The sequence below is a fragment of the Pseudomonas sp. BW16M2 genome, from assembly GCF_014268865.1.
Lineage (GTDB): Bacteria > Pseudomonadota > Gammaproteobacteria > Pseudomonadales > Pseudomonadaceae > Aquipseudomonas > Aquipseudomonas peradeniyensis.
The window spans coordinates 1-225,268 of sequence record NZ_JABWRI010000002.1 but is presented as its reverse complement, the minus strand read 5'-3'; the positions used below and the strand labels follow the sequence as shown (position 1 = coordinate 225,268).

201 protein-coding genes, 5 pseudogenes and 1 riboswitch (1 of these 207 cut by a window edge) are annotated in these 225,268 nt (G+C 64.6%); of the genes and pseudogenes, 121 read left to right on the top strand and 85 right to left on the bottom strand.

What is annotated here, in order from left to right:
• The 3 genes and pseudogenes from HU735_RS04000 to HU735_RS03990 form a co-directional block, all read right to left on the bottom strand.
• Positions 1–1,101: pseudogene (locus HU735_RS04000) on the bottom strand (MFS transporter); it reaches 91 nt to the left of the window's first position.
• A gap of 78 nt (positions 1,102–1,179) precedes the next feature.
• Positions 1,180–1,713 carry a cytochrome b gene (locus HU735_RS03995; protein ID WP_186712504.1) on the bottom strand — a complete coding sequence of 178 codons (534 nt, stop codon included), beginning with the start codon at positions 1,711–1,713 and terminating at the stop codon, positions 1,180–1,182.
• A complete protein-coding gene (locus tag HU735_RS03990; protein WP_186712503.1) occupies positions 1,710–2,756 on the bottom strand; it encodes a catalase family peroxidase in 1,047 nt (348 codons plus the stop codon). Before HU735_RS03990 ends, HU735_RS03995 begins: the two co-directional genes overlap by 4 nt.
• 133 nt (positions 2,757–2,889) lie before the next feature.
• Here HU735_RS03990 and HU735_RS03985 point away from each other — a divergent pair, with 133 nt between their 5' ends.
• Together HU735_RS03985 and HU735_RS03980 are read left to right on the top strand one after the other, a co-directional pair.
• Positions 2,890–3,408, top strand: a complete 519-nt coding sequence (locus HU735_RS03985) for a sigma-70 family RNA polymerase sigma factor (protein WP_186712502.1) — start codon at positions 2,890–2,892, stop codon at positions 3,406–3,408.
• On the top strand, positions 3,405–4,157 hold the full coding sequence (locus HU735_RS03980) for an anti-sigma factor (protein ID WP_186712501.1): 753 nt from the start codon (positions 3,405–3,407) through the stop codon (positions 4,155–4,157). Before HU735_RS03985 ends, HU735_RS03980 begins: the two co-directional genes overlap by 4 nt.
• Before the next feature lie 5 nt (positions 4,158–4,162).
• Here the strand turns inward: HU735_RS03980 and HU735_RS03975 are convergent, their stop codons facing one another.
• From HU735_RS03975 to HU735_RS03965, 3 genes are all read right to left on the bottom strand, one after another.
• A complete protein-coding gene (locus HU735_RS03975) occupies positions 4,163–5,293 on the bottom strand; it encodes an HlyD family secretion protein (RefSeq protein ID WP_186712500.1) in 1,131 nt (376 codons plus the stop codon).
• Complete coding sequence (locus HU735_RS03970) at positions 5,290–6,918, bottom strand: MFS transporter (protein WP_186712499.1); 1,629 nt, start codon at positions 6,916–6,918, stop codon at positions 5,290–5,292. The genes HU735_RS03975 and HU735_RS03970 overlap by 4 nt, the downstream gene beginning before the upstream one ends.
• Before the next feature lie 64 nt (positions 6,919–6,982).
• Positions 6,983–7,492 (bottom strand): GNAT family N-acetyltransferase, encoded by a 510-nt coding sequence (locus tag HU735_RS03965; RefSeq protein WP_186712498.1) that lies wholly within the window; start codon positions 7,490–7,492, stop codon positions 6,983–6,985.
• Positions 7,493–7,638: 146 nt separating this feature from the next.
• Here HU735_RS03965 and HU735_RS03960 point away from each other — a divergent pair, with 146 nt between their 5' ends.
• From HU735_RS03960 to dksA, 3 genes are all read left to right on the top strand, one after another.
• Complete coding sequence (locus HU735_RS03960) at positions 7,639–8,199, top strand: carbonate dehydratase (RefSeq protein WP_062362175.1); 561 nt, start codon at positions 7,639–7,641, stop codon at positions 8,197–8,199.
• A gap of 2 nt (positions 8,200–8,201) precedes the next feature.
• A complete protein-coding gene (locus HU735_RS03955) occupies positions 8,202–9,539 on the top strand; it encodes a dihydroorotase (protein ID WP_186712497.1) in 1,338 nt (445 codons plus the stop codon).
• A gap of 77 nt (positions 9,540–9,616) precedes the next feature.
• On the top strand, positions 9,617–10,024 hold the full coding sequence (gene dksA / locus HU735_RS03950; protein WP_186712496.1) for an RNA polymerase-binding protein DksA: 408 nt from the start codon (positions 9,617–9,619) through the stop codon (positions 10,022–10,024).
• Here the strand turns inward: dksA and HU735_RS03945 are convergent.
• Both HU735_RS03945 and HU735_RS03940 read right to left on the bottom strand, forming a co-directional pair.
• On the bottom strand, positions 10,021–10,734 hold the full coding sequence (locus HU735_RS03945) for an MgtC/SapB family protein (RefSeq protein WP_186712495.1): 714 nt from the start codon (positions 10,732–10,734) through the stop codon (positions 10,021–10,023). The genes dksA and HU735_RS03945 overlap by 4 nt on opposite strands.
• A gap of 338 nt (positions 10,735–11,072) precedes the next feature.
• Positions 11,073–11,843, bottom strand: coding sequence for a class I SAM-dependent methyltransferase (locus tag HU735_RS03940; protein ID WP_186712494.1), 771 nt, complete (start codon positions 11,841–11,843; stop codon positions 11,073–11,075).
• A 73-nt stretch (positions 11,844–11,916) separates the two neighbouring features.
• Here HU735_RS03940 and HU735_RS03935 point away from each other — a divergent pair, with 73 nt between their 5' ends.
• Positions 11,917–12,378 (top strand): sterol desaturase family protein, encoded by a 462-nt coding sequence (locus tag HU735_RS03935; RefSeq protein WP_186712493.1) that lies wholly within the window; start codon positions 11,917–11,919, stop codon positions 12,376–12,378.
• A gap of 36 nt (positions 12,379–12,414) precedes the next feature.
• Here HU735_RS03935 and HU735_RS03930 read toward each other — a convergent pair whose 3' ends face one another.
• Positions 12,415–13,731 (bottom strand): hypothetical protein, encoded by a 1,317-nt coding sequence (locus HU735_RS03930; RefSeq protein ID WP_186712492.1) that lies wholly within the window; start codon positions 13,729–13,731, stop codon positions 12,415–12,417.
• A 208-nt stretch (positions 13,732–13,939) separates the two neighbouring features.
• Here HU735_RS03930 and HU735_RS03925 point away from each other — a divergent pair, with 208 nt between their 5' ends.
• The 10 genes and pseudogenes from HU735_RS03925 to HU735_RS27000 form a co-directional block, all read left to right on the top strand.
• Positions 13,940–15,154 carry a sugar transporter gene (locus tag HU735_RS03925; protein WP_186712491.1) on the top strand — a complete coding sequence of 405 codons (1,215 nt, stop codon included), beginning with the start codon at positions 13,940–13,942 and terminating at the stop codon, positions 15,152–15,154.
• Positions 15,151–15,933: a helix-turn-helix domain-containing protein gene (locus tag HU735_RS03920; RefSeq protein WP_186712490.1), complete on the top strand. Its 783-nt coding sequence runs from the start codon at positions 15,151–15,153 to the stop codon at positions 15,931–15,933. Before HU735_RS03925 ends, HU735_RS03920 begins: the two co-directional genes overlap by 4 nt.
• A 73-nt stretch (positions 15,934–16,006) precedes the next feature.
• A complete protein-coding gene (locus HU735_RS03915) occupies positions 16,007–16,903 on the top strand; it encodes an alpha/beta fold hydrolase (RefSeq protein ID WP_186712489.1) in 897 nt (298 codons plus the stop codon).
• Positions 16,904–17,084: 181 nt separating this feature from the next.
• On the top strand, positions 17,085–17,570 hold the full coding sequence (locus HU735_RS03910; protein WP_186712488.1) for a DUF2165 family protein: 486 nt from the start codon (positions 17,085–17,087) through the stop codon (positions 17,568–17,570).
• A gap of 14 nt (positions 17,571–17,584) precedes the next feature.
• Positions 17,585–18,679 carry an efflux RND transporter periplasmic adaptor subunit gene (locus HU735_RS03905; protein WP_186712487.1) on the top strand — a complete coding sequence of 365 codons (1,095 nt, stop codon included), beginning with the start codon at positions 17,585–17,587 and terminating at the stop codon, positions 18,677–18,679.
• A gap of 18 nt (positions 18,680–18,697) precedes the next feature.
• The gene (locus tag HU735_RS03900; protein ID WP_186712486.1) at positions 18,698–21,781 is read left to right on the top strand and encodes a MexW/MexI family multidrug efflux RND transporter permease subunit; all 3,084 of its coding nucleotides are present in this window, start codon (positions 18,698–18,700) and stop codon (positions 21,779–21,781) included.
• Positions 21,778–23,172 carry an efflux transporter outer membrane subunit gene (locus tag HU735_RS03895; RefSeq protein WP_186712485.1) on the top strand — a complete coding sequence of 465 codons (1,395 nt, stop codon included), beginning with the start codon at positions 21,778–21,780 and terminating at the stop codon, positions 23,170–23,172. Before HU735_RS03900 ends, HU735_RS03895 begins: the two co-directional genes overlap by 4 nt.
• Positions 23,173–23,400: 228 nt before the next feature.
• A complete protein-coding gene (locus tag HU735_RS03890) occupies positions 23,401–23,622 on the top strand; it encodes an MbtH family protein (protein ID WP_003256222.1) in 222 nt (73 codons plus the stop codon).
• A gap of 4 nt (positions 23,623–23,626) precedes the next feature.
• Complete coding sequence (locus HU735_RS03885; protein WP_186712484.1) at positions 23,627–24,346, top strand: alpha/beta fold hydrolase; 720 nt, start codon at positions 23,627–23,629, stop codon at positions 24,344–24,346.
• Between the two features lie 272 nt (positions 24,347–24,618).
• A pseudogene (locus HU735_RS27000) lies at positions 24,619–24,861 on the top strand (RHS repeat-associated core domain-containing protein); the annotation flags it as partial.
• Positions 24,862–25,396: 535 nt separating this feature from the next.
• On the opposite strand, the gene mrdA reads toward HU735_RS27000, so the two are convergent.
• A complete protein-coding gene (gene mrdA / locus HU735_RS03875; RefSeq protein WP_186712482.1) occupies positions 25,397–27,283 on the bottom strand; it encodes a penicillin-binding protein 2 in 1,887 nt (628 codons plus the stop codon).
• A gap of 244 nt (positions 27,284–27,527) precedes the next feature.
• Here mrdA and HU735_RS03870 point away from each other — a divergent pair, with 244 nt between their 5' ends.
• The 10 genes from HU735_RS03870 (at position 27,528) to HU735_RS03825 (ending at position 37,867) form a co-directional block, all read left to right on the top strand.
• A complete protein-coding gene (locus HU735_RS03870; RefSeq protein ID WP_186712481.1) occupies positions 27,528–28,253 on the top strand; it encodes a response regulator transcription factor in 726 nt (241 codons plus the stop codon).
• A complete protein-coding gene (locus HU735_RS03865; protein ID WP_186712480.1) occupies positions 28,250–29,587 on the top strand; it encodes a sensor histidine kinase in 1,338 nt (445 codons plus the stop codon). Before HU735_RS03870 ends, HU735_RS03865 begins: the two co-directional genes overlap by 4 nt.
• Before the next feature lie 137 nt (positions 29,588–29,724).
• Positions 29,725–31,944 carry a TonB-dependent siderophore receptor gene (locus tag HU735_RS03860; RefSeq protein WP_186712479.1) on the top strand — a complete coding sequence of 740 codons (2,220 nt, stop codon included), beginning with the start codon at positions 29,725–29,727 and terminating at the stop codon, positions 31,942–31,944.
• Between the two features lie 144 nt (positions 31,945–32,088).
• A complete protein-coding gene (locus HU735_RS03855; protein WP_186712552.1) occupies positions 32,089–32,349 on the top strand; it encodes a DUF3649 domain-containing protein in 261 nt (86 codons plus the stop codon).
• Positions 32,346–33,875 (top strand): PepSY-associated TM helix domain-containing protein, encoded by a 1,530-nt coding sequence (locus HU735_RS03850; protein ID WP_186712478.1) that lies wholly within the window; start codon positions 32,346–32,348, stop codon positions 33,873–33,875. The genes HU735_RS03855 and HU735_RS03850 overlap by 4 nt, the downstream gene beginning before the upstream one ends.
• A gap of 1 nt (position 33,876) precedes the next feature.
• Complete coding sequence (locus HU735_RS03845) at positions 33,877–34,212, top strand: DUF3325 domain-containing protein (RefSeq protein ID WP_186712477.1); 336 nt, start codon at positions 33,877–33,879, stop codon at positions 34,210–34,212.
• Between the two features lie 157 nt (positions 34,213–34,369).
• Positions 34,370–35,293, top strand: coding sequence for a metal ABC transporter substrate-binding protein (locus HU735_RS03840; RefSeq protein ID WP_186712476.1), 924 nt, complete (start codon positions 34,370–34,372; stop codon positions 35,291–35,293).
• Positions 35,290–36,171: a manganese/iron ABC transporter ATP-binding protein gene (locus HU735_RS03835; protein WP_186712475.1), complete on the top strand. Its 882-nt coding sequence runs from the start codon at positions 35,290–35,292 to the stop codon at positions 36,169–36,171. The genes HU735_RS03840 and HU735_RS03835 overlap by 4 nt, the downstream gene beginning before the upstream one ends.
• Positions 36,168–37,028: a metal ABC transporter permease gene (locus HU735_RS03830; protein ID WP_186712474.1), complete on the top strand. Its 861-nt coding sequence runs from the start codon at positions 36,168–36,170 to the stop codon at positions 37,026–37,028. The genes HU735_RS03835 and HU735_RS03830 overlap by 4 nt, the downstream gene beginning before the upstream one ends.
• On the top strand, positions 37,025–37,867 hold the full coding sequence (locus HU735_RS03825; RefSeq protein ID WP_186712473.1) for a metal ABC transporter permease: 843 nt from the start codon (positions 37,025–37,027) through the stop codon (positions 37,865–37,867). Before HU735_RS03830 ends, HU735_RS03825 begins: the two co-directional genes overlap by 4 nt.
• Positions 37,868–37,874: 7 nt before the next feature.
• Here HU735_RS03825 and HU735_RS03820 read toward each other — a convergent pair whose 3' ends face one another.
• Positions 37,875–39,965, bottom strand: coding sequence for a TonB-dependent siderophore receptor (locus HU735_RS03820; RefSeq protein ID WP_186712472.1), 2,091 nt, complete (start codon positions 39,963–39,965; stop codon positions 37,875–37,877).
• A 137-nt stretch (positions 39,966–40,102) separates the two neighbouring features.
• On the opposite strand from HU735_RS03820, the gene ykgO reads away from it, so the two are divergent.
• Positions 40,103–40,249 (top strand): type B 50S ribosomal protein L36, encoded by a 147-nt coding sequence (gene ykgO, locus HU735_RS03815; RefSeq protein ID WP_023632134.1) that lies wholly within the window; start codon positions 40,103–40,105, stop codon positions 40,247–40,249.
• Between the two features lie 164 nt (positions 40,250–40,413).
• Here the strand turns inward: ykgO and HU735_RS03810 are convergent, their stop codons facing one another.
• From HU735_RS03810 to HU735_RS03800, 3 genes are all read right to left on the bottom strand, one after another.
• Entirely contained in the window at positions 40,414–41,868 is a 1,455-nt protein-coding gene (locus tag HU735_RS03810) for a PepSY domain-containing protein (protein WP_238349749.1), read from the bottom strand.
• A 5-nt stretch (positions 41,869–41,873) separates the two neighbouring features.
• Complete coding sequence (locus HU735_RS03805; protein ID WP_186712470.1) at positions 41,874–44,027, bottom strand: TonB-dependent receptor; 2,154 nt, start codon at positions 44,025–44,027, stop codon at positions 41,874–41,876.
• A gap of 71 nt (positions 44,028–44,098) precedes the next feature.
• Positions 44,099–44,488: a DUF2946 family protein gene (locus HU735_RS03800; protein ID WP_186712469.1), complete on the bottom strand. Its 390-nt coding sequence runs from the start codon at positions 44,486–44,488 to the stop codon at positions 44,099–44,101.
• 142 nt (positions 44,489–44,630) lie between these two features.
• A riboswitch (cobalamin riboswitch) is annotated at positions 44,631–44,835 on the top strand.
• An 89-nt stretch (positions 44,836–44,924) separates the two neighbouring features.
• On the opposite strand from HU735_RS03800, the gene HU735_RS03795 reads away from it, so the two are divergent.
• Genes HU735_RS03795 through HU735_RS03785 form a run of 3 tightly spaced genes read left to right on the top strand, consistent with a single transcriptional unit; the run spans position 44,925 to position 48,551 of the window.
• Positions 44,925–46,895, top strand: a complete 1,971-nt coding sequence (locus tag HU735_RS03795; protein ID WP_186712468.1) for a TonB-dependent receptor — start codon at positions 44,925–44,927, stop codon at positions 46,893–46,895.
• Positions 46,896–46,900: 5 nt separating this feature from the next.
• Positions 46,901–47,635, top strand: a complete 735-nt coding sequence (locus HU735_RS03790) for a (2Fe-2S) ferredoxin domain-containing protein (RefSeq protein ID WP_186712467.1) — start codon at positions 46,901–46,903, stop codon at positions 47,633–47,635.
• The gene (locus tag HU735_RS03785; protein WP_186712466.1) at positions 47,628–48,551 is read left to right on the top strand and encodes an ABC transporter substrate-binding protein; all 924 of its coding nucleotides are present in this window, start codon (positions 47,628–47,630) and stop codon (positions 48,549–48,551) included. Before HU735_RS03790 ends, HU735_RS03785 begins: the two co-directional genes overlap by 8 nt.
• A 5-nt stretch (positions 48,552–48,556) precedes the next feature.
• Here HU735_RS03785 and HU735_RS03780 read toward each other — a convergent pair whose 3' ends face one another.
• Entirely contained in the window at positions 48,557–49,915 is a 1,359-nt protein-coding gene (locus HU735_RS03780; RefSeq protein WP_050706082.1) for an 8-oxoguanine deaminase, read from the bottom strand.
• 547 nt (positions 49,916–50,462) lie between these two features.
• Here HU735_RS03780 and HU735_RS03775 point away from each other — a divergent pair.
• On the top strand, positions 50,463–53,300 hold the full coding sequence (locus HU735_RS03775; protein WP_186712465.1) for an HD domain-containing phosphohydrolase: 2,838 nt from the start codon (positions 50,463–50,465) through the stop codon (positions 53,298–53,300).
• Between the two features lie 12 nt (positions 53,301–53,312).
• Here HU735_RS03775 and HU735_RS03770 read toward each other — a convergent pair whose 3' ends face one another.
• The 3 genes from HU735_RS03770 to HU735_RS03760 form a co-directional block, all read right to left on the bottom strand.
• Entirely contained in the window at positions 53,313–54,671 is a 1,359-nt protein-coding gene (locus HU735_RS03770; protein ID WP_186712551.1) for a glutamine synthetase family protein, read from the bottom strand.
• 72 nt (positions 54,672–54,743) lie between these two features.
• Positions 54,744–55,928, bottom strand: a complete 1,185-nt coding sequence (locus HU735_RS03765) for an outer membrane beta-barrel protein (protein ID WP_186712464.1) — start codon at positions 55,926–55,928, stop codon at positions 54,744–54,746.
• A gap of 183 nt (positions 55,929–56,111) precedes the next feature.
• A complete protein-coding gene (locus HU735_RS03760; RefSeq protein WP_186712463.1) occupies positions 56,112–57,338 on the bottom strand; it encodes an MFS transporter in 1,227 nt (408 codons plus the stop codon).
• A gap of 197 nt (positions 57,339–57,535) precedes the next feature.
• On the opposite strand from HU735_RS03760, the gene HU735_RS03755 reads away from it, so the two are divergent.
• Both HU735_RS03755 and HU735_RS03750 read left to right on the top strand, forming a co-directional pair.
• Positions 57,536–57,937 (top strand): GFA family protein, encoded by a 402-nt coding sequence (locus HU735_RS03755; RefSeq protein WP_186712462.1) that lies wholly within the window; start codon positions 57,536–57,538, stop codon positions 57,935–57,937.
• 78 nt (positions 57,938–58,015) lie between these two features.
• Complete coding sequence (locus HU735_RS03750) at positions 58,016–58,906, top strand: serine hydrolase domain-containing protein (protein ID WP_186712461.1); 891 nt, start codon at positions 58,016–58,018, stop codon at positions 58,904–58,906.
• 31 nt (positions 58,907–58,937) lie between these two features.
• Here the strand turns inward: HU735_RS03750 and HU735_RS03745 are convergent, their stop codons facing one another.
• The 6 genes from HU735_RS03745 to HU735_RS03720 all read right to left on the bottom strand — a co-directional run bounded on the left by HU735_RS03745 (position 58,938) and on the right by HU735_RS03720 (position 64,621).
• Complete coding sequence (locus HU735_RS03745) at positions 58,938–59,975, bottom strand: sensor domain-containing diguanylate cyclase (RefSeq protein ID WP_186712550.1); 1,038 nt, start codon at positions 59,973–59,975, stop codon at positions 58,938–58,940.
• Positions 59,976–60,088: 113 nt separating this feature from the next.
• Positions 60,089–61,555 carry an FAD-binding oxidoreductase gene (locus tag HU735_RS03740; RefSeq protein WP_238349744.1) on the bottom strand — a complete coding sequence of 489 codons (1,467 nt, stop codon included), beginning with the start codon at positions 61,553–61,555 and terminating at the stop codon, positions 60,089–60,091.
• A gap of 560 nt (positions 61,556–62,115) precedes the next feature.
• A complete protein-coding gene (locus HU735_RS03735; protein WP_186712460.1) occupies positions 62,116–62,733 on the bottom strand; it encodes a LysE family translocator in 618 nt (205 codons plus the stop codon).
• A 119-nt stretch (positions 62,734–62,852) separates the two neighbouring features.
• On the bottom strand, positions 62,853–63,260 hold the full coding sequence (locus HU735_RS03730; RefSeq protein ID WP_186712459.1) for a DUF2000 domain-containing protein: 408 nt from the start codon (positions 63,258–63,260) through the stop codon (positions 62,853–62,855).
• Positions 63,261–63,309: 49 nt separating this feature from the next.
• On the bottom strand, positions 63,310–64,161 hold the full coding sequence (locus tag HU735_RS03725) for an AraC family transcriptional regulator (protein WP_186712458.1): 852 nt from the start codon (positions 64,159–64,161) through the stop codon (positions 63,310–63,312).
• Positions 64,162–64,237: 76 nt separating this feature from the next.
• Positions 64,238–64,621: a tautomerase family protein gene (locus tag HU735_RS03720; protein ID WP_186712457.1), complete on the bottom strand. Its 384-nt coding sequence runs from the start codon at positions 64,619–64,621 to the stop codon at positions 64,238–64,240.
• A 167-nt stretch (positions 64,622–64,788) separates the two neighbouring features.
• Between HU735_RS03720 and HU735_RS03715 the strand changes: the two genes are divergently transcribed.
• Positions 64,789–65,229 (top strand): MaoC family dehydratase, encoded by a 441-nt coding sequence (locus HU735_RS03715; RefSeq protein ID WP_186712456.1) that lies wholly within the window; start codon positions 64,789–64,791, stop codon positions 65,227–65,229.
• Positions 65,230–65,238: 9 nt separating this feature from the next.
• On the top strand, positions 65,239–65,841 hold the full coding sequence (locus HU735_RS03710; RefSeq protein WP_186712455.1) for a TetR/AcrR family transcriptional regulator: 603 nt from the start codon (positions 65,239–65,241) through the stop codon (positions 65,839–65,841).
• Between the two features lie 244 nt (positions 65,842–66,085).
• Here HU735_RS03710 and HU735_RS03705 read toward each other — a convergent pair whose 3' ends face one another.
• On the bottom strand, positions 66,086–66,622 hold the full coding sequence (locus HU735_RS03705) for a hypothetical protein (RefSeq protein WP_186712454.1): 537 nt from the start codon (positions 66,620–66,622) through the stop codon (positions 66,086–66,088).
• A gap of 439 nt (positions 66,623–67,061) precedes the next feature.
• Between HU735_RS03705 and HU735_RS03700 the strand changes: the two are divergent.
• Positions 67,062–67,634, top strand: a pseudogene (locus HU735_RS03700) (NAD(P)H-dependent oxidoreductase).
• Between the two features lie 72 nt (positions 67,635–67,706).
• Positions 67,707–68,081 carry a MerR family transcriptional regulator gene (locus HU735_RS03695; RefSeq protein ID WP_186712548.1) on the top strand — a complete coding sequence of 125 codons (375 nt, stop codon included), beginning with the start codon at positions 67,707–67,709 and terminating at the stop codon, positions 68,079–68,081.
• A gap of 110 nt (positions 68,082–68,191) precedes the next feature.
• Here HU735_RS03695 and HU735_RS03690 read toward each other — a convergent pair.
• Positions 68,192–68,284, bottom strand: a pseudogene (locus HU735_RS03690) (integrase); the annotation flags it as partial.
• A gap of 144 nt (positions 68,285–68,428) precedes the next feature.
• On the bottom strand, positions 68,429–69,151 hold the full coding sequence (locus tag HU735_RS03685; protein ID WP_186712547.1) for a CPBP family intramembrane glutamic endopeptidase: 723 nt from the start codon (positions 69,149–69,151) through the stop codon (positions 68,429–68,431).
• A gap of 136 nt (positions 69,152–69,287) precedes the next feature.
• On the opposite strand from HU735_RS03685, the gene HU735_RS03680 reads away from it, so the two are divergent.
• From HU735_RS03680 to HU735_RS03670, 3 genes are all read left to right on the top strand, one after another.
• Positions 69,288–69,830 (top strand): AAA family ATPase, encoded by a 543-nt coding sequence (locus tag HU735_RS03680; RefSeq protein ID WP_186712453.1) that lies wholly within the window; start codon positions 69,288–69,290, stop codon positions 69,828–69,830.
• A gap of 79 nt (positions 69,831–69,909) precedes the next feature.
• Positions 69,910–70,419 (top strand): GrpB family protein, encoded by a 510-nt coding sequence (locus HU735_RS03675; protein ID WP_186712452.1) that lies wholly within the window; start codon positions 69,910–69,912, stop codon positions 70,417–70,419.
• A 134-nt stretch (positions 70,420–70,553) separates the two neighbouring features.
• Complete coding sequence (locus tag HU735_RS03670) at positions 70,554–71,156, top strand: histidine phosphatase family protein (RefSeq protein ID WP_186712451.1); 603 nt, start codon at positions 70,554–70,556, stop codon at positions 71,154–71,156.
• Between the two features lie 52 nt (positions 71,157–71,208).
• Here the strand turns inward: HU735_RS03670 and HU735_RS03665 are convergent, their stop codons facing one another.
• The gene (locus tag HU735_RS03665) at positions 71,209–71,643 is read right to left on the bottom strand and encodes an NUDIX domain-containing protein (RefSeq protein WP_186712450.1); all 435 of its coding nucleotides are present in this window, start codon (positions 71,641–71,643) and stop codon (positions 71,209–71,211) included.
• An 825-nt stretch (positions 71,644–72,468) separates the two neighbouring features.
• Here HU735_RS03665 and HU735_RS03660 point away from each other — a divergent pair.
• The gene (locus HU735_RS03660) at positions 72,469–73,029 is read left to right on the top strand and encodes a nucleotidyltransferase family protein (protein WP_186712449.1); all 561 of its coding nucleotides are present in this window, start codon (positions 72,469–72,471) and stop codon (positions 73,027–73,029) included.
• 131 nt (positions 73,030–73,160) lie between these two features.
• On the opposite strand, the gene HU735_RS03655 is transcribed toward HU735_RS03660, so the two are convergent.
• Positions 73,161–73,463: a hypothetical protein gene (locus tag HU735_RS03655; RefSeq protein ID WP_186712448.1), complete on the bottom strand. Its 303-nt coding sequence runs from the start codon at positions 73,461–73,463 to the stop codon at positions 73,161–73,163.
• A 278-nt stretch (positions 73,464–73,741) separates the two neighbouring features.
• On the opposite strand from HU735_RS03655, the gene HU735_RS03650 reads away from it, so the two are divergent.
• Both HU735_RS03650 and HU735_RS03645 read left to right on the top strand, forming a co-directional pair.
• Positions 73,742–73,981, top strand: a complete 240-nt coding sequence (locus HU735_RS03650; protein ID WP_186712447.1) for a hypothetical protein — start codon at positions 73,742–73,744, stop codon at positions 73,979–73,981.
• 67 nt (positions 73,982–74,048) lie between these two features.
• Complete coding sequence (locus HU735_RS03645; RefSeq protein ID WP_186712446.1) at positions 74,049–74,312, top strand: contact-dependent growth inhibition system immunity protein; 264 nt, start codon at positions 74,049–74,051, stop codon at positions 74,310–74,312.
• Positions 74,313–74,468: 156 nt separating this feature from the next.
• Here the strand turns inward: HU735_RS03645 and HU735_RS03640 are convergent.
• A pseudogene (locus HU735_RS03640) lies at positions 74,469–75,386 on the bottom strand (LysR family transcriptional regulator).
• Between the two features lie 125 nt (positions 75,387–75,511).
• Here HU735_RS03640 and HU735_RS03635 point away from each other — a divergent pair.
• From HU735_RS03635 to HU735_RS03615, 5 genes are all read left to right on the top strand, one after another.
• Positions 75,512–76,270 (top strand): 5-oxoprolinase subunit PxpA, encoded by a 759-nt coding sequence (locus HU735_RS03635; RefSeq protein WP_186712445.1) that lies wholly within the window; start codon positions 75,512–75,514, stop codon positions 76,268–76,270.
• 94 nt (positions 76,271–76,364) lie between these two features.
• Entirely contained in the window at positions 76,365–76,610 is a 246-nt protein-coding gene (locus HU735_RS03630; protein WP_186712444.1) for an acetyl-CoA carboxylase, read from the top strand.
• Positions 76,611–76,620: 10 nt separating this feature from the next.
• Entirely contained in the window at positions 76,621–77,994 is a 1,374-nt protein-coding gene (locus HU735_RS03625) for an acetyl-CoA carboxylase biotin carboxylase subunit (protein ID WP_186712443.1), read from the top strand.
• Positions 77,991–78,863 (top strand): allophanate hydrolase subunit 1, encoded by an 873-nt coding sequence (locus HU735_RS03620; RefSeq protein ID WP_186712442.1) that lies wholly within the window; start codon positions 77,991–77,993, stop codon positions 78,861–78,863. Before HU735_RS03625 ends, HU735_RS03620 begins: the two co-directional genes overlap by 4 nt.
• Positions 78,860–79,834, top strand: coding sequence for a biotin-dependent carboxyltransferase family protein (locus HU735_RS03615; protein WP_186712441.1), 975 nt, complete (start codon positions 78,860–78,862; stop codon positions 79,832–79,834). The genes HU735_RS03620 and HU735_RS03615 overlap by 4 nt, the downstream gene beginning before the upstream one ends.
• 97 nt (positions 79,835–79,931) lie before the next feature.
• On the opposite strand, the gene HU735_RS03610 is transcribed toward HU735_RS03615, so the two are convergent.
• The 3 genes from HU735_RS03610 to HU735_RS03600 all read right to left on the bottom strand — a co-directional run bounded on the left by HU735_RS03610 (position 79,932) and on the right by HU735_RS03600 (position 82,881).
• Positions 79,932–81,035: an FAD-binding oxidoreductase gene (locus tag HU735_RS03610; RefSeq protein WP_346655350.1), complete on the bottom strand. Its 1,104-nt coding sequence runs from the start codon at positions 81,033–81,035 to the stop codon at positions 79,932–79,934.
• A gap of 163 nt (positions 81,036–81,198) precedes the next feature.
• Positions 81,199–82,224, bottom strand: coding sequence for an LLM class oxidoreductase (locus HU735_RS03605; protein WP_186712439.1), 1,026 nt, complete (start codon positions 82,222–82,224; stop codon positions 81,199–81,201).
• Positions 82,225–82,245: 21 nt separating this feature from the next.
• Positions 82,246–82,881: a glutathione S-transferase family protein gene (locus tag HU735_RS03600; RefSeq protein ID WP_186712438.1), complete on the bottom strand. Its 636-nt coding sequence runs from the start codon at positions 82,879–82,881 to the stop codon at positions 82,246–82,248.
• A 123-nt stretch (positions 82,882–83,004) separates the two neighbouring features.
• Between HU735_RS03600 and HU735_RS03595 the strand changes: the two genes are divergently transcribed.
• The 5 genes from HU735_RS03595 to HU735_RS03575 all read left to right on the top strand — a co-directional run bounded on the left by HU735_RS03595 (position 83,005) and on the right by HU735_RS03575 (position 88,918).
• Positions 83,005–83,940: a LysR substrate-binding domain-containing protein gene (locus tag HU735_RS03595; RefSeq protein WP_186712437.1), complete on the top strand. Its 936-nt coding sequence runs from the start codon at positions 83,005–83,007 to the stop codon at positions 83,938–83,940.
• Positions 83,941–84,371: 431 nt separating this feature from the next.
• Positions 84,372–85,277 carry a hypothetical protein gene (locus HU735_RS03590; protein WP_186712436.1) on the top strand — a complete coding sequence of 302 codons (906 nt, stop codon included), beginning with the start codon at positions 84,372–84,374 and terminating at the stop codon, positions 85,275–85,277.
• A gap of 422 nt (positions 85,278–85,699) precedes the next feature.
• The gene (locus HU735_RS03585) at positions 85,700–87,205 is read left to right on the top strand and encodes a hypothetical protein (protein ID WP_186712435.1); all 1,506 of its coding nucleotides are present in this window, start codon (positions 85,700–85,702) and stop codon (positions 87,203–87,205) included.
• A gap of 208 nt (positions 87,206–87,413) precedes the next feature.
• Positions 87,414–87,680 carry a hypothetical protein gene (locus HU735_RS03580; protein ID WP_186712434.1) on the top strand — a complete coding sequence of 89 codons (267 nt, stop codon included), beginning with the start codon at positions 87,414–87,416 and terminating at the stop codon, positions 87,678–87,680.
• Positions 87,681–87,883: 203 nt separating this feature from the next.
• The gene (locus HU735_RS03575) at positions 87,884–88,918 is read left to right on the top strand and encodes a hypothetical protein (protein WP_186712433.1); all 1,035 of its coding nucleotides are present in this window, start codon (positions 87,884–87,886) and stop codon (positions 88,916–88,918) included.
• A 171-nt stretch (positions 88,919–89,089) separates the two neighbouring features.
• On the opposite strand, the gene HU735_RS03570 is transcribed toward HU735_RS03575, so the two are convergent.
• A complete protein-coding gene (locus HU735_RS03570; protein ID WP_186712432.1) occupies positions 89,090–90,004 on the bottom strand; it encodes a LysR family transcriptional regulator in 915 nt (304 codons plus the stop codon).
• A 140-nt stretch (positions 90,005–90,144) separates the two neighbouring features.
• On the opposite strand from HU735_RS03570, the gene HU735_RS03565 reads away from it, so the two are divergent.
• The 6 genes from HU735_RS03565 (at position 90,145) to HU735_RS03540 (ending at position 94,004) form a co-directional block, all read left to right on the top strand.
• Positions 90,145–90,540: a RidA family protein gene (locus tag HU735_RS03565; RefSeq protein WP_110737717.1), complete on the top strand. Its 396-nt coding sequence runs from the start codon at positions 90,145–90,147 to the stop codon at positions 90,538–90,540.
• A gap of 166 nt (positions 90,541–90,706) precedes the next feature.
• Positions 90,707–91,420: a tellurite resistance TerB family protein gene (locus HU735_RS03560; protein WP_186712431.1), complete on the top strand. Its 714-nt coding sequence runs from the start codon at positions 90,707–90,709 to the stop codon at positions 91,418–91,420.
• 905 nt (positions 91,421–92,325) lie between these two features.
• Positions 92,326–92,826, top strand: a complete 501-nt coding sequence (locus HU735_RS03555; RefSeq protein ID WP_062574277.1) for a hypothetical protein — start codon at positions 92,326–92,328, stop codon at positions 92,824–92,826.
• Between the two features lie 12 nt (positions 92,827–92,838).
• Positions 92,839–93,081: a hypothetical protein gene (locus HU735_RS03550; protein ID WP_186712430.1), complete on the top strand. Its 243-nt coding sequence runs from the start codon at positions 92,839–92,841 to the stop codon at positions 93,079–93,081.
• A 473-nt stretch (positions 93,082–93,554) separates the two neighbouring features.
• A complete protein-coding gene (locus HU735_RS03545; protein ID WP_346655347.1) occupies positions 93,555–93,725 on the top strand; it encodes a hypothetical protein in 171 nt (56 codons plus the stop codon).
• Positions 93,726–93,800: 75 nt separating this feature from the next.
• Positions 93,801–94,004 carry a hypothetical protein gene (locus HU735_RS03540; RefSeq protein ID WP_238349743.1) on the top strand — a complete coding sequence of 68 codons (204 nt, stop codon included), beginning with the start codon at positions 93,801–93,803 and terminating at the stop codon, positions 94,002–94,004.
• A gap of 118 nt (positions 94,005–94,122) precedes the next feature.
• Here the strand turns inward: HU735_RS03540 and HU735_RS03535 are convergent, their stop codons facing one another.
• Both HU735_RS03535 and HU735_RS26995 read right to left on the bottom strand, forming a co-directional pair.
• Positions 94,123–94,452 carry a hypothetical protein gene (locus HU735_RS03535; RefSeq protein ID WP_186712428.1) on the bottom strand — a complete coding sequence of 110 codons (330 nt, stop codon included), beginning with the start codon at positions 94,450–94,452 and terminating at the stop codon, positions 94,123–94,125.
• Between the two features lie 127 nt (positions 94,453–94,579).
• On the bottom strand, positions 94,580–95,047 hold the full coding sequence (locus HU735_RS26995) for a hypothetical protein (RefSeq protein ID WP_238349742.1): 468 nt from the start codon (positions 95,045–95,047) through the stop codon (positions 94,580–94,582).
• A 454-nt stretch (positions 95,048–95,501) separates the two neighbouring features.
• Between HU735_RS26995 and HU735_RS03525 the strand changes: the two genes are divergently transcribed.
• Both HU735_RS03525 and HU735_RS03520 read left to right on the top strand, forming a co-directional pair.
• Entirely contained in the window at positions 95,502–95,759 is a 258-nt protein-coding gene (locus HU735_RS03525) for a hypothetical protein (RefSeq protein ID WP_186712545.1), read from the top strand.
• A gap of 146 nt (positions 95,760–95,905) precedes the next feature.
• Positions 95,906–96,193, top strand: coding sequence for a DUF3077 domain-containing protein (locus tag HU735_RS03520; RefSeq protein WP_186712427.1), 288 nt, complete (start codon positions 95,906–95,908; stop codon positions 96,191–96,193).
• A 45-nt stretch (positions 96,194–96,238) separates the two neighbouring features.
• Here the strand turns inward: HU735_RS03520 and HU735_RS03515 are convergent, their stop codons facing one another.
• From HU735_RS03515 to HU735_RS03505, 3 genes are all read right to left on the bottom strand, one after another.
• Positions 96,239–98,722: a TonB-dependent receptor gene (locus HU735_RS03515; RefSeq protein WP_186712426.1), complete on the bottom strand. Its 2,484-nt coding sequence runs from the start codon at positions 98,720–98,722 to the stop codon at positions 96,239–96,241.
• A gap of 110 nt (positions 98,723–98,832) precedes the next feature.
• Positions 98,833–99,768, bottom strand: a complete 936-nt coding sequence (locus tag HU735_RS03510; protein ID WP_186712425.1) for a FecR domain-containing protein — start codon at positions 99,766–99,768, stop codon at positions 98,833–98,835.
• A 10-nt stretch (positions 99,769–99,778) separates the two neighbouring features.
• A complete protein-coding gene (locus HU735_RS03505; protein WP_110737734.1) occupies positions 99,779–100,279 on the bottom strand; it encodes a sigma-70 family RNA polymerase sigma factor in 501 nt (166 codons plus the stop codon).
• Between the two features lie 185 nt (positions 100,280–100,464).
• Here HU735_RS03505 and HU735_RS03500 point away from each other — a divergent pair, with 185 nt between their 5' ends.
• Genes HU735_RS03500 through HU735_RS03485 form a run of 4 tightly spaced genes read left to right on the top strand, consistent with a single transcriptional unit; the run spans position 100,465 to position 106,058 of the window.
• Complete coding sequence (locus HU735_RS03500; RefSeq protein ID WP_186712424.1) at positions 100,465–102,378, top strand: sigma-54-dependent Fis family transcriptional regulator; 1,914 nt, start codon at positions 100,465–100,467, stop codon at positions 102,376–102,378.
• 3 nt (positions 102,379–102,381) lie between these two features.
• On the top strand, positions 102,382–104,109 hold the full coding sequence (locus tag HU735_RS03495) for an ABC transporter ATP-binding protein (protein WP_186712423.1): 1,728 nt from the start codon (positions 102,382–102,384) through the stop codon (positions 104,107–104,109).
• Positions 104,099–104,776 carry a S8 family serine peptidase gene (locus HU735_RS03490; RefSeq protein ID WP_186712422.1) on the top strand — a complete coding sequence of 226 codons (678 nt, stop codon included), beginning with the start codon at positions 104,099–104,101 and terminating at the stop codon, positions 104,774–104,776. The genes HU735_RS03495 and HU735_RS03490 overlap by 11 nt, the downstream gene beginning before the upstream one ends.
• Positions 104,769–106,058: an FAD-dependent monooxygenase gene (locus tag HU735_RS03485; RefSeq protein ID WP_186712421.1), complete on the top strand. Its 1,290-nt coding sequence runs from the start codon at positions 104,769–104,771 to the stop codon at positions 106,056–106,058. Before HU735_RS03490 ends, HU735_RS03485 begins: the two co-directional genes overlap by 8 nt.
• A gap of 89 nt (positions 106,059–106,147) precedes the next feature.
• Here the strand turns inward: HU735_RS03485 and HU735_RS03480 are convergent, their stop codons facing one another.
• Positions 106,148–107,461, bottom strand: coding sequence for a hypothetical protein (locus HU735_RS03480; RefSeq protein ID WP_186712420.1), 1,314 nt, complete (start codon positions 107,459–107,461; stop codon positions 106,148–106,150).
• Positions 107,462–107,561: 100 nt separating this feature from the next.
• A complete protein-coding gene (locus HU735_RS03475) occupies positions 107,562–109,055 on the bottom strand; it encodes an aldehyde dehydrogenase family protein (RefSeq protein ID WP_186712419.1) in 1,494 nt (497 codons plus the stop codon).
• 529 nt (positions 109,056–109,584) lie between these two features.
• On the opposite strand from HU735_RS03475, the gene peaA reads away from it, so the two are divergent.
• The 5 genes from peaA (at position 109,585) to HU735_RS03450 (ending at position 115,873) form a co-directional block, all read left to right on the top strand.
• The gene (gene peaA / locus HU735_RS03470) at positions 109,585–111,150 is read left to right on the top strand and encodes a quinohemoprotein amine dehydrogenase subunit alpha (RefSeq protein WP_186712418.1); all 1,566 of its coding nucleotides are present in this window, start codon (positions 109,585–109,587) and stop codon (positions 111,148–111,150) included.
• A 35-nt stretch (positions 111,151–111,185) separates the two neighbouring features.
• Positions 111,186–112,616: a quinohemoprotein amine dehydrogenase maturation protein gene (gene peaB / locus HU735_RS03465; protein WP_186712417.1), complete on the top strand. Its 1,431-nt coding sequence runs from the start codon at positions 111,186–111,188 to the stop codon at positions 112,614–112,616.
• A gap of 1 nt (position 112,617) precedes the next feature.
• A complete protein-coding gene (gene qhpC / locus HU735_RS03460; RefSeq protein ID WP_050705338.1) occupies positions 112,618–112,941 on the top strand; it encodes a quinohemoprotein amine dehydrogenase subunit gamma in 324 nt (107 codons plus the stop codon).
• 19 nt (positions 112,942–112,960) lie between these two features.
• Positions 112,961–114,082, top strand: a complete 1,122-nt coding sequence (peaD, locus tag HU735_RS03455) for a quinohemoprotein amine dehydrogenase subunit beta (RefSeq protein WP_186712416.1) — start codon at positions 112,961–112,963, stop codon at positions 114,080–114,082.
• Positions 114,083–114,190: 108 nt separating this feature from the next.
• A complete protein-coding gene (locus tag HU735_RS03450) occupies positions 114,191–115,873 on the top strand; it encodes an AMP-binding protein (RefSeq protein WP_186712415.1) in 1,683 nt (560 codons plus the stop codon).
• A gap of 3 nt (positions 115,874–115,876) precedes the next feature.
• Here the strand turns inward: HU735_RS03450 and HU735_RS03445 are convergent, their stop codons facing one another.
• The 3 genes from HU735_RS03445 to HU735_RS03435 form a co-directional block, all read right to left on the bottom strand.
• Positions 115,877–116,434, bottom strand: coding sequence for a transcriptional regulator (locus tag HU735_RS03445; protein ID WP_186712414.1), 558 nt, complete (start codon positions 116,432–116,434; stop codon positions 115,877–115,879).
• 215 nt (positions 116,435–116,649) lie between these two features.
• Positions 116,650–117,801 carry an acyl-CoA dehydrogenase family protein gene (locus tag HU735_RS03440; protein WP_186712413.1) on the bottom strand — a complete coding sequence of 384 codons (1,152 nt, stop codon included), beginning with the start codon at positions 117,799–117,801 and terminating at the stop codon, positions 116,650–116,652.
• 16 nt (positions 117,802–117,817) lie between these two features.
• Entirely contained in the window at positions 117,818–118,888 is a 1,071-nt protein-coding gene (locus HU735_RS03435; protein WP_186712412.1) for an enoyl-CoA hydratase/isomerase family protein, read from the bottom strand.
• Between the two features lie 281 nt (positions 118,889–119,169).
• Between HU735_RS03435 and HU735_RS03430 the strand changes: the two genes are divergently transcribed.
• The 4 genes from HU735_RS03430 (at position 119,170) to HU735_RS03415 (ending at position 124,003) form a co-directional block, all read left to right on the top strand.
• Positions 119,170–120,075, top strand: a complete 906-nt coding sequence (locus HU735_RS03430; RefSeq protein WP_186712411.1) for an RHS repeat-associated core domain-containing protein — start codon at positions 119,170–119,172, stop codon at positions 120,073–120,075.
• Positions 120,076–120,190: 115 nt separating this feature from the next.
• The gene (locus HU735_RS03425; RefSeq protein WP_186712410.1) at positions 120,191–121,039 is read left to right on the top strand and encodes a helix-turn-helix transcriptional regulator; all 849 of its coding nucleotides are present in this window, start codon (positions 120,191–120,193) and stop codon (positions 121,037–121,039) included.
• A 68-nt stretch (positions 121,040–121,107) separates the two neighbouring features.
• Positions 121,108–122,598: an aldehyde dehydrogenase family protein gene (locus HU735_RS03420; RefSeq protein WP_186712409.1), complete on the top strand. Its 1,491-nt coding sequence runs from the start codon at positions 121,108–121,110 to the stop codon at positions 122,596–122,598.
• 22 nt (positions 122,599–122,620) lie between these two features.
• A complete protein-coding gene (locus HU735_RS03415) occupies positions 122,621–124,003 on the top strand; it encodes an aspartate aminotransferase family protein (protein ID WP_186712408.1) in 1,383 nt (460 codons plus the stop codon).
• 131 nt (positions 124,004–124,134) lie between these two features.
• Here the strand turns inward: HU735_RS03415 and HU735_RS03410 are convergent, their stop codons facing one another.
• Positions 124,135–124,536 (bottom strand): ACT domain-containing protein, encoded by a 402-nt coding sequence (locus HU735_RS03410; RefSeq protein ID WP_186712407.1) that lies wholly within the window; start codon positions 124,534–124,536, stop codon positions 124,135–124,137.
• 240 nt (positions 124,537–124,776) lie between these two features.
• Between HU735_RS03410 and HU735_RS03405 the strand changes: the two genes are divergently transcribed.
• Complete coding sequence (locus tag HU735_RS03405) at positions 124,777–125,313, top strand: GNAT family N-acetyltransferase (RefSeq protein WP_186712544.1); 537 nt, start codon at positions 124,777–124,779, stop codon at positions 125,311–125,313.
• Positions 125,314–125,415: 102 nt separating this feature from the next.
• Here HU735_RS03405 and HU735_RS03400 read toward each other — a convergent pair whose 3' ends face one another.
• The 8 genes from HU735_RS03400 to HU735_RS03365 form a co-directional block, all read right to left on the bottom strand.
• A complete protein-coding gene (locus HU735_RS03400; RefSeq protein ID WP_186712406.1) occupies positions 125,416–125,841 on the bottom strand; it encodes a GNAT family N-acetyltransferase in 426 nt (141 codons plus the stop codon).
• A gap of 120 nt (positions 125,842–125,961) precedes the next feature.
• On the bottom strand, positions 125,962–126,450 hold the full coding sequence (locus HU735_RS03395) for a DUF2878 domain-containing protein (RefSeq protein WP_186712405.1): 489 nt from the start codon (positions 126,448–126,450) through the stop codon (positions 125,962–125,964).
• A 3-nt stretch (positions 126,451–126,453) separates the two neighbouring features.
• On the bottom strand, positions 126,454–127,713 hold the full coding sequence (locus tag HU735_RS03390; RefSeq protein ID WP_186712404.1) for a cyclopropane-fatty-acyl-phospholipid synthase family protein: 1,260 nt from the start codon (positions 127,711–127,713) through the stop codon (positions 126,454–126,456).
• Positions 127,688–128,497 carry a DUF1365 family protein gene (locus tag HU735_RS03385; protein WP_186712403.1) on the bottom strand — a complete coding sequence of 270 codons (810 nt, stop codon included), beginning with the start codon at positions 128,495–128,497 and terminating at the stop codon, positions 127,688–127,690. The genes HU735_RS03390 and HU735_RS03385 overlap by 26 nt, the downstream gene beginning before the upstream one ends.
• Positions 128,494–129,741, bottom strand: coding sequence for an FAD-dependent oxidoreductase (locus tag HU735_RS03380; protein ID WP_186712402.1), 1,248 nt, complete (start codon positions 129,739–129,741; stop codon positions 128,494–128,496). The genes HU735_RS03385 and HU735_RS03380 overlap by 4 nt, the downstream gene beginning before the upstream one ends.
• 6 nt (positions 129,742–129,747) lie before the next feature.
• Positions 129,748–130,500: an SDR family NAD(P)-dependent oxidoreductase gene (locus tag HU735_RS03375; protein ID WP_186712401.1), complete on the bottom strand. Its 753-nt coding sequence runs from the start codon at positions 130,498–130,500 to the stop codon at positions 129,748–129,750.
• Entirely contained in the window at positions 130,497–130,919 is a 423-nt protein-coding gene (locus tag HU735_RS03370; RefSeq protein WP_186712400.1) for a nuclear transport factor 2 family protein, read from the bottom strand. Before HU735_RS03370 ends, HU735_RS03375 begins: the two co-directional genes overlap by 4 nt.
• A 105-nt stretch (positions 130,920–131,024) precedes the next feature.
• Positions 131,025–131,471 (bottom strand): PAS domain-containing protein, encoded by a 447-nt coding sequence (locus HU735_RS03365; RefSeq protein ID WP_186712399.1) that lies wholly within the window; start codon positions 131,469–131,471, stop codon positions 131,025–131,027.
• Between the two features lie 153 nt (positions 131,472–131,624).
• On the opposite strand from HU735_RS03365, the gene HU735_RS03360 reads away from it, so the two are divergent.
• A complete protein-coding gene (locus HU735_RS03360; protein WP_186712398.1) occupies positions 131,625–132,512 on the top strand; it encodes a MerR family transcriptional regulator in 888 nt (295 codons plus the stop codon).
• 7 nt (positions 132,513–132,519) lie between these two features.
• Here the strand turns inward: HU735_RS03360 and HU735_RS03355 are convergent, their stop codons facing one another.
• The 4 genes from HU735_RS03355 to HU735_RS03340 all read right to left on the bottom strand — a co-directional run bounded on the left by HU735_RS03355 (position 132,520) and on the right by HU735_RS03340 (position 135,464).
• The gene (locus HU735_RS03355) at positions 132,520–133,449 is read right to left on the bottom strand and encodes a malate dehydrogenase (RefSeq protein ID WP_186712397.1); all 930 of its coding nucleotides are present in this window, start codon (positions 133,447–133,449) and stop codon (positions 132,520–132,522) included.
• A gap of 158 nt (positions 133,450–133,607) precedes the next feature.
• Complete coding sequence (locus HU735_RS03350; RefSeq protein ID WP_186712396.1) at positions 133,608–134,303, bottom strand: anti-sigma factor; 696 nt, start codon at positions 134,301–134,303, stop codon at positions 133,608–133,610.
• On the bottom strand, positions 134,300–134,839 hold the full coding sequence (locus HU735_RS03345) for a sigma-70 family RNA polymerase sigma factor (RefSeq protein WP_186712395.1): 540 nt from the start codon (positions 134,837–134,839) through the stop codon (positions 134,300–134,302). The genes HU735_RS03350 and HU735_RS03345 overlap by 4 nt, the downstream gene beginning before the upstream one ends.
• Positions 134,840–134,930: 91 nt before the next feature.
• A complete protein-coding gene (locus HU735_RS03340) occupies positions 134,931–135,464 on the bottom strand; it encodes a DUF3455 domain-containing protein (protein WP_186712394.1) in 534 nt (177 codons plus the stop codon).
• A gap of 293 nt (positions 135,465–135,757) precedes the next feature.
• On the opposite strand from HU735_RS03340, the gene HU735_RS03335 reads away from it, so the two are divergent.
• The gene (locus tag HU735_RS03335) at positions 135,758–137,659 is read left to right on the top strand and encodes a KUP/HAK/KT family potassium transporter (protein WP_186712393.1); all 1,902 of its coding nucleotides are present in this window, start codon (positions 135,758–135,760) and stop codon (positions 137,657–137,659) included.
• Between the two features lie 77 nt (positions 137,660–137,736).
• Here the strand turns inward: HU735_RS03335 and HU735_RS03330 are convergent, their stop codons facing one another.
• Positions 137,737–138,666 (bottom strand): LysR family transcriptional regulator, encoded by a 930-nt coding sequence (locus HU735_RS03330; RefSeq protein ID WP_186712392.1) that lies wholly within the window; start codon positions 138,664–138,666, stop codon positions 137,737–137,739.
• A 148-nt stretch (positions 138,667–138,814) separates the two neighbouring features.
• Between HU735_RS03330 and HU735_RS03325 the strand changes: the two genes are divergently transcribed.
• Together HU735_RS03325 and HU735_RS03320 are read left to right on the top strand one after the other, a co-directional pair.
• Complete coding sequence (locus tag HU735_RS03325) at positions 138,815–139,798, top strand: DUF1852 domain-containing protein (RefSeq protein WP_186712391.1); 984 nt, start codon at positions 138,815–138,817, stop codon at positions 139,796–139,798.
• Between the two features lie 27 nt (positions 139,799–139,825).
• Positions 139,826–140,854, top strand: coding sequence for a methionine synthase (locus HU735_RS03320; protein ID WP_186712390.1), 1,029 nt, complete (start codon positions 139,826–139,828; stop codon positions 140,852–140,854).
• Between the two features lie 42 nt (positions 140,855–140,896).
• Here the strand turns inward: HU735_RS03320 and HU735_RS03315 are convergent, their stop codons facing one another.
• Complete coding sequence (locus HU735_RS03315; RefSeq protein WP_186712389.1) at positions 140,897–141,619, bottom strand: DUF4198 domain-containing protein; 723 nt, start codon at positions 141,617–141,619, stop codon at positions 140,897–140,899.
• 155 nt (positions 141,620–141,774) lie between these two features.
• Between HU735_RS03315 and HU735_RS03310 the strand changes: the two genes are divergently transcribed.
• The 14 genes from HU735_RS03310 (at position 141,775) to HU735_RS03245 (ending at position 161,504) form a co-directional block, all read left to right on the top strand.
• The gene (locus HU735_RS03310; RefSeq protein WP_186712388.1) at positions 141,775–142,944 is read left to right on the top strand and encodes an N-acetylmuramoyl-L-alanine amidase; all 1,170 of its coding nucleotides are present in this window, start codon (positions 141,775–141,777) and stop codon (positions 142,942–142,944) included.
• A 169-nt stretch (positions 142,945–143,113) separates the two neighbouring features.
• Entirely contained in the window at positions 143,114–143,626 is a 513-nt protein-coding gene (locus HU735_RS03305; RefSeq protein WP_186712387.1) for a sigma-70 family RNA polymerase sigma factor, read from the top strand.
• Positions 143,623–144,573 (top strand): FecR family protein, encoded by a 951-nt coding sequence (locus HU735_RS03300; protein WP_186712386.1) that lies wholly within the window; start codon positions 143,623–143,625, stop codon positions 144,571–144,573. Before HU735_RS03305 ends, HU735_RS03300 begins: the two co-directional genes overlap by 4 nt.
• A 100-nt stretch (positions 144,574–144,673) precedes the next feature.
• On the top strand, positions 144,674–147,304 hold the full coding sequence (locus HU735_RS03295) for a TonB-dependent receptor (RefSeq protein ID WP_186712385.1): 2,631 nt from the start codon (positions 144,674–144,676) through the stop codon (positions 147,302–147,304).
• Positions 147,305–147,882: 578 nt separating this feature from the next.
• Positions 147,883–150,480, top strand: coding sequence for a TonB-dependent receptor (locus HU735_RS03290; RefSeq protein WP_346655349.1), 2,598 nt, complete (start codon positions 147,883–147,885; stop codon positions 150,478–150,480).
• Between the two features lie 10 nt (positions 150,481–150,490).
• Positions 150,491–152,344 (top strand): extracellular solute-binding protein, encoded by a 1,854-nt coding sequence (locus HU735_RS03285; RefSeq protein WP_186712383.1) that lies wholly within the window; start codon positions 150,491–150,493, stop codon positions 152,342–152,344.
• Between the two features lies 1 nt (position 152,345).
• Positions 152,346–153,410 (top strand): microcin C ABC transporter permease YejB, encoded by a 1,065-nt coding sequence (gene yejB / locus HU735_RS03280; protein ID WP_186712382.1) that lies wholly within the window; start codon positions 152,346–152,348, stop codon positions 153,408–153,410.
• A complete protein-coding gene (locus tag HU735_RS03275) occupies positions 153,410–154,432 on the top strand; it encodes an ABC transporter permease (protein WP_186712381.1) in 1,023 nt (340 codons plus the stop codon). The genes yejB and HU735_RS03275 overlap by 1 nt, the downstream gene beginning before the upstream one ends.
• A 1-nt stretch (position 154,433) precedes the next feature.
• The gene (locus HU735_RS03270) at positions 154,434–156,080 is read left to right on the top strand and encodes an ABC transporter ATP-binding protein (RefSeq protein ID WP_186712380.1); all 1,647 of its coding nucleotides are present in this window, start codon (positions 154,434–154,436) and stop codon (positions 156,078–156,080) included.
• Between the two features lie 118 nt (positions 156,081–156,198).
• Complete coding sequence (locus tag HU735_RS03265) at positions 156,199–157,116, top strand: AraC family transcriptional regulator (protein WP_186712379.1); 918 nt, start codon at positions 156,199–156,201, stop codon at positions 157,114–157,116.
• A gap of 262 nt (positions 157,117–157,378) precedes the next feature.
• Complete coding sequence (locus HU735_RS03260; protein ID WP_186712378.1) at positions 157,379–158,278, top strand: alpha/beta hydrolase; 900 nt, start codon at positions 157,379–157,381, stop codon at positions 158,276–158,278.
• A 43-nt stretch (positions 158,279–158,321) separates the two neighbouring features.
• Entirely contained in the window at positions 158,322–159,260 is a 939-nt protein-coding gene (locus tag HU735_RS03255) for an alpha/beta hydrolase (RefSeq protein ID WP_186712377.1), read from the top strand.
• A 67-nt stretch (positions 159,261–159,327) separates the two neighbouring features.
• On the top strand, positions 159,328–160,242 hold the full coding sequence (locus HU735_RS03250; RefSeq protein WP_186712376.1) for an AraC family transcriptional regulator: 915 nt from the start codon (positions 159,328–159,330) through the stop codon (positions 160,240–160,242).
• A gap of 173 nt (positions 160,243–160,415) precedes the next feature.
• Positions 160,416–161,504, top strand: coding sequence for an MBL fold metallo-hydrolase (locus tag HU735_RS03245; RefSeq protein ID WP_238349746.1), 1,089 nt, complete (start codon positions 160,416–160,418; stop codon positions 161,502–161,504).
• A 92-nt stretch (positions 161,505–161,596) separates the two neighbouring features.
• Here the strand turns inward: HU735_RS03245 and HU735_RS03240 are convergent, their stop codons facing one another.
• Positions 161,597–163,027, bottom strand: coding sequence for a PLP-dependent aminotransferase family protein (locus HU735_RS03240; protein ID WP_186712374.1), 1,431 nt, complete (start codon positions 163,025–163,027; stop codon positions 161,597–161,599).
• Positions 163,028–163,303: 276 nt separating this feature from the next.
• Between HU735_RS03240 and HU735_RS03235 the strand changes: the two genes are divergently transcribed.
• The gene (locus tag HU735_RS03235; RefSeq protein ID WP_186712373.1) at positions 163,304–163,543 is read left to right on the top strand and encodes a hypothetical protein; all 240 of its coding nucleotides are present in this window, start codon (positions 163,304–163,306) and stop codon (positions 163,541–163,543) included.
• Positions 163,544–163,559: 16 nt separating this feature from the next.
• Here the strand turns inward: HU735_RS03235 and HU735_RS03230 are convergent, their stop codons facing one another.
• Entirely contained in the window at positions 163,560–163,709 is a 150-nt protein-coding gene (locus tag HU735_RS03230) for a hypothetical protein (protein ID WP_186712372.1), read from the bottom strand.
• A gap of 131 nt (positions 163,710–163,840) precedes the next feature.
• On the opposite strand from HU735_RS03230, the gene HU735_RS03225 reads away from it, so the two are divergent.
• Together HU735_RS03225 and HU735_RS03220 are read left to right on the top strand one after the other, a co-directional pair.
• Entirely contained in the window at positions 163,841–164,470 is a 630-nt protein-coding gene (locus tag HU735_RS03225) for a LysE family translocator (RefSeq protein WP_186712371.1), read from the top strand.
• 87 nt (positions 164,471–164,557) lie between these two features.
• Complete coding sequence (locus HU735_RS03220; protein ID WP_186712370.1) at positions 164,558–165,163, top strand: LysE family translocator; 606 nt, start codon at positions 164,558–164,560, stop codon at positions 165,161–165,163.
• An 814-nt stretch (positions 165,164–165,977) separates the two neighbouring features.
• Here HU735_RS03220 and HU735_RS03215 read toward each other — a convergent pair.
• Both HU735_RS03215 and HU735_RS03210 read right to left on the bottom strand, forming a co-directional pair.
• Positions 165,978–167,363, bottom strand: coding sequence for a hypothetical protein (locus HU735_RS03215; RefSeq protein WP_186712369.1), 1,386 nt, complete (start codon positions 167,361–167,363; stop codon positions 165,978–165,980).
• On the bottom strand, positions 167,360–169,723 hold the full coding sequence (locus HU735_RS03210) for a hypothetical protein (protein WP_186712368.1): 2,364 nt from the start codon (positions 169,721–169,723) through the stop codon (positions 167,360–167,362). Before HU735_RS03210 ends, HU735_RS03215 begins: the two co-directional genes overlap by 4 nt.
• A gap of 322 nt (positions 169,724–170,045) precedes the next feature.
• Here HU735_RS03210 and HU735_RS26990 point away from each other — a divergent pair, with 322 nt between their 5' ends.
• Both HU735_RS26990 and HU735_RS03200 read left to right on the top strand, forming a co-directional pair.
• Complete coding sequence (locus tag HU735_RS26990) at positions 170,046–170,396, top strand: RAQPRD family integrative conjugative element protein (RefSeq protein ID WP_346655346.1); 351 nt, start codon at positions 170,046–170,048, stop codon at positions 170,394–170,396.
• A complete protein-coding gene (locus HU735_RS03200) occupies positions 170,393–170,623 on the top strand; it encodes a TIGR03758 family integrating conjugative element protein (protein ID WP_186712366.1) in 231 nt (76 codons plus the stop codon). Before HU735_RS26990 ends, HU735_RS03200 begins: the two co-directional genes overlap by 4 nt.
• Before the next feature lie 658 nt (positions 170,624–171,281).
• Here HU735_RS03200 and HU735_RS03195 read toward each other — a convergent pair.
• Complete coding sequence (locus HU735_RS03195) at positions 171,282–172,562, bottom strand: integrase arm-type DNA-binding domain-containing protein (protein WP_186712543.1); 1,281 nt, start codon at positions 172,560–172,562, stop codon at positions 171,282–171,284.
• 140 nt (positions 172,563–172,702) lie between these two features.
• Positions 172,703–173,617 carry a LysR family transcriptional regulator gene (locus HU735_RS03190; protein WP_050705386.1) on the bottom strand — a complete coding sequence of 305 codons (915 nt, stop codon included), beginning with the start codon at positions 173,615–173,617 and terminating at the stop codon, positions 172,703–172,705.
• Positions 173,618–173,824: 207 nt separating this feature from the next.
• On the opposite strand from HU735_RS03190, the gene HU735_RS03185 reads away from it, so the two are divergent.
• From HU735_RS03185 to HU735_RS03160, 6 genes are all read left to right on the top strand, one after another.
• Positions 173,825–174,847 carry a zinc-dependent alcohol dehydrogenase family protein gene (locus HU735_RS03185; RefSeq protein ID WP_186712365.1) on the top strand — a complete coding sequence of 341 codons (1,023 nt, stop codon included), beginning with the start codon at positions 173,825–173,827 and terminating at the stop codon, positions 174,845–174,847.
• Between the two features lie 304 nt (positions 174,848–175,151).
• Positions 175,152–176,552, top strand: coding sequence for a hypothetical protein (locus HU735_RS03180; RefSeq protein WP_186712364.1), 1,401 nt, complete (start codon positions 175,152–175,154; stop codon positions 176,550–176,552).
• Positions 176,553–176,669: 117 nt separating this feature from the next.
• A complete protein-coding gene (locus HU735_RS03175; RefSeq protein ID WP_186712363.1) occupies positions 176,670–178,322 on the top strand; it encodes a VRR-NUC domain-containing protein in 1,653 nt (550 codons plus the stop codon).
• Complete coding sequence (locus tag HU735_RS03170; RefSeq protein ID WP_186712362.1) at positions 178,319–180,574, top strand: ATP-dependent DNA helicase; 2,256 nt, start codon at positions 178,319–178,321, stop codon at positions 180,572–180,574. The genes HU735_RS03175 and HU735_RS03170 overlap by 4 nt, the downstream gene beginning before the upstream one ends.
• Positions 180,575–180,653: 79 nt before the next feature.
• On the top strand, positions 180,654–182,291 hold the full coding sequence (pgm, locus tag HU735_RS03165) for a phosphoglucomutase (alpha-D-glucose-1,6-bisphosphate-dependent) (protein ID WP_186712361.1): 1,638 nt from the start codon (positions 180,654–180,656) through the stop codon (positions 182,289–182,291).
• A gap of 189 nt (positions 182,292–182,480) precedes the next feature.
• Positions 182,481–183,368 (top strand): pirin family protein, encoded by an 888-nt coding sequence (locus tag HU735_RS03160; protein WP_186712360.1) that lies wholly within the window; start codon positions 182,481–182,483, stop codon positions 183,366–183,368.
• A gap of 91 nt (positions 183,369–183,459) precedes the next feature.
• Here HU735_RS03160 and HU735_RS03155 read toward each other — a convergent pair whose 3' ends face one another.
• Both HU735_RS03155 and HU735_RS03150 read right to left on the bottom strand, forming a co-directional pair.
• The gene (locus tag HU735_RS03155; RefSeq protein WP_186712359.1) at positions 183,460–183,876 is read right to left on the bottom strand and encodes a RidA family protein; all 417 of its coding nucleotides are present in this window, start codon (positions 183,874–183,876) and stop codon (positions 183,460–183,462) included.
• Complete coding sequence (locus tag HU735_RS03150; RefSeq protein WP_186712358.1) at positions 183,876–185,192, bottom strand: NAD(P)/FAD-dependent oxidoreductase; 1,317 nt, start codon at positions 185,190–185,192, stop codon at positions 183,876–183,878. Before HU735_RS03150 ends, HU735_RS03155 begins: the two co-directional genes overlap by 1 nt.
• Positions 185,193–185,602: 410 nt before the next feature.
• On the opposite strand from HU735_RS03150, the gene HU735_RS03145 reads away from it, so the two are divergent.
• Together HU735_RS03145 and argE are read left to right on the top strand one after the other, a co-directional pair.
• Positions 185,603–186,280 carry a DUF1028 domain-containing protein gene (locus HU735_RS03145; RefSeq protein WP_186712357.1) on the top strand — a complete coding sequence of 226 codons (678 nt, stop codon included), beginning with the start codon at positions 185,603–185,605 and terminating at the stop codon, positions 186,278–186,280.
• Positions 186,273–187,433, top strand: coding sequence for an acetylornithine deacetylase (gene argE, locus HU735_RS03140; RefSeq protein WP_186712356.1), 1,161 nt, complete (start codon positions 186,273–186,275; stop codon positions 187,431–187,433). Before HU735_RS03145 ends, argE begins: the two co-directional genes overlap by 8 nt.
• Positions 187,434–187,504: 71 nt before the next feature.
• On the opposite strand, the gene HU735_RS03135 is transcribed toward argE, so the two are convergent.
• From HU735_RS03135 to HU735_RS03120, 4 genes are all read right to left on the bottom strand, one after another.
• Positions 187,505–188,896, bottom strand: coding sequence for an APC family permease (locus tag HU735_RS03135; protein WP_186712355.1), 1,392 nt, complete (start codon positions 188,894–188,896; stop codon positions 187,505–187,507).
• Positions 188,897–189,040: 144 nt separating this feature from the next.
• Positions 189,041–190,300, bottom strand: a complete 1,260-nt coding sequence (locus tag HU735_RS03130; RefSeq protein ID WP_186712354.1) for a carbohydrate porin — start codon at positions 190,298–190,300, stop codon at positions 189,041–189,043.
• 125 nt (positions 190,301–190,425) lie between these two features.
• Positions 190,426–192,831: a glucose/quinate/shikimate family membrane-bound PQQ-dependent dehydrogenase gene (locus HU735_RS03125; RefSeq protein WP_186712353.1), complete on the bottom strand. Its 2,406-nt coding sequence runs from the start codon at positions 192,829–192,831 to the stop codon at positions 190,426–190,428.
• 233 nt (positions 192,832–193,064) lie between these two features.
• Positions 193,065–193,658 (bottom strand): TetR/AcrR family transcriptional regulator, encoded by a 594-nt coding sequence (locus HU735_RS03120; protein ID WP_186712352.1) that lies wholly within the window; start codon positions 193,656–193,658, stop codon positions 193,065–193,067.
• 104 nt (positions 193,659–193,762) lie between these two features.
• Between HU735_RS03120 and HU735_RS03115 the strand changes: the two genes are divergently transcribed.
• Positions 193,763–195,130, top strand: coding sequence for an MATE family efflux transporter (locus HU735_RS03115; protein ID WP_186712351.1), 1,368 nt, complete (start codon positions 193,763–193,765; stop codon positions 195,128–195,130).
• On the opposite strand, the gene HU735_RS03110 is transcribed toward HU735_RS03115, so the two are convergent.
• A complete protein-coding gene (locus tag HU735_RS03110; protein WP_186712350.1) occupies positions 195,121–195,450 on the bottom strand; it encodes a cupin domain-containing protein in 330 nt (109 codons plus the stop codon). The two genes, HU735_RS03115 and HU735_RS03110, sit on opposite strands and share 10 nt — an antisense overlap.
• 73 nt (positions 195,451–195,523) lie before the next feature.
• On the opposite strand from HU735_RS03110, the gene HU735_RS03105 reads away from it, so the two are divergent.
• On the top strand, positions 195,524–196,423 hold the full coding sequence (locus HU735_RS03105; RefSeq protein ID WP_186712349.1) for a LysR family transcriptional regulator: 900 nt from the start codon (positions 195,524–195,526) through the stop codon (positions 196,421–196,423).
• 107 nt (positions 196,424–196,530) lie between these two features.
• Positions 196,531–197,727, top strand: a complete 1,197-nt coding sequence (locus tag HU735_RS03100) for an MFS transporter (RefSeq protein WP_186712348.1) — start codon at positions 196,531–196,533, stop codon at positions 197,725–197,727.
• An 11-nt stretch (positions 197,728–197,738) separates the two neighbouring features.
• On the opposite strand, the gene HU735_RS03095 is transcribed toward HU735_RS03100, so the two are convergent.
• Complete coding sequence (locus HU735_RS03095; protein ID WP_186712347.1) at positions 197,739–198,350, bottom strand: LysE family transporter; 612 nt, start codon at positions 198,348–198,350, stop codon at positions 197,739–197,741.
• 101 nt (positions 198,351–198,451) lie between these two features.
• On the opposite strand from HU735_RS03095, the gene HU735_RS03090 reads away from it, so the two are divergent.
• A complete protein-coding gene (locus HU735_RS03090) occupies positions 198,452–199,453 on the top strand; it encodes a helix-turn-helix domain-containing protein (protein WP_186712346.1) in 1,002 nt (333 codons plus the stop codon).
• 38 nt (positions 199,454–199,491) lie between these two features.
• Here the strand turns inward: HU735_RS03090 and HU735_RS03085 are convergent, their stop codons facing one another.
• On the bottom strand, positions 199,492–200,349 hold the full coding sequence (locus HU735_RS03085; protein ID WP_186712345.1) for a CAP domain-containing protein: 858 nt from the start codon (positions 200,347–200,349) through the stop codon (positions 199,492–199,494).
• Between the two features lie 262 nt (positions 200,350–200,611).
• Between HU735_RS03085 and HU735_RS03080 the strand changes: the two genes are divergently transcribed.
• Entirely contained in the window at positions 200,612–202,780 is a 2,169-nt protein-coding gene (locus HU735_RS03080) for a TonB-dependent siderophore receptor (RefSeq protein WP_186712344.1), read from the top strand.
• A gap of 21 nt (positions 202,781–202,801) precedes the next feature.
• Here the strand turns inward: HU735_RS03080 and HU735_RS03075 are convergent, their stop codons facing one another.
• The 4 genes from HU735_RS03075 to metH form a co-directional block, all read right to left on the bottom strand.
• Positions 202,802–203,956 (bottom strand): aminotransferase class V-fold PLP-dependent enzyme, encoded by a 1,155-nt coding sequence (locus HU735_RS03075; protein WP_186712343.1) that lies wholly within the window; start codon positions 203,954–203,956, stop codon positions 202,802–202,804.
• Between the two features lie 164 nt (positions 203,957–204,120).
• Entirely contained in the window at positions 204,121–204,600 is a 480-nt protein-coding gene (locus HU735_RS03070; protein ID WP_186712342.1) for a DUF2269 domain-containing protein, read from the bottom strand.
• A gap of 1 nt (position 204,601) precedes the next feature.
• Positions 204,602–205,714 carry a saccharopine dehydrogenase NADP-binding domain-containing protein gene (locus HU735_RS03065; protein ID WP_186712341.1) on the bottom strand — a complete coding sequence of 371 codons (1,113 nt, stop codon included), beginning with the start codon at positions 205,712–205,714 and terminating at the stop codon, positions 204,602–204,604.
• Positions 205,715–205,908: 194 nt separating this feature from the next.
• Positions 205,909–209,616 (bottom strand): methionine synthase, encoded by a 3,708-nt coding sequence (gene metH / locus HU735_RS03060; protein WP_186712340.1) that lies wholly within the window; start codon positions 209,614–209,616, stop codon positions 205,909–205,911.
• A 172-nt stretch (positions 209,617–209,788) separates the two neighbouring features.
• Between metH and HU735_RS03055 the strand changes: the two genes are divergently transcribed.
• The 5 genes from HU735_RS03055 to HU735_RS03035 all read left to right on the top strand — a co-directional run bounded on the left by HU735_RS03055 (position 209,789) and on the right by HU735_RS03035 (position 215,343).
• Complete coding sequence (locus HU735_RS03055; protein ID WP_186712339.1) at positions 209,789–212,089, top strand: fatty acid cis/trans isomerase; 2,301 nt, start codon at positions 209,789–209,791, stop codon at positions 212,087–212,089.
• A gap of 190 nt (positions 212,090–212,279) precedes the next feature.
• Positions 212,280–213,314: an acyltransferase gene (locus tag HU735_RS03050; protein ID WP_186712338.1), complete on the top strand. Its 1,035-nt coding sequence runs from the start codon at positions 212,280–212,282 to the stop codon at positions 213,312–213,314.
• Positions 213,315–213,371: 57 nt separating this feature from the next.
• Positions 213,372–213,956, top strand: coding sequence for a Fe-S biogenesis protein NfuA (gene nfuA, locus HU735_RS03045; protein ID WP_023630602.1), 585 nt, complete (start codon positions 213,372–213,374; stop codon positions 213,954–213,956).
• A gap of 295 nt (positions 213,957–214,251) precedes the next feature.
• Positions 214,252–214,860 carry an SCO family protein gene (locus HU735_RS03040; protein WP_186712337.1) on the top strand — a complete coding sequence of 203 codons (609 nt, stop codon included), beginning with the start codon at positions 214,252–214,254 and terminating at the stop codon, positions 214,858–214,860.
• Positions 214,861–215,343 carry a copper chaperone PCu(A)C gene (locus tag HU735_RS03035; protein ID WP_186712336.1) on the top strand — a complete coding sequence of 161 codons (483 nt, stop codon included), beginning with the start codon at positions 214,861–214,863 and terminating at the stop codon, positions 215,341–215,343.
• Between the two features lie 77 nt (positions 215,344–215,420).
• On the opposite strand, the gene HU735_RS03030 is transcribed toward HU735_RS03035, so the two are convergent.
• Entirely contained in the window at positions 215,421–215,648 is a 228-nt protein-coding gene (locus HU735_RS03030; protein WP_186712335.1) for a hypothetical protein, read from the bottom strand.
• A 15-nt stretch (positions 215,649–215,663) separates the two neighbouring features.
• Positions 215,664–216,815 carry an MFS transporter gene (locus HU735_RS03025; protein ID WP_186712334.1) on the bottom strand — a complete coding sequence of 384 codons (1,152 nt, stop codon included), beginning with the start codon at positions 216,813–216,815 and terminating at the stop codon, positions 215,664–215,666.
• Between the two features lie 108 nt (positions 216,816–216,923).
• Here HU735_RS03025 and HU735_RS03020 point away from each other — a divergent pair, with 108 nt between their 5' ends.
• Positions 216,924–217,733 carry a helix-turn-helix transcriptional regulator gene (locus HU735_RS03020; protein WP_186712333.1) on the top strand — a complete coding sequence of 270 codons (810 nt, stop codon included), beginning with the start codon at positions 216,924–216,926 and terminating at the stop codon, positions 217,731–217,733.
• Here HU735_RS03020 and HU735_RS03015 read toward each other — a convergent pair.
• From HU735_RS03015 to HU735_RS02995, 5 genes are all read right to left on the bottom strand, one after another.
• On the bottom strand, positions 217,693–218,526 hold the full coding sequence (locus HU735_RS03015; protein WP_186712332.1) for an AraC family transcriptional regulator: 834 nt from the start codon (positions 218,524–218,526) through the stop codon (positions 217,693–217,695). The genes HU735_RS03020 and HU735_RS03015 overlap by 41 nt on opposite strands.
• Positions 218,523–218,837: an AzlD domain-containing protein gene (locus tag HU735_RS03010; RefSeq protein ID WP_062574311.1), complete on the bottom strand. Its 315-nt coding sequence runs from the start codon at positions 218,835–218,837 to the stop codon at positions 218,523–218,525. Before HU735_RS03010 ends, HU735_RS03015 begins: the two co-directional genes overlap by 4 nt.
• The gene (locus HU735_RS03005) at positions 218,834–219,532 is read right to left on the bottom strand and encodes an AzlC family ABC transporter permease (RefSeq protein ID WP_186712331.1); all 699 of its coding nucleotides are present in this window, start codon (positions 219,530–219,532) and stop codon (positions 218,834–218,836) included. The genes HU735_RS03010 and HU735_RS03005 overlap by 4 nt, the downstream gene beginning before the upstream one ends.
• 104 nt (positions 219,533–219,636) lie before the next feature.
• On the bottom strand, positions 219,637–220,458 hold the full coding sequence (locus HU735_RS03000) for an aldo/keto reductase (RefSeq protein ID WP_186712330.1): 822 nt from the start codon (positions 220,456–220,458) through the stop codon (positions 219,637–219,639).
• Positions 220,446–221,351, bottom strand: a complete 906-nt coding sequence (locus HU735_RS02995; RefSeq protein ID WP_050705129.1) for a LysR family transcriptional regulator — start codon at positions 221,349–221,351, stop codon at positions 220,446–220,448. The genes HU735_RS03000 and HU735_RS02995 overlap by 13 nt, the downstream gene beginning before the upstream one ends.
• 118 nt (positions 221,352–221,469) lie before the next feature.
• On the opposite strand from HU735_RS02995, the gene HU735_RS02990 reads away from it, so the two are divergent.
• From HU735_RS02990 to HU735_RS02975, 4 genes are all read left to right on the top strand, one after another.
• Positions 221,470–222,168: a CoA transferase subunit A gene (locus tag HU735_RS02990; protein ID WP_110739717.1), complete on the top strand. Its 699-nt coding sequence runs from the start codon at positions 221,470–221,472 to the stop codon at positions 222,166–222,168.
• A gap of 35 nt (positions 222,169–222,203) precedes the next feature.
• Positions 222,204–222,860 carry a CoA transferase subunit B gene (locus HU735_RS02985; protein WP_186599809.1) on the top strand — a complete coding sequence of 219 codons (657 nt, stop codon included), beginning with the start codon at positions 222,204–222,206 and terminating at the stop codon, positions 222,858–222,860.
• A 188-nt stretch (positions 222,861–223,048) separates the two neighbouring features.
• On the top strand, positions 223,049–224,467 hold the full coding sequence (locus HU735_RS02980; protein ID WP_186712329.1) for a TIGR00366 family protein: 1,419 nt from the start codon (positions 223,049–223,051) through the stop codon (positions 224,465–224,467).
• A 265-nt stretch (positions 224,468–224,732) separates the two neighbouring features.
• On the top strand, positions 224,733–225,268 hold a 536-nt coding region (locus tag HU735_RS02975; RefSeq protein ID WP_346655345.1), incomplete at its 3' end, for a POTRA domain-containing protein.

Here is a 225,268-nt window from a genome sequence, read left to right as displayed (position 1 = left end):
TAGACAAGGGTGCCGGCCAGTGGCCCGATCACCGCGCCCATGCCTTGGGCGGCGCCGATCGAGCCGGCCGTGGCGCCCTGTTCGCTGGCGTGCATGGCGTTGGCCGCCAGGGCGGAGAATGCCGGGAAGACGAAGCCCATGCCGAACGCGGCGACAAAGAATGCGCCCCACAGCCAGGGTGCGTGGGTTGCCAGTGCAGAAGCTGCAAAACCCAGGCCGGAGATGCTGGCGCCGACACGGATCATTTTCGCCGGTGGCCACTCGAGCCTGCGCAGGAACACCTGTGCCAGCATCAGGGCCACGCCCACGCAGGTCAGGGCGATACCCGCAGCCTGGGCGGCGTCACCGGCCTCCAGATGCAGGCGGTCGAGGGCGAAGAAACCGACGGCGATCTGCGACACGGTGATGCTCAGCATGGCGCTGAAGGCCACCAGAAGCGGGCGACGCAGGCGTGGGTCGGACAGGCGCACCGGATTGGGCGCATGGATTTGCGCCAGTGGCTGGGGCTTGAGCTTGAACAGCAGCACCACGAACGCCGTGGCCGGCAGCAGCGACATGGCATAGAACGGCAGGCTCAGGCTGTAGCGCGACAGCAGCGCGGCCAGTGCCGGGCCGACCACCAGGCCGACGGCATTGGCCGCGCCCAGCGAAGCCATGGCCCGGGCCCGGCGCTGGGGCTCGACGTGGTCGGCGATCAGCGCGTTGCCGCCCACCGGCAGTGCGGCATAGAAGGCGCCGATCAGGCCACGGGCCAGCATCAGCCCGAAGAACGCCACGCTCGCGCCCGGCAGCCAGCGCAATGCACCGTCGATGAACAGGCACAGCACCCAGTAGGCCAAGGTAAAACCGCCACTGCCCAGCAGCAGCACGCGGCGCCGGCCATAACGGCCAGGGCCGCGCCAGCAGCACCCAGACCACACCGGCCACGGTCACCGCCGCGCCGGCCTGCCAGGTGGCCATGCCCAGCAGGCGGGCGATGGGGCCGATCAGGGCGACGAAGGCCATCATCGCCATGGTGCAGGCCATGTTCACCAGCATCAGTGGACGCAGGTCCAGGGTGCTGGCGGGGGTCAATGCGGCAGGGTCCTTTGCGACGTTCATGGGGCAGTCCGGGGCAGTTCGACGAAATGAGCGCCAATGTTAGTAATAATTATTTACATGTGTCGACCCCGGCAATGCTCATTCACTGCGGTGCAGCGGGCCTGGCCACATGCTACGCAAGACGCCGTCGCGGCGCACCAGGGCATGCACCAACGCCGCCCCCAGGTGCAGCAGCACGGTGGCGAACAGCAGGTAACCCGCCCAGCCGTGGGCCTGGCGCAGCACGGCGTACAGCTGCAGGTCGTGGGGCGCGATGGCGGGCAGTTGCAGGGGGCGTGGATAGCCACCGGCCGAGAGCATGGCCCAGCCGAGCAGCGGCATGGCCAGCATCAGGCCGTACAGCAGCAGGTGCGAGGCGCCGGCGGCCAGCCGTTGCAGGCGGGGCAGGTCGCCGGGCAGCGCCGGGTGCGGCAGGGCCAGGCGCAGGGTGATACGCAGGATCACCAGCACCAGCAGGGCCAGGCCGGTGGCCTTGTGCAGCTCGACCAGCAGCGGATGCCGTGGCGACAGGTCGCCGACCATGTTCACGCCGATGAACAGCATGGCCAGGATCAGCGCGGCCATCAGCCAGTGCAGCAGGCGGGCCAGGGGGTGGAAGGCGGTGGCGGTCATGGGCGGGCTCCTTCGCTCAGCGCTTCGTGGCTGCGGCGGTTGAACGACACTGAATAGGCGGCCGAGCGGGCGGCGAGGATCGGGTCGGCGGACGGTTCGATGCCGTGCGGCAGGATCAGCGGGTCGAAGTTCAGGTCGCGGCAGGCACCTTGCTCGGGGCCATCGACCCGTTCCAGCACCAGGGTGCCGGCGTCGATGCTGCGGCGTTCGGCGGGCCAAGGGCGGGCAGGGTCGTCCACCGGGTCGCCGGGCTCGGCCAGGGTCAGGCGCAGGGTCCAGCGCAGCGGGCCCCGGGCCAGGCGTTGCTGCAGGTCGTGCTGGAGGAACTGCTTGTCATCGACCTGGGCGGGCAGGGCGGCGAACGTTGTCTGCGGCTCCAGGGCCCAGCGCACCGGGTGGGCGTTGCCTTGGGCATCGATCAGGCGAAAAGCGTTGATGCTGTTGTAGGCGGTGCTGGCGAAGCTGTCGCTGGGCTTGTAGCTGGCCGCCCACTGGCGAAACGCCGCGCTTTCCGGGTGGTTGGCGAAGAACGCCTGCAGTTTTGCCGGGTCCGGCTTGCCGGTGGCCGGGTCGGGCGCCCCGGCCAGCACCTGCTGGTAGAACCCCTCGGGCGTGCTCACCGCCAGCACCGGCGGGTTGTTCATGCCGGTGCGCCAGACCTGGCCGTCGTCGCTGCTCAACTGGATGGCCAGGCTGCGCACCGGTATGGCGGTATCCGGGGCGAACGGGTTGGCGCCGCCGATGGCGAAGCGACCGATCACCGGTACCTGGGCCTGGCTGAACACCCGGGCGCTGGAGAGTGCCGCAGCCTGCCCGCTGGCCTGGAAGTAACCGCTGACGCACAGGCCTTTGGCATGGTTTTTCCGATAGCCGGGATAATGGCCGGCCTGGGCCTCGAAGGTGTCGATGATGCGCTGCGGGGTCAGCCCTGGCGCGCCGATCCAGCCGGCGGCATAGGCGAAGCCCGCACCGAGGGCGGCGAGGGTGGCGCCGATGGCGGCCAGGCGCAGGGCCTTGGCGGGGCCATGCAGGGGAGTGGTCATGGGGACGCTCCGGTCAGGTGGGATGAGCCGGTACGACGCAAGGGCGAACGATTTATTCCCGCCGGGGGAATAGATTTCGTGCCGGGCCGTCTGCCCATTACACTGACTGCCCATTGGGGCCCGGAACCCGACCATGCACGATCTGGACGACCAACAATGGCGCGAGCTGCTGCAACGCCTGCGCCGCTTCGCCCTGTGGCTGACCCGCGAGCCCGGCGGCGCCGACGACCTGGTCCAGGCCACGGTCGAACGCGCCCTGAGCCGCCGTGGCCAGCAGCGCGACGCCGAGAGCCTGCGGCCCTGGCTGTTCACCATCCTTTACCGGCTGTTCCTCGACGGCAAGCGCCGCGAGCGCCTGCATGCCCGCTGGCTGGCCTGGTTCGGTCGGGGCCAGGCCGAGGAGCCGACCGGCGGCGAGATCGAGAGCATCGTCCTGGCCCAGGCCGACCTGCGCGCCTTCGCCCGGCTGTCGGCCGAGCAGCGCGCCCTGTTGTTGCTGGTCAGCGTCGAAGGCCTGAGCTACAAGGAGGCGGCCGACGCCCTTGGCATTCCCATCGGCACGGTGATGTCGCGTCTGTCGCGTGCCCGTGCCGCCCTGCGTGAACTGACCGAGGGCAACCCCACGCCCCCGGCCCTGCGGAGACTCAAATGACGCGCCTGATCCCCACCGAGCACGAGTTGCATGCCTATGTCGACGAGCGCCTGGAACCGGCCCGCCGGGCCGAGGTCGAGGCGTGGCTGGCGGCCAATCCCGAGGAGGCGGCGCGGATCGAGGCCTGGCGCGGCGATGCCCGGCGCCTGCGGGCGGCCCTGGCGGGCTTCGGCGAGCAGCCCAGCGATCCAGCGCTGGACCTGGCGCCCTTGCGCCGCCGCCTGCGCCAGCGTCGGCAATGGCGCCTGGCACAGGCGGCGGTATTGCTGCTGGCCGTGGGCCTGGGTGGCCTGGGCGGCTGGCAGGCACGTGAGGCGACGCTGTTCGCCGGCATGTTACCCATGGCCGATGCCGTGGAGGCCCACCGATTGTTCGCCGATGCAAGCACGCTGGATATCCAGGCCAGTGATCCGGCGCGGCTGCAGGCCTGGCTGGGGCGTCACTTCAACCGTGTCGGCCAATTGCCGGACCTGTCTGGCTATGGCCTGCAGCCGGTGGGCGCACGCCTGCTGAGCAACGAGGCGGGGCCGGCGGCGTTGTTGGTGTTCCAGGACCGCCAGGGGCTGCGCATCAGCCTGTTCCTGCGCTCGCCCGGCGAGCACTTCGAGCGCATGCCCAGCGGCCAGCGCACCGACGGCCAGTTGCAGGCCCGCTACTGGTCCCACGGCGACTACAACTTCGCCCTGGTCAGCGCGGTGGATGATGCCCGTGGCGAGCAGGTGCGCCGGGCACTCGGCGTCAGCCTGTAGGCCGGTCACCTGTCCCGGGTATCGATGCTCACCACCACCGACATCCCCGGCCGCAGTTGCCTGGCCTCGGGCTGGTCGCCATCGACGGTGATCCGCACCGGGATGCGCTGGGCGATCTTGACGAAGTTGCCGGTGGCGTTGTCGGCCTGCAGCAGGGCGAACTCGGAACCGGTGGCCGGGGAGATCTGCTGCACATGGCCGCGCAGCTTCAGGTGGTTGAGCGCATCGACGGTGAAGGTGGCGGGTTGGCCGATGCGCACGTTGGCCATCTGCGTTTCCTTCAGGTTGGCGATCACCCAGAGGGTGTCCGGCACCAGCGCCATCAACTGCGCGCCGGGATTGACGTAGGCGCCCAGGCGGGTGCCGATCTGCCCTAGCTGGCCGTCGCGCGGCGCCTTGACCCGGGTGTTGTCCAGGTCGATGCGGGCCAGCTCCACGGCGGCCCTGGCATTCTCCACCGAGGCCTGCAGCGCGGCACGGTTGACGATCACCGTCTCGCGGTCCTGGCGGGCGATTTCCAGCGCGGCGCGGGCCTGGGCCAGGCTGGCGACGGCGGCGGCATGGCTGGCGCGGCTCAAGTCCAGTTCGCGGCGCGACACCGAGCCGTCGCTGACCAGCGCCTGGTTGCGTTGCAGGTCGGCCTTGGCCTTGTCGGCCTGGGCGGCGGCGTCGCTGATCGCGGCCTGGCGCTGGGCGATGCCGGCCTCGGCGCTGTTGCGCTGCTGCAGGTTGTTGGCCAGCGCCGCCTCCTGCTGTTTGAGCTGGGCGATGGACTGGGCCAGGCGCTGGGTGTAGATGCGGTCGTCCAGGCGCACCAGCAGGTCGCCCTGCTTGACGAACTGGAAATCGTGCACCGGCACCTCGACGATGTAGCCGCCCAGCTGTGGCCCGATGATCGTCACCTGGCCGCGCACCAGGGCGTTCTCGGTGCTCTCGATGGCGCTGCTGAACGGCGGCAGGCGCCAGGCATACAGCACCAGCAGGATGCCGGCCAGGGCCACGGCGGCGAAACTCAGCGACGACAGCAGGCGCACCCGCCGACTGCGCGCCGGGCTGGTTGGTTCGCTGGGTGGTTGCGCGCCTTCCGGGGTTTCGGCGATGGCGGTGGTGGTGGTCGTTGGCGTTTCTTGGGTCATCGGCTCGAAGCACCGCTGGTGGAGTGGTTGTAGCGCAGGTACAGGCTGCGGATGAAGATCCAGATCATGGTCAGGATAGCGATGGCGCCGATCAGCATGAACACATCGTTGTAGGCCAGCACGTTGGCCTCGCGGGTCGCGGCGTTGGCCAGCAGGCGCATGCCGGCCTCGTTGCGCAGCGCCGGGTCGGCGAACACGCCGGCGTAACCGGCGCCACCGCCCTGCACGCGGGCGCTGACCAAGGGTTCCAGGGCGCTCAGGCGGTCCATCAGCTGGCTGGAATGGAATTTTTCGCGCACGGTCTGGAAGGTGCCCAGCAACGCCGAGCCGATCAGCCCGCCGAGGTTGTTACAGATACCGAACAGCACCGAGAAGCTCACCAGGTTGCGCGGGTTGGCGCGTACATGGCCGATGCCCAGCGCCATCGACGGGCCGACGAAGAAGGTGCTGCCGAAGGCCAGCAGGAACTGGCTGAGGTACATCTGCGCCGGCCGGGTCAGGTTGTTCGAGGTACTGTCCATGAAGGCGCCGGTGGCCATGGCGGCCAGGGAGATGAACAGCGGCAGCACCAGGTGCTGGGGGTTGATGGTCAGGGCGCTGGTGGTCAGCCCCGTGACCGCGCCCAGCAGCATCACCGCGTACAGCGCGCGCATCTGCTCGTTACCCATGTTCAGCGCCTGGAGAAAACCCACGGCGCCGGTGGACTGCTCGGAGATCACCATGCGGATCAGGATCACGCACAGGGCCAGGCGGATGATCGCGCCGCTGCCCAGCCAGCGAGTCATCAGCAACGGGTTGCTGCGGTTGTGCTCGATGGCCAGGCCCGAGAGGATCAGGGCGATGGAGGCGGCCAGGGCAACGCCGATCCACGGCGCATCCAGCCACCAGTCGATGCGCCCCAGCGACAGCGCCGCGCAGAGCAGGGCGGTGCCGCTGGCCATCAGGGTGAAGGTGAGGAAATCCAGGGGCTCGAAGGTCTTGAAGCGATCGCCCGGAGGCAGCTTGAGCAGCAACACACAGCCCAGCGCGGCCAGGGCCAGGCCCAGCTCGAACAGGTACAGCCCGCGCCACTCGGCAATCTGCAGCAGGTCTTCGGAGAACACCCGGGCCAGTGGCACCGCCAGCTGCGAGGCGCCCAGGCCGAGGACCATCGCCTTGAGCCGCCACTGCGCGGGGAACGCCTGGATCATGTAGTACAGGCCCAGCGAACTCAGCGCGGCGCCGACCATGCCATGGGCGGCGCGCACGGCGATGGCCGAGTTGAGGTCGTTGACGAACAGGTGGGCGAGGGTGACCAGGGCATAGAGCACCAGGAACACCTCGGTGAAGGCACGCAGGCCGAACTCCTGGCGGAACTTCACCAGCAGCAGGTTCATCGACACGTTGGTCATCACGAAGGCCGCCGGCAGCCAGGCCATTTCGGCGCTGGTGGCACCCAGCGCGCCCTGCAGGAACGGCAGGTTGGCGACCACCAGGGCGTTGCCCAGGCCACCGGTAATGGCCACCAGCAGGCCAACCAGGCCGTAGGCCAGGCGCTTGGCCGGGGCGTGCAGCGGCGTCGAGGGCGAGCCGGGCAGGCTGGGTTTCTCATGGGGGAGCCACTGGCGGGGGGCGTACTTGTCCATCGGGTTGTCCGTTACCACGGGTGATCCGACTCTACGTCAATGGTCGGTTGGATGAAAACATCGCTCAAACGGCGAGCGACAGGCGCATGGCGCAGCGGTTGCCCAGGCCATGGGCCAGTTCGCCGGCGAGGATGCCTTGCAGCCGTGCATCGAGCTGCGGCAGCGGGATGCGCTCGAAGCCATAGCGGGCGTAGAACGGGGCATTCCAGGGGACATCGTCGAAGGTGGTCAGGGTCAGCCAGGGCAAGCCATTCAGGCGTGCGGCCATACGGGCCTGGTCCAGCAGGCCGCGACCCAGGCCCTGGCCCTGGGCTTCCTGGCGGACCGACACTTCATGAATATGCAGGGCGTCACCGGTAGTGCTGGCGCAGAGAAAGCCCAGCGGCTGATCCTGGTCATCCACGGCAATCCAGCTGCCACCTTCGTTGACGAACGCCAGGTGCTCGGCTTCGCCCATCACCTCGCTGTCGGCCAGCCAGGCCAGGTGCGGCAACTGCCGGAAAGCCTGGGCAGCGGAGCGTTCCAAGGCGGGGAGCAGAGGGATGTCGCTGACGAGGGTGGGGCGGATACGCATGGTGGATCAGGGCCTGTAGGTGCGATGGTGCGCCCACGCGTTGTCGCGCAGGAAGGTGGAGTTTGCCAGATCGGCGTGTGGAGGTGTTGCATTGTAATTGTTATAACGTAACATTTGCGTTTCTCCTTCCATGCAGGGCCCTTACCGTGATCCGCAGAAACCCCTCCGGCCATCTCCCACAAATCGCCGAATCGGCCTATATCGACCACACCGCCATCATCTGCGGCAAGGTGATCATCCATGACAACGTGTTCGTCGGCCCCTACGCGGTGATCCGCGCCGACGAGGTGGATGGCAGCGGCGACATGCAACCGATCGTCATCGGCGCCAACTCCAATATCCAGGACGGTGTGGTGATCCACTCCAAGTCCGGCGCGGCGGTGCGCATCGGCCAGTACAGCTCGATCGCACACCGCTCCATCGTCCATGGCCCCTGCGAGGTCGGTGACCGGGTGTTCATCGGCTTCAACAGCGTGCTGTTCAATTGCAAGGTCGGCGACGGCAGCGTGGTGCGGCACAACTCGGTGGTCGACGGCCGCGACCTGCCGCCACGCTTCTATGTGCCGCCCACCGAGCACATTGGCCCGCACACCGACCTGGAGCGCTACCCGCCGGTCAGCGTGTCGGCCTCGGAGTTCTCCGAGGACGTGGCGCGCACCAACATCGACCTGGTCCAGGGCTACAAGGCCCTGCAGAACGAGTTCTGAACATGGACACATTGCTGGTGCGCAACGCACGGCTGGTCAATGAAGGGCGCGAGTTTGAAGGCGACCTGCTGGTGCGCCACGGGCGCATCGAACGGATCGCCGGCAGCCTCGACAATGCCCGGGCGGCGCTGGAGATCGATGCCCGGGGCGCCTGGCTGCTGCCGGGGATGATCGACGACCAGGTGCATTTCCGCGAGCCGGGGGCGCCGCACAAGGGCAGCATCGCCAGCGAGTCGCGGGCGGCGGTGGCTGGGGGCATCACCAGCTACATGGACATGCCCAACACCAACCCGCCGACCCTGACCCTGGAGGCGCTGGCCGACAAGAAGCGGCGGGCGGCGGCGAGTTCGCGGGCGAACTATGGCTTCCACTTCGGCGTGAGCCGCGACAACCTCGACACCATCGCCGCCCTCGACCCGCGCGAAGTGGCCGGGATCAAGGTGTTCATGGGAGCCTCCACGGGCGACATGCTGGTGGACGACCCGCAGGTGCTGGAAAAGCTCTTCGTCTATGCGCCGACCATCGTCCTGGCCCACTGCGAGCACACCCCGAGCATCCTCGAGAACGAGGGCTGGTGGCGGGCCCGCCACGGTGAGTTCATTCCCCCGGCGGCGCACCCGCTGATCCGCGACGCCGATGCCTGCTACCGCTCCTCGAGCCTGGCCGTGGAACTGGCCCGGCGTTTCGGCACGCGCCTGCACGTGCTGCACCTGACCACGGTGCGGGAGCTGGCGCTGTTCACGCCGGGCCCGGTGAGCGGCAAGCACATCACCGCCGAGGTGTGCCTGCACCATCTGCTGTTCGACGACAGCGACTACGCCAGCCTCGGCCACCTGATCAAGTGCAACCCGGCGATCAAGACCGGCACCGACCGTGACGCTTTGCGCAAGGCCTTGGCCCGCGACCGCATCGATGTGATCGGCACCGACCATGCGCCGCACACCCTGGAGGAGAAGCGTCGGGTGTATACCCGCGCGCCGTCCGGCCTGCCGCTGGTGCAGCATGCCTTGCCGGCGGCGCTGGAACTGGTCAGCGAAGGGGTGTTGAGCATGGCCCAGGTGGTGAACAAGACCAGCCACGCGGTGGCCGAACTGTTCGCCATCCGCGAACGCGGTTTTCTGCGCGAGGGGTATTGGGCGGACTTCGCCATCGTCGAGCGCCTGGCCAGCCCACGGGCGGTGGCGGACGACCCGGTCCTGGCGCACTGCGGCTGGACGCCGTTCCAGCAGCGCGCCTTCCACCACGTGGTGCGCAGCACGGTGGTGTCCGGACAACTGGCCTGGCACCAGGGGCGGGTACGCGACCAATGCCAGGGCTTGCCCTTGATGTTCGACCGCTGAATCCCCCTGTTCCTGTAGTAGCGGCCTCGCGCCGCGAAAGGGGCGCAAGGCGCCCCCAGCATTCCGGAGTTACCCCCATGACTGAAGAGCAACTGCTGCAACAACCCACCAGCGCCTACATGAACGAGCCGCAGCGCCAGTTCTTCCGCAACCTGCTGCTGACCCAGCGCGGCGAGCTGCAGACGCGCATCGAGCAGGAGTTCCGCGCCCTGCGCGAACAGGAAGTGCACAGCGACCCCGCCGACATTGGCAGCGCCGAGGAGGAACGCCACTGGCAACTGCGCTCACTGGAGCGGGAGAAAAAGCTGCTGGACAAGATCGACCAGGCGCTGGAGCGCCTGGCCCGGGGCGATTACGGCTGGTGCGAGGAAACCGGCGAACCGATCGGCCTGCGCCGCCTGCTGCTGCGGCCCACCGCCACCCTGTGTGTCGAGGCCAAGGAGCGCCAGGAGTTGCGCGAGCGGCACGTACGTGACGATGTCTAGTCAGTGGCCAGGCCTTGGGCCTGCAACTGCCAGCGCACGGCGCTCACGCCTTTCTCCAGGCTCACCCGGCCGACCAGGCGCTCCAGCTGGGTCGGTGCCTGCGGCGTGCCGAGCAGCTCGGCGCGTACTTCCAGGCGTGCGGGGTCGGCCAGGTCCTCGCTGTGCAGCGATTGCAGGCGCAGGCCCGGATCGCTGAGGCTGTGCAGCATCAGGCTGCGCACCTGGATCTCGTCCTCGGCGCGGCAGACGATGCGCACCTCGTAGCGCTGCTCGACCTCGCTGGCCGGCACCACGTCCTGGCGGTCCAGACGCTGGGCGAGGTCGCGCAGCAGGATGTTGGCGCACAGCACCACCAGGCTGCCCAGGGAGGCTTCCAGCAGCAAGCCGAGGCTGCACAGCACGCCGACCGCAGCGGTGCACCATAGGGTGGCGGCGGTGTTCAGGCCGCGCACGTTGAAGCCGTCGCGCATGATCACGCCACCGCCGAGAAAGCCGATGCCCGACACCACATAGGCGGCGATGCGCGAGGCATCGGTGGGCGCCATGCCCGGCACGGCCTGGGTCATCAGCACGAACAGGCAGGCGCCGGTGCTGACCAGGGCGTTGGTGCGCAGGCCCGTCAGGCGCTGGCGCAGTTGACGCTCGGCACCGATCAGGGCGCCGAGCAGCAGGGCCACGCTGACGCGCAGCAGAAAGATTTTCCAATCCATAGCGAACTCCGTTCCGCGGGCGATGGCCCGCACGAGCACCGACCGCAGGCGGCGCGAATGAAAGCGAGGAATGCGCAGGACCACGCGCCATGCCAGGTGGCAGGGCAGGAAGGAAAGGAGGAATGTTCAACCCCGCAGGGCCGAAGGGAACCACCGTCTACCGAGTGCGGCGAGACAGTGGCAGGAACGCTGCCGGACTAGCTCGCCGTGTGGGCCTGTCGCAATCGACTGGGGCTACTGTCCAATGCAGGGGACTCCTGTGTGTGGGATGCTTGAATGCGCGGCGGACCATACGCCTTGACCCGCGCAGGGTCAAGGCGTGAATCATGACAATTGCGTTACGCCAGGCGCTGGCAGACGTAGGCCTGGGTCCGGTAGGGGAAGGCGATGTGCTCGCGGCCCTTGAGGTCCGGGTGGTTGTCGATCAGATCCTGCAACCTGGCCATGACCCTGTCCTGTTCGGCCTGGGGCAGGGCGGCGATGAAGCTGACCGAGCGCAGGCGTTCGAGGATCACCGTTTGCGGGCTGCCTTCATGGACGTGGGGCAGGGTGGTCAGTTGCGGCGCGCCGAAGCGGCTGCCCTCGAAGGCGTCGCGCCAGCGACCGGTGTGGAAGCGCGGGGTGTCGCCTTCGTAGGGAGTGATGATCTCGGTGATCCGTGCCACCCAGTCCACCGTTTCATCGCGCACGTTCCAGATCAGCCCAAGGCGGCCGCCCGGCGCCAGCACCCGGTGCATCTCGCGCAGGGCGGCGGCATCGGCGAACCAGTGGAAGGCCTGGGCGCAGACCAGCACCTGCTGGCTGGCGTCGGCCAGCGGGATGTGCTGGGCAGTGCCTTCGAGCACGGCGACCTCCGGCAGTCGCTCGCTGAACCGCTCGCGCATGGCGGCCACCGGCTCCACCGCCGTCAGACGCGGCGCCAGCGCGGCGAGCAGGCGGGTGAACTTGCCGGTGCCGGCGCCCAGGTCGAGCACCGGGGTACCGGCGCCGATGCCCAGGGTGTCGCGCAGCCAGCCCTGCAAGGCGCTGGGATAGTCGGGCCGGCCTTGCTCATAGTTGCTCGACTGGCGGGTGTAGCCGGTGCTGGCTGAGACGTGCACATCCTTCATGGAAAATCCCTCCGAATGACCTGGCGGCAATGGTACCCTTGCGCCTTTCGTTGCCAAACCCCCGGACCGATCCATGTTGTTCAATCTCGCCGTGCTGTTCGGCACCCTGGTGGCCATGGAGGGCGTCGGCACGCTGGCCCACAAGTACGTCATGCACGGCTGGGGCTGGTGGCTGCACCGCTCGCACCACGAGCCGCAGCTGGGCATGCTGGAGACCAACGACCTCTACCTGCTGGCCCTGGGCCTGATCGCCACGGCACTGGTGGCCCTGGGCAAGGCCGGGCATGCGCCGTTGCAGTGGGTTGGCGCTGGGGTGGCGGGGTATGGCGTGGCCTATGTGCTGGCCCACGATGGCTTCTTCCACCGGCACTGGCCGCGAGCACCAAAGCCGGTCAACCGCTACCTCAGGCGCCTGTATCGGGCGCACCGCCTGCACCATGCGGTGAAGGGGCGCCAGGGCAGCGTGTCGTTCGGCTTCTTCTATGCGCCGCCCTTGCGGGTGTTGAAGCAACAGCTGAAACGGCGGCGGGGCTGAGCGTCACGCGTCTGCCGACCTTCAGGCGCCGCCGGCCTACCAGGCCAGCGGCTGCTCGAATCCCTTCCAGCACACCCAGCGCCTCACCTCGCCATGCGCCCCGGTGCCGATCTGCCATTGCGGCCTGCCGCTGTCCAGGGCGATCAGTGAAATGAAACCGGCATGGCTGGCCACCGCCAGGGTGCGGCCATCGGCGCTGATGTCCATGGCGCTGATGGTCGAGCCGAGGTAGTGCTGCCAGTGCTCGCTGCCGTCCTCGCCGAAGGCGCGCAGGTAGCCATGGGCGTCGCCGACGATGTACTCGCTTTCACGGGCCACTCCGGCGTAGATCCGTGCGCCGTCCTGCAACAGCGGCGTGCGCGGGTCCTCGCTGTAGAAACCGGTGTCCAGCCCCGGCAGGTTGGCCACCCGCACGCCGACGGTGCCGCCCCGGTAAAAGTGGCAGGCGTTGAGGATCAGCTGGTCGCCACGCCGGTTGAACAGGGCGAAGTGCGGGTATTCGCTGGCCGGGCCGACTTCGGCGATAGGCTTGAACTGCTCGTCGAGCACCAGGTGTCGGCCGCATTGTTCGCCCAGGGCGATCAGCCGGCCATCCGGTGACAGCGCGGCATGCTCCATGGACAGGCCCAGGACGATATCGTCCGGGTCGGTGCCCCGGCGCAGGTCGTCGAGAATCTCGTCCTCTCGTGGCAGCAGGCGCGTGGCGCCGTCGGCGGCGAGCACGAAGATGCCGTCGCTGCTGACCAGCAGGACCCGCTGGCCATCGGGGAAGGGCAGCAGCGCGGTGGGTATCGGCGGCAGGTCGAGGGGGTCGAACGGGTAGCCGGCGGGCAACCCTTCCAGGCCATGGGGCCAGGCCAGCCTGGCCACCTGCGGGCCGCCCCAGCCATCGGTCACGCGCACCCCTTCGGCATTGGCCAGGGCGTAGTAGCGCCGTTGCGGGCAGCGGCCGAAATGCTCGACGCCGATCACCGGGGTGACGCCCTGGTCGTCGATGCGCAGCACCTGCCCCCGGTCGAACGGCATGCCGATGCGCGCCAGCAGGCTGCCGTCGTCGAGCAGCAGCAGGTTGCCGATGCCCTGGGCCTGTTCCTCGAACAAAGGCACCAGTGGCAGGTGCGCCGGCGGCCAGGCCTCGCGGAACAGCTGGCGCTGCGCCGGCTCGACGCCGGGCCGGTTGATGGCCCGCAGCGCCGCCAGCCACTCGTCGAGCAGGTGTTCGGTGGCCGCTGCCTGCGGCTCCTCCAGATCGTCCCAGCCTTGCGCACGGCCCTGCGCGACATAGTGGTTGATGGCCTCGGCGTAGGCGATGACTGCCTCGCGCCATTGCTGCTGGGGGTGCTGCTTGTCCATGGGCGGATCGAACTCCTTGTTCCGCAGGGTGGGTGGCGATGCAACAAAAGGGTGCATGGTACTCCGTCCGCGTCCATGGTTGTGAGGTCCGGGCTTGATGCGTACCATGCTGGGCATCCTTCCAATAATCAAACGTGCGTCACCGGCCTGGCACCTGGGCAGGCGATGTGCGTCCTGTTGCCTTGCCCGCGGAGAAAAACCTCTTCACATGAATGGACCCGTACCCACCTCATTGCCCCCTACAGCCGGCAACGGCAGTTGGCTGAGCGTCATCGCCCTGGCCCTGGCGGCGTTCATCTTCAACACCACCGAGTTCGTCCCGGTGGCGCTGCTCAGCGATATCGGCCGCAGCTTCGAGATGAGCACCGCGCAGGTCGGCCTGATGCTGACCATCTATGCCTGGGTGGTGGCGCTGGCATCGCTGCCGATGATGCTGATGACCCGCAACATCGAGCGCCGACGCCTGCTGCTGCTGGTGTTCCTGGTGTTCATCGCCAGCCACCTGTTGTCGTGGTTGTCGCAGAGCTTCGCCATGCTGCTGGTCAGCCGCATCGGCATCGCCCTGGCCCACGCCGTGTTCTGGGCCATCACCGCGTCGCTGGCGGTGCGCGTGGCGCCGCCCGGCCAGCAGGCCAAGGCGCTGGGCTTGCTGGCAACCGGTACCACCCTGGCGATGGTCATGGGCATCCCGCTGGGGCGGGTGGTGGGTGAGGCCCTGGGCTGGCGCATCACCTTCCTGTGCATTGCCGGGGTGGCGCTGGCGACCATGCTGTGCCTGATGAAGTCGCTGCCGCTGCTGCCGAGCCAGAACTCCGGCTCGTTGCGCAGCCTGCCGATCCTGTTCCGCCGCCCGGCGCTGGTGATCACCTACGTGCTGGTGACGTTGGTGATCACCGCGCAGTTCACCGCCTACAGCTACATCGAGCCGTTCGCCCTGCACGTGGCGCAGATCGGCGGCGAGCGCACCACGCTGCTGCTGTTGCTGTTCGGGGGCGCCGGGGTGTTCGGTTCGGTGCTGTTCAGCCGCTACAGCGAGCGTTTCCCCCATGGCTTCCTGGTGGGGGCCATCGGCGCCCTGGCCGCCTGCCTGCTGCTGCTATTGCCGCTGTCGGGCGATTTCCCGGTATTCGCCGGGCTGAGCATGGTCTGGGGCGTGGCGATCCTCAGTTTCAGCCTGGCCCTGCAGTCCAAGACCCTCAAGCTCGCCTCGGACGCCACCGACGTGGCCATGGCGCTGTTCTCGGGGATCTACAACATCGGCATCGGCGGCGGCGCGCTTTTGGGCAGCATCGTCAGCAGCCAGCTGGGCGTGGCGCATATCGGCCTGGTCGGTGGCGGCGTGGCGGTGCTTGGCCTGGTGCTGGCACTGGCCAGCACCCAGCGCTTTCGTGAAGCCCTGACACGCGTGCCGGGCCAGGCGTGAAGCAGCACCTGCCGGTGTTCGAGCACCCGGGGCAGTGGTGCCGCCCGGTGTGCCGCGAGTATGCCGATGGCCAGCGCCTGAGCCCGCACTGGCACGAGGCGGGGCAACTGGTGTTCGCAACCCGCGGGATCATGGAGCTGCGCTGCGCCCAGGGGTTCTGGGTGCTGTCGCCGCAACAGGGCCTGTGGGTACCGGCGGGGCTCGAGCACAGCCTGCGCGCCCGTGGCCAGGTGAGTCTGCGCACGCTTTACCTGCACCCGCAGACTTGCGAGCTTGCCGATCAGCCCTACAGCCTGTTGATGACGCCGCTGCTGCGCGAGCTGCTGCTGAGTGCCCGCGCCATCGACCAGAACACGTTGCCCGACAGTCGCGAGGCGCACCTGATGGCCTTGCTGCTGGACGAGCTGCGCTGGGCACGCGATGTGCCGTTGCGCCTGACGATGCCCGCCGAGCCTCGCCTGCAAAAGCTCTGCGCGGCCTTGCTGGAGGACCCGGCGAACGGGCGCGCCCTGGAGGACTGGGGGCGTGAAGTGGGCGCGTCGGTGCGTACCCTGGCGCGGCTGTTTCAGGCCGAGCTGGGCTGCACCTTCCAACATTGGCGCCAGCAAGTCCGGGTGTTCGCCGCCATCGCCCGGTTGCACAAGGGCGAACCGGTGGGGCGCATCGCCCAGGAACTGGGCTACGAGTCGCCGGCGGCGTTCGCCAAGGTGTTCCGCCGGCTGATGGGCTGTGCGCCCAGCGTCTTCAGCGCAAGTTGGCCGATACGCACGCATGCCTGACCGCCGCGCGCCAGCGCCGCGCCCGGGCCGACCCTAAGCTGACGCGTATCCGATCCGCCACAGGAGCCGCGTCATGCCCGTCACATTCAACCGCGAGAACCTCGCCATCGCCGTCAATGGCATCACCCTCGATGCCTGGCTCTATCTGCCCGAGGCCCCGGGGCCGCTGCCATTGGTGTTGATGAGCCCGGGCTTTGCCGCGCTCAAGGGCCAGGCCCTGGACCGTTTCGCCGAATATTTTGCCGCCACGGGCCTGGCGGTGGTGCTGTTCGATCAGCGCAACTTCGGCCACAGCGGGGGCGAGCCGCGAGGCGAGATCGACCCTCGCCAGCAACTCGATGACCTGCGCGAGGTGCTGACCTGGGCTTGCACGCAGCCGCGCTTCGATGCCCGGCGCATCGGCGTCTGGGGCTCGAGCTACAGCGGTGGCCACGCCCTGCAACTGGCGGCCTGGGACCGCCGGGTGCGCTGTGTGGTGGCCCAGGTGCCGACCATCAGTGGTCACCAGAACTTCCTGCGCCGGGCGGGCGAGCATGTGCACGCGGTGCGCGAGGCTTTCGCCCGCGACCGCGCGGCCCGCCATGCCGGTGGTGCGCCGGGGTATCGACGGGTGATCGCCGAGGCGGGGGAGGCCGGCATCTATGCCGGGGCAGACGCCGAAGCGTTCTACGGCACGGCACGGGCACTGCAGGCGGGTTGGGACAACCGTGTGACCCTGCGTTCCAGTGAACTGGCCAGCGAGTACGAACCGGGCCTGACCATCGAGCGCATCAGCCCGACGCCACTGCTGATGCTGGTGGCCGAACGTGACACCGTCACCCCCGCCGACCTGGCCCTGGCCGCGTTCAACCGCGCCGGGGAGCCCAAGCGTCTGGTGCTGCTGCCCGATGGGCACTTCGATCCGTACCAGCGGCACTTCCAGGCTGCGGCGCAGGCGGCGGGGCAGTGGTTCCTGCGTCACCTGGGCTGAGCGGTGGCCGGGGCAGGTTCAACCCCGCAATGCCGCACGACTGATCCGCATCAATCCTCCTGGCAACACGCGCCCCTGTAATAGGGGCGCTTGTGCATCGGCAAGGCTGCCACTAATATCCAAGCGTTTTCTTGTGTAATTGCCTGTTCCCCCTGGCCAGGCCATCAATACGGACGTTGATATGGATTTGCACACCTCCCTGTGGCTGTTCCAGGCCATCCAGGCCGTGGGCCTGGCGTTATGGCTGAGCATCGCGGTGTTGAACAACCTGCAGGCTTTCGCCAGCTCCGTCGGCGCCATTGGCGCCACCCTGGCCATGGCGCCGCTGCGCCAGCCGCCGGCCATCGACTTCCCGTTGCTGCGCCGGGCCTGCCAGTCGACCGGCCTGGCTCGCGCCGCGCTGCTGGTGATCCTGCTGCTGCAGGTCGTCGCCAGCGTGGCGGCCTGGATCGGCTGCTACGGGCTGATCATCGCCCAGGACCCGCTCATGGCCCGCGCCTGGCTGAACCTGGCGCTTGCTGCGTTCCTCGCCTTCACCTTCGCCATGCTGCTCGGTGGCCTGTGGTTCGGCTACTGGATCCGCCAGGAAGGCCTGCAGCTCACCCACCTGGTGCTGGTGCTGTGGGCGATCCTGGCGTTCTTCCTGTTCAACCTGAATTGGGCCTGAGGCGAGGACGCGTGATGAAAAGCAAGGCGATACTTGGCAGCACACTGGTGCTGGCGTTGGTCACTGCCGCCGGCCTGGCCTGGCGCCACACCGGTCAGGCCCAGGCCACCGCGACGGCGCCGCGGTACCTGGTCAAGGTGGCCCTGGCCACGGTGCAGAAAGAACCGCAAAAACGCGCCTTTGCCGGCGTCGGCGAGCTGGAGGCGGTGCACCAGGTGCTGGTGTCGGCCGAGATCGGCGGGCGGGTGACGGCGATCAACTTCACATCCGGCCAGCAGGTGCGCAAGGGCGATGTGCTGGTCACCCTCAACGATGCCCCCGAGCAGGCCGAGCGCCTGCGCCTGAAGGCCCAGCTGGACAATGCGCGGACCAACCACCGGCGGGTCAAGGACCTGCTGCGCGAGAACGCCGCCACCCAGGAACAGCTGGACAACGCCCTGGCGGCCCGTGACATGGCCCAGGGCGAACTGGCCCGCACCGAGGCGGTGATCGCCCAGAAGGCGGTGCGCGCGCCGTTCGACGGGCGCCTGGGCATCCGCCGGGTGAACCAGGGCCAGTACCTCAATGTCGGTGATCCGGTGGTCAGCCTGATCGACACCCGCAGCCTGTACGTCAACTTCTCCCTCGAAGAGCAGCTGAGTGCCCAGCTGCGCCCCGGCCAGCCTGTCGAGGTGCGTCTGGATGCCTTCCCCGATACGCCGTTCACCGCTCATATCACGGCCATCGACCCACTGATCGGCCGCTCGCGCACGGTGCAGGTCCAGGCCACCCTGGCCAAGCCCGATGCGCGCCTGGCGGCCGGCATGTACGCCAGCGTGCAGGTGGCCAGTCCCGATGACGGCCAGGTGCTGACCGTGCCGGAAACCGCGGTGGCCTATACCGCCTATGGCGACACGGTGTTCGTCGCCCGCCACGATGACGCCGCCGGTGCGTTGGTGGTGCAGCGGGTGGCGGTGCGCACCGGCGAGCGCCAGGCCGGCCGTGTGGTGATCGAGCAGGGCCTGAACGAAGACGACCAGGTGGTGGTGTCGGGGCAGTTGCGCCTGAGCGACGGTACCGCCGTGCAAGCCACCGAAGACACCCTGCAGGCCCCGGCCAGCGGCGCCTGACCCCAGCGAGAACACGCCATGACATTCACCGACCTGTTCGTGCGCCGGCCTGTGCTGGCGCTGGTGGTCAGCACCCTGATCCTGCTGCTGGGGCTGCTGTCGCTGCTGCAGTTGCCGATCCGCCAGTACCCGTTGCTGGAAAGCTCGACCATCACCGTGACCACCGAATACCCCGGCGCCCCGGCCGAACTGATGCAGGGCTTCGTCACCCAGCCGATCGCCCAGGCGGTGTCGTCGGTGGAAGGTATCGACTACCTGTCGTCCTCCTCGGTACAGGGCCGCAGCCTGGTGACCGTGCGCATGGAGCTCAACCGCGATTCGACCCAGGCGCTGACCGAGGTGATGGCCAAGGTCAACCAGGTGCGTTACCGCCTGCCGGAGCGCGCCTACGATCCGGTGATCGAGCGCTCGGCCGGCGAGTCGACGGCGGTGGCCTATATCGGCTTCGCCAGCCCGAGCCTGCCGATCCCGGCCATGACCGACTATCTCACACGGGTGGTCGAGCCGTTGCTCAGCACCATCGAGGGCGTGGCCAAGGTCCAGGTGTTCGGCGGCCAGACCTTGTCGATGCGTCTGTGGATCGACCCGGCGCGCCTGGCCGCTCGAGGCCTGACCGCCGCCGACGTGGCCGAGGCGGTGCGGCGCAACAACTACCAGGCGGCACCTGGCAAGGTGAAGGGCCAGTACGTGATTGCCAATATCCGCGTCGATACCGACCTGACCTCGGTAGGCGATTTTCGCGAGCTGGTGATCCGCAACGACGGCAATGGCCTGGTGCGCATCCGTGACATCGGTACCGTCGAGCTCGGCGCCGCCTCGGCCGAAACCAGCGCCAGCATGGACGGCGTGCCGGCGGTGCACCTGGGCCTGTTCGCCACCCCGGGCGGCAACCCGCTGGTGATCGTCGAGGGTATCCGCCAGCTGCTGCCGCAGATCCGCCAGACCCTGCCGCCGGACGTCAAGGCCGAGCTTGCCTTCGAGACGGCGCGCTTTATCCAGGCCTCCATCGACGAGGTGACCAAGACCCTGCTCGAGGCCCTGGCGATCGTGGTGGTGGTGATCTACCTGTGCCTGGGTTCGCTGCGCACGGTGCTGATCCCGGTGGTGACCATCCCGCTGTCGATGCTCGGCGCGGCGGCGCTGATGCTGGCGTTCGGCTTCAGCATCAACCTGCTCACCCTGCTGGCGATGGTGCTGGCGGTGGGGCTGGTGGTGGACGATGCCATCGTCGTGGTGGAGAACGTCCACCGCCACATCGAGGAGGGACGCACGCCGGTGGCGGCGGCGTTGATCGGCGCCCGCGAGGTGGCCGGGCCGGTCATCGCCATGACCATCACCCTGGCCGCGGTGTACGCGCCGATCGGCATGATGGGCGGGCTGACCGGCGCGCTGTTCCGCGAGTTCGCCTTGACCCTGGCCGGCGCGGTGGTGGTCTCTGGCGTGGTGGCGCTGACCCTGTCGCCGGTGATGAGCTCGTTCCTGCTCGATGCGCGCCAGTCCGAAGGGCGCATGGCCCATGCCGCCAACCGTTTCTTCGACTGGCTGGCCGAGCGCTATGCCCAGGTACTGGGCTTCTCGCTGAAGCACCGCTGGATCAGCGTCGGCTTCGCCTTGCTGGTGCTGGTCAGCCTGCCGCTGCTGTACAGCCTGCCGCAGCGCGAGCTGGCGCCAACCGAGGACCAGGCCGGGCTGCTCACCGCGATCAAGGCGCCGCAGCATGCCAACCTGGCCTATGTCGAACGCTTCGCCGACAAGCTCGACGCGGTCTATCGCACCCTGCCGGAGACCGTCAGCACCTGGATCATCAACGGCAGCGACGGCATCGCCTCGGGTATCGGCGGCATCAACCTGCAACCGTGGGACGAGCGCGCGCGCAACGCCTCGCAGATCCAGCTCGACCTGCAGGCGGCGGTGAACGATGTCGAGGGCACCAGCATCTTCGCCTTCCAGCTGCCGGCGCTGCCGGGCTCGACCGGCGGTTTGCCGGTGCAGATGGTGCTGCGCAGCTCCCAGGACTACCGGGTGCTGTTCGACACCATGGAGCAGGTCAAGGCCAAGGCCCGGCAGAGCGGACTGTTCGCCGTGGTCGACAGCGACCTGGACTACAACAACCCGGTGGTGCAGGTGCGGGTCGAGCGGGCCAAGGCCAACAGCATGGGCATCCGCATGCAGGACATCGGCGAGTCGCTGGCGGTGCTGGTGGGGGAGAACTACCTCAACCGCTTTGGCCTCGACGGTCGTTCCTACGACGTCATCGCCCAGAGCCCACGCGACCAGCGCCTGACCCCGCAGGCCCTGACCCGACAGTACGTGCGCAGCGAGGAGGGCCGGCTGGTGCCGCTGTCCACCGTGGTGCAGGTCAGCGAGCAGGTCGAGCCCAACCGCCTGACCCAGTTCAACCAGCAGAACGCGGCGACCTTCCAGGGCATCCCGGCGGCCGGTGTCACCCTGGGCGACACCGTGGCCTTCCTCGAACAGGTCGCGGCTGAGTTGCCCGTTGGCTTCAGCATCGACTGGCAGTCCGACGCCCGTCAGTACCAGCAGGAGGGCAACGCCCTGATGCTGGCGTTCCTCGCCGCCGTGGTGGTGATCTACCTGGTGCTGGCGGCGCAGTACGAAAGCCTGGTCGATCCGCTGATCATCCTGATCACCGTGCCGCTGTCGATCAGCGGCGCGCTGCTGCCCCTGGCGCTGGGGGTGGCCACGGTGAACATCTATACGCAAATCGGCCTGGTGACGCTGATCGGGCTGATCAGCAAGCACGGCATCCTCATGGTGGAGTTTGCCAACACCCTGCAGGCCGAGCAGCACCTGGACCGGCGCACGGCGATCGGCAAGGCGGCGCAGATCCGCCTGCGGCCAATCCTCATGACTACGGCGGCCATGGTGGTAGGGCTGATCCCGCTGCTGTTCGCCTCGGGCGCCGGCGCCGCCAGCCGGTTCGGGCTGGGCGTGGTGATCGTCACCGGGATGCTGGTGGGGACCTTGTTCACCCTGTTCGTGCTGCCGACCATCTACAGCCTGCTGGCCCGTGACCATGCCAGCACCGCGCGTTCGGCGCGGGCGCGGTCGTTGGCCGAAACCCTGGAGGGCCAGTCATGAAGCCTGTATTCGTCGTTTCCCTGATGGCCCTGGCCTTGACTGCGTGCAGCGTCGGCCCCGACTACCAGAAGGCCGAGGTACCGGCCAGTGGCGTGCACAGCCCGCAGCGCGCCGTCTTCGCCGCCCGTGGCGAGTTGCCGGCGCAGTGGTGGCGGTTCTTCGACGATCCGCAGCTGGTGCGCCTGGTCGACCAGGCCCTGGCCAACAACCTTGACATCCGCCAGGCCCACGCCAACCTGCTGGCGGCGCGGGCGCTGTTCGACGACCGCAGCCTCGACCGCTATCCCTGGATCACCGCCCGCGCCGGCTACAACCAGAGCCTGGAGCAGCAGCAACCGGCCGATGGCAGCGACCCGCGGCGCATGCGCACCGAGCAGTACCGCGCCGGCTTCGACGTGCAGTGGGAGATCGACCTGTTCGGTCGCCTGCAACGCCTGACCGACGCCGCCGAGGCTCGCGCCGACGCGGCGGCGGCAGACCTGCGTCAGGCGCGCCTGAGCATCGCCGCGGAGGTGGCCCGCAACTACTACCTCCAGCTTGGGCTCAAGCGCAGCCTGGGCGTGGCCGAGGACCAGGTCGAGGCCTGGCGCGAGACCCTGCAGCTGACCAGCGCCCAGGTGCGCGCCGGCAGCGGCCAATACGAGGACCAGCAGAACGCCCACGCCAACCTGTTGCTCAGCGAGGCGGCGGTGCCGCCGTTGCAGGCGGCGATCCAGCAGGCCAGCTACCGCCTCGACGTGCTGACCGGACAGGTGCCGGGCAGCCAGGAGCAGGGCGCCGCGCCGTTCCTGCCGCCGCTGGCGCGCCAGTTGCCGTTGGGCGATGTCGACGCGCTGATCGGCCAGCGGCCCGATGTGGTCAGCGCCGAGCGTGAGCTGGCGGCCAGCACCGAGGATGTCGGCGCGGCCACCGCCGAGCTGTACCCGCGCATGGACCTGGGCGGCTTCATCGGCTTCTTCGCCCTGCGCAGCGGCGACCTGGGCAGTGCCGCCCGCGCCTACGAGCTGGCGCCGGTGGTGACCTGGCCGGCGCTGCGCCTGGGCAACGCCCGTGCCCGCCTGCGGGTGCGCGAGGCGCTGGCCGAGGGCAGCCAGGCACGTTACCAGCAGGCCGTGCTGCTGGCCCGCGAAGAGGTGGAAAACGCGGTGACGCAACTGGTGCGCAACCAGGCCCGGCTGCAGAGCCTGATGGCCTCCGCCGGCCATGGCAGCGAGGCCATCGACATTGCCAACAAGCGCTACCGGCGCGGCGCGGGGACCTATCTGGCGGTGCTGGAGAACCAGCGGGCGCTGTTCTCGATCAAGCGCGAGGTGGCGGAGGCGGAGACAGCCTCGTACCTGGATGCGATTGCGCTGTACAAGGCGTTGGGGTGGGGGAGTGCGGCGCAGTAGTGCGCGCCGGTCCTTCATGCTGTACAACCATTGCCTGTCAGGCATGGCCACGTTGCAATGGATGTAGGAGCGGATTTATCCGCGATGCGCCGCGCCGGCGGCGCTCGATCTCGAGCGCCCCGCAATGCTATCGTCGAGCGCCCCTAATTTTCCCCAAGCGTCCTTCGTTTTCATGGAAGCCGCCCTGCGCCCGGCGCGTTCGGCACTCATCATTCAAGGAGACAGGCAATGACTTCCGTTTTCGACCGCGACGATATCCAGTTCCAGGTAGTGGTCAACCACGAAGAGCAGTATTCCATCTGGCCCGACTACAAGGCGATCCCCAACGGCTGGCGCGCGGTGGGCAAGAGCGGCCTGAAGAAGGACTGCCTGGCCTACATCGATGAGGTCTGGACCGACATGCGCCCACTGAGCCTGCGCCAGAAGATGGCCGAAGCAGCGGCGCAGTAAGCCGGTGTCGAGCCTGAACCTGCTGTGCCTGCCGTACTCCGGCGCCAGCGCCATGGTCTACAGCCGCTGGCGGCGCAAGCTGCCGGCCTGGTTGCAGGTGCGCCCGGTGGAGCTGCCCGGTCGCGGCGCGCGCATGGGCGATGACCTGCACACCGACCTGCGCGGCCTGGCCCGGCAGCTGGCCCATGAGCAGCGCGCTGCCACCCAGGCACCCTACGCCCTGCTCGGGCACAGCCTGGGGGCGCTGGTCGCCTTCGAGCTGGCCCACGAGCTGCGTGCGCTGGGCTGTCCACCGCCGCTGGCGTTGTTCGCCAGTGGTACCGCGGCGCCGACCCGCCGCGAGGACTACGCCGGCGGCAAGTGGACCGAACCCCGTGGCGACGCCGAGCTGATCGCCGAACTGCGCAAGCTGGGCGGCACCCCCGAAGAAGTACTGGCCAACCAGGAGCTGATGAGCCTGACCCTGCCGATCGTGCAGGCCGACTTCCTGCTCTGTGGCCGCTACGCCTACCAACAGCGCCAGCCGTTGCAATGCCCGCTGCACGTGCTAGCCGGCGAGGATGATCGCGCCAGTGACGAACAGTTGCAGGCCTGGGGACGGGAGACCGTGGGGGAGCATTCGCTGGCGAAATTCCCCGGTGGGCATTTCTTCATCCATGAGCAGGAAGACCGGGTGCTCGACGTACTCTGTCGGACCCTGGAGCCGCTGCGGCTCTGTGCCTGAGCGGTGGTTGCCGTCGCGTTGTAGCGCCGTTTCAAACGTGGCTTAGCTGTTTTCCCTGCGTTGGGTTGGTCGCTGGTTCTCCGGCGACCAGGCCTGATATTTTTGCCAGTTGCAGGCCTGTTGTGTTGCACGCAGAGTCATACGGATAGACAACTCGTTCAGGAGTTTTCATGTCGGACTCAACCATCACCTCGAATACTGCATTGCTGGCAAGCGACCAGCATGGCTCGGTACTGCGTCAGCACGCAGTACAGGCCAGCCCCCCAACTCCCTACACAGCATTCGGGTTCCGGCCCGTCGCCAATGAACTGCCCTCGGTGTTGGGGTTCAATGGTCAATTGCAAGATCTGAAGACCGGAGGTTATCTGCTTGGTAATGGCTACCGGGCATACAGCCCGGTGTTGATGCGCTTCTTGTCACCTGACAGCCTGAGTCCTTTTGGCGAGGGAGGCCCAAACGCTTACGTTTACTGCAGCGATGATCCAGTGAACGCTGTCGATCCATCAGGACATAAAGGTACATACAGGATCAAAGTCGAGATCTACCACCGCAGAGGTCCAGTTCCTGGTGGAGATCCTGCCCCGACCCAACAACAGATCTGGAGTCGGCCTGGAAATACCAAGAATTTCGAGCTTGAGGCCAAACCTAAAGTATCTACCTCGCACGTGGAAAACCTTTATGTGTTCGAGTCCGGTGACGGCAAACCCATCTATGTCCTCGGGTTCCACGTAAAGGAAATGCAGGAATTAGCTGACCACAGGGAAACGATAGCTAGGGAGGGGACTGATAGCGAAGGCGCTCTGGATGCCTTGACCAACCGGGCCAAGGAAATAGTAAAGATGGGCGCAAACCTATATAAACAAGCGGCTGATCGCGAAAATAGAAACGTGAATTTTGTGCAGGATAACAACCCGCTGGTCAGGGAAAGCTGAGGTCTATATCTAATATCAGCGAAGGGAGTCATTCACGGTGCGCAGCGCGGGCAACGCTTCGTCTCACCGCTTTCTATCACTTTCCGCCAAGTATCCAAGCCTTGATTCAGGCACGGCCCTATGTATGCGGAACAGCCTTGACCATCCCCGCATACTGCGCCTTCAAATGCCCTTGCTCATCCAGCAGATACGCATCCATCACCTCCCGCACCACCGGCCCGGCCACCCGACCACCGGCCTCGCCGTTCTCGATCATCACCGCCACCACCATCGCCGGGTGCTCGGCCGGGGCGAAGCCGACGAACAGGGCGTTGTCGCGATGGCGCTCGAGGGTCTTGTCGCGGTTGTAGCGTTCGCCCTGCTTGATCGCCACCACCTGCGCCGTGCCGCTCTTGCCGGCGATGCGGTACTGCGCGCCGGCGGCGGCGGCGCGGGCGATACCGCGCGGGTCGTGCATGACCATCTGCATGCCCTGGCTGACCTGGTCCCAGGCGTGCCGGTCGTGCAGCACGATATCCGGCATCGGGTTGGGGTCGACCGTTGCCTGGCCGCCGATGGTCAGCGCCAGGTGCGGGCGGTGCCAGGCGCCCTTGCTGGCCAAGAGGCTGGTGGCCTGGGCCAGTTGCAGCGGGGTGACCTGCATGTAGCCCTGGCCGATGCCGAGGATCAGCGTCTCGCCGGGGAACCAGGCCTGGCGCCGGGTGGCGCGCTTCCAGGCCTGTGACGGCATCAGCCCGGGGGCTTCCTCGAACATGTCCAGCGAGACCTTCTGGCCCAGGCCGAACTCGGCCATGTAGTCGTGCAGGCGGTCGATGCCCAGCTTGTGTGCGAGGTCGTAGAAGTAGGTGTCGTTGGAGCGCATGATCGCCGTGTACATGTCCACCCAGCCATCGCCCGTGCGGTTCCAGTTGCGGTACTTGTGGTCGTAGTTGGGCAGCTCGTAGTAGCCGGGGTCGAAGACCCGGCTGGCGGGGTTGATCACGCCGCTGTCGAGGCCGGCGATGGCCACCTCGGGCTTGACCGTCGAGCCGGGAGCGTACAGCCCGCGCAGCACGCGGTTGAACAGCGGCCGGTCGATGGAGTCGCGCAGGGCGGCGTACTGCCTGTAGCTGATGCCCTTGACGAACAGGTTGGGGTCGAAGGCCGGGTTGCTGACCATCGCCAGCACGTCGCCGTTGGCCGGGTCGAGCACCACCACCGCGCCACGCCGATCGCCCAGGGCCTTCTCGGCGGCCTGCTGCAGGTGGGCGTCGAGGCTCAGCACGATGTCCTTGCCCGGCACCGGGTCGTGGTGGTTGAGCACACGCATCACCCGGCCCTGGGCGTTGGTCTCGACTTCTTCGTAGCCCACCTGGCCGTGTAGCTCGTTTTCGTAGAAGCGCTCGATGCCGGTCTTGCCAATCGATTGGGTGCCGCGGTAGGCAGTGCTGTCGAGGGTCTTGGCTTCCTTTTCATTGATGCGCCCGACATAGCCCACCGAATGGGCGAAGTGCTCGGCCAGCGGGTATTCGCGGATGAACTGCGGCTCGACCTCCAGCCCCGGCAGGCGGAACTGGTTGACCGCGATCAGGGCGATCTGCTCTTCGCTCAGGCCCACCAGCAGGGTCACCGGCTCGAACGGCTTGCGTCCACGGCGCAGGTCCTTGTCGAACTGGTGGCGGTCGTCCTCGGACAGACCGAGGATCTGCGCCAGGCTGTCGAGCACCTGCGCCGGGTCGCCGGCCCGTTCGCGGGTCATGGTCAGGTTGAAGCTGGGCTTGTTGTCGGCCAGCACCACGCCGTTGCGGTCATAGATCAGGCCGCGCTCGGGCGGGATCGGCAGCACGTGCACGCGGTTGTTCTCCGACACCGCGCTCTGTTGGTCATGCTGCAACACTTGCAGGACGTAGAGCCGGCCCACCAGCACCGCCACCAGGCTCATCACCAGCAGGGCGCAGGCCAGCAACCGGCGGTTGACCAGGTGCTTTTCCTTTTCGTGGTCCTTGAGGGGAATGGGCTGGGGCATGGGCTTCGTGGTGTCACGCAATGGGGCCGCGATGCTACGCGGGCGGGCAGGGGGGCTCAAGGCGAGCCCCGTCGCGCGGTCCCCATGCAACGCCGGTCGGCCCCGCGTCCAGGGGCCTGGCGGCAAATATGAAGTTTCCTTCATGGAACGCTGGCACGGCGCTGGGAACGATCGGATTTGTGGCGAAGGGATGGGATTTGTCAGAATACGCGATAAGCAATCATTATCATTCGCAAGGTAATCCATGCAGTCGGCTCTCGCTTCCCATGCCCCGGTGCGCATCCTCGCCATCGAGGACGATCCCGTCCTGTCCGCCCATATCGGCAGCCACCTGGGCGAGCGCGGCTTCGCGGTCACCGTGCGCCACGGCGCCGGCGATGTGCCACAGCTGCTGCGCGAGGGCGGCTTCGACCTGATCCTGCTGGATATCCTGCTGCCGGACAGCAATGGCCTGGACATGCTGATCGAGCTGCGCCGCCGCCAGCGCGTGCCGGTGATCCTGATGTCGGCGCTGGGCGCCGAGCAGGACCGTATCGTCGGTTACAGCCAGGGCGCCGACGACTACCTGGCCAAGCCCTTCAGCATGGCGGAGATGGATGTGCGCATCGATGCCCTGCTGCGCCGGATCGCCTACGAGCGCCAAGGCCCGGTCAGCCATCAGGACCTGGGCAGTGCCCTGGGCCTGACCTTCGACCCGCTGCGCGGCGATGTCTGCCACGACCAGTGCTGGGCCGGGCTGACCGGCTGCGAGTACCGCATCCTCGAGACCCTGCTGCATGCCCAGGACGAAGCGCTGAGCAAGACCTTCCTCTACCAGCAGGCGCTGAACCGCGCCTATTCGATCCATGACCGCAGCCTGGACATGCATGTCAGTCACCTGCGCCGCAAATTGCAGTCGATCGGCTACGCCGCGGCCAGGGTGGAGACCGTGCGCGGCGTTGGCTACATGCTCAAGCGCGTGCTCCCATGAGGCTGCCGGATCGCCACTCGCTGTTCTGGACGCTGCTCGGCGGCATCGCCTTGCTCAGCCTGCTGATCATCAGCCTGCATGTGGATGTCAGCCAACGCCTGGACATGGCCACCTCGACCCTCGGTAGCACGGCGCGCAACACGCTGTCCGATTACGCGCGACAGGCCGAGCAGGCCTGGGAGGAGGGCGGCGAGCCGGGCGTGGATGCCTTTCTCGACACGTTGACGGCGCAGGAGGGCGTGTGGGCGGCGGTGGTCGGGCCGCATGGCGTGTCGTTGTCGTCGCGGCCGTTGCGCGGGCGAGAGCGTAAAAAACTCAGCTTCATGCGCTCGCTGGACTGGTCGGTGGGGCGGCCCGGCGGCACGCCGACGTTCTACGTGCCGTTCAGCCGCGGCGAGGCCCAGTTGGTGATGGACCTGCCGGCGCGGCTCAATCCGCGCAAGTACAACCACCTGTGGCAGGCCTTGCTGGAGCGGGTGCTGCCAGCCGCCCTGGCACTGGGTCTGGGCGTGCTGCTGTACCGCCGGGTCATCGCGCCGCTGGGCGTGCTGCGGCGCCAGGCCATCGCCCTGAGCGCCGGCGACCTGTCCGCGCGGGTCGGCGGGCAACTCACCCGGCGTCGCGACGAACTGGGTGAACTGGCGGGGGCCTTCGATCACATGGCCGGTCGCCTGGAAAATACCGTGGCATTCCAGCGCCGCTTGCTGCGCGACCTGTCCCACGAGCTGCGCACCCCCTTGAGCCGCCTGCGTGTCAGCGGCGAGCGCGAGCAGGACAACCAGGCCTTGCGTCAGCGCCTGGAGCGCGAAGTGCAGGGCATGGAGCGGCTGATCAACGACACCCTGGAGCTGGTCTGGCTGGACACCGAGCGGCCGCTCCTGCCGCTGGCGCCGGTGGATGTGGCCCGGCTATGGGAAGTGCTGTGCGATGACGTCTGCTACGAGACCGGCTGGCCGGCCGAACAGCTGCGCAATGCGCTGCCTGCCGGCTGCACGGTGCTCGGCCACCTCAACAGCCTGGCCCAGACCCTGGAAAACCTGCTACGCAATGCCGTGCGCCACTCGCCGTCAGGCGGCGTCGTGACCTTGGGCGGCCGTTGCGAGGGTGATACCTGGTTGCTGTGGATCGAAGACCAGGGCCCCGGCGTCGAGCCGCAGCACCTGGAAAGCATCTTCCAGCCCTTTACCCGGCTCAATGCCGCGCGTCCGGGGGGCGATGGCTTTGGCCTCGGGCTGTCGATTGCCCGCAGCGTCACGCAGTTGCAGGGCGGAGAGGTCTGGGCGCAGAACCGCTCACCGGGCCTGCGGGTGAGCCTGCGGCTGAGAAATGTATAGATTGTAAAATAGATTTACTCTCAAATGAGAATATATAGCATTCGTTCTCGTCCCGTGCCGGCCCTGGGGCGAGTCGGATCGTCGTGCTCCCGCTCGCTCCTTGCCCGGACCGTTCCCAACGCGCAAGGAGTGTCCCGATGCAGCCCCGATTCAAGCTCAACCATCTCTGCCTGGCCCTGCTGGCGGCGTCGCCCGCGACCCTGTGGGCCGCCACCGGCAGCCAGGGCAACGAGGTGCTTGAACTGAGCGACACCCACGTGGTGGCCACCGCCGAGCAGGAGCTGAAACAGGCATCGGGCGTCTCGATCATCAGCGCCGAGGACATCAAGAAGCGTCCGCCGGTCAACGACCTGTCCGAGATCATTCGCAAGATGCCCGGGGTCAACCTGACCGGCAACGGCGCCAGTGGCTCGCGGGGCAACAACCGGCAGATCGACCTGCGCGGCATGGGCCCGGAAAACACTCTGATCCTGATCGACGGCAAACCGGTGACCTCGCGTAACGCGGTGCGCTACACCCGTGCCGGCGAGCGCGACACCCGCGGCGACAGCAACTGGGTGCCGGCCGACCAGGTCGAGAGCATCGAGGTGCTCCGAGGCCCGGCGGCGGCCCGCTATGGCTCGGGTTCCATGGGCGGGGTGGTGAACATCATCACCAAGCGCCCGACCCAGGAAATGACCGGCAGCATCACCGCCTTCACCAACCTGCCCGAGGACGATGCCGAGGGCATGACCAAACGCACCACCTTCAGCCTCGCCGGCCCGCTGACCGAGTCGCTGACCTTCCGCTTGTACGGCAACCTGAACAAGACCGACGCCGACGACGCCGACATCAACCAGGGCCATACCGATACCGCCAGCGGCTCGTCCCTGGCCGCCGGCCGCGAGGGCGTGCGCAACAAGGACATCAACGCCCTGGTGAGCTGGGCGCTGGACAACCAGCAGACGATCGATTTCGAGACCGGCTTCAGTCGCCAGGGCAATATCTACGCTGGCGACGTCGGCACCGGCGGCACCGACTCGCTGGTGCCGGGCAGCACCATCAACGGCTGGCTCGGTCGCGAGACCAATACCATGTACCGCCAGGACTTCTCGATTACCCATCGCGGTGACTGGGATTTCGGCACCTCCCGGGTACTGGCGCAGTACGAGAAGACCCGCAACAACCGCCTGCTCGAAGGCATGACCGGCAGCGTCGACGGCGATATCAGTGGCAACGAGAAAGCCACCAGCACCTACGACAGCTACCTGGTCCAGGGCCAGCTGGACCTGCCGCTGGATCTGCTGCGTCCACAAACCCTTACTCTCGGCGCCGAGTGGAACTACCAGGAACTCGACGACCCCAGCACCTTGAACCGCGCCGTGGGCACCACGCTGCCGACCTCCGCTGCCGGGGCGCGGCCCACCGACATGGACGCCACCATCATGGCCGTCTACGCCGAGGACAATATCGAGCTGACGCCGAACTGGTTCCTCACCCCAGGCCTGCGCCTGGACCACCATGACCAGTTCGGCGCCAACTGGAGCCCGAGCCTGAACACCTCGTACAAGCTCACCGAGGACGTCACCCTCAAGGCCGGTATCGCCCGGGCGTTCAAGGCACCGAACCTGTACCAGTCCAACCCCAACTACCTGTACCGCAGCAACGGCAACGGCTGTGCGCCGAGCCTCAGCTCGAATGGTTGCTACGTGCTGGGCAACGCCGACCTCGACCCGGAGATCAGCGTCAACAAGGAACTGGGGGTGAGCTTCGCCCGCGATGGCTGGAGCGCCAGCCTGACCTACTTCCGCAACGACTACGACAACAAGATCGTCTCGGCCAACGACGTGACCGGGCGCACCGCCACCAACGAGGCGATCCTGCGCTGGGACAACGCCCAGGACGCCGTGGTCAAGGGCTGGGAAGGCAGCATCGGCGTGCCGCTGCTGGGCGAGGCCGGCGAGGTGCTGAGCTGGAACACCAACTTCACCTACATGGACGCCAACGAAGACAGCGACGGCAACCCGCTGTCGGTGGTGCCGGAGTACACCGTCAACACCATGCTCGACTGGCAGGTGACCGAAGCCCTGTCGCTGAGCCTGACCGGCACCTACTACGGCAAGCAGGAGCCGCGCCAGTTCAACCCGACCCGCGAGGTCAGCGTCACGGCGCAGAACGAGCTGAAGACCCTTGATCCGTACCACGTCTGGGGCATCGGTGGCACATACGCGCTGAACAAGAACCTGTCGTTCGGCGCCGGCATCAGCAACCTGTTCGACAAGCGCGTGTACCGCGAAGGAGCGGGGACCAGCGCCGGCGCCGCCACCTACAACGAGCCGGGACGCGCGTTCTATGCGTCGGTGACCACCTCGTTCTGATGAAAGCGGGGCTGCTGCGCAGCCCTTTCGCGGCACAAGGTGCGTTCCTGCAGGAGATCACGTCCCTCTGTAGGAGCGGCCTTGCGCCGCGAAAGGGGCGCAACGCGCCCCCAAGGACTGCAAACCGTGAATCTCTCCTGGCCCATGTTCTCGCGCATCGTCGCCGCCGTGCTCGGCGGCTATGCCTTCACCTACGCCTTCACCGCCGCGCTGGCGCGGCTGCTGCCGCTGCAACCGGCGGATGCCCTGATCGTCGCCACCGTGCTGTCGTTCGCCGTCTACACCGGCGCGATCCTCTGGGCCTTCGCCTGCCGCAGCGCCACCCGCGCCTGGGCTGGCCTGGCGCTTGGAGTGCCGCTGGCGCTGATCGGCTTCTGGCCGCAACTGCTGGAGCGCCTGGGATGAAGCAGAAAACCATCACCCAATCCCTGTCATGGCTGCACACCTGGAGCGGGCTGCTATTCGGCTGGGTGCTGTTCGCCATCTTCCTCACCGGCACCCTGGCGGTGTTCGACAAGGAGATCGACAACTGGCTGCGTCCGGAAATCCCGGCGCACAGCCTGGGTAGCCGCGAGGCGGCGCAGACCGCGCTGGACTACCTGCAGGCCCGTCACCCGCACGCCCGCACCTGGAACATCGGCCTGCCCAACGAACGCGCACCCACCCTCAGCGTGTCCACCGGTGAGCAGCGTCGCGGCGGCGGACAGGCGCTGGACCCGGAAACCGGCGAGCCGCTGCAGGTGCGTGAAACGGCCGGTGGCGGCTTCTTCTTCCGCTTCCATTTCACCCTCAACCTGCCGCGCCTGCTCGGCATCTGGGTGGTGGGCCTGGCGGCGATGGCGATGCTGGCGGCACTGCTTAGCGGCATCGTCATCCACAAGAAATTCTTCAAGGAGTTCTTCACCTTCCGCCCGGCCAAAGGCCAGCGCTCGTGGCTGGACGCGCACAATGCCACGGGGGTGCTGGTGCTGCCGTTCCACCTGATGATCACCTACACGGGCCTGGTGATCTTCTACCTGATCTACATGCCAGCGGCCTCCGATGCGCTGTTCGGCGGGGATCGCGAGGCAATCAATCGCGCCCTGCGCGGCATGCCCGAACAGTATGCCGGCCAGGGGCGCCAGCCACCTCAGGAGGTTGCTGGGCCGGCGCCGTTGGCGGCGTTGCCGCCGCTGCTGGCCGAGGCCGAGCGCGTGCTGGGGCCGTTGGCCAGCCTGTCGATCCACAACCCGGGGCGCGGCGATGCGCGGATCGAGGTGCGCCCGCTGCTGGGCAATCGCATCGAGCTGACCAAGGGCCAGAGCATGGTCTTCGATGGTGTGACCGGCAAGGTATTGCGGGCGCCCGCCGAGAGCCGCCCGAGCCTGCTCACGCAACGGGTGCTGGCGGGCATGCATTTCGCCCAGTTCGGCGGCTACCCGATGCGCTGGCTGTACTTCGTCTGCGGCCTGGCCAGCTGCGCGATGATCGCCACGGGGCTGGTGCTGTTCACCGTAAAGCGTCGACGCCGGCATGACGGCGAAGGGGCGTTGGGCGCCGCGCTGTATATCGGCGCCGAGCGCATCAACGTCAGTGTGGTGGCCGGCCTGGCGCTGGCCTGCGTCGGCCTGTTGTGGGCCAACCGCCTGTTGCCGCTCGAGCTGGCGCAGCGCGGCGGCTGGGAAGTGCGGGTGTTCTTCCTGATCTGGCTGGCGACCTTGCTGCACGCCTGCCTGCGCCCCTGGTTACGGGCCTGGCAGGAGCAGCTCGGGCTGGCGGCGGCGCTGTGCCTGGGGTTGCCGTTGCTGAACGTGGTCACGGTCAATCGCGGCGACTACATCCCCCTGGAGGTCACCACCCTGGTGATCGGCGGCCTGCTGGCCGCGTGTGCCTGGAAAATCGGGCAGCCAGCGCCGGAGCGTGCGCTGCGTGTCCGTACGGAGGTCAACTGAAATGGGTCTGGCGATAGCCACGGGACTGTGGTTTGCGTACAGCGGCATGATCGCCCTGTGCCTGGGGCTGGAGCGGCACTACAAACAGGTCTGGGGACTGCCGCCATCGTTGTCGCTGCGTCGGGCGCTACGGGGATCGGGCTGGTTGGCGCTGGCGGCCAGCTTCGCCGCCAGCGTCGCGGCCTGGGGCTGGGCCATGGGGCCGATCGGCGGGCTTGGCCTGGTCTCGCTGGCGGGGTTGGCGCTGGTGCTGGTGCTGCCTTACCAGCCGCGGCTGGCGATCGGGACGGCTGTGGCGGGGTGGCCAGTACTGGCGCTGGCGACGCTGGCAGGGTGACGCCTGTCGGCGCATTTGCCATCCGTGTGGCGGCTCTCCATACTCGACAAGGCAGAGCCGACCGCATGACCCACGCCGCACGACCTGGGGCTGCGCACAAGATCGGCCGCCGTTCCGTGCCTTAGCCGTTTCCTCCGACTCGAAGTGGAAGTGACGGATGTTCGATAGAAGCAGGTCCCAATCCCGCCCCTGGCGCCTGGCAGGCGCACTGTTCGCCACCTTGCTGCTGGCGCTGCCCGTGGGCGCGGCGGAAAAGTTCAAGGTGGTCACCACCTTCACCATCATTGCCGACATGGCTCGCAACGTGGCGGGTGATGCTGCGGTGGTCGAGTCGATCACCAAGCCCGGCGCCGAGATCCACAATTATTCGCCGACCCCCGGCGACCTGCGTCGCGCCCAGGGGGCGCAGCTGATCCTGTGGAACGGCCTGAACCTGGAGCTGTGGTTCGAGAAGTTCTTCCAGCGCCTGCAACAGGTGCCGGGCGTGGTGGTGTCCGACGGCATCGAGCCGATGGGCATCGTCGCCGGTCCCTACAGCGGCAAGCCCAATCCGCACGCGTGGATGTCGCCGCGCAACGCCCTGGTCTACGTCGACAACATCCGCGACGCCCTGGTGCGCCACGACCCGGTCAACGCCCAGGCCTACCAGCGCAATGCCGAGGCCTACAAGGCGCGTATCGAGGCGACCATCGCGCCGTTGCGCGACCGTCTCGAACAGATTCCCGCCGACCGGCGCTGGCTGGTCAGCAGCGAAGGCGCGTTCTCCTACCTGGCCCGCGACTTCGGCCTGAAGGAGCTTTACCTGTGGCCGATCAACGCCGACCAGCAGGGCACGCCGAACCAGGTGCGCACGGTCATCGACGCGGTCAGGGCGCACCACATCCCGGCGGTATTCAGTGAAAGCACGGTGTCCGACAAGCCGGCCCGCCAGGTGGCCCGGGAAACCGGCGCGCACTATGGCGGCGTGCTCTACGTCGACTCCCTGAGCGCCCAGGACGGGCCGGTGCCGACCTACCTCGACCTGCTGCGGGTGACCACCGACACCATCATCCAGGGCCTCGGCCAGGCAGGCAGCCAATGAACCAGCACAACCAGGCCCTGGAGAGCGGCATCGTCGTCCAGGGCGCCACCGTGACCTACCGCAACGGTCATACCGCGCTGCACGACGCCAGCTTCGAACTGCCGATGGGCTCGATCACCGCGCTGGTGGGCATCAACGGTTCGGGCAAGTCGACCCTGTTCAAGGCCATCATGGGCCTGGTGCGCCTGGCCGCCGGGCGTATCAGCGTGCTGGGCCTGCCGGCAGAGCGCGCCCTGCGGCGCAAGTGCACGGCCTACGTGCCCCAGGCCGAGGAAGTGGACTGGGACTTTCCGGTGCTGGTCGAGGACGTGGTGATGATGGGGCGCTACGGGCACATGGGCCCGCTGCGCATCCCCCGGCGCGCCGATCACGAGGCGGTGGACGCGGCGCTGTGCCGGGTCGACATGCAGGCCTTGCGCAAACGGCAGATTGGCGAACTGTCCGGCGGCCAGCGCAAGCGCGTGTTCCTCGCCCGCGCCCTGGCCCAGGACAGCCGGGTGATCCTGCTCGACGAGCCATTCACCGGGGTCGATGTGAAGACCGAGGACCAGATCATCCAGCTGCTGCGCGAGCTGCGCGGCGAAGGGCGGATCATGCTGGTGTCGACCCACAACCTCGGCTCGGTGCCGGAGTTCTGCGACCGGGTGGTGTTGATCAAGCGCACCGTGCTGGCCCACGGGCCGACCGACGAGGTCTACACCCGCGACAACCTCGAACGCGCCTTCGGCGGGGTGCTGCGCCACTTCGCGCTGCTGCCGGGCGATCCGTCGCAGCAACCACCGGTCAGCGTGTTCAGCGACGACGAGCGGCCGCTGATCCTGCGCAACGGCCTGCCGGCGCGTCGCGAGCCGGGCAGCGACAGCGAGGCCGACACATGATCGAACTGCTGCTCGAGCCATTTGCCTACGGCTACATGCGCAATGCCCTGTGGGTCTCGACCCTGGTCGGCGGGGTCTGCGCGTTCCTGTCCTGCTACCTGATGCTCAAGGGCTGGTCGCTGATCGGCGATGCGCTGTCCCACGCCATCGTGCCGGGGGTGGCTGGCGCCTACATGATCGGTCTACCATTTTCCCTCGGCGCGTTCTTCGCCGGCGGGCTGGCCTCGGCGGCGCTGCTGTTCCTGCAGCGGCGCACGCGGCTCAAGGAAGATGTGGTGATCGGCATGATCTTCACCTCGTTCTTCGGCCTGGGCCTGTTCATGGTCTCGCTGTCGCCGACCTCGGTGAACATCCAGACCATCGTCCTCGGCAACATCCTGGCGATCACCCCGGGCGACACCCTGCAGCTGGCGATCATCGGCCTGGTCACCCTGGCGGTGCTGCTGGCCAAGTGGCGCGACCTGATGCTGACCTTCTTCGACGAGCAGCAGGCCCGCGCAGTCGGCATTCGCCCGAACGCGCTCAAGCTGCTGTTCTTTGCCTTGCTGTCGGCCTCGACCGTGGCCGCGCTGCAGACGGTGGGGGCATTCCTGGTGATCTGCATGGTCATCACCCCCGGCGCCACGGCCTACCTGCTCAGCGACCGCTTTCCCCGGTTGCTGGCCATCGCGGTTGCCATCGGCGCCCTGACCAGCCTGACCGGCACCTATCTGAGCTACTACCTCGACGGCGCCACCGGCGGCGTGATCGTCGTGCTGCAGACGCTGATCTTCCTGCTGGTGTTCGTCTTCGCCCGCAAGCACGGGCTGCTGGCCGCGCGCCGTCGTCGGCGCCAGGCACTGGAGGTGCAGCCATGACCGTGACCGACCTGCTGCTGGAACCCTTGCGCTTCGATTTCATGGTCAACGCCATGGCCATCGCCGTGCTGATCGCCATCCCCATGGCGCTGCTGTCGTGCTTCCTGGTGCTCAAGGGCTGGGCGTTGCTGGGTGACGCTATCGCCCACGCGGTGTTCCCCGGCGTGGTGATCGCTTACATCGTGCAGATTCCCTACGCCATCGGGGCATTCCTGGCCGGCATGTTCTGCGCGGTGGCCACGGGGTACCTCAAGGAGAACAGCCGCATCAAGCAGGACACGGTGATGGGCATCGTCTATTCGGGCATGTTCGGCCTGGGGCTGGTGCTGTACCTGAAGATCCAGTCCGATGTGCACCTGGACCATATCCTGTTCGGCGACATCCTCGGCGCCGGCCCCCAGGACCTGTGGCTGTGCGCGGGCATCGCCGTGCTCACGGCGCTGGTCATCGCCACCAAGTGGAAAGACCTGATGCTGCACACTTTCGATGCGGTGCAGGCGCATGCGGTCGGCCTGCGCAGCGGCTGGCTGCACTATGGCCTGCTGTGCCTGATCTCGTTGGCGGTGGTCGGGGCGCTGAAGGCCTCGGGGGTGATCCTGGCGATCGCCTTGCTGATTGCCCCAGGGGCCATCGCCGCACTGCTGACGCGCCAGTTCCGGCACATGTTGTGGCTGTCGTTACTGGTCGCCATCGGCTGTTCGTTCGTGGGCGTGTACAGCTCGTTCTACCTCGACAGCGCCCCGGCGCCGACCATCGTCATGGCCTTTGCCGGGGTGTTTGTGCTGGTGCTGGCCTGCCAGGCGTTTGGACGCAGGTCCGGATCACCCATGGCTACATGACCGGCGCTCAGAGACTGAGCGTCAGGCTCAAACTGAAGTTGCGCGGCTCCCCCGGCAGCACCCACGAACTGTTGTACGAGCGTTCGTAGTACTTGCGATCGAACAGGTTGTTGAGGTTCAGCCCCACGGTGACCTGTTCGCTGGCCTTGTAGTGCGCCAGCAGGTCGACCGTGCTGTAGGCGTCCAGGGTGAAGTGGCTGCCGGCCTGGCCGGAGCGCTCGCCGACATAGTTGAACGCAGCGCCGACGTCCGAGCCGCGCAGGGCGCCGTCCTGGAACTCGTAAACGCCCATCACGCTGCCGCTGTTGCGGGCGATGCCGAGCAGGTCGCTGCCCTTGGGCAGGGCCGCGTCGCCCTTGGTGACCTCGGCATCGATGTAGGCATAGGCACCGATCACCCGTACCGCGTCGGTCAGTTGGCCGCTGAACTGCAGGTCCAGGCCCTGGCTGCGCGCCTTGCCGGCGGCCACGCTCTCGCCGAGCGCGTCGGTGGTGATGACGTTCTCCTTGTCGATATGGAACAGCGCGATGGTCGCGCCCAAACGGTTGTCGAGCAGGTCGAGCTTCAGTCCGGTCTCATAACCCAGGCCTTTTTCAGGCTTGTAGACCTGGCCCTGGGTGCCAATGGTATTGGGCTTGAACGACGTCGAGGCGTTGGCGAACACGCCGACCTGCGGTGTCAGCTGGTACAGCAGCCCTACGCGCGGCGTGGCGACATCCTTCGCCTGGCTGTTGCTGACCCCGGTGGAGCGGTTCTGCGCAGTCTGTTCGATACGTTCCAGGCGCACACCGAGCAGGCCGCGCAGGCGCTCGGTGAAGGCGATCTGGTCCTGCAGGTTGAGGGCATGGCTTTCGGTGCGTTCGAAGAAGTCGTTGGCCCGTGTAAGCGCCGGCTTGGGCTTGCCGTACACCGGGTTGTAGATGTCCAGGCCATAGCCCGCCGAGGTCGCGCTTTGCGGGTATTTCTGGCTGTTGCGGTAGTTTTCGTATTCAAGCCCGATCAGGCTCTGGTGCTGCCAGCCGAGCAGCTGGAACTGGCCGTGCAGCTCGGCCTGGGTGATGTTGTCGTTCCACTCGAAGTCGCGCTCGCGGTAGAAGCGGGTGAGGGTGTTGCCGACCAGGGCCTGGGGCTCTGAGCTGTTGCCCTTGAGCGTGCCCTGGGTGTAGTGGTTGGCCAGGCGCAGCTTCCAGTCGTCGTTGAGGAAGTGCTCCAGCGCCAGGTCGAGGGTCTGGTTGTCGTTGCGGATCCTGCCGTCGTTGGGTTCGCCCATGAAGGCCGAGCGCGGTACCGAACCCATCTGGCCGTTGACCGCCGGAATGCCCCGGTCGAACACCGATTCGGTACGCGAGAATTCGGCATCGAGCATCACGCGGGTGTCCGGCGACAGCTGCCAGCTCAGCGACGGGCTGACGATGCGTCGTTCACTGTCTACGTGATCGCGGAAACTGCCATTGTCCTCGACAGCCAGGTTGATCCGGCCCAGCAGGTTGCCTTCGCTGTCCAGGGGCGAGTTGGCATCCAGGGCGGTGCGGTAGCGGTCCCAGCTGCCCGCGCTCAGGCTGAGGGTGCTGAAGGCCTCGGCCTGGGGACGCTTGCTGACGATATTGACCAGACCGCCAGGGTCGCCACGGCCGTAGAGGCTGGCGGCCGGGCCCTTGAGCACTTCGATGCGCTCGATGCTGGAGGTGTCCGGGGAACTGTAGCTGCCGCGGTTGATGGCAAAGCCGTTCTTGTACAGCTCGCCGGTGGTGAAGCCGCGCACGCTGTAGTTGAGGAAGGTCAGGCCGCCGAAGTTGTTCTGCCGCGACACGCCGCCGGCAAAGTCCAGGGCACGGTCGATGCGGGTGGTGTTGAGGTCCTTGATCACCTGGGCCGGTACCACCTGGATGCTCTGCGGAGTGTCGCGGATATCGCTGTCGGTACGGGTGGCGGTGGCCGAGCGGGTGGCGCGGTAGCCTTTGACCGGGCCGTCGGCGCGTTCTTCTAGGTAGGCGTCGGTGATCGAGGTTTCCTCCAGCAGCAGGGGTTGGGCTGCCGAGAGGGGTTGGCCGAACAGGCCCAGGGTGAGGCCGGCCAGAAGCGGTGCGCGAGGGTTCACGAGGGATCTCCAATTAATATGTAATAACGTAACATCATTGGTGGCGCCGACGCCATAGGGAGGAGTGGTTCAAAGAGTGATTGTCAGATGGGAATGATTCGCGTTAATGTAATGTTATTACGTAACTGGAGGTTCCCATGCAAGTACTGTCCTCACTCAAGCAGGCCAAGCGCCGTCATCGTGATTGCCAGGTGGTCAAGCGTCGTGGCCGGATCTATGTGATCTGCAAGTCCAACCCGCGGTTCAAGGCCAGGCAGGGCGGGGTGAAGAAGAAGCGGGGGTAGCAGGCGGCTCCGTCAAGAGTTGTAGGCGTTATCAGCGTGGGAGCGGCGGTGCGCCGATGCGACTTGACCCGCGATCACCGGCAAAGCCGGTGCCATACAACCATCGCGGGGCAAGCCCGCTCCCACGAGAGCCCGCCGAGAATGCTGCATGCTCGATGCAGACGCTACCGGAGCGTCCTGCGCAAACGCCGCCAACCCAGTACCACACCGCTGAGGGCAATCACCAACCCACCGCTACTCAGGACGATGATCAGCCCTTCCCGCAGCAGCGGCCGCGCCAGCAGCGGCTGCCAGTCCCAGCTGTGCAGCAAGTTGAACAACCAGCGCCCGGTCCGTTGCGTCCGGTCATGGCTTGCCACCAGCATGCCGCTGGCCGGGTCCAGGTAGGCCCAGGTAGCGGCCGGGTCATCGAAGCGCAGGCGCAGCACGGGCAATGGGCGGGACTGGAAGCCGTACATGCTCTGCGGGTCGCGGGCGAAGTAGTGGAAGTCGTAGGCGGTCTGCCAGTCGTCTTGCACTGCAATGCCCGGGGCCATGGCCTGCGCGGCCGCCAGCAACCGCTGTCGGGCAAACGCCCGGGCCGGCGGCGCGCCGTCTTCGAGGATGCGACTGTCGCCATTGGCATTACGTGCCACCAGGTAGGTGACCTTGGCCAAGCGCTGCCACTGCAACTCGACGGTGTTGAAACCTGCCTCCTGGCGCAACCGCGCCAACGCGGTGGCGACCGGCAGCTTGAGGTCGACGGCGCGCAGCGGGCCGGGTTGCAGGGCGATCTGCGAACGGCTGTCGGTCAGGCCCCAGGGGCGCATCGACATCAGGCCGCTGAACACCCACAGCACCAGCACCCCGCCGAACAGTAGCCCGCCGATGTGGTGCCAACGCAGCCAGCCGCCGGGGTAGGGACTGCGCGAACCGCTGCGGTAGCGCGTGCGCAGCCGCAGGCGCAGGATGCCCACCGCCATGCCCAGGATCGCCATCAGCGTGCCGAGCACGGACAGGCCGATCACCAGCGTGCGCCAACCGTTGTCGAAGCCGAACCCGCCACGCAAGGGATAGAGCCAGTGCAGCCAGGCACCGACCCAGTTCCAGGCGCGCTCCTGCGCGGTGGCGTCGCGCACCACTTCACCGCTGCGCCCGGACAGGTACAGCCAGGTGCCAGCGGCATCGTCCACCTGCACCCGGTGCAGGGGCCGGTCGCCGTCCAGGGCCCGGGAATGGGTCCACATGTCCTCGTCCACCGTGCCCTGGTAGGCCAGCGCCGCGTCACCGGCGTACTGCCGGGCATTGGCCAGGGCCCAGGCGGCATCGGCGTGAGCCAGGGGCGCGCCGCTGGCGGCGTCGAGGGTGACGCGGCGCCCGTCGGCCAGTTCCAGCAGGTAGTGCGCCCGCCCGCCCAGGCTGGTCAGACGCAGCGCATTCAACGGCTGCTGCGCCCACTGCGCCGGCAACTCGGCGCAGCAACCCGCCGGCAATGCCGGCAGGTGGGCCAGGCGCTCGGCCGGGGTCAGCTTGGGGTAGCCGACATACAGCATGACCACCCCGGAGACGAACCACAGCGCCATGAACAGGCAGGCGACGATGCCCAGCCAGCGGTGCCACAGGTACAGCTGGCGTTTCAGGCTCATCAGTAGCGCCACTGCACAGCGACTTCCAGGCTGCGCGGCTCACCCAGGTAGTACTGGGTGTTGGTCTGGTGGATGAAGCGGGCGTAGACCTCGTCAGTGAGGTTGCGCAGGCGGGCGCTGACTTGCACGTGCTTGTCCAGGTCGTGGGTCATCGACAGTCCGTACACGGTGTAGGACGGCACCCAGGCGGTGTTGGCGGTATTGGCGTATACCGACGACACATAGCGGGCATCGGCGCCGACCTGCCAGCCCGGCGCCAGGTCATAGGTCAGCCACAGATTGGCGACCCGGTCGGGAATGTTCACCGGGTTCTTGCCCTTGCGCGAGTACACCACGCCGCCGATGGTCTCGTTGAATTCGTCGTACTCAGCGTTGACCCAGCTGAAGTTGCCCGCCGCCAGCAGCTTGGGCGTGACCTTGAACGAGGCCGCCAGCTCGATGCCGGTGGAGGTCTGCTGGCCCGCCTGCTCGGTGGTGTTGGGCACGGTCGAGGAGGGCACTGAGATGTTCTTGCGCACGATGCGATAGGCCGCCGCGGTGGCCGAACCGCGCCCGTCGAGAAAGTCGAACTTGCTGCCCACTTCCACCTGGCGGCCGGTGCTCAGGTCGAAGTCGCCGACCTGGCTGAGCGAGGCGCCGGTGAGCGAGCCTCCCGGCGGCTCGGCCGAGGTGCTGTACTGGGTATACAGGCTGACATTGGGCGTCAGCTCGTAGACCAGGCCCAGGCGCCCGGTGAAGGCGTCCCAGCGCCGGTCCAGCTTGGCCCTGCTCACGTGGTCGACCACGTCGAAGTCGATATGGTCGTAGCGCAGCGCGGTGATCAGCGACAGTTGGTCGGTCAGGCGGGTGCGGTTCTCGACGAAGCCCGCGGTGGTGTCGGTGGTGGTGCTGCGGCCCTTGGCGCGCGGCGCGTCCATGCCGGGGATGTCGAGGAAGTGGCCGGGCTGGAAACCGTTCGGATCGATGGTGTCGAAGGCGCCCTTGGACAGCGGGTAGGTGGTCTGCTGGTTGCGGCTGTAGTCCACGCCGAACGCCCAGTCGCTGGCCAGGCCGAACAGCTGGCCCTGGTGGGTCAGTTCGACGCGGTTGCCGTTGACCTCCTGGTCGTGGCTCTGGCGGTAGCCGCCGGAGCGGGCGATGTTGGTGTTGCCGGCGTTGTAGCGGTACACCTCGAGGTTGCGGTAATCGCGCTGGCCGTTGTAGTGGTAGAAGGTGTTGCGCAGCTGGTTGCTGTCGTCGATGCGGTAGTCGGTGATCGAGCGCAGCCAGCGGGTGCGCTGCTCGTAGCGGCCGTCCTCGACGTTGTAGTTGTTGAAGCGATTGTGCTTGTCGATGTGCAGGGTGCCGACCGCCGGCTGCAGCACCGGCGTGCCCCAGTACGGGCTGTCTTCTTTCTCTTCCAGGTACTCGATGGCCAGGGTGTGCGACAGCTGTTCGTTGATGTCGCTGAGCAGCGAGAAGGCCAGGTTGCCGGCACCGTTTTCCTGGCGGTCGATGTAGCCATTGGTGCTGGTGCGGCTGTAGTCGAGCCGCGCGTAGTGGCGCGGGCCGTCGCCGCTGTTGAGCGCCTTGTTGAAGCCGACCGAGGTTTCCATCGTGTCGTAGCGGCCGTAGCTGACGCGGCCTTCGAAGGTGTCCTCGTCGCGGCTCGCCAGTTTGGTGATCATGTTCAGGCTGCCGCCGACGGCGCCGCTGCCGTTGAGGAACGATGAGGGGCCGCCGAGCAGTTCGACGCGGTCGTAGATCCATGCGCCAACCGGACGCGCCGTGGCGCCGTATTGCAGGTTGATGCCGTTGAACAACTGGCTGACCTGGGCGCCGTTGAAGCCGCGATACGATACGTAGCCGCCCCAGCCGGGCGGTGCCGAGGCGTTGACCCCGGGCAGGGCGTTGGCGGCGTCCTGGAAGTTGCGCGCGCCGATGCGCTCCATGGTCTTGCGGTCGGCGACGCTGACCGAGGCCGGGTTTTCGCGGGCGCTGAGGTTGAGCCGCGAGCCGCTTTCGATAGGCCGGTCGAGGTCCAGGGTGGTGGCTTCTTTGGGTTGGTCGGCGGTGGCCGTGACGTTGCTGGCGGGCAGGGTCAGGGTGTCATCCTGCGCCCAGGCGCAGGTTGCGCTGCCAACGAGCAGCGCCAAAGTGGTCATGCGGAACATGCAAGGCTTCCTGGCTGAAATCGGTGGGCGCACGCCCGCTGCCGATCAGGCAGTACTCGGGCGTGGCGATGTCAGAACGCGAGAAGCGAGGCGGGGGAGGCGCGCGGATTGACCAGTGGCCAGCGCTGCTTGGGCAGGGGCGGCGCAGGTTGTCTGGGTAAGGGTGTGCTCGACTCCCCGGCGAGCAGGGCCAGTAGGCCGAAGAACACCGCCAGCAAGGTGGCGCTGAACAGGCTGGCGATCACGCAGTCGCCGCCGGCGGGCAGCACCGGGTCGGTGACGTCCTGGTCGCCCTTGAACACGCCGCTGCTGTCGGCCGCGCACCAGGCGGCATCATCCAGGCCGGCCAGGCGTAAGCCTGCCATCTGTCCATGGCCCATGGCGCACAGCAACGAGCCGAACAGAATGCTGAAATACAGCACCCAGGCGACTTGCGATCGTGTGTGGCGGGCCAGCTTCATCGGCAAAGCTCGAAGGAAATGAGAATAGGTTCGGCGTGCGGATTCTACAGCGTTTGAAACATCTGCCTAGAGTGTTCGGCCGATAAAAAACATTCGAATCGATTCACCAGGCTGGCTTGACGCCTCTCGGCCCCAGGTGTTCAGATGCCGACCGATTTCAGGTGTCCCATGCCGCCGTGCATGGGGTGAAACGGGAAACCGGTACGCTCCTAGAGCCAGTCCGGTGCTGCCCCCGCAACGGTATGCAAGTGATGCCTTCGACAGACCACTGTGGCCAATGCGCCATGGGAAGGTGAAGGCGTCTTGTCTTGCGAGCCCGGAGACCGGCCTGAAATGTTGTAGGCAAACTCCTGCGGTGGGCGGGCATGGGCCGGTATTGGCGTGTGCGCGATCCGTGCTCTTGCGTGCTTCTGCGAAAGTCACTTTCGAGAAGAGCATGATTGCTGTGATTCACTCCCGACGTTTTCACTTTCGACGTTGTTTCCCCACGGCTCGGACCTTGTTCCTGGGCTGTCTGGCCAGCCCCGTGGCGCTGGCCGAAAACACCCCCCTGATCCTCGACCAGCAGATCGTCGCCGCGCCGTCGGTGGAGTCGACCACGGTCGCCGCCATGGCCCAGTACGGCAGCAAGGTCGAGATCGTCAGCCGCGAGCAGATCGAGCGCGCCGGCCCCGCTGCCGACATCACCCGGGTGATGCAGATGTTCATCCCCGGCTTCTACGTCGCGCCGAAAAACGGCCCGTTCGACTACGGCACCTACTCGCTGCTGGGTGGGCGCAACGACGATACCCTGATCCTGCTCGACGGCGTGCGCCTGAACAACCGCCTGTACGGCGGCCTGTACCTGGACACCCTGCCGGCCAACGCGGTGGAGCGCATCGAGGTGCTCAAGGGCGGCCAGAGCCTGTTGTTCGGTACCCAGGCCGTGGCAGGGGTGATCAATATCGTTACCCGCAGCCCAAAGAGCCGCGAGGCCTCGGGCGAGGTCAACCTGGGCGTGGACAGCTTCGCCGGCAACAGCAAGGACGCCCGCGTCGAGCGGATCCTCAGCAACGGCTTCGGCGACCTGGGCTTGCTGGCCTATGTCAGCCACAACGTCTCCGACGGCTACCAACCGTTTCGCAATCGTGACTACAGCGGCAACGTCAGCGACAAGAAACGCGGCTATGAGGTGACCACTTTCGGCGGCAAGGCGATCCAGGCCTTCGGTGACGATGCGCGGCTGGAGCTGTTCTACCAGTACACCGACGCCAACCTCGATTTCGCCCGGCCGGTGAACAACTACAAGACCACCAACGACCGCGTGCAGCAGATCGCCACCGCCACCTTCGAGCAGCACCTCAACGAGCGCCTGAGCTACTTCATCAAGGGCCACGTCAACGACTGGGACACCCGCTACACCCGCATCAACAACCGTGAAGATGGCAGCCGCAACGTGGTCAACCACAACGACTACTGGGGCTTCACCGACTGGGGCGTGCAGGCCGAGGGCAAGGCCGAGCTCGACGGCGGCCATGTGCTGGTGTTCGGTTCTGACAACCAGTGGTTCAAGGGCCAGGACGACGTACTGGTGATCGACGACAACAAGGCCCAGGCCAATGCGCTGTATGCCCAGCTGCGGCCCAGGATCGAGGCCCTGCCGAACTGGCACCCGAGCCTTGGCGTGCGCCACGAGGCCATGAGCGGCGGCGACAGCGCCACGGTGGGGATGCTCACCTCGCTGTACGACCTGAACGACAACTGGCAGCTGCGTGGTCAGTACGGCAGCGCCTACAAGCTGCCCAACGCCGAGCAGCTGTTCGTCAACGAGCCCGGCGACGAGATCGGCAACCGCGACCTCAAGCCCGAGAAGAGCCGCAATGCCGAGCTTGGCCTGGACTACCACGGCCTGCTGCTGGAACGTGAATTCAGCGCCAGCGTCACCGTGTTCCGACGCAAGATCACCGACCTGATCACCCTGGACGGCAGCCAGTGGGTGAACGGACAGGGCCAGGTGCAGATGCGTGGTTTCGAGGCCGATGCACGTATCCAGCTCGACGACCAATGGAGCCTGCAGGCCGATATGACCCGCAACCTCACCGAGTCGCGCACCGGGGCGACGATCAACGACGTGCCGAGTTTCTTCGCCCGCTCGCGGCTCGGCTACGAGTCGGCGGACCGCATGTGGGGTGCCGGAGGGGCCATTCGCTACATTCGCGACGTGGTCAGCTCCAAGGGCGTCGACTACGGCCACTACTCGGTGGTCGACGCCGATGCCTACCGCTACCTGGACGGTGCCCGCCAGCACCGGCTGAGCCTGCTGGTGGAGAACCTGTTCGACCGCGACTATGTCACCAGCCGGGCGAGCAACGTCGACAACCTCGGACGGCCGTTCACCAGCGAACTGCGGTACACCTACACCTTCTGAGGGGCGTGAGCATGGAGTATCAGCGCGTGTTGTTCGTCGGCCCTGGCCTGGGTGGCGGCTCGGCGGCCGAAGCCTTCGGTGCCGAGGTCCGCGACCTTCGAGGCCACGATTCAGGCCGGGATATTGTCGACACCCTGGAGGGCTTCGACGGGATGTGGGCGGTGATCCGCGAGGCGCTCGACCAGGGTATGGAACGTCTGCTGGTGGTGGATCTGGAACCCACCTCGGACAGCGCCTACCTAGACTGGCTGCGCGATGAACTGGGGCGCCTGGCGCAAGGCCGGGCCGGTATCTGGGTCACGGCCCAGGCCCTGGGTCGGCGCGGGCTGGATGCTCGGGCGGCTTGCGCCAGCATCGGCGAGCATGCCCGTCACCTGCCATGCGACCAGGTCAACGCGGTGGCCAGCGACCCGGACTGGTCGCGGGTGCCCGAGCATGCCCGCCAGGTGTTCCTGTGCACCGGCCCACGCTGCGTGCGGCGTGGCGCCTTGCCATTGTGGAAACGCCTGCGCCGCCAGTTGCTGGAGCGTGACCTGATCGAGACGCCGGGCGGCGTGCTGCTGACCCGCACCGGTTGCCAGTTCCCCTGCAACCTGGGGCCAGTGCTGACGGTGCACCCGGACGGCTGCTGGTATCGGGTACGTGATGATCGGGAGGTGGAGGAATTGGTGGAAACGCATCTAGAGGGTGGAAGGATCGCCGAAAGATTGCTGATCAAGGGAGGGACATGCGATGCGTAAAGCCTGGCTGCTGTCGCTGGCCCTGTGCTGTGGCACACCGGCCCTGGCCGACAGCTTTCGCAACTGCGGGCAGGACTGGCAACGACCCGCGGCGACGCCTGCGCGTATCGTGGCGCTCAACCAGCACGCGGCCGACCTGCTGCTCGCCCTTGGCGCCGGGCAATCGATGGTCGGGGTGGCCTACCTGGACGACAACGGCGCCGCCTACAAGCAGGGCCGCTACCAGGGCGTGCCGGTGATCGCCCGGGAGTATCCGGCCAGCGAGGTGCTGTACGCGCAAAGGCCGGACCTGGTGGTTGGCGGATTCGCCTCGGCCTTCGGCGATGGGGTCAGCTCGCGAACCCGGCTGGCCGGCAACGGGATCGCCACCTACCTGCTCGAGTCGGCCTGTGCCGGTCATTCGCTGGATTACTACGCCCATGTCCGGCGTGACCTGACCTTCCTCGGCGAGCTGCTGGGCAGGCAGGCGCGGGCGCAGGCATTGATTGAGGCGATGGAGGCGGACTTGGCGCGGGCCAGGGCGATCGCACCCACTGGCAAGCCGCTGTCGGTGTTCTACCTCGACAGCGAGGTCCGGGGGCTGGACAGCGAAGGCGGGCGGGGTTTCGTCACGCCGTTGCTGGCTGCCGCCGGAGCGCGCAATGTGCTCGCCGGGCTCGACCAGTACCGCGTGACGGTCAACCGCGAGGCGCTGCTGAGCAGCGACCCCGATGTAATCCTGCTGGCCGACGCCCTGTGGTCGCCGGCCAGCCGCAAGCGTCAGCTGCTGACCCGCGACCCGGTGCTCTCGAGCCTGCGGGCGGTGCGCGAGAACCGCATGCTCGATATCCCGTTCACTGAGTTGGTGCCGACGCCGGCCAGCGGGCGGGTGGCCCTGGAGCTAGCGCAGCGGCTCAGGGAAATAGCTGTCCCATAGCTGGCCTACTCGCCGATGACCAACTGCCGTGCCAACTGGTTGTGACGCTCCAGCACTCGCGGCAGGTCGACGGTGGTGATGCGCCCACCCTGAACCACCACGCGCCCGTTGATCACGCTGGTGTCGACATGGGTCGGGGTGCAGAACACCAGTGCCGCCAGCGGGTCGTGCAGGGCACCGGCATAGGCCACATGGCCGAGGTCGAAGGCCACGAAGTCGGCGACCATGCCCGGGGCGAGGGCGCCGATATCGTTGCGGTTGAGCACCTTGGCGCCGCCCAGGGTGGCGATCTCCAGCGCCTCGCGGGCGGTCATCGCATCCGGCCCGAAACCGACCCGTTGCAGCAGCAGCGCCTGGCGCACTTCGCCGATCATGCTGGCGCCGTCGTTGGACGCCGAACCATCGACCCCCAGGCCCACCGGCACGCCGTGGTCGCGCATCTTGCGGATCGGCGCGATGCCTGAGGCCAGGCGCATGTTCGAGCACGGGCAGTGGGCGACCCCGGTGCCGGTGCGGGCGAACAGCTCGATGCCATGCTGGTCGAGCTGCACGCAGTGGGCGTGCCACACGTCGTGGCCGACCCAGCCCAGGTCCTCGGCGTATTCGGCCGGGGTCATGCCGAACTTCTCGCGGCTGTAGGCGATGTCGTTGACGTTCTCCGCCAGGTGGGTATGCAGCGACACGCCATACTGGCGGGCCAGCACCGCCGCCTCGCGCATCAGGTCGCGGCTGACCGAGAACGGCGAGCAGGGCGCCACCACCACGCGCAGCATCGAGCCGTGGCTGGCATCGTGGTAGTCCTCGATCAGGCGCTGCGACTCCTTGAGGATGTCGCTTTCCTTCTCCACCACCGAATCCGGCGGAAGGCCGCCCTGGCTACGGCCGACGCTCATGCTGCCGCGCGCGGCGTGGAAACGCATGCCGATCTCCTCGGCGGCGTGGATGCTGTCGTCGAGCTTGCAGCCGTTGGGGTAGATGTACAGGTGGTCGCTGGAGGTGGTGCAGCCCGAGAGGATCAGCTCGGCCATGGCCGTCTGGGTCGATACCGAGATCATCTCCGGGGTCAGCCGCGCCCAGATCGGGTAGAGGTTGGTCAGCCAGTTGAACAGCTCGCCGTCCTGGGCCGCCGGCACCACGCGGGTGAGGCTCTGGTACATGTGGTGGTGGGTGTTGACCAGGCCCGGGATGACCACCTTGCCGGTCATGTCGAGGATCACGTCGGCGTGCTGCGGCAGGGTATCGCTGGGGCCGACCTGTCTGATCACATTGTCTTCGATGTAGAGGCCGCCGCGTTTGATCTCGCGGCGCTCGCCGTCCATGGTCACCAGCAGTTCGGCGTTCTTGACCAGTAGTGTCTTGGGCATGGGTGTCCCTCCCGCTTGGGGTGTGTTTTCTGATTGTAGGGAAGCGTCAGGCGCCGTGGCGAAGCCCGGCGTCGAAGGCTGGAGCAGAACCGCGCACGCGCAGGGTCGGCCCTGGCGAGGGCGTATCGGGCGTGTGGATCGATGGCAGCAGAGCGGATGCGGCGTTCAGGGCGCACGGCATTCGAGAAGGGGGCCCGGGGAGGTTGGGCGATAGCGGATGTCGCATGGCTTTAGCCTGTCGCAATACGCAACGGCGATGACCGTTGTCGTAGGCGCGAGGCAGTGTAAACAGAATTTCTTTTTTTTGTATACGAGTTTTTCGCCGCAATTCTGACGACTGCGGGACGGACCACTCCCACAATGATTAAAGGCGCGATTGATGTCGTTGCGCCAGTATGCGACTGTCTCGCTACCAGCCATTGTCACAGGCCGGCAGGTTCGCACGGGCTGATTACACTGTGGAAATCGCCACACGGGGAGTACCTGGGATGGGCTGCGCGTTGATGGAGCATGCGGCAAGGCTGGCGTCTGCACGGGGCAGGCATTCATGAACAACCGTGGCCGGAGTATCTCCCTGCAATGGCTGGTGGCGCTGGCAATCATGCTGGGCATGCTGGCGCTGGGCGCGGCCCTGGCCTGGCAGGGCTACCTGGGGGTGCGCCAGACCCTGGTGGCGGCCGCAGGCGACGCTGCCCAGCAGGTCGGTCGGACCATCGACGAGCGCGCCCGCCGCCTGGTCGATCCGGTGCAGAGCAGCATCCGCCTGCTGGCCTTCGATGCCTCTGCGGGGGCCATGGCGCAGCACCTGGAGCGGCTACCGCAACTGGTCGAGAGCCTGCGCGCCAACCGCATGCTCAGCGCCGCCTACCTCGGCTACCCCAATGGCGAGTTCCTGCTGGTCCGCCGCCTGCGTGATCCGCAGTTGCTGCAGCGTTTCGCGGCACCGGCAGGCACGCTGTTCCTGGTACAGACCGTCAGCCTGGGCGAAGACGGCGCGTTGCATGGCGAATGGCGTTTCTACGACCAGGCGATGACCCTGCTGCTGCTCCAGCCCAAGCCGGACTACCGCTACGATCCGCGTCAGCGCCCCTGGTTCGTCGAAGCCTCTGCGCAGTCCACCACCGTGCTTACCCGCCCTTATGTGTTCTTTACCACCCGCGAGATCGGCCTGACCATGGCCCAGCGCAGCGTCGATGGCGCGGCGGTGATCGGCATGGACGTCTCGGTCACCGACCTGGCCAGCGAGAGCCGCGACCTGCGCATGACGGCTGGCACCGAGATCGCCGTGGTCGATGACCAGGGCAGCGTGGTGGCCTATCCGGACCTGCAGCGGGTCATCGTCCGCGAAGGCGAGGGCGTGCGCCTGTCGCGCATCGATGAACTGGGCATTGCCAGCCTCGCACGGATCCATGCCGATGCCCTCCAGGGTACCCGGCCACAGCCGTATCAGGTTGAAGGGCAGACCTGGTATGGCATGCGCGTGCCGCTGACCACCGTGGCCGGGCAGGACCTGCAGGTGCTGATTGCCGTGCCGGCCCACGAGCTGCTGGCCGGCGCGCGCCAGGTGTTGTTCGAGCAACTGCTCTGGGCTGCCGCGTTGGCGGCGGTGTTGCTGTTGCTCGGCGGCTTGCTCGGCCGGCGCATCGGCCGCCCGTTGCGCCGGCTCACGGAGCAGGTGCAGGGCCTGGCCGGTTTTGATTTCAGCCGCGAGGTGGGTGTGCTCTCGCGGGTGTCGGAGGTGCGTGAACTGAGCCGGGTGTTGAGCCGCATGTCCGGCACCATCCGCAACTTCCAGGCGATCACCCTCACGCTCAGCCGCGAGACCCAGCTCGAGCGCATGCTTGACGGCGTGCTCAACCACCTGGTGGCGGCTGCCAGCGCCAGTGCTGGCGCGGTGTACCTGTACGATGCCGACAACGCACGCCTGCGCCTGGCCGCGGCCTGCCGGGCCCAGGACTATCCGACTGAGCTGGCGGTACATGAGCACGACCATCAAGACCTCGCCAATGCCGTGATCCAGGCCTTGTCGTTGCAGGGGCGCAGCCTGGCAGTGGTGCTCAACGACCGCGGCCAGTCGCTCCTCGGCATCCTGGTCCTGCAACTGGAGGACGAACACGCCGGGCAGGCGTTCCGGCGCTTCGTCGAGGAACTGTCCGGCGCCGCCGCCGTGGCCATCGAGACCCGCCAGCTGGTCGAGGCCCAGCAGCGCCTGCTGGACGCCATGATCAAGCTGCTGGCCGACGCCATCGACGCCAAGAGCCCCTATACCGGCGGCCATTGCGAGCGCGTGCCGCAGCTGGCGCAGATGCTCCTGGACCAGGCCGTGCAGGCCGACAGCGGCCCCTATGCCGACTTCAGCATGAACGAGGCCGAGCGCTACGAGTTTCGCGTGGCTGCCTGGCTGCACGATTGCGGCAAGATCACCAGCCCTGAGTACGTGGTGGACAAGGCGACCAAGCTCGAGACCCTGTACAACCGTGTGCATGAGGTGCGCATGCGCTTCGAGGTGCTCTGGCGCGACGCCGAGATCGCCTACTGGCAAGGCGTGGCCAACGGTGATGACGAGTTGCTGCTGCGCCAGGCGCTGGAGCAGTGCCGGGCCGAGTTGCAGGACGAATTTGCCTTCGTCGCCCACGCCAATATCGGCGGCGAGTTCATGCAGGAGGCCGACATCGAGCGCCTGCGCCTTATCGGCCAGCGCCGCTGGCTGCGGCACTTCGACAACCGCCTGGGCATCTCCCGCGACGAGGCCGCGCGCTTCTCCGACACGCCAGTCGCGCCCTTGCCGGTGGAGGAGCCGCTGCTTGCCGACCGCGACGAGCACCAGGTGCCCTGGGGGCCGCGCAAGCCACCGGTGGCCAAGGACGACCCGCGCAACCACTGGGGTTTCGACATGCGCCTGCCGGCCCATGCCAGCAACCACGGCGAGCTGTACAACCTGTCGATCCGCCGTGGCACCCTCAACGACGAGGAGCGCTTCAAGATCAACGAGCACATCGTGCAGACCATCATCATGCTCAGCGCGCTGCCGTTCCCGCGTCAGCTGCGGCGCGTGCCGGCGATTGCCGGCAACCATCACGAGAAGATGGACGGCAGCGGCTATCCGCGCAGGCTCGGCAAGGATGCGCTGGGCATCCCCGAGCGGGTGATGGCGATCGCCGACATCTTCGAGGCGCTGACCGCGGCGGACCGACCGTACAAGGCGCCGAAGTCCCTGTCCGAGTCGGTGAAGATCCTGGTGTCGATGGCTCGGGACAACCATGTCGACGGGCAGTTGCTGCGGCTGTTCCTCAGCACCGGCGTGTATCGCCAGTATGCCGAGCAGTTCCTGCGCCCCGAGCAGATCGACGAGGTGGATGTGGAATATTGGCTGGCGCAGCTGTAGGTACTCAAAGCCTCAGACCCTCAGCAGCAGGTGCTCACGCTCCCAGGCGCTGATCACCTGTCGGTAGTTGTACAGTTCGGTGCGCTTGACCGCCACATACCCACGGACGAAGCGGTCGCCCAGGTACTCCCCAAGCAGTTCGCAACCCTCCAGCCGCGTCAGCGATTCGTCCAGCGTGGCCGGCAGGCGCAAGCCGCCATGATCGTAGGCGCGGCCCTGCACGGGCGCGCTGGGCGCCGCCTGTTCGAGCAGGCCGAGATAGCCGCACAGCAGGCTGGCGGCCATGGCCAGGTAGGGATTGGCATCGGCGCCGGGCAGGCGGTTCTCCACGCGCAGGGCGGCCGCTGTCGCGGTGGGCACGCGCAGGCCCACGGTACGGTTTTCTTCGCCCCATTCGACATTGACCGGGGCACAGGCGTCGGGCAGGAAGCGGCGGTAGGAATTCACGTTCGGGGCGAGCAGCGCCAGTGCCTGGGGCAGGTACTTCTGCAGGCCGCCGATGTAGTGCAGCAGCCGATCGCTCGGAGTGCCGTGGGCGCTGGCGAAAAGGTTGGCGCCGGTGGCCCTGTCCAGCACGCTCTGGTGGATGTGCATCGAGCTGCCAGGTTCATGGGCGATCGGCTTGGCCATGAAGGTCGCGCTGATACCGTGCTGCAGCGCCGCTTCGCGCAAGGTGCGCTTGAAGACGATCAACTGGTCGGCCAGGCGCAGCGGGTCGCCGTGGTGGAAGTTGACTTCCATCTGCGCAGGGCCGCTTTCGTGGACCAGCGTGTCCAGGTCCAGGCCCTGGACGGCGCACCAGTGGTAGACGTCCTCGAACAGCCGGGCGAATTCATGGGTGGCTTCGATGGAGAAACTCTGCCGACTGGTCTCCGCCCGGCCCGAGCGGCCTTCGGGCGCTTCCAGCGGCAAGTCCGGGTCATGGCTGCGCTTGGTCAGGTAGAACTCCAGCTCCGGCGCCACCACCGGCTGCCAGCCACTGTCGCTGTACAGGGCCAGCACGCGCTTGAGCACGTTGCGCGGCGACAGCTCGATGGGCTGGCCGTGCCGGTCGAAGCTGTCGTGGATGACCATGGCGGTCGGTTCCGCCAGCCACGGCAGGCGGTAGACGGCATGGGCGGCGGGGCGGCAGTGCATGTCGATGCCGGCCTCGTCCAGCAGCGCGTAGAAGACCTCGTCGTCGACGAAGTCGCCGGTCACCGTCTGCAGCAGCACACTCTCCGGCAGGCGCATGCCGCCGTCGTCGAGGAAGCGGTCGAGGGAGGCAACCTTGCCGCGGACGATGCCGGAAAAGTCGCTGACCACGCATTCGACCTCGCAGATGCCCTGTTGCCTGAGCCGTTGCGCCATTTGTTCGGCGGGGGTGTTCATACCAACCTCGGAAGGGGACATGGTTTCATCCTGAAGGCCAGCCCGCACATGAGCGCCGGGCTGGCTCGCCACTTAGAACATCACGCCGGTCTCGACCAGGGCACGGACCTGATCCTTTTGCTCGCCGCGACCACCGAACGCGGCGCCGTCGTCGCCACCGAGCGTCTTGACGTAGGCCAGCTCACCGCGGGCGAAGAACGTGCCGCTGCGGTAGGTGGGCGTGGCGGTCAGCGACCAGGCGCCGGACCCCGGCCCGTAGAGCAGGTTGGTCGGCGCGCAGTCGTCCTGCGCGCAGGTGCCGCCCTGGCTGTCGATGTACTCGGCGCGCAGGCCCAGGGCCCAGTGCTCGTCGAAGCTGTACTTGCCCAGCACGGCGGCGCCATAGCTCTCGGCGGCGGCGTCGATGCCGATGTCGCGCTGGCGCTCGATGCGGGTGTATTGCAGGTAGGGGCTGAGGCTGAAGTCGCCGTCGCTGTGGGTGTAGATCAGGTTGTAGACCTGGCTGTTGTTCTGCGCCGTGGGCGTGGCCACCGTGGACTTGTCATTGCTGGAGAAGTTGCCCGCGCCGATGACGGTCAAGGTGTTCTGGGCATCCAGCGCGTAGGCCAGCGAGCCGCTTACCCAGTTGTACTTGCCGGAATAGAAGCCGTCGTTGACCGAAACGCTGGCACTGACCAGCTCATGGGCATAGTTGAGCTGCAGGCCGCGGCTGATTGCCGGCTCCTGGTTCCACAGCAGGCCGCGCTGGATGTTGATGTTCTGGAAGGTGAAGGTCGACTCCGCGCCGATCAGCGTGGGCAAGGCCCCGGCCATGATCGAGAAGCGCTCGCCCAGCGGCGCCTTGAGGTAGGCCACCGGCAGGTTGCTGTAGAGCTCGTCGGCGGCCTTGCTCGATTTCATGTAGGCACTCCCCAGCGACGGCAGCGCGTAGGCCCCGGCCTGCAGGTAGAACTGCAGCGGCCCTTCGCTGGTCTGCAACTCGATCTGGGCGTTACTCAGGTCGGCGCGCGAGCTTTCGTTGCCGTTGCCGGGGGCGTCCACCACGTGGTTCTGCCAGATCCCGAGGCCGGTCAGTTGCCCGCTGACGTGCACCTTGCCCAGGGGGCCGGCGTCGAGCGCGTACGGGTTGGGATTGGAAGGCAGGGTGCTGGCAATGGCGGGGACCGACAGCGGCTCGGCCAGTGCGGGGGTGGTGACGAACAGTGTTGCAAGGCTTGCCTGGATGGCGCGAAGCAGGGGTTTTACGTACAGCGTCATGTTGCACTCTCGATACTCCGAAGACCTGGCAAAGGGTATTGAGTTGCGTATCAAGTTGCTGTCGGTTTGCGGCTCGTCGGCGTAAAGAGTTGATAAAGCGTGGCGGGTAAAATCGGCCCGCCACCGCTCCATGAAACAACAAGCGCTTCTCAGGCTAGACAACGTCAGCGTGGGAGCGATCGCTCAGGATGGTTGGGCCGCCAGGCGATTGCTGACGCTGCGCCCCAGCACCAGCACCGTGACAAAGCCGCAGCCCACGAGTGCCGTGGCCAGACTGAACAGTACCGCGCTGCCCATCTGGTCGACGATCCGTCCACCGAAGAACGAGCCCAGGGCGATGATCACCTGGAACATGGCGACGAACAGCGGCATGCCGCGTTCCACATCCTTGGGCGCTACGACGAACATCCAGATGCTGGCGCAGGCCGGGAAGGCGCCGAAGGCGAATCCCCAGAGTGCGATCAGCATCGCCGCGCCGGTGAGGCTGGTGGCGAAGTAGGGGAACAGTGCGGTGCCGACGCCGATCATCAGGGCGACCAGCATCAGGGTGTAGCGCACGCTCTGGTTGGCGGCGAAACCGGCGAAGACATTACCCAGCACCCCGGCCACGCCGTAGAGCAGCAACAGCGAGCCGATCATCGGCCCGTCGAAGCCGGCGTTGAGCTTGAAGAACGGTGCGACGTAGGTGTACGCGGCAAAGTGCGCCAGGCCGATCAGCAACACCGCGATCAGGCCGACCCGCGCCTGCGGGTTGACGAACAACGCCGGCAGGTCGCTGATGCGGATGGCCTTCTCCGGGTTGAGCCGCGGCAGCAGCAGGACCTGCGCCAGCAGCACCGGCACGCCCACCAGCGCGGTGACCAGGAAGGTCATGCGCCAGCCCATCAGCCCGCTCAGCCAGGTGCCGACGGGCACGCCGAGCACGGTGGCCAAGGTCACGCCGACCATGATGATCGAGGTGGCCTGGGCCACGCCCACGCCCTTGGGCGCCAGGCGGCCGCTCAGGGCGATCGCGGTCGCCCAGAAGCCACCGATGCTGATGCCCAGCAGTACCCGGCCGAACAGCAGCAGGCCGAAGTCGGTGGCGTAGGCCACCACGGCGTTGGCGACGATCATGATCAGCGTCAGGGCGATCAGCAGGTAGCGTCGGTCGAGGGCGCCGATGCCCACCGACAGCAAGGGCGCGGCCAGGGCCGCCATGATGCCGGGCAGGGTCACCATCAGGCCGGCCTGGCCTGCGCTGATGCCGAGGTCGGCGGCGACATCGTTGAGCACGCCCACCGGCAGGAACTCGCTGGTCACCAGGGCGAAGGCGCCCACGGCGACCGAGAGAATCGCCAGCCACTGCTGACGGACGCTCTGCTGGCTGTGTTCGGGCGGGCTGTGGGGGGACGGGTTGGGGCTTGGCATGGTGCGGGCTTCCATAGGGGACTGTCGCCTGGGACAGGCGCTGCAGCGAGGGGAAAACGGGGAGGCGATTATAGGGGGTGGATTTTGCAGCTCGACAGGCGGGCGGCTTGATAGTAATCATCAGTGGGATCGATGGGTGGCTTGGGGTAGAGCGTTTGGCCATCCCTCTCAAGGTTTTGGCCTGCACGGAAGGACATATGACAGAGGCATACCAAGGAAGCTGCCTGTGCGCAGCGATCAGCTACGAGCTGCTCACGCCACCCAAGGCCGTGAGTCATTGTCACTGCAGCCAGTGCCGCAAAGGTCACGGGGCTGCATTCGGGTCATATGGCAGCGTGCCGCGCAGCGCACTTCGCGTACTTCGCGGGGCCGACAGCATCAAGGCCTACGCCTCTTCGCAGACAGTGTTACGCGAGTTCTGCGGGGCGTGTGGCTCGACGTTGTTCTGGTCACGATCCGAAGGTGAGTTCGCCGACTGGATCTCTATCGCGCTGGGCACACTTGATACACCGTTCCAGCCACGCAAGCAAAAGCACGTTTACATCGATTCTGCGGTGCTCTGGTATACGCCTTCCAGTAATTGTCCCGAGGCCGACTGACGGCTTGCATCGCCGGAATGGGGTATGTTGTTGCCTCTGCGCTTGCTTACTGGCCTGTCATGACTGCTTGAGTATTCGATGCTGATTTCCACGTTATCCAACGGTCGATTCATTACGCCATCGCTCCAGGCCGAACCCTGTGTGCCATGGTGGAGTTTCACCAAGACGGTGTTGTCTGCGGCCGCCCTGACTCTGGTGCGCGACCGACGACTCGCCCTGGATGTCGCGCTTCCTGAAACCGCGTACACCTTGCGTCAGCTACTGCGTCACGAAGCGGGCCTCGCGGATTATGGCGAGCTTCCCGAGTACCACGCGGCGGTTGCCAATCATGAAACCGCGTGGTCCGTGGACGAGATGATGCAGCGCCTGGATGGTGCTCGGCTTCGCTATGACCCTGGAGCGGGGTGGCGCTATTCGAATGTAGGCTACATGCTGGTCGCCAGGCTCATTGAACGTGCAACAGGCCTGCCGCTTGAAGAGGCGATCAGGCAGCAAGTCCTGGCTCCACTTGGTATCTCGGCGGTTCGCTTGGCAACCCAACGCGCAGATCTGAACGGGGATTACCTCGGCCATTCGTTGAACTACGACCCTGGCTGGGTCTATCACGGATTGTTGATCGGCCCTGTTTCGCAGGCTGCCCTTTTCCTGGAGCGTCTGCTCGTCGGGACACTGCTTCCGGCCGACCTGCTCCAGGAAATGCAGGCAACAAAGGTGTTGGGTGGGCCAATGACTGGCCGACCGTGGATTGCGCCTGGGTATGCCCTGGGCCTGATGCGCGGGACGATCGAGGGTGGCCTGACGCTGGCCGGGCATACCGGGTGTGGCCCCGGCAGTGTGGTGGCGGTCTATCGATGCGCGGTTGGGGAGGCCGTCGCGTGTTGCGCAGTATTTTCGACGGCCTCGGATGAGGGACGTATTGAGGCGCTGGTCGCTCAGGAGATACGCAAGGCGCTTGAGGCTGTGCGCTGAGGCTGCCTGGTACTTGTTCCGCCTTGGATTCTCACAAGATCGGCGGTGCATAGACAACTTGGTCGCGCCCTCCCTGTTTGGCTGCATAAAGTGCGCTGTCGGCGCGCCGTAGTGCATCATCGATCTGCTCGCTATCGGCAACTAAAGTACATCCCACACTGAGGCTCACCCTCAGCGGACCGCTGGAGAGTTGCATCGGTCTGCTGCCAACGATCAGGCGCACGCGCTCCGCGATCCGCACCAGCTCGTCACGGTCCTTTACCCGCAGCAATGCGACGAACTCCTCACCGCCCTGGCGTACCAGCAAATCCTCCGGGCGAAGGGCAGCTCGCAGACGACGCGCACACTCGCAAAGCACCTGGTCACCGTCAGCATGACCGTACTTGTCGTTTACAGACTTGAAGTGGTCAAGGTCCGCATACAGAGTACCCAACTGCAGACCTTTCTCTTTTGCCAAACGGCGTTCACGATCCTGGAAGGCGGCCAACGCGCCGCGGTTCCATAGCTGTGTTAGCGGATCAAGCAAAGCCTTGCGTTGCTCACGGTCCATTTCAAGGCGTAAGTCGTGATTGGTCTGTATCAAGCTGCGCAGTTGCAGATAACCCTCTGCGAGCGTGGCCAAGTCTCTGAAGTTGGCCTGCTGGGCCTCACTTAGCAGGCGTGGACGAGGGTCGAACATGCATAACGTTCCGATCGCTTTGCCGTTTCCGGCACGCAAGGGGTGACCGGCGTAGAAGCGGATGTAGGGTGCGCCAAGTACCAGCGGATTGTCGGCGAATCGCGAATCGCACTCGGCGTCTGCCACCAGCAGGGTGTCCTCACCCAGAATGGCGTAGCCGCAGAAGGACACATTGCGCGGGGTCTCGTTTACGTCTAGCCCGATCCTGGCCTTGAACCATTGCCGATCATGATCAATCAGGCTGATCAGCACGGTATCCACGTGCGCCACTTCTTGAGTGAGCCGCACCAGCGTATCGAGGTAATGCTCAGCCGGTGTATCCAGCACATTCATTTCATCGAGGGTACGCTGGCGCAACATTTCGTCAGTCGGTATGGGACAAGCCGGCATGTCGTTTCTCCAGTCCATGGGGGTAGCGTCTCCCAAAGGTAAGGTTTGACGCCGAGACTGAATCTACTCTAGACAGTTGAATGGATAAGGTCGAAACCATCAGTCGCCAAGGGTTATCCCGTTTGGTACTTGTCCCAGAGCTTGTTCCGGAATCGCCCCCCTGGATCGACTTGCGCTTTGAGTGCTAACAGACGGCGCGCGTTTGGGTAGGCACTTGAGAACTGTTCCTGCGTTGCATGCAGTTGGTAGGGAAGATAGTAGGTGCCGCCAAGCAACAGCGCAGCGTTGATGAGTTCGCGTGTCCACACGCCAACGGCCTCGCGATCATCCACCCCGACGCGCTGCCAATAATAGAGCACGAATGAAAACACTTCTTCGCGTGCCCAGGACAGCAACGAGTCCGGGGCGGCCGGAGCGTGTCGGATGGAGATATTGACGGCGTCAACGCTGTGCGCCTGAAGGATGGCGGCCATTTGCGTTACGAACGCATTGAACTGTGTCACTGGCACAAAATATTCTTGCAACGCATAGGTACTGTTTCGGGTTGCAATGGGGCCAAGCGAAGCGACATCCGCACTGGCCTCGTAGTTGCGCCGTACGACCGGTTGATTGAGATAGCGCAGTGGATCGACCACATCCTTGCGAATCATTGGGCCACCGGGAAGCTTGGTCACACTCCACATGACAGTCTGGTTGATCTTGTACGACTGCCCCGGCGCCACCAGCCTTTCTGCGACGGTCAACGCTTTGTCCGAGGCACGCCAAGTGACGGAAGTGGCCATGTCGAAATAAGGGGGGGCCAAATCGGCATTATGCAGGATAGCCTGTTCGTTCTCGCGGACTTGCTCATTGAAAAAACGCGGGTAATCAGCAACTGGCATGCGGCGTACCTGACGTTCCATTGTGATGTTGGACGCAAGGTCCAGTTCGACCTCAGTGATCACCCCCACCGCACCATAGCCACCGATAGCAGCGTAGAACAGGTCGGAATTTGCGCTGCGGGACGCTTCTACTACCGAACCGTCCGCAAGTACCAGTTGCAGAGAACGCACAGAGTTGATGACCGGACCTGCGCCGACATAGCGTCCATGAGCATTGACTGACAGCGATCCGCCGACGGTGAAGTTGGCATAACTCTGCATGATTTTTATCGAGAGGTCGTCCGGGTCTATGACCGACTGCAGGTCACGCCAACGCATCCCTGTTTGCACGCGTATGACTCTGCTCTCAGGCGAATATCGGATCACCTGATCAAACTGACGCATGTCGAGGTGCAGGCTGTTTTCGGTAGCGATCTGCCCCCCCATGCTATAGCGGCCACCACCGATGCTGACTGGGCCTGACGACATCGCGAGCGCCCGCTGTATTTCGCCCGTGGTGCGAGGAGCGAGCAAACGATTGACCCAAATCGGATTGAGCATCGTCACATCGTTCACCAGGACGCCCGATGGTGCCGCCCATGACGACCACGGTGAAAGCACACTGACGGCAATCCCGGCCATCCCAGCCTGGAGTAGATGGCGCCGAGTGAGATTAGGCGACGATTCTGAAACGGCATGCTGTTGTGTACTGTCGATCAATTGCGCTCCCTCGCGGTTAATCAAAAATAAGATGCGCCTTCGGACTTCAAAGCAGGCTAGGGCCGTACAGCGTCTTTACAGAGCCCGGCCGGAATACCACAAATGTGTGCACTTGTCCCAGAGTCCTAACGCCACTGCTTTGCCGTCATCTTTTCCGCTGCCCGACTTTGGCCATTCTCAGTCCTATACGGATGACTGCATATTGGCCGATAGCTGCCGGTCGTGGATGACCGGTTTCGACCCAAAGCTGCCGTTCGTACATAACGGCGTTAAGTCGTCGGGGGGCTTCTTGGCCTGCGTCAGCACATCCACGCCCGCACCAATTTCTAGCTGGCATCAGTACGATTACTGACTGGCGACCGCCACGTGAAGTGCAGTATGAGCGTGGTAAAGAAGAAGAAAGGGATACCGACAGCGATTGAGATCTTTTCAGTCATCAATAGGCCCGCTCCTGCCCCTACCATTGCTGCTAGCACTAGAAAGAAAATATCGCTCTTCTGTTTGGCGGGGCGCACGAAATATCTGCTTAGAATCTGCAAGTTCATTCTCATTTCTCGCGCTCAAAAAAACTCTCGCATCACAAGCATCACCGCTAGGCAAATCATGATAGCACCAGAAATCCTACCTACGAGTCGAGCGACACTTGGCCGGGTACTCAATGCTTTATTCGCCCCGAAGCCCACCATTGAATAGACAACCGAGCAACTCGCCGTGTACACCAGCCCCAAGGCTAGGATCTGTGCTGGAACGCCCCAGACAGCCGACTCCGACGTCCAAGGTGGCAAAAACGCCAAGAAGAAAATAAATGCCTTGGGGTTCAACCCGCTAACAAGTGCTCCCTGTCGGAACCAGGTGATCCAACTACCATCGGTTGCTGATTCACCGTCAGCATGAGGAACAGGAGGATTGCGCAACGTGCAGCAACCCAACCATGCCAGATATAGAGCGCCCGCGACGGTGAGGATTGCCATCACCATTGGATTGCTGGCGACCAGGACCCCTACGCCTGCGGCGATCAAGATGGTCAATACCACGTAGCCCGCCAGCAATCCCAGCACTGATGCTCCAATTCCTCGGTTACGAATGCCTGCTGATATCGCATAAGCCCAGTCAGCGCCTGGAGTGAAAACGAAGAGCAGTGAAAAGGCCCAGAATGCCATTAGCGTTGACAGACTCATGCTGGCTCCTGAAGGCGGGTAAAAGTCGATGCGATGTACATGTTCTACTCAGGATAAGAAACGTGGCTTACGCGGTGCGCGACTAGGGTTGCTGCTTGAGCGCAGAATGCATTAAGGGATTATTTATGGAGCGAGAGACCTTTGATTGCCTTGTCGACGGCTTTCTTTGGCCCCCGCAGAGCGATGCCGACGAAGTCCATGCTGGCTGGGTCCTCGGCAAGGAACACAGCTCTGTTCGCCTCGTCATGGCCGGTCGAGAACATGGCGAACACATAGGGAAGCATGGTCAATTCACGCTCCAGCCCGACACGATGGGCCTTCTGGATTTCCTCAAGGCTGGCTTCGAAAATCAGCATGGGCTGGCCGGACATATTTCCGTAACAGTGGCCGTTGGCATCCACATAGGGCTTCCCCATGATCTCGGGTGCAGCCGATGGAATACCGGTGGCTAGAAACGCGACAACGTTCATCCTCTGCCACATGGCAAGGTCGTTGCGGACGAGGATTGCTACTTTGGTGTCGAACATTGCGTACTCCTTCAAAACTGAACAGTGATGATGGAGTCGATGGCAGGCTTCAGTCTGTTAGATTTGTGCACAACCGCTGATAAGCAGCCGGAGTGAGGCGGTAAGCGCGCCGGAACCACACACCCATATGGCTCTGATCAGAGAAGCCGACTTCTGCGGCCACCTCTGCTGCGGGCTTTCCCGCGGCCAGTAATGCGCGAGCTGCGCGTAGCCTGAGCCTGATCAGATAAGCATGCGGCGTTTGGCCATAGGTCCGCTTGAACTGCCGTGTAAGCCTGAAGCGGTCGATGCCGGTATAGCTGGCAAGCTCATCCAGGCTGATATCAGTTGCCATAAGCACATGGAGGAAGTCTCTGGCTCTTTCCATAACCGGAGCAGACTCAGACTTGTCCGATTGGTATGGTCGAAGGTGCTTGGAGAGAGCCACCATGAGGCTATCGAGGCTCTCATCTCTGGCCAGGCGGCCTTCTTGTTGATGGACAGCCAGAAACGCACGTTGAATGACATCCCGCAGCTGTACGTCGTCGGTCAGCGTATTGTGGAAGGTAGCGCCAAGTGATGATGCATCTCCCACACCCAGGCGATCTGTCATGTCAGACACCCACCGCTGAGGAAGGTAAAGCATGCCGTAGGTGAAGCCCTCAGGCTCAGGTGCGAACCCGTCATGCAAGGCTCCGGGCTCGATCAACATTGACCTGCCAGGTGTACTGGTATGCGTCGAGCGATTGCAACTGAAACGCTGTACGCCTTGATGAGTCACACCGACCAACATCTCATCATGGTCATGAGGGTCGTAGGCATGACCTTGGAAATGGGCGTGCACACTCTCAATCCCCGTCTCATTGTCGCGGCGAATGTTGATCCAGTCACTTCCGATCTGGCTATCGGAGGGATGAGTCATGTGCGTACCTATGTTCCAGTCATCGATGCAGGGCCTGTGACCCAGACAGCAATTCTACTCCCCATTGAGGTGCGGGTTACTCAGCGTACTGAGCAATGCCGTTGCCGAACGACCAATTCTCCCTTTTTACCTCCACCAAGCTGATGAAAACGTCTTCAAGGCGTACTTCCGCCTGCTCGTTCAGACTCGTGGCGATGGCCTTGTAGAGCAATTTCTTCTGCTCGGTCGTTCGGCCTTCGTTGAGCGTGATCTGGATGAACACCTGCCCGTCCGAGCGCTGGATACCCAGATACTGCGGATCATTCACCATGCGGGTTCCTTCGTGCTCGGTGAGTACCTGAAAGTTGTCGTGCTCGGGAATGCTAATCGCGTCTCGCATAGCCTGGTACACGATTCGGCCCAATAGCTGAATGTGCTCTGGATCGGTGTGCTTTCTGATGTCGATACGAACCAACGGCATGGATTGGACTCCTGCTGATTGCCACAAGCGTGGGCAGTGGCGACTGCGGTGATGGAAACGAAAAGGGAAAAACTTGATTTGCCAAAAATAAGATAGTGATCATAATCTATTTTGACAAGAAAGCGTGAACCGAACGAGCGCATTTTCCCTATCGAACGGAGCCATCCATGGCAGAACCCATCTATCTCGAAGATCTGACCGTGGGCGATGTATTCCACAGTGACCATTACACTTTGGATGCCGAGCAGATCGTCCGCTACGCGAAGGAATTTGATCCCCAACCTTTTCATCTGGATCACGAAGCTGCGAAGGACACGTTCTTTCAGGGCCTTGCGGCAAGTGGATGGCAGACCGCAGGCATCACGATGCGGTTGCTGGTCGCAAGCCTTCCGCTTGCGCGGGGCATAATTGGCGCAGGGGCAGAAATGGCGTGGCCTCTAGCGACACGCCCTGGAGACGTGCTAAGCGTTACCAGTACAATTCTCAGCATCACACCGTCTCGATCAAAACCGGATCGGGGAATTGTGGTGGTTGAATGCATCACCTCCAATCAGAGGAACGAGGTCTTGCAACGAATGGTGACCAAGATCTTGTGCTTCAAAAAGTAGGGTGACACCGTGGGACGCTCATCGCAGTCCAAAGCCAAAGAGAACCGAGCGCAAATTGTTCTGACAGCCTCCCGTATGTTCCGTGAGGCTGGCGTCGAGGGCGTCTCAGTAGCTCAAATCATGGCCGCCAATGGCATGACCGTGGGCGGTTTCTACAAGCATTTCGACTCTAAAGATGCCTTGATTACCGAAGCGTTCTCCACGGCATTCGAGCAATCTGTTGAAGCTTGGGATGATGTGTTCCAGCGAGCGGATGCAGCGGCTGAAAACCGAGCAGCTTCTCTGGTTCGTCAATATCTTCGAAACAGCTCTGCCAAGAATCGTTGTCCGCTTTTGGCCTTTGCCTCAGGTGTATCTACTGGGGAGGTGAGTCAGTTAGGTGCCGAAGCTTACGAGACCGGTGCAAAGCGTCTACTGGATAAGTTCTTGGATGAGAGAGCTGATGAAGGCGATTCAGCCCAGTCGAAAGAGGTCGACAGCGAAGGTTTGGTGATCTTTGCTGCCATGATTGGGGCGCGGTTGCTGGCTCAATCGGTAGGGCAAAGCCTATGGATTGAAGCGATGGAGGCTGCTATCAACCAAGCGGCCACAAGACATCGGAAGCCAGATTAAATCCTGCCAGCCCAATCGCTGCTGTGTTTAACGTGACCGTCTGCTTTGGGTCGATAGCGGTCGATCGCGACTGGCTGCTTTCGACCCAAAGCAGACAGTCCATCCCACGATTGACCATGCACCCAAGGGGCCGCATAACGGAGGCCCCAAGGTGCCGTATCGAGTGCTGAACATAACGATACGCGGTTCGCCGTAGAGCGCGCTGTAAAAGGAAGGGGACGTCGTCGCGTTGGCCGAGCAAACGTTAGAAATCGAAGCGTTGGTCGAACACCGTTTGGCCGCCCACCGACACGCTGCATTGACGAGCGACTTCGACCGGCATCACTTTGCCTAGCAACGGTGCCATCGACGTGTAGAACACCTTGTCACAGGCGGCGCTCTTGCTGAAGGGCTGGGCGTTACCGGCTGCGTCGGACCTGATTCGGCAGCCGGCCACCAACTCGGAGGGCAGCTCGTTCAAGAGCACTGTTTTCGAGCCCGCGCTCTGTAACTCGATTAGATCGTCACAGCCACCTTTGGCTGGGCCTTCCTTGATGATTTTGGTGAATGCGACACGTTGGAAGTCAGTGCCGGAGAACAGTACTTGGTCGTTGACCTTCACACGATACTGCGAAGGTTTGAATGCGACGGTCTTGATGCAGAACTGCGTGGCAACCGGCTTGCCATTGGCCTCGGCGGTGGCAGCCTTGCAGCCTGGAGTGGCCTGGGTGAAGGCAGTGTCGGGCGGGCTGACGCAGCCAGTAAGTGAGAGCACACACAGAACAAACAGCACTTTTTTCATAAAGCTTCCTGAATTTCAAGCACACCGCCTCCAGCAGGCGGCTCCGGACAATGATCTTACCAACAAAATGATGGCCAACAGCCATGCGCCACAGAATGATTGGCACGATAGATGCCCAAGGCGCCGTTACCGGTAGCAGGGGGACAGGGAGCGGAGAACTACGATGTGACGAAGGGCTGCTTTCGACCCATAGCTGCCATTCACCAAGGGCAGGAACCGGCCAAGAGCTGTCACTCTTCTACAAGGAGACGTTAGCGCTGGAAAGTCAAAATCTTTTCGTAACTCGGCCAACCGTTTTTTCATGATCGATGGGTGCGGATCTCTAGCTTTGGCCGCTGGATGTCGCGCACTGTAACGGCCCCAGAGCAGCCTGAGCAGTTGACTCTCCCGTTATGGTCAGGCTTTACCCTGCACGCTTCATGTTCAGGATGAAGTGATGATGAGCAAACGAGTACTGGTGGTGCTGGGGCACCCGTCAAGCGAGAGTTTCTGCGCAGCGCTGACCGAGAGCTATGTCGAGGCGGCCAGAAGTGCCGGCCATGATGTAAGGGTGTTACGGCTTGATGCTTTGAGCTTTGACCCGGTACTACGCAGCGGCTACCGGCAAGCGCAGCCACTGGAACCCGATCTGCTCAGGGCCCAGGCCGACATCACCTAGTCCGAGCACCTAGCCTTTATCTACCCCATTTGGTGGGGCGGTATCCCTGCATTGATGAAAGGCTTTTTCGACCGCGTGTTCCTGCCCGGTTTCGCGTTTCAGTATAGGGCAGGCAAAGCTTTCCCCGAGCAACTGCTCAAGGGGCGAACAGCGCATCTGCTGGTGACGATGGATACACCGCCGTGGTACTACCGCTGGGTGTATCGCATGCCTGGCCTTCACCAAGTGCGCAAGACCACGTTGCAATTCTGCGGTATCAGAACGCTGCGCACTCTGATGTTCGGGCCGCTGCTCGGCTCCAGCGCGCGGCGGCGTGGAGCTTGGCTCGAACTGGCACGAGGCCTCGCCAGCTGACCTGCGGCTATGTGGTTCCCGAACCGCTGGCGCCATGCAATGATGCCCCGCACCCTTTTGAAAAGGACATTCATGTATATCGGCAAAGCCGCCCAACTGTCGGGCACCACGGTCAAGACCATCCGCCACTATGAAGCGATTGGCCTGCTGCCACCGCCCGAGCGCCAGGGGCAGTACCGCGTCTACACTCAGCAGAGTGTCGAGTTGCTGACGTTCATCAAATGCGCGCAGCAGTTGGGTTTCAAGCTGAAAGAACTGCAGGCCATTCTGCTGAGGCAGCAGGGTGCTGATTTGCCGTGGGAGTTGGCGGGCAAGGCCATTGCCGACAAGAAACGCGAAGTGCTGGGGCAAATCACTGGGCTGCAGCAGATATACGCAGGGCTCGAAGCGTTTGAAGCAAGCCTTGCAGGTGCCAAGTACCAGTGCGGGCTTAAGCGTCTGCCATAAGCTACGAAGCGAATTGCTGGCTTCGATCTAAATGCGAGCGCCGCAGGAGCGGGTTTGATCCGTCAATGCGGGCGTAAAAACATCATCCCCGCTTTGACGATTCGGGCCTACTGCCGGGTGGAGAGATGCGCTGAGGCGTGTAGCCGGCATGGAAAAAGACAATCCTCGCTGTGGCGATGGGCTTGATGTATCCGGGCCTGTAGAGTCAGCCGCTCGTTGGCACTGATGAGATTCGTGATTCCCGGGTAAACGCCGCTGGACTGAGCGGCTGGTAAAACCGGAGCGGATGGGGTGGCGGTGGTTGAAAACGGTCTATTGTGGATGCGCCGTCCTTGAGTGGCTGGAGCTCAGCCCATCGGGGCACCGAGTAATGCTATCGCCGTCCCATGGGTGACCACGGCCGGAACCGTTCCCCACCACAATCGGACCTGCGCGCACACCAGACCCTCGACCAGGGTGAACAGCATGATTGGCCATCCCACTTGGGTGAGGATAAACGCCAGATAGGCGTGACACGCGCTGAACGCAATCGCACTGCCCAGTGCGGCTCGCTGTGCTGATGTCACTCGCTCAAGCAGTCCTTGCAGCATGCCTCGAAACAGTACCTCCTCAAGCGCATTCCCAGCAAAAGCAAAAAAGACAAAGCCCAGCATCCAGGGGAGAGGGGGCGATTCGATACCTTGATAAATGCTTATCGGTATACCAATGGCACAACCTGCTGCCATTCCTATGGCAAGACCGCAAGCGCGGTTGCCTTTGAACCCTGTTACCAGTCGCCAGAGCGCTGGGGCCAGCCTCGCGAGGCAAGTAATCAGCAGTATTGAAGCCACGCCAAGCAACGCGAGAATCCACACATTGGCATGGAATTGGAGTGCTGGTTTACCGCCAACCCTCCACAATCCGCAGGGTGTCATCAGGTCCCGTGTGAACATGAATGCGGTCAAGAGAATTGCCACGCGCAAACCCGTCAGTGAGCTAGGCGTGACCCAGAACCAGACGGCGAACAAGCCGAGGACAGGAGAGAGAGTCAGTAGGTAATCCAGCAGCGGCGTGAGGGCGTTGAGAACCATCATTTCATCCGTGAGAGTGGCAGGGTGCAGGATACGGGACCTGCGCCCAAACTGCTTCGAGTGTGTGCTTGCAGTTGACCATGTCGGCGATTGCCGTAAAATCGCGCGCCCAAAATTCAGCAGGCAGGGAGCTTCAATGCAACGGGTGATGATCATTGGTCAGCCAGGGTCTGGGAAAAGTACCCTGGCGCGCAAGCTGGGTGAGCGCGCAGGGCTGCCGGTCGTGCATATCGACACGATTCACTGGCAGCCAGGGTGGGTCGAGCGCAGCCGGGACGAGAAGACGCGTCTTTGCCATGAGGTCGAGGCCCGTGAGCGCTGGATCTTCGAAGGCGGACACTCGACCACATGGAACAACCGGCTGGCCCGCGCTGACATGTTGATCTGGATCGATCGCTCGGCGCCGCTTCGATTCTGGCGCGTGCTCCTCAGAACGGCCCTGAACCGCGGTCGCTCTCGGCCCGACCTGCCGGACGACTGCCCGGAACTGCTGGCCAACCTGCCGGAGTTTTTCAGGTTCATGTGGCGAACGAAAACCTCGTCTCGGGAGGCGATGAAGCGATTCGTGGCGACGGCGCCGTCGGGGTGTCGCGTGGTCTACTTGCGGTCGAATCGGGATGCCGAGGTTTTTCTGGCGAGTCTGGGCGCGCAGCCTGATCAGGCTGCGCAAGGCCACTAGAGACTCGATTGTGCTTGATTGGCGGCAGGCGCCTGCCGTGACGGCGCATCAGAACGTTTAACCTGTCCAAGGATGGCCCATGGCACTGACCAGCAAGATTACGACCTACACCCCTGAATGGCCGCAACGGTACGAGGCGGACAAAACGCTGCTTGTCTCGGCATTCGGTGATGAGCTTCTGGCGATGCACCATGTAGGCAGTACGGCTGTCCCGCAACTTGCAGCTAAGCCCGAGATCGATGTGCTGATCGAGGTTTCAGAACATCGCAATGAGGCCGCGCGAGACGAGGTGTTGCTTAGCCTGGGGTATGTCCGCGGCAGTGATCTGTCGGAAGGTCACCATTTCTACCGCCGAAATGTTGGCGAGGTGCGCACCCACAAGATCCACATCTGCAGGCGTGGACACCTTTCAGTCATCCAGATGCTGAGGTTCAGGGATCTGCTCAGGACCGACGCCTCCCTCAGGCAGCGATACCAGGATCTCAAGATCGAGCTTGAGGCCACCAATACCGGGGGGATGGCTGAGTATCTGGAGAAGAAGGGGCCGTTTATCCTTGCGGCGCTGCTCGAGGGCGATATCAGGCGGTAGTGATGGTCTCCAGTAGGGCTTTCGATTATTCGAGGCCCACTGCTTTCGACCCATAGCGGACGTTCGAGATCATCCGCGCCAGCTACTTCAAGGTTGATACAATCCGCCGCTTCTACACTGGTGAGATGGATTTCATGGACCTGTATGTCGTACGGCATGGTGAAACCTGGGCGAATGCCGAACATCGTTACCTGGGATCGCTCGACCCATCGCTCACGGAGCGGGGGCGTGAGCAAGCTCAAGAACTAAGGGCGAGTTTGCCCCATGAGCTGGACACGCTTGTCGTATCTCCTCGTCTACGAGCAATGGAAACCGCCAGTATTCTTAACGAGAAGCTCAAGCTCCCGGCCCAGACAATGGACTGCTTTCGAGAGCGTGATGTTGGGGTTTTCGAGGGGTTGACCCAGGCGGACGCAAGGGAACGATATCCGCAGCTTTGGTCGCGAAACATTACGCGCCAATGGGGGGTAGGGCCCACCGGAGGAGAATCGATAGCTGATGTTGTGAAGCGGGTCAGAGGCGGATTGGTAGACCTGGAGTCGAGATATCCGTCGAAGCGTGTTCTTCTTGTAGCACACGGATTTGTTGCGAAGACTATCCGGGCGTTGGCCAGGAATGACTTTTCAGACTTCTACAACTGGCAACTCTCCAACGGCAGCATGTTGGCCTTGGAAAGCCTTGTACTCCCGACCTCTGACCTAAAGACGCTGCAGGCCTCGCTACCACCGGGCGATTGAGGTAGTTGCTAGCACCCTTGGCCTAAGAAGGTCTGCTATGAATCGGAAGCGGTCAGTCGCTCATCGCTGTTAACGACCACTCCTTGAGTCTTTGAAATAAAAACGTCAGCGCTCTCTGGAACACCGGGTGGCAATCGGTGTAGGGAAGATCATCCAGCGGAGCCCAGAAAAACTCGAACACGTGGCCGTGGTCATCCAGTGTCTGATGAGCCCAGCGCTCAGGCAGGTGTCGTCCTGATCGACAAAGGTGAAACGACCATATCTGATCTCGATGTTCAGCGTTCCAGCACCCCAGGTCTGTCTCAACCGTAGCGTCAGTGATACCGGACTCCTCAGTCAGCTCACGCAAGGCAGCTTCGCTGGGTAGCTCTCCGTTCTCGATAGTGCCTTTAACCAGTTGGGTGCCCGCCAAGGGATGCCGAAACAGGAGAAGCCTGATCGGTAGCGAAGACGACAGCACCACCGGGCAAGCCTTGTTGGGAAGCATTGCACACTCCATGAGTAGCTCGAGAAGCTGATCATACTAAGGATTTACATGGGCTAATATCCGCGAATCAGTGCATGAAAAGGAATTCTATGAAGCAGTTCTCGAACTGAGCGCCCTATGCTGCTTTCTTCAGCGTCTGCAATAGGGCGATTGCTGCCGTTCACGACTGACCACTAACGACCCATGGCGATCCTACGCTGAGAGCAGCAAACGGCCGGAAGGGGGCGCTAGTAGTGACCATGTACAGCTTTTGCAGATATTCTCCCTCTCGTCTGAGTAACGTCCATGTGAGAGGGTCGTGCGCATGATTGACCAAAGACGCCTGAAGGTTTGGCAAGCCTTTTCCGAGCTGTTCCTGGATACCGAAATCGATCACGGGACTTTCACCTACGTGGCGAAGGCTGTCATAGACAGTCAATACTCGTCGGAAGAAATTCGGATCATTCTGTGGGGAGAGGTTTTCCCAGTCCTTGAGTCAAACTTGCGAAGCGTTGCAGGCGAGTGGGCAGGATGGACAGACGATTGGCTGGTGAAACATCTCAAGGTGTGCGAAGGACCTGTCCCGCCTATGAGCGCTGGCAGCATTGCCGCAGAAATCAGCCGCTGTTGGATTGAGGTAGCGTCGCGGCTTCCACCCTCGCTTCATTCATACCCCTGATCCAAAGTCTGTCCGCTATGGGTTGAAAGCTGCAGGTCGTGAACGGCTGCAATCGACCCATAGTTGCTGCTGGTGAAGAGCGGCGATCGAGCTTTGCTGGTTATTCACTGGTCTCGATGTCGTTCAGGTAAGCTCAGCCCTCTGCAGCGCCACCAAGGACGGTACCCATGCATTCACTCACCGATGAGCAGCTACTTGAGATCATCCGTCATAACCCAATAAACCGAGAGCTATTGGAGATTCTCCCAACGCTCGGCATCCCTGGTTCCATGGTGGCCGCAGGCGCTTTGTTCCAAACGTTCTGGAATCACCGCTCGGGACAACCTCCTGAGTGGGGTATCAAGGACTATGACATCGCCTACTTCGACGATGACTTGTCTTGGGAAGCGGAAAACCGGGTCATAGCCCAAGCTCATCAGGCGTTCTCGCACCTGGGTGTTAACGTCGAGATACGCAACCAGGCCCGCGTGCATTTGTGGTACGAAGGGAAGTTCGGCGGCACCTATCCACCGCTGAAAAAGGTAACGGATGGTATCGACCGCTATCTGATTCGATCGACCTGCCTAGGCGTTGATGCTTGTACGGGTAAGCTCTACAGCACCCATGGCCTGAACGACCTCTTGAACAACTGGCTCAGGATGAACGAGTTGAATCCGTGTCCAGACTTATTCAGGGCGAAAGCTGCCAGCTATCAGGCGCGCTGGCCGTGGCTTCAATTGGTTGAATGAACGTCCGCAATGGGTCGATAGCTGCCGGTCGTGGATGACCGCTTTCGACCCGAAGCTGCCCTTCACGAAGGGCCGAAATCGGCCAGAGGCAGACGCTTGCGAATGACACCTGTAGACTCAAAGCGGTCGAATCACTTGACAGGTACTCCACCAACAAAAAACGGAATTCGCTGAATTTCCATCTCACTCATTTCTCGCCAATCGCTACGCAAAATACCGTACTCAAGCTCGGCGCTTTCCATTGCCTCTTCTAATCCAAGCATTAAGTGGTCACCTTCAATCTGGAGCGCTTCGTAGTCCTCAAAGCGGATCTCAAGATATACCGGGTCATCGTCTTCGACTTCTAGGCCAAAAAGCACGAGCGAGGTGACGCCAGGACGAAATTCGTTGATTTTTCTTACATTCGCAAAAAAATAATTGGTAGGTTGTGGCATGACGTCGGTCACCTTATTTACTGTGGGCTTTCCATTCCACAGGGCTGCTTTAGATCGATTTGAGTCTGCCATAACTGGCAGTTTCTGGCCGATTGCTGCCTTTCGCGAGAGGCAGCTATGGGCCGAAAGCGGCCATTCTCGAGTGAGCCCTATCGACCCATAGCGAATCGCCGTGGCTGCCTGACAAAGCAGCCAAGGTGGGGTTGGGCTTTACGTGTGCTTGCCCGGGTCTATAAGCTGCATCCTTAGTCCCAATCAACTTCGCAAGAGGCAAACCTTTGTCCACCGATCCGCTGTGTCTCGTTTTTGTTCCGGCGCTTGTATCCCTGCTCAAGGCGGCGGAGGATCGCAAAGGCTCCCAGCTCAACGAGGGTGAGGTGCTTGAGATTCGCGATAATGCAACCGCGACAGCAATACCCTTCAGTGTCGCCGTCGCGTTGGAAAAAGAGCGGGGTTACGAGGACATCGTCCCAGAAGAGTGCTGGAAGGAATGGCAGCGAGTACGCTCATTTCTCTGAGCAAACAGTCCTCACACAACCGTTTGGGGCCAGAAATTGCGCAATTACTATCGGAGCGATGGATTGAATGACGACAGTATCCAGCCTCATCGGTCCTTGGAAAGGTGCGGCGTCGACAACGTTGCTACAGCGTTGTCGAGATGCCTGGGACACGCCTTTTGAAGCGCTTTCAGATCTCATGGTCGCAACTTTTCTGAGCCAGCGAGTCGCAGTTCCTCAACTGTTGGTCGAGGCCATGCGGCGGCTGGATTCAGAGCCCCGCGATGGCACGGAGTACTTCGATGGCCAACTGCTTGAGGCAGTTTCGGCGCTGAAAGCTGACGGTGTCTGACCGTTAGCTGCCCGGCTATGGGGCGATAGCGGCATCACAACAGGACACCAGTATGTACGCATTCCTCAGCCTGTCTTAATCGCCATTTCACAGCCACCGAAAGTGGTCGTTTGCAACGTCACGTCTGCCCATCACTCGAATAGGCTTTCGTAGCTTTCAGCGCCGTGCGGAAAGTTGTTGCGGCGCCAGGAAGGCGTCGTGGAAGTAATTGTGGAACGCGTGCATCGCCGGGCTGAATTCCCGCTCGCGATGCCAGGCCAGGCCGACGCTCATGGGGGTGACCTTGTCGGTGATGGTCACCGTTTCGATGCGTTTACCCTCCAGCGACCAGGGGCGGTGTACCAGGTCGGAGAGAATCGCCACGCCGCTGCCGTTGGCCACCATGCTGCGCACCGCTTCCACAGAGCTGGTGCGGATTCGCACGTTGGGCTGCTGGTGGGCATGTTCTCAGTAGCGCATGGCGCTTTGTTCGGCTTCGTCGACGGTAAGCAGGATGAAGGGCTCCTGTGTGACGTCGGCAAGGCTCACGGCCGAGCGTTCGCACAGCGGGTGATGGCTGGGCAGCCACAGCCGGCGCTCGGAGTTGAACAGGGTTTTCGAGACGATGTCCGGGTGGGTCAGGTTCGAGGTCAGCACCACCGCCATGTCGAATTCGCCTTCCAGCAGGCCTTGCTCGATGGCCTGGCGCTCCCGTTCGTGCACTTCGATGGCCACGTCCGGGTGCCAGTGTTCCAGGCGTTGCAGGTGATGGGGCAGGAAGTAGCCGATCACCGTGTAACTGGCCGCTACCCGCAACAGGCCGGTGGCGCGAACGTCCGGCAGCGGGCTGTTGAGGGCGTCGTCGACGCTACGCAAGATCACATAGGCCCGATTGAGAAAGTGCCGTCCGGCATCGGTCAGGCTCATGCCCTGGGCCGAGCGCTGGAACAGTAGCGTGCCGAGCATGCCCTCCAGTTCCTTGATCGCAGTGGTTACCGCCGACTGGGAAATATTCAAATGAATCGCAGCTTGGGAGATTTGCCCGATCTCGGCCGTGGCGACGAAGTAGCGAACCTGGCGCAGGGTCAGTGACATGAACACTCCGCTTGATGAGGTATCTGATTTTCAGAAGATATCCCCTCGGATAATAGATCTTCCCAAGGGGGTGGCTGGAACTTAACGTGCTCTGCATGAAGTCACAAGCGTCAGGAGCAGGTGTCATGCAGGCAGTAGATTTCAATTCGGACATGGGCGAAGGCTTCGGTCCGTGGACGATCGGCGACGGCGTCGACAACGAACTGATGGGCTTCATCAGCTCGGCCAACATCGCCACCGGTTTCCATGCTGGCGACCCCGGCACCATGCGTCGCACGGTCGAGCAGGCCAAGCGCCTGGGCGTGGCCGTCGGTGCCCATCCGGGCTTTCGCGACCTGGTCGGGTTCGGCCGCCGCCACATCCATGCATCGGCCCAGGAGCTGGTGGACGACATGCTGTACCAGCTGGGCGCCCTGCGTGAGCTCGCCCGAGTTCAAGGCGTGGCCCTGCAACACATCAAACCCCACGGTGCGCTGTACATGCACCTGGCCCGGGACGAGGAAGCGGCGCGTTTGCTGGTGGAAAACCTGCAGCGCCTGGAGCCCGAGCTGCTGCTGTATTGCATGCCCGACTCGACGATCTGGCGTATCGCCACTGAGCTCGGCCAGCCAGTGATCCGCGAGTTCTACGCCGACCGCGAATACGACCTCAGCGGCTCCATCGTCTTCACCCGCAATGTGCGTGCCTACGACCCCGCGCAAGTCGCTGCGCGGGTGCTGCGTGCCTGTCAGCAAGGCGTGGTGCGTACGGTGGAAGGTGAAGACCTGGCGATCGAGTTCGATTCCATCTGCTTGCACAGCGATACACCCGGTGCCCTGGCACTGGTCGAGGCCACCCGCAAAGCGCTGGACGGCGCGAGGATCGAGGTGCGCGCACCGCGATAACGCAATCGAAGACACCTGGCACGCAGACGCCAGGGTTTGCTCGACACACAGATTTTTTGCCTGCCTTTCTACAACTATTCCAAGAGGAACAGACATGGCGCAGCACACAGTCATCACCCCATTGCCGGGGACTTTCTACCGCAAGGCCACCCCGGAATCGCCGAACTACGTCGAGGCCGGTGCCAGCGTCAGCGCCGACACGGTGATTGGCCTGATCGAGGTCATGAAGCAGTTTTCCGAACTGACCGCGGGTACGGCAGGGCGCCTGGACGCGTTTCTGGTCGAAGACGGTGATCCGGTGGAGCCGGGTCAGGTCATCGCGACACTCGAAGACGCGTGAGGGCACGACCATGACCCAAGGCATTGGTAAACTGCTGATCGCCAACCGTGGCGAGATCGCCGTGCGGATCATCCGTGCCGCGAAAGCGCTCGGGATTCCAACCGTGGCGGCGTGCAGCGAAGCAGACGCCGACTCCCAGGCCGCGCGCATGGCCGACGAAGTGCACATCCTCGGCCCGGCCCGTGCTGACAAGAGCTACCTCAATGTCGAGGCCTTGCTCGGTGCCCTGAAGGCCACCGGGGCCAACGCGGTGCACCCTGGTTACGGTTTTCTTTCGGAAAACGCCGAATTCGCTGAAGCCGTACTTGCGGCTGGTGCGATTTTCGTCGGCCCATGCCCCGAGACCATCCGCCGCATGGGTGACAAGGCCGAGGCCCGGCGGACCGCGCAAGCAGCGGGCGTGCCGGTGGTGCCCGGTTCTGCCGATGAACTGTTCGATGTGGAGTCGGCGGTCGAGGCCGCCAGCTCCGTCGGTTTTCCGTTGTTGATCAAGGCCTCGGCCGGAGTCGGCGGACGCGGCATTCGCCTGTCGGAAAACCTGCAACAGTTGCGCGAAGAATTCCCCCGTTCCCAGCGCGAAGCCCAGGCCGCCTTTGGCAATGGCGCGGTGTATCTGGAGCGCTTCATCGGCAAGGCCCGGCATATCGAAGTGCAGGTGCTGGGCGACGGCAAGCAGGCGGTGCACCTGTTCGAGCGCGAATGTTCGCTGCAACGCCGTCGCCAGAAGATCTTCGAAGAAGCGCCGTCGCCGGTCCTCGATGCACAGCAGCGCGAGGCCCTGTGCGAGAGCGCCGTGCGCCTGACCGAGGCGCTGGGATACAAGGGCGCCGGTACCCTTGAGTATCTGTACGATGACGCCACCGGCGAGTTTTTCTTCATCGAGATGAACACACGGATCCAGGTGGAACACCCGGTCAGCGAGCTGATCACCGGTATCGATCTGGTCCAGGCCATGTTGCGCATTGCCGGTGGCGAGCCACTGGGACTCAAGCAAAGCGATATCGAGATCAACGGCGCAGCCCTGCAGATGCGCCTGAACGCCGAAGACCCCGCGCGGGATTTCTTCCCAAGCCCAGGGCTTGTGCAAGCGCTGAACTGGCCACAAGGCGAGGGCGTGCGTGTCGACAGCCATCTGTATCAAGGCTACCGGGTGCCGCCATACTACGACTCGCTGCTGGCCAAGCTGATCGTTCATGGCCGTGACCGCGCCGAAGCCCTGGCCCGCGCGCGACTGGCGGTCGAGCAGACCACGCTCACCGGCATGGCCAGCACCTTGTCGTTGCACGGCGAACTGCTGGAGCAACCCTGGTTGCACACCGCCGATTTCCACACCGGCACATTGGAAACCTGGCTGGCCGAGCGCCGGAGCGGAGGTGCAGCATGAGCAGTCCGATTCGCTACAGCTTTGGCGCCGACGAACACCTGTTTGCCGAAGTCAGCGACAGCATGTCCCTTGAAGCCTTCTTCAAGGGCATGGCGGTCACCCGCGCGGTGGAGCGTCTGGCCCTCGATGGCGTGCTCGACGTGTGCTTGGCCAACGCCTCGTTCCAGATCCGCTTTGACCCGGATCGCATCGCGCCGGCCGATCTGCTTGAAGCAGTGAAGGGGGCCGAGGCCCAGGCCGTGGCCGAGCGCACCCTGCACACGCGGATCATCGAGATCCCGGTGCTCTACAACGATCCCTGGACCCACGAAACCCTGATGCGCTTTCGCGACCGCCACCAGGACCCGAATGCCACGGACCTGGAGTACGCCGCGCGCGTCAACGGCTTGGCCGACGTCGAGGCGTTCATCGCCGCCCACAGTGGCGCGCCGTGGTTCGTTTCGATGGTGGGCTTCGTGGCGGGCCTGCCGTTCATGTTCCAGATGGTCGAGCGCGAACGCCAGTTGCAGGTGCCCAAGTACCTGCGACCGCGTACCGACACGCCGAAACTGACCCTGGGCCATGGCGGCTGCTTCGGTTGCATTTACTCGGTACGTGGCGCCGGTGGCTACCAGATGTTTGGCGTCACTCCGGCACCGATCTACGACCCGCAGCAGAACCTGGCGTACCTGAAGGAACACATGGTGTTCTTCCGTCCCGGCGACATCGTGCAGTTCAGGCCGATGGACCGCGATGCCTATGACCACGCCGTGGCCGAGGTCGAAGCCGGGCGCTTCGGTCTGCGCATCCGTCCGGTGGAGTTCTCGCTCGATGCGTTCCTCGCCGACCCGATCGGCTATCCCAAGTCGCTGCAGGAGGTGCTGGCATGATCAAGGTGCTCAAACCCGGTCTGGCCACCTCGGTGCAGGACCTCGGCCGCGAAGGCTACTACCACCTGGGTATCCCGCCTTCCGGGGCGCTGGACCAGTACGCCCTGAGCGCGGCCAACCAGTTGGTGGGCAATCCGGCCAATTCGGCGGCACTGGAGTGCACGTTACTGGGGCCGGAGCTGGAATTTCAGCAGGACGCCCTGGTGGCGGTATGTGGTGCGCAGATGACGCCGAAGGTCGATGGCGTGGACATGCACTTGGACACAGCCTTTGAAGTGAAGGCCGGACAAGTGCTGCGTTTCGATTTCCCCAAGGCTGGCGCGCGGGCTTATCTGGCGGTGGCCGGCGGTATCGATGTGCCGGTGGTGCTCGGCAGTCGTTCCACCTACGCGCTGGGGGCGCTGGGTGGTTTCCAGGGGCGCAGGCTGGTGATTGGTGATCAACTGCCGATCGGCACCGCCAGCGGCAAGGGGCGTGTCGGGGCGAGTCTGCCCATGGCCTTGCGACAGTCGCTGGGAGGGGAGATCACCCTGCGGGTGGTGCCGGGGCTGTACTACGAGCGCCTGACCCTGGCGGCGGCGGACAGCTTTTTCGCCGAAGCCTGGACCGTCGGCTCGGAGGCCGATCGCATCGGCTATCGCTTCAAGGGTGGCAGCCCGCTTAGCTTCCAGCCTCGCGAGCAGCCGTTCGGCGCCGGCTCCGACCCTTCGAACATCGTCGATAGCTGCTACCCGATCGGCTCGATCCAGGTGCCGGCAGGGCTCGAGCCCATCATCCTGCATCGCGATGCAGTGTCCGGTGGCGGCTACGCGATGATCGGCACGGTGATCAGCGCCGACCTCGACCTGGTCGGCCAGATGCAACCCAACCAGAAGGCCCGCTTCGTTGCGGTGACGCTGGAAGAGGCGCTGCAAGCCCGACGTTCCTACAAGAAAAAACTCAGCTGTCTGAGCAAGCTGTTCCCTTCCTGATGCAGTCGATCTAGTAGGGTTTAGCTGTTACACCTGTACGGAAAGTCGCCGAGCGGCGGCAAGGCTAAAACAGGCGGGGAGCGGTCGGAGTCGCGCATCACTTGACTGGACTTGGGACAAAGCGATCTGGCCGACATGGCCCCAGGGCACTGCAAACCTCGCCATCGATGATCTCCTCGCTGGCGAGTCGCCCCACTATCGCCGCCAACGTAACGCCGGGGTGCACTGCACACACATAGACGCCGCCCACCTTGGGTAGATAACCGATGATGGGAATACCATCGGCAGGCATGGGCCTGAGCCCGAAACCCGCCCATTCAGGCTCTATGGAAGTGACGCCATGGAGCTCGTTTTGAATGGCCTTGGCCGTTCGTAGCGCTATCGCGGCCGGCTGATTTTCCACGGTGTCGTCCAGGTAATCTTCTGCTGCCAGCAGCGTCCCTTGCGCAGTCTGCCTCACTTCCATTGCAGGGCTGGAGATGAGGGTGCGCACCAGGTCGGGTTGTGTCTTGTAGCGGATGAGCAGGGCAGGTGAGGCCACTATCGGAAGCGGCACGTCCAGCTTGTCCGTCAGCTTCGTGATACCTGTCCCGGCTGCCACGACGACGATATCGGCTTCGATGATGCCCATTGCAGTTTCAACGCCGGTCACCTTTGCATGCTGGACTGCAAGGCCGAGCACTGGCGTTCGCGTGAGCATGCTCGCGCCATGGGCCTCGGCACCAGCGATCAACGCATGGGTAGCGGCCACGGGGTCCAGCGCGCCTTCTGCTGGTGCATATGAGGCAGACTCAGGCGGGTGCTTGAGATTGGGCTCAAGGTCTTGAATCTGTGATCGAGAGAGCCTGTTAGCCTCAGGCGGGTTACTTGCAGTTGACGGCGCTGCACTCGACATCTCGCTGTAGGACAAGGCGCCTGTCCATCGCACCGTCAGGCCCGGCAGCTCAGTCTCGAGTTGGCGGTACGCCTCGATGGCGGCGCCACGCAATTGTGCGATGGGGTCGGACTCGGAGAATGAGGTATTGATCCAGGCGAATGAGCGGCTGGTCACGCCCGACGCTATGCCTTCAGCATCGACCACGGTGACCTTCGCGCCTTTACGCGCCAGGTGATACGCCAGGGATGCGCCCATGATGCCTGCGCCAATGACAACGATCCGTTTGCTCTGCCCCGTCACCCTATCAACCTCCGCTCTGTCGATGGGCCGATGGTACGACAACGGGGGCTTTCATCACATCAGGACGTTCTTTGTCGGGGTGATTGTCGAGTGCCTGTTTCTGACCTCTGATGCATCTTATGAAAAACAGCCATACCGGTGATATGGCTGAGCGGCGCTGCGTGAGGCCGTGATGGTCTGGCCTCGGCTACCAGGCTTGCGCATGGGGTTCTGGACCTGCCAATGAGGGAAACAGCGGCAGCACTTCTTCGGCCAGTTCCTGGATGATTTCCAACGGCGGGCGCCGCGCCATCTGCATGCCCAGTGCCGCATGATTGACCCCGGCGTCACGCCACTCATGCAGCAGATCGATCAGGCCGTTACGACCTGTGCGCAACACGTAGCCACCTTGTTGTGGCGTGCGCGGGAAGGTCGGGTCCTCATCCAGGTCGATCCATTCATTAGTGACATGCGGGCGGAAGCCTCCACCGGGAATGAGCGCCCGCCAGGCACTGATCTTCTCGGCCAGGCGCCGAGGCCCAAGGATATTGTGGGTGGCGTCGGGGTAGGTGATCCAGCCGTCGGCCTGCTCACCGAGCCACTTCAAGGACTGGCGCGATGAACCGGTCACCAGCAGCGGGATCCGCCCAGTGACGGCGCTGGGCAGCAGTTTGGCGCCATCGAGCTGTCCCAGTGGCGAATGGATCGGTGCAGGATGGCCGGCCAGCAGTCGGCGGAAGTAGTCCACGCTCTGCGCGAAGCGCTCCCCTCGACCATCATGGGCCAGGCCATAGGCCGGAAACTCCACCGGTCGATCGCCCGCGGCGATACCCAACACCAGGCGTCCACCAGACAGGCAATCCAGGCTGGTCGCGGCTTTCGCCAGGTCGATGGGGTGACGAAGCGTGAAAATCGCGCTGCCGGTTGCCAGGGTGATCCTGCGGGTATGGGCCGCCAGATAGGCCAGGTAGGTGAACGGATCGAATACCTGGCCGGCATCACCGAAGGCAGGGTCGTACAAGGGCACATCACGTACCCAGGCGGTGGCAAAGCCCAGGCGGTCGATCTCGCTGACCAATTGCGCCTGCCCGTGCAGCACGCCCATATCGCCGTCATAGAAACGAAGCGGCAGGAAGATGCCCAGGGTCAACTGACCGTGGGCGAACATACGTCGGTAACCGGGGTGCAGGGCGAAGGCATCGGCGCTGGCGCCCTGGGTGCTGATAGGGGTCATGGACATTCCTTGGTCGGGGAGTCAGGGGCCGGTGGCTGGCGCCGGGAGACGAATACCGCGTTGCACGGCGGGACGCTGCTCGATCTGCCGGTACCAGCGGTTCAGATGGAGGTAGGCGCTGAAGTCGAAACCAACGATCTCGACGATGTGCAGCCAGGCGAAGCTGGCGATATCCGCAATCGAATAGGAGTCCCCGGCCAACCATGGACGGGAGGCGAGCTGCTGGTCGAGAAGCGCGAAGGCATCCTCGGTGAGCGCGCGATAGCGCTTCTGCGCCGCAGGATTGGGGATGGGCTCGAAGCACTCGAAGTGCACGCGCTGACCCAGCAACGGGCCCATGCTGGTGCTGTGGTACATCAGCCAGGTGATTGCCGCCCACCGCGGTTGTGCTGCCTGTTCGAGCAATTGGCCGCTGTGTTGCGCCAGGTACAACAGAATCGCGGCTGACTCGAACAGCACGATGCCGGCTTTGCGGTCTACCAGCACCGGGATGCGGCCTGCCGGGTTGAGTGCCAGGAAATCCTCGTGGCGATGCTCGCCCAGGTCGATGTTCACGTGGACCAGGCGATAAGGCAGCCCCAGCTCTTCGAGGGCAATGGTGATCTTGAAACCGTTGGGGGAGCTGTCGGTGTAAAGCACAAACGCAGGGTCCGGCATGTTGTTCACCTTAATAAAACTGATTCGAATGTCTCTGGCACAACGCTATGCTAGGTATCATCCAGGTGGTTTACGAACGATCATTCCACTTGCTCAAATCAGTTTTTCTAAGGTTGGTATTGCATGGGTGCCGTGTTGCCGTTGCTCGCGTTGCGTGCCTTTTCCGAAACCACTCGGCTGGGCAGCCTGAAGGCCGCCGCCGAGCGCATGGGCGTGACCCCGGGTGCTATCAGTCAACAGATTCGCCTGCTGGAGGATCGCCTCGGGGTCACCTTGCTGACCCGCAGCCGTTATGGCGTGCAGCTCACGGAGGCGGGCGCGGGTCTCTATCCGGGGCTGTCACGCGGGTTTGGCCAGATCGAAAGCGCGCTGCTCGATCTTCAAGCCCTGACACGGGCCAACACCCTGACGATCAGCACCCAGCCGTCATTCGCGTCCAGTTGGCTGGTGCCGCGGTTGGCGGACTTCAATGCGCTGCACCCGGAGATCGACGTGCAGGTGCAATCCACGGCCGAGCTTGTCGATCTGCACCGGGAGCCTGTCGATATTGCCTTGCGTCATGGCTTGGGCGATTACCCGGGGCTGGAGTCGATACCGCTGCTGGCGCCTGTGCTGCTGCCGGTGGCCAGCCCTGGTCTGCTTGCTGGCGGGCCGGCGCTGGACGAGCCGCAGGACTGCCTGCACTACCCACTCCTGCAGGACGCCGAGCGTGCCGACTGGACGCTGTGGTTGCGGGCTCATGGTGTCGAGCCCGATCACCGTAGCCGCCGGGGACCGAGTTTTGACGAGGATTTGCTGTTGGTGCGTGCGGCTGTCAGTGGGCAGGGTATTGCCCTGGTACAGGTACAGCTCGCGGAAGAGGATCTGCGAAGTGGCAGGTTGGTGGTGGCGGTGGACCGGGAATGGCCTTCGCGGTTTGCTTATTACCTGGTTGGTCGCGGGGAGAACATGCGGCGAGTGCAGGTGCGTGCGTTTGTTGAGTGGATTCAAGCGCGGGTTGAGGCTGAGGCGGCATTGGGTGGTTGTGCTAGAGGGGCGGACTCAGGTGTTTCGTCGTAAGGTGTTGGTGGCGGAACTGAGGTGGGCAGGGCTGGACGGGTAGAGCTCAGGCGTGGGCGACGCGAGTGTCTGCCTTGGGGCGAAAGTGATTGGCCGCTACCGGCAGCTATCGACCCATCGCTGCCGGTGGCGAAAGGCAGCAATTGGCCAAAAGTGAGCGTTCAAGCTATCTACGAAATTACGGGTGATTCAGTACCAATTTTTATCAAATTCAAACTAGCTTCCTCTATCATGAGCTCCGTCCTTTCCTGGCAATCCTTCACTTACGCTAGCAAAACAGCTCTATAGCAAATGGCTCTATAGCTTCCTGTGAAAGAATATATTCGCAAATCTTCCTCCAGCTAACATTACCCAAGCGCGCACCTAACAATCAATCCGATGGGCATGGATGAATTTAGCTCTGCGCATTATTTTAGGTGGAGGATGTAAAAGTGGAGTTATTCGAGGTTACTGGATTCAGCATAAATAATCAAAGCATTATGGCAGACATTGGCAAGCAACCCATGCACGCTGGGGCGGTAGAGCAGCAACTCGCCTCCATAATGTTAGAGCCTACCTCTACCGGTGGCATGATATCGATCATCGCCAACATAGCCAAAGCATACCTTGATGGTGAAAGCCTCAGGTCGCAGCTTGATCAACTCGGGGATAGATTTGAAAGCATTGTTAGAGATGCTGTTCAAGAAATTAATGCGCATACATCAAAGGCAATATTGGATAGCAGGATTGATGAAATCCAAGCTTCCCTAAGTGCTGTCAAGATGCACCTTGAAGACTATGAAGGGGCCAGTATCAAAGAAGATGCTCGTCTAACATTAGCTGAAGGCAAAAGCGCAGATGCCTATACTGGAAGCGAAGGGATTGGGTTTGTGGCTATCTTTCCGTACATTTCCGCTACTAGCTTTAAGCTTCTGGTCCATCTAGTCAAGTACAAATCGAGAAAAGACATAGGGGAACTCAAGCGCGCTAGAGATCTCATAGCAAGAACTATTCCAATAGTTCAAAACTTCGCGAATCAGGCGGTAGAAGTATGGAATACGCGCATAGCTGCCGTTACATCGATTGAGGCCTGGACAGTAAAACCGCCTTGTTCGCGATGCATGATAGAGTGCAGGGAACCCTATCAAATGGGTCGTTTCTACGATCATGGGACACAATCGCAGTATCTTGATGATCTTGGTGCGGTAACCTCAAAAAGAAATGAGTTATTAAATCATTACAATACCAAGCGACAGGAGATGATTGATACGGTGGTTGGGCCAGCTTCTATAGCAATATCTCGATGGGAAGCTGCTCTGAATGATGGTGACAACGCTATTCTCAGAATAGATTGCTAGTGTCCTGTCTCGGAAATAAGCTGTTCACTTTTGGCGGCATCTTGGGCGCCCGGCCTGCGTTGCCACTCCTCGCCATAGTCCTGCTATGGCTCGTCGCGGCGCCTTGCCCGAACACCCAAGCCACTCGCCAAAAGAGAACGTATTTCCGAGACAGGACACCTAGTCTTAACTGGCTGACATTCGGGCAAAGCTTTGGTTTTGAGCCGTTTGACGGCTAAAAAATCGGCCTTGCGCCATTGAGACGTTGGCTATTCCGGGGGCGGGGTCGGAGTTTCCATAGAGGAAGGTGCAAGAAGCGAATTTTTTGGAGTAATACCCATTCCCCGTTACTTGCGCTTTCAGCGGGCCGTTCTACGCTTGCTGAAAGCGGGTGATGCTGTCATTTTGATCTCACCTCAACTGGCTCAGGGAGGAGTATAGGGATGAACCATTACGATAGTCTCCGGTGCTTGCCTGTGGTCGCTGTCCTGGCGATTTTTCCCGTTCTGACTGGCTGCTTCTCGGTTCCAACCGGAACAACACAAATTTATCGCAAAGCAGATGCGACTGAGGCAACAAAGCTACCTGGATCTCAAGCGGCGAGGCAGATGTCTTTCAATAAGACAATGTTTGGGAATTCCATTGATTCCGAACTGACTATTCGTAAGTCTAGTGCAGATAAGGCTGGTGCTGATGTGTTTGCTATCTATCTGAGTGATGGCTATTTCAAGTATTTGAAAGATGCGGGAGGGGTTAACGAAGTTATCGTTGTCGCCGAATTTACTGAAACTAACGGCGGAAACGAATCCGATACCGTTACCCGTGTGCTGGGTCCATATTTTGGTGTGGCTGATAAAGCTGGAACACCATTTCTCAATAAGCTGCTTTACGGACCTAAAACTCTGGATTCCGATCATCTCAACATGAAGTTGACGGTGCTGGAGTATGATCAAGGAGAGAATGCAAATACTGCGGCGTTTTTAGACTTTATTCAGTCCGTCACTCAAACCTTGTCTTTGGCTAACCCGGTAACCGCGTCTGAGCAAGCTTTTGCCAAGGAAATCGCCAAGAGCCTTCTGAGCCTGAACAAGGACGATGTGGTTATGGAAATCGACATGAGCTTTACCGGCAATGCTGGCGAGCTGTCGAGAATGAAGCACAATGGATCATATATCCCACTGAATGTTGGCGACTACGTGCTGATCAACAAAGAGCACTGCGTTCCCGCAAATTGTTACATGCAAATGACGGATGGGGCGAAAACATGGAACCCCTTCGCCTGGATCGGCGATATCACGATGCTCGTTCCGACAGCTATGCGACGTGGCTGGACTGACACACCTGATCATGAGGCGCTGACAGAGGTTAAGAGCGATGAACTGGATTTCACAGATCATGTGTTGGCAAGGAAAGGTTCGACTGAGCTCTTCATCGATAAAACGTGGCTTTCCTTATCCATAGTCAAAGGCGGTGATGCTTCGCTTTGGCAAAAGCGTAAATTGCTCACGCAGGCAGAAACCTCCATCCAGAATATGATCAAAGTCCGTGGTGGCCCCCTTGCCTTCAGCCAGAACTATCAAACTGCCAAGAAAGCTTTGGAGGAGGCAAGGGAGGCCGAAACATTAAGTGGCTCGGGCGTCACCTTTGTGTCTCCCTTGGCATCTAATGGTAATTTTGCTCCGACCATTAATGATGGTGAGTACTGCTTGTATCACTCACGGGGGGTAACTACGGTGACAGCAAATTTCTATCGGATTACTGACGGTACTCCTCCGCAGCAAATTCCTGCGGCCGATATCATAAAAAATACCGGTAAGACTACTCCCAACAACACCTGCTTCACTGTCGCGACATCCGCACGCACGGAGGGGGCTTACGACATGATTGCGTCATACAGTCTAGGGGGAGAAGTCCTTACCCAGAAGGTACGCTACAAAGTTGGAAAATAATCACGGGCGTGGGTTGAAGTATTAGGGGCATTTCGGGCAAGTGACCCAACAGCAGGCAGTAGATAATTCTTAGACTCAGAAAGGTTCGACTTGCGGGCGTCGGCTACTGAGAATCAAGGCGAACCCCTGGTTTCAATAGTTTATGTGCGCAATAACTGTTGCTGTGCCATCTGCAGTTTTTGGTCAAGTCGTGAAAGCGAGTATTTATATGCTCAAGCTGGCGTTTGATCACCGGGACACGGCAATCTATGATGCAAAAGTCGATGAGTCAAGGCCAGTATTTTGCGGACTTGTAGGCCCATTCACCCAAGGGGTCATCACACCGCTGTACAAAAAGTTTTCTGTAGCGGAGACTGGCACCTTATCCGCTAAAGACGCCAAGGCGAAAGCTGAGATCCAAGTCATCTCCGACGCACGTGTGCCTGTTGCGAAGATTGCTCTCAAGAAGCGATTCGAGACGGACTATTCGAAATAGTAGATGCCTCGGAGTGTTCGTTTTTAGTATTCCGAGATAAGGACAGACCCGTATCCGCTGTGTAGCAGTTGTTCGCAAATAGACGTTAAGTTGCCGCCATGGACATGGACCGTATGACGCGGCATCCGTAGGTCTTGATTTTTTGCAGCGTTAGCGGCTATGGTCAATACTGCGTGTAATATCAAACTATTGGAAGGAATACCATGCCAAAGATATTGCGTGCCCTATGGATGTTTGCAACACTACTTGTTGCAACTAATTTATTCGCATTCGGCCTGCAGCTTGATACCGTTGACGACTATTTCGATACGGCAGCCGCAGCCAAGCCCCGTGCCACCATTCCTTTTCTCGACGGCAAATATCCGGTCCATCAATCGATCACCCAAAAAACGCTGAATTGCGGAGCGGCAGGCTCGCCCTGTGAATCTATACGGGCGAAGGGGGTCAACCCGAACTATGTTCTCAAAGGTGTACGATGGAACGACTTTCCCGCTTTCTATCTCTCGGACAATGCCGGTAATTGCGAGGATCGTGTGCTCAGGGTGACCCAGGCTAAAGACGTTCATTGCTATATCCTGATGTTGACCTATGCCTACCTAGATAAAGATCGATACCGAAGAGATACGCACTGGGCGATTCGACAGCCTATCGGTGCGCGGGGGCATTTCGGCGACTTGCAGTTCTGGCATGCAATGGCTCAGGCCAACCAGTCGGCCGGAGAAACCTATGACAACATCCAGATGTGGATGGAGTTTGAGTTCCGTGTGTCGCTGGGGGAGTTTGATCTGAAGAGTGATATTGCACAGCTTCCGGTGCCAGGGTTGAAAAAGTTCTTTCTTCCAGGTGCCCGAAAAACGGGGGACCTACTGGACTACCGTTTCGATCAGGCGATGGCCCAAGGCATTGCTCTCGGCGTCATGCTTCATATCGTTCAGGACTCGTTCGCCAAGTGCCACGCGCAACGGGATGATGAAGGACGGTTGGTACGGTTCTACAACTATAGCGGTCAGAACTCGAAGATGCATAGTTACTACGACACAGACGATAAAGAGGTTCAGCTTGCTACGGGTCGGCGCCTGAACCCTTACGACTTTGGTGAGAGGTTGCTGCGATTAAGGGGCGAGTCAACAACGTGGGAAGAGGCCAAGCCTAAGCTACGAGCACTGGTTGAGGAGTATTTCCGGCCCGCCAACCCCTATCTGCTATCGCGTAACGGGGACGGGTGCGCCCGAAGCTAAAAGTATGCTAAAGCAAGGCCGCTTTTACTCACGCTTTGACTATTAGGGCTAATGTCGGCTGGAGAGGTGCATTGAGGCGTGTGATCTGTAGCTGCCCTTCACCGCACTGGCAGAAAGCGGGCAAAAGCGGAAACTTCGAGTGCCTGATCCTGAAACGCCTTTACCCCCGTTTCACCCAACCACCGGCGCATGCTCGGCCATCAGCTCGATTATGCAGTCGATAAACACCCGCACCTTGGCGCTGACATGGCGGTTCGGCGGGAAGGCCAGATACATCGGCATTGGCGACATGTGCCAGTCTTCAAACAGCGGCAGCAGCTCGCCGCTGAACAGGTGTGGTTTGGCCATGTACTGCGGCAACCAGAGCATCCCCAGGCCAGCCAGGCCGGCGGCAAGGTACGCATTGCCGTCATCGACCGTCAGTTGCGGGCGGGCCTGGACCTCTATGCGCTCCTCACCCCGCTGCATCGCGTAGGGCAAGGTTTTACCTGTACGAAACCAGAGAAAGCCGATGGTTTTGTGCTGGCCTTCCTCTAACTCACGGGGGTGCACCGGTGTCCCGAAGCGCTGCAAGTAGCCGGGCGTGGCATACATGCCGAGCTGCAAATCGCCCACATGCCTTGCCACCAGGGACTGATCAGTGATCTCGCCACCACGCACCACGCAGTCGACGTTTTCGCCAATGATGTCGACGATGCGATCGCTCACGCCCACGGTCAGCTGGATTTCTGGATAACGTGCAAAAAACTCTGGCAAGGCGGGTATGAGCAGCATTCGCGCCAGCGGGCTGGGTACATCCACCCGCAGCCGTCCGCGCGGTATCATCGATGCGCTGGACAAGCTGGTCTCGGCATCATCCATGTCGACCAGTAGCCGGACCACGCGTTCGTAGTAGGCCGCGCCGTCAGCGGTGACATTGACCTTGCGTGTGGTGCGGTTGAGCAGGCGCACGCGCAGCCTCGCTTCCAGCTGCTGGATGAGCTGCGTCACGGTGGTCTTGCTCATGTGCAGGGTGGCGGCGGCCTTGGTGAAGCTGCCGGTTTCCACCACTCGGGCAAACGCCTGCATTGCATCGAATCGGTCCATTCCACGCCTCGTTCGCACCTGGATTGTTTGGAGTATACAAACAGTCATGACCAGCGCTGCCCGTTTATCCAGGTAGGTGGCCTTTTTATAGTGGCCTCACCGTAAACACCGGGCCGCGATGGCCCAGAACGAGGTAAGCAATGTCCAGTAAACGTGATGTCGTTTTCCCACCCGATCGCCATGCTTTGTACGAGCTGCACCGCTACTCGCCGGCGATTCGCTCCAACGGTTTTCTGTTCGTATCCGGTCAGGTCGGCAGCCGCAAGGATGGTTCGGCCGAGCCGGACCTCGCGGCGCAGGTTCGCCTGGCCTTCGCCAACCTCAATGCGATCCTGGCCGAGGCCGGTAGTAGTTTCGAGGATGTGGTTGATACGACCATCTTCATGGTCGACCCCGACTCGAAGTTTGAAACCATCTGGGAGGTGGCGGCCGAGTATTGGGGTGAGGCGCCTTATCCCACGGTGACCGCTCTTGGCGTGACCTGGCTGTCCGGCTTCGACTTCGAGATCAAGGTGATCGCGAAACTGCCGCAATAGAGGCGGTCCAGCCCCTGCTTCCGGTTCAAGTCGCAGGGCGCGGTCATGCTATTTCGCTGCACTCGGAAAGCCCCCGCTTACCCGTCGGCCAGACGGTAATGGCGGTTCGCCTTGCGGGGGCTATCGTTGCTTGTTTGGGCGACGACTACCGACCGAGGGCGGTGCCATGAACACGAGTGATCTACTGGAGCAGTTGCTTCGGGCCGGGCAGGGTTCGCAAGCGCAACAAGGGCGCGGCGGTATGTCAGCGCAAGATGGCCTGGGTGGCTTGCTGGGAGGGCTGCTTGGAGGTGGCAGTGGGGCAGGGGGCGGTGGTGGCCTTGGTGGTTTGCTGGGTGGCCTTCTGGGTGGCGGTGGTGGCAACGCCGGCGCTTCCGCTCAGGGACGCTCTGCTGGCGGTGTCAATTACGCGGCTCTGGCGTCGTTGGGCATGATGGCGTTCCAGGCTTATCAAAGTTGGCAGCGCAGCCAGGCGGCAGCCCCGCAACAGGCCGTGCGTACCGTGGATCAATTGTCTGGCCCCGAGGCCGAGGATCACAGCCATGCGATCTTGCGTGCGCTGATTGCGGCAGCCAAAGCTGACGGTCGCATCGACCCGCAGGAAGAACAGTTGATCTACGCCGAGATCAAACGTCACACCAGCGACCCGCAACTGCAGCAATGGCTGGATGAGGAAGTCAGCAAGCCCCTCGATGCCGCCGAGGTGGCACAGTCGGCCCAGGACCCGGGTATGGCTGCGGAAATGTACCTGGCCAGTGTGATGCTGGTGGATGACCAGCAGGACGCGGAGCGGGCCTACCTTGATGAGTTGGCCAGTGCGTTGGGGATCGATCCGACGTTGCAGGTGCATTTGGAACAGCAGGCGAAGGGGGCCGCTTGACCTGACTGAGATGCCTGCGCAGCTGATCAACCTGTAGCCAGCGCAGGCTAGGTCCGAGAGATTGCGCGCACACTCGGGCTATTCGTTTCGATCCGAGGCGGACATTGCTCCAAGACCGTGTTTTCAACGCAGCCTGATTGTTGGACAGCGTGGGAGCGGGCTGGCCCCGCGATCACCGGCAATGCCGGTGCCATACGCCGCATCGCGGGGCAAGCCCGCTCCCACGTTGGTAATGCTTGTAGGAGTTCAGCCCAGTACCAGAAGGATGGCAGCTTGCATGATGTAGGGCATATGCACCTTCTCAAACCTGATGACCAAAAGTGGGGGAATCTCTACAAGCTCTGGGTGAGATGTAAACCGTCTTTTTTGGGGCTGGGTAGACGGGCAGGGGAGAGATCCCGTGTCGCGTCCTACAGGGATTAATCAGATTTTCCCTATTTCGAGTAGTCCGTTTCCGAAGCATGCTCTACCCGCTTTTACGCCATCCAACCTAGGTCTAGCCTTGCCTTGCTGGGTCGCTACAAAAAAGTAGCGACCGGGTCTGCAAGCCTGAGCGGGACATCTAGATCAGCATCACCCATTGCCATTGGTCTCAAGGCATTGGCCGTGCATCACGGTGGCTGCGTACGGGTGACCTTCGGGTCAGTCGGGCTTGCTCTAGTTGCCCCGGTCTTGCAGGCCCGTACGTGGCCGCCACCCCTTCGTTTGCAAGCGATGAGTTGCGGGCTGATCAGCGTAACTAGAGGGTTTCAACATGAAGATTCTCCCCGACCCATGAGTTTCGGCTTCTTGCTATGCAGCTATTTCGCAGCACAAGACTGCTTCTATAGAGAACGTGTCAACTTTCAGCTGCATCTGGATGCCCGACTGTTCAGAATCTCCGCTTATTTTGTAAGGAAGCGTTAATGAACTTTGAAGGGACACACCAGTACATGGGCAACCACGGGATCGTGTTCAACATTTCGCAGATCACTCTCACCGACAGTGACCGCGGTCGCTTGCGCGAGCTGCATTTTGGCGAAGCAAAGCATGCCCATTACCAAGTCACTAGCAAAGTCGTAGAGGTGTACGACAAGATGCAGGCCAAAAACCTGCCCTGCGTGATGATGGTAGGTATTTCCAAACCGCTGACCCGTCAACAAGCAGACACCCTCAATACCCAGCGCACCAGCATTGCTAACCTGGCGCTCTCCGCTTTCGGTGGTGCTGCCCGTGCTGTGGGCAATCTGGCCGGGCCAGTAGCAGGGCTTGCCGCCGGTACTGCTGTAGGTATGGGCGTGCGCTCTTACGTTAATGACGTCTTACCCACCTACCATGCTGGTGACGTAGTCGTGAGCATTCAGGCTCAGGTAAGTGGAGGGATTGGCCCGCAGCGTACTGCCGAATCACTTATCATCAGGGCTTGAGAGGAGGTGCACATGTCCGAGTTTACGCAGGCAGTCATCTTCGTTGCACTGGCTTTTCTATTTGAACGGTTCATGAGGCCATACTTGCTGCGTAAGTGGCTAGGCGTTGCGTTGGTCATTGCTGGACTGATTGGTTGTGTTGCGCTGAGCCAGACTCGTTTGCAGAGCATTGACCTGGGATTGATGTCTGCCCTTGCAGTGCCGCTCGGCATAGGGTTGTTCCTGAGCAGACGACGATTTGAGGGGCGAGAGTAGGATCCTGGAGCGGCCTTGCACCTGTTTCGCCCGGTCTGCAAGCCTGCGCGGTATTAGGGTCTGTACGAAATGTGTCTGCGCGAAGGCCAGACAAGGCGAAACGGGGGGAGGAAGCGGAGTGTACTGGAGTACATGAGCATTCCGAGCCCCGTTTCAACGCCGTATGGGCGAGTGCAGATACTTTTCGTACAGAGCCTAGGATGGTGCTCACCATGATCCTCAGCGTTGAGTAGTGGGTCTCGGTTTATGGTGGCTACGTGCGGGTGACCTTTGGGTCAGCCGGGTTTTCGCCTCGTAATACCCCGGTCTTGCAGACCTGCACGTAGCTGCCGCCTTTTACCTGCAAGTGAAAAGTTGGGGGCTGTCTAATACATTGCGAGGTATTTTTGCTTAAGATCGCCCCGGATCCACTGCCGTCCACCGAATCCCCCCACCTCCTTGAAGACACTCTGGTCCAGGCCAATGAGTACGTCATGTGCGCACTGGCCGTCGCCCATCAGTCGTTCAGCCACCTGCCCAAATCACTGGCCACCCTGGTGATGCTGACGATGATGCACAAGCTTGATGCCACCCGCATGCTGCTGGAGTCGGCTTTGGCCCACCTCCAGATGAGTGAACGACCGCCGTCATACACGTTGCACTGACAGGGTTGCCACAGACCCCCAGCGTCGGCCTAAATCATTGAGTGACGGTCAGTTCCACAAGAGAGGATTTCGCAAATGGACAACGAAACCCCTACAGACTACGGCCAGCTCGGCTGGACCGTCGGCAGCTGCACCTGCCTGGAAGGCGCCACCAAAGGTACGCGCCTGTTCCGCGTAGAGCCCGGCAATTGCGCAAGTCACGCCATGGAGCAGGCTTCCGTGCTGCTCGACAGCGCACGCCGGGCGTCCACTACCTGGGCGATATGGCCAAGGCATTGAAGGATGATGCGCATATGGGGATGTTGAAGAAGGTGTGAAACAGACCCCGGTGATCTGGGTCGGACAGTTGCACCGATCCAGGTCACACTTGGACAGAAGCTTGAACCGTGTGCCTGGATCACTGAACGCCATCGAGGTCTTTCAAGATCTCCGTCAAATACGGTCTGGTATACCGCTCGGACGGCTGTATGTGTTCCGAATCCCCTGAATGGTGGTATTCCCCTTCGTCGAATGCCAGGTAGATATCAAATGCCGGCTGTGGCATCTCCTCGTCCGTGCCCAGTTCGACAATGGCGGTGAATAGGCCATTCATGATGTTATCGCCAGCCTCATACGATATTGCCCCCGAAATGAATCGTCGGGCCGTTTCGATTGATAGGGCATTGAGCAGATCGGCAGATCGCAGGTCTGGGCTTCGGCAGTAAACCGATAAATCGTCCAGGGTCACCGAGCGATCGTGCGCTGTACCTATCAAGGCATTGATATCGGAGTGGGGGACCGGTGTGGGCATCAGCGACGTGGCCTAATGTATTTCAAGACTGGGAGTGCGGATCTCGAATCGCTTGCTGGTCAGGCTAGTCCCAGTACATTTCGATGTTTTCCTGCATTCTGAACTCATCCAGCACGCTGTGAAAATGCGACCTTTCAAAAGTCAGGCAGGGTATCGCGTCGAACCAGTCAACAGCAGGGGATTCGACAGTGATCAGGTCCCTTAGCAAACCAAATCGACTCCAGTGAACGGCATGCTCACGGGCGCATTGCTCAGCGACAATCACGGTGCAGGTAAGGTCCAGGTCATCCGAGCATACCAGCAAAGGCACCAAGGTCTTCCATCCTGGAGCCGTGGAATAGATCCGATCCCAGATCAACAAGGTGTCTTCATCACTGTGCAAACCGGAGTGGGCAGCTACAAGGTGGAGTTCGGCATCCGCATTCTGCCTGGGTAGCCAAACCTCAAGGGGTGATCCGTCAATCGCAAAGGTGGGGTAGTAGCCTTGGCTGTACTTGGACTTGTGACTGGCAATTGATAGCCGGTTGAACATTCGGTTTCTCGCTCTGCTGAAGCCCACATAACTTACTGCTTTTGGCTATGAATGTCTGCCAAGGGTCGATCTTCGAGCAGTGCAGAGTCCGGCCAATGATTCGTTGGCGCGTCCTACATGGATGAACCAGATTTTCCCTATTTCGAGTAGTCCATTTCCGAAGCATGCTTTGGCCACTGTTGCGCCCTCGAAGTGGCGGCTAGTCTCGCTGGGTCGTTGCCAAATCAACGACCGGGCCTGCAAGTCCGTCTGAACATCGAACTGTACTCACCTTCGAGTCGCTGGCGTTTTCCAGTGGTTGTGCTCAATGGTGGCTACGTGCGGTTGGCCCTCGGGCCGGCCGGGTTATCGCTCGATGTTCCCCGGACTTGCAGACCCGCACGTAGCCGCCACCCATCCTCCTGCAGGTGAATGGGTGTCTGGTTGATCATTCATGAACGTCGAGTATGAAGTCATGTTGAAGATCGTCCCGGATCCACCCCCGTCCGCTGAATCCCCTCATCTCCTTGAAGACACCCTCGTCCAGGCCACTGAGTACGTCATGTGCGCACTGGCCGTTGCCCATCAGTCGTTTAGCCACCTGCCCAAATCACCGGCCACTCTGGTGATGTTGACGATGATGCACGAGCTTGATGCCACCCGCATGCTGCTGGAGTCGGCACTGGCTCAGCTACAGATGAGTGCGCGGCCGCCGTCGTACACATTGCACTGACTAGGGCTGCCACAGGCCCCAGGTTCCGCGCCGCAATCAAAATTGCCGGGGCCGCTGCGCAGCCCTTTCGCGGCGCAAGCTGCCGCTCCTACAGGGGCTAGCTAAATCAATGAGTTATGGCTTTTCCACGAGAGAGGATTTCGCAAATGGACAACGAAACCCCAGCAGACTACGGCCAGCTCGGCTGGACCGTCGGCAGTTGCACCTGCCTGGAAGGCTCCACCAAAGGTACGCGCCTGTTCCGTGCCGAGCCCGGCAACTGCGCAAGCCATGCCATGGAGCAGGCTTCCGTGCTGCTCGACAGCACCCGCCGGGCGTCCTTCATCGGTGTGATGGACAACGAACCGGTGCTGGTCTGTGTATCGCACTACCTGAGCGATATGGCCAAGGCCTTGATGGATGATGCGCATATGGGGATGCTGAAAAGGGTGTGAAACGGGCAGGGGCGGTTTCGACTGCGCCGCCCCATCTTGCACCCATCAGAAACTCCCCTTGAGCGTCACCATGAAGTTGCGCGGCTCACCATAGTAGTTACCCCAGCCGGTAGCCCCCACGGTCGAGTAATAGCGCTTGTCCAACAGGTTGTTGCCGTTCAACGCCAGGCTCCAGTGCTCGTCGAGACGGTACTGCACACGGCCGCTCCACAAGGTGTAGCCCGCTTGCTCGATGCTCAGGTTGCCCTGGCGGCGGAAGTTGTCGCTCTGGCTGGAAACCCCGGCACCGACCGTCCAGCGTTCGAGCGCGCCGTCCAGTTGGTAGTCGCCCCAGACCTTGAGCATGTGCCGCGGAATGAAGCTGGAGCTGAAGGTCAGCTCGGTCGGGTCGGTCTGGTTGATGGTGTTAAGGTACTTGGTCTGGGTGTAGGTGTAGCCCGCCAGCAACTGCAGGCGTTCGACGGGCGAGCCGCTGACCTCGGCCTCGAAGCCCTGGGCGCGTACCTTGCCGCTGTCGGTGTAGCAGTACTGGTCGCCCGAGCCCAGGCAGGTGTCGGCGAAGTCGGTTTCGGCGCGGTGCTCCTCGACCGTGCGGAACAGGTTGAAGGCGGTGTTCAGCGCGCCGCCGAACAGCTCACCCTTGATGCCCAGCTCGTAGTTGGCGCCGGTCTTGGGTTGCAGGGCCTGGCCCTGGGCATTCACCAGGTTGCTCTGCGGCTGGAAGATGTCGGCGTAACTGGCGTAGGCGGTCCACTCGTCATTGAGGTCGTAGAGCACGGCGGCGAAGGGGGTGACCTGGCCGTTTTCCTGGCTGCGGTTGTGGACCCAGTAGTCCCAGGCCTGGGTGTAGGAGTCGCTCTTGTTGCGGTACCAGCTCACCCGTGTACCGAGCACCAGGGTCAGTGGCTCGGCCAGCTTCAGGCGCAGCGTGGCATAGGTGCCGTACTGGGTGGTGGTGGAGTCGGTGGGTACGCTACCACCGCGGCTGGGGGCGGTCAGGAACGCCTCCTTGGACGGGTGGGGGAAGGCCGGCGACGGATCGAACGGGTTCTGGGTACCGCTCAGGCCCATCAGCGCGAAGTAGTCGTGGGTCTGCTGGCGGCTGGCGTTGGCGCCGACGATCAGCTCATGCTCGAGGCCGAACGCCTCGAACTTGCCGTCGAGGTAGCTATCGAAGCCGTAGTCGTCCTGGTCGTAGTCGAACCGCCCGGCATAGCGGCGGATCCCGGCGCTGCCGGCGCCCACCGGCACCGCGCCCTCGGCGTAGCCGTACTCGATGTTCTGGTTGTTGTGGGTGTAGACCGAGGCGAAGTTCAGCGTCCAGTCGTCGTTGAAGCGATGCTTGAGGTCGGCAAAGCCGGTGGTGCGCTGGCTCTGCAGGTCGTTCCAGCTGGCCCCCAGGCAGGTGGAGCGCGACAGCTTCAGGTCGCTGCCGTCGGCGTAGCGGGGCAGGCCGTGGTAGCAGGGCGAGGCGTCGACGTCTTCATAGGCAAGGCCCACGCCCAGGGTGGTGTCGGGCGTCACGTCCCAGTCGAGGGCGCCGTACAGCACCTGGTCCTGGCGCTTGGCGTTGTCGTAGAAGTACTGGCGGTCCTGCAGGGTCGCCACAGCGCGGCCGCGCACGCTGCCCGATTCGTTGAGCGGGCCGCCCACATCCACCTGGCCACGGTAGTTGTCCCAGGTGCCGGCGGACAGGGTCAGCGTGGTATGGGCCTTGTCCTGGCCGCGCTTGCGCACGAAGTTCACGCCGCCGGCGGAGGAGCCGGAGCCTTTCATCATGCCAGCGGCGCCCTTGAGGATCTCGACCCGGTCATAGAAGGCCATGTCGCTGGAGAAGCTGTTGGCCTGCACATAGTTGCCGCCCACATCCAGCGGCACGCCGTCGTACTGGTACTGGCCGTCGAGGTTGAAACCACGGGAGTAGAAGTACTTGCCACCCATGGGCGAGTCGTAGACGGTGATGCCGGGGGTCTTGTCCAGCACCTGCTCCAGGGTGTTGAGGTTCTGGTCGTCGAGCATCTTGCGGGTCATCACAGTGACCGACTGCGGCGTTTCCTTGAGGCTATGCACGCCTTTACCGATGGTCACCGCGCGCGCCGCGTAGGACTGGGTACCCTCGCTGGTGGCATCGAGGCGGTTGGCGTCGATGGTCAACGGCCCCAGTTCCATTGCCGCGCCGTTGTCGGCCGGGACCAGCACATAGCCGCCGTTGCCCTGGCGCTGGGCTTGCAGCCCGCTGCTGGCGAGCAGGCGCAGCAGGCCTTCCTCGACGCTGTAGCTGCCGTCGAGTCCGGCGGTGTTGAGGTGGCGGGTCTGCTCGGTGTCGAACGAGATCGTTACCCCCGCCTGCACGCCGAACTGGGTGATCGCATTGCCCAGGGGGCCGGCGGCGATATGGTAGGTGTTCTGGCTGCTCGCCATGGCATGGGCCGGCGCGAGCAACGCGCAGGGCACGGTGGCGAGGGACAGGCCAAAGGCGAGCCGGCGGATGGCCAGGCGCAGGCGGACGGTGGGGTGGGGAGCGGGCATTGGGTGATCCTTGCGTGTCATGGCGGAAAGTCGCTGTCGTCGCGGCTTGTGTCATGGACGGACGAGAATCGAAATCAGCAAGATTGCGGAAAACTTTTTTCGTTCAGGACTTAGGCAGGTTCCACGCTGACCCAGTAGCGGCTCAGGTAGCGCAGCTTCACCGGCAGGGATTTGGGCAGGTTCGCCAGGGCGATGTCGGTGTCGTCGATGCGGAACGAGCCGGAAATGCTCATGCCGCGAATGGCCGGGGCGCAGCGCAGCACCCCGCTTCGGTAGCGGCCCAGCTCGTCGATGAAGTCGCCCAGGCGCCAGTCGTTGACGCTGAGCATGCCCTGGACCCAGGCCGTCGAGTCGGCGGGCAGGGGCTGGGCGCGGGCGAAGGTGTCGCGGTCGAAGCCGGCCTGTTGTCCGGCGTCCAGGCGCAGCACCTGGTCGAGGTGGTGCCGGGGGCGTATCTCGACGGCCGACTGCAACACCCCGACCCGTGTCTGCTCCGCCAGCTGACGCACACTGAACCGCGTACCCAGCGCCCGCACACTGCCGTTGTCGGTGTGCACGATGAACGGGCGCCGGGCGGGGTCGCTGGCGGTGCTGACCAGGATCTCGCCGCAGTACAGCTGGATCGCCCGTACCTGCGCATCGAAACGCACATCCAGCGCGGTGTCGACGTTCAGCTCCAGCTGCGAGCCATCCTCCAGGCGCAGCGAGCGCCGCTCGCCGGTGCCGGTGCGCTGCTGGGCGAGCAGGGCGCGGTAGGGCACCTGCTCGCTGGCCAGCCAGGTGCCGCCGCCGATGGCCAGCAGCATGCCCAATACTTTCAGCACGTCGCGACGCTGCGCCTGGGCCGCGCCCAGGCCCGACAGCGCGGCCTGGCGCGGCACCATCGCCCATTGCCGCTGGAGCTTCTCCACCCGCGCCCAGGCTTCGGCATGCGCCGGGCTTGCGGCCAGCCACGTCTGCCAGGCCTGGGTCCGTGCAGTGTCGGCATCACCGTCATTGAGCTGCACGTACCAGGTCGCGGCCGCTTCGAGTGTCTTCATATCCATTGACCAGCCCTCAGCTCTCGACCACCAGCAGGCAGCGGGTCATGGCCCGGATCAGGTGGTTTTTCACCGTGGTGATCGAGACGTCGAAGCGTTCGGCGACCGCCGCATAGGTCAGCCCTTCCAGTTGCACCGCGAGGAAGATGTCGCGGGTCCTGGGGCCGAGCTCGTCGAGCATTGCATCGACCGATACCAGCATCTCGATGATCGACAGGCGAATCTCCGGCGACACCTCGACCGGTTCGGGTCGCAGGGCCAGGGCCTGCAGGTAGGCCTGCTCGATGGCGCGGCGGCGAACCTTGTCGATCAGCAGCGCGCGGGCGATGGCACTGAGGTAGCTGCGCGGCTCGCGGATAGGGGCCTGGTTACGGGCGGTCATGACCCGCAGGAAGGTGTCGTGGGCCAGGTCGGACGCATCGGCGGCATTGCCCAGGCGCGCGCGCAACCAGCTTTTCAACCAGCCGTTGTTTTCGCTGTACAGCTGGTGCAGCGCCGAGCGGTCGAGCGTCGACATAGAGCGGGATCCATGATGTAAATGGTAATTGCTCGCATTGTCTCGGTGCGGCGGGGGGATTGCAAGGTCCACGGCTGCTGGCGTGGCTTGTGCGTACTAGATGACTGCCAACGAATTCTGACGCACACTGCCGAAAAATCCGATGCCCATTGCCCCGCCCGAGCGGGGCACCCCTGGAGCACGCAATGGCGAGACAACTTCCAACAACAAACGCCAACGACCCGCTGCAGCAATCCCGCCTGGTCCGCCTGAAGCTGGCCAATGAAGGCGAGCTGCCCACCGGCATGCTGCGTGACGAGATCGACGCCTCCTGGCGCCGCAGCCTCGGCCATGGACTGGACTGCCTGCAGGGCGAGCAGGTGGGCCTGGGCATCCGCCATGGCCTGGACCTGCGCGCGCTGCTGGAGCACAACCGGCTGCTGATCGACGCGGTCACCCCCGAACTGGATTACCTGGTCAAGCGCCAGGGCAAGAGCGGCATCGTCATCCTCGGCGACGCCCAGGCCAACGTGCTGGCCATCGAGGGCCAGAAGCAGACACTCGAGCGCGAGGGCCTGCGCGACCTGCACCCGGGCAGTTGCTGGAGCGAGGCCCTGCGTGGCACCAACGCCATCGGCACGGCGGTGGTCGAGGGTCAGCCGACCCTGATCAACTGCGGCGAGCACTATCTCGACCGGCTCAGCCCGTTCTCCTGCACTTCGGTGCCCCTGCGCGATCCGCGTGGCGAGGTGATCGGTGTGCTCGACGTGACCCGCGAAGGCGTCATGGCCCAGCCCCAGGACAGCCTTTCCACGCTGCTGCTGGCCGCCGGCAATATCGAAAGCCGGTTGTTCGGGCTGTATCACCCCGAGCACCTGGTGCTGGCCTTCCACAGTCGGCCGCAGTACCTGGCCAGCGCCTGGCAGGGCCTATTGGCGCTGAGCTTGGAGGGCGAGGTGCTGGCGGCCAACGACAACGCCTGCCAGTTGCTGCAGATGCCGCGCCAGACACTGCTTGGGCGGCGCAGCAGCGACCTGCTGGGCGAGCGTTCGCCGGCATTCATTGCCCGCCTGTGGCAGGGCGGTGTCAGCAGCGTGCAGACCGCCAAGGGCGAATTCTTTTTCCGTGCCTTGCAGCTGCCACGGCATGGCCGTATCAGTGATCCGACGCGCGCCGCCAGGCCGGCCGAACCGGCCAAGGCCCAGGCCCTGGAGGCCCTGGCCGGTGGTGACTCACGCCTGGCACGGGCCCTGCGCATGGCCCGCCAGGGCCTGGCCAATGGCTTGCCGGTGCTGCTGTTGGGCGAAACCGGTACCGGCAAGGAAGTTGCCGCCCGTGCCCTGCACCAGGCTGGCCCGCGGGCCGACAAGCCGTTCGTGGCGGTCAACTGCGCGGCGATTCCCGAGGGCCTGATCGAGTCCGAGCTGTTCGGTTACCGCGAGGGTGCCTTCACCGGTTCGCGTCGCGGCGGCATGGTCGGACGGCTGATGCAGGCCCATGGCGGCACGCTGTTCCTCGACGAGATCGGCGACATGCCACTGGCCTTGCAGGCGCGCCTGTTGCGTGTCCTGCAGGAGCGCCGGGTGGCGCCGCTGGGGGCCGGTGACGAGCAGGACATCGATGTGGCGCTGATCTGCGCCACCCACCGTGACCTCAAGCGCCTGGTCGCCGACCAGCAGTTCCGCGAAGACCTCTACTACCGGGTCAACGGCGTATCCCTGCGCCTGCCGGCACTGCGCGAGCGCGGCGACCTGGCGACGCTCATCCAGGGCCTGCTGGACAAGTCCGGGGCCAGGGGCGTGAGCCTCGATGCGCCCTTGGTGGCACTGCTGGAGAACTTCGACTGGCCGGGCAACATCCGCCAGCTGGAGATGGTGGTGCGCACCGCCCTGGCGATGCGCGAGGAGGGCGAGCAGGTGCTGACCCTCGACCACCTCACCGACTGCCTGCTCGATGAACTGGCCAGCGGCGCCGCGCCGTCCGGCAGCCTGCGCGACAACGAACTGGAGCTGATCCGCGCCGCCCTGGCCCGCCATCAGGGCAATGTCTCGGCAGCGGCCGAGGCCCTGGGCATCAGTCGCGCGACGCTGTACCGCAAGCTCAAGCAGTTGCGTGGTTGAGCCATGGGCGGACTGTTTTCCCGGCTGATCGAATCCAGCGACCCGGCGCTGATGCGTCAGGCGCTGGCCTGGCTGTATGGCTTCGTGCGTCCACACCGTGGCGCCATCGGCGTGCTGCTGGCGCTGTCCCTGGGCGCCTCGCTGCTGGCCCTGGTGCAACCCTGGCTGGTCAAGACGCTGATCGACGAGGGGCTGCTGGCCAAGGACTACCAGACCCTCTGGCACATGGCGGCGATCATGATCGTCGCCGGCCTGCTCGGCACCGTGCTGGCCGGGGTTAACCGCTACCTGCACACGCGGCTGTCCGGGCGCATCCTGTTCGCCCTGCGCGACGACCTGTACCGCCACCTGCAACGGCTGTCGCCGACCTTCTACGGGCGGCGGCGCACCGGTGACATCCTGTCGCGGCTGGACGGCGATGTCGCCGAGATCCAGCGCTTTGCCGTGGACTCGCTGTTCTCGGCGGTGTCGGCGCTGATCGGCCTGGTCGGTGCCGTGGCCCTGATGCTGATGCTGTCCTGGCAGCTGTCGTTGCTGCTGGCGCTGCTGATTCCGATCGAGGTGCTGTGGCTGCGCTGGATGCGGCGCAAGGTCGAGCGCGAGGTGCGCAGCCTGCGCGAGCGCTCGGCGGACGTGTCGTCGTTCCTGGTCGAGACGCTGCCGGCGATGAAGTTCATCCAGGCCGCCGGCCAGCAGCAGCGCGAGGCCGAACGCCTCGACCGGCTGGGCCAGGGCTACATGGGGCAGTTGCTCAAGGTGCAGGTCACTGAGTTCTTCACCCAGGCGGTGCCCGGCACGCTGACCTCCTGGTGCCGGGCGTGCGCGTTCCTGGTCGGCGGCTGGTGGGTGATCCAGGGGACCTGGCAGCTGGGTGCGCTGATTGCGTTTTCCACCTACATGGGCATGGCCGTCGGCCCGGTGCAGAGCCTGCTGGGCCTGTACGTGGCGGTGCAGCGGATGGCCGTGAGCCTGGGGCGGGTGATGGAGCTCAAGCAGGAGGCGGTCGCGGTGCGCGAGGCGGATGATCCCAAGCCCATGCCGCAGGGGCCTGGCGAGCTGCGACTGGACGCGGTGTGCTTCGCCCACGACGGGCGCCAGGGCAGGGTGCTGGACAAGGTCGATGCCTGCCTGCCGGCCGGGGCCAAGGTCGCCATCAGTGGCGCCTCCGGTGTCGGCAAGTCGACGCTGATCGACCTGTTGCAGCGCTTCTACGACCCCGATGGCGGACGCATCCTGCTCGATGGCGTCGACCTGCGCGAGCTCGACCTGCAGGCCCTGCGGCGACGCATCGCCGTGGTCAGTCAGGACATCGTGCTGTTTCGCGGCACCCTGGCGCAGAACCTGGCCTACAGCACGCCCCAGGCCAGCCGTGACGACCTCGAGCGGGTGGTGCGCCTGACCCGCCTGGAGAGCTTGGTGCAGAGCCTGCCGCTGGGGCTCGATGGTTTGCTGGGTGAACGCGGCCAGCAGCTGTCCGGTGGGCAGAAGCAACGCATCGCCATCGCCCGGGCGCTGCTGCAGCAACCGGCGATCCTGGTGCTGGACGAAGCCACCTCGGCGGTGGATGAAGCCACCGAGCGCGAGGTGATCGCCGCCATCGACCAGCTGTTCGCCGGGCGCACGCGGATTCTCATCAGCCACCGCGCTTCGACCCTCGCCGACGCCGACCTGCACCTTGAGCTGCACGGCGGGCAGTTGCGCAGCAAGGAGCCCGCCGACCATGGCCGCTGAACCCTGGATTGGCGTAATCGACAGCGGCTGCTCACCGCAGCAGGCGGCCGGCCTGCTGGATGCGCGTCGCTTCTGGCTCGAAGAGGGCATGTTGCGCGAGGGCGACCCGCTGCCGGACGCCTTGGGCCACGGCAGCGCCGTGCTGGCGAGACTGCGCTCCGAGTCCGGCGACCAGCCTGTGCTGCTGGCCCAGGTATTCGCTGGGCAGGGCAGCACCAGCGCCTTGCAGGTGGCGGCTGGTCTGTTGTGGCTGGTGGAAGCCGGCGCGAGCGTGGTCAACCTGAGCCTGGGCCTGCGCCAGGACCGCCCGGTGCTGCGCCAGGCCTGTGCCGAGGCCGTGGCCGCCGGGGTGCTGCTGTGCGCCTCCAGCCCGGCGCGGGGCGAGCCGGTGTACCCGGCCAGTTACCCTGGGGTCATCCGCGTGACCGGCGATGCCCGCTGCGCTACCGGGCAGTGGTCGTGGCTGGACACGGCCCAGGCCGACTTCGGCGCGGCGGTCGGCAGCGATGGCGGGGCAGGCGCCAGCCTGGCCTGCGCCGCATTCAGCGGCCGGGTGGCGGCCCTGCTGCGCGATGAGCCCGGCATGAGCCGGGAGGCGCTGTTGCGGTGGCTGAGAACCCACGCTGCGTTCGCCGGCCCTGAGCGCAAGGGGCCGATCAATGCCTGAAGCAAGCATCCTGGTACTCGGCGCCGGGCCTGCCGGCGCGGCCACGGCGCTGGGGCTGCGCCGGATGGGCTACCCCGTCACGGTGGTGTCCGACTGGCGCCGTTTCGCCGCGGTGGAAGGCGTGTCGCAGCGGGTGCTGGAGGGCCTGCGTCATGCGGGCCTGGGCGCCGCCCTGGCCGAGGCCACCACGCCGGCCACGCGCCAGGTGCACTGGAACGGCGAGCGGCTGCAACCGAACCAGGAATGCCTGCTCGATCGCCAGCGTTTCGACCAGGCCCTGCGCGACGACCTGCGCCGCGCCGGTGTCGAGGTGATCGAAGGGCGTGTACGCGAAGTGGCGCGGGAACAGGGGTACCGGATACACCTGGACGACGGCCGCACCTTGCACGGTAACTTCCTGGTCGAGGCCCGTGGTCGCCAGGCCCCGTTGAGCGAAGGTCGCCTGCGCGGGCCGGAGACCGTCAGCCTGCTCAACCTCTGGCAGGCAGCGCCCGGCACGCCGGCCTCGGCGGTGGAGAGCCTGGACGACGGCTGGGCCTGGATGGCGCGACTGGCCGATGGCCGCTGCTACTGGCAGGTGACGCTGGACGCAACGGCGGCGCAGCTGCCGGGCAAGGCGGCCTTGCCCGAATACTGTGCCGAGCGTCGGCGTGGTTCGGCGCTGGTGGCGCAGCTGTTCGATGAGCGGGCCTTCGCTCCCGCGCAGGTGCATGCGCGCAGCAGCACGGCGATTCTCGCCGGCAACTGCGCCGGCCCGGACTGGCTGCGGGTCGGCGACGCCGCGATGGCGGTCGACCCGCTGTCGGGTAATGGCATCTTCCAGTCCTTGTCCTCGGCGCTGCAGGCGCCCGTGGTGATCAATACCCTGTTGCAACGACCCGGACAGGCGGACTTGGCACAGCGCTTCCATCAGACGCGGGTCGAGCAGCTGTTCCTGCGTTTCGCCCGGATCGGCCGGGACTTTTACGCGCAGGAGACGCAGCGCGGTGAACAGCCGTTCTGGGCCCGCCGCCGCAATTGGCCGGATGCCCGGCCGCTGCATGCGGCGGCGGACTGGCAGGCGGTGCGGGTGGAGCGACGCCCGGTGCTGTGTGATGGCTGGGTGGCAGAGGCCGAGGTAGTGGTGACGGTGGATCAGCCGCTGGGGGTGTGGCACCTGCAGGGTGTCGAACTGGCGCCGGTGGTGCGTGGGGTGCAGGCTGGCATCGGCCTGGAGCGCCTGGTGACACAGGCGCACCAGCCGATGGTTGCGCGGTGGTTGCGCGAGCAGGGTTTTTGCTGAAGTTTCATCGCGGGGCAAGCCCGCTCCCACCGGTGCGACTTGACTCGGCACCGGTGGGAGCGGGCTTGCCCCGCGATAGGGTCTTTGACCTAGAAGAACGTCCCGACCACCAGTTGCAGGTAGGTCCCGCTCTCCCGCCCACCCAACTGCACGCCGCCATCCTGCGCACTGCGCTGTGGGGTATAGAACCCCACCAGCGGGCTGATCAGCCAGTGCTCGTTGACCATCCACTCCACATACAGGTCCACCTCGCGCCCACCCAGGTTGCCCTGGTCGGTCTCGAGCGTGTCGAAGTCAAAGTACAGCGCCCCCACGGTCAGGCCCTCCCGCGGCGTGGCCTTGAGCGCCACATGGTGCACCTGGGTGTTGCTGTTGAAGGGCCCGGCGTAGTTGGCCGCCACCTCGCCCTGGAACCAGGTGCCGTAGCCTCGGCTCAGGCCATAGAACAGCGGGTCGAAATGCTCCGAGAAGCGGCTGAAGCGGTAGGTGGCGGTGGGCGACCAGGGCATTTCGGAGAAGGTCCAGTTGCCCTCCAGATACCAGGCGTTCTCGCGCCCGCCAGTGCGGTCCTGGGTGACGTATTCGGCGGCCAGCTCGAGGTCCTTCACCCCCAGGTTGCCGCGCCCGCGCAGGCTCACCGTGTCCATGCCGTCGCGGTGTTCCAGGCCGAGGATCTCGGCGTAGCGGCGGTCGACATCCAGGCCGTGGATCCAGCTCAGGCCCACGGTGCCTGCGTCGGCGACATGTTCGAGGTTGGCCACCGCCATGGCGGTGTCGGCCTGGAACGGGTTGTCTGATTTGAGCCACATCAGGTCGCCACGCCAGCCTTGCTTGCCGCCCAGGCGCAGCACGGCGGTGCGGTCGAAGGCCTTGCGCGCCGCCAGGTAGTAGGCGCCGCCACGGTCGAAATCGGCGCCCAGGTCGACATTGCCGGCATTGACCGGGTCGCCCTGGATCAGGAAGCCGTCGCCGAGGGTGATGACCTGGCGACCGCCGGAGAGGTCGATGCCATCTTCGCCGAGGGCCGGGAACAGGTTGCCCGAGCGCCAGCCGAGGTAGGCGTCCTCGACGCCGGTGCGACGCTCGTTGCCGAGGGTGAAACCGGCGGCGTCGCCATCGCCCCAGGTGGCGGAGCTGAGCAGGCTGAAGGCACCGTACAGCGTGCCGCTGTCGGCCAGGGCCTGGCTGGCGCTCAGGCCGTACTTGACGTAGCCCTCGCGCCAGTTGCTGCTGCCGGGCTGGCGGTTGCCGAACTGGTCGAAGCTCTCGTCGCTGTGGAAGACGCCGAACAGGGCCTCGAGGTTGGCGTCCAGGGTGGTGCCGGCGTTGTTGTAGAGTTCATGGGCCTGGGTGAGGGGAGAGGCCAGCAGCAGGGCCAATGTGCAGGCGAGTTTGTGCGTCATGGTGTGCTCCATGTTTTTATTGTGGTCTTGGTGTTTCTATCGCGGGGCAAGCCCGCTCCCACGCCTTGAAGGCCATCTGTTGTGGGAACGGGCTTTCAGGCTAGAGCTTGATCAACACCGACTTCAGCTCGGTGTAGTGCTCGATCGCCGCCGCGCCCATCTCGCGGCCGACGCCGGAGAGCTTGTAGCCGCCGAACGGCAGCGCCGGGTCCAGCGCGCTGTGGCAGTTCACCCACACCGACCCGGACTTGATCCGCGGGATCATCCGGTGCACAGCGGCGAGGTCGTTGGACCAGATGCTCGCGCCCAGCCCGTAGGGGTTGTCGTTGGCCATGCGCACCACCTCGTCGAGGTCGTCGAACGGCATGGCCACCAGCACCGGGCCGAAGATTTCCTCCTGCACCAGGCGGTGGCGCTGGTCCACGTCGATGATCACCGTCGGCTTGACGAAGTAGCCCGGGCCGAAGCCTTCGCCGCCGCAGGCGATGGTCGCGCCCAGCTCACGGCCCAGGTCGATGTAGCCGGTGACCCGGTCCTGCTGCTTGGCCGAGATCAGCGGCCCCATCTGCACGGTCGGGTCCAGGCCGTTGCCCAGTTTCATGGCGTTGGCGATGTCGGCGATATCGGCCACCACGTTGTCGAAGTGCTTGCGGTGCACGTACAGCCGGGAACCGGCGCAGCACACCTGGCCTTGGTTGAAGAAGATCGCCGTGGCGGCGCCGGCGGCGGCTTCCTGCAGGTTGGCGTCGGGCAGGACAATGGTCGGTGACTTGCCGCCCAGCTCCAGGGTGACGCGGGTCATGTTGTCCATGGCGGCCTTGCCGATCAGCTTGCCGACCTCGGTGGAGCCGGTGAAGGTCAGCTTGTCCACGCCCGGGTGGCGGCTCAGGGCGGCGCCGGCGTTCAGCCCGGTGCCGGTGATCACGTTGAACACGCCGTCCGGGTAACCGGCCTCGCTCACCAGCTCGGCGAGCTTCAGCGCGGTCAGCGGGGTTTCGTCGGCAGGCTTGAGGACCACGGTGCAGCCAGTGGCCAGGGCCGGGCCGAGCTTCCAACAGGCCAGCAGCAGTGGGAAGTTCCAGGCGACGATGGCGCCGACCACGCCGACCGCTTCGCGGCGGATGAAACCGTGGAACTGATCGTCGGGCATCAGCGGCAGCGAGGGCTCGACCGTGCTGCCTTCAAGCTTGGTGGCCCAGCCGGCCATGTAGCGCAAAAAATCGATGGCCAGCTGCACGTCCATCACCTGGGCCACGGCGGCGCTCTTGCCGTTGTTCAGGCATTCCAGCTCGGCCAGCTCCCGGGCATCGCGCTGTATCAGGTCGGCCAGGCGCCACAGCAGGTTCTGCCGTTCACGCGGGCGCATCCTGCTCCAGGCCGAATTGTCGAAGGCCTGGCGCGCGGCCTGCACGGCACGGTCCACGTCCTGGGCCTCGGCCGCGGGCACCTCGCCGAGGATCTCGCCGGTGGCCGGGTTGCGCAAGCTCATGGTGCGGCCGCTGGCGGCGTCCTGCCAGTCGGCGCCGATGCGCATCCTGAGCTTGCGTGCGAGGAAGTCGCGTGTGGCGGGGAGGATCGGCAGTTCGGAATGCATGGGGCGGTGCCTCTTGTCATGGTTGTGACCAGGGCTGGGGCAATGGGCGTGCCAAAGGACTCTGATGCCGGGCAAGGCCCGGCTAGCGGTGGCTTTTGCCGGATTGGGAGTAGAAAGAACCAGGGTTGATCTGTTGCATATTGAGATCGGGTGAGACGGCATGCGATACACATGGTTATGCGTTCTGCTCGAGGGTGCTGGGGGCGCTTTGCGCCCCTATCGCGACACAAGGCCGCTCCTACAGTAGACCGCGATCCCTGTAGGAGCGGCCTTGTGTCGCGATAGGGCTGCGAAGCAGCCCCGGCATTGCCAGCCCCGGCAAATGTCTCAAGGTGAAACACCCAGTCGCGAAATGGGACGTTCACCTACAACCCCAAACGCTGGCCCATACCCGCAAAACCAAGGCAACTCACTGATCCAAAACATTTTTGCTGCAACTGGCACACTTCCTGTATCGCAACTGTCACATGCACACCGCTGTATCCAAGCGTGCGAATAACGATAAGAACAACACCGTGGAGGTCTGACCTTGAAGACGACTCGACTCCGGCGGCAGGCGGGCACACTGGCGCTGGTCGCCACCGCACTGCTGTCCGCCCAGGCCATGGCGGCCGAGCAGGGCCCGAGCCTGTTGCAGAACAAGTGCATGGGTTGCCATATCCCCGAAGGCAACGACAGCTACAGCCGCATCAGCCACCAGCGCAAGACCCCGGAAGGCTGGCTGATGAGCATCGCCCGCATGCAGGTGATGCACGGCCTTTCGATCAGCGACGACGAGCGCCGCACCCTGGTCAAGTACCTGGCCGACAAGCAGGGCCTGGCGCCCAGCGAGACCGAGGGCGTGCGCTACGCCATGGAGCGCCGGCTGAACACCGTCGAGCACTTCGACGATCAGCTCAGCCAGATGTGCGGCCGCTGCCACTCCGGTGCCCGGGTCGCCCTGCAGCGGCGCCCGGCCAAGGAATGGGAACACCTGGTCAACTTCCACCTCGGCCAGTGGCCGTCCCTCGAGTACCAGGCCCAGGCCCGCGACCGCGACTGGCTGGATATCGCCCTCAAGCAGATGGTGCCGGACCTGGCCAAGCGCTTCCCCCTCGACAATCCGGCCTGGGCCGAATGGCTCAAGGCGCGGCCCGAATCGAAGGTCCTGGCCGGGCAGTGGGCGTTCAGCGGCCATATGCTGGCCAAGGGTGACGTGCGCGGGGTGATGACGGTTAGCGCCGAGCAGGGCGACACCTTCAAGGTCGAGCTCAAGGGCGCCTATGCCGACGGCACGCCGTTCAACGGCAGCGGCTCGGCGATCCTCTACAACGGCTTTGAATGGCGCGGCAACGTCAAGGTCGGCGAAGCCAACCTGCGCCAGGTGTTCGCCGCCATCGACGGCCAGATGAAGGGCCGCATGTTCGAGGCCGAGCACGACGAGCGCGGCCTGGACTTCAGTGCCTCGAAAGCCGGCCAGGGTCGCCTGCTGGCGGTGCAGCCGGCGTTCATCAAGGCCGGTGGCGACAGCGAGATCAGCCTGGTGGGTAGCGACCTGTCCGGCAAGCCCGACCTGGGCGCGGGCGTTGAGGTGACCGAGGTGCTGGAGTCGACGCCGACGCTGATCCGGGTCAGGGCGCGTGCCGCCCAGAACGCCGCGAGCGGCCAGCGTGAAGTGGCGGTCGGCGCGCTCAAGGGGGTGACGCTGGCGGTGTACGACAAGGTCGAGGAGGTCAAGGTGGTGCCGGCGTTCTCCATTGCCCGCATCGGCGAGAACGGCGCCTCGGTGCCCAAGGTCCAGGGCCGCTTCGAGGCCGAGGCCTGGGGCAGGGACGCCAGCGGCCAGCCGCTGCGCATCGGCTACCTGCCGGCCAGCTGGAAGGTCGAGCCGTTCAACGAGCGCGCGGTCGAGGACGAGGACGTCAGGTTCGCCGGGCAGATGCAGGCCGATGGCGTGTTCGTGCCGGGCGGGGCAGGGCCCAACCCCGCGCGCAAGATGATGACCAACAACGCCGGCAACCTGAAGGTGATCGCCACCCTCGCCGACGGCGGCCAGCAGGGGGAGGGTCACATGATCGTCACCGTGCAACGCTGGAACAATCCGCCACTGCCATAGGCATCAACTGACGCATCGAATCCCGGGAGGTCGCCATGGGCGCACTACTGAACCTGGTCGAACGCAACCTGCACGAAGTGCAGGTGGATGCCGACCGCATGCTGTTCCATATCCCCAGCAGTTCGCTGTTCGCCGCCGACGCGGTGACCGGCGGCATCATCGACACCTTGCGCCGCCAGGGCTGCTCCGCCGAGGAGCTGATGCAACGCCTCGGCCAGCAGTTTTCCGGGCAGGACATCGAGGAAACCCTGCGCGAGCTGATCGCCCTTGAAGTGGTCAGCGACGGTTCGCCGCTGACGCCGGAGATCGCCCTGAAGCAGGTCGAGCGCACGGCGCTGAACACCGTGGTGCTCAACGTCAACACCGGCTGCAACCTGAGCTGCACCTACTGCTACAAGGAAGACCTCGACAAGCCGTCGGCCGGGCGCAAGATGAACACGGCCACCGCCGAGGCCTCGGTGGAGATGCTGCTCAAGGAGTCGCCCGACGAGCAACGCTACAGCGTGGTGTTCTTCGGTGGCGAGCCGCTGTCCAACCGGGCGTTGATCGAGCACATGGTGGCCTACTGCGAGCGGCGTTTCGCCGAGGCGGGCAAGCAGGTCGAGTTCATCATGACCACCAACGCCACCTTGCTGACCGAGGAGATCGTCGACTGGCTCGACGCCCACCGTTTCGGTTTGTCGGTCAGCATCGACGGGCCCAAGACCGTGCACGACCGCAACCGCATCACCGTGGGCGGGCAGGGCACCTACGATGTGGTGCGGCGCAAGGCCGACATGCTCCTGTCACGCTACCGCAGCCGACCGGTGGGGGCGCGGGTCACCCTGACCCGTGGCATCACCGATATCGAGACCATCTGGAACCACCTGTTCAACGAACTGGGGTTCGCCGAGGTCGGTTTCGCCCCGGTGACCTCCGGCGACATGGCCGACTACAACCTCACCGGCGACGAGCTGGTGCAAGTGTTCGCCAACATGAAGGCCCTGGGCCGGCGCTACCTGGAGGCGGCGCTGGAGCACCGCAACATCGGTTTCTCCAACCTGCACCAGCTGATCACCGATATCCACGAGGGCCACAAGAAGGCCCTGCCGTGCGGGGCCGGGCTGAAGATGCTGGCGGTGGACCACGAGGGCGGGCTGAACCTGTGCCACCGTTTCACCGGCTCCAGCCTGCCGACCTTCGGCAACGTGCGCCAGGGCGTGAAGCAGGCGCAGCTCAACGACTTTCTCTCGCAGCGCCTGGACCGCAGCGGCACCGGCTGCGACAGCTGCCGCATCCGCAACCTGTGCTCCGGCGGCTGCTACCACGAGAGCTATGCCCGCTACGGCGATCCGCAGCACCCGACCTACCACTACTGCGAGCTGATGCGCGACTGGGTCGACTTCGGCATCGAGGTCTACAGCCGCATCATGGCCGCCAACCCGGCCTTCATCGATCGCTACATCACTCCCAGGAAGGCGCACTGACATGAAGCACCTCAAACCGCTGAACAACAAGGCGCGCATCCTCGAACAGGCCGCCGCCGAAGACCGCGTCGACGAAGTGCTGGCCATGAGCGCCGTGGCCGGCTGCACCGCCACCACCGACCCGGGCTGGGAAGTGGATGCCTTCGGCGGCGTCAGCTCGCTGTGCCAGCCGATGGAGGCCGACCTCTACGGCTGCTCCGACCCTTGCTGGTGGCCGGCCCAGGTGCCGGACATGATGAGCACCTACCAGGACTGGAACGCCCAGGCGACCAACTCCGCCGAAGACTGGCGCAACCTCGGCACCGTATTCCCGAAAGACAAATAGAACGACAAGGGGAAACCGCATGAAAGCTGGATTCTGCGCGCAGCTCGCGCTCACCATTGCCGCCATGGCCTGCGCCTGGGCGGCCCAGGCCGACGAGGCAGGCAAGGCCTTGAAGGCCGGCCATGAATACCTGATCGCCACCAACTACCCGAACAACCTGCATGTGGTCGAGGTGGCCAGCGACACGCTGTACAAGACCTGCCGCATGCCCGATTCGTTCGGCCCCGGCACGGCGATGATGGCGCCGGACAACCGCACGGCCTACGTGCTGAACAACCATTTCGCCGATATCTACGGCATCGACCTGGACAGCTGCAAGACCACTTTCCACGCCAACCTCTCCAGCGTGCCGGGCGAGGTCGGCAAGGCCATGTACTCCTTCGCCATCAGCCCCGATGGCAAGGAGGTCTACGCCACGGTCAACCCGAGCCAGCGCCTGAACGACCACTACGTGGTCAAGCCACCGCGCCTGGAGGTGTTCCGCACCAGCGACGGCCTCGACGCCAAGCCCGTGCGCAGCTTCCCGATGCCGCGCCAGGTCTACCTGATGCGCGCCGCCGACGACGGCAGCCTGTACGTGGCCGGGCCGGACATCTACAAGCTCGACGTCAAGACCGGCAAGTACAGCGTAGCGCTGCCACTGCGCAGCTGGAACCGTCCGGGCTACAGCGCCCCCGACGTGCTGTACTTCTGGCCGCACCAGAGTTCGTTGCATGAGTTCTCGATGCTCTACACCATTGCGAAGTTCAAGGATGCCAAGCAGGACCCGGCCACCGCCGAGCCGCTGTATGGCTATCTGAGCATCGACCTGAAGACCGGCAAGGCCCACACCCAGGAGTTCGCCGAGCTGACCGAGCTGTACTTCACCGGCCTGCGCTCGCCCAAGGACCCGAACCAGATGTATGGCGTGCTCAACCGCCTGGCCCGCTACGACATCCAACAGAAGAAACTGGTCAAGGCCGCCAACCTCGACCATACCTACTACTGCGTGACCTTCGACAAGGCCGGCGACAAGCTCTACCTGGGCGGCACCTTCAACGACCTGGCGGTATTCGACCCGAACACGCTGGAGAAGGTGAAGAACATCAAGCTGCCTGGTGGCGACATGTCGACCACCACGCCGCAGGTGTTCGTTCGCTAGCGCCATCGCGGGGCAAGCCCGCTCCCACGCCGGCCACACTGGACCGGTGGGAGCGGGCTTGCCCCGCGATAGGGCCATGTCAGGCAAAACAAAGACAAGAGACAGCCCATGCCCCAGCCCAGCCATACCCAAGGCTCAAAAGCCACTCCATTGCTTACCCACTGCATCGGCGACGCCTTCGACGCCACCGTCGCCCGCTTCCCCGACCGCGAAGCCCTGGTGGTTCGCCACCAGCACCTGCGCTATACCTGGCGGCAGCTGGCGGAGGCTGTCGACCAGCACGCCCGCGCCCTGATGGCCCTGGGCCTGCAGGCCGGCGATCGCCTGGGCATCTGGGCGCCCAACTGCGCCGAGTGGTGCATCACCCAGTTCGCCAGCGCCAAGATCGGCGCGATCCTGGTCAACATCAACCCGGCCTACCGCACCAGCGAGCTGGAGTACGCCCTGGGCCAGTCGGCCTGCCAATGGGTGATCTGCGCCGACGCCTTCAAGACCTCCGACTACCACGCCATGCTGCTGGACCTGGTGCCCGAGCTCGGCGCCTGTCGGCCGGGCGAGCTGCGCAGCGCCCGCCTGCCCGAGCTGCGCGGGGTCGTCAGCCTGGCCGCCACGCCTCCGAATGGCTTCCTGGCCTGGCCGGCGTTGCAGGCCCGCGCCGGCGAAACCGACGCCGGGCAACTGGCCGCACGCCAGGCCAGCCTGCACCGGCACGAGCCGATCAATATCCAGTACACCTCCGGCACCACCGGTTTCCCCAAGGGCGCTACCCTCAGCCACCACAACATCCTCAACAACGGCTACATGGTCGGCGAAAGCCTCGGGCTGACCGAGCACGACCGGCTGGTGGTACCAGTGCCGCTGTACCACTGCTTCGGCATGGTCATGGCCAACCTCGGCTGCATGACCCACGGCAGCACCCTGCTCTACCCCAACGACGCCTTCGATCCGCTGCTGACCCTGCAGGCCGTGGCCGAGGAGCGCGCCACCGCGCTGTACGGCGTGCCGACCATGTTCATCGCCGAGCTCGACCACCCGCGCCGCCATGAATTCGACCTCAGCAGCCTGCGCACCGGCATCATGGCCGGCGCCACCTGCCCGATCGAGGTGATGCGCCGGGTGATCGACGAGATGCACATGGGCGAGGTGCAGATCGCCTACGGCATGACCGAGACCAGCCCGGTTTCGTTGCAGACCGGCGCCGCCGACGACCTGGAGCGCCGGGTGACCAGCGTCGGCCGCACCCAGCCGTGGCTGGAGAGCAAGGTGATCGACAGCGCAGGCTCTACCCTGGCGTGCGGCGAGATTGGCGAGCTGTGCACCCGCGGCTACAGCGTGATGCTCGGCTACTGGAACAACACCAAGGCCACCGCCGAGAGCATCGATGCCGATGGCTGGATGCACACCGGCGACCTGGCGGTGATGGACGACGAAGGCTATGTACGCATCGTCGGCCGCAGCAAGGACATGATCATCCGTGGCGGCGAGAACATCTATCCGCGGGAGCTTGAGGAGTTCTTCTTCACCCACCCGGCGGTGGCCGATGTGCAGGTGATCGGCATCCCCTGCAGCCGCTATGGCGAGGAGATCGTCGCCTGGGTGCGCCTGCACCCGGGGCAGGTGCTGGGCGAGGAGGCGCTGCGTGACTGGGCGCGGGCGCGCATCGCGCATTTCAAGGTGCCGCGGCATTTCCGCTTTGTCGACGCGTTCCCGATGACGGTGACCGGCAAGGTGCAGAAGTTCAGGATGCGTGAGATCAGCATCGAGGAATTGGCTGGCGGCACCGATCGATAGTCATCAGCCCTGCGGCCTGGCACCGTTGAGGAACAACTGCTCGACCGTCTGCGCGGTGTTGGCGCTGGCGGCGCGGCCGCGGTGCTCGGCATCGACCATGCCGTAGATCAGGGTCATGAATATCTCGGTGAACACTGCCGCGCTGATATCGATGCGCAGCACGCCCAGCTGCTGGGCACGCAGGAAGAACGCGTCCATGGCCTGGATATAGGCCTGCCAGCGCAGGTCCTCGGCGTCGTTGAGCAAGGTATCGGGGCGGTACTGGAACATCAGGAACATCAGCAGTTCGCGGTGCTTGAGGTGTTCGGCGATCAGGTGGCGAATACCGGCCAGCGGTTCGATGTGTTCCAGGTCGGCTTCGAGGATGACCTGGTTGAGCACCTGCTCGCCATGGTCCTCGAGCAGTTTCACCAGGTTGTCGCGGGTGCCGCAGAAGCGGTGCAGGGTGGCCTTGCTGACCCCGGCGGTTTCCGCCAGCTCCTTGAGGGTGGCGCGGGGGTGGACGACAATGGCCTGGGCCAGGGCTTTGAGCAGGCGCTCTTCCTGGAGGGTTCTACGCATGTGGGACCTCGAGTCGGGGTTCGGCGACGAAATATCCACAAGTGTATCATATGAGACTAATAAATCTCATAAGGGCGCGCCCCGTGTCGGAGCGGCCTTGTGCCGCGAAAGGGCCGCGCAGCGGCCCCGGCAATTTCAGCGTCATGCCTGGATTGGGGCTGCTGTGCAGCCCTTTCGCGGCACAAGGCCGCTCCTACAGGACCTGATGCCTCGCCTCAGACCGTGTAATGCTTCAACTCACGCGCAATCAGCATGCGCTGGATCTCGCTGGAGCCCTCGTAGATCTGGGTAATGCGCGCATCGCGATAGTACTTCTCCACCGGGTAGTCTTCCAGGTAGCCGTACCCGCCATGCACCTGGATCGCCATCGAGCAGACCCGCTCGGCCATCTCCGAGGCGAACAGCTTGGCCTGGGAGGCCTCCGACAGGCAAGGCTTGCCGGCGCTGCGCAGGCGCGCGGCATGCAGGATCAGCAGGCGAGCTGCGTTGACTTGCACCTGCATGTCGGCCAGCAGGTTGGCGATGCTCTGGTGCTCGTTGATCGGCTTGCCGAACTGGATGCGCTCGCGGGAGTAGGTCAGCGCCGCCTCGAACGCCGCGCGGGCAATGCCCAGGGCCTGGGCGGCGATGCCGATACGGCCGCCTTCGAGGTTGGACAGGGCGATGGCCAGGCCCTTGCCGCGCTCGCCCAGCAGGTTGGCGGCCGGGATGCGGCAGTCGTCCAGGGTCACCGCGCAGGTGTCGGAGGCGCGAATGCCCATCTTGTGCTCGCTGCGGTCAACCTTGAAGCCTGGGTTGTCGGTCGGCACCAGGAAGGCCGAGAGGCCTTTCTTGCCCAGCTCCGGGTCGGTCACGGCAAAGACGATGGCCAGCTTGGCGCGGCGGGCGTTGCTGACGAACTGCTTGGCGCCGTTGATTACCCACTGGCCATCGACCAGCTCGGCGCGGGTGCGCAGGTTGTGGGCCTCGGAGCCGGCCTGGGGCTCGGTCAGGCAGAAGCAGCCGATCGCCGCGCCGCTGGCCAGTTGCGGCAGCCAGGCCTGCTGCTGCTCGGGGGTGCCATAGGCCAGCAGCGGGCCGCAGCCCACCGAGTTGTGGATGCTCATCATCGCCCCGGTGGCGCCATCGGCGGCGGAGATTTCCTCCACCGCCAGGGCGTACGCCACGTAGTCGGTGTAGCTGCCGCCGAACTGCTCCGGGGCGACCATGCCGAGCAGGCCCAGCTCGCCCATCTTGCGTACCACGTCATCGTCGATCCAGCCGGCCTTTTCCCAGGCCTGGGCATGGGGCGCGATCTCGCCGCGGGCGAAATCGCGGGCCATGTCGCGGATCATGATCTGTTCTTCGCTCAGTTCCAGGTCTTGCATCTGTGTACTCCCGGGCTCACAGGCCTTCGAAGAATTGGTCGACCCGCTGGGCAGTGAGACCGGCCAGGGTCGGCGGGTTCCAGCGGGGTTGCTTGTCCTTGTCGACGATCAGCGCGCGCACGCCTTCGATGATGTCGCCGTGGGCGAACCACTGGCGGTCGATGTGCAGTTCCATGGCGAAGCAGTCTTCCAGGGCCAGGTGGCGGCCGCGGCGCAGCAGCTCCAGGGTGACGGCCATGGCCAACGGCGAGCGGGTTTCCAGCAGGTCGGCGGTGTCCAGCGCCCATTGGCGGCTGTTCCCGATGGTCACGGCGCGCAGTTGCTCGATGATGCTCGGCAGGTCGGGCAGGGCGAAGAAGTGGTCGATCACCGGGCGCAGTGTCGCCAGCGGCGCGTCCGCCAAGGTCTGGGTGCCGAGCTTGGCGAGCAAGCCTTGCAGGTCCTTGAGCGGGTTGGCGCTGAAGGTCAGGCGGTCGAGCCCGTCATCCAGGGCCGCGAGTTTTTCACTGTCGACGTACCAGTCGGCCAGGCCGCAGTGGAGGGCATCGGCCGCCTTGATTTGGCTGCCGCTGACGCCCAGGTAAATGCCCTGCTCGCCCGGCACCCGGGGCAGGAAGTAGCTGCCGCCGACATCCGGGAAGTAGCCGATGCCCACTTCGGGCATGCCCAGGCGGCTGCGCTCGGTGACGATGCGCAGGTCGCAGCCCTGGGCCAGGCCCATGCCGCCGCCGAGGGTAAAGCCATCCATCAGCACCAGCACCGGCTTGCGGTAGCGGTGGATGCACAGGTCAAGGGCGTATTCCTCGACGAAGAAGTCCACGTGGAGTTTCTCGCCGGCCTTGTAGCTGTCGTGCAGCGAGCGGATATCGCCACCGGCGCAGAAGCCCTTGGGGCCCTCGCCACGCAGCGTCACGGCGTGCACCTGCGGATCCTGGGCCCACTGGTCGAGGTGGTGCTGCAGGCTGCGCACCATGTCCAGAGTCAGGGCGTTGAGGCCGGCGGGGCGGTTGAGGGTGAGGTGGCCAATGTGGTTGCGGACCTCGGCCAGTACTTGATCCGTTGCCGAGGGTTGAGCGTGCGCGGTCATCGCGTTCTCCCTGCTTTGTTATTGATTTTCCAAGTGAAGTCCTGGAATGCGCGGGCGGATCGAACGATCCTGTCATGCAAAATTACCCTGCACAATTGGCAAATCTGCAGCCGCTTGCTGCATTTTTACCTTGATTGCGTACCTTCCATATTAGGTCGTTCCACTTTAACGCTGGAATACCGAGGCACAACAGGCGCACGGGGTCTGGTATTTCTGTCAGTTGCGTAGTGGAGGCGTGGTTGCCATGTTGGAGTCTTGCCGTAACGTGCCAGGTGAATGCGATGGATCAACAGCAAGACGATTCGACAAAAATTGATGCCAACTTTCTGGCAGTCGATCAGCAACAATCGATTCTGCGCACGGATAAGGTTGGCTACAGCTATTCGCCTTTTGGAGGGAGCAAAGAGCAGGGACGCACGATGGCGATGCTGGGTTTTACCGGAGCGCTCTGCGAGGGCTATACCGGCCATTACCTGTTGGGCAATGGCTATCGCGGTTACAGCCCACAACTGAAGCGTTTCAACTCTGCGGATAGCTGGAGCCCTTTTGGAGTCGGTGGTCTTAATTCTTATGCTTACTGCTTAAATGATCCGGTGAACTCGACAGATCCCTCTGGGCATTCCCCTCAAAATGGCAGCCTTTGGCGAGGCGTCGTCAGACGGTTCCTGCCAAGGTTGAACGATTTGATCGGGAATCAGGTTCAGCCCAGATTCCAAGATTTTATCGACTCGCCTAATACCTTGGCCCAGCTATCCGTTCGGGTGATCGAAGGCCAAGGCAGGATCCAGCGGTCCGAGGCCGTCCAATTGGCGAACAACGTTGGGGGACATCTACTGACCTCGATTGCCAACCGATTACCGGATGAATTGAGGTTGAGGCAACCGTCCCACCGCCCGAGGCCCGCGTCCGCAGCGGCTATTTCCAACATGACAGATCTTTATCCGGCGCAGCTTGGTGTGTATCTGCGTGTCTATCCACAAGCACGCGCCTCAATCGAAAAGTTTTCACGAACTCAGGCAGCGCTCTACTTGCGGAGCGTCTATGAGGATCCCAATACGTTCTACCCAGACATGTTGAAAGGCGTTCTGCCTGAACACCTCCGAGCGGCAGACGACGTCCTGCTTTCCGACGGCTCGACTATGGATGTTGCTACTGTTTTACGTAACTACGAAGGTAGGCTGCGGTGAGGCAAGTGAATGGGTGTGTACGTACCAGGCCTGACTCACCCCGAAGGGTGATAGCCGCCCCGTCCCCCCCATGAAACAATCCCGTCCAGCACTCACCCTGGCGGGGACAATAACAATGAGCAACGCCCAGCTGAATTCGCCCGACTGGTACGCGCAGATGGCCCGCGTGGTCGACGCCATCGGCACGCCCGGCTTCGTCGAGGCGTTGTTCGCCGCCCTCAACCAGCTGGCGCCATGCCAGGCCATCACAGTGTTCCTGTACCCACGCAAAGGCTTGCCGTCGGCACTGTTCGCCAAGGACGACGAGGGGCCCTGGCTGCCCGAGGGCAACGTGCAGAAGTACCTCGAAGGCTACTACCTGCTGTGCCCGTTCTACCGCGCCTGCATGGACGGCATGCCCGCCGGCTGCTACCGCCTGAGCGATGTCGCCCCCGACCATTTCAAGCGCAGCGAGTACTACACCTCGTTCTACCAGCATGCCCACCTGGAGGACGAGCTCAACTACCTGGTGCCGCTGGACGCCCAGCTGTCCATCGCCGTGGCCCTGGGCAGTACCCGGCGCCTGGGCAGCCGCCAGGTGGCCGAGCTCAAGTGCATCGCCGCCTGGGTGGTGGCGGTGGTGCGCCGGCACTGGGGGCAGTTGCATGCCGAGGCCCTGGGCGGACGCTTCGAGAGCGCGCTGGGGCGGCAGATCAACGCCGCGCTGAACAATTTCGGCTCCTCCCTGCTCACCGAGCGTGAATGCCATATCGCCCAGTACCTGCTGCGCGGCCATTCCACGCGCTCGCTGGCCGAACGCCTGGGGATCAGCGAGGACACCGTCAAGACCCACCGCAAGAACCTCTACGCCAAGCTCGACATCGCCACCCAGGCCGAGCTGTTCTCGCTGTTCATCGCCTCGCTGGCCCAGGCCCAGGAAGGCCTGAGCAAGGACCCGCTGGAAAGCTACCTGCGACGGCGCTGAACCACCGATTCATCTCATCCAGACAACGACAATCACCGGCCCCGCGTGTGGCCGGAGGGGAGACCTGCGTGCATACGAAAAGCGATTGGCAGCAGCGCGCTGCACGGCAAAGCTTCATCACCACCGCGTTGATCGACGGCCGCCCGGTGACGGCCCGCGACGGCGCCACCTTCGCTGCCGTCAACCCGGCAACCGACCGCTGCCTGGCCCAGGTCGCCGCCTGCGCCGACGACGAGATCGACCAGGCGGTGCGCGCTGCCCGCCGGGCCTTCGAACACGGGCCCTGGGCACGCATGGCGCCGGCCGAGCGCAAGCGTGTGCTGCTGCGCCTGGCCGAACTGATGCTGGCCCACCGCGAGGAACTGGCGTTGCTCGACTCGCTGAACATGGGCAAGCCGGTGATGGACGCCTACAACATCGACGTGCCGGGCGCCGCTCATGTGTTCGCCTGGTACGGCGAGGCACTGGACAAACTCTACGACCAGGTCGCGCCGACCGCCGCCAGCGCCGTGGCAATGATCAGCCGCGAGGCGTTGGGCGTCATCGGCGCGGTGGTGCCGTGGAACTTCCCGCTGGACATGGCCGCCTGGAAGGTCGCCCCGGCGCTCGCCGCAGGCAACAGTGTGGTGCTCAAGCCCGCCGAGCAGTCGCCGTTCTCGGCCCTGCGCCTGGCGGAGCTGGCATTGCAGGCCGGGCTGCCGGAAGGCGTGCTCAACGTGGTGCCGGGCCTGGGTGAAACCGCGGGCCGCGCCCTGGGGCTGCACCCGGACGTGGACTGCCTGGTGTTCACCGGCTCCACCCAGGTGGGCAAGTACTTCATGCAGTACTCGGCGCAGTCCAACCTCAAGCAGGTCTGGCTCGAATGCGGCGGCAAGAGCCCGAACCTGGTGTTCGACGACTGCCGCGACCTCGACCTGGCGGCGCAGAAGGCGGCGTTCGGCATCTTCTTCAACCAGGGCGAGGTGTGTTCGGCCAACTCGCGGCTGTATGTGCAGCGCTCGATCCATGACGAGTTCGTCGAGCACCTGCTGCGCCAGGCCCGTGAATGGTTGCCGGGCGACCCGCTGGATCCGGCCAGCCGCGCCGGTGCCATCGTCGATGCCGGGCAGACCACGCGCATCGAGGCGGCCATCGCCCAGGGCCGGGCCGAGGGCGCGCGCCTGCTGTGCGGTGGCGAGCGGCTGAGCGTCAACGGCTCGCAGAACTTCATCACGCCGACGATCTTCACCGACGTGCGCCAGGACATGGCCCTGAGCCGCGAAGAGATTTTCGGCCCGGTGCTGGCGGTCAGCGCCTTCGACGACGAGGAGCAGGCCATAGCCCTGGCCAACGACAGCGTCTACGGCCTGGCCGCGTCGGTCTGGAGCGACGACCTCAACCGCGCCCACCGCGTGGCCCGGCGGCTGAAGGCCGGCACGGTGTCGGTCAACACCGTCGACGCCCTGGACGTCACCGTGCCGTTCGGCGGCGGGCGCCAGTCGGGCTTTGGCCGCGACCTCTCGCTGCATTCGTTCGACAAGTACACCCAGCTCAAGACCACCTGGATCCAGCTGCGCTGACATTCACCCGAGGAGCACAACAATGAACGCACCTTTTTCGCCCAAACGCGACACCCGCGACTACCAGGCCAGCGACGCCGCCCACCATATCCACGCCTTCCTCGACCAGAAGGCGCTCAACGCCGAGGGGCCACGGGTCATCACCCGCGGTGAAGGCCTGTACCTGTGGGACAACGACGGCCGCCGCTACCTGGACGGTATGTCCGGCCTGTGGTGCACCCAGCTCGGCTATGGCCGCAAGGACCTGACCGCCGCCGCCGCCGCGCAGATGGACCAGCTGGCCTACTACAACATGTTCTTCCACACCACCCACCCGGCGGTGATCGAACTGTCCGAGCTGCTGTTCAGCCTGTTGCCGGGCCACTACAGCCACGCGATCTACACCAACTCCGGCTCCGAGGCCAACGAGGTGCTGATCCGCACCGTGCGCCGCTACTGGCAGGTGGTCGGCCAGCCGAGCAAGAAGATCATGATCGGCCGCTGGAACGGCTACCACGGCTCGACCCTGGCGGCCACGGCGCTGGGCGGGATGAAGTTCATGCACGAGATGGGCGGGCTGATCCCGGACGTTGCACATATCGACGAGCCGTACTGGTTCGCCGCGGGCGGCGAGCTGACCCCGGCCGAGTTCGGCCGCCGCTGCGCCCTGCAGCTGGAGGAGAAGATCCTCGAACTGGGCGCCGAGAACGTTGCCGGCTTCATCGCCGAGCCGTTCCAGGGTGCCGGCGGCATGATCTTCCCGCCCGAGAGCTATTGGCCCCAAATCCAGCGCATCTGCCGCCAGTACGATGTACTGCTGTGCGCCGACGAGGTGATCGGCGGTTTCGGTCGCACCGGCGAATGGTTCGCCCACCAGCACTTCGGTTTCGAGCCCGACACCCTGTCCATCGCCAAGGGCCTGACCAGCGGCTACGTGCCGATGGGCGGCCTGGTGTTGAGCAAGCGCATCGCCGAGGCGCTGGTGGAGCGGGGCGGGGTATTCGCCCACGGCCTGACCTATTCCGGTCACCCGGTGGCGGCGGCGGTTGCGGTGGCCAACCTCAAGGCCCTGCGCGACGAAGGCATCGTGCGCCAGGTCAAGGACGACACCGGACCGTATCTGCAGCGCATCCTGCGCGAGGTGTTCGCCGATCATCCGCTGATCGGCGAGGTCCAGGGCGCGGGGCTGGTGGCGGCGCTGCAGTTCGTCGAGGACAAGGCCACGCGCAAGCGTTTCGCCAACGAGAACGACCTGGCCTGGCAGTGCCGTACCTTCGGTTTCGAAGAAGGGGTGATCATTCGCTCGACCTTGGGCCGCATGATCATGGCGCCGGCGCTGGTGGCCAGCCGTGGCGAGCTGGATGAGCTGGTGGAGAAGACCCGTATTGCGGTGGATCGGGTGGCGGGGATGGTGGCAAAGCGTTGATGACCCATCGCGGGGCAAGCCCGCTCCCACGCGATTCGTGGGAGCGGGCTTGCCCCGCGATATATCCTTAACCCTGGATGAACAGCCGCGCAGGGCTGGGGCCCCAGGCGGGCGGTGAACCTGACGTATGGTTATCCAGCGTTGTCTGACAGCGCCTTCAATACCGCCATGGCGCTCTGGGCGTCGTCGACACCGACAAAGATGTGGTCATGGTAATAGGCCGCCACCACGTTGCAGCTGATACCCGCTTTACCCAGCGCGGTGGCGAACGCCGCAGTCAGGCCCACGGCCTCGAGGGAAGAGTGGACGGTCAAGGTGATCCAGGCGCACACGTAGGTGTAGGGCAGCTGCATCGCGTCCGCGACCGTTCGCTCCAGGATGACCGTCCAGCCTTCGCGCTCCCTGAAACTGCCGACAATGTTCAGGTCTTGCAGCTGTGAGGTGTCGGTGACTGTGGCAAAGACATACTCGCCCTCATTGAGTAGGGGACTCATGGACTGGAGGAGTTTTTCAATCGAGGTTTCGCCATGCATCGTGTGGGTTCCTGGGGTGGTGAGCCGGCAGTCTAGAGCGTTCACCGGGGACGATTGAAATTAGCATTACACGCGGGGCATTAGGACAATCGATGAGCCGGGTGCTCATCGACCCAGGCGTAGGCGCACCTGGCGTTACCCAGCCAACGCAGTTCCAGGTTGATACAATCGTTGCCTTGACCAAATGGGATGGAACTCATGCATCCCGATATATACGTGGTGTCAGGAAAGGAGCTTCCATTGCCAATCTTAATCAAACGACTGACGCCGAATCATGCAGCTGTCTACCGGGAACTGATGCTCGAGGCCTACCGTCTTAATCCCGATGCCTTTACCTCTGATGCCGATGAGCGTGAAGCCCTGCCAATCAGCTGGTGGGAGAAAAGATTGAGTACCGGACCTGATGCTGCCGACGCAGTGTTCGGCGCTTTTGAAGGTGAGCATTTACTTGGTGTCGCCGGCCTTTCCATGGAGCAGAGGATGAAGGCCAGCCACAAATCCACGCTGTTCGGGATGTGCGTCCCATTCGCTCATCGTGAAAGAGGCCTCGGACATGACCTGCTGCGCACTGTCCTGGCCTTTGCGAGCGCTCAGCCGCAGCTGTTGCTGGTTCAGCTCACTGTGACAGAGGGCAATACAGGCGCACAAAAACTCTACGAGCGGATGGGGTTCAGCTCTTTCGGGCTGGAGCCACTGGCCGTGGCGGTAGGGGATCGGTTCGTCTCGAAGGTGCATATGTGGCACGATCTTCGAAGTCCTAATCACGACAAAGGGTAGTAGCCCGTTTCAAGCCTCGATAATCAAGATCTGCAGGGAAAATAGCCCAGTGGCAAACAGGTCTTGCGTCGCCAAGGGGTGAGTCGCTCCCCGGATGATCCGTCAGTCGAGTTGTTTGCGAAGAAAAAAACGCTTGTGGCCGGGAGGGAAATCGTCGAGATGCCCGAACTCGGTGAACCCATGTCGCTTGTAGAACTCGGGGGCCTGAAAATCGAACGTGTCGAGCCATAGGCCGACACAGCCCCTTTCACGTGCGACATCCTCCGCCATGCGGATCAGGCGTGAGCCAGTGCCTTGACCTCTGGTCTGCTCAGGTATGGCGAGCAACTCGATAAAGAACCAGCGATAGAAAATCTCCCCATGAAGCCCGCCGATGATCTCGTCGGTAACCTCGTCACGCACCAGCAAAGCGATGCTCTCTGGCTTGGGATCGCCTGCCCGGGAAGCGTTATGAGCTCGCAAAGGCTTGAGGATGGCTGCGCGTTCTTCTTCCCCTGGCCCGACCATCATGTCTATTCGAATTGCCATTGCTAGTCCTTTAGGTTGTCACGCTGGGGATAAGCCTTGGTATCCATCCTGTTGCGGATTGATTACCGACAGCCACTCTACCGTAATGGATTGGTAAATGGGGCATGGTTCTGTGGCCACTCAGCGCCACGCGGCCAGGCGCACCAGCGAGGGCAGCAGCAGCGCCCAGATCGGCGCCAGCAGCAGGGCGGTGGTGATTGCGCCCAACGGCAGGTCGACCTGCGCCAACCGGGCACCGGCCAGATAGGCCAGCGGTCCGCCCAAAGCGCCGAGCAGTGCCCCGCGCCAGAACGGTCGGCCGGCCCAGGCCAGGCTATGGCGCAGGCCGCTGGCCAACACCAGCCACATCAAAGCCAGCCACAGGGGGAGCGGACGGCTGTCGAAAGTAAACACGCCAATCGCGCCCAACAGGCTGTCCACCAGGCAGCCGGCCAGCGTCACGCGTAGCAGCGCCCAAGCCTCGCCAGGGCGATCCCGGCACAGGTATACATGCACCGCCATGACCGGCGGCACCACCAGCAGCAACCCGGGCCATCGCGCGCCGAGCACGCACAGCCACCAGCCGGCCTGCAGCCACAGGGCATTGGCGATCAGCCAGCCACGGCGCATGGGTCAGTGCCCGGGCAACGGGGCGCGGCGTGCCAGGGGACCTGCCCACAGCAACTGGGCGACACCGATGGCGCGTTCCTCGAAGCCGCCCTGGCAGTAGCACAGGTAGTACTCCCACAGGCGCTGGAACATTTCGTCGTAACCCAGCGCCGCCAGCACACCACGTGCCTGGCGCAGGTTGTCGCGCCAATGGCGCAGGGTGTGGGCGTAGTCCAGGCCGAAGTCCTCCAGGTGCACCAGGTTCAGCCCTGTCTGGCGGCTGGCGGTGTCGAGCAGCACGCTCAGCGACGGCAGGGCGCCGCCGGGGAAGATGTAGCGCTGGATGAAGTCCACCGAGCGACGGGCCTGGGCATAGCGCTGGTCGCGGATGGTGATGGCCTGCAGGAGCATCAGCCCATCGGGCTTGAGCAGCGTGGCGCACTGGCGAAAGTACACGGGCAGGTAGCGGTGGCCGACGGCTTCGATCATCTCGATAGACACCAGCTTGTCGAAGCTGCCTTGCAGGTCGCGATAGTCCTGGCGCAACACCGTCACACGGTATTCCAACCCCAATGCCTGGACGCGCTGGAGGGTGAACGCATACTGGGCTTCGGAGAGCGTCGTGGTGGTGACCCGGCAGCCATGCCGGGTCGCGGCGTGGATCGCCAGGCTGCCCCAGCCGCTGCCGATCTCCAGCAGGTGATCCTGTGCACCCAGTTCGAGCTTGCGGCAGATCTGCTCCAGCTTGTTCAACTGGGCGTGCTCCAGGGGTTGCTCGGGGTGCTCGAACCGGGCCGCCGAGTACATCATGGTCGGGTCGAGCAGGTGTTCGAACAGGACGTTGCCCAGGTCGTAGTGGGCCAGGATATTGCGTTTGGCGCCGCGCCGGTTGTTGCGGTTCAGGCGGTGCAGCAGACGCAGCAGGGGGCGACCCAGGCGCGCCAGGCCACCTTCCAGGGCGTCCAGTACCTCCAGGTTGGCCACGAACAGCCGGGTCACTGCCGCCAGGTCCGGGCTGTGCCAGTAGCCGTGGATGTAGGCTTCGCCGGCACCGATCGAGCCATTGCCGGCCACCAGGTTCCAGGCGGCTCCCTCAAGAATTTCCACTTCGGCCTGCAGCGGGCTGGCGGCGTCGCCGAAGCTCCATTGCTGCCCCCCTTCGCGCAGTCGCAGGTGGCCGTGGCGCAGCTTGCCCAGTTGCGCCAGCACCGCGCTGCGGGCCAGCCCACCCAACAGCGGTGTGAGGCCTGCGGATTTGCTAACGCTCAGGGTGGGGTTCGACATTGTCGGGCTCCTCGTGGCGATGGCCGAGCACCAGGGTGCCCTGGCTGGCGGTGTGGTCGTGAACGGGGACACGCTTGAACAACAGGCGCAGGGCTTGCCAGTAGATGGCTGAAACGGTGCGCAGGCTCATCCAGGGGAAGGACAGCAGGTAGCGATGCAGCGCGGCGCGGTCCAGCGGCTGGCGGCGCACGGCGAGGTCGGCTTCGAAGACCTTCTGGCCGTCTCGCCAGTTCTCCATGTGCACCTGTATCCGCTGCGCATCCAGATGGAAACGCAGGTGGTAGTCCATGGCCATTGGCAGGAACGGCGATACGTGGAAGGCCTTGGCCATGATGAATGGCTGGTCAAGACCGTCCCGCACCGGGAGCACATAGTGAAAACGCTCGCGCCACGGCGTGTTGCGCACTTCCAGCAGAATCGCCGCCAACTGGCCGTTGCGGTCATGGCAGAAGTACAGGCTCACCGGGTTGAACGACAGCCCCCAGCTGCGCAGCTGGGTCAGCAGGCGCACCGGGCCCTCGGGAACCTGGCCGGTGGCCTGGCCGACCAGCCGACGGGCGGCCTGGGCCAGCGGCTCGCCCTTGGCGGTCAACGCCGGCAGGTAGTCGGTCTCGCGCCAGCTCAGGGGCGCCAGCCGCCAGCGTCCCACCCAGCGCGACAGGCCCAGCAGCCGGGCCTGCTCGTCGAGGTCCAGGTAGAACATGCCGATCCGGTAGCGGAAGGCATGCGGCCGGGGCCCCAGGCGCCGATGGCTGACCCAGCCGGGGCACAGGCTGCTGTTCACAATTGCTCTCCGAAGTGCTCGGCGACCTTGAGCGCACTGACCACGCCGTCCTCGTGAAAACCGTTACCCCAGTAGGCGCCGCAGTAGTAGCTGTGGCGCTGGCCCTGCAGCTCGGCCTGACGGGCCTGCGCGGCGGTGGCGCCGAGGCTGTACTGGGGGTGGGCGTACTGGTAGCGGGCGATGATCCGCGCCGGGTCCACCTGCGCGGTCTGGTTGAGGCTGACACAGAAGGTCACCGGGGCCTGGATGCCTTGCAGGATATTCATGTTGTAGGTCAGCGCGGCCGGGGCCTGTTCGGGACCGCCCAGACGGTAGTTCCAGCTGGCCCAGGCCTTGCGCCGGCGCGGCAGCAGGCGGGTGTCGGTGTGCAGCAGCACATCGTTGCTGGCGTAGGTGATGGCCCCGAGCACCGCGCGCTCCTGAGCACTGGGTGCTTCCAGCAGGGCCAGGGCCTGGTCGCTGTGGCAGGCGAACACCACGTTGTCGAAGCGCTCGCTACCGGCCTTGCCGAGCAGGGTGACGCCGCCTTCGTCGCGGCTAACCCGGTCGACCTTGCACGCCAGACGGATGCGCTCGGCGAACGGCCGGCACAGCGGTGCGACATAGTTGCGCGCGCCACCCTCGACGACCCGCCACTGCGGACGTCGGTTCACCGACAGCAGCCCATGGTTGCGACAGAAGCGCACGAAGAACTGCAGGGGAAAACCGAGCATGTCCGCCCGTGACATCGACCAGATCGCCGAGCCCATCGGCACGATGTAGTGCTCGACGAAGCGCCGGCCGTAGCCCTGTGACTGGAGGTAGCCGCCCAGGGTGGTGGACGGATCGATGCGCCCGCGGTCCAGGTCGGCCAGGGCCTGGCGGTTGAAACGCAGGATGTCGCGCAGCATCCCCCAGAATCCCGGCGACAGCAGGTTGCGCCGTTGCGCGAACAGGGTGTCGAGGTTGTGGCCGTTGTATTCGAGGCCACTGTCCGGGTCATGCACCGAGAAGCTCATCTGGGTCGGACGCGAGGCGACCCCGAGCTGGTCGAGCAGGCGGATGAAGTTCGGGTAGGTCCAGTCGTTGAACACGATAAAACCGGTATCCACCGCGTGGCGCTCCCCACGCCAGGGCACTTCGACGGTATGGGTGTGGCCGCCGATCCAGTCGTCGGCCTCGAACACCGTGACCTCGTGGCGGCGCGACAGCAGGTGGGCGCAGGTCAGGCCGGCGATGCCGCTGCCTATGATCGCGATGCGCATGGCGGGCTATTCCTGTGGCCGTCTAGCCAGGCGTCGACCCAGCGCCAGGCGCCAACGCGGCGGCAGCGCGCCGAGCAGGCGCAGGGCCAGGGTGAACGCAGCGGGGAAGTTGATTTCCAGTGGCCGCCCGGGCAGGTGTCGGGCGATATGGCGGGCGGCGCGTTGCGCCGTCCAGCGCTGGGGCATGGGGAAATCGTTGCGCCGGGTCAGGGGCGTGTCGACGAAGCCAGGGCTGACCAGGGTGACATCGATGCCTTCATTGGCCAGGTCGATGCGCAGCGATTCGACCAGGTAGCGCACGGCGGCCTTGGACGCGCCATAGGCGCCAGCCCGGGGCAGGGCGAGCCAGGCCACCGAACTGCCCATCACCACGACATGCGGGCGTTCGCCACGGCGCAGCAAGGGCAGGGCGACGGCCAGGCAATGACACAGGCCCAGCAGGTTGGTGCGCACCACGCGCTCGACCAGGTCAGGGTCGAATCGACCCGGCTCCAGGTATTCGCAGGTCCCGGCGTTGAGGATGACCCCGTCCAGCGCGCCCCAGGCTTGCTGCAGTTCCCCGGCGATCAACGCCAGCCGTTCGCGGTCGTCGATATCGCCAAGGGCCGCCAGTGCCTGCCCGGGAAAGCGTTCGAGCAGGGGCGCCAGGCGCTCGGCGCAGCGGCCTCCCAAGGCTACCTGGTGCCCCTGTTCCAGCAGTTGCCCGGCCAGTGCGGCGCCGATGCCGCTGCTGGCGCCGGTCAGCCAGTAGCGGCTCATGCCAGCCTACCCTTGAGCCAGCGGATGGCGCCGCCCATGACCGGGACATGTTCATACAGCAGGGCACCGGCGTCGAAATAATCCTGGTGAACCTGTACCCGCTGCTGCCATTGCAGATGGCTGCAGCCCTGCAGGCTGATGGGCCGGCCGCCGGCCAGGCGTGGATGGCGAAAGTGCAGGGTCCAGCGCAGGTAACCCTGCCCGGGCCGGACCTCGTCGGCGCCGGTGAAGGCATAGCGGATGTCGTGGGCGTTGGCGTAGAGCTGGGCGAAGTACGCCCTCAGGGCCGGCAGGCCATCGATCCGGTGCAGCGGGTCGCGAAAGCTGACATCTTCGCTGTACAGGTTTCCCAGCAAGTCCAGGTTGCCCCGGTGCAGGCGGGCGAAGCATTCGGCGAACTGCTGCAGGTAGTCTGACATGCGCGGCTCCGGGCAATCCTGTACAACGATGGCGAGTTGTACAGGTATGACTGAAGCCTAGGACTAAAATTGTACAAATACAATCTTCTTGTACAGCTTTTGCTGTCAGCGTCCGGCTGCCACCAGCGCCTCGCGCAAGCGCGCGACCTCCGCTTCCAGTTCGCGCACTTTCTCCTCGGCGGCCACCTGGGCCGTGACATCGCGCTGGATACCGATGTAATAGGTCAGCTGGTCGGCTTCGTTGCGTACCGGCGTGATCGACAGCTCGTTCCAGAACGGGCTGCCATCCTTGCGGTAGTTGCGCAGCACCTGGCGGCAGGGCTGGCCTGCGCGGATCGCCTGGCCGATGGCGGCGACGCCCGGCTGATCATGGTCGGTGCCCTGGAGAAAGCGGCAGTCCTGGTAGAGGATGTCGTCCGTGGCGTAGCCGGTGAGCCGTTCGAACGCCGGGTTGACGTAGATGAGAATGCTGTCGTTGCCCTCCTGCTCGGCGACGACGATGCCATCGTTGGACTGTTCGACCATCAGTTGCAGGAGTTTCGCGTTGATCATGGAGCTCACCTGTCGGATCGTGTGTGCGAATGCGCGGCGTAGCTTCCGTGCGAGAACCTCGGGCGCGTCTGCCGACCATGATGACCCAACCAGGCTCGCCGCAACAGGTACCCATGGAGTTAGAATGTGCCTTCACCCATTCGAACCTTGGCCATGACCGACGCCCCTTCCTTCGACTTGCTGCCCATGCGCGACGTGGTCAGCCTGACCGGCATCAACCCCGTGACGTTGCGCGCCTGGGAGCGCCGCCATGGCCTGATCAGCCCGCAGCGCACCGAAGGCGGGCACCGGCTGTACACGGCCAGGGATGTCCAGCGCATTCGCGACATTCTGCGTTGGACCGGCAACGGCGTGCCCATCAGCAAGGTCGGCGGGTTGCTCGCCGGCCAGCCCGAAGCGCCCCCCGCGCAGGACGATGCCTTTCACGACTGGCGCCAGGCCGTTGTCCGGGCGACCAAGACGTTCGACGCGCAGGCGCTGGAAGGCATTCACGGGCAGCTGTTCACGCTGTTGCCCAAGGCCTCGGTGATGCACGAGGTGTTCATGCCGGTGTGGCGCGAGCTGGCCGAAGGCGAGGCTTTCGGCGAGCGCAGCCAGTGGCTGTTCCTGGACACCTTCCTGCGCGCCCGCCTGCTGTTACGCCTGCACATGAACCAGGCCGATGCGCCACGGGTGCTGCTGGCCGGCGCCGAGGGCCTGGCCGAGCTGCAGTTGTTGTGTGCCGGCCTGCTGCTGAGCGATCGGCGGCAACGCATCAAGGTGCTGGGGTCTGGGCAGCCGCTGGAGGAGCTGGCGCTGGTGTGCGGGGCAATCCAGCCGGCGGTGCTGGTGGTCGCGGTGCAGGGGCCGGTAAGCGCGGCCTTGGCGAAACGACTGCGTTCGTTGCAGATGGAGATCTCTTGCCCGCTGGCGCTGGCGGGGGAGGGGTTGGGTGCTTCACGGGCGGTGCTGCAGGGGATTCCGGTGTGCCTGCTGGATGAGCGCGACCCGCAGGCGCCCGGCATGCTCGATGCTCTGCTCAGGGGCGCCCTGGACCTGTGACGGCTACCTACAGCGCTTTCATCTCCGCAATATCCCGCGCCACCTGATCTGCGGAGCGGTCGAACATCGCCTGTTCCTGCGCATCCAGCGGCAGCTCGATCACTCGCGTGATGCCCGCGTCCGAGAGTACGCAGGGAACACCCATGGCGATATCCGTGCGCCCGTACTCGCCCTCGAGAATCGCGACCGCCGGCAGGATGCGGCTGCGCCCGTTGGCAATCGCATCCACCATCTGCGCGATCGCCACGCCCGGTGCATCGCAGGCGCTGCCGACCTTCTTCAGGGCAAGGATCTCGCCGCCACCTTTACGGGTGCGCTCAACGATCTGCTCGATCTGCTCACTGGACAGCAAGTGCGCCAGCGGCACCGCTCCGACCGTGCAATAGCGCATCAACGGCACCATGCTGTCGCCGTGCCCGCCCAGGACCAGCGCCGTGATATCCCGTGCCGAAAACCCGGTCTGCTCGGCGATGAAACACTTCATGCGCGCGGTATCCAGCACCCCCGCCTGGCCGAACACCTTGTCGCGGCCCAGGCCACTGAGGCTCCAGGCCCGGTAGGTGAGCACATCGACCGGGTTCGACACCACCAGCACCGTCGCGCTCGGCGCATGTTGTTTCACGTCCCTCATGATGCCGTCGAGTATCGGCAGGTTGATGGCCAGGACATCCTGGCGCGACTGGCCAGGCTTGCGCGGCACGCCCGCGGTGATCACCACCAGGTCGGAATCCTGCAGCAATTGGGCATCCGACCCGCCGTGCACCTTGGTGTCGGACCCGGACTCCACCGCCGCCTGCCAGACATCCAGCGCCTTGCCCTGCGCCAGCTCACCTTGGACGTCGATCAGCGCCAGTTCCCGGCAGAGCGCGTCCCGGGCGATGACCTGGGCCGCTGCCTCACCGACGATACCGGCACCCACGATTGATAGTTTGTTCACCTCGCACCTCCTCGCGGCTCGCGTCACCAGCAACATGCGCGCCTGTACAGGGAAGTATTGCCTGCCCGGGCGAAAAGGCTACCCGCAGGTGGCACTCAAGATTGGCCGGGGTCGCAAAGCAGCCCCGGCAATTCTCAACACCGTGAAAGGTCTGGCCTTTAGAGCACCTTGACCGCCCGCCCGATGAACTGCACAGGCCCAGTCGGACGTCCGCTGGCAGAGCCACCCTCATTCTCCAGGGTCAGCTCGAACAACTGGTTGGGCTCAACCGCAGGCAGGCGCTCCAGCGGCACGGTGACCTGCTCCCCAGGTTCGATCAGACCAAGCGAGATCGGTGCAGGCCACTGATCACCCTTGGTCCAGAACTGCAGGACCTTGCCTCCCGGGACCTCGGACTTGCCCAAGGGAATCAGCTGGACCTGATCCGCGTCACGGGCCTGGACCACCCAACCAGGTGCCTGGGTGGCGGGCGCCACCAGCACGACCAGGTAGGTAGTGACAGGCGGGCGTGCCGTCAGCAATGCCAGGGCGAGCAACAAGCTCGCTGCCAGGCCGGCACCAGCCAACCCTCGCCACAACCCCAGGCGTTGCCACCATGAGCGGCGGGTAGGGCGGTCGCCCAGGCTACGGTTGATCCGTTGCCACAATCGGGGACTGGGCGGCAGTGGCGTGGCCAGCGCGTTCAAACCCAGCAGTCGCTGCTCCCACGCATCCATGGCGTCACGCAAGGCTCGGTCGCTGTCCAGGCGCTTGAGCACGGCATCCTGCTGTTCGGCCGACAAGGTGCCCAGCACATACTCACCGGCCAGTTGCTCGAGGTCATCGGCGCTTTCGTTACCCGGCTCGTTGGTCATCCCATGCACTCCCGCAGCGCCTTGAGGCTGCGTTTAATCCATGACTTGACCGTGCCCAGCGGGGTGTCGAGCAGGCGGGCGATCTCGGCATGGCTGCAGCCGTCGACGTAGGCATGCAGGATGCACTTGCGCGGCGCGGCGTCGAGCTGGTCGAGGCAGCGATGAATCCTCGATGCATCGGCCTGCAGGGTCATGTCATCGTGATAGGGCGCGATATCGACGGTGGCGACATCGTCGACCACCACTTCTCGGCGGGTATCGCGTATGAAGTTCAAGGCCAGGTGCCGGGTCAGGCTGTACACCCAGCCACGCGCCGAGCCACGTGCCGGATCGAAGCTGTCCGCGCGGGTCCAGATGCGGATGAAGGTGTCATGGACGATGTCCTCGGCGGTGGCGTGGTCGCGGGCGATGCGCCGGGCCACGCCGAGCAGCCGGGCACCTTCCTGGTCGTAAAGTGCTTGCAGAGCTCCGCGATCGCCCCTGGCACAGGCCTGGAGGCAGCGCTCGTAGTCGAATGGCGTCGTGGGCAGGTTCAAGGTCGGGCCGATCCTCATGCTACCGGGAGCCCCGGCCGGTCGGCCGGGGACTGTCGATGAGCGTAGCTCAAGGGGGCTGGCGCGCAGGCCCTCAGTTGGCGGCCCAGAAGATGTAGTCGGCCTGGTACTTGACGATCTGCTTCTCGCCCTTGTTCTGCGCCGTGCAGGCGGTCTGCGGGGCGACGCCGCCGCGGGTGGCCAGGCGCTGGACGAAGCTGACGCCACTCATGGCGCCCTTGCCTTCGGCGGGGTTGGCCTTGACCAGCTGGTACGGCAGGTCACCCTTGGCCGCCGGGGCGACGGCCAGCTGCGTGCCGGTGATCTTCGAGCCGTCCTTGGCCTGCCAGGTGGCGGGCGGGCCGAAGTAATCGCCCACGGCCTTGCCGGCCCGGTCCTTGAGCACGGCCTTCGGGCCGACGAAGGTCCATTCGGTCTGGCCGGGAGCGTCGGCCTTGTCGCGGCATTCGTAGGTGATCTCGCCAACGCCGACGGTTTCCAGCGCCATCTTGTGGCCGTCCGGCACCTTGACGGCATCGGGGACCCCGGTCTGGGCGTGGGCGGTCGGCAGCAGCATGGCCAGGGCGAGGCCGCAGGCGGGCAGGAACGAAACGTGTGCGATGTTCATCGAGCGATCTCCTGGTGGGGGCATGGCAGGGCATACAGGTGTTGCCCTGAGCTGAATACCCACCAGAGCGCGATCTGGATGCACCCAGGCGTAAAAAGAGAGTCCTGGCCGACAAAGCGCAAGTTGGCCGCCGCTCCTCCTCCGATGTCGAGCGCTCACCGGGCAAAGCCGTTTCTTTACGCTTTCTTTATGCCGGCCTTCGTAGGTTGAGAAGATACTGGCGCGGTTTTTTCTGCCCCCCCAGCCTGCCTGCCCGCATTCAGTGTTTACGCAATACTGACGAGACGTTACCTGTGAGCCAATCCGCAATCGTTGAAAACCCGTCCCACGCCAACAAGAGCACGGGTGTCGGCCTGCTGGTCGCCGCCGTCGGGGTCGTCTATGGCGACATCGGCACCAGCCCCCTGTACACGCTCAAGGAGGTGTTCTCCGGCCATTTCGGCGTGCAGGCCAACCTCGAGGGGGTGCTGGGCATCCTGTCTTTGGTGTTCTGGTCGTTGATCTGGGTGGTCTCGGTGAAGTACGTCCTGTTCATCCTGCGTGCCAGCAACCAGGGCGAGGGCGGGATCATGGCCCTGACCGCGCTGGCGAGGCGGGCGGCACGTCCTTATCCGCGGCTGAGCAAGGTGCTGGTGCTGCTGGGGCTGTTCGGCGCGGCGCTGTTCTACGGCGACAGCATGATCACCCCAGCGATCTCCGTGCTGTCGGCGGTGGAGGGTCTGCAGCTGGGTATCGACGGCATCGAGCACTGGGTCGTGCCCCTGGCGGTGGTGGTGCTGGTCGGGCTGTTCATCATCCAGAAGCACGGCACCGCGCGCATCGGCATCCTGTTCGGGCCGGTGATGGTGCTGTGGTTCGTGGTGCTGGGAGCGCTCGGCATCCATGGCATCATGCAGCGGCCCGAGGTGCTGCAGGCGCTGAACCCGTCCTGGGCGGCGCACTTCTTCGTGGCTCATCCGGGCATCGGCGTGGCGATCCTGGGTGCCGTGGTGCTGGCCTTGACCGGTGCCGAGGCGCTCTACGCCGACATGGGACACTTCGGTCGCAAGCCGATTTCCCGCGCGTGGTTCATCCTGGTGCTGCCGGGCCTGGTGCTGAACTACTTCGGCCAGGGTGCCTTGATCCTCAACAACCCGACGGCGGTGCGCAACCCGTTCTACCTGCTGGCCCCGGAGTGGGCGCTGCTGCCGATGGTCGCGCTGGCCACCCTGGCCACCATCATCGCCTCGCAGGCGGTGATCTCCGGCGCTTTCTCGCTGACCCGCCAGGCCATCCAGCTGGGCTATGTGCCGCGCATGTTCATCCAGCACACCTCCAGTGAGGAGCAGGGGCAGATCTACATCGGCATGGTCAACTGGGCGCTGATGGTCGGCGTGGTGCTGCTGGTGGTCGGCTTCGAGTCCTCCAGCGCCCTGGCGGCGGCCTACGGCGTCGCGGTGACCGGCACCATGCTGATCACCACGCTGCTGGCCTCGGCGGTGGTGCTGTTGCTATGGAAGACCCCGCGCTGGCTGGCCATCCCCTTGCTGCTGGGCTTTTTGCTGGTGGACGGCCTGTACTTCGCCGCCAACGCGCCGAAGATCTTGCAGGGCGGCGCCTTCCCGGTGATCGCCGGCCTGGCGCTGTTCGTGCTGATGACCACCTGGAAGCGCGGGCGCAGCATCATCGTCGAGCGCCTGGATGAAACCGCCTTGCCGCTGCCCTTGTTCATCGCCAGCGTGCAGGCGCAGCCGCCCCATCGCGTGCAGGGCACGGCGGTATTCCTCACCGCCCGCTCCGATGCGGTGCCCCACGCCCTGTTGCACAACCTGCTGCACAACCAGGTGCTGCACGAGCAGGTGGTGCTGCTGACGGTGGTGTCGGAGGATTCGCCACGGGTGACGGAGGACAAGCGCTTCGAGGTCGAGGCGTTCGGCCAGGGCTTCTTCAGGGTCAACCTGCACTTCGGCTTCATGGAGGAGCCTGACGTGCCCCTGGCCCTCAGCCACAGCAGCACGGCGGAACTCGACTTCAGCCCCATGCGCACCACCTACTTCCTGAGCCGGGAAACCGTGGTGCCGACCAAACGGATCGGCATGGCCAAGTGGCGCGAGCATCTGTTCGCCTTCTTGCTGAAGAACGCCAACAGCAACCTGCGGTACTTCAAGCTGCCACTGAACCGGGTGATCGAGCTGGGGACCCAGGTCGAGATGTGAGGTGAGTCAGGGGATGGACCGGCAGCCCAGGCCGGTTTCCATCCCTGGCAGCGAACAACGGTCATGCCTCGACACTCTCATGTCGCTATTCCCGACACGACATTCACCCCCTCCAGCGTCGCAAACGAAATGTCCTTGGCCGTCAGCAGGAAATCACTGACATAGGGCACTTGCAGCATGTCGCTGCGGATCGCCGCGTACAGTCGGGCCTGCAACCCATTCTCGCCCAGGCGCTTGGCGGTCACATAGCCACGCGAGCTGTACTCGTGCAGTGCCCAGTTGGGCAGGCAGCACACGCCCCGGCCCGAGGCGACCAACTGCATCATCATCACCGTCAGCTCCGACGTCCGCACCTGGGCGGGCTCGATGTCCGCGGGTTCGAGAAAGCGGGAGAAGATGTCCAGGCGGTGGCGCTCGATGGGGTAGGTGATCAGCGTCTGGCTGGCCAGGTCGACAGGCTCCAGGTAGGGCTTGCCATGCAAGGAGTGATGGTTGTCGACGGCCAGCACAGCTTCATAGCCGAACAGCGGCACGTAGCTGATCCCGGGGAGGGTGACCGGGTCGGAGGTCACCACCAGGTCGAGGTCGCCGCGCTCCAGCGCGGGCAGCGGGGCGAAGGCAAAGCCTGAGGCCAGGTCCAGTTCCACCTCAGGCCAGGCACTGCGGAACTCGTCCACCGACGGCATCAGCCATTGGTAGCAGCTGTGACACTCGATGGCTATGTGCAGACGCCCTGCGGTGCCGCTGGCGAGCTTGCCCAGGTCGCGCTCGGTGCCGCGGATCAGCGGCAGGACCTGCTCGGCCAGCTGCAGCAGCTTGAGGCCGGCACTGGTGAAGCGCACCGGCTTGGACTTGCGCACGAACAGCTGCATGCCGATGCGCTCTTCCAGTTCGCGGAACTGGTGCGACAGGGCGGATTGGGTGAGGTGCAGGCGTTCAGCGGCGTCGTGCAGGCTATCGGTATCGCGCAGGGCGTGGATGGTGCGCAGGTGCCTTAGATCGATCATGAGCAAAATTACAGATCAGTGCAAAAAAAATGAGTTTGTCTCATGAAGGCCGTTTGCTGACAATCCCCCCATTGAATTTTTCCTTCGAAGCCAGGCCAGCAGGAAATTTTTTCAGGATCTACTTCGGGAATCAGGGTGTTGGATCACAATGAATAAAGATTTCACGTTCGCCATTAAAAGCATTCGCTTCGACGAAGACTATTTGCCCGCGGACAACACGCGCATCACCACCAACTTTGCCAACCTGGCCAGGGGCGCGAGCCGTCAACAGAACCTGCGCAACACGCTGGCGATGATCGACAATCGCTTCAATGCCCTGGCGCATTGGGACAACCCCAAGGGTGACCGTTATTCGGTAGAGCTCGATATCGTTTCCGTCGAGATGAAGATTGCTGATGAACAGGCGGGCAATGCCTTGCCGCTGATTGAGATCCTGAAAACCCGCATTGTCGATCACCAGACCAACGAGCGTATCGAAGGCATTGTCGGGAACAATTTCTCCTCTTATGTGCGTGACTACGACTTCAGCGTGCTGTTGCTGGACCACAACAAGGGGCAATCCGGCTTCAGCACGCCGGAGGCGTTTGGCGAGCTGCACGGGAAACTGTTCAAGTGCTTCGTGAACTCGAGCGCTTTCAAGGAGCACTTCAACAAACTGCCGGTCATCTGCCTGAGCGTTTCGAGCAGCAAGACCTACCAGCGTACTGAAAACCAGCACCCGGTCCTGGGTTATGAATACCAGCAGGATGACTACTCGTTGACCGATGAGTACTTCGCCAAGATGGGCCTGAAGGTGCGCTATTTCATGCCGCCGAACAGTGTCGCGCCCCTGGCGTTTTACTTTGCCGGCGACCTGCTAGGCGATTACACCAATCTGGAACTCATCAGCACCATCAGTACGATGGACACCTTCCAGAAGATCTATCGCCCCGAGATCTACAACGCGAACTCGGCGGCAGGCAAATCCTATCAGCCAAGCCTGAAGCACCAGGATTACTCGTTGACTCGAATTGTCTACGACCGCGAAGAGCGCAGCCGTCTGGCCATTGAGCAAGGCAAGTACGCAGAAGAACAATTCATCAAGCCGTACCACGCTGTGCTGCAGCAGTGGTCCGCTCATTACGCTGTTTGATCGATCGAATACACAAGGCCTTGCGTCATGAAAAAACTACTCCCCACTTCGACTGCCGGCAGCCTGCCCAAACCGTCCTGGCTGGCGCAGCCGGAAACCCTTTGGTCGCCCTGGAAGCTGCAAGACGAGGCGCTGATCGAGGGCAAGCAGGATGCGTTGCGTCTGTCGTTGCACGAGCAACAAGTCGCCGGTATCGATATCGTCAGTGACGGTGAGCAAACCCGTCAGCATTTTGTGACGACCTTCATCGAACACCTGAGTGGCGTTGATTTTGAGAAGCGCGAAACCGTCCGCATTCGCGACCGTTACGATGCCAGCGTACCGACGGTGGTCGGTGCGGTTTCTCGTCAGAAGCCTGTGTTCGTCGAAGATGCCAAGTTCTTGCGTCAGCAGACCCAGCAGCCGATCAAATGGGCACTGCCAGGCCCCATGACCATGATCGACACCCTGTATGACAGCCACTACAAGAGCCGCGAAAAGCTGGCCTGGGAGTTCGCCAAGATTCTCAACGAGGAAGCTCGCGAGTTGGAGGCTGCCGGTGTCGACATCATCCAGTTCGATGAACCAGCCTTCAACGTGTTCTTCGACGAAGTGAACGACTGGGGCGTTGCCACCCTGGAGCGAGCAATCGAAGGCCTCAAGTGCGAAACGGCCGTGCACATCTGCTACGGCTATGGCATCAAGGCCAACACCGACTGGAAGAAGACCCTGGGCTCGGAGTGGCGGCAGTATGAGGAGGCGTTCCCCAAACTGCAGCAATCGAAGATCGATATCGTCTCGCTGGAGTGCCACAACTCCCACGTCCCGATGGAGCTTATCGAGCTGATCCGCGGCAAGAAGGTGATGGTCGGGGCCATCGACGTCGCCAACCACGCCATCGAAACCCCGGAGGAGGTGGCCAATACTCTGCGCAAGGCCCTTCAATTCGTGGATGCCGACAAGCTCTACCCATGCACCAACTGCGGCATGGCACCGTTGCCGCGCGCAGTGGCACGCGGCAAGCTCAATGCATTGAGCGCAGGTGCAGAGATCGTCCGCAGAGAGCTCGCGAAGTAAGACCGAGTGCAGTGTGGGAGGGCGTCCGAGGCAGGGGGCACGCTACTCGTGGTGCGGCTCACCCAGGAACGTCAGTGAACTGAACAGGCTCTGTTGCGCCACCGGTTCGCCTTCGGGCATTGGCAAGGTGGCCTGGGCGGCGATGATGTTCAGCCCCTCGTTGCGTACGGTGATCCGTGCCCGGCCTTGCTGGTCGGTGGTGGCACTGATCTGGTGGGGCGCGCCGCGGTAGTCGCCTCGCAGCGGGATATCCGCAGCCGGCTTGCCATCGAGCAGCACCTGCACTTCCAGGGGCTTGCCTGGACCTGCCTTCAGCGGGTCGCTCAGGGGGATGATCGCCAGGCGCAGCATGTCCAGTTTCGGCAGGCGGGCACCGCTCTGATATATGGCCAGGCTGTACTTCAGGCTGTGGGTGGAGGCGATCGCATCCTTGACCAGGGTGCGGTCCTGGTTGACCCACTGCTTGTCCGGGCGCTGCGACCAAGGCCCGTTGTCCAGCAGCACGGCAAGCGTCGCAGGCGCGGTGAGCGGCTGCAGGACGGCATGGTCCGCCAGCCGCTCGACCGTGACCGGGATCATCTTGCCGGCGGCGTCGAACGCCCAAGCACGCTTGATCTTTTCAGGCTTGTAGGCGCTATCCTCGGCGCCGTGGCCGTACACCGCCTCGATATTGCCACGTCGCTCCTCGGTCCACAGGCCGTGGGCATTGGCGTTGACGCTGATCATCATGGTGAGCAGGGTGGCGGCTTTCAACGATGGATGCATGATGTTTCCTTGGTTCAAAGATTCAGGGTCAGTCCCGGCGCTGGTTGGCTGCCTGCGGGAGTCTTCATTACGACAATATTTGATATGTTATAATGTAGCTTTTTGTGAAAGACCAGCGATATTGTCTGGGTCTTCGCTGGCCCGTTGGAGTTCGTATGGATCGACGCCGTGTCCTGAAATTGTTGCTGGCATGCCTGGCATTGCCGCTGCCCCTTGCGGCGCAGGCGGCCCAGGCCGTCAGAAACGTTCGCGTGAGTCGGGTGGGCAATGTCACCAAGGTGATGCTGGATCTGACCGGGCCAGTGGCGGCCAGGCATTTCAGCCTTGCCGCGCCACCGCGGCTGGTGCTCGATTTTCCCCAGACCACCCTTCGCGCGTCGCTGGCCGACCTCGCCCTGCAAGGCAGCGCGGTCACGGCGATTCGCAGCGGGATCACCGCGACCGGGGATCTGCGTATCGTCGTGGATCTGGCCGACGCGGCCTTGCGTAGTGAGGTTCGCACGGTCCAGGCCGGGGGACACGGGTTCGAGCTGTCGCTCACCGGGCCTGCGCTGGCTGCCGCCCCGGTGGCGGCGCAGCCACCATCGGCGCGCTTGCGTGACCTGCTGATCGTGGTGGATGCCGGGCATGGCGGCAAGGATCCTGGCGCGGTGGGGGCCAAGGGCGAGCAGGAAAAGCGCGTCGCCTTGCAGATTGCCAAGTTGCTGGCCAGGCGTATCGACGCGCAGAAGGGCTACAAGGCACGTTTGGTGCGCAGTGATGATGTGTTCATCCCGCTGCGCAAGCGCGCCGAACTCGCCCAGCGGCTGAATGCCGACCTGTTCGTCTCGGTGCATGCGGACGCAGCGCCCCGGCTTACTGCCTCGGGCGCCTCTGTCTTTGCCTTGTCCCAAGGCGGCGCGACATCATCGATGGCGCGCTGGATGGCGCAGCGGGAAAACGCGGCGGACAACGTCGGTGGCAGTCTGCCGGTGAAACTGCGCCAGCCCGACCCCATGGTGGCGGGCGTGCTGCTGGACATGTCCGTGAGCTCGACGATTGCCGCCAGCCTGGACCTGGGGCATCAGGTGCTTGGCCAGTTGGGCCAGGTGTCGGGCCTGCACCAGGCGCGGGTGGAGCAGGCCGGGTTCGCGGTGCTCAAGTCGGCGGCGGTGCCTTCGATCCTTGTCGAAACGGGGTTCATTTCCAATGCCGGCGATTGCAAGCGTCTGCATGATGTTCGGCATCAGCGCAAGGTGGCCGCAGCGATCTTTGCCGGGCTGGACGGTTATTTCCGCCAGCAGCCGCCTGCTGGCAGCCTGATTGCGGCTAAGGGGCTAGCCTAGGGAGGGATGGTGGTCTGCGTCGCAGAAGAGCATCGGCAGGTTGATTTGTTTTATATGCCATAAAGTAATTATTTAGGAATTTATTATTCCTTCCAAGCTTGAAACGCTGTCAGGCAAAGTCCGTTGCTCTCCTCCCAATGGATGGTTGCTGTTCAGCTTGGAGCTCGCCATGACGTCCTCTTCCGCTTCTTCGCTCACCCTGGTCGGGCAAATGTTCCAACGTGAATACGGGTGGCTGTGCGGCCGTATCGGTCGCGCACTGGGCTGCCCGCATGGTGCCCAGGACATCGCCTCGGAGACTTTCCTGCGGGTGCTGGCCATGCCCGACCCCGCAGCGATTCGCGAACCCCGCGCGTTGCTGACCACCATTGCCCGGCGCCTGGTGTACGAGGGCTGGCGCCGTCAGGACCTGGAACGCGCCTACTTCGACAGCCTGGCCCTGGCGCCAGCGGCGGTGCACCCGTCGCCAGAGGAGCGCCTGCTGGTGATCGAAACCCTGCTTACCCTCGACCGGCTGCTCGACGGCCTGTCGCCGCGGGCCAAGGCCGCGTTCCTGTATCACCAGCTCGATGCCCTGACCTATGCGCAGATCGCCGAGCGCCTGGAGGTGTCGGTCAGCCGCGTGCAGCAGTACATGGCCGAGGCCTTCAAGCGATGCTACCTGGCGCTGGAGGCGGCATGAGCCCTGAGTTTCCGGACGAGGCCATGATCGGCGAGGCTGCGCAGTGGCTGGCTTTGCTGCAGTCGGGCCAGGCCAGCGCCGAGGAGTTGCGGGCGTTCGAGCAATGGCAGGCGGGTGATCCGCATCGGGCGCAGGTGGTGCGGCAGATGAGCCTGGGCCTGGGCGGGTTGCAGGGCGGGCGTGTGCAGGGCCTGTCCAGCGAGCGCCTGCTGCAGGCGCTGAACACGCCGCGCAGCAGCCGTCGCCAGTTCGTCCACGGCAGCCTGGCGGTGGCGGGCGTGGCGTTGGCCGGGTTGTCGGCCAGTCGCTGGCAGGGGGAGGGGGGCGATATCCTGCAGACCGGCACGGGCGAGCGGCGTGACCTGGATTTGCCCGATGGCAGCCGCCTGGTGCTGGATGCCCGCAGCCAGGTCGCGGTGCGTTTCGATGCCGAGCAACGCCTTGTGCAACTGACCCGCGGCCAGTTGCTGGTGGATGTCCGGCACGACCCGACGCGGCCTTTGCTGGTGGCCACGGCCGAGGGGCGGATCCGCGCGCTGGGCACGCGCTTTCAGGTCGAGCAGCAGGCCACAGGTACACAGTTGACGATGCTGCATTCCCGGGTCGAGGTCACCACCCTGGGCGGGCAGCGCGCCGAGGTCGGCGAAGGCCAGCAGATACGTTTCGAGGCGCAGCGGCTGTTCGCCCTGGAGTCGGTGCGGGGCGATGCGACGGCCTGGATCGAGGGGCGCCTGGAGGTCCGTGACCGTTCGCTGGGCGAGGTGATCGAGCAGTTGCGCCGTTACCGGCCGGGGATCATCCGGGTCAGCTCCGCGGCGGCGCGCCTGCGCCTGAGCGGCATCTACCCGCTGGATGACAGCGAGCGCAGCCTGCAACTGCTGGCCAAGTCGCTGCCCATTCGCATCAGCCGGCACAGCGACTACTGGGTCAGCATCGACGTGCCTTGAGCCGGTTATATCCTCAGTACCAGATAGCCTAAGCCCGCCCTATAAATCCGCCGCGCCTGTTGCTCACCCCTGAAAAGCCAATCGATGGGGGAGCACTGCAATGCAATCAAGGAACCACCGACGCCGTCCGGCGACACTGGCGCTGGCCACCGGCCTGGCCACGCTGCTTGGTAATGGGCCAGCGCAGGCTACTGGCGACACGGCACTGGAACGGGTCACGGTAACTGGCTCGCGCATCGCTCGCGCGCAGCAGGAGGGACCGTCGCCGGTGACGGTGATCAGTGCCGAGGAGATCCAGGCGCGCGGCTATCGTAATGTCTACGACGCCATCGCCAGCCAGACGCAGAACACCGGCATGACCCAGGGCGAAGACTACGGCAACACCTTCCAGCCCGCCGCCAGCGCCCTCAACCTGCGTGGCCTGGGGCCCAATCACACGTTGGTGCTGATCAATGGCCGCCGCGTGGCCGACTACCCCACCGCCTATGGCGGCAATGTCAACTTCACCAACCTGGCGAACATCCCGTCGGTGATGATCGACCGCATCGAGCTGCTGAGCAGCGGCGCGTCGGCGGTGTACGGTTCGGACGCGATCGCCGGGGTGGTGAACATCATCCTCAAGGACAAGGCCAGCGGTGTCGATGTCAATGTGCGCGGCGGCTATGCCGAGCGCGGCGGTGGCGACAACCAGCGCCTGCAGATCAGCGGCGGCGACAGCTGGGGCGACTTCGACGGCGTGTTCGGCCTCGAGCTGACCAATCGCGAGCCGATCTGGGCCGACCAGCGTGGCTTCATGGACAGCGGCCCGGCCCTGGACGTGGGCTACCGGCGCAACCTGCAGAGCGGCCAGTACCTGGGACCCGGTTGCGGCGCCTACGCGGGGATCTTCAAGGGTTCGCTGAGCGGCAATGGCCGACGCTGCACCACCGACCAGGTCTATAACGACTACTGGACCCTGCAGACGGCCAAGGAGAACTACGATGGCTACACCCGCGGCACCTGGCACTTCAGCGACAGCGGCCAGGTGTTCGCCGACCTGATGTTCGGCTTCGACCATATCCAGAACAACACCCGTGGCCCGAGCTTCACCTCGCCGGATTTCATCAACCAGGGCACTGGCCAGTTGGAGCGCTGGTACCGGCGTTTTTCCAGCGAGGAGATCGGTGGCAAGACCAGCAACAACAGCAAATGGCGCGAAGTGTCGTGGACCGGCACCCTGGGCCTGGAGGATCGTATCGGCGACACCAGCTGGCACTACCAGGTCGCCGCCAACCGCTCCGAATACCGCAGCACGCGCAGTACCCGCTACACCCCGCTGGCCGGGATCCGCGACTTCTACCTGGGCCCGCAACTGGGCACCCGGGATGGCTATCCGGTGTTCGACCCGGACCCGTCGCGCCTCGACCGGCCGCTCACCGAGGATGAATGGCGGCAGTTTCGCGGCAGCCTGGTGCAGGAGAGCAAGTCCACCTCGCAGACCCTGAGCCTGAGCGGCAACGGCGACCTGTTCGAGCTGCCGGCCGGTCCCGTGGCCTTTGCCGGCGTGCTGGAAGCCGGGCGTCAGGAGTATCACATCGACACCGACGACGCGCTCGCTGACGGCAGTTTCTACAACACCAGCCCGGCCGCAGACGCCGGCGGCGGGCGCGACCGCTATGCCGCCGGGGGCGAGTTCAGCATTCCCCTGGCCGACAGCCTGCTGGCGTCGGTGGCCGGGCGCTGGGACCAGTACAAGTTCAGCGGCCGCAGCGAGCAGCAGAAGACCTACAACCTGGGCCTGGAGTGGCGCCCGCTGAACAGCCTGTTGCTGCGTGGCAGCTACGGCACGAGCTTCCGCGCGCCCGACCTCAACTACCTGTTCCAGGCCGACAGCAATGGCTACACCCCCGACCAGATCGACTACTACGGTTGCAGCCAGGGCGTGGCGGGGGCCTGTGATCGGGGAAGGGTCGACTATGTGCAGAGCGGTACCGCGGACCTGGCCTCCGAGCGCGGCAAGTCCTGGACCTATGGTTTCGTCTGGTCACCGACGCCGAACTTCGATTTCTCCACCGACTTCTGGCGCGTGCAGATCGACGACCTGCTGACCAGCCTGGACATCAACCGCCTGCTGCAGCAGGAGAACGATTGCCGCGCCAGTGGCAGCGACTCGGCCAGTTGCCAGGCGGTGCTGGCGCGCATCGACCGCAATGCCGGCAATGCGGCGGTCGACCCCAACCAGTTGCAGCGCGTGCGCATCAACGCGATCAACGCCGCCAGCGAACGGGTCAGCGGCCTGGACCTGAAGACCAACCTGCGCTGGGGGGCGGGGGAGTATGGCGCGTTCAGTTCGACCCTGGGCTACAGCGTGGTGCTGTCGCACAACTACAAGGAGGCCGATGACGCGCCCAGCGAAGACCTGCGCACCAGCAGCAGCAACACCGACTGGCGCAGCAAGGTCAACGCCAGCCTGACCTGGAACTACGGGGCGTTCACCACCACCGTGCTGGCGATCCGCTACGGCAGCGTCACCAATGCGGCGGCCGATGGGCGCCTGTCGCCCTGGACCAACGTCAACGCCAGCGCCCGTTACCGGCTGAACGAGCGGGCCAGCGTGGGGCTGACGGTCAACAACGTGCTGAACAAGATCAAGCGTGACGATTCGGCAGGGTGGCCCTATTACCCGACTGGCAACTACGACCCCTACGGTCGCCAGGTGTGGTTGGACCTGAGTTATCACTTCGGTAGTTAGAGTCGGCCTTTTCGGAGTGTTCGCCGTTACCGTTGCAGCGCCTATCAGACCGAGCGCCGCCCGCGCGGCGCTCGGTCTCACAAGCGCTGCAACGGTAACGGCGAACGCTTGGTGTCCCTCACTCGGTCAATAACCTCGCGCTCAAAGACCTTGAAAAGGCTGGTATCCCACGGCTCCTGAACGCGCATAAGCTCATCACGCAACGATCTAACCCCGCCCTATAAAAATCCGGGCGCCATTGCACAACCGATCATGTTCCCCACAACCTGATGCGGAGTGTTGCCTTGACGCCCTTTTCCCTCGCGCCGCTGTCGCGCACGCTGCTGGCCCTGAGCCTGGCTCCCGGGCTGGCCTGCGCCGTCCAGTTCGACATCCCCGCCGGTCCCCTGGACCAGACCTTGCTGAGCATCTCGCGGCAAGGGGCGCTGCCCATCTCGTTCGAGCAGTCGCTGGTCGAATCGCGCCAGGCGCCCGCCATTCGCGGCGACCTGGCGCCGATCGATGCCCTGCAACGCGCCCTGCAAGGCAGTGGCCTGCAACAGCACAAGGATGCCGACGGCATCGTCGTCACCGCCGTCGTGCCGGACCAGGTCCGGGCTGACCAACAGGCGGTACCGGTGAGCCCGCCCCAGCTGCAGCGCATCGAAGTCACCGGCAGCGCGATCCGCCGGGTCGACGCCGAAACCGCGGTGCCGGTGACCATCCTGCGCACCGAGGAACTCAAGCGCCAGGGCGTCACCAGCACCGAAGAGCTGGTCAAGCGCATCGCCGCCAACCAGTCGTCGGTCAGCGCCGGGCGCTCGGTCGGCTCCAACAGCGGTGGCGCCTCCTACGCTGATCTGCGCGGCATCGGCCCGAACAAGACTCTGGTGCTGCTCAACGGCCGTCGCCTGAGCAACAACGCCACCAACGCCATCAACGGGTCCGGCGTCGACCTCAACACCATCCCGTTCGCCGCCATCGACCGGGTCGAGGTGCTGCGCGACGGCGCCTCGGCGCTGTACGGCACCGACGCCATCGGCGGGGTGATCAACTTCATCACCCGCAAGAGCGTGACCGAGGGCGAGCTGAGCGCCGGCTACAGCAGCCCGACCCGTGGCGGTGGCGGGGACGGCAACAACTTCAGCGGCAGCTGGGGCTTCGGCGACCTGGAGCAGGACCGCTTCAACGTGTTCGGCGTGGTCAGCCACGAGGAGCAGAAGCGATTGAAGGCCAAGGACCGCGACTTCACCTACAACTATCAGCCGGGCCGGGGCCTGGACTACACCTCCGGCACCGCCTCGCCGGCCAACTGGAGCCAGGGCGCCAACGCCACCAACCCGCTGGCCGCATCGGGTTGCAACGGCCCGGGGCTGATCCCGCGCAGCGGCATCTGCCGCGAGTCGCTGTGGCGCTACCTGGACCTGGCCCCGGAAACCGACAAGACCTCGTTCTTCGGCAAGGCCACCGGGCAGCTGGCCGACGATCACCGGGTCAGCCTCGAGTACTTCTGGGCGCAGAACAAGAACCGCACCGAGGTCGGCCCGGGCACCCTCACCGGGGCGCAGATCGACCCGGGCACGACGTTCTATCCTGGCAACGGCATCACCCCCGGACCCAACGACTTCACCCTCGACCCGACGCGGCCGGTCAACGTCAACTGGCGCGAAAGCGCGGTGGGGCCGCGCCGCCAGGAAGACGACAACATCAGCCAGCGCGCCCTGCTCACGTTCGAAGGCTTCGCGGCGGGCTGGGACTATAACGTCGGCGCCGCCTACAACCAGAACAAGGTCAGCAACAGCATCCGCTCTGGCTACGTCGACGACCAGACGATCAAGGCCGGTATCGCCAATGGCACGATCAACCCGTTCGGCCCGCAGGGCGAAGCGGGGCGGGCGTTGCTGGAACAGGCCGCGCTCAGTGGCGAGTACGGCAGCGCCGTTGGGCGGGTGAAAAGCCTGGATGGGCGTCTGAGCCGCGAGATCGGCGACTGGTTCGGTGCGGGCAGCTCCGCCCTGGCGTTGGGTGGTGAATATCGCAAGGAGGACTTCCACCAGACGTTCGACGCATTCGCCGGCAACATCCAGAGCCTGGGCGTCGATCCTGATGGGGGCGTGGCTGGCGAGCGCTCGGTACGCGCCGAGTACGCCGAGCTGAACGTGCCCGTGCTGGAAAGCCTGGAGCTGTCGGCAGCGCTGCGCCACGACAAGTACAGCGACTTCGGCAGCACCACCAACCCCAAGTACTCGTTCCGTTTCCAGCCCCTGCGCGAGCTGGTGGTGCGCGGCGCCTACAGCGAAGGCTTCCGCGCCCCGTCGCTGTACGAGCTGTACAACCCGACCTTCACCAGCTTTACCAATGCCAACTACAACGACCCGCGCCTGTGCCCGGGCGGCACCCCGGGCAATGGCGGCATTGCCAACCGCGACTGCGCCCAGCAGTTCCTCAGCCGCAATGGCGGCAACCCCGACCTCAAGCCCGAGACCGCGCGCAACGTCACCCTCGGCTTCGTCTACCAACCGATCAGCGCGCTGTCCGCCGGGCTGGATTTCTGGTGGATCAAGATCACCAACCAGATCGCCGATTTCCCCGAGTCGGCCGTGTTCGAGAACCCTGACCTGTACCCCGAGCGCGTGGTGCGCAAGGCCGATGGTTCGATCGACCACATCGTCACGGGCCTGGCCAACCTGGGCAAGGTCAAGACCAGTGGCGTCGACGTCAGCCTCGACTACCGTTTCCCCGAATCGTCCCTGGGCAACTTCGGCCTGACGCTGCAAGGCACCTACGTCACCCGCTATGACTACCAGCAGCAACGCGATGGCGAGTACATCGACAAGGTCGGTGATTTCCGCGGTGGCGACTTCGCCTCGGCCGGCGCCGTGGCGCGCTGGCGCCACAGCCTGACCGGCAGCTGGAGCCGGGGGCCGCTCAGCGCCAGCCTGACCAACCGCTTCACCAGCGGCTACAACGACGACAAGCGCGACAGCCATGGCCAGGTGGGCTCGTGGAACGTCTGGGACCTGGCCGCCACCTACGACTGGCGCGGCACCCTGACTCTCACCGGCGGCGTGCAGAACCTGTTCGATCGCGAGCCGCCGTTCAGCAACCAGACCTACACCTTCCAGAGCGGCTACGACCCGCGCTACTCCGACCCGTTCGGACGCGTGCTGTTCACCCGCGTGGCCTATCACTTCTGAGGGCCGGGCGATGAACTCGCAAGCAGCGCGCCTGGCGCGCGTGGTGTGCCTGGGCCTGTGCCTGGGCGGCGCGGGCCTGGCCCAGGCGGCGCCCAGCCATGCCCTGACGGTGTATGGCGAGGCGCCAAGGTATGGCGCCGACTTCAGGCATTTCGACTACGTCGAGCCGAACGCGCCCAAGGGCGGGCGCTTCAGCCGCGCGTCCATGGAGAATGGCCAGTTCGACCATCTGATCCCCTATATCGACAAGGGTATCGGCGTGAGCCAGATCCAGGGCTGGTTGTACAGCCCGCTGGCCTACCGCTCCCTGGACGAGCCCTACACGGTCTACGGGCTGGTGGCGCGGCGTATGGAGCTAGCCCCCGACCGGCGCTGGCTGCGCTTCTACCTCGACCCCAGGGCACGCTTCGCCGATGGCCGGCCGATCAGCGCCGAGGACGTGCGCTTCACCTTCGAGCTGCTGATGCGCGAGGGCAGCCTCGGCTACCGGCTGCAGTTCGCCGATGTCGAGCAGGTGATCGTCGAGTCGCCGCGCCAGGTGCGCTTCACCTTCAAGAACGTCGACAACCGCAGCCTGCCGCTGGACATCGCCAGCTTGCCGGTGCTGCCCGAGCACTGGTGGCGCGGCCGCGACTTCGCCAACGGTGGTGGCTTCGAGGCGCCGCTGGGCAGCGGCCCTTACCGCATCAGCGCGGTGGACCCCGGGCGCAGCGTGACCTTCAGCCGCCAGGCCGACTGGTGGGCCAAGGACCTGCCGGTGACCCGCGGGCAGTTCAATTTCGACACCCTCAAGCTCGAGTTCTTCGCCGACACCGACGTGGCCCGGCAGATCCTGCGTGCCGGCGGCTTCGACTTCAACCGCGAGTTCTCGGCCACCCAGTACAACGTCGGCTACCAGGGGCCGGCGCTGCAGGACGGCCGCCTGCAGCGTGAACAGCTGGCGCCGCAGGCGGTGCAGTCCAGCCAGGGTTTCGTGTTCAACCTGCAGCGACCGTTGTTCGCCGACCGCCGGGTGCGCCAGGCGATCAGCCTGCTGTGGGACTTCGAGTGGAGCAACCGGCAGATGATGCACGGCATGTACCTGCGTCAGCGCAGCTTCTTCTCGCGCAGCGAACTGGCCGCCACCGGCCTGCCGGACGCCCGCCAGCGGGCCTTGCTCGAACCGTTCCGCCAGCAATTGCCCGAGGAGGTCTTTACCCAGGCCTTCGAGGCGCCGACAACCGACGGCAGCGGCAATGTCCGCCCACAGCAGTTGCAGGCCCTGGCGCTGCTGGAGGCGGCCGGCTGGAAGCCACGGGGCGACCGGCTGGTGAATGCCGCCGGCGAGCCGCTGAGCTTCACCTTCCTCAACGGCCAGAAGGGCTTCGAGCGCCTGCTGCTGCCGTTCAAGCGCAATCTGGCGCAGATCGGCATCGGCTTCGAGATCCGCCAGGTCGACACCGCCCAGTATGCCAACCGCGTGCGCGAGCGCGACTACGACATGATCGTCACCGGCTTCGCTGTCTCGCCCGCGCCGGGCGCCGAACTCTACAACCAGTACGGCTCGGCCAGCGCCAGCGACCCGGGCTCGAACAACTTCATGGCCTTGCGCAACCCGGTGGTCGACGCGCTGATCGACGGCCTGGTGCGCGCCGACAACCGTACCGACATGCTCAGCCATGCCCGCGCCCTGGACCGGGTGCTGCAGTGGGGCTACTACTGGATCCCCAACTACTACCCGCCAGGTTCCTCGAGCGTGTGGTGGAACCGCTTTGGCCGCCCGGCGATCGCCCCGCGCAACGATCCCGGCATCGACACCTGGTGGGAAACCAGCCCCACCGCCCAGGCTCGCCCCGTTACGCAACCCATCGCCGAGGTGCATTGATATGCTTGCCTACACCCTGCGGCGCCTGCTGCTGATCGTGCCGACCCTGTTGTGCATCCTGCTGGTCAACTTCGCCATCGTCCAGGCCGCGCCCGGTGGCCCGGTGGAGCAGGCCGTGGCCCGCCTGCAGGGCATCGGCGCCCCGGCCGGCGCCGGTGCCGCGCGGGTCGAACATGTGGGCGGCGAGTCCCGCACCAGCCGTGGCCTGGACCCCAAGCTGCTGGCCGACATCGAGCGCCAGTACGGTTTCGACAAGCCGCCGCTGGAGCGTCTGGGGCTGATGCTTGCCAGCTACGCCCGGCTGGATTTCGGCAGCAGCTTCTTCCGCGGCGCCAAGGTCACCGAACTGATCCTCGACAAGCTGCCGGTAACCCTGTCGCTGGGCCTGTGGGCGATGCTCGTCACCTACCTGGTGTCGATCCCGCTGGGCATCCGCAAGGCGGTGGCCCACGGCAGCCGTTTCGATGTCTGGAGCAGCACGGCGATCATCCTCGGCCATGCCATGCCGGCCTTCCTGTTCGCCCTGCTGCTGATCGTGGTGTTCGGCGGCGGCAGCCTGCTGGCCTGGTTCCCGGTGCGCGGGCTGGTGTCGGACGACTTCGCCGAGCTGTCCGTGCCCGGCAAGCTGCTGGACTACCTCTGGCACCTGGTGATGCCGGTCAGCGCCCTGGTGGTCGGCGGTTTCGCCACCCTGACGCTGCTGACCAAGAACAGCGTGCTCAACGAGATCAGCCGCCAGTACGTGGTCACCGCCCGGGCCAAGGGTTTGAGCGAAGGCCAGGTGCTCTACGGCCATGTGCTGCGCAACGCTTTGCTGGTGATCGTCGCCGGCCTGCCTCAGGCGCTGGTCGGGGTGCTGTTCGGCGGCTCGTTGCTGATCGAGGTGATCTTCTCCCTCGACGGCCTGGGACGGCTCAGCTACGAGGCAGCGGTATCGCGGGACTACCCGGTGGTGTTCGGCACGCTATTCATCTTCACCCTGGGCGGGTTGCTGATAAAGCTGCTGGGCGACCTGTGCTACCAGTGGCTCGACCCGCGTATCGACTTTGCCGCGAGGAGCGTGTGATGCAGGTGTTCACCCCGATTGCCCAGCGTCGCTGGCAACGCTTCAAGGGCCACCGGCGCGGCTGGTGGTCGCTGTGGGTGTTCGTGCTGCTGTTCGGCCTGAGCCTGGGCGGCGAACTGATCGCAAACGACAAGCCGCTGCTGGTCTCGCACCAGGGCCACTGGTACTTCCCGGCGTTCGAGCGTTACACCGAGCAGGACTTCGGCGGCCCGCTGCCGTTCCAGCCGGACTACCGCAGCGCCTTCGTGCGCACCCTGATCGAGGGGCAGGGCGGCTGGATGCTGTTCGCGCCGATCCCGTTTGGCTTCGACACGCTCAACTACGACCTCACGGTGCCAGCGCCCAGTCCGCCCTCGGCGCAGAACTGGCTGGGCACCGACGACCAGGCGCGCGACGTGCTGGCGCGGGTGATCTACGGCACCCGGGTGTCGCTGCTGTTCGCCCTGGCCCTGACGGCGGCAAGCGCGCTGCTCGGCATCGCCGCCGGCGCCCTGCAGGGCTACCACGGCGGCTGGGTCGACCTGCTCGGCCAGCGTCTGCAGGAGGTCTGGTCGGGCCTGCCGGTGCTGTACCTGCTGATCATCCTGTCCGGCTTCGTCGAGCCGGGCTTCTGGTGGTTGCTGGGGATCATGGCGCTGTTCTCCTGGCTGACCCTGGTCGATGTGGTGCGCGCCGAGTTTCTCCGGGGGCGCAGCCTGGAGTACGTAAAGGCGGCGCGGGCACTGGGGGTGGGCGATCGCCAGGTGATGCTGCGGCATATCCTGCCCAATGCCCTCAACGCCACCCTGAGCTACCTGCCGTTCATGCTCACCGGCGCCATCTCGACCCTGACCGCCCTGGATTTCCTCGGCTTCGGCATGCCCGCCGGCAGCGCGTCGCTGGGCGAGCTGATCGGCCAGGGCAAGAACAATCTGCAGGCGCCGTGGCTGGGGCTGACCGCCTTCTACGTGCTGGCGCTGATCCTTTCCCTGCTGGTGTTCGTCGGCGAAGCCTGCCGCGACGCCTTCGACCCGAGGGCCTGACATGGGCGACAACCTTATCGAGATCCGTGATCTGCGCGTGGCCTTCGCCGGGCAACCGGTGGTGCGCGGCATCGACCTGGACATCCGCGCCGGCGAGTGCCTGGCGCTGGTCGGCGAATCAGGCTCGGGCAAGTCGGTGACGGCACACTCGATCCTGCAGCTGCTGCCCAAGGGCGCCGCCAGCACCGAGGGCAGTATTCGCTATCAGGGCGAGGAATTGCTCGAGGCCGCGCCCGCGCGCCTGCGTCAGTTGCGTGGCGAGCGCATCGCGATGATCTTCCAGGAGCCGATGACCTCGCTCAACCCACTGCACAGCGTCGAGCGCCAGCTGGGCGAGACGTTGTTGCTGCACAAGGGGCTCAAGGGCCGCGCCGCGCGTGCGCGGATCGTCGAGCTGCTCGAACTCGTGGGGATCAGTCGCCCCGCGGAGCGCTTGCGCGCCTATCCCCATGAGCTGTCCGGCGGCCAGCGCCAGCGGGTGATGATCGCCATGGCCCTGGCCTGCGAGCCGCAACTGCTGATCGCCGACGAGCCGACCACGGCGCTCGACGTCACCGTGCAGCGGCGCATCCTGCAACTGTTGTGGCGCCTGCAGCGGCAGCTGGGCATGGCCCTGCTGCTGATCAGTCATGACCTCAACGTGGTGCGCAGCACCGCCCAGCGGGTGGCCGTGATGCGGGCGGGGGAGATCGTCGAGCAGGCCGATTGCGCGAGCCTGTTCAGCGCCCCGCGCCATCCCTACAGCCGCCAACTGCTCGATGCCGAACCCGAAGGGCAGGCGCCGGTGGTAGCGGCGGGGGAGCCGCTGTTGGAGGTTGACGACCTGCGCGTGCACTTCACGCGTGGCGGCTGGCTGCGCGGACCGCGCCAGGTGACCAGGGCGGTGGATGGCATCGACCTAAGGGTGCGGCGTGGGCAGACCCTGGGCATCGTCGGAGAGTCCGGTTCGGGCAAGTCGACCCTTGGCCAGGCGATCCTGCGCCTGATCGACTCAGAAGGTGGCATCCGTTTCCAGGGCGCGTCCCTGGACAGCCTGAACGGCCATCAGTTGCGGCCCTGGCGCAAGGCGATGCAGGTGGTGTTCCAGGACCCGTTCGGCAGCCTGAGCCCGCGGATGAGCGTGGCGCAGATCATCGCCGAGGGGCTGCAGGTGCACACGGCGCTGAACGCGGCGCAGCGTGAGGCGCGGGTGATCCGGGCGCTGGAGCAAGTGGGGTTGGACCCGGCCACGCGCCACCGCTACCCGCACGAATTCTCCGGTGGACAGCGCCAGCGCATCGCCATCGCCCGGGCACTGGTGCTCGAGCCCGAGTTGATCCTGTTCGACGAGCCGACTTCGGCACTGGACCGCACCGTGCAGAAGCAGGTGGTGGCGTTGCTGCGGCGGCTGCAGGTCGAGCAGGGCTATACATACCTGTTCATCAGCCATGACCTGGCGGTGGTGCGGGCGCTGGCCCACGAGCTGATCGTGGTCAAGGAGGGCGTGGTGGTCGAGCGCGGGGAGAGCGCACAGTTGTTTGCCAGTGCGCAGCATGCCTATACCCGGGAGTTGCTGGCGGCCTCGTTTGGCAGAGGTGATTCGGCAGGCAGTAGCCTGGCTGCCAATTACCCAAGCTTGCCTTGTCCAGAGGTCGACGAGATCACTTGACGACGCAGAAGCCGGTCTGCCTGAGTGCGTGTGGGCAGGGTGATCAGCACAGTGGTTGATTCGTGCAAAAGCCTTCATCATTGCCCGGAGCATGACGGCAGTGCTGATGGAGAAACGCATGACCCGCCTCGAGCCCTCCCGCGACCCCGTCGAGTCAGGCCTGCCAGGCCTGAGCGCCTTGATTGCCCGGCACGTCCCCAGCGCAGGGGACCTGATCACCCGGCTGCCTGCCCTGAGCCTGCACCGCCGCGCCTTGCCCACCGAGCCGATGCCCTGCATCTACGGCCTGGGGCTGGGCGTGGTGGCGCAGGGCTGCAAGCAGGTCATGCAACAGGACGCCGTGCTGTATTACCAGGCGGGGCAGGGCATGTTGACCAGCATCGACCAGCCCGTGGTCTCCCATGTCGCCCTGGCATCACCCGCCAAGCCGTTTCTGGGGCTGATGCTGACCCTCGACCCCAGCCAGGTCATGCGCACGGTCGAAGACCTGCAGCTACCGCCACCACCGAAAGCCAGCACTCACCAGGCCATCGTTATCGCCGAACTGGACAGCGGCGTGGTGCGTGCGCTGGAGCGCCTGCTCGGGCTGCTGGAGGAGCCTGCGTTGTTCGATCATCTCGCCCCGCTGGTACAACAGGAGATCATCGTCAGGCTGCTGGTCGGCCAGCACGGTGTCGCCCTGCGTCACCTGGTTGCCGCCGGCTCGCCGATGCAGCAGATCGCCAAGGTGGTTGCCTGGCTGAAACAGCACCTGGCCGAGCCGATGCGCATCGACGACCTGGCCGAGCGGGTGCACATGAGCCCATCGACCTTCCGCCAGCATTTTCGCGAGCTGACCGGCGTCAGCCCGTTGCAGTTCCACAAGCAACTGCGCTTGCAGGAGGCCCGGCAATTGATGCTCAACCAGCACATGGACGCGGGCCAGGCCGCCGGACGGGTGGGCTACGAAAGCGCCTCGCAGTTCAGCCGCGAGTACAGCCGGGCCTTTGGCGCACCGCCGCAGCGGGATGTGCGGCGCATGCGCCAGCAAGGCTGAGCGCTGTGTAATAGGCAAATCGGCCATGGTGCATCGTGGGGCTCCATGGTGGCCTTCCTGCGCTTGAGCGCTAGATATTGCCGAGGTCCGGTCTGGCTCTGGCAATGCTCGATGCCTGCGCACTTTCCTTGAAACGTGCAAGCAAGGCGTCGAATCAGGCAAAAACGCAGTACCCCTGCTTCCTATACTTGTCTCCAACGAAGGGTGGTTGCATCAGCCACCCCGCGCAAGCACCTCGCGCTGCCCACCCGGAGGCAACACCATGCAAGACGTCCAGTTCAACAACCGCAACATCGTGATGGCCGGTAACCTTTACCTGCCTGCTGCATTCGATGACAGCCAGCAGTACCCTGCGATCGTCACCGTCCACCCAGGCGGCGGCGTCAAGGAGCAGACCGCCGGCACCTACGCCCGGCTGCTGGCCGAGCAGGGCTTTGTCACCCTGGCCTTCGATGCCTCCTACCAGGGCGCCAGCGGCGGCGAACCGCACTTCCTCGATGAGCCGATGAACCGCGTGGCCGATGTGTACAGCGCCGTCGACTACCTGACCACCCTCGGTTTCGTCGACGCCCAGCGCATCGGCGTGCTGGGGATCTGCGCCGGCGGCGGCTTCGCGGCCAAGGCGGCCTCGGTCGACCGCCGCATCAAGGCGCTGGCCACCGCCAGCGCGGTCAACGTCGGCACCGCCACCCGCAAAGGCTGGGAGGGCAAGGGCTCGATCAACGACCTGCTGCCGGTGCTCGACGCCCTGGCCGGCCAGCGCACGGCCGAAGCTGCCGGTGCCGCGCAGGCCTACGTACCATATGTGCCGCAACTGGGCGACACCAGCGCACCCCGTGACCTGCAGGAAGCCGCCGACTACTACCTGACGCCCCGCGCCCAGCATCCCAACGCGCAGAACAAGATGCTGATGAACGGCCTGGGCGCCTGGGTCGCCTTCGATGCCTTCGACCTGGTCGAGCAGTTGCTGACCCAGCCCACGCTGGTCATCGCCGGCAGCGAGGCCGGTTCGGTGTGGCACAGCCAGGAGCTGCACGCCAAGGCGCTGGGCAAGAAAGAGCTGGTGGTACTGGACGGCCTGGCGCACATGGACCTGTACGACGGTCCTGGGGTCACTACGGCCATGGAACACCTTACCCCGTTCTTCCAGGCCAACCTCTGATCACTCGCTACGCCCTGTGCATACGATCTATCTGGAGAAACCCATGAGCGATATCACCATCAAGCACGTCCGTTACCAGAACCTGGGCTGGGAGACCGCCGCAGACCTGTACCTGCCGCCAGGCTTCGACCCTGCCAGACAGTATCCGGCCATTGTCAGCACCCACCCGATCGGCAGCTGCAAGGAGCAGACCTCAGGCAATGTCTATGGCGCGGGCCTGGCCAGGGAGGGCTTCGTGGTGATCGCCTTCGACGCCAGCTTCCAGGGTGCCAGCGGTGGTGAGCCGCGCTTCATGGAAGACCCGTCGATCCGTGTGTCCGACATCCGCTACGCCATCGACTACCTGGTGACACTGCCCTACGTCGACCCGGCGCGCATCGGTGCCATCGGCATCTGCGGCGGTGGTGCCTACACCGTGCATGCGGCCATCACCGACCACCGCATCAAGGCATTGGTGTCGATCACCGGGGTCAACTTCGGCCGCCTGATCCGCGAAGGCTTCAGCAACTTCCAGCCGGTCGCGGCGCTGCAGGCCATGGCCGCCCAGCGCACCGCCGAAGCCCAGGGCGGCGCGCGCAACGTGATCAACTACCTGCCGAACTCGGTCGAGGAGGGGCGCCAGGCGGGCATCACCGATATCGACGTGCTCGAAGCGACCGACTACTACAAGACCCCGCGTGGGCAACAGCCCAACGGTGCCACCAGCGGCCTGTTCTCGTTCAACAGCGCGGCGTTCGGCTGGGATGCCTTCCTCAATGCCGAATCGCTGTTGACCCAGCCTTTGCTGGTGGTCATCGGCGACAAGCCAGGCGCTTTCGGCGCCTACCGCGATGGCTGGGAAATCTACGGCCGGGCGTCCTCCACCGACAAGCAGATCTACGTGGCTGAAGGCTGGTCGCACTACGATCTGTACGACAAGCCCGAACCCGTCGCACTGGCCATGGCACAGGCCGTGCCCTTCCTGCGCAAGCATCTGCAGTGATGCCATCGGCTGGCCAGCCTGAGCGTGTTGCCCAGGCGGCCCCAGCAAACGTCCACCGAGGTAGCCCATGACCGCGGCTTTCCAACCATCGCGGCCGTCTTTCGCCGACAGTCGCCTCCTGGCCCTGGCCATCGCCAGAATCGCGCCCTCGGACGGCGACTACGAGACGGCCATTCCCGGCCTGACCTTGCACCGCCGCCGGGCCGTCACCCAACCCATGCACTGCATCTACGGCCTGGGACTGGGGATCACTGCCCAGGGCGAGAAGCAGGTCGTGCTCGGCGAGCGAGTCCTGCGTTTCGGGCCGGGCCAGTCATTGCTGACCGCCGTCGATCTGCCCGTGGTATCCACGGTGGTCGAGGGCAGCCACACCGAGCCGTTTCTTGGCCTGATGCTGCACCTGGCGCCACAGGACATCCTGCAACTGGCCACCGAACTGCGCCTGCCGTCGCCCAGCCGCGACCGTGGCTTCTGCTCGATGGCCGTGGAGCCCCTGACCGAGGGGCTGCTCGATGCCTTGCTGCGCCTGGTGCAGTTGCTGTCGGAACCGGTGCTGCTGCCTTATCTGGCCCCGCTGGTCCAGCGCGAGATCGCCTATCGCCTGCTGACCGGGCCCCATGGCGCGCAACTGCGCCACCTGATCAACCAGGAAGCGCCCAGCCAGCAGATCGCCTGCGCCATCAACTGGCTCAAGCGCCACTTCACCGAACCACTGAAGATCGAGCAGTTGGCCGCCAGCTGCCATATGAGCCCTTCGACGTTGCGCCAGCACTTTCGCACGATCACCGGTTTGAGTCCGCTGCAGTACCAGAAGCAACTACGCCTGCAGGAAGCCCGTCAGTTGATGCTCACGCAGAACCTCGATGCCAGCGTGACCGCCGCACGGGTCGGCTATGAAAGCGCCTCGCAGTTCAGCCGTGAATATGCCCGGCTGTTTGGCGAACCGCCCCAGCGCGACATTCGTCGCTTGCGCCTGAACTGAACCCCATCGTCATTGGCTGGCATTGACTGCTGCGCGGCGGTGGATTGTCCTGGCCGTGTCGGGCGCGCACAGGCGCAGAATCGGGCATGGACCTCGTTGGATTGGGCAAGGCCGTCACGGTGACGGTTCTTATACTGGCGGTTCCAGCCCTGCGCTCGTATGAGGTCAGCACCTTGAAACGCCATGCACCGGTCTTCCAGCACCGCGACTCTGCGCAGTCCCGCGAGGGGCGCTTTCACAATCTGTCACCGCGCCCAGCGGACATGCCTGAGCCCGACGCCAGGACAATCTGGAACGCGTTGTTCAACAAACCGAAGTTCACGGTGCCGCGCGCGCCGGTGCCGGTGCTGCAACTGACCCGCGCGCAGCTCGACGCCGCGCCGGACGCCAGCCTGTTCCGCCTGGGCCACTCCACGGTACTGTTCAAGCTCGAAGGCGGCTGGTGGCTGACGGATCCGGTGTTCTCCAAGCGCGCCTCGCCATTCTCCTTCGCCGGCCCCAAGCGCTTCCATGCGCCACCCCTGACCTTGGACGAGCTGCCGCCAATTCGCGGGGTCATTCTCTCCCACGACCATTACGACCACCTGGACCGGGCGACGATCAAGGCCCTGGCGCCCAAGGTGGAGCGCTTCCTCACTCCGCTGGGCGTGGGCGACCGCCTGCTGGCCTGGGGCGTGCCGGCCGCGAAGATCCATCAGTTGGACTGGTGGCAAGGGCTCGAAGCGGGCGGTTTGCGCCTGACGGCGACTCCGGCCCAGCATTTCTCCGGCCGGGGGCTGCGTGACGGCAACCGGACGCTGTGGTGTTCATGGGTGATCGAGGCGCCGCAACTGCGGATGTTCTTCAGTGGCGATACCGGCTATTTCGATGGTTTCGCCGAGATCGGCCGGCGCTTCGGGCCGTTCGACCTGACGCTGATGGAAACCGGCGCCTACGACGAGCATTGGCCTTACGTGCACATGCACCCTCGGCAGACGGTGCAGGCTCACATGGACCTGGGCGGGGGCTGGCTGCTGCCGATCCACAACGGCACCTTCGACCTGGCGTTGCATGCCTGGTACGCGCCTTTCGAGCAAGTGCTGGAGTGGGCGGAGCAAGAGGGTGTGCCGGTGGCCACTCCGAAGATGGGAGAGCGGGTTGACCTACATTTACCACGTACCGGCGAGCGCTGGTGGCGTGAGGTGGTTAACCAGGAAGAAACGACCAAGGGCCGTGGTTGCCGGCTGCGTTGGGCGAGCCTTCCAACACCCGCACAAGACTAACGTCCATCGCCGTGCGACGGTGCTGGTGGTGGTATCGCTGGCCGGCAAACGGTGGCGCGCGCCCGGACCTGAACCTGCAATGAACCTCGCCGTCAGCGCGGCGAGGTGCAGGAGGGCAGCAGTTGTGCGACCGCCAGGCCGATCTTGTTGACCGCCTGTTCGATCTTGCGGGTGGGCATGCCGGCGAAGTTGAGTCGCAGGCAATTGCGGTACTTGCCGGCGGCGGAAAAGATATTGCCGTTGGCGATCTGGATGTCCTCGGCCTCCAGCAGCCGGTTCAGCGTGTAGGTGTCGAACTCGTCCGGCAACTCCACCCACAGGGTGAACCCGCCCTGGGGTTTGCTGACCCGGGTGCCTTCCGGCAGGTAGCGGCTGACCCACTCGGTCATCAGGTCGCGGTGGCGCTGGTACTGCTTGCGCATCCGCCGCAGGTGCGGCAGGTAATGTCCCTTGGCAATGAATTCGGCGACTGCCAGTTGCGGCTGGGTCGCGGTGGTGCCGGAGCCTACGTACTTCATGTGCAGCACTTGCGGCAGATAACGCCCCGGCGCGATCCAGCCGATCCGTAGGCCCGGCGCGAGGGTCTTGGAGAACGAGCTGCACAGCAGCACGCGGCCGTCTTCGTCGAAGGATTTCAGAGTGCGTGGTCGCGGGTAGCGGAACGCCAGGTCGCCATAGATATCGTCTTCGATGATCGGCACGTCATAGCGCTGGGCCAGGCGGATCATCGCGCGCTTGCGGTCGTCCGGCATGATATAGCCCAGCGGATTGTTGCAGTTGGGTGTGAGCTGGACGGCCTTGACCGGCCATTGTTCCAGGGCCATTTCCATGGCTTCCAGGCTGATGCCGGTGACCGGGTCGGTAGGGATCTCCAGGGCCTTGAGACCGGCGGCCTTGAGCAACTGGATGATGCCGTGGAAGCACGGGGAGGCGATCGCCACTATATCGCCGGGTTCGCACAGCGCGCGGATGGCGATCGACAGTGCCTCCTGGCAACCGCTGGTCACGACGATTTCCGCGGGAGTCAGGCGACAACCGGAATCCACGCTCAGGCGGGCGATCTGCTCGCGCAGGGTCAGCACGCCTTGCAGATGGTTGTATTGCAGGCTCGGGCTGTCGCTGCGTCGGCTGATTCGCGCCAGGGCGGTCAGCAACGGCTTGAGGGTAGGCGCGGTGGTGTCCGGCATGCCGCAGCCCAGTTGCACGGCCTGGATGTTCTGCTCCTGGCGCATCAGGTCCTGCACCAGGTCCCATTGGGATATCTCCACGGGCCGCAACGAGGGTCGTCCCATCTTCGGCAGTTCCGGCAAGCGACGACTGGCCGGGACGAAATACCCTGACTTGGGCTTGGGAATAGCCAGTCCGGAGCGCTCCAGGACCCGGTAGGCCTGCTGGACAGTGGTGAGGCTGACGCCATGCTCGAGGCTCAGGGCACGAACCGAGGGCAAACGCTCCCCCGGTCCATACAATCCTTGCTCAATGCGGCTGCTGATGTATTCGGCGAGATTCAGGTATCGAGTCATGCGAGGGACTGTAGCGACTCATCTGTCGTATAAAAAGTTACAGATTTCACTATTTTTGAAAACTTTTCAGGGCAAAAAGGCAATCTGTACTGAGAAAAATCCTGGTGCGTGTACCTATAAGACAGTCATTGTCTTTGGGAAGATGGCTCGCATCGCACTGTACTGGTTGTTTCTGAATGCAGCCGAAGCACCATTCAGAATCACCCAGGCAGCGAGTAACGGGCTTCTGCCCCTGAAGCTACTTTAGACGATGATTTCTCAAGGAAGAGTAGGGTAATGACAGCAAAGATCGTCCCCGATCCGCCTCTGCACGACAAATACACCACCCACACCCTCGAAGACCTCCTGGTCCAGGTCTCCGACTACCTCGTCTGTGCCCTGACCGTCAGCCAGCAGACCGTCCTGCTCCATGCCAAACCGTCAGGCCAGGTACTGACCCGCGCCGCCATGCACGAAATCGACAGCGCCCGCACATTGGTAGAGGTGGCGCTGAGTCGCGTGCAATCCCGTCATTGACCTGGCGAGCCTGGGCTCACAATTGATGTTCACCGATCAGGCCCCGCGCCGTACGCGGGGCCGTAGGAGGATTGGCATGGATAAGGAGTTGCAAACCCCGCGCATCAGGAAGCTCGCCACCACCGGCGTCGGGCATTTCGGCAAAGCTGTAGAGGAGGGCGGTCAAGACCAGCTGTTCCGTGTTGTGGCGGGCCATTCGAAGGATCAAAGACTCCGCAGATGGCTGAGTACGCCCGCAGGAGCCGGCTTCACAGGTTGGTAAACCCTGCTCCCGCGACTTCTACAAGAGACCGTCAAATGTTTGATCTATCGAGCTTTGGTGCTGCCATGGCTGTGTATGTCATCGGAACCGCCAGCCCTGGCCCGGGTAACCTGGCGATCGCCAACACTTCGCTCAGCTATGGGCGGACCCCGGGGCTGGCGCTCGCGGCCGGGGTCATTTCCGGTTCGTTGTGCTGGGGCGCGATGACCGCTGCGGGGGTCTCGGCCTTGCTGATGTCCAATACCCAGGTGTTGGTCTGGCTGAAGATCCTCGGCGCCTGCTACCTGTTGTGGCTGGCCTACAAATCGATCCGCGGAGCCCTGAGCCCGAACGCGGTCAACCTCAATCGCGCCAAGGCCAGGCAGAGCCGCACGCTGGGGTTCTACCTGCAGGGGCTGGGCATCCACCTGACCAACCCCAAGGCAGCCTTGACCTGGTTCACCGTGACCACCGTTGGCCTCAGCGCGACGGCACCTTCCTGGGCCAGCTTCGTGCTGGTGGGCAGCTGCGCGGTCGCCGGCTTCGTGATTTTCTGCGCCTATGCGCTGGCGTTTTCCGCCCGTTCCGCGGAGCCGTTTTTCGTCCGTACGCGCAAGGCATTCGGCCTGCTGTGCGGTGCGTTCTACTCGATGGTCGCCGCGGGCTTCATCGGATCCTTGCTGTAAGCGTTGAGAGAATCGCCTGCGGCGAACGCGGGGCGAAAACTTTGAATCAGGGCTCTGTTCGGAGCATGTATTTCTCAGGATGAATGTATGCCGTTGTCGATCGACTTGTTGTTGGCTTTTGCTCTGTTCGCCTTTGTCACCTCGGTTACCCCCGGACCGAATAACGCCATGCTGCTGGCCTCAGGGGTGAACTTCGGGTTCCGGCGCACGGTGCCGCATATCCTTGGCATCAGTTCGGGGTTCCTGGTGCTGGTGCTGGCCGTCGGCCTGGGCCTGGGAGCGGTGTTCGAGGCTTATCCTGTGTTGTACAAAGTGCTGCGCTATGTGGGTGCGGCCTATCTGCTGTACCTGGCCTGGAACATTGCGTGCTCCGGGCCGGTGTCCCAGGACGTCGCCGGCAAGGGGCGGCCACTGGGGTTCTGGGGAGCTGCGGCATTCCAGTGGGTCAACCCCAAGGCCTGGGTGATGGCGCTGGGGGCTATCAGCACCTACACGCCCTTGCAGGGATACTTCTTCAACGTGGTGGTAATCGCCAGCCTGTTCGCCCTGATCAATGCGCCGAGCGTCGGGGTCTGGGCCGGGTTCGGCAGCGTGTTGCGCAACGTCTTGCGCGATCTGCGATGGTTGCGCCTGTTCAACTACGGCATGGCCTTGCTGCTGGTGATCTCGTTGTTCCCGCTGCTGAAAGCCTGACGGGCTCGCAGGGCGTCCTGCCGCCACCCGCCGGAGCCGGTAGGTGGCTTTTTTTTTGCCCGCTCACTGCATTGGCAGCGCCGCTGTCATGTCGGGCTGGTGGCGTGTCAGGCGATTGTGGAATGCGAAGGATGGCAATGGCCTCAATCTTCGCCTGTCTGGCTGAATTTACTGGGCCTGTCGGGGTTCAATGAAATTCACTCAAAGGCTATCGGGATCGCCGAAGAACATTTGGACAGGGCCATAGGGCGGGTTTTGTGGGTAGAAAAAGCAGAAATGTACCCCCAGAAATACCCTTGGATACCCCCAGCAGAATGCGCGACCGAGAATGGCGATTTCTGACAGCTGTCGAAGTGGTGCACATTAGAAACCCTGTGACGGGATGGCCGAAAGCAGGGCGGGAGTGTCCATATGGACCCGTTTGTCACACAAGCGGCAGTTAATATCATTAAGGCTGGGCAACCCGATTATTGTCGGCAGCCTCCACTAGCTTGATTGTGAGATTCACGCCTAACACGCCGCAGCGGTGATTGGCGAGGTGAAAGCACTGAAACTACGGCCACACAGCCACTGCTGTACTACAAGAGGCAGTATTGAGTGATTTGTCATCTTTCGACTCGAATTCCGAAACGCACCTATCTGAGCGGCTATCCGTAACGAACTCTGCACCGAAGTCTCTCAGAACATCAATCGTGCCCGTTCTCGCTGCACAGGAGAGGCCAGATGGGAGAGCGGCAACACACCCCGTGCGGCGCAATTGAAGCGCATCCAGGTCGCTCCGTCTTACTACAGTCGATACGACGAGCTGTCGTTATCAAGGAATACTGAGAATGTTCAGCTCTGGCGGCGGAAGTGGAGATCTTTTGGGGAGAGGCCTTGAGGGGGTGGGGGGACGCGACTCGGGCTCAACAGCCCGCGGCTGTTCTCGTTGCCGGGTTTCCGCGCGTTCCGGCTCCCGATAACGTGTGCCGCGCTCTGGCCGGTATCGGGGCTCTCTTTGAGACTCGCCAGAGTAGTTTGGTGAGTGATAAATCATGGGGGGACGATGTTGATTGCTGCCAACTGGATCAAACATTTCGTCCCAGAATGCCTTTCGTTGAAGGGCTAACGTTCGCTCCTGTTCAAGGATGCTGCGCTCGTGTGCAATTTGACTGCCAATTGTGCTTGAGCTCCATTCTGGATTCAGACTGATATTCCCTTGCGGGGTGATATTGTTCTGCATCCAGCGATTCATCCAATAGTTGTCCGAAGGGCTCGAAGATGGGAGGTGAACAACTAACCGATCCGCAGTAGTGATTCTTGACTCAGCCGCTTGCACGGTGAGTTCCTTCTGGATTTCTTTTTTTACCAGGTCATAAAAAACGGATCGGGCGTCCTGCTTAGGGCTCATGCGAATTGCCGAGAGTTCACGAATGCTGGCAAATGCCTCGCCCAACGCCCTTACTGCCGCACTGTGTGATCCCGGGCCTTCACGTGTAAGTTGCTGCACAAGCGTGGAGAACTGGTGAGCGCGGGGGTCATTGCCCAGTGTGTTCTGCCCCCCCAAAGGGATTTTTCCCAATATGATGCTACCTGCTCTGGCAAATGCCCTCAGATTCTCATTCGTGCTTAATCGGGAGCCGGTTGTGGACGAAGAATTCCACAGCTCATATCGCGATTGTTGACGCAGTCCGCTTAACGACGAATCTTCTGCGGGCTCAATATGCACAGGATCATAGAAGAGCGGTAGGGTTAGCCCTTCGTCATCTAGGATTTCAGCGAAATCAGGCAATCGAGCGGACGCGATGGCGCTAATTCCAATATCAGTTGCGAACCCAACTCCGTGACTGCTTTGTTTCGCGGGCTCAGCCACTATGCCCCTACGTATTTTTTCACTGCATGCTGAGGCGTTTCCCGTGTTGCAATCATCCCAGATGCTTCTCAACGCATCTTGCTCTTCTTGCGTTGCAAAGCTTCTCTGTATTGCTGCCAGCTCAGAACTTGTAAAGATTCCTTCAGAGCGCGCGATAACTAGTGCTCGCGACAGGCGCGCAAGAAACTCTTCATTCAACCCCTTGGGCCGAGGAGGGTGGTAAAGGGTTGTCGTGTTGTCTTCAGGGCCAAACCAGACGCCCGCCGATACCGCATGCGGCAAGACCGCAGCCAGTAGAGCCAGGACAAGTATCGGGACTCGAAGCAGGTGGATCGGCCAGTTCTTCATTGCCTGCCTATGATTCTTTGGTGAATTGCATTTTTGTATGCCGCCAAATCGGCCCGGCCGGACGGTACCACGAGTACGCTCAGCTCGCCTGCGCCAGTAAATAGTCCGTCAGGGACGCGCCGTGTAGTAAATTTCTTCTGTAAGAATCCAGTTCCACTTGTGCGCTCGGAAGCGGTTGGAAAGGTCTTTTGAAGGACATCTCTGAGGCCAGGTGGCACCGTCGCCTCATCAATTTCTCCGAGTACGTACTGACTCTTATCACATTCCAGTACTAGTTCAATTGAGAAGCCTGAAGTTGTCGGTGCGATGGCTGTTACCGTCCCAGAATATTCCTGTCTTTTTATCCATTCGCCGATATATGAATTGAGGCTTTCGGCTGATGCCTGCAGGTTGCCACTTACGCTTGTTGCGGAAATAACCTCAAAGGGAATTGGTGGTTGACTGGATTTTAGAAGCTTGACGTCAACAATAGAACCCACCTTGATTGCATCCATGAGCGGATCAGTAGGACTCACCTGCACCAGTATCGCCTCTCGAAACGCAGGAACAATGGTAGCAATGGGCGCACCTTGCTCAATGGTTTGATTTTTCGGCATCCTGACTTCGACCAGTCGAAATGGAATACTTCCAAAGGCTATTTCGTGAGCTCTCTTGCGCAATTCGATTGTGGCGTCAATCGACGTCTTTAATTCGAGTAGATCAGGTAGTAGCTCAAATCTGATTTTCTCGTCCTGGAGTCGCTGCAATAAGGCATCGACCACGATGTTGTAGAGGGCGAAATCCTGCTCTTCGTATTTACGTGCTCTCGCCTCAATTTTTGTATCGTCCTTGGCGAACTGCTCGTTCTTGAGCGCCGCACTGTACTGGCAAGCTGATTCTGGCAAACCGTTTTCCTGCAGGACGCAGATCGAAGAGCTTCCATAGCTCATATTCATGTCAGATGCAGCGGTCTTAATGTAATCGCGCCGTGGATAGAATCTGTTCTCCCATGGCTCTGGATTGAACTCTCTGGAGTAGTTAACTTTTCGTTGATTTCTACTGATGGTTTCAGTCATGTCACTCAAAAATCGAACTGTTGCCCATGGCCGGTCGTAGTCGAACGAGTTGCGGGCCCGTGCGTACCCAAAGAAGCTTGATATCAGCCGTTGAACGTTGTAGCGGACAGCCGGCGAGGTAGCGGCTATGGTGTAGTTCGGCGTATTGTTGCTCGTGAATCCGAAAATCCACGACCCATGCTTGTCTAACTCCGTGTTCGAATCCCCTGACAGAAGAGCAAATTCTTCGAGATCGGCAGAGGTGTGGGTGGTATGCGTTTGTCGCCAAGCTTCAAATTTTTTGGCAATAACCTGGGCACTATCCAGTCCGGACTCTTCTTCAGGACTTAGGGGTATTGTCTGCGCGGCAGCCTCCCAGGAGTTTTGCAAGAGCAGCAGCTCGTTGTCATTTGTCTCAGTTATAAAGAAATGACGCTTTGAACTCAGAATTCCGGAGTGGTAGAGATATCTCCGGCAGTCAGGAGAAAAAGCCATGTTTCTGACCGCCTCAAGTCCATCTTTCAAGTCGCTTTTCGAAAAGCTTCCGATGTCTATTTTCGAGGTTGTTGAAGCTGAGGTGAAAGTTGAAGAGAATGAATTATTAGATATCGCAGTCATGTCCAAGCTAACGGTTTGTACGCGGGTGCGTAGCGGCAACTGCTGAAGAGCTTTTGCGTACTCTTCAAACAGGCTGCTTGGGAAATCCGGACGAGCGGAGAATCGCCACTGAATTTGAGCTGGATTTATTGTGCAAGAGGAAGGGTTTGTAATCTGATGCCGTCCTGAAATCCGCGATGTTCGATCTAGAAGCTCCTGGATCAGTTTATCCAGTTGCGGATATGAGAACGTCCAGTCCGCCTTGTTGATCCACTGTGGGTCGCCAGCCTCAACTGCTGTTGAAAATATCGGCCGATAGTTTTCAATATCGAAGGGGGTAAAAAAATCGTCGGACATCGGATCCGAAACTGGAGGCAGACCTGTACCCGTTGCCATCTTGAACGGCGCTTTAATAGCCATTTCAAGAGTCCTTGTCGGCACCGCAGTGAACTCAGTTCCGATCTGCTTGTTGAGTGACGGCGGAACGAATTGCCCCAGTAGTACTTTTGTGTCTTGGCCATTGTCGTCGACGTGTCCGATGGGCAATGAAGACCAGGTTGTTATGACGTGGTCCGTACCTTGAACATCAATGGTTGCAGAGCCGAACCGGGAGGCCGCATCCACCGTTACACCATGAAGCAATAGGACTGAACCAACGATGCGCAGTAGGAGCCTTGGGCTTGAGAGCCAGTGCTTCAGCAAGACGCTCTTCCCATTCAACATAGGCATCGTTCATCTCCCTAGATTATTTGCGGAAAGGCGAAATCTATGTTGCAGACTTTAGCACCGCACCCACGGTCTGCTTGGTTGTGGATTCACCCGATGCCGGAGCAAGGTTGAAGAGGGTAGTGCTTCAGCCCTGCGGCCACGCATGGTCGAAGGGCTGCCCCAAACGCAGCGCTTTGGGGACTTTCTCCAGACTTGTGGGGTGCCAGAGTCGAAATATTGGGGCCACCAAAACAAACCGGTAACCCCCGGTTCCTATTGTTTGCGGCCATGCCCCGCCTTCTTCCCCAGGATCGCTCCATCGCTGATCCGAAAGGGGAACCCCGTGCTCACTACTCAGACCCACCTGGCCACTCGCTGCGCGGCGCTTGCTTCGCTGCTTGCAATGGCCTGCATCGCACAGGCGGCTCCGCAAGCACAGCGCCAAGACCTCGTCACTACCCAGCGTCAGCTCGAGGCCTTGGAGCGCATCGTCCAGCAAGCCGCAACCTTCGCAGCACCTGATCCCAACGAACGCTACCACTTCGACTACCCGCGCCTGCTCGCGGATCTGGCGCGTGTACGCGCCGGCATCGAGCAATTCCTCACCCCCTCACGCGCCCAGCCTCGCGATACCGACGAACTTGGAGGCCAGTACCGCGCCGAGTCCGTCCCGCCGCAGGAGGACAAGTCATGACTGACGCCCAGCTCAGCGCATTTCAAGCCAACAGCGAAGTTGATCCCCAGGTCATGTTCTCGCTCCTGATCGGCGCCGTCCTGGCCGTGCTGCTGTGGGGCGTCTGGGCCGCACGCACGGCCTACGTGGGATGGACCGAGAACCGCGTCAACGAGCGCCAATTCCTTGGGGTCATCGTCTGCTTCCTGGCGATGTACCTGGTGCTGACGTACTTCCTGCTCTCCTGAAGGACTTCATCCATGAACCGCTTTGCCTTCCGTCATCTTTTGCTGCGTGCCTGTGTCACAGCCAGTCTGGTTTTCATGCCGTTGCTGTCCTTAGCCTAGAGTGGGGGCCCATCGCACGTGACGTGGGCGTCGAGTAGCTTGTTTGAAGAGGGCGTTAAGCCAGCGGTGAACACCTTGTTTGGCTTTCATCCCACTGAGTTGAACCTGCCGTCGACCATCTCGGTGCAGGGCAGTGCTCAAAAATGGCATTCGGCGTGCTGTTTGCCTACTTAGTTTCTCAGCAATTACTCGGTAGCTTGGGCATGGCAATGATCTAAATGTTAGAAACTAGCCCACCACTCGCTGTCTAGAAACAGACGGATCAGGGCGGAAGCTAGTAAACCTTGGCAAAATTCAAAGTGCCTTACGCAGTGCCTTCTAGAACTGCCGGACGTCGGCTTTTGGATGCCGGTGGTCGGGAGTAGAAATACACTGTGAATGGCTACGCTGCATTCGAGCTGATTTTCATAAAATATTGATTCTTGTCGAAAAAATTCGAAGTGTCGAACTGTCTCGTTGAGTCCGAATCCCGGATCACCCGCCAAATTCGGTTGGCGTGTTACGGGAAGGAAAGAAGACTGGGATCGTTACAGTTGGGCTTCAAGTCAGGGGGCGGCGATTAATTTGCAAGCGCTAGCTTGGTATTGTTCCGAAGCTGATCTAAGTAGTTCGCCCACAGTTGCGCGGCTTCCCGGCGCTGACTCAAGAGCTGAGCACGTGCATAAACTGCTCCCAGCGCTCCTGGCATCCGATGCGATAGCGATAGCTCCAGTACAATTGGATCGATGCCCAAATGCTCATGAGCGATCGTGCGGTAGGTAGCCCGAAAACCGTGCGCCGTGATGGCGTACTCTGGCCAGACTTTCTGAAGCGATTTGAGGATGGACGTCGCATCGATTGATCGGCCTGGATAGACAGGCGATCCGAACACCCAGCCGTTACCAGCATCATCAACCACCCGATCTTTGTGCAGTTCGCGCAGCAAGATTAGGGCTTGTTCTGGCAGCGGCACGATATGCTTGCTCTTGTCCAGATGTTTGGTCTTGCTGACCACATATCGCCAATCGGCGCCGATCAGATCGACATCCTCCCAGCGCATCTTCACAAGCTCAACCGGCCGAACCGGCAACAGCACCAGTAGGCGCATCGCATAGGCCACGCTGCCGAGGTTCAGGTCATCGAGACGCAGCAGAAATTTGCCCAAATCAGCAGGCCGCTCAATGGCGGGGTTGCTGGTCACCACGTGGCGGATCTTGAGTTCCTCAGTGTTGCTCAAGGCCACGTTTCGCTCGACCCAGCCACGCCCTTCGGCAAAGCTGAGGATGGAACGAATGATTGTCCGCACGCGCCTCGCCATCGCCATGATTCGCTTATACCGCAGCTCAGTAATGATTGCGGTGATGTGCTCGAGCTTGATTTCGCTGACCGGCCGCTCGCCGATTGTGGGCAAAATGTGGTTGCGCAGTGCGCCGCGAAATCCTGAAACGGATTTGCTGACCAAGTCGGCCGATTTGAACTTCATCCACTCCTCAGCGACGTAGGCGAACGTACGCGCCTCATTTAGCCATTGTGCTTCGATCTTGGCTTTTCTGGCTTTGAGTGGGTCGATGTGATTGGCCACGCTATTGCGCGCTGCCCGGGCGAGCTCGCGGGCCTCTTTCAAGCCCACATCCGGATACCTGCCGATCACGAACACGTTTTCCTTGCCGCGAAGACGGTATTTCAGTCGCCAGTGCCGTGAGGGTGATTTTCCAGGCTTGAGCGAGGCACGCACTTGGAGATAGAGACCCGGTACATCGCCATCGGCGTACTTGCCTGATGTGGTCAACGAACGGATGAATGCATCGCTGAGTTTCTGGCGGAAGGGTGGCGGTTTTTCGGGGGCATGGTGTGGGGGTATCTTTTTTAATCTGGGCTTGGTGTCCCCCAAAGATACCCCCAGTCAAGCTGGAATTAAGTGGATGCCGATGGACGGCAATGGACGATATTTTAACCTAACTATATGTATTTAAAGATTTTATAGCGTTTAGTGGAGCTCGATCAAAGGCTATCGGGATCGCCGAAGAACATCTGAATCCGCGAGCGCAACCAGCGCTCCGCCGGGTCATTGTCCTGCGCACCACGCCAAGCCATGTGCAGCTCGAAGCTGCGCACCTCCAGCGGCAGGTCTTCCGCGCGCAACCCACCCGCCGCGGTCAGCGCATCGGCGGTGTAGTCCGGCACCGTGGCGACGATATCGGTCCCCGCCAGCAAACTTCCCAATCCGTTGAACTGCGGCACCGCCAGCACCACATGGCGCTTGCGGCCGATCTCGTCCAGCGCCTCGTCGATGAACCCCGAGAGGTCGCCGGCGAACGACACCAGGGCATGGGGGCGGGCGCAGAAGTCGTCGAGGGTGATGCTGCCGGGCATGCTGTCGGCGCGCAGCAGCTTGGGCATGCTGCGACGCAGCACCTTGCGCTTGGCGTTGGCGGGGAGTTCGTTGGTGTAGCTCACGCCCACCGAGATCTCGCCCGAGGCCAGCAGGGTGGGCATCAGCAGGTAGTTGACCCGACGCACCACCAGGACGATGCCGGGGGCTTCGGCGCGGATGCGCTTGAGCAACTGCGGCAGCAGGGCGAACTCGGCGTCGTCGGACAGGCCGATACGGAACACCGCGTTGCTGGTGGCCGGGTCGAAATCCGCGGCGCGGCTGACGGCGGTGGAGATCGAGTCCAGTGCTGGGGACAGCAGGGCGAAGATCTCGTGGGCCCGCGCCGAGGGTTCCATGCTGCGGCCGGTGCGCACGAACAGCGGATCGTCGAACAGGTTGCGCAGGCGCGACAGCGCGGCGCTGATCGCCGGCTGGCCGAGGAACAGTTTCTCGGCGGCGCGGGTCACGCTGCGTTCGTGCATGAGCGTTTCGAACACGATCAGCAGGTTGAGGTCTACGCGACGCAAGTCGTTACGATTCATTCGATGCGGCTCGCCAGAAATGGGGCAGGGGTGAATCTTAAGGCCAAAGGCTGGTACCCTGCACCGATTTCCGGGTGCCAATGCACAGAATTGTCAGGGGCCCAATCAATGACAGGCATGTCGACTATTAACAGCCACTGATGGTCCAACCGTGAAAGCCCGGATAAAGTCCGTGGTAATACGAGATTCACACAGGCGAGGTATGCGATGTCCCGCATGATCCGTTTCCACAAGTTCGGCCAGGCCGATGTGCTCCGTTGCGAGGAGCAGGCCGAACCGTCCCCGGCTACCGGCGAGGTGCAGATCCGCGTCGAGGCGATCGGCGTCAGCTGGTACGACGTGCTCTGGCGGCAGAACCTGGCGCCGTCCCAGGCGCGGCTGCCGGCCGGTATCGGCCACGAGATGGCCGGCGTGGTCATGGCGGTTGGCGAGGGTGTGGACGATATCGCGGTGGGCGACCGGGTCGCCAGCTTCCCGGCCACCAGCGCCAACGACCACCCGGTGTACGGCGACGTGATTGTCCTGCCGCGCAGCGCCATCACCCGTTACCCGGATGTACTGACCCCGATCGAGGCCAGCGTGCACTACACGCCGCTGCTCATCGCCTATTTTGCCTTCGTCGACCTGGCGCGGGCCAAGGCCGGGCAGACCGCGCTGGTCACCGATGCCAGCCACTGCGCGGGGCCGGCCTTCGTGCAACTGGGCAAGGCCCTGGGGCTGAGGGTGTTCGCCGCCACCAAGGAGCCCGAGCAGCGCGAGTACCTGCTGGGCCTGGGCGCCGACAAGGTGATCGTCACCGAGGAGCAGGACCTGCTGATGCAGATCGGCAAGTACACTGATGGCCGTGGCGTGGACATGGTCCTCGACGGCATGGGCGGCCCGCAGATGTCGCTGCTCGGCGATGTCCTGGCGCCCCGTGGCAGCCTGGTGCTGTACGGCCTGCAGGGTGGCAACCAGACGCCGTTCCCGGCCTGCGCGGCGTTCCAGAAGAACATCCAGTTCCATGTGCATTGCATCGGCAACTTCACCGGCAAGCCGGAGCTGGGCATCGCCCAGGACCAGGTGGCCCTGCAGCGGGCGTTGCGCGATATCAACCAGTTCACCGCCGACCAGTTGCTGACGCCGCAGATCATCAAGGTGTACCCGTTCGAGCAGGTGGTCGAGGCGCACCGGCACATGGACGAGTGTCCGTGTGGTGGGCGGGTGGTGCTGGATATGGGTGGGCACTGATCGGGTAGTGACACCCTCAGGTCATACACGGCCCCTGTAGGAGCGGCCTTGTGTCGCGAAAGGGGTGCGAAGCACCCCCACGATTTGTGCATCAAGCAGATATCGCCGGGGCCGCTTTGCGGCCCTTTCCGACCGGTCCGACGCCTCGGCAAGGCCGCTCCTACAGGGGGGGCGCAGCTTGCAGGGCTGGAAATTTAGCTAAATGTCCTACTAGGCTTTAGGAAGTTTCCTTCAAGCTCGGTTTGCTATTCATCTGCCAGAATCGGACTTCAATTCGAAGCCGTCAGGGAGATGGAGCGATAGCATGACCGAGACCCACGACCAAGCCATGCACTATGTCTACCAGCAAGTCCTGCAGCGCCTGCTGGAGCACATGTCCCAGGCCCAGCGCGCCTCGGTGCAGCTGCTGGTCCAGCGATTGCTGGTCATCGCCGGCGGCCAGGAATACGTCGGCAACGTCCGGGTGCTGGTGCTGCACGGTGTCGACCAGCGCAGCGCGCATCTGCTGGCCTGCCTGCGCGCCGCGCAGTTGAGCATCGCCCTGCGCCATGGCGCTACCTGCCGCCTGCGTGTGCTGGTGGCCCGTCTGCCGACCCTCGATGATACCGCCCTGGCCCTTCACGACCGCTGCTTCAGCGCGCTGTTCCTGCATGACGATCCGCGGGTGGAGCTGCTGCGAGCCGACGGCGGGCAGCTCGGCCCGTTCGGTGCCCGCCAGGCCTGCTCGGGCGAGCAACTGGCCGATGCCGGCAACGCCTGGTTGCTGTTCGGCCACCTGGTCGGCGGGCAGCCGGACGCGATGCTCGGTGCCAGGGGCTACCTGGAGCTGGCCAACAGCCTGGGCCAGGCGCTGGCGGGGGAGGCCGGCGAGCAGATCCTGATCAGCGCCGTGCCGTTTTCACAGCGCCATCGCCTGCTGGCTTGGGGGCGGCGCTGCCTGCGCCACACCGTGGAGGTGGCCCACGCCCTGACACCTCACAATGTGCTGGCGGCGGGTCTGGAGCAGTTGGGCGAGGTGTTGGCCGATCCCTGGCAACCGCCGACTTCGCCCGTGCTGCGCCAGCCCGCTGGCGAGCCGCGCCTGGTCATGGTCGAGGACCTGTTGCACCACCCGGACGACGGTGGAGCACTGGACCGCATGCTCGGCCGGCAGGACGTCAAGGGCAGTCAGGCCCAGGGGCCGTCAGGGCTGTTCGATCCCTTGCCGCTGGCCCACCTGCATGGGCTCAAGGCGCAGTACCTCGACCAGCGCAGCTATCGCGAAGGCACCCAGGCTTTCTTCCAGCGCTTGCGCCAGCCGTCGACCGCTTGGCCCCAGGGCCGGGCCTTGCGCAGCGAGGCACAGGCGCGCCTGGCTGGCGCCTATGGCGTGAGCGAGGCGCAACTGGTCTGCCAGCTGTTCACCCCGTTCGAGGCGCTAGGGCACAACCTCGAGACCTTTGTGCTGCGGTGCCATCCGGGCATGCGCGTCGCGCTGCCGTACCTGCACCGTGCCTTGCAGGGGCGCCCCTGCCCGGAGCCGGTCAGCCAGTGGCTGGTTGAAACCAGCGGCCTGCAGCTCGCGCAGCTGCGCGGGCTGTATGCCGGCACGCTCAGCCACCAGGCCCGGCGTCTGTTCCAGCTGCTGGGCCGGCGCGACCTGTGGCTGCGGCCTTTGCCGGCCAGCCCGGGCGGCGGATATCCGCTGTTGCGCGCCGTCGAGTAGGCCTGCTGCCTGGGCGAGCGCTCGTAACGATCGTGTGACCGTCGATCCAGCGCACTTGCCCAGGCATGTGGTCTGTATGTATAACCAGTGCTTGATCCTCAACACCCGACTTGCACCGTGATCGCCCATTCCGTCGATGATCCCCTGTACTACCTGCACAACTTCCGCCAGGTCCTGAGCTGGGTCGGGCAGCGCTATGCCGATCTGCTGGACTGCGACGAGCACGGTTTCATCCAGACCTTCAGCGAACTGCCGGTGCCCAGTCAGGCCCTGCTGGTGCGCATGGTCATGCGCAAGGGCGAGCTGTTTCGCGGTGACAAGCTCGACTATGCCGAGATTGGTGACACCGAGGCGGCCCTGGCGCCACTGCTGGCATTGGGTTGGGTGGCCGACGATGCGCCGTTGACCATCGAGCAGCTAGGGGCGTTGCTGCGCAAGGACGAGCTGGCGACGTGCTTCGCCGGGCGACTTCCCAGACCGCGCGCCGGCAAGGCCGAGCTGCTGGAGCAGTTGCAGGCCCTGGGCTTGCCGCCTGGCCCGCTGGCCCAGTGGTGCCCCGGTTTCCCGCTGCGGATCCTGCACTGGTGCCAGCAGCCGTTGTGCGACCGCTTGCGCCTGCTGTTCTTCGGCAACCTGTACCAGAGCTGGTCGGACTTCGTGCTTGCCGACCTCGGGGTGTTCCGCTACGAACAGGTGGCGTTCAGCGACGACTCGCGGGCCTTGCGCCAGCGCGCCGAGGTCGACTTGGCCATGGCCCTGCACCAGTGCGCCGAGCGCCTTGAACAAGGCGTAGCGCCCGCCGATCTACTCGCGGCGCTGGACGGCTTTGACGACAGCAACCCCTGGCTGGCCCGGCGCCGGGCGCGCCTGCTGTTCAGCCTCGGGCAACAGTGCGAGCGCCTGGGGGACTGGGACCTGGCACTGCGGATCTATGCTGGCTGCGCGCACCCCGAGGCGCGTATTCGCCAGGTCCGGGTCCACGAGCGCAGCGAGCAATGGCCAGAGGCGCATGCCCTGGCCCGGCACATGGCCCAGGCGCCAGCCAACGCCCTGGAACGCCAGGCCCTGGAACGCCTGCTGCCACGCCTGGCACGCAAGCTTGGCGGTCCGGCACAGCCGCGCCGACGCAGCGAGGCGGTGACACTTATCGAACTGGAACTGCCGGCCGAAATGGCAGTGCTGGGGGTGGAAGAGGCGGTGCGCCAGCATTTGGAGCAGGAAGGCGGCAGCGTTTACTACGTCGAGAACACCCTGTTCAACAGCCTGTTCGGCCTGCTGTGCTGGGAGGCGATCTTCGCCCCGGTGCCGGGGGCGTTCTTCCACCCGTTCCAGAGCGGGCCGCAGGACCTGCACGACGTCGACTTCCAGCAGCGTCGCGCGGCACTGTTTGACGCCTGCCTCGAGCGCCTGGACGATGGCAGCCATCGCCAGGCCATCCGCGACTGCTACCAGGCCAAGCAAGGCCTGCAGTCGCCTTTCGTGTTCTGGCAGATGCTCGACGAGCCGTTGCTCGAACAGGCACTCGAGCACCTGCCGCCCGCGCACCTCAAGGCCTGCTTCCTGCGCCTGCTGCAGGATATCCGCGCCAACCGCGCCGGTATGCCCGACCTGATCCAGTTCTGGCCTGGGCAGGGCGGTTACCGCATGATCGAGGTCAAGGGGCCGGGCGACCGGCTACAGGACAACCAGCTGCGCTGGCTCGAGTTCTGCCATGCCCACGGGCTGCCGGTCGCGGTCTGCCATGTGCGCTGGAGCGATGTGCCAGCATGAGTTACACCGTGGCCGTGCGCGCCCTGTGCGAGTTCAGCGCCAAGGTTGGCGACCTCGACCTGCGCTTCACCCCGTCGCCCACCGCCCAGGAAGGTATTGCCGGGCACCGCCGGGTGGTGGCGCGACGCGCCGCCGGCTATGAAGCGGAGGTGGCGCTTGAGGGCGAGTTCCAGGGGCTGCGGGTCCGCGGTCGCGCCGATGGCTACGACCCGACGGGTAATCGCCTGGAGGAGATCAAGACCCACCGCGGCGATCTGGCCAGGCAGCCCGACAACCACCGCCAACTGCACTGGGCCCAGGCCAAGGTCTATGCCTGGTTGCTGTGCCAGGCACGGCAGCTCTCGGTGATCGATGTGGCGCTGGTTTATCTCGATGTCGACAGTGACGGCCAGACAGTGATCAGCGCGCGTTACCAAGCCGATGAGCTGAAGCGCTTTTTCGAGATCCAGTGCCAGCGCTTCTTGGCCTGGGCACAGGGCCAGGAACGACGGCTGAGCGAGCGGGACCGGGATCTTGGCGCGCTGACATTCCCCTATCCCGAATTCAGGCAGGGCCAGCGCCAACTGGCCGAGACGCTGTACAAGGCCGTGAGTACCGGTCGCTGTCTGATGGCCCAGGCCAGCACCGGCATCGGCAAGACCCTCGGTACGCTGTTCCCGCTGCTCAAGGCCGTGGTCCCGCAGCAGTTGGACAAGCTCTACTTCCTTACCGCCAAGACCCCGGGCCGGGCCCTGGCCCTCGATGCGCTGCGCCAGATCACCCGGGCGTCGCCGCAACCAGCCCTGCGCAGCCTCGAACTGATCGCCCGCGACAAGGCCTGCGAGTACCCCGAAAACGCCTGCCATGGCGAGTCCTGCCCCTTGGCGCGGGGCTTCTACGACCGTCTGCCGGCTGCTCGCGAAGCCGCCGCGCAGGTGTCGCTGCTGGACCGCGCCAGCCTGCGCCAGGTGGCGCTGGCGCACCAGGTCTGCCCCTACTACCTGGGCCAGGAGATGGCGCGCTGGGTCGACCTGCTGGTGGCTGACTACAACTACTACTTCGACGCCCACGCCTTGCTGTTCGGCCTGGCCCAGGCCAACCAGTGGCGCACGGCGGTACTGGTGGACGAGGCGCACAACCTGGTCGAACGGGGGCGGCAGATGTACAGCGCCAGCCTCGACCAGGGGCATCTTCTGGCGCTGCGCCAGAGCAAGCCGGCCGGGCTGGGCAGTGCCCTCGACCGGCTGAACCGGCAGTGGAACGCGCTGTACAAGGCCCAGGTGGCGCCGTACCAGGCCAGCGAGCAACTGCCGGATGCCTTCCTGCGTGCCCTGCAGCAATGCATCGGACTGATCCAGGAGCGCATGAACCAGGCGCCCGCCGAGGTCGAACCCAAGGTGCTGGAGTTCTTCTTCCAGGCCCTGCAGTTCAGCCGTATCGCCGAGCTGTTCGACGAGCACTTCCTGTTCGATATCAGCCCGCGCAACGGTCCACGGGGGCGGCGCCTGGCCACGCTGTGCCTGCGCAACGTGGTGCCGGCGCGGCTGCTGGGGCCGCGGATGAGTGCGGCGCGCAGCGTCACGCTGTTTTCCGCGACGCTGAATCCGCGGCACTTCTACAGCGACTTGCTGGGCATGCCCGCCGACACGGCCTGGCTGGAGGTCGCCGCGCCGTTCCGGGCCGAGCAGCTGCAGGTGCGCATCGTCAGCGAGGTGTCCACTCGCTACCAGCAGCGCCAGGCGTCGCTGGCGCCGATCGTCGAGTTGATCGCTGGCCAGTTCGCCGGCCAGCCGGGCAACTACCTGGCTTTCTTCAGCAGCTTCGAATACCTCGAACAGGTGGCGCGGTTGCTGGCCGAGCGCTATCCGGCGCTGCCCATCTGGTGCCAGGCGCCTGGCATGGACGAGGCCGGGCGCGAGGCTTTCCTGGCGCGTTTCGTGGAGCAAGGGCAGGGGGTGGGCTTCGCCGTGCTCGGCGGTGCCTTCGGCGAGGGCGTGGACCTGCCGGGCACGCGCCTGATCGGCGCCTTTGTCGCCACCCTCGGGCTGCCCCAGGTCAACCCGGTCAACGAGCAGTTCAAGCAGCGCCTGGGCCGCCAGTTCGGCGCCGGTTTCGACTATGCGTACCTGTACCCGGGCGTGCGCAAGGTGATCCAGGCCGCCGGCCGGGTGATCCGCAGCGACCAGGACCGTGGCGTGCTGATGCTGATCGATGAGCGCTTCGCCGAGCCCCGGGTGCGACAGATGTTCCCCGGTTGGTGGCAGCTGGGGTGAACGCCGCCATCGCCTAGCGCTGAAACTCCCAGTACACTGCGCGTTCCAACACCTACTTCTGTTGATTTCGAGGTTCCGCATGACGCTCAGTCCTTTGGCAGGCAAGCCGGCTCCGGCCAGCGTGCTGGTCGATATTCCCCGCCTGTTGACCGCCTACTACACCGGCCGTCCCGACGCCGCGGTGGCGGCCCAGCGCGTGGCCTTCGGCACCTCGGGGCACCGCGGCACTTCGTTCGAGCTGAGCTTCAACGAGTACCACGTGCTGGCGATCACCCAGGCCATCTGCCTGTACCGCCAGGAAAAGGGCATCGACGGCCCGCTCTTCATCGGCGCAGACACCCATGCGTTGTCCGCCCCGGCCGCCGCCAGCGCCCTGGAAGTGCTGGCCGCCAACGGCGTGCAGGTGATGCTGAGCCAGGATGACGAGTACACCCCGACCCCGGCGGTGTCCCACGCCATCCTCTGCTACAACCGTGGCCGCCAGCAGGGCCTGGCCGACGGCATCGTCATCACCCCGTCGCACAATCCGCCGCAGAGCGGTGGTTTCAAGTACAACCCGCCCAATGGCGGGCCGGCCGACAGCGACGTGACCAAGTGGATCGAGGCCAAGGCCAATGAGCTGCTGGCGGCGAACCTGGCCGGCGTCAAGCGCATGGACTACAAGCAGGCGCTGGCGGCACCGACCACCCAGCGTCACGACTACGTCAGCAACTACGTCGCCGACCTGGAAAACGTCATCGACTTCGACGTCATCCGCAGCGCCAATCTGCGCCTGGGCGTCGACCCGCTGGGCGGCGCCGGGGTGCGCTACTGGTCGGCCATCGCCAAGCGCTACCAGCTGAACCTGGAAGTGGTGAACACCGAGGTCGACCCGACCTTCCGCTTCATGACCGTCGACTGGGACGGCCAGATCCGCATGGACCCGTCCTCGCCGTACGCCATGCAGGGCCTGATCGGCCTGCGCGAGCGCTTCGACGTGGCCTTCGCCTGCGACCCCGACCATGATCGCCACGGCATTGTCACCGCCGATGGCCTGCTGCAACCGAACAACTACCTGGCCGTGGCCATCGACTACTTGTACCGCAACCGCCCGCAATGGCGCAGCGACGCGGCCGTGGGCAAGACCGTGGTTTCCAGCGGCCTGATCGACCGTGTCACCGCCGCGCTGGGCCGTGAGCTGTACGAAGTGCCGGTGGGCTTCAAGTTCTTCGCCCAGGGCCTGTTCGACGGTTCGCTGGGCTTTGGCGGCGAAGAGAGCGCCGGCGCCTCGTTCCTACGCAAGGACGGCAGCGTCTGGGCCACCGACAAGGACGGCCTGATCCCGGCGCTGCTGGCGGCCGAGATGACCGCCCGTACCGGACGCAACCCGAGCCAGATCTACGCCGACCTGACCGCCAAGCTGGGCAAACCCTACGCCACCCGCGTCGAGGCCAAGGCCGATGCGCGGCAGAAGGCGCTGCTGAGCAAGCTGGCGCCGGAGCAGGTCAAGTCCACCGAGCTGGCCGGCGAGCCGATCCAACAGATCCTCAGCCACGCCCCGGGCAACAACCAGGCCATCGGTGGCCTGAAGGTGATGACCGAGAACGGCTGGTTCGCCGCCCGTCCTTCGGGTACCGAGGACATCTACAAGATCTATGCCGAGAGCTTCATCGACGAGGCGCATCTGACGCGCCTGGTGGCCGAAGCCCAGGTACTGGTGGACGCGGCGATCGCCTGATCGTCCGTTGAAGCCAATCGCGGGGCAAGCCCGCTCCCACAAGGCCAACGTACATTGGCCTTGAGGGAGCGGGCTTGCCCCGCGATGCATTGGATTGTTCCAATTTTGGAACGAACCATGCCATTTTAGCTGTCTACCGGATCATTAGTCTCATCTGTAAGGTGATACCCATCAAACAGGAGGCTTCTCATGAAAAAGATCCAGGGCATCCACCGCAGCCCCCACGCCCATTGGGTGGGCGACGGCTTCCCGGTGCGCAGCCTGTTCACCTACGATCATCTGGCCCGGCACATCAGCCCGTTCCTGCTGCTGGACTACGCCGGCCCCCACGACTTCGCCCCGACCACGGCCCGTCGCGGCGTCGGCCAACATCCGCATCGCGGTTTCGAGACGGTGACCATCGTCTACCAGGGCGAACTGGAGCACCGTGACTCCACCGGCGCCGGCGGCCTGATCGGCCCGGGCGACGTGCAATGGATGACCGCCGCGGGAGGCATCATCCACGAGGAGTTCCATTCCCCGGCCTTTGCCCGTAGTGGCGGCACCCTGGAGATGGTGCAACTGTGGGTCAACCTGCCGGCCAAGAACAAGCGTGCCGCAGCGGGCTACCAGACACTGTTGGCCAACGACATTCCCGTGGTGGCGCTGGCCGGCGAGGCGGGCAGCCTGCGGGTGATCGCCGGACGTTACCTGGATCATCAGGGGCCGGCGCGCACCTTCACCGAGATGGATGTCTGGGATCTGCGGCTGAGTGCCGGTGCCACGTTGCAACTGCCCTTGGCCGCCGGGCGCAATGCCGCGCTGGTGGTGCTGCGGGGTAACCTGCGGGTCAACGACGAGCGCGAGGCCGGCCCTGCCAGCCTGGTGCTGCTGGAGCGCGATGGCCGCGATGTGCGCCTCGAGGCGCTGGAGGAGGTCAGCGTGCTGCTGCTCAGCGGCGAGCCGATCGACGAGCCGATTGTTGGCTACGGGCCGTTCGTGATGAACAGCCAGGCGGAAATCGCCGAGTCGTTCGATGATTTCCAGGCTGGGCGGTTCGGGCAGATGGGCGGCGTCGAGCGCGGCGTCGTTCGATAGTACCCATCGCGGGGCAAGCCCGCTCCCACGCCTTGAGTCCACAATGACTCAAGGCGTGGGAGCGGGCTTGCCCCGCGATTTTTTTAGCGCGTCACTGCTGATCCGGCACCACCGCGATCACATCGATCTCCATCAGCCACTCAGCCTGGGCCAACCCGGCCACCACCAGCCCGGTGGAAATCGGGAACACCCCCTTGAGCCATTTGCCCACTTCCTTGTACACCGGCTCGCGGAAGCGCGGGTCGGTGATGTAGGTGGTGGTCTTGACGATATGCGACAGGTCCGAGCCCGCTTCTTCGAGCAGCTGCTTGACGTTCTTCATCGCCTGTTCGGCCTGGGCCCGTGGATCGCCCAGGCCCACCAGCCGGCCTTCGAAGTCGGTGCCGACCTGACCGCGCACGTAGATGGTGTTACCGGCCCGCACCGCCTGGCACAGGTCGTTGTCCAGGGTCTGGTTGGGGTAGGTCGCCTTGGTGTTGAACATGCGGATGCGAGTGTGGGTAGGCATCAGAGGGCTCCGAAAGTGCTGACGTTGCTGATCGAGGGTTGCTGCTCATCCGCCGCGCGCTGCTCGCGGTCGCGGTAAGCCAGGTAGGTGCGCTGGGTGGCGATATGGCCGGCGACGTGCTTGGCGTCGTGCCACACGCCCCAGATGAACGACGAGCCACGGCGCGACAGCCAGGGTAGGCCGAGGAAGTACACGCCCGGCTCCTTCGACACGCCGCGCTGGTGTTGCGGCTTGCCGTTGGCGTCAAAGGCGTCCACCTGCAGCCAGCTGAAATCCACGCCGTAGCCGGTGGCCCAGATGATGCTCCTGACGTTGGCCTGGGCCAGGTCCAGTTCCAGCAAGGGCTGGCTGACGCAGGCCGGGTCGGGCAGGCGCTTGCGCGCCTCGGGCTCCTGCGGCAGGTCCAGGCCGTTGCGTTCGACATAGGCGTCGGCGGCGTCCAGCAGGGCCAGGTAGTTCTCGTCACCGCGGTTGATGTTCTCGGCCAGGTTGTCCTGGAAGCAGGCCACGCCGCCCTCGAACGACTGGGTCAGGCCGACCAGGGTCATGCCTTGGTGGGCGAGGGCGCGAAAGTCCACGGTATGGCCACCACGGGCGCCGGACACGGCGATGGTCACGTGCTCACGGCCAGGCTTGGCGATCTCCGCGTCCCACTCGCCGAGCACGCCCAGCCACCAGCAGAAATCGCGGTTGCGGTAGCTGCGCGGCGGACGGTCATGAGCGCCGACCGAGAGGTACACCTGGCGCCCGGCGCGCATCAGTTCCTCGGCGATCTGCACCCCGGAGGAGCCGGCGCCGACCACCAGCACCGCGCCCTCGGGCAACTGCTGGGGGTTGAAGTAGGCGGCGGAGTGGATCTGGTGCAGGCCCTCGTCCTTCGGTGCGATGGCCGGGATCACCGGGCGCTGGAACGGGCCGGTGGCGGCCACCACGCGGTTGGCGCGGATCACGCCCTGGTTGGTGTCGATGGTGAAGCCCGGGCGGTCGGCGTTGCGCGCCACCTTCCTCACCTCGACCCCGGTGCGTACCGGCAGGTTGTACTTGCGCACGTACTGTTCGAAGTAGTCGGCGACCTGGTCCTTGCCGGCGAAGGCATCGGCGTCGAGGTCGAATTCCAGGCCCGGGAAACGGTCGTGCCAGACCGGTCCGTTGGCCACCAGCGAATCCCAGCGCCCGGTGCGCCAGGCCTCGGCGATGCGCTTGCGCTCCAGCACCAGGTGCGGCACGCCGAGCTTGCTCAGGTGTTCGCTCATGGCCACGCCGGCCTGGCCGGCGCCGACCACGAGGGTGTCGATTTCGATGTTGTTCAGTGTCATGTCCCAGCCCTTCTTCAGCGGCGTTCTTGTTCAGGTCGGTGGGGACCGCCTTTGCCTGGGGCCAGACTAGGGATGGGCGGGAAATCGCGAAAATAGTATTTAGCTGGGGGTTGCCTATAAATTGGCGAAGGCTTTGCTGGCAATGGGCTGCAGCGGTTTCTCAGGGATGCGCAGGACCCTGTAGGAGCGGCCTTGTGTCGCGAACGGGCTGCGTAGCGGCCCCAGGATTCGTGCTCTCCTCAAGATTGCCGGGGCTGCTGCGCAGCCCGTTCGCGACACAAGGCCGCTCCTACACAGGATGCATTCACAGGCGCCTTAGTTTTTTCCTGCCCAGTGCCGAGGAAAATGTTGGTTTCGCAGCATTCGGGGCCCACCGAGAATGCCGGTAACCTCAACACAGGAGCTGCACCATGACCTTCTCCATCATCGGCCGCTGCCAGGAAACCGGCCAGGTCGGCATCGCCATCAGTTCATCGAGCATCGCCGTCGGCGCCCGCTGCCCGTGGGTGCGTGCCGGGGTCGGTGCCGTGGCCACCCAGAACATCACCCTGCCGGCCCTCGGCCCGCAGATCCTCGATGCCCTCGAGCAGGGCCAGCTGCCGCCCGCAGCGGCGCTGGACCGGGTGCTGAGCGCCAATGGCTGGAGCGAATATCGCCAGGTCACGGTGATCGACAGCCAGGGCCAGGTAGCGCTGTTCACCGGCAAGGAGGCCCTGGGCGTGCACAACGCCGTGGCCGGCGAGCAATGCGCGGCGGCCGGCAACCTGCTGTCGTCGCGGGCGGTGATCGAGGCCATGGTGGCGGCGTTCGAACAGGCCGGTGGCCACCTGGCCGAGCGCCTGCTGGCGGCGATGCACGCGGCCATGGCCGCAGGCGGTGAGGCGGGGCCGGTGCACTCGGCGGCGTTGAAGATCGCCGGTGAGCTGACCTGGCCCTTGGTGGACCTGCGCGTGGACTGGGCCGAGCACGATCCCATCGGCGAGCTGGACAGCCTCTGGCAGGCCTACCGCCCGCAGATGCAGGACTATGTGACCCGTGCCCTGAACCCGACCGCCGCGCCGAGCTATGGAGTGCCGGGCGATGAATGAGGTTTCCAGCCGTGCGCTGCTGGAGCGCTTGGTCGGGTTCGCCACGGTCAGTCGCGATTCCAACCTCGAGCTGATCGCCTTCATCCGCGACTACCTGGCCGGACTTGGCGTTGCCAGCGAGCTGTTCCACAACGAGGAGGGCACCAAGGCCAATCTGTTCGCCACCATCGGCCCCGCCGACCGTGGCGGCGTGGTGCTCTCCGGGCACACCGACGTGGTGCCGGTGGAGGGCCAGGCCTGGACCGTCGAACCGTTCTGCCTGACTGAACGCGAAGGGCGCCTGTACGGCCGTGGCACGGCTGACATGAAGGGCTTCATCGCCTCGGTGCTGGCGGCGGTGCCGGCGTTGCTCGCCCAGCCGCTGAAGCTGCCGGTGCACCTGGCGTTTTCCTATGACGAGGAGGTGGGCTGCCTGGGCGTGCGCTCGATGCTCGCAGCCCTGGCGCAGCGCCCGCACAAGCCGCGGCTGTGCCTGATCGGCGAGCCCACCGAACTCAAGCCTGTGCTCGGCCACAAAGGTAAGCTGGCCATGCGCTGCCAGGTGCATGGCGCGGCCTGCCACTCGGCCTATGCCCCCTACGGCGTCAATGCCATCGAGTATGCGGCGCGGCTGATCGGCAAGCTGGGCGAGATCGGTGACCAGCTGGCGCGCCCCGAGCATCACGACGAGCGCTTCGATCCGCCGTTCTCCACGGTGCAGACCGGGATAATCAAGGGCGGCCGGGCGCTGAATATCGTCCCCGAGGAATGCGAGTTCGACTTCGAAGTACGGGCATTGCCAGGCTTCGAGGCCCAGGCCGTGGCCGACCGCCTGCAGACCTACGCCGAGGCCGAGCTGCTGCCGCGCATGCGTGCCGTCAGTGGCGCCAGCGACATTCGCCTGCGCGCCCTGAGCGCCTACCCGGGCCTGGCCACACCAGCCGAGAGCGAGGCCGCACAACTGGTGGCGTTGCTTAGCGGTTCGGACGATTTCGGTACTGTGGCCTTCGGTACCGAGGGCGGCCTGTTCGACCAAGCGGGTATCCCCACGGTGGTCTGCGGGCCCGGGAGCATGGACCAGGGGCACAAGCCCGACGAGTTCGTCAGTGTCGAGCAGTTGCAGGGATGCGATGCGATGTTGCGGCGGTTGGTGGATCATCTGAAGCAGGCATGACATTCGCGGGGCCAGCCCGCTCCCACAGGTTTTGCAGCTACCTGTGGGAGCGGGCTGGCCCCGCGACAAGGTTACAGCGGTTCAGGCCTGAACAACGGTTTCTTCATCACGCCCTTGATCCACACGACGGCAATCAGCGACACCACCGCCAGTACCACTCCCGCCGTACCGAAGACCTTCAGGTTCATCTCCGGGCTGGGCGAGGCATGCCAGATCGCGTACAGCATCCCACCGATGCCGAACAGTTGCGGAAGTGGGTAGAACGGTGTGCGGAACGGTCGGGGCAGGTGTGGGTAACGCCGACGCAGGGCAATCACGTCCAGGTGCACGATGATGTACGCCAGCAGCCAGGCCAGCGCGGCGGCCAGCAGCAACAGGTTGATTGCCGCGGCGTCCTGGCCCATCAGCAGGATCGGCAGGCCGGTGATCGCCGCCACGAACAGCACGGCCACCCAGGGCGTGCGCGCCAGCGGGCTGAGCTGCTTGAACTGGGGGAACGCCTGGCCGTTGCAGGCCATGCCGTAGAGCATGCGCGGGATGGCCGCCAGCGACGTGTTGAGGGTGCTGCAGGTAGCGGTCACCGCGGCGATCACCAGGAACACCTCGCCGGTCTTGCCGAACACCGTGGTGGCGAACAGGTAGTGGGGCAGGGCATCGCTGCTCAGGGCTTCGCGGGGCACCAGGAACAGTGCGCCCAGGCCGTACAGGCCGATGGTGGCGAAGATCACCGTCAGACCGATGATCATCGAGCGCGGGATGTTGCGCTCGGGCTTGCGGGTTTCCTCCACCAGCGAGCAGACGAACTCGGCGCCGACGAAGCCCCACACGGCCATGGCGGTCAGGGCCAGCACCCCGGCGCCCATGGGGTTCCAGTCGCCCTGCAGCAGGGTGGTGGTGACCCCTGCGGCATGCCCTTCGCTGATCGCGGCGACGCCGAGGATCAGCAGTACGATCACCATGACCACGGCCATGGCGCTCTGCAGCTTGGCGAAGATGTCGATGCCCATCAGGTTGAGGCCGGTGAACAGCGCGAGCACGCCAAAGGCCACCGAGTATTGCGGGAACACCCCGGGGTAGACTTTGCCGACGATCAGGTCGAGCAACAGCAGCTCGGCCGACAGGGCGAACATGGCCACCACCACGTAGCCGGAGAAAGTCGCCAGGATAGCCGGGAAGTGCCCCAGTGCCACTTCGGTGTAGCTCGACAGGCTGCCGGCGCGGGGCACCAGCAGGGCCAGCTCGGAAAAGGAAAAGGCGTAGCTCAGGGCCAGCAGGTAGGCCAGCCCCAACGGCACGATGAAGCCCAGGCCGGCGGCGCCGACCCCCTGCAGCATCATCACCATCACCCCTTGCGACACCACCAGGCCCACGGCCACCGCCAGCAGCGACCCCAGCCCCAGGACCCGGCGAAAGCCGGCTTGATCGTGCTGCACGCTGGCAGGCACGGACGCACTTGCACTCATGACAGTTTCCCCGCTCTTTGTTGTTGTAGTTGCGCCAGATACTGGGACAGGGGCCGGGGCGGGGAAATTAGTAAATATGTGGTTGCTGGGCAGGAAAAAGCTATGTGCGGCAAGGCCGCTCCACAGAGCTCGCCAGGTCTGTGGTCAGAACGTCGCCTTGACCTGCAAGCCGAACACCAGCGCGTTGTCGATGTCTTTCCCGGAAAACGCCCCCGGCTCGATGATGTACTGCACATCCGGTCGCAGGTTCAGCCACGCGGTGGCCTGGTAGCCATAGCTCAGCTCGACCAGTTGCTCGGCGCTGTCGAGGTTCGGGAAGGGCTGCCCGGCATCGACAGTCGCATCTTCCAGCACCGCGCGGCTGCGAGGGTTCGGCACCGCGCGGCCATACCCCAGCGCGACGGTATCCCGTGGCCGGCCTTCGAACGGTTTGTACAACACCACCCCCGCGCCATACCACTTGGTGAATGGCGAGGCGGCCTTGCTCGACGCCGAGTACTGGCCGAAGGCATGCAGGCTGCGCCCGGGCGACGTCGGGTCGTTCCACACGGCCTGGTCGACCAGCAGGTAATGCCCGCCACGGCCGGCGACTTTCTCGCTGCTGCCGATGCGTTTCACGTTCGAGCTGTCGTAGTAGTAACCGAGCTTGTACTCGCCCGGCAGTTCGCCGCGCAGCTTGTACACCAGCTCCACCGGGACCACGGTGCCGGTGGTGTGCTTGGGCCCCAGGTGCCAGGCACGGCTGGCATTGCCGTTGCTCTCGGGGTCGACGTTGAATGCCGCCAGCCGCAGTTGCCAGTCGGGCGTCAGGTCATACTTCACCCGCACGCCGAGATGGGCGTTGGGATAGTTGGTCCAGCCGCTGCCGCCGGACATGTTCAGCGGGTGACCGCAGAAGCCGGCGTTCATGAAGTTGCACAAAATGCCGCTGTCCAGGCCGCCGAGATCATTGCCCATGGCCATGTAGCCGAGCTTGAGGTTCAGCGCCGGCGACAGGTTGCGCTCGTAGCTGAGCTCGGTCAGGCGGGTGTAGAGACCACCGTAGTTTTCCTGGATCGGCAGGCGGTTGCCCACCAGGTCCTCCGAGGCGCTGCTGCCGCGGCGGTCGTTGATGGTCAGCTGGACCTTGCCGCCGTTGTCCAGACCGTACAGCTTCGACAGGTCGAACTGCACGCCGAGCTTGAGGTTCTGCGAGTAGCGGGCCGAGCGGTGCAGGCCGCCATGGGCGTTGTAGGCGGTCTCGCCGCTGTAGTCGCCGGTGAAGGTGATGCCGTCTGCCTCGAGCTGGTGGCGCAGGCCGCCCCAGTCGCCGGTCAGGGTGTTGCGTGTGAGCAGGTCGCCCTCGGCGAGGGCGGTGGTGCTGGCCAGGGCCAGCAGCAGTGTGGAGGGGAGGCGGGAGCGCATTGCGATATTCCTGGAATCAAAGGTAGAAGCCATCGCGGGGCAAGTTGCATCGGCGCACCGCCACTCCCACGCTACCGATGGTGCGGTTCGTGGGAGCGGGCTTGCCCCGCGATGAGGCCTGCTATTTACGGCAGGGCGTAGGAAATGACGTAGTCGCCACGATCAGTCGACTGGCGCGCGCCGCCGGCGGTGACCACCACATACTGCTTGCCGGTTTTCGGCGACACATAGGTCATCGGGCCGCCCTGGCTGCCGACCGGCAGGCGGGCCTTCCAGATCTCGTTGCCGTTGCCGCTGTCGTAGGCGCGCAGGTAGAAGTCCTGGGTGCCGGCGATGAACACCAGGCCGCCCTGGGTGGAAAGGGTGCCGCCCAGGGTCGGCAGGCCGATCTTGATCGGCAGGTGCATGCGGATGCCCAGGGGACCGGTGTCCTCGACCGTGCCGACCGGCACCTGCCAGGCGACCTGCCGGGTCTTCATGTCGATGGCGGTGAGAGTGCCGAACGGCGGTGCCTGGCAGGGGATGCCGGCCACCGACAGGAAGCGATTCTTGTTCACCGCATACGGGGTGCCTTTGAGTGGCACGGCGCCCATGCCGGTGTTCAGTGCTTCGCCACCGCCTGCGGCGGCACCTTTGTTCTGCGACGGGATCATCTGGATCCACAGGCCCAGGCGCATGTCATTGACGAAGATGAAGCCATGCACCGGGTCGGTGGAGAGGCTGCCCCAGTTCATGCCGCCCAGCGAGCCCGGGAAACTCAGCGACAGGTCGGTGCCGGGCGCGGTGTACAGGCCGTCGTAGCGCATCTTCTTGAAGTCGATGCGGCACAGCAGCTGGTCATACGGGGTAGCGCCCCACATGTCCGACTCGGTCAGGGTCTGCGCGCCGATCTGCGGCATGCCCACCGACTTCGGCTGGGTCGGCGAGTACGGCTCGTTGGGAATGTTGCCCGGCTTGACCGGTACTTCGTCGACCTGGGTCAGCGGCCTGCCGGTGGCGCGGTCGAGCACGTAGATCTGCCCGGCCTTGGTGCCGATCACCAGCGCGGGCACGGTATTGCCGTCATCCTTGGTGAAGTCGATCAGGCTTGGCTGCATCGGCAGGTCGAAGTCCCAGAGGTCGTTGTGCACGGTCTGGTACACCCACTTCTGGTTGCCCGTGGTGGCATCCAGGGCCAGCACCGAAGCGCCGTAGGTGTGGTCCAGCTCGCTGCGTTCGACGCCGTAGATGTCGGTGGACGAGGAGCCCATCGGCAGGAACAGGGTATTCATCGCCGGGTCGTACGACATCGGCGCCCAGCTGTTGGGCGTGCTGCGCACGTAGGTCCGGTCGCCTTGCGGGGCGTCGCGGTCCTGCGGGTTGCCCGGGTCGAAGGCCCAGCGCTGGGCACCGGTGATCACATCGAAGCCACGGATCACGCCGCCGGGCATGTCGGTCTGCACGTTGTCGGCGACGCGGCCGCCGACCACCACGGTGGTGCCGGCCATCAGCGGTGCCGAGGACAGCTGGTAGTAAGAGTCCGGCACGTTACCCAGGCCAGCCTTGAGGTCGACCTGGCCGTTGTCGCCGAAGCCTTCGCAGAACGCGCCGGTGTCGGCATCGACCGCGATCAGGCGGGCATCGATGGTATTGGTCAGCAGACGGCGTTGGCAGTTGGCGCCAGCTGGCACGCTGGCCACGCTGACGGGTGTGCTGTCGGGTTGGGATGGCTGGGCGATCGGCGCGCTGGCGTCGAAATAGGCCATGCCACGGCAACGTTGCCAGACCTTGGACTGGGCGTTGATGGCGTTCTTCCACAGTTCCTTGCCGGTGTCGGCGTCGAGGGCGATCAGGTTGTTGTGCGGGGTGCAGATGAACACCTTGTCGCCTACCTGCAGCGGGGTGAGCTGGTCTTCGGCGCCGTTGCCGTCGCTGAGGGCGACGTCACCGGTGTGGTAGGTCCAGGCCACCTTGAGCTGGTCGATGTTGCCTCGGTTGATCTGGTCCAGCGCGGCGAAGCGGCTGCCGCCCTCTGTGTTGCCGTAGTGGGCCCAGTCCTTCTGTTGCTGGCCGGGTTCCACCGGGGTCAGGCCCGGGCCCTTGCCGGTGGGGGCGACGCTGGGATGGGCGACGAACATGTTGCCGGCGGCGATCACCAGCGCTACGCCCAGCAGGCCGGCGACGCCATAGGCGCCACGCGCCGGGCCTTGGACCAGTTGCGGATAGACCAGCGCCACCACCAGGCCGATGGCGGCGAACATGAACAGCCGCGAGAACAAAGGCCAGAACACCAGCCCGGCGTCGGCCACGGCCCAGACGGCGGTGCCGGCGAGGAACAGCGCGTACAGCCAGGCGCCTGCCGGCTTGCGACGGGCGATGAGCAGGCCGGCGAAGGCCATGGTCAGGCCGCCGACCAGGAAGTACCAGGAACCGCCCAGGCCGGCCAGCTTGACGCCGCCGGCGGCCAGGAGCAGGCCGAGCAGGGCGATGACGACGCCCAGTCCGACCAGGATGAAGGTTGAGGCGCCGGAGGCGCGGGGTGAGTCTTTCATGCCAGGGATCTCGCAGGTGGAATGCGGGAAGTTTAAGCCCTTAGCAAGCTAATTAACAAGTTAGTACATTTTGTTTCGTGACCGATTGTCGCAGGTCGAGCAGGCGATTAACCATCCTCGTGGGAGCGGGCTTGCCCCGCGATGAGGTCAGTCGCTACAACCAAGTTGGCTGGGGGGACGCCATCGCGGGGCAAGCCCGCTCCCACGCAGCACGCGCCAAAACCAGAATGAACTCAGACCTGCAACCCCTCCATCAAACAGCGCAACGCCCCCTTCACCCGCTCCGCCGCCGCCTGCGGATCGTCCTGGGCAATCACCCACATGCCGCTGTCGCCCATTGCGCCGTTGATCAGGTGCGCCATGGCCACGGCGTCGAAGGCGCGCAGCCTGCCAGCCTGCTGCAACTCCACCAGCCCCTGGGCCATGGGCCCGATATAGCTGGCTTCCTCCAGCTCGCGCAGCCGCGGGCCGAGTACCCCAGGGGCGTCCTGCAGCAGGATGCGCCGCAGGGCCGGCTCGTGCAGCAGGTCGTAGTAGTACAGGCAGGTATCGATATAACCCTCCCACGGATCGTCATGGGTGGCGTAGCGGGCGTCGATCGCCTGGTTGATCTCCTCGAGCAGGTGCTCCACCACCGCGGTGAACAACCCGGCCTTGCCGCCGAAATGGTGGTGCAGGGCCCCCCGGGTAAGGTCGGCTTCGGCGCACAGTTCGTCCATCACCACGGCGGCAAAGCCCTTTTCGGCGAACTGGCGGCGGGCGACGGCAATCAGCCGTTCGGTGGTGTCCGCGCTCATGGCGGCGCGGCTGCGGCGAGGGTTGGGCATGGGAGGCTCCGGGTAGAAAAGCAATGCCTGCAAATTAGCATACGTTGCGTATGTCAATAAATGGCATTAGCATACGCGGCGTATGTCAATTGGAGGTGGCTACCGTGACTGCCCTCGTTTCACCCAAGAATGTTGCCTGGCTGGGCGAGCTGCCCGGCCTGTTGCGCCTGGCGCTGCCGCTGGTGCTGGGCCTGTCGGCGGCCGAGCTGATCAGCCTGACCGATACCGTGCTGCTGGCCTCGCTGGGCACCGTGGTGCTGGCCTGTGTCGCGCTGACCAGCAGCGCCGGGCTGATCTTCCATGCCGGGCTGTACGGCATGCTCGCCACCTTGAGCGTGCGCGTCGGCCATGCCTACGGCGCCGATGACCCCGGCACCGTGGCGCGCACGCTGCGCGCCGGGCTGGGGTATGGCCTGCTGGTGGGTATCCTCGGCTGCCTGGCGATGCTGGCCTGCCTGCCCTTGGTGCAATGGCTGGGCGTGCCACTGCCCGACGTGGCGCTGCTGACGCCGTACTGGCAGGCGATGGCGGTGTTCCTGATCCCGTACTGCCTGGCGGTGGTGTTCAAGGACGTGCTGGAGGCCATCGGCCGGCCCTGGGTGGGCGTGCTGCTGGTGATGAGCGCGGTGCTGTTCAACATTCCGCTGAGCTACGGGCTGATCCACGGCCATTTCGGCCTGCCGGCGCTGGGCCTGCTGGGCGCGGGCGTCGCCGGGGTGATCGCCGAATCGCTGGCGGTGCTGCTGGCCCTGGCCTACTGGCGCCTGGCGCCTTCGCTGGTGCGTTACCGTCAGGCGCCACAAGGACCGCAGTTGAGCTGGCGCACGCTGCTGGGCGAGGGCTGGCCGCTGGGCCTGGGGTATCTCGCCGAGGCCGGCGCGGTGGTGATCGCCGCCTGGATGCTCGGCTGGCTGGGCAATGCGGCCCTGGCGGCCAACCAGGTGGTGCAGTCGATCGGCGCTTTGCTGTACATGCTGCCGCTGGGCATGGCGGCGGCGGTGAGCATCCGCATCAGCCAGGCCCAGGGCCGTGGCGAGACGGCGCGCATCCGTGCCATCGGCAGCGCCACCTTTGCCAGCGTCACCGCCTGGATGCTGGTGGCCACCGTGCTGCTGGCGCTGTTCGGCCGCTCCATCGCCGAAGCCATGAGCGACGACCCGCAGGTGATCGCCATCGCCGTGCCGATGTTCGTGGTGGTCGCGGCCATGCAGGTGGCCGACGGTCTGCAGTCCACCGCGCTGGGTGCCTTGCGTGGCCTGCAGGACTACCGCTGGCCGGTGGGGGTGACCATGGTCAGCTACTGGTTGCTGGCGCTGCCGCTGAGCTACTGGCTGGCCTTCCACTCCTCGCTGGGCGCGGTGGGTGTGTGGGTCGGCTTCGCCTGCGGCCTGGCCGTGGCGGCGGTGATGCTGCCGTGGCGGTTCTATCGGTTGCAGGCGATGCCCGCCACGGCGGCACTGGCTCAGCCCTGATAGAACACCGCCAGCCACACCGTGGCCACGCCGGGCTCGGTCCACTCCACGCGGTGGCGGCAACCGGGCGGGATGTCCAGGTGGTCGCCGGGGCGCAGCACGCGGGTGTGCGGCTCGTGCTCCAGGCGCAGCCCGGCGCTGCCGCTGAGCACGACTACCCATTCGCCCTCGGCCTGGTCGTACCAGAACCCCGGCGGGCTGGCCTGGCCGCTGGAGACGATACGCTCGATGCGCAAGCCTGGGCGCCGTAGCAGGTCGGTGAACTGCTCGTCGGCGTCGGGCGCGAGCGGGGGCAGGGCGGTGAACAGGTTGTCGGGCATGGGCGTCTCGCGTGGTTGATTCCAGCCGGTGATTGTAGGAAGGTTTCGGCCTTTGCCCCATGGAAGATTGACGATGGACAAGCTGCTGGCGCTCAAGGTGTTCATGGCCACCGCCGAGGCCGGTGGCTTTTCCGCCGCCGCGCGCAGGCTCGGGGTGGCGACCTCCTCGGTGACCCGCCAGGTCGACGCCCTGGAACTGGAGCTGGGGGCCAGCCTGCTCAATCGCTCGACCCGCCAGGTCAGCCTGACCGAAGCCGGCAGCAGCTACTACCAGCGGGCCCGCGAGATCCTCGAGGCCCTGGCCGAGGCCGACGCCAGCGTCGCCGACCGCGGCGAGGAGCCGGTCGGCGTGTTGCGCCTGTGCCTGCCGGTTGAGTTCGGTCGCCGGGTGATCGCTCCGCACCTGGGCGCGTTCCTTGCCCGCCACCCGGCACTGGAGCTGGACATCGACCTGAGCGACCGCTTCGACGACCTGCTCGATGGTCGCTATGACCTGAGCATCCGCCTCGGCGAGCCGGCGCCCAGCGATGACCTGGTATGTCGCCCGCTGGGGCGCTTCGAGCGCTGGTTGGTGGCCAGCCCTACGTACCTGAGCCAGCAGCCGGCGCTGAGCGAACCGCAGCAACTGGCCGCGTGCGCCTGCTTGCGCTTTCGCTACGGCCAGTCGGCGCGGCCGTGGCGGCTAAGCCTGGGCGAGCAGCGCCTGGAACTGGATGTCAGCGGCCCGTTGCGCAGCGCCAACGCCGACCTGTTGCGCGAGGCGGCCATCGCCGGCAGCGGCGTGGCGCTGCTGGCCGACTGGCTGGTGCGCGAGGATGTCGAGGCCGGGCGCCTGCAACGGTTGTTCGCCGACTGGACGGTGAGTCCGGGAGCGGCCAGCGCCAGCATCAACGCCCTGTACCTGCCCAACCACCGCGGCTCGCGCCGGGTCATGGCGTTCGTCGCCTTCTGCGAGGGGCTGTTGGCCGGCTGAGGCGTTGCGCGCCACGCAAAGGCCCGTTGCGCGGGCGATGGATTCTCGCTGGGGCGGTTGTCCGTCACCCTTCGCGCACATCCTTTCGCAAGCCGAGGTACCCTCGAATGAATCCTTCCCTCGCCGTCGCCCAGGCATCGGCCCCGGGCCTGAGCCGCGCCCTGGTGACGCTGCTGGCGTTCTGCTGCGGCGCCATCGTCGCCAATATCTACTACGCCCAGCCCATCGTCGGCCTGATCGCGCCGGACCTGGGGCTGTCCACCGAGCGCGCCAGCCTGATCGTGTCCCTGACCCAGATCGGCTACGCCCTGGGCCTGTTGTTCCTGGTGCCGCTGGCCGACCTGCTGGAGAACCGCCGGCTGATGATCGCCACGGCGGTGCTGGCCACCGGCAGCCTGTTGCTGGCCGGCACCAGTGGCCACGGGCAGGGCGAGATGTTCCTGCTGTACGCGTTGCTGATCGGCTTCAGCTCGGTGGCGGTGCAGATGCTGATACCACTGGCGGCGCACTTGGCGCCGGAGCGCGAGCGTGGCCGGGTGGTCGGCAACATCATGGGCGGGTTGCTGCTGGGCATTCTGCTGGCGCGGCCGCTGGCGAGCCTGGTGGCGGATCACTTCGGCTGGCGTGCGGTGTTTTTCGGCGCCGCCGGGGTGATGGTGGCGATCATCCTGCTGCTGGCGTTGACCTTGCCGCGCCGGGTGCCGGAGCACAAGGCCAGCTATGCCGGGCTGATGGCCTCGTTGCTGGTGCTGTTGCACCGCCATCCGGCGTTGCGCCAGCGGGCGTTGTACCAGGCGCTGATGTTCGCCGCATTCAGCCTGTACTGGACGGCGGTGCCGCTGGCGCTGGCCGGCGAGCACGGCCTGTCGCAGAGCCAGATCGCGCTGTTCGCCCTGGTGGGGGCGGTGGGCGCGGTGGCGGCGCCGCTGGCCGGGCGTCTGGCCGATGCCGGGCATGCGCGACGCGGTTCGCTGCTGGCGATGGCCCTGGCGCCGCTGGCGTTGCTGCTGGGTCTGAGCGCGCCGGGCGCCAGCGTGATCGGCCTGGGGTTGACCGGGGTGCTGCTGGATTTCGCCGTGCAGATGAACATGGTCATCGGCCAGCGTGAGGTGTACGCGCTGGATCCCGCCAGTCGTGGCCGACTGAATGCCCTGTACATGACCAGTATCTTCCTCGGCGGGGCGCTGGGTTCGGCGCTGGCCAGTGGGGTGTATGCGCAGTACGGCTGGAGCGGCGTGGCGTTGCTGGGCGCGGGATTGCCGGCGCTGGCACTGGCGGTGTTCCTGAGCGTTTCCCGGCGTTGATCCCGGGGCGTCTATCGTCCCAGCGGCAGGGCCACGCCGATCAGCGCGAACAGGCTCCCGCAGCAGCGGTTAAACCCACGGCCGCCCTTGGCCAGCCACGGGCGGATGCGAAACGCCAGGCGTGCCAGCAGGTACTCCACCAGGCATTCGACACTGGCGAAAGTTGCCGCCATCACCACGAACTGCACCAGCAAGCCGCGCTGCGGATCGATGAACTGCGGCAGGAACGCGCCATAGAACAGCAGCACCTTGGGGTTGGCCAGCGCTGACAGGCAGCCCTGGCGGAACAGCCCGGCATTGCTCAGCGCCACGCCGCCGTGCGGTTGCTCCAGGTGCAGTGCCGGTGTGCGCCACAGCTGGATCCCCAGCCAGACCAGGTACGCCCCGCCGACCCACTTGAGCACCGTCAGCACCGAGGCCGAGGCCTGCAGCAGGGCGCTCAGGCCGAACATGGTCAGGGCGATCAGGGTGCTGAAGCCCAGCACTCCACCAAGGATGGTAAACAGCGTGCGGCGGGCACCGTACAGCGCGCCATGGGTCAGGGCCAGCAAGCTGTTTGGGCCTGGGGTCAGCGACAGGCCGATGCTGGCGAGCAGGTAGATGAGCCAGGTGTCGAGTGCCATGAGAGAAGCCTTGTGGATGAGCAGGGCGCCAGTGTAGGGCAGGGTAGTGGGAACGTAGGGTAGTATCTGGTCATTAAACGGTCATATCTAGACATCCCACAATGACACCCGACCTACGCCTGCTGATCCTGCCGCTGCCGGAGTTCGCCCTGCTGCCGTTCGGCGCATTCCTCGACAAGTTGCGCTTCTCCGCCGACGACGAGGACTACAGCCGCCAGCGCTATTGCCGCTGGACCGTGCTTGGGCTGGACCGGGATCCGGTGGTTTCCAGCAGCGCAGCGATTGTCCAGGTCGAGGCAACCCCTGCGGACATCCGCTGGGGCGACTACGACCACCTGGTGCTGTTCGGCGGGCGCAACGCCAGTGCCACGGCGGCCTTGGCACCGCGCTACAAGGCCGTTTTGAAGCAGGCGAGCAAGGCCGGGGTGAAGCTGGTGTGTGTCGACAACGCGGCCTTCCTGTTGGCGGCCTGTGGCCTGCTGGACGGCCACCAGGTGGTGGTGCACTGGCGCCATGAAGCGGAGTTTCGCCTGGCCTTTCCCCGCGTGCGGCTGTTGACCGGGCAGCTGTTCTGCTTTGACGGTGAGCGCATCACTTGTGCCGGCGGCACGGCGGCCATCGACCTGGCGGTGGAGCTGATCGCCCGCGCCAGTGGCCGCGCCCGGGCGCTCAAGGGCCTGGCCGACATGCTGGTGGACGAGAGCCGGGATAGCCTTCACGCCTTGCGTTCGCTGGAGGTCGACGCCGGGCAGGGGCGCCAGGTGCAACGGGCCACGGCGCTGATGCGCCATCACCTGGCCGCGCAGCTGCCGGTGGAGGCGCTGGCGGCAGAGCTGGGCATCAGCCGGCGTCAGCTCGACCGCCAGTTCCAAGCCTGCCATGGCATGAGCGCCAAGGCCTGGTGGCAGGAACTGCGTCTGCAGCAGGCGCGCTGGCGTTTGCTCAACTCCAGCCACAGCCTGGCGCAGATCGCCGATGAGGTGGGAATGGGGGATGCCAGCTACCTGGGCAAGTGGGTGCGGCGGCGGTTTGGTTGCACGGCGCTGGCGTTGCGCAAGTCCGAGCAGGACTCATCGCGGGGCAAGCCCGCTCCCACGCCTTGACCCGCGGCGTGGGAGCGGGCTTGCCCCGCGATGCGGGTTTACTGCGGTGTACCGAACAACCCCGTCCAGTAGATCCCGGCATCGCTCTTCGGATCCACCGCATACGCCGCCCCCAGCTCGCGGAAGTCGGGGTTCATCAGCGTGGCACAGTGCCCTGGGCTTGCCAGCCAGCCGTCGACCACCTTGCGCGCGGTGTCGCGCCCGGCGGCGATGTTCTCGCCGATCTGCCGGTACAGGTAGCCGGCCAGCTCCGCCCGGTCGCCCGGGGTGCGGCCATCGCGGTCGATGTGGTCGAAGAAGTTCTGGTTGGCCATGGCCCGGGTGTGGTTGGCGGCCACGCCCGCCAGGGTCGTGCTCCAGGCCAGCGCCGGGGCGGCGGCGAAGGGCTGGCCGCCGCACTGGCGGGGCAGCTTGCGCGCGGCGTTGATCTCCTGTAGCAGCTTCTGCCCTTCGGCCTGCCAGTCGCCCAGGCGGGCGCTGAGCAGCGGCCGGGCCAGGACGATGCGCCAGTCGCGGCCCTCCTGGCTGACGCCGATATCGACGAACTGCGGGTCGAGCACCACCTGGCAGAAGCTCTCCTCGACAGCCTTCATCGCCGCCTGGGCGTCCCGCGGGCCGGACAGGCTGATGGCCTGGACGTTGACCATCGGGTAGGCGGCGCGGGTCATGGCCTGCTGCAGGTCGCGGGTGCCTTCGGGCGACAGCGCCAGGCGGGTGTCGCTGTTGAGCGGCGGCAGCTCCAGCGAGGCTTCGCCGCCACAGCGCTGGGCCTGGCTGCGGTAGACGTTGATCGTATCGATCAGTTGCGCCTCTTCACCGGTGAAGGCCTGGGCGCTGGTCGCGGCGAGCAGGCCCAGCGTCAGGCCGAGGAGGCAGGCAACGGATGGGACGCGCATGTGGATCTCCCTGTAACTGGCAGCGTCTGGATCTGCGCTGCCCATCCTACACAAGCGCAAGGCTTTTGGCCCGGCCATGTGCAGTGTGAAAAAAACCAGCCTTGGCAATCGATTGCGGTTGGCAAAAGAGGGGGTAGACCGCTGGTCGGCGAAAAAGTGCGATAGTTTGGTAATAATTCGCACTATCAGCTAGAAACACTACTCAGTGACCTTTTGTTTCTCATCCGCCAGGAAGGCCTTTACCCTTGTCCGGGAGCCCTCCATGGCACGTACCTGTCCGTATCAATCGACCCTGCTGGCCCTGTGCTGTTCCGTCGCCGTCGGCACCCATGCCGCCGACGGCGCCATCGAGCTGGACGCCACCGCCATCAACGCCGAGGCGCTCAAGGCCCCCGCCGGCGAACTGCCCGAGCCCTACGCCGGGGGCCAGGTGGCCCGGGGCGGGCAGATGGGCGTGCTGGGCAACCAGGACATGATGGACGTGCCGTTCACCATGACCAGCTACACCGCGCAGCTGATCGAAGAGCAGCAGGCCGAGGATGTCGGCGACGTGCTGCTCAACGACCCGTCGGTGCGCCAGTCGTTCGGCTTCGGCAACCAGTCCCAGGTCTTCGTCATCCGTGGCCTGCCGCTCAACGGCGACGATGTGGCGTTCAATGGCCTGTACGGCGTGCTGCCACGGCAGATGATCTCCACCGATGCGGTGGAGCGGGTCGAGGTGTTCAAGGGTCCCAATGCCTTTCTCAATGGCGCCAGCCCCACCGGCACGGGCCTGGGTGGCAACGTCAACCTGCAGCCCAAGCGTGCCGGCGACACCCCGACCCGCCGCTACACCCAGGACATCAGCAGCGACGGGCGTATCGGCGAGCACCTGGACCTCGGCCAGCGTTTCGGCACGGACAATCGCTTCGGCGTGCGCCTGAACCTCTCTCAGCGCGAGGGCGAGACCGCGGTCGACGACCAGGACCAGCGCAGCAAGCTGTTCGTCGCCGGCCTCGACTATCGCGGTGACAATTTGCGCCTGTCCGGCGACTTCGGCTACCAGAAGCAACGAGTCAACCATATGCGCAACTCGGTGCGCCTGGGCGCGGGACTGACCGACATCCCCCACGCGCCGGACGCCGACCACAACTACGGCCAGGACTGGGCCTGGACCGAGACCGAGGACACCTTCGGCATGGTGCGCGGCGACTACGACTTCAACGACAACTGGAGCGGCTACCTGGCCGGCGGCGTCAAGCACACCCACGAGAACGGCTTCTACGGCACGCCGATCCTTACCGACGCGGCCACCGGCGCCGCCACCATCGGCGGTTCGAAGATCCCCCACAACGAGGACAACACTACCTTCATGGGCGGTATCAATGGTCGCTTCCAGACCGGACCGGTCAGCCACCAGCTGAATATCGGCGCGGCGAGCATCTGGACCCAGCAGGAGAACGCCTTCGTCTTCTACAACTCCCAGGCCACCAACATCTACCACACCGACCCGTTGCCCAAGCCGACCACACCGACCTTCGTCGGCGGCAAGCTGGACGACCCCGGCGTGACCGGCAAGACCCGCAACCGCAGCATCGCGGTGTCCGATACCGTGGGCCTGTTCGACGACACGCTGCTGCTGACGGTGGGCGTTCGCCGCCAGCAACTGCGGGTCGAAGGCTACGCCTACGACGGCCCCGGCCCGGACCTGGGACGCAACGCCTTCTATGACGAGGCGGTCACCACGCCGGTATACGGCATCGTCTACAAGCTCAACCCAGCGGTCTCGCTGTACGCCAACCGCATCGAGGGCCTGGCCCAGGGCGCCACGGCATCGGGGCAGGTGATCAACGTCGGCGAGGTGTTCCCGCCGGCCAAGACCAAGCAGGTGGAGGCGGGGGTGAAGCTCGATTACCAGACCTTTGGCGCCAACCTGGCGGTGTTTCGCATCGAGCGGCCCACCGATGGCTTCGTCGAAGGCAATGTGTTCGTCCAGGATGGCGAGCAGGTCAACAAGGGGCTCGAACTCAGCGTGTTCGGCGAGCCACTGCCGGGGCTGCGGTTGATGGCCGGTGGCACGCGGATGGACACCGAGCTGAAGAACACCCAGGGCGGCACGGCCGATGGCAACCATGCCGTCGGCGTGCCGACCTTCCAGCTCAACGCCAGTGTCGACTGGGACGTGCCGGGCCTGGAGGGGGTGGCGCTCAATGCGCGCATGCTGCGCACCGGCGGGCAGTACGCCAACCCGGCCAACACCCTGAGCCTGCCGACCTGGAACCGCTTCGACGTCGGCGCGCGCTACCGCTTCAAGGTGCAGGAGAAGGCCGTGACCTTGCGGGTCAACGTGGAGAACCTGACCGACAAGAACTACTGGGCCTCGGCCAATGGCGGGTACCTGACCCAGGGCGACCCGAGGCTGGTGAAGTTCTCGGGAACCCTGGATTTCTGACGCCGGTGCCGGCGGCGTGACCTACCAGAGCGCCACCGCCGCCGCCCCGACCACCCGGCCGAATACCGCCAGCGCCGTGTCCACGTCCGCTTCGCTGGTGTAGCGCCCGAGGCTCAGTCGCACGCTGTTGCGCGCCTGGCGCTCGTCGAGGCCGAGGGCCAGTAGCACGTGGGACGCGGCGTTGCTCGCAGAATTGCAGGCCGAGGTGGTGGACAGCGCCAGCTCGCCGGCCAGGGCCAGGCTGTTGAAGCCCTTGGCGTCGATGCACAGGTTGAGGGTGTGGGGAATGCGCTGTACCGCGCAGCCATTGAGGGTGACCCCGGGCAGGGCCAGCAGGCCGTCGCGCAGGCGCCGGGCGAGCTGCTCCAGGCGCTGGAACTCCGCCTCGCCGGGCTGGCCGGCCAGGGCGAAGGCGCTGCCCATGCCGACGATCTGGTGGGTGGCCAGGGTGCCGGAGCGCAGGCCGCGCTCATGGCCGCCGCCGTGCATCTGCGCACGCATGGCCGGGCGGGCGCGGGGGCCGACGTAGAGGGCGCCGATGCCCTTGGGGCCGTAGACCTTGTGCGCCGAGAACGACATCAGGTCGACGGCCTGGTGCGCCAGGTCGATGCGGACCTTGCCCACGGCCTGCGCCGCGTCCACGTGCAGCAAGGCGCCGTGGTCGCGGACAAGCTGGCCGATGCGGGCGAAGTCGGTCAGCGTGCCCAGTTCGTTGTTCACCGCCATCAGCGACACCAGGCGCGTATCCGGGCGTAGCGCGGCCTGCACGGCTTCGGCCTGGATCAGGCCATGGGCGTCCGGCGCCAGGCGGGTCACCGTCCAGCCCTGGCGCTCCAGTTCGGCGGCGGTGTCGAGGATGGCCTTGTGTTCGAGCTGGCTGGTCAGCAGGTGGCCTGGCTGGGCGAAGCCCTGGGCGATGCCCTTGAGCGCCAGGTTGTTGGATTCGGTGGCGCCGGAGGTCCAGACCAGATCGTCCGGCTGGGCGCCGACCTGCTCGGCCACCTGGCGGCGGGCCTGCTCGACGGCCTCGCGGGCGGCCTGGCCATGGAAGTGGCCGCTGGAAGCGGGGTTGCCGAAGTTGGTTTCGCGGCCCAGGCAGGTGAGCATGGCGGCAATGACCCGGTCATCGACCGGAGTGGTGGCGGCGTAATCGAAGTAGAGCGGGGAGCTGGGCATGATCGCGAGCGAGTCCGTGCGTGGACGCCGCCTGTCGGCATCCATGGACATCATCCTAGGCAATTGCCGATATGAATGTTTTTCCTTTTCCCCGTTCTAGGGCGATTTAGGGAAAAAATTCTATTCTTTTTGGCTATGTATTTAGAATTTTTTTCTTGCCTGGATCAGAGCAATTGCCACGGTGCCTGTTTGGTGATCATCACCAGCACGATCAGGAACATACCGGCAAACCCCGCGACCCCCATCCACAGCCAGGGACGGTACAGCCGCTGATAGTCCTCACCCAGCGCGGTGCCATGCTTGACGGCCTGGGCGGCGAGGCGTTGCATGCGTGTCTGCAACAGCAGCACCGGCAGCCACAGGGCGCCCACCATGAAGAAGATCAGCAGCGCGCCCTGCAGCCAGTCCGTGGACCACGGCATGCCGGTCATGCTGACCATGGCGTAGCCGGTCAGCAACTGCAGGACCCCAGCGGGCGTGGTGATCCAGGCATCGAAGCGCACCACCATCCTGGCCACGGCGGCGATCACCCGTGGGTCGCGGCTGCGGTTCGCGGCGATCAGGTACAGGTACGAGCCCATGCCGAAACCGAACAGGAACACGGCGGCGATCACATGCAGGTACTTGAGCAGCAGATAGCTCATCTCAGCCTTGCCCGTGCTGGAAGCTGACGCTGTAGCGCACCTTGTCCGGCTCGCCGATGGCCGCCAGGTACTGCTCGACACTGATCTCGCCGACGCAGGGGCGGGCGCCCGGGGCCGGGGTATAGCCCTCGATCACCCTGGCCATCAGCGCCACCGCCGCGCAGCTGGGGATCTCCGGGCCCTTGTCGTCACTGGCGCTGACCTGGGCCTGCAGGCGCAGTGGCTGGCCCTGCATGTCCAGGCCGCGGACATCCAGGTACATCGCACTCATGCCATCGCCAAAACGCTCGAAATGGCCGCCCAGGCGATGCAGGCGCCGCGCCCAGGGCAGCGGGTCGCGCACCAGGCCGTACTTGACCAGCAACGCCAGCGCGGCATTGGCCAGGCCGCCGGCCATGAGCCCGGAGCCGGCCTTGAATGCAAGGTCCCGGGCGCCGTAGCGCTCGGCGAAGATGTCCATGTCCGGCACATCGACGTTGTTCAGCAGGCGCCAGCCCAGGCCGGGGAGGTGGCGCAGCTGCAGGCCGAGCCAGCCGTCCACGGCGTGCGGGTGTCCGTCGCGCCACTGGCGGATCGGCCGGCCGGCGTAGGCCAGCACACCTTCGATGGTGGACAGGCCGGGCATCTTCGCCGAGGAGGAAATGCCGTGCTCGATGCGCTCGATGCGGCTGAAGTGATGGCGCTGTTCGTCGAGGATCGCCGACGACAGGCTGGGCACTGAGCTGCAGCCGCTGAGCAGCGCGACATTGGCCTGGCGGGCGCGGTCGTCCAGGCGCTCGATGCCGTTGACGAACACCCGGCAGTCGGAGAGGTCGCAATAGCTGGCGCCAGCCTCGATGCAGGCTTCGGCCACGCTGTAGGGCTGGCCCTGGAAGGGGCCGCCGGTGTGGATCACCCAGTCGATGCGCAGCGCGCGCAGTGCGTCGGCAAAGCCAGGGGCCATGGCGTCGCCGCACCAGCTTTCGCTGCCGCTCAGTTGGGTGGCCAGTCGGGCGAGGCTGTTGGCGTTACGGCCGGCGATCACCAGTTGCACGGCGGGCATCTGCTGCAGGTGGCAGCAGATGATCCGGCCGAAGTTGCCGTAGGCGCCGATCACCAGGATTCTGCGGGACATGCGGGGGTCCTTGTGCATGTGTCGGGGAAGAAAAGCTGATTCATGCCTCCCTGTGGGAGCGGCTTTGTGTCGCGAAAGGGCTGCATAGCAGCCCCAGGATCTCAGTGATGATGCAAAGATCGCTGGGGCCGCTCCGCGGCCCTTTCGCGACACAAGGCCGCTCCTACAGGGGCAGCGCAGGCCTGGGATTCGATTCAGCCCTCGTAGCCCAGGTTCGGCGCCAGCCAGCGCTCACTGACGCTGATGTCCTGGCCCTTGCGGGCGCTGTACTGCTCGATCTGGTCCTTGTCCACCTTGCCCACGGCGAAGTACTGCGCCTGCGGGTGGGCGAAGTACCAGCCGCTGACCGCCGCCGCCGGGAACATGGCGAAGTGCTCGGTGAGGAACACGCCGCTCGGGCCGGTCTCGCCGATGGCTGTGCCGTCGAGCAGGCGGAACAGGGTTTCCTTCTCGGTGTGGTCCGGGCAGGCCGGGTAGCCAGGTGCCGGGCGGATGCCGCTGTACTGCTCCTTGATCAGCGCCTCGTTGTCCAGGTGCTCGTCCTTGGCATAGCCCCAGTGTTCTTTACGCACCTGCTCGTGCAGCCACTCGGCGCAGGCTTCGGCCAGGCGGTCGGCCAGGGCCTTGACCATGATCGAGCTGTAGTCGTCGCCCTTGTCCTGGTAGGCCTTGGCCACTTCCTCGGCGCCGATGCCGGCGGTGGTGATGAAACCACCGACATAGTCGGTCACGCCGCTGTCCTTCGGCGCGACGAAGTCGGCCAGCGACCAGTTCGGCTTGCCGTCGGGCTTGATGGTCTGCTGGCGCAGGTGGTGCAGGGTGGCCAGGGTTTCACCGTTGTCGCCGTATACTTCGATGTCGTCGTGTTCGACCTGGTTGGCCGGCCAGAAGCCGAACACCGCGCGGGCGCTGATCAGCTTTTCGTCGATCAGCTTGTCGAGCATCTCGCGGGCGTCCTGGTACAGCGCCGTGGCGGCCTCGCCGACCACTTCGTCGGTGAGGATGCGCGGGAACTTGCCGGCCAGGTCCCAGGAGATGAAGAACGGCGTCCAGTCGATGTACTCGGCCAGGGTGCGCAGGTCGATGTCCTCCAGCACCTTGACGCCGGTGAAGGCGGGCACCGCGGCCTGGTAGGCGGCCCAGTCGTACTGCGGCTTGGCGGCGATGGCCTGGGCATAGCTCAGGCGCTCGGTGCGGGCGCTGCGGTTGGCAGTGCGCTCGCGCACCTCGACGTATTCCTGGCGGGTCTTCTCGACGAAGCCGCTCTTGAGTTCCTTGGACAGCAGCTGGGTGGCCACGCCCACCGCGCGCGAGGCGTCGGTGACATAGACCACGGCGTCATTGGAGTACTTCGGCTCGATCTTCACCGCCGTGTGCGCCTTGGAGGTGGTGGCGCCACCGATCATCAGCGGCAGGTGGAAGTCCTGGCGCTGCATCTCGCGGGCGACGTGAACCATTTCGTCCAGCGACGGGGTGATCAGGCCGGACAGGCCAATGATGTCGCATTTCTGCTCGCGGGCGGTCTGCAGGATCTTCTCGGCCGGGACCATCACGCCCATGTCGACGATGTCATAGCCGTTGCAACCGAGCACCACGCCGACGATGTTCTTGCCGATGTCGTGCACGTCGCCCTTGACCGTGGCCATGAGGATCTTGCCCTTGGCCTCGGGCTTGTCGCCTTTCTCGGCCTCGATGAACGGGATCAGGTGGGCCACGGCCTGTTTCATCACGCGGGCGGATTTCACCACCTGCGGCAGGAACATCTTGCCGGCGCCGAACAGGTCGCCGACCACGTTCATGCCGCTCATCAGCGGGCCTTCGATGACTTCGATCGGGCGCGCCGACTGCTGGCGGCATTCTTCGGTGTCCTCGACGATGTAGGCGGTGATGCCCTTGACCAGCGCATGCTCGAGGCGCTTGTCCACCGGCATCGAGCGCCATTCCTCGTTCTCGACTTCCTTGGTGGCGCCGCCGCCCTTGTAGTCGTCGGCAATCGCCAGCAGGGCGTCGGTGCCGTGCGGGGTGCGGTTGAGCACCACGTCCTCGACCTTCTCGCGCAGGGCGGCGGGGATCTCGTCGTAGATCTCCAGCTGGCCGGCGTTGACGATGCCCATGGTCAGGCCGTTCTGGATCGCGTGGTAGAGGAATACCGAGTGGATCGCCTCGCGCACCGGGTTGTTGCCGCGGAACGAGAACGACACGTTGGACACGCCGCCCGAGCTCAGGGCGTAGGGCAGGTGGTCACGGATGTAGGCGCAGGCTTCGATGAAGTCGACGGCGTAGTTGTTGTGCTCTTCGATCCCGGTGGCGACGGCGAAGATGTTCGGGTCGAAGATGATGTCTTCCGGCGGGAAGCCCACCTCGTTGACCAGGATGTCGTAGCTGCGCTGGCAGATCTCGCGCTTGCGCGCGGCGGTGTCGGCCTGGCCGACCTCGTCGAAGGCCATCACCACCACGGCGGCGCCGTAGCGCTTGCACAGGCGGGCGTGGTGCTTGAACTGCTCGACGCCTTCCTTCATCGAGATCGAGTTGACGATGCCCTTGCCCTGGATGCACTTAAGGCCCGCCTCGATCACCTCCCACTTGGAGGAGTCGATCATGATCGGCACCCGGGAGATGTCCGGCTCGCCGGCGATCAGGTTGAGGAAGCGGACCATGGCGGCCTGGGAGTCGAGCATCCCTTCGTCCATGTTGATGTCGATCACCTGGGCGCCGGCCTCGACCTGCTGCAGGGCGACTTCCAGGGCCTCGGTGTAGTTCTCCTCGCGGATCAGCCGGGCGAACTTGGCGGAACCGGTGATGTTGGTACGCTCGCCGACGTTGACGAACAGCGACTGGCGATCGATGGTGAACGGCTCCAGGCCCGACAGGCGGCAGGCCTTGGGGATGTCCGGAATCGCACGCGGCTTGTACTTGGCGACCGCCTCGGCGATGGCCTGGATGTGCGGCGGGGTGGTGCCGCAGCAGCCGCCGATGATGTTGAGAAAGCCGCTGGCGGCGAACTCCTCGACCACCGCGGCCATTTCCGCCGGGGTCTCGTCGTACTCGCCGAAGGCGTTGGGCAGGCCGGCGTTGGGGTGGGCGGACACATGGGTGTCGGCCTTGGTCGCCAGCTCTTCCAGGTACGGGCGCAGGTCCTTGGCGCCGAGGGCGCAGTTCAGGCCGACGGAGATCGGCTTGGCGTGGCGCACCGAGTTCCAGAAGGCCTCGGTGGTCTGGCCCGACAGGGTGCGGCCGGAGGCGTCGGTGATGGTACCGGAGATCATGATCGGCAGTTCGACGTCGTCCTCTTCGAACACCTGCTGCACGGCGAAGATCGCCGCCTTGGCGTTGAGGGTGTCGAAGATGGTCTCGATCAGGATCAGGTCGGCGCCGCCCTCGATCAGGCCACGGGTGGCCTCGATGTAATTTTCCACCAGTTCGTCGAAGGTGACGTTGCGATAGCCCGGGTCGTTGACGTCGGGGGAGATCGAGCAGGTGCGGCTGGTCGGGCCGAGCACGCCAGCGACGAAGCGCGGCTTGTCCGGGGTCTCGAGGGTCTTGGCGTCGGCCACCTGGCGGGCAACGCGCGCGCCCTCGACGTTGAGCTCGTAGACCAGCGCTTCCATGCCATAGTCGGCCTGGGAAATCTGCGTGGCGTTGAAGGTGTTGGTCTCGAGGATATCGGCGCCGGCGTCCAGGTAGGCTTTCTCGATCGCGGCGATGACATCCGGGCGGCTGAGCAGCAGCAGATCGTTGTTGCCTTTGACATCGCTTGGCCAATCGGCGAAGCGCGTGCCACGATAGTCGTGTTCCTCGAGGCGGTAACTCTGGATCATAGTACCCATGCCGCCGTCGAGGATCAGGATGCGCTCTTTGAGTGCTTTCTGGAGTGCTTGGTAACGAGCGCTGCGGTCGGACATAGGAACTACCTGGTCGGGCGAATATCAGAAGGTGCCGAATAATAACAAAGCTGCACGGATTTTAGGCGTACTGCCGATTTGCATGAATTTCCTTCATGTTGGTGCGCGCCCCAACACCTCAGGACCCGCCAGGCACATCGTGATGGCTTCAAGTAACCAGGACATTCGGCACATGCTGCATCGCATATTTGCCAGCGCCTTCGCCTTGCTCATCAGTGGCGCGGCGTTCGGGCAGGCCCCCCAAGCGAGCCCGACGATTTCATACACCCGGGATATCCAACCGATCTTCACCGAGAAGTGCGTGGCCTGCCACGCCTGCAATGACGCCGCCTGCCAGCTCAACCTGGGCAGCGCCGAGGGCGCCGAGCGCGGCGCTTCCAAGGTGCCGGTCTACCAGGGCGAGCGCAGCCAGGCGGTGCCCACCACGCGGCTGTTCTACGATGCCCGTGACGAAGCCGGCTGGCGCAAGCAGGGCTTCTACTCGGTGCTGGACAAGCAGGGCAGCCAGGCGGCGCTGATGGCGCGCATGCTCGAACTGGGCCACAAGACCCCGCTCACGCCCAATGCCAAGCTGCCTGAGGAGATCGTCCTGGGGCTCAACCGCAACAACATGTGCCCGTTGCCCCACGAGTTCGACGCCTACGCCGGCGCCCACCCGAAAGAGGGCATGCCGCTGGCGGTAACCGGCCTGACCGACCAGGAATACCAGACCCTGCAGCGCTGGCTGGCGGCTGGCGCTCCGGTCGAGAAGACGCCGATCCAGCCCAGCGCGGCAGAGGCCAAGCAGATCGCCGACTGGGAAGAGCTGCTCAACCGCCCGGGCTCGACCGAGGCGCTGGTCGGCCGCTGGCTGTACGAGCACCTGTTCCTGGCGCACATCCACTTCGTCGGTGGCGAGCCGGGTCACTTCTTCCAGTGGGTGCGGTCGCGCACGCCAAGTGGCCAGCCGGTGGACCTGATCGCCACCCGCCGTCCCAACGACCCGCCGGGCACCGATTTCTACTACCGACTGATGCCGGTGCAGGGCGTGATCGTCCACAAGACCCACATCACCTACCCGATGGGGCCGCAGAAGCTCAAGCGGGTCAAGCAGCTGTTCTACAGCGGCGACTGGCATGCCTCGTCGCTGCCCGGCTACGGCCCGCGCCACCGCGCCAACCCGTTCGAGACCTTCGAGGCAATCCCGGCGGTGGCCCGCTACCAGTTCATGCTGGACAACGCCGAGTACTTCGTCCGCACCTTCATTCGCGGTCCGGTATGCCGTGGCCAGATCGCCACCGACGTGATTCGTGACAACTTCTGGGCACTGTTCCAGGAGCCGGCCCACGACCTGTACATCACCGATGCCGAGTACCGGGGCGAGGCCACGCCGCTGCTGGCCATGCCCGGGCAGATCGACGACGTCGGCAGCGTGCTGAGCCTGTGGCACGCCTACCGTGACAAGCGCAACGAGTACGAGGCGCTGCGCCGCGAGGCTTATGCCGAGCAACCGGCGCCGAGCTGGTCGACCCTGTGGGCCGGCAACGACAACGCGCTGCTGAGCATCTTCCGTCACTTCGACAGCGCCTCGGTGACCAAGGGCCTGATCGGTGACGTGCCGCTGACCATGTGGCTGTTCGACTACCCGCTGTTCGAGCGCACCTACTACCAGCTGGCGGTGAACTTCGATGTGTTCGGCAACGTCTCGCACCAGCTGCAGACCCGCTTGTACTTCGACCTGATCCGCAATGGCGCCGAGGTCAACTTCCTGCGCCTGATGCCGGCCGGCAAGCGTAGCGAGATCCTCGGCAACTGGTACCAGAACAGTGGCAAGGTGAAGATGTGGATGGACTACGAGGACATCGACACCAGTACCCCGAGCGCGCTGAAGCTGGACAAGCACGATCCCAAGCGTGACTTCGGCCTGCAGTTGCTGCAGCGCAGCGGCAGCCTGAACGTGGCGCCCGACCCGATCAACCGCTGCCAGGGCGCCTATTGCTCACGGCCCGGTCTGTCCCAGGAGTTTCGCGATGTCGAGCAGTCGCTGAGCCGCCTGGTGTCGCGCCCGGCCGCAGGCCTGAAGGTGATCGGCCAGCTGCCCGAGGCGACCATGCTGCGCATCGAGGGGCAGGGCGGCCAGCGCCAGGTCTACAGCCTGCTGCGCAACCGCGCCCATAGCAACGTGGCGTTCCTGCTCGGCGAGGCCTACCGCTACCAGCCGGGGCTGGACACCCTGACCCTGGTCCCGGGCGTGCTCAGCAGCTACCCCAACTTCATCTTCAATATCCCGGCGGCCGATGTGCCGGAGTTCGTCGAGGACATGGAGGCGGCGCGGGACGACACGGCGAAGTTCGAGCGCATCGTCATGCGCTGGGGCGTGCGTCGCAGCCATCCCGAGTTCTGGCGCTACTTCCATGACCTGAACAGCTACATCAAGCAGACCGAGCCGGTGGAGGCGGGGGTGCTGGACATGAACCGCTACGAGAACCTCTGATCGGTTGGCCTGACCTTTCCGGCGCTATTGCGGTCGGAATCGATGGGTAGGCCCTGGGGCTGCTTTGCAGCCCATCGCCGGCAAGCCGGCTCCCACAGACGTACGCGCACCCTGTGGGAGCCGGCTTGCCGGCGAAACGAGCGCAAAGCGCTCGCCGGGCCTCAATGCATCGACGATCGCAGGGTTTTTCATGCTGTATTCGCTTCAGGCTCTCCGGGCATTCGCCGCCTGGGTGGTGGTCTGCCACCATTTCATGCAGATCTTCTTCGACTTCAATGCCACCGGCCCTATCGGCCAACTGCTCGCCGACCGTGGTGCGGTAGGGGTGGACATCTTCTTCGTCATCAGTGGCCTGGTGATCTACCTCTCGACCCGCGACAAGGACATCGCGCCCGCTCAGTTCCTGCTCAACCGCGCCCTGCGCATCGTGCCCGCCTACTGGTTCTACACCCTGCTGATGGCCGCGCTGATGCTGGTCGCCAGCCGTTGGATGCCGCACCAGGTGTTCGAATGGCAGCACCTGCTGCTGTCGCTGTTGTTCATACCAGCGGAAAACCCGGGCGGCTACGGCCTGTACCCGACCCTCAACGTCGGCTGGACGCTGAACTTCGAGATGTTCTTCTACCTGCTGTTCGGCCTGGCGTTCCTGGTGCGCCAGCGCCATCACCTGCTGCTGGTGACGGCGGCGTTGCTGCTGGTCAGCGAGGTGCTGGGCCGCCTCGGCGTGCTCAGCCGCTTTTACAGCAACGACATCGTCTATGAGTTCCTGCTGGGCATCGGCCTGGGCGTGCTGTATCGCCGCGGGCTGATTCGCCAGGGCCTGTGGCTGCCGCTGGGGCTGCTTGGCGTGGCAGGGTATGCGCTGTATCACCTGGACGCTTCGCAGCGTCTGCTGCACTGGGGCCTGCCCAGCGCCCTGGTGGTGCTGGCGTTCATCGCCCTGGAGCCTTGCTTCAAGGGCAATCGGGTGCTCAAGGCGCTGGGCGATTGTTCCTATTCGGTCTACCTGGTGCATGTCCTGGTACTGTACGGCGGCCTGTTCGCCAGCGAACGCCTGCGGCTGAACCCGTACCTGGTATTCGCCTTGTGCGTGCCGTCAATCGGACTAATGTCGTGGCTCAGCTACCACTGGCTGGAGCGTGGCCTGTACGGGCGGCTCAAGGCCGGACTCACGGGGCGTGGCGCCCAGGAGCCCGCGCTGGCGCTATCCCGAGTCAAATGCTAGGACTTTGTTCGAGGGCCGGGTTGGCGTACACTGCCGGCAAGTCTGTGAGGAACTTCCATGAGCGCTATAACCATTACCGACGCCGCCCATGATTACCTGGCTGATCTGCTCTCCAAGCAGAACACGCCTGGCATCGGCATCCGTATTTTCATCACCCAGCCGGGTACCACCTACGCCGAGACCTGCATCGCCTACTGCAAGCCGGGCGAGGAGAAGCCCGACGACCAGCCGGTGGGCCTGAAGAGCTTCACCGCCTACCTCGACGCGGTCAGCGTGCCGTTCCTCGAGGACGCGCTGGTCGACTATGCCACCGACCGCATGGGCGGCCAGCTGACCATCAAGGCGCCGAACGCCAAGGTGCCGATGGTCAACGAAGACAGCCCGATCAACGAGCGTATCAACTACTACCTGCAGACCGAGATCAACCCGGGCCTGGCCAGCCACGGCGGCGCCGTGAGCCTGGTGGACGTGGTCGACGACGGCATCGCCGTGCTGCAGTTCGGCGGCGGCTGCCAGGGCTGCGGCCAGGCCGACGTGACGCTGAAGGAAGGCATCGAGCGCACCCTGCTCGAGCGCATTCCGGAGCTCAAGGGCGTGCGTGACGTGACCGACCACAGCCAGAAGGAAAACGCCTACTACTAAGTACGGTGGCTTTTCAATCGCGGGGCAAGCCCGCTCCCACGCCTAGGGCATACTTGGGTCACAGCGTGGGAGCGGGCTTGCCCCGCGATGCTTTTCAGGCGTTGTGCATTGATCCCTAGCAACAAAGTGTTACGGATTCAACCCCTGCGACAACCGGTCGCGCCCCGTAAACAAAGGGCTGCAGCCCGATTGGCCGGATGTCGGGTGGATGGTGTGGGGGGAGCGTGACAGAATGCCCCGGTTTTCTGGCCGGCCCATCCCAGGGGTCGGCACCTTCCCTGTAAAGGATGGTTCCATGAATGATCTGTTGACCCGGCGCGCGGTAGTCGCCGGGATGGGCGTACTGGGGCTTGGCCTGCTGGCGGGTTGCAACCCGGCCCGGGGCCTGGATTTCAAGTACGGCAAGAACATGAGCAACGAGATCCTCGGGCGCAAATTCAAGCTCAACGACACTCAAGGCAACGAGCGCACCCTGTCGAGCTTCTACGGCTCGATGCCGATGATCTTCTTCGGCTTCACCCAGTGCCCGGCGGTCTGCCCGACCGCGCTGGCGCGGATCGTCCAGATCAGGAAGATCCTCAGGGGCCGTGACCGCGAGCTGTTCCAGCCGGTGTTCATCACCCTGGACCCGGAACGCGACACCCCGGAGGTGCTCGACGCCTACGTCAAGGCCTTCGACCCGTCGATCGTCGCTCTGACCGGCACCCCCGAGGAAATCGCCGAGGTGGCCCGGGAGTTCAAGGTGTTCTACGAAAAGGTCCCGGCCGGCGACACCTATACCATCTCTCACTCGTCCACCAGCTACGTCTACGATACACGTGGCACCCTGCGCCTGAGCCTGGGCCATTCCCTGAATGCCAAGGAATGCGCCGAAGACCTGGTCACCCTGATGGAGATCTGCTGAATGTCGATGCAACCGATCAAACGCGGCCTGGCCGCCCTGGCCCTGCTGGGCATGACCCTGCCGGCGTTCGCCCAGACCACCGTGAGCGACGCCTGGGTCCGCGCCAGCGTACCGCACCAGCAGTCGACCGGTGCCTTCATGACCCTGACCGCCAGCAGCGACAGCAAGCTGGTGAGCGTTGCCTCGCCCGTGGCCAAGACCGTGCAGGTGCACGAGATGACCATGAACGGCGATGTGATGGGCATGCGTGAGGTGAAGTCGGTCGAGTTGCCGGCGGGCAAGGCGGTGAAGCTGGACCCGAACGGCTACCACGTGATGCTGATGGGGCTGAACCAGCAAGTGAAGGAAGGCGAGCAGGTGCCGCTTACCCTGACCATCGAGGATGCCAAGGGCGTCAAGGAAACCCTGCAGGTGCAGGCGCCGGTGCGCGCGCTCAACGCCGAGGCCGGCGCAGGGCATGACCATATGCACATGAACCACTGATACAGCCACTGTCGCGGGTCAAGCCCGCTCCCACGCGATCGGTGGGAGCGGGCTTGACCCGCGATGCTTTTTGGCGCTCAGCTACGAAAACGTGGCAGCGGCCGCTCGATGTTCAGCGAAGTCAGGGTCTTGCGCACCTGCGCATCCTCGGCCTCCAGCGCCTTCAGGCTGGCGCGGATCTTCCCGGCGGCAGGCACATCGCCCTGGCGGTCGATCCAGTCGGCGATCTCCTTGCAGGCGCTGCTCAGGCAGGCCTGGCGCTGGCTCATCAGCGACAGGAGCGTGGTGATATCTCGTTCGGACATGACGCGATCCTCCATTCAGCCCCTTGAGTGTAGCAGCGCCCGGCCAGGCTGCTCGTAGCCGATGGCCAGCAACCAGGCCGCCAGGGCACAGGCGAACAGTGTCGCCCCAAGGGCCTGGCAAATGCCCGCCAGTAGCAGCCCCGTGCCGATCTGCAGGTAGTAGAACAAGCCGAACAACGCACCCGCCGTGCCACGGCAGTCGGCGTAGTCGACCAGCGCCGAGCCCAACACCAGCGGAATCGCCATGGCGAAGGCGAACATCACCAGGGCCATCGCCAGCACCGTCCACAGGCTGTCGCCCATCCCCAGCAGTACCAGCGCTGCCAGCAGGTCGAGCAGGCACGCCAGGCGCAGCAGGCGCGCCATGGCCACCCCGCGTTGCAGCAACCATGCATTGAGACGCGCGCCCAGCAGCGAGCCGAGCGCCAGCGCCGCGCCTGAGTAGCCCATCCACGGGCTGGCGCCGAGGCGCTCGAAAACAAACGGCGCCAGGCTGTACCAGCTGAACACGCTGATGTTGAACACCGCCACCAGGGCGCTGGCCAGCAGCACGCGATGGTCGCGCAGCAGGCGCCGCAGCACCTGGCCGAGCGCGGGCGTCGCCTGCGCGGCGGAGCGTGTCTCGGGCAGGCCCCGCCAGGTCCAGGCGAGCAGCAGCGCGGCCATCAGCAACTGGCTGGCGAGTACACCGTGATAGCCGAACAGCCGGTCCAGCCAGGCGCCGCTGATCAGCCCCAGCGCCGGGCTGAGCGCCAGGCATACGCCGATCAACGAGAACACCCGGGCCAGTTCAGGGCCAGCGTGGCGATCGCGCAGCACGGTCTGGGTAACCACGGAGCCCACCGCCGCGGCAAAGGCCGCCACGACCCGAGCCAGCAGCAGTTGGCTGAAGTCGACCGCCAGCAGCGCCGCCAGTGCTGCGGTGGTATAGAGCAACAGGCCGGCAAGCATGGCCGGTCGCCGCCCCCACAGGTCGCAGGCACGCCCCCAGGCCAGCACGCCGACGGCAAAGGCGACGAAGTACAGCGACAGGGTCAGCGAAGCCTGGGCAGCGCTGACGGCGAATGCTTCGGCCAAGGAGACCAGGGCAGGGCTGTAAAGGGTTTCGGCGACTTGCGGAAACATCAGCAGGGCGGTGGCCAGGGCCAGCCAGGAACGGGAAAGCATGGGAGTGAACGCCTTGCAGCACAAACGGGCGCTCATGGTAGGGATGTTGTGCCGTGAGCTATTATCGCGATTCCGTTGCTCTATCGTTGAAATCGGACAATTACAGCCATGGCCTGGTTAGCCCCCGACGCCCACTTCGACCCCGATGCTTTCGACGCGCCGGTACTAGGCATCTGCTCGGCCCTGGGCGACCACGACTCGGGGCGCCACCGCCATGGCCGCGGCCAGGTGCTGTTCACCCGCCAGGGCTGCGTGCGCATCCAGACGCCCGGACGCCTGTGCCTGCTGCCACCGACCCAGGCTGCGTGGATTCCGGCGGGGCTGGAGCATCGGGCGCGCATGCGCGAAACGGTAGACTACCGCTCGCTGTATTTCAGCGCCGTGCTCAACGTGGAGCTGCCCGACGACGTGACGATCATCAGCGTCAACCCGTTGCTGCGCGAACTGCTCGAACGCATTGCCCAGGCGCCGTTCGACACGGCCTGGGACCGAGGTGACCAGGCGCACCTGCTGGCGCTGTGTCTGGGCGAATTGCGCCTGGCGCCGCGCCAGCCGATGTTCCTGCCACTGCCAGGCGATCGCCGCCTGGTTGGGCTGGTCGAGCGGCTCGAGCGCCTGCCGCCAGCGCTGGGTGAACTGGCGCGGCAGGTTGGCGCCAGCGAGAAGACCATCAGCCGCCTGCTGCGCCGGGATACCGGCATGTCCTATCAGCAATGGCGCCAGCAGTGGCGGTTGCTGCGGGCAATGGAACAGCTGGCGTTGCAGCGGCCGCTGGGCGCCATCGCCGACGACCTGGGCTTCGCCAGCGACAGTGCCTTCATCGCGTTCTTTCGCGGCATGACCGGGACCACGCCGGGCGCCTGGAACCGTGGCGCGGCTACAGGCCCAGGCAGGCCTGGCGATAGGCGCCCGGCGTAACGCCATAGGCCTGCTTGAACTGGCGGCTGAGGTGGCTCTGGTCAGCGAAGCCCAGGACAAAGGCAACTTCCAGTGCCGGCAGGCCGCTGCGCAACAGCTCCCGGGCGCGGGCCAGGCGGCGCTGCTTGAGCCAGGCGTGGGGCGGCAGGCCGGTGGCCTGGCGGAACACCCGGGCGAAGTGGAACGGCGACAGGTTTACCGCCGCCGCCAGGGCTTCCAGCGAGGGTGGCTCGGCCAGCCGGCTCTCCAGTAGTTCACGGGCGCGGGCCACGGCCAGCGGTTCGTTGCCGGGGGCGGCGGGCTCGGCGCAGTGGCCGTGGCGCTGCACCAGCGCCAGCACTGCCTGGCGCCAGGCGGTCTGTTGCTCCAGGGCGCTGGCGCAGGATTCGGACAACTGGTGCAGATGGCTGAACGCGGCGGCCAGGGCCGGGTCCTGGATCACGCTGTCCTTGAACCGGGGCAGGCCGTGACGGCCCAGCTCCAGTTCGTCGAGCACACCGGTGACCCGCTCGTGCTCGGGGTAGAAGCCACGGTAGCGCCAGCCGGCCTCGTGGGCGGTGGCGCCGGTGTGCAGCTCGTCGGGATTGATCAGTACCATGCTGCCCACCGGCGCCAGGTGCTCGCTGCCGCGGTGCCAGAAACGCTGGGCGCCGGACTCGATCACGGTGAACACGTAGCCTTCGTGCACATGCGGGGCGAAGCGCTGCTGGATATAGCGGGCGTGCAGCATCTCGACGTCGCCGAGAGCGGGCGCCTGCCACAGGTGGGCCTGTTCGCGCAGGGGCGTGGTCATGCCAGCCAGCTGCGCAGGAGGAAGAAGATCAGCATGCTCGCCAGCATGCTCAGCAACACGCTGCGGGTCAACAGCACCAGGGCGATCGCCACCAGCGAGCCGAGCAGGTAAGGGTTCAGCGGGCTCAGCTCGAGCTGGTGGCCGGGCAGGAAGATGATCGGCCCGCAGATCGCGGTGAGCATGCCGGGCACGGCGAAGCCGAGGAACTGCCGCGCGTTGGAGCTCAGGCGCAGCGGCAGGCGCGGTTCGAGGAAGGCGTAGCGGTTGAGGAACACCACCGCGCCCATGGCGACGATCAGCAGCCAGATCATGAACGGCCTCCGGAGAATTTCTGGCAGATAAAACCAGCGGCCATGCCCAGCAGGCCTGCCACCACCAGGGCGGTTTCCCAGTGCCAGTAGCTGAACAGCACCGAGCAGAACAGCGACACCGCCACGCACACCACGGTCGGCAGGTTGCGCACCAGCGGCGCGATCAGCGCGACGAAGGTGGCGACGATGGAGAAGTCCAGGCCCAGTTGGTCCAGGTGCGGGATGTTCTGGCCGAGGACGATGCCGGCCAGGGTGAACAGGTTCCACGCCACATAGAAGGTCAGGCCGACCCCCAGGGCGTACCAGCGGTTGAACTGCTGCTGGTCGTGGTGGCTGGTCAGGGCGAAGAATTCGTCGGTGAGCAGAAAGCCCAGGCCCAGGCGCCAGCGGGTCGGCAAGCCGGACATCACCGGGCGCATGGACAGCCCGTAGAGCAGGTGCTGCGAGGTCAGCAGCAGGGTGGTGAGCAGGATCGACAGCAGGTTGGCACCACCCTTGAGCATGCCGATGGCCACCAGTTGCGCGGCGCCGGCGAAGACGATGGCCGACAGGCCCTGGCCTTGCCAGGCGCTGAGGTTGGCCTCGATGGCCATGGAGCCGGCCAGCAGGCCCCAGGGTGCGACGGCCAGGGACAGCGGCAGGATGGCGATGGCGCCGTGGAGGAAGGCGTGGCGGGCGAGCGGTGGACTGGACATGGGAACGACAACGATTCGACAGGGCAGGCCAGCATGACAGAGCGGCGCAGGGGCGGCTTGAACGATCTTGCTTTGTTGTCGATCATGCCGGCCCCTGTAGGGGTTCAGACCATGGCCAGGCGCTGCTTGCGGGTCGGCGCGGGGAAGGCCTGGTCGATGGCCCGCAGGTCTGCTTCGCTCAACATCAGCCCTGCCGCCGCCGCGTTCAGGCGCACATGTTCCGGGGCGGTGGCCTTGGGAATGGCGATCACGCCCTCCTGGCGCGTGACCCAGGCCAGGCTCACCTGGGCCGGCGTGGCGCCATGGCGCGCGGCGATGTCGCCCAGCACGGGATGTCGCAGCAGGCGCCCGGCCTGGGCCAGCGGGCAGTAGGCCATGGTCGGCAGGCCCTGCTGCTGGCTCCAGGGCAGCAGGTCGAACTCGATGCCGCGCTCGGCCGGGTTGTACAGCACCTGGTTGGTGGCGCAGGCAGAGTTGTCGAGCTCGCGCAGGTCGTCGAGGTCGAAGTTGGACACGCCCCAGCGGCGAATCTTGCCCTGTTCGATGAGGCGCTCGAAGGCCTCGACGGTCTCCTCCAGCGGATACTGGCCGCGCCAGTGCAGCAGGTACAGGTCGATGCAGTCGGTGCCCAGGCGCTCGAGGCTGCGTTCGCAGGCGGCCGGCACATCGCGTCGGCTGGCATTGTGCGGATAGACCTTGCTGACCAGGAACACCTGGTCGCGACGCCCGGCGATGGCCTGGCCGACCACGCGCTCGGCGCCGCCCTCGGCGTACATTTCGGCGGTGTCGATCAGGCCCAGGCCCAGTTCGATACCCTGTTGCAGGGCCGCTACCTCGGCGGCCCTGCGCCCAGGATCCTCGCCCATGTACCAGGTGCCCTGGCCGATGGCCGGAACGCGGGAGCCCGCCAGATTCACGTAACGCATGTCACCTCCTGTGGATGGGTATGGGTCAGCAGTACATCGAGCAGCGCCTCGGCAGCCTTGGACAGTTTGTGATCGCTCAGGGCGATCACGCCGATGCGCCGCTCCACGGTCGGTTCGACCAACGGCACGCAGCGGGCGCCGAGCTCCTGCATCTGCCCGATGCACAGCGCCGGCACCGCGCTGACCCCCAGGCCGCTGGCGACCATGCGGCCGATGGTCGACAGCTGGTGGCTCTCGAAGGCCACCGCCAACTTGCCATGGTTGGCGGCCAGGTGCTGCTCCAGCAGCAGGCGCACCGCGGAAGGCCGTTGCAGGGCGATGAAATCCTCGGCCAGCAGCTGCGGCCAGCGCACCTGGGGCTGGCGGGCGAGGGGCGAGTCGGCGGGCACTACCGCGACGAAACGGTCCAGGTACAGCGGGTGGAAGCGCAGCGCCTCGCTGCTCTCGGGCTCGAAGCCGATGCCCAGTTCGACGCGACGGTGGCGCACCAGTTCCAGCACCTGCTCGTTGATCACATCGTGCACGGTGACGTTGACCTTGGGGTAGCGCTGGCGAAACACCTTGAGCGACTGCGGCAGCAGGTTGCCGGCAAAGGCCGGCATGGCCGCCACCGAGACCCGTCCCAGCTGCAGGGTAAAACGCTGGCGCAGCATCTCCTCGGTGTCGTCCCAATCGGCCAGCAGGCGCCGGGCCAGCGGCAGCAGCACTTCGCCCTCGGGGGTCAGGCTGACGCTGCGGGTGGTGCGGGTGAGCAGGGCGCCGCCAAGGTTGTCCTCCAGCGCCTTGATGGTCAGGCTCAGGGCCGGTTGCGAGACATGCAGGTGCTCGCCGGCCTGGGCGAAGCTCTGGTACTTGGCCACGGTGACGAAGGCGCGCAGCTGCTTGACATTCATGGGGCGGGCCCTTTGTTTTGTAAAAGTTATCAATCGATGACGAAAACAAAATTAACAAATCAGTCGACTACAGTGAAGATGACCGTACGGTTCCAACAACTACAAAAGGCGACTGAGCATGGCCGGACTGGACAAGCGTGTAGCAACTTATGAAGAGGCCCTGGCGGGCCTGACCGACGACATGACCGTGCTGGCCGGCGGCTTTGGCCTGTGCGGCATCCCCGAGAACCTCATCGCCGAGATCAAGCGCCGCGGCGTCAAGGGCCTGACCGTGGTGTCCAACAACTGCGGCGTCGACGGCTTCGGCCTGGGCGTGCTGCTCGAGGACCGGCAGATCCGCAAGATGGTCGCCTCCTATGTCGGCGAGAACGCCGAGTTCGAACGCCAGCTGCTCAGCGGCGAACTGGAAGTGGAACTCACCCCGCAAGGCACCCTGGCCGAGAAGATGCGTGCCGGCGGCGCCGGCATCCCGGCCTTCTTCACCGCCACCGGCTACGGCACTCCGGTCGCCGAAGGCAAGGAAGTGCGCGAGTTCAACGGCCGCAAGTACATCCTCGAAGAATCCATCACCGGCGACTTCGCCATCGTCAAGGGCTGGAAGGCCGACCACTACGGCAACGTGGTGTACCGCAACACCGCGCAGAACTTCAACCCGCTGGCCGCCACCGCCGGCAAGATCACCGTGGTCGAGGTCGAGGAGATCGTCGAGCCCGGCGTGCTGCTGCCCAGCGAGATCCACACCCCGGGCATCTATGTCGACCGGGTCATCGTCGGCACCTTCGAGAAGCGCATCGAAAAGCGCACCGTCAAGGCCTGAGCGCCGTCCTCAAGAACAACAAAGAGATCCTGACCATGGCATTGACCCGCGAACAAATGGCGCAACGCGTCGCCCGTGAACTGAAGGACGGCTACTACGTCAACCTCGGCATCGGCATCCCCACCCTGGTGGCCAACTATGTGCCCGAGGGCATGGAAGTGATGCTGCAGTCGGAGAACGGCCTGCTGGGCATGGGCGAGTTCCCCACCGAAGCCACCATCGACGCCGACATGATCAACGCCGGCAAGCAGACCGTCACCGCCCGCCGTGGCGCGTCGATCTTCGATTCGGCGCAATCCTTCGCCATGATCCGTGGCGGCCATGTCGACCTTACCGTGCTCGGCGCCTTCGAGGTGGATGTGGAAGGCAACATCGCCTCGTGGATGATCCCCGGCAAGCTGGTCAAGGGCATGGGCGGCGCCATGGACCTGGTGGCCGGTGCCGACAACATCATCGTCACCATGACCCACGCCTCCAAGGACGGCGAGTCCAAGCTGCTGCCCAAGTGCAGCCTGCCGCTGACCGGCGCCGGCTGCATCCGCAAGGTGCTCACCGACCTGGCCTACCTTGAGATCGAAAACGGTGCCTTCATCCTGCGCGAGACCGCCCCGGGCGTGAGCGTCGAGGAAATCATCGAGAAGACCGCCGGCAAGCTGATCGTGGCGGACGATGTGAAGGAAATGACGTTCTAATCAAGCATTACCGCCCTGTGGGGCGAACCCGTGGGAGCGGGCTTGCCCCGCGATGACGTCATTCCAGGTGCCACGACCGCCTGGTCGGACGCGATCGCGGGGCAAGCCCGCTCCCACGTTTGCGTCCCCACAGGGCTTTGCAATACCTGTTGAAAACTCCACCAATAAAACCAAAAAAGGAAAACATCGTGGCCGCTGATATCCAAGACAGCCGCTCCGCCCGCTTTGCCCTGCGCTGCTCCAACTGGGCCGAACGCTGGTTCCCCGACTCCTGGGTGTTCGCCGCCCTGGCGGTGATGCTGGTGTCCCTCGGCGCCCTGGCCATGGGCGGCAAGCCCACCGACACCGCCAAGGCCTTCGGTGACGGCTTCTGGAGCCTTATCCCGTTCACCATGCAGATGGCCTTCGTGGTCATCGGCGGCTATGTGGTGGCCAGCTCGCCACCGGCCGCCCGGCTGATCGACCGCCTGGCGCTGCTGCCGAAGAACGGCCGCTCGGCGGTGTGCTGGGTGGCGCTGATCTCGATGCTCGCGTCCTTGCTCAACTGGGGCCTGTCGCTGGTGTTCGGCGGCCTGCTGGTGCGCGCCCTGGCCCGGCGCAGCGACCTGAAGATGGACTACCGCGCCGCCGGCGCCGCCGCCTACCTGGGACTGGGCGCGGTGTGGGCGCTGGGCCTGTCGTCGTCGGCCGCGCAGCTGCAGGCCAACCCGGCCAGCCTGCCGCCGTCGATCCTGTCGATCACTGGGGTGATCCCGTTCACCGAGACCATCTTCCTCTGGCAGTCCGGGGTGATGCTCGCCGCGCTGGTGGTCGTCTCGCTGGTCGTGGCCTATGCCACCGCGCCCGGGCCGAACAGCGCCCGCAGCGCCCAGGACTGCGGCGTCGATCCGAGCTTCAGTGCGCCGCCTTCGCCACAGCGCACCCGCCCGGGCGAGTGGCTGGAGTACAGCCCGATCCTGATCCTGCTGCTGGTCGCCCTGGCCGCCGGCTGGCTGTACCAGGAGTTCGCCACCAAGCCGGCGATCACCGCGATCTCTGGCCTGAACACCTACAACCTGCTGTTCATCATGCTCGGTGCCTTGCTGCACTGGCGCCCGCGCAGCTTCCTCGACGCGGTGACCCGTGCCGTGCCGACCACCACCGGGGTGCTGATCCAGTTCCCGCTGTACGGCTCGATCGCCGCCATCCTCACCCAGGTCAAGGGCGCGGACGCCCAGACCCTGGCCCACCACATCTCGGTGTTCTTCACCCAGATTGCCACCCATGACACCTACGCGCTGCTGATGGGCGTGTACTCGGCGGTGCTCGGTTTCTTCATTCCGTCCGGCGGCGGCAAATGGATCATCGAGGCGCCCTACGTGATGCTGGTGGCCAACGACCTGCAGTATCACCTGGGCTGGGCGGTGCAGATCTACAACGCCGCCGAGGCGCTGCCGAACCTGATCAACCCGTTCTACATGCTGCCGCTGCTGGGGGTGCTGGGGCTCAAGGCGCGCGACCTGATCGGCTTCTCGTTCGTGCAGTTGCTGGTGCATGTGCCGCTGGTGCTGGTGCTGCTGTGGGCGCTGGGCACGACCTTGCAGTATGTGCCACCAGTGATGCCGTAAGGCCCAAGTCGTGGAGCTGCACGGCAGCTCCACGTGGTTCACGGCGACAGGGCGAAATTTTTTCTCTGTAGCGCAACAGCTCTATCTCAATGCTTTCATTCAATACGCAGAGCTGTGTTACAAAAAACTCAATGATGGCAAATTGACGCCAATATGATGTCAAAATAGTATGCCCGCCACTTTGCACTGTTCACCAGGGATTGGTCATGGCGGGACGTCTAGTTTCAGGGCGCAAAACGGCCCTCTGTGCGCTTGTCGGCCTGCTGTGCTGCCTGCGGCCTGGGCCGTTTCACCCGGCGACCAGGACCTGATCCGCGACCGCCAGGACCGTCTGCTCGAAGAGCAGCAGCGCCGCCTCGAAGAGCTGCGCAACCTGCCCGGCAAGGCCGCCGAACCCGGTGAGTCGCAACCGGCGTCCGACAGCCGCTGCTTCACCATCCACACCATCGAGCTCAAGGGCGCCGACAGCCTGTCCGCCGCCGACCGCGACCGCCTGCTCAAGCCCTTTATCGACCAGTGCCTGGGTGTCACCCAGCTCAATGCCTTGCTCAAGGCCATCACCGACCATTACCTGGGTCGCGGCCTGGTCACCAGCCGCGCCTACCTGCCGCAGCAGGACCTGTCCTCGGGCCATCTGCAGGTACTGGTGGTGGAAGGGCGCCTGGAAGGGTTGCGCCCGGACCCGGCCAGCGGCCTGAGCGACCGTGAGCTGGCCATGGCCTTCCCCGGCGATATCGACCAGCGCCTGAACCTGCGCGAGATCGAGCAGATGGTCGACCAGCTCAACCGCCTGCCGTCGAA

What these genes read in the sequence shown, in the direction of transcription:
- pgm (WP_186712361.1), top strand. Translation starts at nt 180,654, where the DNA reads ATGACGCTCAGTCCTTTGGCAGGCAAGCCGGCTCCGGCCAGCGTGCTG.
- HU735_RS03170 (WP_186712362.1), top strand. Translation starts at nt 178,319, where the DNA reads ATGAGTTACACCGTGGCCGTGCGCGCCCTGTGCGAGTTCAGCGCCAAG.
- HU735_RS03565 (WP_110737717.1), top strand. Translation starts at nt 90,145, where the DNA reads ATGTCCAGTAAACGTGATGTCGTTTTCCCACCCGATCGCCATGCTTTG.
- HU735_RS03665 (WP_186712450.1), bottom strand. Translation starts at nt 71,643, where the DNA reads ATGCTTCCCAACAAGGCTTGCCCGGTGGTGCTGTCGTCTTCGCTACCG.
- HU735_RS03295 (WP_186712385.1), top strand. Translation starts at nt 144,674, where the DNA reads ATGCAATCAAGGAACCACCGACGCCGTCCGGCGACACTGGCGCTGGCC.
- HU735_RS03430 (WP_186712411.1), top strand. Translation starts at nt 119,170, where the DNA reads ATGGATCAACAGCAAGACGATTCGACAAAAATTGATGCCAACTTTCTG.
- HU735_RS03755 (WP_186712462.1), top strand. Translation starts at nt 57,536, where the DNA reads ATGACAGAGGCATACCAAGGAAGCTGCCTGTGCGCAGCGATCAGCTAC.
- HU735_RS03185 (WP_186712365.1), top strand. Translation starts at nt 173,825, where the DNA reads ATGTCCCGCATGATCCGTTTCCACAAGTTCGGCCAGGCCGATGTGCTC.
- HU735_RS03515 (WP_186712426.1), bottom strand. Translation starts at nt 98,722, where the DNA reads ATGCCCGCTCCCCACCCCACCGTCCGCCTGCGCCTGGCCATCCGCCGG.
- HU735_RS03025 (WP_186712334.1), bottom strand. Translation starts at nt 216,815, where the DNA reads ATGCTTTCCCGTTCCTGGCTGGCCCTGGCCACCGCCCTGCTGATGTTT.
- HU735_RS03975 (WP_186712500.1), bottom strand. Translation starts at nt 5,293, where the DNA reads ATGACCCAAGAAACGCCAACGACCACCACCACCGCCATCGCCGAAACC.
- HU735_RS03605 (WP_186712439.1), bottom strand. Translation starts at nt 82,224, where the DNA reads ATGACCCCTATCAGCACCCAGGGCGCCAGCGCCGATGCCTTCGCCCTG.
- HU735_RS03020 (WP_186712333.1), top strand. Translation starts at nt 216,924, where the DNA reads ATGGCCTGGTTAGCCCCCGACGCCCACTTCGACCCCGATGCTTTCGAC.
- HU735_RS03190 (WP_050705386.1), bottom strand. Translation starts at nt 173,617, where the DNA reads ATGAATCGTAACGACTTGCGTCGCGTAGACCTCAACCTGCTGATCGTG.
- HU735_RS03155 (WP_186712359.1), bottom strand. Translation starts at nt 183,876, where the DNA reads ATGCCTACCCACACTCGCATCCGCATGTTCAACACCAAGGCGACCTAC.
- HU735_RS03680 (WP_186712453.1), top strand. Translation starts at nt 69,288, where the DNA reads ATGCAACGGGTGATGATCATTGGTCAGCCAGGGTCTGGGAAAAGTACC.
- HU735_RS03695 (WP_186712548.1), top strand. Translation starts at nt 67,707, where the DNA reads ATGTATATCGGCAAAGCCGCCCAACTGTCGGGCACCACGGTCAAGACC.
- HU735_RS03970 (WP_186712499.1), bottom strand. Translation starts at nt 6,918, where the DNA reads ATGGACAAGTACGCCCCCCGCCAGTGGCTCCCCCATGAGAAACCCAGC.
- HU735_RS03255 (WP_186712377.1), top strand. Translation starts at nt 158,322, where the DNA reads ATGAGCGATATCACCATCAAGCACGTCCGTTACCAGAACCTGGGCTGG.
- HU735_RS03945 (WP_186712495.1), bottom strand. Translation starts at nt 10,734, where the DNA reads ATGGATTGGAAAATCTTTCTGCTGCGCGTCAGCGTGGCCCTGCTGCTC.
- HU735_RS03725 (WP_186712458.1), bottom strand. Translation starts at nt 64,161, where the DNA reads ATGACTCATCCCTCCGATAGCCAGATCGGAAGTGACTGGATCAACATT.
- HU735_RS03445 (WP_186712414.1), bottom strand. Translation starts at nt 116,434, where the DNA reads ATGCGTAGAACCCTCCAGGAAGAGCGCCTGCTCAAAGCCCTGGCCCAG.
- HU735_RS03780 (WP_050706082.1), bottom strand. Translation starts at nt 49,915, where the DNA reads ATGCCCAAGACACTACTGGTCAAGAACGCCGAACTGCTGGTGACCATG.
- HU735_RS03525 (WP_186712545.1), top strand. Translation starts at nt 95,502, where the DNA reads ATGTTGAAGATCGTCCCGGATCCACCCCCGTCCGCTGAATCCCCTCAT.
- HU735_RS03895 (WP_186712485.1), top strand. Translation starts at nt 21,778, where the DNA reads ATGAAGCCTGTATTCGTCGTTTCCCTGATGGCCCTGGCCTTGACTGCG.
- HU735_RS03940 (WP_186712494.1), bottom strand. Translation starts at nt 11,843, where the DNA reads ATGAAGGATGTGCACGTCTCAGCCAGCACCGGCTACACCCGCCAGTCG.
- HU735_RS03620 (WP_186712442.1), top strand. Translation starts at nt 77,991, where the DNA reads ATGAGCAGTCCGATTCGCTACAGCTTTGGCGCCGACGAACACCTGTTT.
- HU735_RS03435 (WP_186712412.1), bottom strand. Translation starts at nt 118,888, where the DNA reads ATGACCGCGCACGCTCAACCCTCGGCAACGGATCAAGTACTGGCCGAG.
- HU735_RS03685 (WP_186712547.1), bottom strand. Translation starts at nt 69,151, where the DNA reads ATGGTTCTCAACGCCCTCACGCCGCTGCTGGATTACCTACTGACTCTC.
- argE (WP_186712356.1), top strand. Translation starts at nt 186,273, where the DNA reads ATGAATGAGGTTTCCAGCCGTGCGCTGCTGGAGCGCTTGGTCGGGTTC.
- HU735_RS03735 (WP_186712460.1), bottom strand. Translation starts at nt 62,733, where the DNA reads ATGAGTCTGTCAACGCTAATGGCATTCTGGGCCTTTTCACTGCTCTTC.
- HU735_RS03615 (WP_186712441.1), top strand. Translation starts at nt 78,860, where the DNA reads ATGATCAAGGTGCTCAAACCCGGTCTGGCCACCTCGGTGCAGGACCTC.
- HU735_RS03860 (WP_186712479.1), top strand. Translation starts at nt 29,725, where the DNA reads ATGCAGCCCCGATTCAAGCTCAACCATCTCTGCCTGGCCCTGCTGGCG.
- HU735_RS03075 (WP_186712343.1), bottom strand. Translation starts at nt 203,956, where the DNA reads ATGCCCAGCTCCCCGCTCTACTTCGATTACGCCGCCACCACTCCGGTC.
- HU735_RS03785 (WP_186712466.1), top strand. Translation starts at nt 47,628, where the DNA reads ATGCGTAAAGCCTGGCTGCTGTCGCTGGCCCTGTGCTGTGGCACACCG.
- HU735_RS03015 (WP_186712332.1), bottom strand. Translation starts at nt 218,526, where the DNA reads ATGACCACGCCCCTGCGCGAACAGGCCCACCTGTGGCAGGCGCCCGCT.
- peaB (WP_186712417.1), top strand. Translation starts at nt 111,186, where the DNA reads ATGGGCGCACTACTGAACCTGGTCGAACGCAACCTGCACGAAGTGCAG.
- mrdA (WP_186712482.1), bottom strand. Translation starts at nt 27,283, where the DNA reads ATGCCCCAGCCCATTCCCCTCAAGGACCACGAAAAGGAAAAGCACCTG.
- HU735_RS03395 (WP_186712405.1), bottom strand. Translation starts at nt 126,450, where the DNA reads ATGCGCCGTGGCTGGCTGATCGCCAATGCCCTGTGGCTGCAGGCCGGC.
- HU735_RS03050 (WP_186712338.1), top strand. Translation starts at nt 212,280, where the DNA reads ATGCTGTATTCGCTTCAGGCTCTCCGGGCATTCGCCGCCTGGGTGGTG.
- HU735_RS03370 (WP_186712400.1), bottom strand. Translation starts at nt 130,919, where the DNA reads ATGTCAGACTACCTGCAGCAGTTCGCCGAATGCTTCGCCCGCCTGCAC.
- HU735_RS03415 (WP_186712408.1), top strand. Translation starts at nt 122,621, where the DNA reads ATGAACGCACCTTTTTCGCCCAAACGCGACACCCGCGACTACCAGGCC.
- HU735_RS02985 (WP_186599809.1), top strand. Translation starts at nt 222,204, where the DNA reads ATGGCATTGACCCGCGAACAAATGGCGCAACGCGTCGCCCGTGAACTG.
- HU735_RS03520 (WP_186712427.1), top strand. Translation starts at nt 95,906, where the DNA reads ATGGACAACGAAACCCCAGCAGACTACGGCCAGCTCGGCTGGACCGTC.
- HU735_RS03400 (WP_186712406.1), bottom strand. Translation starts at nt 125,841, where the DNA reads ATGGCAATTCGAATAGACATGATGGTCGGGCCAGGGGAAGAAGAACGC.
- HU735_RS03110 (WP_186712350.1), bottom strand. Translation starts at nt 195,450, where the DNA reads ATGCCCGACAACCTGTTCACCGCCCTGCCCCCGCTCGCGCCCGACGCC.
- yejB (WP_186712382.1), top strand. Translation starts at nt 152,346, where the DNA reads ATGCTTGCCTACACCCTGCGGCGCCTGCTGCTGATCGTGCCGACCCTG.
- HU735_RS03540 (WP_238349743.1), top strand. Translation starts at nt 93,801, where the DNA reads ATGGACAACGAAACCCCTACAGACTACGGCCAGCTCGGCTGGACCGTC.
- HU735_RS03450 (WP_186712415.1), top strand. Translation starts at nt 114,191, where the DNA reads ATGCCCCAGCCCAGCCATACCCAAGGCTCAAAAGCCACTCCATTGCTT.
- HU735_RS03775 (WP_186712465.1), top strand. Translation starts at nt 50,463, where the DNA reads ATGAACAACCGTGGCCGGAGTATCTCCCTGCAATGGCTGGTGGCGCTG.
- HU735_RS03480 (WP_186712420.1), bottom strand. Translation starts at nt 107,461, where the DNA reads ATGACGCACAAACTCGCCTGCACATTGGCCCTGCTGCTGGCCTCTCCC.
- HU735_RS03080 (WP_186712344.1), top strand. Translation starts at nt 200,612, where the DNA reads ATGGCACGTACCTGTCCGTATCAATCGACCCTGCTGGCCCTGTGCTGT.
- HU735_RS03600 (WP_186712438.1), bottom strand. Translation starts at nt 82,881, where the DNA reads ATGCCGGACCCTGCGTTTGTGCTTTACACCGACAGCTCCCCCAACGGT.
- HU735_RS03070 (WP_186712342.1), bottom strand. Translation starts at nt 204,600, where the DNA reads ATGAGCTATCTGCTGCTCAAGTACCTGCATGTGATCGCCGCCGTGTTC.
- HU735_RS03980 (WP_186712501.1), top strand. Translation starts at nt 3,405, where the DNA reads ATGACGCGCCTGATCCCCACCGAGCACGAGTTGCATGCCTATGTCGAC.
- HU735_RS03325 (WP_186712391.1), top strand. Translation starts at nt 138,815, where the DNA reads ATGAATAAAGATTTCACGTTCGCCATTAAAAGCATTCGCTTCGACGAA.
- HU735_RS03630 (WP_186712444.1), top strand. Translation starts at nt 76,365, where the DNA reads ATGGCGCAGCACACAGTCATCACCCCATTGCCGGGGACTTTCTACCGC.
- qhpC (WP_050705338.1), top strand. Translation starts at nt 112,618, where the DNA reads ATGAAGCACCTCAAACCGCTGAACAACAAGGCGCGCATCCTCGAACAG.
- HU735_RS03830 (WP_186712474.1), top strand. Translation starts at nt 36,168, where the DNA reads ATGATCGAACTGCTGCTCGAGCCATTTGCCTACGGCTACATGCGCAAT.
- HU735_RS03505 (WP_110737734.1), bottom strand. Translation starts at nt 100,279, where the DNA reads ATGTCGACGCTCGACCGCTCGGCGCTGCACCAGCTGTACAGCGAAAAC.
- HU735_RS03905 (WP_186712487.1), top strand. Translation starts at nt 17,585, where the DNA reads ATGAAAAGCAAGGCGATACTTGGCAGCACACTGGTGCTGGCGTTGGTC.
- HU735_RS03065 (WP_186712341.1), bottom strand. Translation starts at nt 205,714, where the DNA reads ATGTCCCGCAGAATCCTGGTGATCGGCGCCTACGGCAACTTCGGCCGG.
- HU735_RS03625 (WP_186712443.1), top strand. Translation starts at nt 76,621, where the DNA reads ATGACCCAAGGCATTGGTAAACTGCTGATCGCCAACCGTGGCGAGATC.
- HU735_RS02995 (WP_050705129.1), bottom strand. Translation starts at nt 221,351, where the DNA reads ATGAATGTCAAGCAGCTGCGCGCCTTCGTCACCGTGGCCAAGTACCAG.
- HU735_RS03795 (WP_186712468.1), top strand. Translation starts at nt 44,925, where the DNA reads ATGATTGCTGTGATTCACTCCCGACGTTTTCACTTTCGACGTTGTTTC.
- HU735_RS03410 (WP_186712407.1), bottom strand. Translation starts at nt 124,536, where the DNA reads ATGCATGGCGAAACCTCGATTGAAAAACTCCTCCAGTCCATGAGTCCC.
- HU735_RS03350 (WP_186712396.1), bottom strand. Translation starts at nt 134,303, where the DNA reads ATGACCAACGAGCCGGGTAACGAAAGCGCCGATGACCTCGAGCAACTG.
- HU735_RS03310 (WP_186712388.1), top strand. Translation starts at nt 141,775, where the DNA reads ATGGATCGACGCCGTGTCCTGAAATTGTTGCTGGCATGCCTGGCATTG.
- HU735_RS03270 (WP_186712380.1), top strand. Translation starts at nt 154,434, where the DNA reads ATGGGCGACAACCTTATCGAGATCCGTGATCTGCGCGTGGCCTTCGCC.
- HU735_RS03440 (WP_186712413.1), bottom strand. Translation starts at nt 117,801, where the DNA reads ATGCAAGACCTGGAACTGAGCGAAGAACAGATCATGATCCGCGACATG.
- HU735_RS03120 (WP_186712352.1), bottom strand. Translation starts at nt 193,658, where the DNA reads ATGCCCAACCCTCGCCGCAGCCGCGCCGCCATGAGCGCGGACACCACC.
- HU735_RS03375 (WP_186712401.1), bottom strand. Translation starts at nt 130,500, where the DNA reads ATGAGCCGCTACTGGCTGACCGGCGCCAGCAGCGGCATCGGCGCCGCA.
- HU735_RS03870 (WP_186712481.1), top strand. Translation starts at nt 27,528, where the DNA reads ATGCAGTCGGCTCTCGCTTCCCATGCCCCGGTGCGCATCCTCGCCATC.
- HU735_RS03215 (WP_186712369.1), bottom strand. Translation starts at nt 167,363, where the DNA reads ATGAAGAACTGGCCGATCCACCTGCTTCGAGTCCCGATACTTGTCCTG.
- HU735_RS03240 (WP_186712374.1), bottom strand. Translation starts at nt 163,027, where the DNA reads ATGACTCGATACCTGAATCTCGCCGAATACATCAGCAGCCGCATTGAG.
- HU735_RS03595 (WP_186712437.1), top strand. Translation starts at nt 83,005, where the DNA reads ATGGGTGCCGTGTTGCCGTTGCTCGCGTTGCGTGCCTTTTCCGAAACC.
- peaD (WP_186712416.1), top strand. Translation starts at nt 112,961, where the DNA reads ATGAAAGCTGGATTCTGCGCGCAGCTCGCGCTCACCATTGCCGCCATG.
- dksA (WP_186712496.1), top strand. Translation starts at nt 9,617, where the DNA reads ATGACTGAAGAGCAACTGCTGCAACAACCCACCAGCGCCTACATGAAC.
- HU735_RS03555 (WP_062574277.1), top strand. Translation starts at nt 92,326, where the DNA reads ATGAACTTTGAAGGGACACACCAGTACATGGGCAACCACGGGATCGTG.
- HU735_RS03655 (WP_186712448.1), bottom strand. Translation starts at nt 73,463, where the DNA reads ATGCCACAACCTACCAATTATTTTTTTGCGAATGTAAGAAAAATCAAC.
- HU735_RS03805 (WP_186712470.1), bottom strand. Translation starts at nt 44,027, where the DNA reads ATGTTCCGCATGACCACTTTGGCGCTGCTCGTTGGCAGCGCAACCTGC.
- metH (WP_186712340.1), bottom strand. Translation starts at nt 209,616, where the DNA reads ATGTCCGACCGCAGCGCTCGTTACCAAGCACTCCAGAAAGCACTCAAA.
- HU735_RS03005 (WP_186712331.1), bottom strand. Translation starts at nt 219,532, where the DNA reads ATGTCCAGTCCACCGCTCGCCCGCCACGCCTTCCTCCACGGCGCCATC.
- HU735_RS03485 (WP_186712421.1), top strand. Translation starts at nt 104,769, where the DNA reads ATGCCTGAAGCAAGCATCCTGGTACTCGGCGCCGGGCCTGCCGGCGCG.
- HU735_RS03250 (WP_186712376.1), top strand. Translation starts at nt 159,328, where the DNA reads ATGACCGCGGCTTTCCAACCATCGCGGCCGTCTTTCGCCGACAGTCGC.
- HU735_RS03840 (WP_186712476.1), top strand. Translation starts at nt 34,370, where the DNA reads ATGTTCGATAGAAGCAGGTCCCAATCCCGCCCCTGGCGCCTGGCAGGC.
- HU735_RS03845 (WP_186712477.1), top strand. Translation starts at nt 33,877, where the DNA reads ATGGGTCTGGCGATAGCCACGGGACTGTGGTTTGCGTACAGCGGCATG.
- HU735_RS03125 (WP_186712353.1), bottom strand. Translation starts at nt 192,831, where the DNA reads ATGAAAGACTCACCCCGCGCCTCCGGCGCCTCAACCTTCATCCTGGTC.
- HU735_RS03475 (WP_186712419.1), bottom strand. Translation starts at nt 109,055, where the DNA reads ATGCATTCCGAACTGCCGATCCTCCCCGCCACACGCGACTTCCTCGCA.
- HU735_RS03660 (WP_186712449.1), top strand. Translation starts at nt 72,469, where the DNA reads ATGCATTCACTCACCGATGAGCAGCTACTTGAGATCATCCGTCATAAC.
- HU735_RS03105 (WP_186712349.1), top strand. Translation starts at nt 195,524, where the DNA reads ATGGACAAGCTGCTGGCGCTCAAGGTGTTCATGGCCACCGCCGAGGCC.
- HU735_RS03850 (WP_186712478.1), top strand. Translation starts at nt 32,346, where the DNA reads ATGAAGCAGAAAACCATCACCCAATCCCTGTCATGGCTGCACACCTGG.
- HU735_RS03225 (WP_186712371.1), top strand. Translation starts at nt 163,841, where the DNA reads ATGTTTGATCTATCGAGCTTTGGTGCTGCCATGGCTGTGTATGTCATC.
- HU735_RS03100 (WP_186712348.1), top strand. Translation starts at nt 196,531, where the DNA reads ATGAATCCTTCCCTCGCCGTCGCCCAGGCATCGGCCCCGGGCCTGAGC.
- HU735_RS03090 (WP_186712346.1), top strand. Translation starts at nt 198,452, where the DNA reads ATGACACCCGACCTACGCCTGCTGATCCTGCCGCTGCCGGAGTTCGCC.
- HU735_RS03490 (WP_186712422.1), top strand. Translation starts at nt 104,099, where the DNA reads ATGGCCGCTGAACCCTGGATTGGCGTAATCGACAGCGGCTGCTCACCG.
- HU735_RS03300 (WP_186712386.1), top strand. Translation starts at nt 143,623, where the DNA reads ATGAGCCCTGAGTTTCCGGACGAGGCCATGATCGGCGAGGCTGCGCAG.
- HU735_RS03675 (WP_186712452.1), top strand. Translation starts at nt 69,910, where the DNA reads ATGGCACTGACCAGCAAGATTACGACCTACACCCCTGAATGGCCGCAA.
- HU735_RS03145 (WP_186712357.1), top strand. Translation starts at nt 185,603, where the DNA reads ATGACCTTCTCCATCATCGGCCGCTGCCAGGAAACCGGCCAGGTCGGC.
- HU735_RS03955 (WP_186712497.1), top strand. Translation starts at nt 8,202, where the DNA reads ATGGACACATTGCTGGTGCGCAACGCACGGCTGGTCAATGAAGGGCGC.
- HU735_RS03220 (WP_186712370.1), top strand. Translation starts at nt 164,558, where the DNA reads ATGCCGTTGTCGATCGACTTGTTGTTGGCTTTTGCTCTGTTCGCCTTT.
- HU735_RS03040 (WP_186712337.1), top strand. Translation starts at nt 214,252, where the DNA reads ATGAATGATCTGTTGACCCGGCGCGCGGTAGTCGCCGGGATGGGCGTA.
- HU735_RS03010 (WP_062574311.1), bottom strand. Translation starts at nt 218,837, where the DNA reads ATGATCTGGCTGCTGATCGTCGCCATGGGCGCGGTGGTGTTCCTCAAC.
- HU735_RS03055 (WP_186712339.1), top strand. Translation starts at nt 209,789, where the DNA reads ATGCTGCATCGCATATTTGCCAGCGCCTTCGCCTTGCTCATCAGTGGC.
- HU735_RS03135 (WP_186712355.1), bottom strand. Translation starts at nt 188,896, where the DNA reads ATGAGTGCAAGTGCGTCCGTGCCTGCCAGCGTGCAGCACGATCAAGCC.
- HU735_RS03770 (WP_186712551.1), bottom strand. Translation starts at nt 54,671, where the DNA reads ATGAACACCCCCGCCGAACAAATGGCGCAACGGCTCAGGCAACAGGGC.
- HU735_RS03210 (WP_186712368.1), bottom strand. Translation starts at nt 169,723, where the DNA reads ATGCCTATGTTGAATGGGAAGAGCGTCTTGCTGAAGCACTGGCTCTCA.
- nfuA (WP_023630602.1), top strand. Translation starts at nt 213,372, where the DNA reads ATGAGCGCTATAACCATTACCGACGCCGCCCATGATTACCTGGCTGAT.
- HU735_RS03315 (WP_186712389.1), bottom strand. Translation starts at nt 141,619, where the DNA reads ATGCATCCATCGTTGAAAGCCGCCACCCTGCTCACCATGATGATCAGC.
- HU735_RS03285 (WP_186712383.1), top strand. Translation starts at nt 150,491, where the DNA reads ATGAACTCGCAAGCAGCGCGCCTGGCGCGCGTGGTGTGCCTGGGCCTG.
- HU735_RS03390 (WP_186712404.1), bottom strand. Translation starts at nt 127,713, where the DNA reads ATGTCGAACCCCACCCTGAGCGTTAGCAAATCCGCAGGCCTCACACCG.
- HU735_RS03030 (WP_186712335.1), bottom strand. Translation starts at nt 215,648, where the DNA reads ATGTCCGAACGAGATATCACCACGCTCCTGTCGCTGATGAGCCAGCGC.
- HU735_RS03925 (WP_186712491.1), top strand. Translation starts at nt 13,940, where the DNA reads ATGAATGGACCCGTACCCACCTCATTGCCCCCTACAGCCGGCAACGGC.
- HU735_RS03330 (WP_186712392.1), bottom strand. Translation starts at nt 138,666, where the DNA reads ATGATCGATCTAAGGCACCTGCGCACCATCCACGCCCTGCGCGATACC.
- HU735_RS03160 (WP_186712360.1), top strand. Translation starts at nt 182,481, where the DNA reads ATGAAAAAGATCCAGGGCATCCACCGCAGCCCCCACGCCCATTGGGTG.
- HU735_RS03865 (WP_186712480.1), top strand. Translation starts at nt 28,250, where the DNA reads ATGAGGCTGCCGGATCGCCACTCGCTGTTCTGGACGCTGCTCGGCGGC.
- HU735_RS03825 (WP_186712473.1), top strand. Translation starts at nt 37,025, where the DNA reads ATGACCGTGACCGACCTGCTGCTGGAACCCTTGCGCTTCGATTTCATG.
- HU735_RS03985 (WP_186712502.1), top strand. Translation starts at nt 2,890, where the DNA reads ATGCACGATCTGGACGACCAACAATGGCGCGAGCTGCTGCAACGCCTG.
- HU735_RS03035 (WP_186712336.1), top strand. Translation starts at nt 214,861, where the DNA reads ATGTCGATGCAACCGATCAAACGCGGCCTGGCCGCCCTGGCCCTGCTG.
- HU735_RS03265 (WP_186712379.1), top strand. Translation starts at nt 156,199, where the DNA reads ATGACCCGCCTCGAGCCCTCCCGCGACCCCGTCGAGTCAGGCCTGCCA.
- HU735_RS03275 (WP_186712381.1), top strand. Translation starts at nt 153,410, where the DNA reads ATGCAGGTGTTCACCCCGATTGCCCAGCGTCGCTGGCAACGCTTCAAG.
- HU735_RS03320 (WP_186712390.1), top strand. Translation starts at nt 139,826, where the DNA reads ATGAAAAAACTACTCCCCACTTCGACTGCCGGCAGCCTGCCCAAACCG.
- HU735_RS03570 (WP_186712432.1), bottom strand. Translation starts at nt 90,004, where the DNA reads ATGGACCGATTCGATGCAATGCAGGCGTTTGCCCGAGTGGTGGAAACC.
- HU735_RS03645 (WP_186712446.1), top strand. Translation starts at nt 74,049, where the DNA reads ATGACGACAGTATCCAGCCTCATCGGTCCTTGGAAAGGTGCGGCGTCG.
- HU735_RS03715 (WP_186712456.1), top strand. Translation starts at nt 64,789, where the DNA reads ATGGCAGAACCCATCTATCTCGAAGATCTGACCGTGGGCGATGTATTC.
- HU735_RS03580 (WP_186712434.1), top strand. Translation starts at nt 87,414, where the DNA reads ATGCTCAAGCTGGCGTTTGATCACCGGGACACGGCAATCTATGATGCA.
- HU735_RS03560 (WP_186712431.1), top strand. Translation starts at nt 90,707, where the DNA reads ATGAACACGAGTGATCTACTGGAGCAGTTGCTTCGGGCCGGGCAGGGT.
- HU735_RS02990 (WP_110739717.1), top strand. Translation starts at nt 221,470, where the DNA reads ATGGCCGGACTGGACAAGCGTGTAGCAACTTATGAAGAGGCCCTGGCG.
- HU735_RS03900 (WP_186712486.1), top strand. Translation starts at nt 18,698, where the DNA reads ATGACATTCACCGACCTGTTCGTGCGCCGGCCTGTGCTGGCGCTGGTG.
- HU735_RS03380 (WP_186712402.1), bottom strand. Translation starts at nt 129,741, where the DNA reads ATGCGCATCGCGATCATAGGCAGCGGCATCGCCGGCCTGACCTGCGCC.
- HU735_RS03750 (WP_186712461.1), top strand. Translation starts at nt 58,016, where the DNA reads ATGCTGATTTCCACGTTATCCAACGGTCGATTCATTACGCCATCGCTC.
- HU735_RS03745 (WP_186712550.1), bottom strand. Translation starts at nt 59,975, where the DNA reads ATGCCGGCTTGTCCCATACCGACTGACGAAATGTTGCGCCAGCGTACC.
- HU735_RS03305 (WP_186712387.1), top strand. Translation starts at nt 143,114, where the DNA reads ATGACGTCCTCTTCCGCTTCTTCGCTCACCCTGGTCGGGCAAATGTTC.
- HU735_RS03635 (WP_186712445.1), top strand. Translation starts at nt 75,512, where the DNA reads ATGCAGGCAGTAGATTTCAATTCGGACATGGGCGAAGGCTTCGGTCCG.
- HU735_RS03425 (WP_186712410.1), top strand. Translation starts at nt 120,191, where the DNA reads ATGAGCAACGCCCAGCTGAATTCGCCCGACTGGTACGCGCAGATGGCC.
- HU735_RS03180 (WP_186712364.1), top strand. Translation starts at nt 175,152, where the DNA reads ATGACCGAGACCCACGACCAAGCCATGCACTATGTCTACCAGCAAGTC.
- HU735_RS03760 (WP_186712463.1), bottom strand. Translation starts at nt 57,338, where the DNA reads ATGCCAAGCCCCAACCCGTCCCCCCACAGCCCGCCCGAACACAGCCAG.
- HU735_RS03965 (WP_186712498.1), bottom strand. Translation starts at nt 7,492, where the DNA reads ATGCGTATCCGCCCCACCCTCGTCAGCGACATCCCTCTGCTCCCCGCC.
- HU735_RS03510 (WP_186712425.1), bottom strand. Translation starts at nt 99,768, where the DNA reads ATGGATATGAAGACACTCGAAGCGGCCGCGACCTGGTACGTGCAGCTC.
- HU735_RS03670 (WP_186712451.1), top strand. Translation starts at nt 70,554, where the DNA reads ATGGACCTGTATGTCGTACGGCATGGTGAAACCTGGGCGAATGCCGAA.
- HU735_RS03550 (WP_186712430.1), top strand. Translation starts at nt 92,839, where the DNA reads ATGTCCGAGTTTACGCAGGCAGTCATCTTCGTTGCACTGGCTTTTCTA.
- HU735_RS03340 (WP_186712394.1), bottom strand. Translation starts at nt 135,464, where the DNA reads ATGAACATCGCACACGTTTCGTTCCTGCCCGCCTGCGGCCTCGCCCTG.
- HU735_RS03545 (WP_346655347.1), top strand. Translation starts at nt 93,555, where the DNA reads ATGTGCGCACTGGCCGTCGCCCATCAGTCGTTCAGCCACCTGCCCAAA.
- HU735_RS03835 (WP_186712475.1), top strand. Translation starts at nt 35,290, where the DNA reads ATGAACCAGCACAACCAGGCCCTGGAGAGCGGCATCGTCGTCCAGGGC.
- HU735_RS03150 (WP_186712358.1), bottom strand. Translation starts at nt 185,192, where the DNA reads ATGACACTGAACAACATCGAAATCGACACCCTCGTGGTCGGCGCCGGC.
- HU735_RS03730 (WP_186712459.1), bottom strand. Translation starts at nt 63,260, where the DNA reads ATGTTCGACACCAAAGTAGCAATCCTCGTCCGCAACGACCTTGCCATG.
- HU735_RS03235 (WP_186712373.1), top strand. Translation starts at nt 163,304, where the DNA reads ATGACAGCAAAGATCGTCCCCGATCCGCCTCTGCACGACAAATACACC.
- HU735_RS03575 (WP_186712433.1), top strand. Translation starts at nt 87,884, where the DNA reads ATGCCAAAGATATTGCGTGCCCTATGGATGTTTGCAACACTACTTGTT.
- HU735_RS03935 (WP_186712493.1), top strand. Translation starts at nt 11,917, where the DNA reads ATGTTGTTCAATCTCGCCGTGCTGTTCGGCACCCTGGTGGCCATGGAG.
- HU735_RS03765 (WP_186712464.1), bottom strand. Translation starts at nt 55,928, where the DNA reads ATGACGCTGTACGTAAAACCCCTGCTTCGCGCCATCCAGGCAAGCCTT.
- HU735_RS03200 (WP_186712366.1), top strand. Translation starts at nt 170,393, where the DNA reads ATGACTGACGCCCAGCTCAGCGCATTTCAAGCCAACAGCGAAGTTGAT.
- HU735_RS03995 (WP_186712504.1), bottom strand. Translation starts at nt 1,713, where the DNA reads ATGACCGCCACCGCCTTCCACCCCCTGGCCCGCCTGCTGCACTGGCTG.
- ykgO (WP_023632134.1), top strand. Translation starts at nt 40,103, where the DNA reads ATGCAAGTACTGTCCTCACTCAAGCAGGCCAAGCGCCGTCATCGTGAT.
- HU735_RS03095 (WP_186712347.1), bottom strand. Translation starts at nt 198,350, where the DNA reads ATGGCACTCGACACCTGGCTCATCTACCTGCTCGCCAGCATCGGCCTG.
- HU735_RS03705 (WP_186712454.1), bottom strand. Translation starts at nt 66,622, where the DNA reads ATGAAAAAAGTGCTGTTTGTTCTGTGTGTGCTCTCACTTACTGGCTGC.
- HU735_RS26995 (WP_238349742.1), bottom strand. Translation starts at nt 95,047, where the DNA reads ATGTTCAACCGGCTATCAATTGCCAGTCACAAGTCCAAGTACAGCCAA.
- HU735_RS03365 (WP_186712399.1), bottom strand. Translation starts at nt 131,471, where the DNA reads ATGATCAACGCGAAACTCCTGCAACTGATGGTCGAACAGTCCAACGAT.
- HU735_RS03990 (WP_186712503.1), bottom strand. Translation starts at nt 2,756, where the DNA reads ATGACCACTCCCCTGCATGGCCCCGCCAAGGCCCTGCGCCTGGCCGCC.
- HU735_RS03495 (WP_186712423.1), top strand. Translation starts at nt 102,382, where the DNA reads ATGGGCGGACTGTTTTCCCGGCTGATCGAATCCAGCGACCCGGCGCTG.
- HU735_RS03915 (WP_186712489.1), top strand. Translation starts at nt 16,007, where the DNA reads ATGCCCGTCACATTCAACCGCGAGAACCTCGCCATCGCCGTCAATGGC.
- HU735_RS03000 (WP_186712330.1), bottom strand. Translation starts at nt 220,458, where the DNA reads ATGCGTTACGTGAATCTGGCGGGCTCCCGCGTTCCGGCCATCGGCCAG.
- HU735_RS03585 (WP_186712435.1), top strand. Translation starts at nt 85,700, where the DNA reads ATGAACCATTACGATAGTCTCCGGTGCTTGCCTGTGGTCGCTGTCCTG.
- HU735_RS03800 (WP_186712469.1), bottom strand. Translation starts at nt 44,488, where the DNA reads ATGAAGCTGGCCCGCCACACACGATCGCAAGTCGCCTGGGTGCTGTAT.
- HU735_RS03500 (WP_186712424.1), top strand. Translation starts at nt 100,465, where the DNA reads ATGGCGAGACAACTTCCAACAACAAACGCCAACGACCCGCTGCAGCAA.
- HU735_RS03855 (WP_186712552.1), top strand. Translation starts at nt 32,089, where the DNA reads ATGTTCTCGCGCATCGTCGCCGCCGTGCTCGGCGGCTATGCCTTCACC.
- HU735_RS03720 (WP_186712457.1), bottom strand. Translation starts at nt 64,621, where the DNA reads ATGCCGTTGGTTCGTATCGACATCAGAAAGCACACCGATCCAGAGCAC.
- HU735_RS03910 (WP_186712488.1), top strand. Translation starts at nt 17,085, where the DNA reads ATGGATTTGCACACCTCCCTGTGGCTGTTCCAGGCCATCCAGGCCGTG.
- HU735_RS03260 (WP_186712378.1), top strand. Translation starts at nt 157,379, where the DNA reads ATGCAAGACGTCCAGTTCAACAACCGCAACATCGTGATGGCCGGTAAC.
- HU735_RS03930 (WP_186712492.1), bottom strand. Translation starts at nt 13,731, where the DNA reads ATGGACAAGCAGCACCCCCAGCAGCAATGGCGCGAGGCAGTCATCGCC.
- HU735_RS03130 (WP_186712354.1), bottom strand. Translation starts at nt 190,300, where the DNA reads ATGCGCTCCCGCCTCCCCTCCACACTGCTGCTGGCCCTGGCCAGCACC.
- HU735_RS03085 (WP_186712345.1), bottom strand. Translation starts at nt 200,349, where the DNA reads ATGCGCGTCCCATCCGTTGCCTGCCTCCTCGGCCTGACGCTGGGCCTG.
- HU735_RS03360 (WP_186712398.1), top strand. Translation starts at nt 131,625, where the DNA reads ATGACCGACGCCCCTTCCTTCGACTTGCTGCCCATGCGCGACGTGGTC.
- HU735_RS03890 (WP_003256222.1), top strand. Translation starts at nt 23,401, where the DNA reads ATGACTTCCGTTTTCGACCGCGACGATATCCAGTTCCAGGTAGTGGTC.